Origin of the sequence: Bacillus sp. PAMC26543, from assembly GCF_014250375.1 — a bacterium.
Lineage (GTDB): Bacteria > Bacillota > Bacilli > Bacillales > Bacillaceae > Bacillus > Bacillus halotolerans.
On sequence record NZ_CP060193.1, the window covers coordinates 411,200 to 641,885 of the forward strand.

The following is a 230,686-nucleotide window of genomic DNA, read 5'->3' on the forward strand; positions in this document are numbered from 1 at the left end:
CGAATGCTTCAGGCTGATATCGGGCTGATTGAAGGACATACGGACGAGAATGAACTGGACATTGAACCGTTTATGGAGGATGAAATGTGCATCGCAGCGCCAAACCAGCATCCGCTTGCCGGAAAAAGAGACATTTCAATCAGCGATTTGCAAAATGAAGCGTGGGTGACAAGGGAAAAAGGCTCCGGCACAAGGGAATATCTCGATCATGTGCTCAGCACGAACGGACTGCGGCCGAAGTCGATGTTCACCATCAGCAGCAATCAAGGTGTAAAAGAAGCGGTGATCAGCGGCATGGGTTTATCGGTCTTATCAAGAAGCGTGCTGCATAAGGATTTGATCCACCGTGACATTTCAATTCTCCACATTAAAGATTTCTCATTAAAACGCAAGCTGTCTTACATTCATTCTCCTCTCATGGAGAATACAAAAAATAAAGAAATTTTCATTACGATGCTGAAAAGCAATTTTCAATCATCACGGGTGAAATGATATAATAGGTTTCGTTCATAAGCCTAACATGAAAGGGTTTTACATAGATGGCAAACCAACCGATTGATTTACTGATGCAGCCGACATGGAGAGTCATTGACCAATCCAGTCTCGGCCCTTTATTTGACGCGAAGCAATCCTTCGCTATGGACGATACGCTGTGCGCCTCTGTAGGAAAAGGCGTGTCGCCGGCGACAGCACGCTCTTGGGTTCACCACGACACGATTGTCCTCGGTATTCAGGATACGCGGCTCCCGTTTTTGCAGGACGGCATTGCCCTGCTGGAAAATGAGGGATACCGCGTCATCGTCCGCAATTCCGGCGGTCTTGCTGTTGTTTTGGATGAAGGCGTTTTAAATATTTCTCTCATATTCGAGGACCAAAAGAAGGGCATCGATATAGACAGAGGATACGAAGCAATGGTGGAACTGATGAAACGGATGCTTAAGCCGTACGGGGCAAAGATTGAAGCCTATGAAATTGAGGGCTCCTATTGTCCAGGCAGCTATGATCTCAGCATTGACGGCAAAAAGTTCGCCGGCATTTCTCAAAGACGTCTTCGCGGCGGTGCAGCCGTTCAAATTTATCTCTGTGCAGATAAAAGCGGCAGCGAGAGGGCAGATCTGATCAGACGATTCTATCAAGCCGCCCTGAAGGATAAACAGAACGACAAAAAAGGCGTCTACCCGGATATACGTCCGGAAACCATGGCATCGTTAAGTGAGCTTCTGCATACCGATATCTCCGTACAGGATTTAATGCTTGCTTTGCTTACGGAATTAAAAGCGTTAAGCACCCACCTCTACTCAGCCGGACTGTCCATTGACGAGGAATTGGAATTTGAGAAAAATCTTGTCCGGATGGCAGAACGGAATGAAAAGGTGTTTGGATGAACGCCATTTGCATGTCAGCCGATACGGCTGGCATGCTTTTTTTTCGCCTATCATCTTGTTTTCAGATAAATCTTTCTTATAAACAAAAAACAATTACAGCAAAAAAAGCGATAAAATAACAGCAGCATCTACATACAAAGGGGAGAGGCAAATGAAAGGGAATGTTTACAGCCTGTTTGTGCTGATCGCGGCTTTTTTCTGGGGAACAACCGGCACTGTTCAGGCGCTGGCTCCAGAAAGCGCCACTCCGCTGGCATTCGGAGCGGTCAGATTATTGGTAGGCGGCAGCGCCATGCTTCTTGTGGTCTGGATCAGCCGAGAGCTTCACGTGAAAAATTGGTCTTGGCCGCCCGTGTTTTTAGCAGCGATTTGTATGGCCTGTTATCAGCCGCTTTTTTTCACCGCCGTAAAAGAAACAGGGATTGCGGTTGGGACAGTGATTGCCATCGGCAGTGCGCCTATTATTGCCGGGAGCTTAGAGTGGGCCGTTTTGAAAAAACGTCCGCGAAATTCCTGGTGGATTGCAACTGTATTGGCTTTGGCGGGATGCTGGCTCCTGTTTTCAGACGGCTCCAATGTTCGGATTGATGTGTCAGGGGTTCTCATGGCGATTGGAGCAGGTGCATCTTTTGCGGGTTATACCTTGATCAGTAAATCAATGATGAAAACACAGCCGCCGAGAGCTACCTCAGCTGTTGTCTTTATGCTCAGCGCCATATTGCTGATGCCGCTATTGTGGCAGTCGGATCTCTCTTGGATGCTGACCCCAAAAGGATGGGGAACGAGCCTTTATATCGGGGTAATTGCGACATGCGCGGCCTACTTTTTGTTTGCAAAAGGGCTCACCGGCGTTCCGGCTTCGGCAGCGGTTACACTGTCTCTGGCTGAGCCGCTGACCGCCTCATTGCTGGGTGTGTTTTTCATAGGTGAAATGCTTTCTCTTTCCTCATGGCTCGGCATCGTGCTGATGATGTTAGGGCTTCTGGTCATTTCAGGGGCGCCTCGCAAGCAAAAGCCAGCTGAAGCGGCTCATGTGTCTTAATAGATTAGCATAAGCTTGGGCTCATTTTACAAGAATAACGGAGCCGCCGCAAAAACAGAAAATCCTCTTTTCTAAAAGAAAAAGGGGATTTTTTAATGGCAAAACCCCAAAACAGGACATCGTTTTGGGGTTTTTAAAAGCTATTCCGCCATTTTTTCTAAATTTCCGTTCCGGTCCATTTTGAAGGACGGAGAGGCATGTTCATCATCTTCAAATAAAACTAGTTTTCTGGCTCTATTCATGATTTTTACCAAGGTTTCATAATCTTCCTGGATCGTTTTTTGATCTTTTTCAAGTTTTTGAACTTCTGCTTCCAGCTGTTCTGTTTTGCTTTGTAATTCTTGATTTTCTTTCTTTAAACGCTCATTTTCCATTTTTAAAGCTGAGGATTGCTCATGATTGCTTTCGTAATTCTGCAGGAATCTGATGACATCATTCATCGTCATCTCAGGCGCAGACGTTTGAGGAGACAATAAGTGTGATAGACTAGCTAACTCTTCCTTGAAGCTGTCATCCACAAAAGGCATGTGCTCGCCTGACATCAAAGCCTGCTTCTCATTTTCGGCAGTCGGGGTTTCAGGTTTCACCTGCTCCTCCTGCACTGCAGTTTCTTGAATTGTTTCGGGATCAACCGCAGGAGGCTGATATAGCAGTCTTTTCTTCGCTGGCTGCCCGTTTCCGAGGGCTCTCATGCGCTGTTTTCGCTGTTTTTTTGCAAGCTGAAGCGCTTTTTCATATTGATGGCGCACCACCGCGTTCCATCTGAATCCGCAGGCTGCGGACGTCCGATTTAATTTATCGCCGACCTCTTCAAAGGCATTCAGCTGAGTGCTGCCTTCTCTTACATGCCGAAGCACGGTTTCGGCTAAAAGCAAATCATTTTCTTCTGACCAAGCGTCCTGGCGCTGTTTTGTCATTTATCTCAACTCCCATTTTTCTTTTCATGATATTAGAATGTCCAGATTGGAAAATATTTATACAAATTGGCTGGAAGAATAGGAGATACGGAGGCTGAAGCGGCTTGCAGGAACAGTCAAATCCTTGTACAATGAGGAGTGATGTGATTTTTTCGACAAAGCGATTTTAGGTTTAAAACATAGATGAACATAGAAATGAAGGGAAGCGTACGTCATGGCTAATGAATTTCGAGTGTGTGATGATTGCCAAGCCACTAATATCAAAACATTGCTGCCGCGTTTAAAAGAAGTAGACCCGGACGCAAAGGTTGAGGTAGGGTGCCAATCTTATTGCGGGCCCGGACGGAAAAAATCGTTTGCTTTTGTAAACAATCGCCCGCTGTCAGCTCCGACAGAGGATGAGCTGATTGACAAAGTGAAAAAGAAATTAAAAAAGTAAAAACATATTTTTTCATAGCCTCGGCCCTCTGGTCAGGCTTTTTTGCTTCACATCATGTGATTTTCGGAAAGATGGAACAAATCGCCGGACAAATTCAAGGATGTTTTCAAAGAATAGAGTCGATATAATAGAAACACGGCTAAAAAAAAGAGGGAATGACGATGGCGTATCCAAATGGAAAATTATCAGAAGAAAAAGTGTTTAAAGATCCGGTGCACCGCTATGTTCATGTACGGGACAAGCTGATATGGGATCTGATCGGAACCCGCGAATTTCAGCGTCTCCGCAGAATCAAGCAGCTCGGCACGACGTATTTGACGTTCCATGGCGCTGAGCACAGCCGGTTCAACCATTCTCTCGGTGTCTACGAAATTGTCAGGAGAATGGTTGATGATGTCTTTAAAGGCCGTCCTGAATGGGATGACAGTGAGCGCGAACTCTGCTTGTCCGCGGCGCTGCTTCATGATCTCGGGCACGGGCCGTTCTCGCATTCATTTGAAAAAGTCTTTCATCTTGACCACGAAGATTTTACAAGAGATATCATTTTGGGAGACACAGAGGTTAATCAGGTGCTCAGAAAGGTGAGCCCGCGTTTCCCGCAGGATGTTGCTGAAGTCATTGCCAAAACATATAAAAACAAACAAGTGGTCAGCCTGATTTCGAGTCAGATTGACGCGGACCGCATGGATTATCTGCAGCGCGACGCTTACTATACGGGCGTCAGCTACGGCCATTTTGACATGGAGCGGATTCTCCGGGTGATGCGCCCGCGTGAGGATCAAATCGTCATTAAACAAAGCGGAATGCACGCTGTAGAAGACTATATTATGAGCCGCTACCAAATGTACTGGCAGGTCTATTTCCACCCTGTGACGAGAAGTGCGGAGGTTATTTTAACGAAGATTCTCCACAGAGCGAAGCAGCTCCATGATGAAGGTTATGTGTTCACTCATGCTCCGGTTCATTTCTATTCTATTTTTGAAGGGAAACTGACGCTGGAGGATTATTTGAGGCTGGATGAATCTATTATTTTGTATTATTTCCAGGCATGGGAGGATGAAGAAGACCCGATTTTATCCGATTTGTGCCGCAGATTCATTAACCGCCAGCTGTTCCAATACGTTGAATTTAATCCGAATGAAGAGATGTCGGCATATTTTGAGCTGACCTCATTATTCAAAGAGGCTGGAATCGATCCGAGCTATTATTTGGTCGTGGATTCTTCTTCAGATCTGCCATACGATTTTTACCGTCCAGGAGAGGAAGAGGAGCGTTTGCCGATCCATCTCTTGACGCAAAACGGTCAAATCAAAGAGCTGTCCAGACAGTCGGCCATTGTGGAATCCATCTCCGGTAAGCGGCGGACGGACCACAAGCTGTACTATCCGAAGGACCTGATTTATGACGGCTCTGAACACCCGGAAGCGAAAATGAAAATCCGGCAGCTGCTGGGACTGACATAGAAATTGGTAAAGAAGGAAAAAGGAGATGTCGGGAATTTGTTGAAAGAACATGCAAAACTGATGAAGGTGTTCTCGGATTCTGGAGAAATCATCGGGCGAAAGAAGCTGCAAAAAATGATTTATATTGCGAAGAAAATGCAGTTTCCTTTCTATGAGAAATATGATTTTCACTTTTACGGGCCGTATTCGGAGGAACTGACGCTCCAAATTGAAGAGCTGTGCAACCTTGGATTCCTGCATGAGGTAAAGGAAAAAAAGGGCGGCTACTTTCAATACCGTTATTCGCTGACAGAGACGGGCTCCGCGTTTTTAGACCACGCCGATCTTGATATGCCTGATATCAAGCACTATATTGACAGTGTAAACAACCGTTCATCACGGTTTTTAGAGCTGGTCTCCACGATTCTTTACTTTGACGGGCTTGAGGCTGAGGAAAAGAAAGAGAAGGTATTTACAATCAAAAGCAAGCAAAAGTATACCAATGAAGAATATGACGAAGCGCTTCAATACATAGAAGAGCTGAAGCAGATTTGTTAACCATATCAAGCAAAAGAAATGAATCGTTTCTTTTGCTTTTTTTATTGACAAAACCTGCTAATGGATCTATTGTGGATAATAGTTATCCATAATGAACCGGGAGGGAACATAATGAAAATGAAATCGGGAATGGAGCAGGGAGTTTCTGTGCTTTTGTTACTGTCACGGCTGCCCGTGCAGGCTTCTTTAACATCAGAGGCGATCAGCCAGCGCTTGCACATGTCTCCGTCATATCTGAAAAAGCTGATGAGAACTTTGGTGCAGGCTGGTTTGGCTGAGTCTATACCAGGTACGAAGGGAGGCTTTACGATTACGAAGCCAATGACGGATATTACCCTCTATGATGTCTATCAAGCTGTTGAAGGAAGAGGTTCCATGTATCAAGGAAAAGGCCTTTTGCCATCTGTATTTGAGAGCGGAGATCACTGTGTGCTGGAGACGGTAATGGGGGATATTGAGGATAAATGGTCTTCGCTCATGAAGGAAGAAACCTTGCAGGGTGTCATGAACAGAATCGGTAAACTTTATGACCTCGAAAAAATCGATGATTGGATACATCATCAGCTGAAAGGGCAATGGCAATGAAAAACAGCGGGCCTTTACATCAATCAGGATCAACAGGCATCTCAGTGTTAATCGTGCTCGCTCTCGGTTTTCTGATGGCTACGCTTGATGTGACCGTGGTGAATGTTGCAATTGCTGATATGAAAAACGTTCTTTCCCTTTCAATTTCAGGTGTGACGTGGGTTGTAGACGGGTACATGCTTACATTTGCTTCGCTTCTGCTGGCCGGCGGTGCGCTGGCTGACCGTTACGGCTCAAAGACCATTTATATGCTGGGTTTGGGCGTTTTTGTTCTTGCCTCATGTCTATGCGCTGTAGCAGCAAATGGCCAAATGCTGATCGCAGGTCGGCTGTTGCAGGGACTTGGCGCGGCTTTGTTTATGCCGAGTTCACTCAGCCTTTTGGCTGCCTCTTACCCCGATGAACGGGTGCGGGCCAAAATGTTTGGCTTGTGGGCCGCTCTCGTCTCCGCCGCCTCCGGACTGGGGCCTTTTATCGGCGGTGTTCTGGTGAATGCCGCAGGGTGGCAGAGTATTTTTCTGATCAATGTGCCATTAGGGGTTGCGGCGCTTATTTGCGCCTATCGAACGCTCAGCAGTTTCCCGGGAAAAGGCAGCCGGGTGAATATCACAGGGCATCTGCTTGGAATGGCGGCTCTCGGATTTCTTTCATTTGCGCTGATACAGGGCGCTTCAATAGGCTGGAGTTCGCTCACCATTCTCGGTGCTTTCGCGGCGGCGGTTTTGGCGTTTGTGCTTTTTCTTCTGAGAGAAATTTTTTCGGCAACATCTATTCTTCCTGCGTCATTATATAAGAATGGACGTTTCTCGGCAGCGCAGTTCGTTGGGTTTTTGCTGAATTTTGCTCTTTTCGGCGGTATGTTTATGCTAAGTCTATTTTTGCAGGAAGCAAGAGGCGCAAGTTCCTTTTTAGCGGGAGTCGAACTATTGCCGATGATGGCTGTCTTTGTGGTCGGAAATCTGCTGTTTGCCCGGCTGGCGAACCGTTTTGAAGCGGGGCTTCTTATGTTTGTTTCAATGGCTGTCAGCTGCATCATGGCATTGCTGTTATTTGTCATGGTTTCTCCGGATTTGCCTTACTGGCAGCTTGCGGTTCTGACATCTGCCATGAATCTTGGTGTTGGCATTACGGTTCCTGCCATGACGGCTGTGATTATGAAGACAGCGGGACAGGAGCATGCCAATATCGCAGGAGCAGCTTTAAATGCCAACCGGCAAATCGGGGCATTGGTTGGCGTAGCGGTTTCCGGAGTGGTCATTCATCTGTCCGCCACTTGGTACACCGGAGCTGGGTTTACGTTTTTGATGATGGGCGCGGCATACAGTCTGGCCGCATTCCTTGTGTGGCGGTTTCTGACTTTTCATAAAGAAACGTCCGCTTCCGCATCATCTTAAAATCGTCCATTGTCTTTTCAAGGAATATATAGTAAGATATATGAAATTATTCAAACAGGCACTGATAAGGACACGAGATGCTTTTTACGGTTTCCAGAGAGGGAAGGACCAGCTGAAACCTTCCTAACGCAGAGAAAGCAGCTTACCGCCTTTGAGCCGTATCGGGGAAATTAAGTATCTGATACCGTCATGCTGCGTTACAGCACCGAGCCGATGAACATGTATGTTTGTTGGGAATTTGGGTGGAACCACGAATTTTAACACATTCGTCCCTTGCGAGGGATGGATGTGTTTTTTTATATGAGTCAATAAATGCGATGAAAAGGACATGAATGATGTTTACGGTTTTCAGAGAGGGAAGAAAAGGTGCGAGCTTCCCAGCTTAGGAATATCATTTACCGCCTTGGAGCAGCGTTGGGGAACAGTCAGTATCCAATGCCGTTTATGCTGCGTTACAGCACCGAGCCGATGAACATGAAAGTTCGTTGGGAACTTGGGTGGAACCACGGGTTAATCACACACACTCGTCCCTTATAAGAGGGACGGGTGTGTTTTTTTATATACATATAGAAATGCGATGAAAAGGACATGAATGATATTTACGGTTTTCAGAGAGGGAAGGAAAGGTGCGAGCTTCCCAGCTTAGGAATATCATTTACCGCCTTGGAGCAGCGTTGGGGAACAGTCAGTATCCAATGCCGTTTATGCTGCGTTACAGCACCGAGCCGATGAACATGAAAGTTCGTTGGGAACTTGGGTGGAACCACGGGTTAATCACACACTCGTCCCTTACAGAGGGACGGGTGTGTTTTTTTATATACAACAATTAATAAGGAGTGTTTGAAATGAGTAAACATGTTAGTATTCAGCTTCCGGACGGACAGGTAAAGGAATATCCGAAAGGCACTACAGTCAAAGAGGCGGCTGCGTCCATCAGCTCCAGTTTGGAAAAGAAAGCAGCAGCGGGGCAGGTTAATGGCCGGCTCGTTGATGTCAGTTTCAAGCTGGAGGAAGATGCTGAGCTTTCAATTATCACACTGGATTCTCCAGAAGGCTTGCAGGTGCTTCGCCATACATCAGCGCATGTGCTGGCTCAGGCAGTGAAACGGCTGTACGGCGAAGCGTCCTTGGGAATAGGGCCTGTCATTGAAGACGGATTTTATTATGATATGAAGCTTGATCGGAGTCTGACTTCCGGAGATTTAGAGGCCATCGAAAAAGAGATGAAGCATATTATAAACGAAAATATGGATATCAAGCGAATAGAGGTTTCTTACGAGGAGGCTGAAGCGCTTTTTGCAGAGAAAGGCGAGCCGTTTAAGCTGGAAATTTTGAAAGACATTCCGCGCGGGGAGAAAATGACGCTGTATCAGCAGGGAGAATTTGTTGACCTGTGCCGCGGGCCGCATCTTCCTTCAACAGGAATGATCAAGGCGTTCAAATTAACACGGGTGTCGGGTGCTTATTGGCGAGGAGACAGCCAAAATGAAGTCCTTCAGCGGGTGTACGGTGTTGCGTTTCAAAAGAAAAAAGATCTCGAGGCGCATCTGCATATGCTGGAAGAAGCAGCGAAACGGGATCACCGCAAGCTGGGAAAACAATTAGAGCTGTTTATGTTCTCGGAAGAAGCCCCGGGGATGCCTTTTTATTTGCCAAAAGGGCAGATTGTCCGCAATGAGCTGGAACGCTTTTCGCGTGAACTGCAAACAAATGCCGGCTACGCCGAGGTGCGTACACCGTTTATGATGAATCAGCGGTTATGGGAGCAGTCAGGGCACTGGGACCATTATCGCGACAATATGTATTTTTCGGAAGTAGATCATACTGCATTTGCAATGAAGCCGATGAACTGCCCCGGCCATATGCTCATCTTTAAAAACAGCCTGTACTCCTATCGGGATCTGCCGATACGTATGGCGGAGTTCGGCCAGGTGCACCGCCATGAATACAGCGGTGCTCTAAACGGAATGCTCCGCGTCCGGACGTTCTGCCAGGATGACGCGCATATCTTTGTTCGGGAGGATCAAATCGAGAGTGAAATTAAAGAAGCCATTCGACTGATTGACGAGGTATACCGCACATTCGGTTTCGAGTATACGGTTGAGCTTTCCACTCGCCCGGAGGATTCATCAGGTGAAGACAGCGTGTGGGAAATGTCTGAAAACGCCTTGAAACACGTCCTTGAGGATCTGGGTCTTCCTTATGAAGTAAACGCAGGGGATGGAGCGTTTTACGGAGCGAAAATCGATTTTCATATTAAAGACGCTCTGAAGCGGAGCCACCAATGCGCCACAATCCAGCTTGATTTTCAAATGCCGGAAAAATTTGATTTAACATATATTAATGAGCACAATGAAAAGGTTCGTCCCGTCGTCATTCACAGAGCGGTATTCGGCTCAATTGACCGTTTCTTCGGCATTCTGATCGAGCATTTTGGCGGAGCTTTTCCAGTCTGGCTTGCGCCGGTGCAGGTCCAAATTATACCGGTTTCTCACGTTCATATGGACTACTGCGAAAAGGTGCAGTCTGAGCTAAAGCGGCTCGGGATAAGAGTCAATATCGATGAACGCAATGAAAAGCTTGGCTACAAAATCAGAGAATCACAGATGCAGAAAATCCCGTACATGCTGGTGCTTGGGGATCAGGAAGTGAGTGAAAAGGCGGTAAACGTCCGTCAATTCGGACATCAGAAGAGTGAACAAGTTCCTTTTCAGGTATTTAAAGAGAATATTGTCGAACAGGTGAAAAATCGAAGCATGTAGGAGAAAAGTTGCGAATTCGCTGTTTGCTTTTTTGACTTTCCCTATCTGGTATCAGTAAAATAATAAGTAATCATATCGTTCGTATGTTATGAATGCATCTCGAAATGGGGAAATCTACATGGATCATGACAAACTGGAAGCAAATTTGCTGGATCACGCACTAACAAAATATTTGAAAAGCACGAAACTATTAGATGAAGCCACCGTTCCGAAACATGTGAATAATGTAAGAGGATTTATTCTGCGGATTATATATCGACACGGGAGCTGCACCATAAAGGACATTCTAAAAGAGGTCACGCTGTCTCCGTCTGCCACCACAACCGCTCTGAATCACTTAGAGCAGGAAGGGTTTATTAAGAGATCCAGAAATAACAATGACCGCCGGACCGTTTGGATTACGCTTTCTGAATCGGGGCAGGCAGCGGCTCTTCAGATGATTCAAAATCGCCAGCAGCTGATTGACGGCATGTTTGAACGTTTGACTGCCGAAGAGAAGGCAGCGTTTTTAGCTATTATTGAAAAAATGACGAAATAGAGATGAAAAAGCCGGCTTGCGAAGCGCCGGCTTTATATCAGATTATTCCATATCGCTGAGGCGTTTGCCTGCGACCGCGTAATGGTCTTTTCTCATTTCTTCTATAAAGACAACAATTTTTTCTTCAGAGGCACCGGTCGTTTCTTTCACGGCCTCTGTTACTTTCTCAACTAGATTGCGTTTTTGTTCGTCTGTACGGCCTTCAAGCATTTTGACGGTTACGTATGGCATAGGTGTGAATCCTCCTTTATATCGTTTCCTCTCTTTAGGAAAAGAGGCTTCTTATAGTATACTGAATAAAGTAAATTCTTGCATTTTTAGAAAGAGGGATCATCTCACTTGGACCGTTTTTTATATTACCCGTTGTCTCTAATGCCATATCTGGTCATTACCTTAATTGTTTCGTTTACAATGCATGAACTCGCTCACGCCTATGTCGCATATAAATTTGGTGACAATACGGCGAAAAAAGAAGGAAGACTGACGCTGAATCCTATCAAACACCTTGATCCGTTCGGAACCATTTTGATCCTGGTGGCCGGCTTTGGATGGGCTCGCCCTGTTCCCGTCAATCGCCGTTTCTTTAAGAAACCTCGTCTGGCCGGCGTACTCGTATCCATTGCCGGGCCGATCAGTAACCTGATTCTTGCGTTTATCGGTTTCTCTTTGTTAGTGTTGATGCATGCTTACGGAATGGAACTGCTTGCGGCATTCAGTACAGGACTGGACCAGTTCTTTTCAATCTGGATACAGCTGAACCTCGTTCTGTTTTTATTTAATCTGCTGCCGCTGCCGCCGCTCGACGGCTATCGTATTATTGAAGATCTCGTCCCGCCGGGGGCGCGTGCCAAGATGACGCAAGCGGAAAGCTACGGCTTTATCGTCTTTTTGGTACTGTTTGTGACACCGCTCGGATCCTACGTGCTTTGGCCAATGCTCAATGCCGGAAGAGATTCGATTTTACATTTGTTTTCAGCGATATTTCAACCGCTTTTGTAGGAGGTAGAACTCATGGAAGAAAAAAAGAAAAAATCAATCGGGTTTAATATTATCAAAAGTGATCCGACAGACGGACACGGAGGCTTCGGCGTAGGGGCACTCAGCCTGGATAATATTTCACCTGTATTCGTTGATGTAGAGGAAAAAGAAGCGTTCGTTGATATCGGCGCGATGCATGCCCGCAGCGTCGTTGAAAAAGGCATTAAATTTCTGCCTAATAAAGAAGAAGTTCCAAACGGCAAACCATACTGGCTTGTGTGGGTGACGATTGACAGAAGAGAAGAGGGCCCTTATTACGCAGGGGTAACAGCCTGTGAACTGACGGTCGACAGAAGCATCAGAAGAGGCTACAAATCGCTCCCGGAGCATGTGAATCTGATGGATAAATCGATGAAACGGAACATTATCATTGATCAAATGGATGACAGCTCGAAGCGAGTGCTTGGCGAATTTCTGAAAAACCATGACCAAGGCCTGTGGGAACGCTCTTCTGACGAATTGAAAAAAGGACTGCTTCCAGAAGAAAATTAATTTGTGAACTTTCTGTGAACTTTTAGAAAATTTGAATTATTTTCTGTGAACATTGAGTAAACTGGTGATACAGAAATAGGACATGGAAAATCCCGAGCCGAACCAAGACTCGGGGTTTTTCATTTTTTTGACAGCAGATAGGGGAGATATCGTGTTTCAAACAGAGGATTGGTGATTGGGTCATTGAAGCGGACGTGGAGGAAACGAGAAGGCAGTATGCGAAAGATATTGAAGATATGTGCGGGTGTCTTCTCTGTGAAAATGACCGGGAAGTAATGAAAACACTGCCGCGTGAGAAGGCGCAAATGTTTGAGGATTTTGGTCTTCAGCCGTCTCTTTGTACGGAAATTAATGAATTTGGGCCGGAGGGTGAGCGTCATCTTTATGTGGCCAGCTATTTTATGGTCGGACGTATTCTAGAAGGGAAATAAGAATGGGTTCCGGACCGTAACTGGTATATATCATTTGAAGTGCCGAGAGATGACCGCTTTATCCCCGAAGGATTCCCGAAACCCGTTCTCCAGCTTGACTGCGTGACGCTGCTCCCATGGATAATGGAAGAACCATATTAAATAACCCGGCATTCAAGCAGCCGGGTTATTTTTTAATGATTCCGTCCCAGCCATTTGTCCCACCACTTTTTCGGGGAAGCGGGCTTTTCCTTGACTGGATGCTGGTCTTTTGTTTGTTTGACAGGCTCTGAGCCGTAGCACACATTCGCTGGCTCTGTGCCTTTCACAAAATACGTGTAATGCTTGGCTGCGCAGCCGGGGCCGGAGGAGTAGCCTGTTGCCGGATCGATGTAGACGCCGGTCACGCCTTTTGGCGGTTTAAAGGCTGTTTCTGGTTCTCCTTTGAGCGCATCCTCCATAAACTCCGCCCAAATGGTTTTGGCGTAGTTTTTTTCTGCGACTGAGTCAATGGTGCTGTTTTTGTCATAGCCCGTCCATACACCCGCAGCCAGCTTCGGGTTGAAGCCGATCATCCAGCTGTCTGCGCTTGTTGTGCCTGATTTTCCCGCATAGGTTCTAGTCAGGCGATCCGCGATTGTCCGTCCTGTCACGGATGTATAGCCGTTTAAATCTGTATCAAACATGCCTGTCATCATATTAGCGGTTACAAAGGCAGCTTTTTCATCCAGCACTTGTTTATGCTGATTCGGGCTTTCGTACAGTACATGTCCGGCCGCATCAGTCACCCTTGTGATAAAGGTCGGTTCGATTTTCTTTCCGCCATTTGCCAGCATGGCATAGGCGTTGACCATCTCAATCGGGCGCACCGGTTCCGTGCCGAGGGCCAAGGATGGCAGCGCTTGGAGCTGCGCGGTGATGCCAAATTCCTTTGCCGCCTGAACGAGCTTGTTCATTCCGAGAAAGAGATGGGTTTTCACGGCATAAATGTTGTCAGACAGCGCCAGCGCCTGAAGAAGCGTAATCGGTTTGTTTGCGTAGTAACCGTTATAGTTGCTTGGAGAATAGGTTTCTCCCTTTGCATCGATTTGAAACTCGGTTTCTTCGCTTTTCATCAGTGTCACTGGCGTAAACCCGCTCTGAATCGCTTTATAATAAAGTAACGGTTTGATTGTCGAAGCGGGCTGACGTTTCGCCTGTGTCGTCCGGTCAAACGGGCTTTTTTGATAATCTCTGCCGCCGACAAGAGCGAGAACGTTTCCTGTGCGTGGATCAATGGCTGAAAATCCGACTTGAATGTCAGAACCGGCGTTAACCGTTTCGGTAATGGTTTCCTCGGCAATGCGCTGAAGCCGTTTATTCACGGTTGTATACACATTTAACCCGCTCGTTTCAATTTGCTCCCGTGTCATGCCGAGTTTTTTTTCCAGGTCTCTCATCGCATTATCATAGAAATAAGGCGCTTTTCTGCTGATGGCGTGTTTATTCAACGGCTGATAGGAAAGAGGCTCCTTGATCAGCTCGTCCGCTTTTTTGCGGCTGATCATCTGCTGCTTTTCCATCATCCGCACAATTGTTTTTTGGCGTTCCTTGGCCTTTGTTTCATTGACATAAGGCGAATAGCCGGAAGGGCCTTTCGGAATACCGGCCAAAAGCGCCGCCTCCGCATCTGTCAGGTTTTTGGCATGCTTGCCGAAATAGAGGCGGGACGCGGCTTCGATGCCATAGGCGCCGTGGCCGTAGTATATCGTATTTAAATAGCCTTCTAATATCTCGTCCTTAGAATAGTTTTGTTCCAGACGAATGGTATAGAATGCCTCATTCCATTTGCGTTTCCACGTTTTGTCGTGTTCAAGATACAGGTTTCTCGCATATTGCTGGGTAATGGTGCTTGCGCCCTGCACCTTGGCCAGCGCTTTTAAGTCGGCCAGCGCCGCACCGGCCATGCGTTTATAATCAAAGCCATGGTGATCATAGAAGTTCTGGTCTTCAATCGCCACCGTCGCTTTTACAATCGTCGGATTCATGTCTTTTAAGGGGACCCAATAGCGTTTTTCGCCATAGTTCGTCTCCCCGAGTTTAGAGCCGTCGCTCGCAAACAAAATCGTGGATTGCGGCACTTGAACCGAGGGAGCGCCCTGGTATTTGGCTATCAAAATGACAGTCATAAACACAGCAGCTGCCGCTAAGCACGCGAAAGCCCCAAGAAAGATAAAGGCGCGAACGGTTTTGAGCGTCAGTCTCAGCCGTTTATTTGTCATTGCATCCACAATGGTTCCCCCTTTTTTTATGTTTCTACTATTATGAGAAAAAAAGATTGTTTTTAAACATCGCGTGACAGGACGCATCTTTACTTTTTCTCCGCCATCCTCTATACTTTTTCCTTAGGTGAAAATGCGATTTCAACCGGGAATAAAAGCTGAAAAGACGCTTACAATAAATGAATACAGCCTTGAAAGGGAGATGACAATTGAGCGAACTTTGGTACACAGAGAAGCAGACGAAAAACTTTGGCATTACATTGAAGGTTAATAAAACATTACATACAGAACAAACTGAGTTTCAGCATTTAGAAATGGTGGAAACAGAAGAGTTCGGCAACATGCTGTTTTTGGACGGCATGGTGATGACGTCTGAAAAAGATGAATTCGTTTATCACGAAATGGTGGCGCATGTGCCATTGTTTACGCACCCAAATCCGGAGCATGTGCTTGTAGTGGGCGGCGGTGACGGCGGCGTCATCAGAGAAATTCTGAAGCATCCGAGTGTGAAAAAAGCGACACTTGTTGATATTGACGGCAAGGTTATCGAATACTCTAAAAAGTTTCTTCCTTCTATTGCGGGAAAACTTGACGATCCTCGTGTTGACGTGCAGGTGGATGACGGATTTATGCACATTGCGAAATCTGAAAATCAATACGACGTCATTATGGTAGATTCAACTGAACCAGTCGGGCCTGCGGTAAACCTGTTTACAAAAGGGTTCTATGCCGGAATCGCGAAGGCGCTGAAAGAAGACGGCATTTTTGTCGCTCAGACGGACAACCCATGGTTCACACCGGAATTGATCACAAATGTACAGCGTGACGTGAAGGAAATCTTCCCGATTACGAAGCTGTATACGGCGAACATTCCGACATACCCAAGCGGTTTGTGGACATTTACAATCGGTTCGAAAAAATATGATCCGCTTGCAGTGGAAGACAGCCGTTTCTTTGATATTGACACGAAATATTACACAAAAGATATTCATAAAGCGGCGTTTGTTCTGCCGAAATTTGTGAGTGACCTGATTAAATAAAGAATGTATGGCGCAGGAGCGAATCTTGCGCTTTTTTAAAGGAAAGCGAGGGTTTTATAGATGAGATTTGATGAAGCTTATTCAGGAAAAGTATTTATCGCGAGCCGTCCAGAGTGGGAAGAGGCGGACGCCATCCTTTACGGCATGCCGATGGACTGGACGGTGAGCTATCGGCCGGGATCACGCTTCGGCCCGGGAAGAATCCGCGAGGTGTCAATCGGCCTTGAAGAATACAGCCCGTATCTGGACCGTGATCTGGCGGACCTGAACTTCTTTGACGCCGGCGACATTCCGCTGCCATTCGGAAACCCGCAAAAAAGTCTTGATATGATTGAAGAATATGTGGACAGCATTTTAGAAAAAGGAAAATTCCCGATGGGTATGGGCGGGGAGCATCTCGTGTCATGGCCTGTCATGAAAGCAATGTATAAGAAATTTCCTGACCTGGCGATTATTCATTTTGATGCACATACGGATCTTCGCGTCGACTATGAGGGAGAACCGCTTTCTCACTCAACGCCGATCCGCAAAGCTGCAGAATTGATCGGACCGGAAAATGTGTATTCATTCGGAATTCGTTCCGGCATGAAAGAAGAGTTCGAATGGGCAAAGGAAAACGGCATGCACATCTCTAAGTTTGAAGTGCTTGAGCCGCTGAAAAAGGTTCTTCCGAAGCTGGCAGGCCGTCCGGTATATGTCACAATCGACATTGACGTATTAGACCCTGCTCACGCACCGGGAACAGGAACGGTTGACGCAGGCGGCATCACGTCTAAAGAACTGCTTGCATCCGTCCATGAAATCGCACGCTCAGAAGTAAACGTGAAGGGCGCTGATTTAGTAGAAGTAGCTCCGATTTACGACCACTCAGAGCAAACGGCAAACACAGCCAGCAAAATCATTCGTGAAATGCTGCTTGGGTTTGTGAAATAAGAGAAACATCCAGACTCTTGGGACTGACCCCATAAGATGAGACAAATAAAAAACACCTTCAAGTTTGAAAACGGATAGTTGTTATCCGAAATAAGACTTGGAGGTGTTTTTTGTATGGGAACAAGAATGAGTTATCTGATTGAAGTCAAACAGAAGGCTGTAGAAATGAGATTGGCAGGCGTGCCTATGAAAGCGATCATGCAGGAATTGAATATCAAGAATAAGACGCAGGTTCAGACATGGGTTAGATGGCATAAAGCTGGGGATACACATCGATTTGAACAGCCTGTTGGTAAGCAATACACTTACGGAAAAGGTCCGGAGTATTCTTCCGAATTAGAGAAACTGCAGGCAGAGAACCGTTATCTGAGACAACAAAATGAAGTTTTAAAAAAGTACAACGAATTGGAAAGGAAGTTGATAGCCAAACGTCAGTCGAACTTGTAGAAGTATTGCACGGCACAATGACCGTACAGAATATCTGTGTTCATTTAGGTATCTCACGAGCGTCTTATTATCGTTGGAAGAAGAACCTGATGAAAGATCATCCCAAGCGCCATTTGGAAAAACAAATCGGCACGTTGTGCCGAGAGCACAAGTATCGATATGGATATCGAAAAATTACAGCTATATTAAAAAAGGAAATGCGTATTAACCATAAAACGGTTCAGCGTATCATGCAGAAAAATCAGTGGCAGTGCCGGGTTAAGGTGAAAAAGCGCAAGAAGAATGGGCAGCCATATGCCGTGGTTGATAATATATTAGATCGGAACTTTCAGTCCGATCATCCTCTTGAAAAACTAGTAACGGATATCACGTATTTGCCTTATGGACAGAAACAATTGTATCTTTCCAGTATATTGGATGTATACAATGGAGAAGTAATTGCTTTCACGATTGGAGATAAGCAGGACACAGACTTTGTCTTAAACACACTTGATCAGCTGCCAACACTGCCTCAGAACTGCGTGTTACATAGTGACCAAGGATCTGTGTATACATCTTATGAGTATCAGAAAGCTGTTAAAACAAAAGGCATTACCATGAGCATGTCCCGCAAAGGGACGCCCGCTGATAATGCCTCCATCGAATCGTTTCATTCCTCACTAAAGTCTGAAACGTTCTATCTTAGCAGCATTGATCGAACCACGACCGCCATCGTAGAACGCACTGTCAAAGAATACATTTATTATTATAACAAAATTCGTATTCAAACGAAACTAAACAGCCAATCACCGATAAGCTATCGGCAATTGGCTGTATAAAAGGTGTTTTGATCCCTGTCTCAAACACGGGGGTCAGTCCCTCTTGTCTGGATGTTTTTTGTTCCCATGCTTTGCAAACATCTTCTTCAAGGTGGAAAGAGGGAACGAAAAAAACCGCCGATAAAGGCGGTTTATCTTAAATCATTCCTCGCTGTGCAACTTCCATTTGGTGTGTAGGTGCATTTGCAATATTCGTTGCGACAAACAATGTACTTAGGGCCAGGCAAGAGAGTAATAGCTTAGACTTCAATTTCATACAATCTCACTCCTCCTTGAATAAGTTGCCTTACTTGTTCCACCTTCAGAAAATACGCGGAAGCTTTTTGGAAATTTTCACGTCCATGATAATATTTTGCCACATCAAGCGCAAAATCTTCAAGATCAGCATACATCATTTTACTTTCGAGAAAATCGAAGAATTTCTGAATTGCCTCTTCATCCGGGCCTGATAAGTATAAAGATTTCAAAAATTCAAACTCCGATAAGTAAATGATATCTTCAGCCTCTTTAGAATAAGCAATTCCTTTACTATGATATTCATGAGCTTTATCCATTTTTCCTAATTTATAATGAATTTGTGTAATCAAAAAATAAGCTTGAGGCAGAGAAGGAAGAATGTTAGCTTCTTCAAAAACAGATATGGCTCTTTTGAAATATGTGATTGCTGACTCATACTGTTCTTGGCTGTTTTTGCAAAGTCCGATGTTATACAGTGTTCTTCCCATTAATTGGGGCTGTTTTTCGGATTCAGCCATTGTATAAGCTTTTTTGAAATGTGATATGGCGTCCTCATATTGCTTGAGATCTAAGAAATTGGTAGCAAACAAAGAATGACATTGAAGCAATCTAATATTATATGCCGTGTGCTCTTTATATATTTCATATGCCTGCCGTGCATAGTCCATGGAAAAATACGTTTGTTTCATATAGTAATAAGATTCAGACATTTTAAAGAAAAACTCAGCTTTTTCTATTCGATCCTTTACAAAAATCAGCTTGCTTTCGGCTTTTTTGAAAAATTTAATAGCAGACAAGTACTCCCGCTGGTCCAGTTCGTACATGCCCCTGAAAAAATTAAAGTAATAATCAAGGACTCCGGTTAAACGAGCCTGTTTTTTATCGATTTCAAGCAGCAAATCGGACAGTCGCGGCTGTTCCTCTATCCGCATGTTTTCTAACGGTTCAAGATACTCAAGCATCAGATTGTGCCGGAATTCCATCAGTGAATAATACAAATGAAGATCCTGGTCTTCTTCCATTTGATCCAGCTCTTGTTTGATTTCTCTTCGTAAATATTCCGCATCCGGTATGCTGAATCGGCGTATGTACATATACCATTCATTAATCTTTTCTCCAACGGAAGAAGAAGATATGACACTTGTCACGTTTGAAAATCCCTCCCTTCATTATTCTATATATGTCATATTTTATCATCATCATTCTTGTGAGAAGCGCAAAAAAACCGCAATCTTTTCTTTCGTTACACCGCATGGTGGCCGGAATTTCTTCAAAAACAGCTTTTACCCTCGGCTGTTTGTACAAGCAAACACATTCACCTTCCATATTCTGTTGTATCTGCGTGAGCAGTGTATGTCTGAAAAGGAAGTGATGAAATGAGGAAAAACAAGCTTTCCTTTAAAGAAAAAGCAGAAGCTGCACAAGATTGTTTATGTTTTTGTGAGGAAGAAACCAGCCGTGAAGCTATGTTTCAAGCGCCGATTGAATTGCCTGAGGGGTTTGTCGTTGATCCGGCTGAAGCTGTTGCAAACGTCACGTGGAATGCAGACAGCCTTTCTTGTGTCAGTGAACGTTGCTTAATTGAGACGGGGCCTGAGCCTGATGAAATCGGTGTTCAATTTGCAGTCCGCCTGCAGGGAACCGTTACGCTTCTTGTCAGTGTCTCACCTGTGCGAAACCAATATGGACAAGGGGAGGGGGCTATTTCTGTCATTCACAATGTAGAGATCGATCAAGTTGTCTATTATTCTGATGAACCGGATGATTGTCCGGATGTCAGTGACATTACGATCGAGAACCTTGTTGTCGTCCCGCCATTTTACGGCAGTCCTTTATCGGTGACGGGAACGATTGTGCTCTCCCCGGAGCCGGAGCCTGTTTATGCGTTTACAGCGAATCCAGATGATCAGTCGGTTTCTGTGATTGATACAAACACTCATACTGTTGTGACGACGATTTCTCTTCCATACCAACCTACAAGGGTAGAAAAGACGCCAGATAACACCTCTGTGTTTGTTTTGCATTACTATGATCGTGTCATTACTGTCATCAATCAAGACACATTGAGTGTCACAGCTTCTATTTTGCTGGATCAGCCGCCGGAATCCATATCTTTTATACCTGGACACGAATTTTTTTATGTTGTCGCCGGTGGTGCCATATACGTGATAGGAATTGAAACCTTAACTGTTGAAAGGTCTATTCCTTTTGAAGGTTTTGATGTTGCAATTGATCCAAATGGATTGTTCGCGTATCTGCTTGGTTTCGGTTCAGTGCAAAGATTGGACTTAAACACAGGTGAAGTGACAGGAACTATTGAACGGGACCTTATCGTAAATGCCTTAGAAACGGGTTGGCCGGAACGTTACCTTTATGTATTAGAACAAGAATTCTTTTTCAATTATTTGACGGTGATTGATTTAAATACATTTACGATCAGTAGCACCCAAGAGCTGGAGTATGAGGGTGAATATCGAATGTTTAAGAGCGGATCAGGGGTGTATTTGTTTGATGGTTTCACTCACAATCTATATTCCGTCAGCCCAAGTGGTGCAGGCGTAATAGGAAATCTTCCGCAATCGGCAAGAGACTTTGCGTTTACCCCGAATGGCGAATTTCTGTATGCAACAAATTTTATAGAGCAAAGCATCACTGTTTACAACACGGATGATTATTCTGTGGAAACTGTCATATCGCTTGGCGTTTCACCGAGTGACATTGCGATTTAATCAACTATGCATTTCTAAAAGGGATGTGAAATCATGAAAAAGAATGATTTTTCTGTTTTACAGGAAAATTGTTTCTGTTTTTGTGATGAAGATGCCAGTCGTGAAGTGCCATTTCAAGTGCCGATTGAAGTTCCGGAGGGGTTTGTCGTTGATCCTGCGGAAGCAGTCACTGCGGTTACATGGAGTACAGACGTGATGAATGGTGAACTGTGCCGAAGGGTGTAACAGATATCAGTTTGTCACCCTTGAGCAGGGGAGGTGACTTTGACCGTCTATTTGAAACTTTGAGGACAATTGTATTTTCTCTGGATAGTACTAGGGCTTATTTTCTAGAGCCTTATAGTAAACCGTTTCTCATTAACAATGTATATGTCGTTAATACTGCTGCACAAAGGATCATCGCAAACGTGTCTCTTCCTAATGTCTATGACCTTACAGTAACGCCCGACAATCAATACATTTACGCGGCACAGCCCGGCGACAATGCAGTGACCGTGTACCGCACGAGTGATGATTCAGCCGTAACGGTCATTCCGGTTGGCGCCGGTCCGTCCGCGATTGCGATGTAGATGTTTTTATAGATCGAGAGAAGCAGGGCTGCGGTAAGAGATTCGTTTATAAACAAAAGATCCGATCTGCTGGATGGCAGCTAAGATGATCAGAAACAGCAGTTCACTTATAGTAAAACTGAGCATCCACCAAATCCCGGCTCCTGTCAGCACTCCCACCAGCACTTTTCTGAACAGGTTTCCGTGCTGAAAAAGCTGCAGCAAGTACGTTCGCATATAAAACAATAAATACAAAATCAGTAACACCGCAAGCCCCATTGTAACGGCAGGGGGCGTATGAAAGCTGAAGGGAACGGCCTTGACGATTTCAAACATGCAGCCGAAAACGATGACCTGATACAATACAGCAGCCATCACATATGATTGTCGGATGCCCCTATAGCTGTCGCGCAGCAATTTTACATCGTCGGCATAACGGCTGCACAGCTTGCGATGCTGGAAGTCACAGCAGCTTTGATGAGACTGTGTGAGTTTCTGAAAAGCTGCTGTCATGTTTTTGACAGATTGCGTCACGTAGTGAAGATAGAGAAAGGCGGGCAGCATCAGTACGGAAGCGGCACAAGCCAACAGCCCAAGGCGGGCAGCGTCATTTTTAATCAGCTGTACATATCGGCCTGCGGCTTCAGCACCTGAGTGAAACCAGCCGAAGGAATAAGCCGCCATGGCCGCAAGCAGCAATAATAAAGTAAAGACAGTGCTTTTTTTCATTGTCTCATCACTTCTTTCTGGGGTACATGAATGACTGCTTTGTTAGAAGAAACCATTGCTTCAATGAGAGCCAAGAAATCATGAAAATTCATCTGCTGAATGGTGCGGTAAAGGCCGAGAAACGAGCAATCGTACTGTTCACACTCCGCCGCCCATTCAAAGCATTTACGCGCGTAATCACTGTCATAGATGATCGCGTTGACTAAAGAATCCTTGCCGTACTCAAGCCAGGCTTCGGTACGGTTTTTCTGCTGCGTGATATAGTAGGATGCCACATCGATGTATGCGGAAGAATGCGCCCCTTTACTGTGAAGGATCAAAAAGCCGCCATCCTCTGATAAGTGAACATCCGCTGATAGGCTTTGGATATTCAAGCGGTACGTTTGCCGGATCTCTTGAAAAAACGGCGAATCCATGTGAAACAGGATGCGAGAGGCAATGTCCCAGTACAGCTTCAAAGTCAAAAGTCCGTTTTCTCCTGGGAGCGCCCCGACTTGTATTCCGGTCCAAGTGTCTTCCGGCCGCTCCAGATCACCCTTTACCTCTTTTGGTGAGAGGGGAGGGCACGCAGGGACGATCTTTCTGTCAGAGCGGCTGCCAGAGCGCTTTTCCAGCCTGAGCTGAGAAGGCAAAAGAGTTTCCGCATCTTCTGGGCCGCCAATCAGAAACAGCGTCATCCGATGGGGCTGGTAGGCGGCAGCATAGGCTTCCTGCAGATCACAGATCGTCAGAGCCTCAATGTCTTTTTTTCTGCCTGCGGGGAAGACTGCGGCTGGTGAGGCAGGAGACAGCATCTGGATCAGCTGATAATGGTAATGAAGCTGGTGGTTGAGAAGCGCCGTTTCTATTTCACTTGTAATCACGGCTTTTTCCTGAGCAATGATCTGCTCGTCAAACGAGTGGTTCCATAAAGCGTCAAGCAGGATTGGAATGGTTTGTCTGAGCCGATCCGGCAATGAGGTAAACATGAAATTTGTATCAGTGTAAGTGGTGAACGCATTCAACAGAGCGCCGTGTTCAAAAAAATCACTATACAGGTTCCGGCCGTTATGCCAGAAGAGGAGATGTTCTAAAAAGTGCGCTGTGCCATATGGCAGCATCCGGCCGCCGGTTTCTGACTGTAAGCGGATATCCCGGCTTCCAAAGCCGGTTTTGACATTGCACAATCTTAAATGGGCGCGGGGAAATTGTAACCTGAATATTTTCATTCCCTTGTCTGTGTATCTGATATCGGTTCGTTCATCCAGCTGTTGAAAAAAGGCTTCCTTTTCCATCTCTCTCATCCCCTTACTACATGAGCTCCAATATATGTAAGATTTTTGATGAATTGCAGCAAATCGCGGCACGTGACCGCTGAGATGCTGTCCAGCAGGTCTTCTTTTTTGCAAGAGAAACGGCGCAGGATTCCCATATAGGCTAAGAGTCCTTCAGGAGAATCAAATTGCAGCAGGATTTCATTGATTAAAAATTGTTGTGCCTTTTTTAATTCCGGTTCATCCGCGTGGAAACGCGATACAGCTTCCAAAACTCTTGGAGAAATCTCGTTTTCATGAAGCTGGTCGGTGCATACGGAAACAAGCAGCATATTGCTCATGATGTCATAGCGGGTCATCACATGATAAACGGCCAGATCTTTTTCGCGAAAATGCCGAAATAAAGCGGAATGGCCGTACTTGCCGAGCAATCCGTCTATCAGCTGGATGGCTAAATAATCGCGGACATCTTTCATGTCTCCGCAGTCAAAGCCAAGTGTCATAACGGACGGACCTGCTGTGCTGCGTGTCTCTGTTTCGAAAATATCCTGATTCACGGGTTTTCTTACAGCAGACATGGCGGACGCCTGTGGGGCATGTCCCTGAACATCACAGGACTGTATGTTTCCTAATATGTTCAGCTGTTTCTGCTGAGAAAATAAATCAGCGATAAATTCCGACGCATCAAGAAAACGTTTAGGATGCACAGCCATAAGCTTGTCTTTCCGGCCAAACATGGCAGTGCCGTACATCGGGTTTCCAAAGGCTTCCTCCGCCAGACGGGCTGCTGAATAGGAGAACGGGTCAGCGAATGTCTTTTCCATTTTCAGCAGCAGTTCAGCTTTTGCCTTTTCCGCTGCGCTGGCAGAAAGAGAAGCCGGAAAGGAGGACATGTCAACAAAGGTGTTCAGGACAGCATCTGTATGAAATCCCTCAGCATATAACGGATGAATCATGCGGGTCCCGTACGTTTTCAGCTGCCGGTCAAAAAAGAGATTTGCTGAATACATGAAGCGGCGGCCGGCGGCATAGCCGAAAGTGTCGATGATGTTTTGCTTCTGGTGTGCAGCCGCGCCATAAAAATAGATCGTTTCTTCTTCAGGTTCCGCCGCGCTTTCGATTGGCTTCAGAAAGCTCGCGGCGATCGAGATGGTTGAAAATTGATCAGTCGTCAGCAGGTTAACTTCCAAGCCGTTCTCTTTTTCCGCTTGTATCAAAGAAACCACCATCCTGTTTTTGCAGTAAATAGACAATGATCAGCCCGGCAATCGGAATGACTGCCAAGGAAATAACAGTGCCTGTTAAAGTAGCTAAAAAAAGAGGGATACAAAATACATAGGAACGGTATTTAGAGAAACCGCTCCAGAGCTGCTGCTCCGTCTGCCAGCTGAAGGACGGCTTTTTTTCATCTGAAATTAACCGAATATAAGCCCCTGCCAGCAGCAATTCCATACACTGCAAAAAAGTCAAAAGTGAAATCGGCCGGCCGCTGATCAAGCCCATAATCATGGCAATCAAAATAAACCCGCCGGCCAATAAACCGGAATAAAAGCGATATTTCGCCCAAAGCATCGTTCTGCGTTTAATCGGAAGCGTGATCAGCAGCATCCGGTCATTTTTTTCAAGAGAATACAATAAAGCAATCGGTGAGCAGATCAGCAGGAGAGCGCTAATTACGATATAGACGACATGCTGATCGGCAATGCCGGTGTTCATCATCTGAAACGAAAAGAAGCCGCTGAATGCCCCCATCACGATATAATTTAACAGCATCGCTTTGGAGGAAATAAACCGGTTCCATTCTCTTTTATAAAACGAAAATTCTGATGTCCGCATAAAAGAATGCATTTTGCTCTGCTGCTGAGGCGCCTGCAAAAATGAAGGGAAGTCAATCACAATAGCCCAGAGCATATGAATCGCACATAGCGGGATCGTCACGGCAGGCATCAAAGCCGCACTGAAGCACACGCAGGTGAATGCCGCCGCATGCAGCAGGAGTGCCGTTCTGCTTTTTTTGACGAAAAGATTGCTTAACAAAACGCCGAAAATAATCGAATAGACAGTAAAAAACGAAAATCTGCCGAGCCAATACAGGGTTTGTGCTCCTGACAGCGTTCCGTTTCCGAATAAGAACAGCGGTAATATGAAAAAAAACAGCGTCCTTCTCAAGCAAGTATCAACAAACAAAACCACACTCTGAGCGAGCCAGAAGCTCCGGGAAGAGATCGGCAATAGACAGCTCAGCTTCATGTAAGATTCCTTCCATTGGGATGTAACAGAGAGAAACACCATGTACGCATTCATAAACAGAAGCGCGAGTGTGATGTATGTTTTTCCTAAGGTTGATTCATCAATGCCTGCCTGGCGGATCAGCCCGATTTCAAACAAGGCCAGAACGGCAAGCCCTGCGGTGATGCGAATGGCGTCTTTTTTTCCTTGGCGGCCGTAAAGCTGTTTGAACAGCAATGACAGAATCGGAAACAGGTTATTCATGGCCGATCACCTCAAAAAATTCACGCCGAAGATCAGTCTCCTCTCCAATCGGAATGACCTTCCGGATCTGTTTGTGATGAAGGATGGCCGCATAATCACAAAATCTCTGCACCACGTCGAGCAAATGGGAAGAAAACAAAATCGTTCCGCCTGCCTTGCAATACTCCTGCATTTTCTGATAAAAGACTTCTATTGACTCCACATCTAAGCCGACAAGCGGCTCATCCAAAATAAACAGGGGAGCCCCGAGCAATAGCCCGGTCATCAACACAACTTTTTGCCTGTTGCCGAGGGACAGCTCGGAAATTCTCCGGTTTGTGTATTGGGAAAAGTGAAATTCCTCTGCCAAACTGTTAAATTGCTGCTCTGAGAAATCTTTCTGATACAAAGAATGAACGAAAGAAACATAGTCCTTCGCCGTAATTTCTGTAAATAGAAGCGGATAATCGGCAGCAAAGTAGCGGCGGATCTTCAGCTCATCTGATGTTTTCTGCGGCATGCCGGCGTCCGCTTCAATGTCGCACAGCGTAAAGTGTCCGCTGAAATTGCGGTTTACCCCTGTCAGCGTATTGATCAGCGTTGTTTTTCCGGCGCCGTTTACCCCAAGCAGTCCGTAAACGGCGCCTTTTTCTAAATGTAAATCTACGTTTTCTAAGATGACGTTGTCTTGCTCGTACCACACGGATACATCGTGTATATCCAAAATGCTCATCGCGAGTCAGCCTTCCGCGCGCGCATACCGAAAATAATGGCGATGGCGATGGAAATCAGCGTAAACAAATAATCGCTTTTTACGAAGTAGACGACCGCGCCGATGACAAAAATAAATGAAAGGATATACAGTAACATTTTTCTTTGTGCTGGTGACAAATTGTTTCCCTCCTAAATAAGCTGGACCACATCTTCTAATTGTTCATTTTTCGCCCAGGAGCAGATGTTTTTTCTGTGGTATTTGTTGGAGTTCAGCCCTTTTAAGTAACAGCCTCCGCAATAGCCGCTGAACGGGCATTTGTCTTTCATGCAATGCTCGCTGAACCGCGGCGCCTGCGCTTTCCACAATTTATGGACAAGAGGGGAGTCAAAGATGCTTTCATATGAATCATGAAATATATTTCCCAATGAAAATTCCTTCGGGAAGAGTGCGCACGGGCGTACTTCTCCGAACGGGCTGATCACAATAGATTTCCAGCCGGCGCCGCAGTTCGCCGCACGTTTTCTTTCATACGGAATGATCGGGATCAAATCTTTAAATTCATCAATGACATTTTGCTCGTACTCCATAAATTTGCGGTGCTGTTCGGCATCTTTCGTCGGATGGACAATATCTCTGCCTCTTCCGAAATCATCAACCCAATTGTAAGAGAACGCTTTCGCCCCGAGATCGCGCACCTTTTGGGCCATGTCGTGGATTTCCCACATGTTTTTTTCGAAAACCGACATGGCGACTCTGACAAAAATACCATGATCACTCAACAATTTTATCGTTTTACAGGTTTGGGCAAAAGAGCCTTTTCTCCCTCTAAATGAATCATGCACTTCGGACTGTACGCTATCCAGTGATATGCCGACGATGATTTTTTGCTTATAGGCTTTTAACATCTCCAGGCTTTCTTTTCGCATCAGCGTTCCGTTGGTTAAGACGGCGACTTTTTTGAATTTCTTTAACACATATTCAAGAATCTCATTGGCGTTTGGATGGACGAAAATTTCGCCGCCTGTGATTTCACACGTTAAAACACCGTTATCATACAGCATATCAGCCGTTTTCTTAAATTGATCAATGGATACAGTGCCAAGCGCTTCCGGCGAGCTTTCTAAATAGCAGTGGGCGCACTTTAAATTGCAGCGGTGCGTCAGCTCAAAGGTGGCATGCAGCGGCATCGGAAATTCATTGCTTCCGCTGGTGGCGATTTTGTGAAAGCGGGCCCGGTTTTCAAGCTGAATGACCTGCTTGTTCAAAAGCATGCTGAGCATGTCATAGTACCAGTCCTTATGGTCTTCCGGCGACTCATCATACTTTGCGCATTGCTCTTCTAAAATTTGTTCAGCCGTTCTTTGACCGTCCATCAGCATACAAAGCTCGTAAGCCGTTTTGTTGAGATCTAAGTATTCAAAGTCAGAGATCGAGACGTTATCACGCAAGTAGTCAATTTCCAGCACACCTCCCTCAGGCAACTGGTGGACTCTTACACTTTCATTAATAAATGGAAACATCTGCTCTATAAACAAAATACCATCCCCTATACATATGATTCAAATATAAAAATCACTGTGTATGTATAACCAAGAAGTAGGTTTTAGTTAAAATTTGTATTTTAGTTAAAAAGGGCATAGTAATTTACTATGCCCTTTTCCGGAGAACCTTATCCCCAGAGACCGAATAGACCTGTTGCACCGGCAATTTCAAAATCAGGGATAGGTCCGTCCACTAAACAAGCGGCTCCGATTGAGCATGTTGCGCAACCTTTGTTTTCTACAATGACAGCTTTTTTCATAATTGAATCCTCCCTTTTTTTGTTTTTCTAGCAGATCTTTGATGTACTTTTATATTAAAACTATCAAATTACCATTTCAATACATATATTTTGAAGAAAATGTGAATTGCAAACGGTAGAATTCGGAAAAATGTAATATTTCCTAAAGGTAATCAGTGGTATGATTTTCTCTTCTATAAAGGAATTGCTTTTTCTGAGGTTTATCTTCAAATCTGATGAGCAATGATGGTAAGATAGAAGCAGTTGAAGTTTACAAACCGAATGATTATACTATTCAAGTCAAAGTGGAAAGATGAAAAGGACGTGTCAGAATGAAGCAAGAGACACCGATAACAATCCATGTGAAATCTGTGATCGAGGATGACGGAAACGAAGAAGTGATCGAATTCCGCACTACCGGATTTTACTATGTGAAACAGAATAAAGTGTATCTATCTTATTATGAAGAACACGACTTAGGCAAAGTGAAAACGATTGTAAAAGTAAGCGAAGGCGAAGTGCTTGTCATGAGATCAGGCGCTGTCAAAATGAACCAGCGTTTCGTAACTGGAGCTTCCACAATCGCCAAATATAAAATGTCATTTGGTGAGCTTGAGCTGAAAACGAGCACAAAATCGATTCAATCTGATCTCGGCGAAGAACAAGGCCGTATCAGTATCGCATATGATATGCATGTCGGAGACGAGCAGCAGCATTTACATAATATGACGATCACGTATGAGGGAGGAACTCACGCATGAACATTGCGGAACAAATGAAGGACGTGCTGAAAGAAGAAATCAGAGCAGCCGTTCTGAAAGCGGGACTGGCTGAAGAAAGCCAGATTCCAAATGTCATTTTAGAAACACCGAAGGATAAAACACACGGCGATTATTCAACAAATATGGCGATGCAGCTCGCGAGAATCGCGAAAAAAGCGCCGCGCCAAATCGCTGAGGAAATTGTCGCTTCTTTTGATAAAGGAAAGGCTTCTATTGAAAAGCTTGATATCGCCGGTCCTGGTTTTATCAATTTCTATATGAACAATCAATATTTAACGAAGCTGATCCCGTCTGTATTGGAAGCGGGAGACGCGTATGGAGAAACAAACATCGGAAACGGCGAACGCGTTCAAGTGGAATTCGTATCTGCAAATCCGACGGGGGACCTTCACTTAGGCCACGCGCGCGGTGCGGCTGTCGGCGATTCCTTGTGCAATGTGCTTGCAAAAGCGGGTTACGATGTGAGCCGCGAATACTACATTAACGATGCCGGAAACCAGATTAACAACCTGGCGCTTTCTGTAGAAGTCCGTTACTTTGAAGCGCTTGGACTGGAAAAACCGATGCCGGAGGACGGCTACCGCGGTGAGGATATCATTTCAATCGGAAAGCGTCTCGCTGAGGAATACGGCGACCGTTTCGTCAACGAAGAAGAAAGCGAACGCCTCGCATTTTTCCGTGAGTACGGTTTGAAATACGAGCTGGAGAAGCTTCGCGTAGACTTGGAAAACTTCCGCGTGCCGTTTGACGTGTGGTATTCTGAAACATCACTGTACCAAAACGGAAAAATCGATAAGGCGCTGGACGCGCTGCGTGAGAAAGGCCATGTCTATGAGGAAGACGGTGCGACTTGGTTCCGTTCCACAACGTTCGGTGATGACAAAGACCGCGTACTGATCAAAAAGGACGGCACATACACATACCTGCTTCCTGATATCGCCTACCATAAGGACAAGCTTGACCGCGGCTTTGATAAGCTGGTCAACGTATGGGGCGCCGACCACCACGGCTACATCCCGCGTATGAAAGCGGCAATCGAAGCGCTTGGCTATGAAAAAGGAACGTTGGAAGTAGAAATCATTCAGCTCGTGCACCTTTACAAAAACGGCGAGAAAATGAAAATGAGCAAACGGACGGGGAAAGCGGTAACGATGCGCGACCTGATTGACGAAGTCGGCCTTGATGCCGTGCGTTATTTCTTCGCGATGCGCAGCGCTGATACGCATATGGATTTTGACTTGGATCTTGCTGTATCAACATCTAACGAAAACCCTGTGTATTATGCGCAATACGCACATGCGCGCATTTGCAGCATGCTTCGCCAAGGGGAAGAGCAAGGACTTAAGCCGGCGGCAGACCTTGATTTCAGCCCTATTCAATCAGAAAAAGAATATGATCTGCTGAAAACAATCGGCGGTTTCCCAGAGGCAGTGGCGGAAGCGGCGGAAAAAACGAATTCCGCACCGTGTGACGAATTATATTTATGACTTGGCTTCAGCTCTGCACAGCTTCTACAATGCGGAGAAAGTCATCGACCCTGAAAACGAAGAGAAAAGCCGTGCGCGCTTAGCTTTAATGAAAGCAACGCAAATCACGCTGAACAACGCGCTTCAATTGATCGGCGTATCGGCTCCTGAAAAAATGTAATCAAGCTGAAAGGACAAAGCCAGAGGGCTTTGTCCTTTTTTTGTTAAAAAATCGTGTGATATAGTTCACAATCTTCCTCGCCGAGTTTTTGTATGATAAGGCTGATTATTGAATCAGTGAAAGGGGCAAGCCGAATGATTAACCGTCAACACTTTCAATTATCGCTGCAGTCATTAAGCTTGGTGGCAGGGTTTATGGTTTGGGTGCTGATTTCGTCACTTATTTCCCAAATCACATTAGATATTCATTTGAGCAAAGGCGAAATTTCCTTGGTAACGGCCATACCCGTTATATTAGGATCGCTTCTCCGCGTTCCATTGGGATATTTGACCAACAGGTTTGGCGCGCGGATCATTTTTATGATTAGCTTTATATTGCTTTTATTCCCTGTATTTTGGATCAGTATTGCAGATTCCCTGTTTGATTTAATCGCGGGCGGTTTTTTCTTAGGGATTGGGGGAGCCGTTTTTTCCATTGGGGTTACATCTCTTCCGAAGTACTATCCTAAAGAAAAACATGGCGTTGTAAACGGTATTTACGGTGCCGGGAATATCGGAACCGCGATCACTACATTTGCAGCTCCTGTGATTGCTCAAGCGGCGGGGTGGAAAAGTACGGTGCAAATGTATATGGTTCTGCTGGCTTTATTTGCTTTGCTGCACTTTTTCTTCGGTGACCGGCATGAGAAGAAAGTGAAGGTGTCCGTAAAGACTCAAATCAAAGCCGTTTACCGAAATCATGTGCTGTGGTTTCTGAGTCTCTTTTATTTTATTACGTTTGGCGCCTTTGTCGCTTTTACAATCTATTTGCCAAACTTTCTTGTTGAGCAGTTTGATCTGAGTCCTGCGGATGCCGGGCTGCGGACGGCAGGTTTTATTGCTGTATCCACGCTGCTCAGGCCGGCGGGCGGGTGGCTGGCTGATAAAGTGAGTCCGCTCCGCATCCTGATGTTTGTCTTTGCCGGCCTGACATTATCGGGCGTCATCCTGTCGTTTTCGCCGACGATCGGCATTTATGCCTTTGGGGCGTTAACGGTTGCGGTGTGCTCCGGGATTGGAAACGGGACGGTTTTTAAACTGGTTCCTTTCTATTTTTCTAAGCAGGCGGGAATCGCCAACGGAGTTGTGTCTGCCATGGGCGGATTAGGCGGCTTTTTCCCTCCGCTGATTCTGGCGAGTGTATTTCAGGCGACGGGACAATACGCCATCGGATTTATGGCGCTTTCGGAAGTCGCGTTAGCAAGCTTTGTCATTGTCATATGGATGTATTGGCAGGAAAGAATGAAAACACACACAGAGAGAAGCGGGCACAGCGTAAACTGACGGGCCGCCGGCGATTGGGGAATTCACGAGATTGTAAGTTTTTTCTGAAAAGCGCAAATGATTTCACGTTACAATAGATACACAACGTGACTTTTCTTCGAGGTGAGCTCATGAACTTTCTCTCTGTTCGAACATCTGATAAGGATCTTATTTCCAGTGATCTTCATCAATTGCTGGAATCCATCAGCACAAAAAGAAAAATCGAAAAACAAACATACCTGTTTCGAGAAGGAATGGATGCAGAAGAGCTTTATCTGATTCAGTCAGGACTCATTGAAATCGGGAAGCTGACGGCTGACGGCAAAGACCTGACGCTTAGAATCTGTCAAAAAAATGATATTGTCGGTGAATTAACACTTTTCACAGAAGAACCGAGATATATGCTCAGTGCAAAAGTGCTGGAGGATGGCGAAGTGCTCGTCATCAATAAAAGCAGACTTGAAAAGGAACTTATCCACAACGGTGCTTTGACATTTGAATTTATGAAATGGATGAGCACCCATTTGCGCAAAATTCAATCCAAAATCAGAGACCTTCTTCTTCATGGTAAAAAAGGGGCGCTCTACTCCACCCTCATCCGCTTGTCAAACAGCTATGGAGTGAACCGGAGTGATGGCATTCTCATTAACATTGCCCTGACAAACCAGGATTTGGCGAAATTTTGCGCGGCTGCAAGAGAGAGCGTCAACCGCATGCTGGGGGATCTCCGCAAACAAGGGGTTATTTCAATAGAGGATTCCGGAAAGATTGTACTGCATCAGCGGGACTATTTACGGTGTGAGATTGAGTGCGAAAATTGCCCGTTAGAGATTTGTAATATTGATTAAGAGGAAACAAGGACAGCAATATGTCCTTGTTTTTATCTTGTTAGCCAAATATAAATGATGGCGAAAAAGAAGCACGCATTGACGATTTCAAGAATGCCGATCGTTTGAACAGGCCACTTCTTTCCATGAAAAAACCATGCACGCAAACTGCTGGGGATAAAGGCGAGAACGGCCCATCCACCTCCGAGAGCTGCGGAAAGTAAGGGGAGGATCAGGTGATAGCCCCACGACCAGTAAGCAAATACTCTATTATTCTTCTCCCGGATCACCGACTTCACATAAAATGAACTTCCGATAAAAAACAAAGCAGATTGTGCGAAAATAAACCATGCCCAGCCGTCAAGAGTCTCCGTCCCCAGCCAGCAGCTGGCGAGTCCGCCTGTACAAAAGAATAAGACGCCCGCAAAATCATTCAGCAGCGCTCGTTCATTTTTTTGCCGGGCATAATACACATGAATGAGAAACAGCGGCAGCAAAGAAAAGGCAAGCCAGATAAAAGACGGCTTATGGATGACGGCGGCAAGCAAAAAGCTGCAGGATGGAAAACTGTAAGAAATTATCCACTTTTGATAGGGTTTGATTTGTTTCTTTTTTAATGCCAGCGTAACAGGATAAACAGCCAAATAAAGAAAAAGCCAGCCCAAAAATAGGGGGATATGCCAAAGAACCGCTCCTCCCTTCACCATACCGAGGCAAAACGGAATCAGCAGCATGGCCCAAGCGCCGTGCTGCTTCGGAATAAGCGCCTTCATCGAAACACTCCTTTCTTGTTTCATTATAAAAGCAAAAATACCGCCAATAAGTGACATTCATCATATCACTGTGAAATACATCACTGCTGTCATGGATCGGCCGGGCTACACTAAAGGTATCCTTAGCACAGGAGGCTTCCCTATGAATCAGTGTGACTATTTATTTTTTTTGAAACAACTTCCTATGTTTAATGAAGTGCCTCTATCCATTGTCGAAACATTGCTGAATAACGGGACGTTTATCCGCGGTTCATGTGATCAGGATCCATCTTTTCTCCATTCTCAATCCATTTATATTGTATTAAAAGGCAGTATTCGTTTTATTGACAGCAGGCTGCCTGAAGGGTCGCAAACCGTGGCGCTGTGGGAAAAAGGCGATGTGTTTCCCATTGATCAAAAAGGCGGGATGTTCTTATCTCCATTCATTTCAGTCCGAACATCCGAAGACATTCTTATGCTCAATATCCCTTTTTACATATTAAAGAAAATCATGTCCTATTATCCGCAGCTGCAGATGAATTTTCTGGTGATGCTCCAGCAAAATGTCTTTTTCTCTTATGAGCTGTTTTTGCGATACATGCATAGATCTCAGGATGAAAACGCTGAGCCCGATTCCTAAAAGGAACCGGGTTTTTTGTTCGGTATTTCCATTCCTTCTTCCTCATGTGAACTTTCTGTGAAAAAAGGGGAGTGTGTGACATAGTTCACAAGGAAACATCATGCCTCTGTATATAGTGAACTTAGAATACCTGACTCGGAAGGAGTGAAATATTCATGAAAAAAAAGAAAATGAGTCCGTTGTTTAGGAGATTAAATTATTTCTCTCCTATTGAGCATCAATCAAATAAACATAGCCAAACAACCTATGAAGATCGTGATTGGGAGAATGTATACAGAAACAGATGGCAGTACGATAAGGTCGTCCGCTCCACCCACGGTGTCAACTGCACAGGGTCCTGCAGCTGGAATATATACGTGAAAAACGGCATCGTCACGTGGGAAGGGCAAAATTTGAATTATCCTTCAACAGGCCCGGATATGCCTGATTTCGAACCGAGAGGCTGTCCGCGGGGGGCCAGTTTTTCATGGTATATTTACAGCCCGCTCCGTGTGAAATATCCGTACGTGCGCAGTGTGCTGATCAATTTGTGGCGGGAAGCATTGCAGGCTCATCAAAACCCTTTGGAAGCATGGAAATCGATCGTTGAAAATCCGGATAAAGCGAAGTCCTATAAACAGGCGCGGGGAAAGGGCGGCTTTGTGCGCGCTGAATGGCCGGAGGTGCTGAAGCTGATTTCTGCTTCTTTGCTGTATACGGTTATAACATACGGCCCTGACCGGAATATCGGGTTTTCTCCGATTCCGGCTATGTCTATGATCAGCCATGCGTCAGGCTCGCGGTTTATGTCTTTGATTGGCGGCCCTATGCTCAGTTTCTATGATTGGTATGCGGATCTTCCCCCGGCATCCCCGCAAATCTGGGGCGACCAGACAGACGTCCCGGAAAGCAGTGATTGGTACAACTCAGGCTATATCATCACATGGGGCTCCAATGTGCCGTTAACGAGGACGCCGGATGCGCATTTTTTGGCAGAAGCCCGCTATAAAGGCGCTAAGGTCATCTCAATTAGCCCGGATTTCGCGGAATCCTCTAAATTTGCAGATGACTGGCTGAGCATCCGCCAAGGAACAGACGGCGCGCTTGCGATGGCGATGGGTCATGTGATCCTGCAGGAGTTTTACGTTAATCAGAAGACAGAGCGTTTCATAGAGTATGCAAAGCAATATACGGATTTCCCGTTCTTTGTCACTCTAACTAAAGAGGATGGCGTGTATACGGCCGGGCGTTTTCTTCATGCAAAGGACATCGGGCGGCAGACGGAGCATGATCAGTGGAAGCCTGCGGTGTGGAATGAACGTACAAGCGCATTCGCGATCCCGCAAGGAACAATGGGCTCCCGCTGGGACGGCCAAAAGAAATGGAACCTGCACATGATAGATGAAGAAACAGGCGAATCGATTGAACCCCGGCTTTCGGTGCTCGGCATAGAGGACGAAATCGGCACGGTTCGAATCCCTTATTTCTCAAATGAGGGGAACAGAGTGCTTGAGCGAGATCTGCCTATAAAAAAACTGGCGCTGGACAATGAGGATGTGTATGTCACAACCGTATTTGACTTGATTTTGGCTAACTACGGCGTGAATCGGGGGATCGGGGCAAAATCAGCCTGCTCGTATGACGATCCTGAGCCGTTTACGCCAGCCTGGCAGGAGCAGGTGACAGGGATCAAAAAAGAGATGGTCATTAACATTGCCAGGGAATTTGCTCAAAATGCGATCGATACAGAGGGCCGGTCCATGATTATCGTAGGAGCGGGGATCAACCACTGGTTCAACTCAGACACGATCTACCGGGCGGTGTTAAATCTTGTTTTACTGGTAGGCGCCCAAGGCGTAAACGGCGGAGGCTGGGCTCATTATGTGGGACAGGAAAAACTCCGTCCTGCTGAAGGCTGGCAGACGATCGCCAACGCTAAGGATTGGGAGGGGGCGCCAAAGCTGCAAAACGGCACTTCCTTTTTCTATTTTGCGACTGACCAGTGGCGCTACGAGGATCAGCCGGTCAGTGACTTAGCATCTCCGATCGCGGCATCCTCCCGCTACAAGCATCACGCCGACTACAATGTGCTGGCGGCAAGACTCGGGTGGCTTCCGTCTTATCCGACATTTGATAAAAACGGAATTGACCTGTACAAAGAAGCTGAAAAAGCGGGAGCGAAGACAACAAAAGACGTTGCTGACTATGTGGCCCGCCAGCTTCAAGAGAAAAAACTGAAATTTGCCATTGAAGATCCTGACAATGAAGCGAATTTTCCGAGAAACCTGTTCGTGTGGAGGGCGAATCTGATCTCCAGTTCGGGAAAAGGGCATGAATATTTTCTCAAGCATCTCTTGGGAACGACGAACGGCTTGATGAATGACGACAGCGACAGTATCCGTCCTGAAGAAATCAAGTGGCGCGAGCAGGCACCGGAAGGAAAGCTCGATTTGTTAATCAATCTCGATTTCCGAATGGCCGGTACCGCCTTGTATTCCGATATCGTGCTTCCGGCGGCGACATGGTATGAAAAACACGATCTCAGCAGCACTGATATGCATCCGTTTATCCACCCCTTTGCCCCGGCTATTTCGGCTCCTTGGGAATCGAAGTCGGACTGGGATATTTTCAAGGCTTTATCAAAAGCCGTCTCCAATCTCGCGGAAGAAGTTGATATGAAGCCGGTAAAAGAAGCTGTCGCCGCACCGCTCCTCCATGACACGATGCAGGAAATGGCGCAGCCTCTCGGAAAAATCAAGGACTGGAGCAAAGGCGAATGCGAAGCCGTCCCGGGGAAAACAATGCCGAACATTCAAGTCGTTGAAAGGGACTACAAACAAATCTTTCATAAAATGACCGCGCTCGGCCCAAACGCCGCCTTAAAACCAAGCGGAACAAAAGGCATGAGCTGGTCGATTGCCGATGAATACGAATCACTCAAAAAAAGGCTGGGAGAAGTCACCACAGACAGTGTCGCAAAGGGATGTCCGAATATAAGCGAGGCCAAGCAGGCGGCAGAAGCCGTTTTAACTCTTTCGTCCACGTCGAATGGAAAAGTTGCCGTAAAAGCATGGGAATCGCTTGAAGACATCACGAATCTGAAGCTGAAAGATCTGGCTGAAGAGCGGGAGGAAGAATGCTTTACGTTCGAACAAATCACGGCTCAGCCCAAAACGGTGATCACATCTCCGGCATTTACAGGCTCGGAAAAAGGCGGGCGCAGGTATTCGCCGTTTACGACAAATGTGGAAAAATTAATCCCTTGGCGTACGCTGACAGGCAGACAATCCTATTATGTCGATCATGAGCTGATGATGGAGTTCGGGGAAACGATGGCGACCTTTAAACCGATCCTCCAGCATCGCCCTTTCTTAAGCAAACGGCCAGATCAAGAGGGCAAAGAAATCGTTCTCAATTATTTAACGCCGCATAATAAATGGTCCGTGCACAGCATGTATTTTGATTCCCTGCCGATGCTTACGCTATTTCGCGGCGGGCCGACAGTATGGATGAATAAAGATGATGCGGCAGATGCGGATATCAAAGACAACGATTGGATTGAATGCTTTAACCGAAATGGTGTTGTCGTAGCCAGAGCGGTTCTGTCTCACCGGATACCAAAAGGAATGGCGTTTATGCACCATGCCCAAGACCGCCACATCAACGTGCCCGGCACAAAACTGACCAATAACCGCGGAGGCACCCATAACAGTCCGACAAGGATTCACGTTAAGCCGACACAGATGATTGGCGGCTATGCCCAGCTCAGCTACGGCTTTAACTACTATGGCCCTACGGGGAATCAGCGCGATCTGAATGTGGTCATCCGCAAGCTGAAGGAGGTCGATTGGCTTGAAGATTAAAGCGCAAATCGGAATGGTCATGAACTTAGATAAATGCATCGGCTGCCACACGTGCAGCGTGACCTGCAAAAACACATGGACAAACCGTTCCGGTGCCGAATATATGTATTTCAATAATGTAGAAACAAAGCCAGGTATCGGCTATCCGAAGCAATGGGAGGATCAGGACAAATATAAAGGCGGCTGGACCTTAAAAAAAGGAAAGCTCGAGCTGAAATCAGGCCCGAAAACCAACCGTCTTGCAAACCTTTTCTATAATCCGAATCAGCCAACCATTGATGATTACTACGAGCCTTGGAACTATGATTATGAAACGCTGACTAACAGTCCGCAGAAAAAACATCAGCCCGTAGCGCGGCCAAAATCGTCGCTGACAGGAGATTTCATGAATATTGAATGGGGGCCGAACTGGGAGGACGATCTGGCGGGCGGCCACATTACGGGGCTTGAAGATCCAAACGTGCAAAAGATGGAGGAATCGATCAAGACAGAATTCGATGAGGTTTTTATGATGTATCTGCCGCGCATTTGTGAGCACTGCATCAACCCGGCGTGCGTTTCCTCTTGTCCGTCCGGCGCCATGTATAAACGCGAGGAAGACGGCATTGTGCTCGTGGATCAAAATGCCTGCCGTTCATGGAGATACTGTGTTTCATCCTGTCCTTATAAAAAAGTCTATTTTAACTGGCAAACGAACAAAGCGGAAAAATGCACACTCTGCTTTCCGCGTTTGGAGGCGGGACTGCCGACCATCTGTTCAGAGACATGTGTGGGGAGAATCCGTTATTTGGGCGTCATGCTGTATGACGCGGATAAGGTGGAGGAAGCGGCATCTGCAGAAAATGAAAAGGATCTCTATCATTCTCAATTGGAAGTGTTTCTTGATCCGAATGATCCCGAGGTTGCTAAACAAGCAAAAGAACAGGGCATCCCGACAGAATGGATAGAGGCTGCACAGCAATCGCCCATTTATAAGATGATCATCGACTGGAAAATCGCCCTGCCGCTTCATCCGGAGTATCGGACATTGCCGATGGTTTGGTACATTCCTCCTTTGAGTCCGATCATGAATCTCTTTGAAGGAGAGGGAAGCCGGCAAACAGCGGAAGACATTTTTCCGGCTATCGACCAAATGAGGATTCCGATTGACTATTTGGCGCAGCTATTAACGGCCGGTGATACAAATCATATTCGGTCCACATTAAAGAAAATGTCTGTCATGCGCCAGTATATGAGAGCGGTCCAGACGAATAAATCCATCGACCCGGCACTGATCTCCAGTGTCGGCTTAACAGAACAGCAAATTGAAGACATGTATCGGCTGCTTGCGATCGCCAAATACGATGACCGATTTGTGATTCCGAGCAGCCACCGTGAAGACATTTCTGATTTATACGCTGAACAAGGGAGCTGCGGCTTATCATTTTCAGGCGGCCCCGGCTCTTGTATATAACCAAAGAAAAATGAGGTGTAACACGATGAACACCACAGACCGGCAAATCACATTCTCGGCTCTTTCCTATCTTCTTTCGTATCCGGATGAAGAGTGGAGAGCGGAACATCCCGAATGGGAAGACCTGATCAATGAAATCGAAAATCAGCATATCCGGGAGAAACTGCTTCACTTTGTAAAGTCATCAGCATGTTTTTCCCGGCAGGCCCTGATTGAACACTATGTATACACGTTTGACTTCGGGAAAAAAACGAATATGTATGTCACCTACTTTAACTCAGGCGAGCAAAGGGAACGCGGCATTGAATTGCTGCAGTTAAAGAACACTTATGAGCAATCCGGCTTCCTCCCGACAGACAAAGAGCTTCCTGATTACCTGCCGCTTATGCTGGAATTCGCCGCCATTGCGGAGATGAAGGAAACAAAGAGCATATTTGAGAAGTATCTGTCTAATTTGCGGGAGCTGACATCCCGTTTAGATCAAAACCAAAGTTTATATGCCGTACTGCTGGATGCACTGCTTACCGCGCTTGAGGAAATCGGCTTGTGTGAAAGCAGCGAAGGAGCTGTTCGGACATGAGCGGGCAGATCCTGTGGGTCATCATGCCGTATATGGTATTGACGATATTTATCGGCGGGCATATTTACCGCTATCAGCACGACCAGTTTGGCTGGACCGCCAAATCAAGCGAACTGTTAGAAAAGAAAAAGCTTGCGGCGGGAAGCATGCTCTTTCATTGGGGGATGCTGTTTGTTATCGGCGGACACGTTATGGGCATTCTCATCCCCGAAGGTGTATATCGTGCAATCGGCATCACAGAACACGTGTATCACAAAATGGCGATTGGCGTCGGCTTGCCGGCGGGAATTGCTGCAGTAATTGGACTTTTCATCCTGACATACAGAAGGCTGTTTGACAAAAGGATCCGCAAAACCAGCTCGCCCTCCGATTTTCTCACGCTGTTTTTGCTGCTGTTTGTGATGGTCTCGGGCGTTGCAGCCACATTTCTCAACGTTGATTCGAAAGGATTCGATTACCGGACAACAGTCGGGCCGTGGTTCAGGCAGATCTTTTTGTTGAGGCCGGACGCTTCTTTAATGGAGAGTGTTCCGCTATGGTTTAAGCTTCATATTCTCATGGGATACGTCATTTTTATCATGTGGCCATTTACGAGATTGGTTCACGTGTTCAGCCTGCCGCTCAAATACCTGACCCGCAGCTATGTCGTATATCGCAAGCGTTCGAAACGACACATACAGCATCCGTAAAAACATCCCCCTTTGCCAAAAAGGGGGATTTCTCATCTTCTCTTTACATTATAGGAAAAAATAAAAACCTAAGATATTTTCTTACAAGACAATTGCTTGGCGGCAAGGAATACTGATATTTTTGTATTTGGAAATAACAATATGTTCGAAAAAGGAGAGTGAAGAATGAAACGGATGTTCCTCATTTTAACCGCCTGCCTCATCACTAGCGCCGGGGTCCTGACTCTCAGACATTCTCATGTATTAACCGGCGGCACAGCCGGCCTTTCTCTAAGCCTGACGTACGTGTTTCATTCCTCGTTTGCTATTATCTTCTTTCTGATTAATATCCCGTTTTATGTCTTTTCTTTTATCAGAATGGGTGCCAGCTTCACTTTATCCACCATATTTGCAGTAACAGCACTGACTTTTTTTACAAGCGTCGATCACTGGCTTCCGCCCGTCTCTTTTTCCCCGTTTGCCGGCGCGATTTGCGGCGGAGCATTGATCGGGTTCGGCCTGTCGCTCATGTTTTATCATCAGGCATCCCTTGGCGGCGCCAATATTCTCGCTTTATTTATGCAAAAGCGATACGGGTGGAATCCGGGGAAGGTTAATTTCGCCTTCGATTTCGCCGTTGTGCTGGCCGGCATTTTTTCCGTCGGTTTGCAAAAAGGCCTCTGCTCCATCCTGTCCATTGCCATCACGGGATTGGCTGTCGGCTTCTTTAAACATAAAATCAAAAGCAGCTACTCACTGAAGCCAGATTTGCTCAAGAACTTTACTTCCGGCCAATCACAGGAAGCCTCCTCGTAAGCCTTTCCGCCCCGTGCGCGGAGAGGCTTTGTTCATAGAAAGGTTTAAAGGTTAGAAATAAGAGGAAATACGAAGGTAATCGGATCGGATTGGAGAGGGGACAAATGCTGAAAAGGAGACTGGAGTTTTTCTTTTTATATATCATGCTCATCGGGGCATACGTCATATGGGTTTTTCCGGTTTCCAGGCTTGAGTTTTACGGAGGATTGCTTTGCTATGCGGGCATTATTTTGTTCAGCATTTATTCGTTAATCCTTGAAAATCGAACGTCACAGCACACGCTGTTATGGATACATATTCTAGTCTTTTTTCCGATCGCGGGCTACATGTTTTATCTGTTTTCCGGACAGCTGTATGTAAAAGGAAAGCTGTTTAAAACAAAACGAATGTACAACAGGGAGAAGCTTCGAAAGCAGTTTGACATGGAGGAAACGCCTGAAGTGACCGGATTGAAGGACAATCAAGAAAGATTTTTTACCTATTCCATCAGGGCTTCACATATGAATATCAACACGAAAAGCAGGGTGAAGGTTTTGAAAAACGGGGAAGAAACCTTTCCTGATATTTTCAAAGCAATGCGGAAAGCGGAATCTTATCTGCATATCGAATACTACATGTTCAAATCGGACATGCTTGGGCGCGGCATGATGGAGATTATGATGGAAAAGGCGCGTCAGGGTGTCGAGGTGCGGTTTTTATATGACGCTGCGGGCAGCATCAAATTGGCAGGAAGAGATATTATGAAAATGAAAAAAGCGGGCGTGGACATCGTTCCTTTTTCTCCGCTGAAATACGGGTTCTTCAATCAGAAATTGAATTTTCGAAATCACCGTAAAATCGTGATCATAGACGGGAAAGTCGGCTTTGTCGGCGGATTGAATGTCGGGAAGGAATATATCAGCCGAGACCCGATTATCGGTTTTTGGAGAGACACTCATCTGCGGCTGGAAGGAGAAATTGTGCAAACGCTTCACGCCATCTTTATGCTGGATTGGGAATATGTCTCTAATGAAGTGTTAATTGATCAAAAAGAATACAATACGCCAGTCCCCGTGGAGGGAGGAGGCATTTATCAAATTGTCGCGACAGGGCCTGACATGAAGGAAAGCATGAGTGACCTCTACTATGAAATGATTTCTACAGCGCAGAAATCTGTGTGGATCGCCACGCCTTATTTTGTCCCGAATGAATCCATCCGCACGGCTTTGAAAGCCGCGGCGACAAAAGGGGTTCAGGTGCGGATTATGGTGCCGGAGACGAATGACAGCTTTTTAACGCAATACGCGTCGAGATCGTATTTCCCTGAGCTGCTTCTAGAAGGGATTGAGGTGTATTCCTATCAAAAAGGCTTCATGCATCAAAAAGTGATAATCATTGACGGCGATCTCGCCTCAGTCGGAACCGCAAACATGGATATGCGCAGCTTTCAGCTCAATTTTGAAGTGAACGTTTTTTTCACGGATGCCGAAGCGATCCTCACCTTGGAAGACCATTTCGAAGAGGATATGCTGGAAAGTGAGAAGCTTAGCCCTGTCGGCTTTTATAAAAGAGGAATGGCCGACCGGACAAAGGAATCAGTTGCCCGTCTCTTTTCAAGTGTTCTGTAAGAAAAAAGAAATACTGTCTTTCAAAACAGCCAGTGTATAGTATAATTGAGAAATCTTATCAGTTATTAATGCATTGGGGGAAGATAGGGTGCTGCGGCAATTTTTTGCGTATTATAAACCATATAAAACATTGTTCTTTCTCGACTTTTTCTCGGCGATCGCAGGAGGCTTAATGGAGCTGAGTTTTCCTTTAATCGTCAATTATTTTATTGATACCTTGCTTCCGGGGAGAGACTGGGGCCTGATCATCGCGACCTCAATCGGATTGTTCGCAGTTTACGCGCTCAGCTCGGCTCTTCAATATGTCGTCACGTATTGGGGGCATATGCTCGGAATCAATATCGAAACCGATATGAGAAAGTCGCTATTTGACCATCTGCAAAAGCTGTCCTTCAAATTTTACGACAACAACAAGACGGGAACGTTAATGTCGAAGCTGACGAACGACTTAATGTACATCGGCGAAGTCGCCCATCACGGTCCAGAAGATTTGTTCATCGCCATTATGACGATTCTCGGGGCGTTCGGGGTTATGCTGTTTATCAACTGGCAGCTGGCATTGCTGACGTTTATTATCATGCCGATTGTCATTTGGCTTGCGCTTTACTTCAATAAAAAAATGACCAAAGCGTTTACGACGCTGAACAAGGATATCGGAGACTTCAGTGCGCGGGTAGAAAATAATATCGGCGGCATCCGGCTCGTTCAGGCGTTCGGCAATGAATCGTTTGAAAAAGAGCGCTTTGCTGTCAACAATCAGCGATTCCGCATCACTAAGCTGTCATCATATAAAATCATGGCGAAAAACGGCTCCATCACGGTTTGTTACGCTGTTTGTCCTCTTGTGCGGTACGTGGTTTGTCATCCGAGGCTCCTTGTCATACGGAGAATTTGTGGCGTTTGTGCTATTAACGAATGTCCTGTTTCGGCCGATTGACAAAATTAACGCCATTATTGAAATGTATCCGCGGGGAATTGCCGGCTTTAAAAGCTACATGGAACTGATGGAGACGGAGCCGGATATTCAGGATTCTCCTGAGGCGAGAGACGTTTCCGGACTGAAAGGTGATATCCGCTATCAGCATGTTTCGTTTGGCTATGATGAGAATCAACATGTCCTTCATGACATTAACCTGACCATTCGGGCGGGGGAAACGGTAGCGTTTGTCGGTCCGTCCGGAGCGGGGAAATCAACACTTTGCAGTCTGCTTCCGCGCTTTTATGAAGCGTCAGAAGGCGACATTACCATTGACGGCATCAGCACTAAAGACATGACGCTGTCTTCCTTGCGCGGGCAGATTGGCGTTGTGCAGCAGGATGTTTTCTTATTCTCGGGCACACTGAGAGAGAATATTGCATATGGCCGTTTGGATGCATCGGAAGAGGAAATCTGGCAGGCTGTGAAGCAGGCTCACTTGGAAGAACTCGTCAATAACATGCCGGATGGATTGGACACTGTCATCGGAGAACGCGGCGTAAAACTTTCCGGCGGGCAAAAGCAGCGCCTTTCAATTGCGAGGATGTTCTTGAAAAATCCATCTATCCTGATTCTGGACGAGGCAACTTCCGCCCTTGATACGGAAACAGAAGCGGCGATCCAAAAGGCGCTTCAAGAATTGTCGGAGGGGCGCACGACGCTGGTGATCGCCCACAGACTGGCGACGATCAAACATGCGGACAAAATTGTCGTCGTGACAAAAAACGGTATCGAGGAACAAGGGCGGCATCAGGAACTGATCGAAGCCGGCGGTATTTACAGCAGACTGCATCATGCACAGTTCGGAGAGATGGTGCAGCAATAGGAGGAGAGTATGGATAGAAAAAATGTGCTGTACATAGCTGTTTCGTTAGACGGGATGATCGCGAGAGAGGATGGGAGCGTCGACTGGCTGGATGAATTTGAAGGCGAGGGTGATAACGGGTACAGTGAATTTTATCAGACTGTTGATACCGTCATATTAGGGCGGAGCACATACGAACACATCAAAATTCTCACACCCGTTTTTCCGTATCAGGATAAAACATGCTACGTGTTTACAGAAACGCCCGACAGCTATCATGATAAACACGTGATGTTTATCGATGAAGACATCAAAGCGTTCACCGGCCGCTTAAAACAGCAAAAAGGCGTAAACATCTGGATTGCGGGCAGGGCAGAGCTGGTGAATACCTTTATGAGAGAGGACGCCATCGACGAATACATCATCACTGTCATCCCGGTTGTATTGGGGAGCGGCATTCCGCTGTTTCATGAACAAAATACCGAAACAAAGCTGCGTTTAACCGATATGAAACGATTCGGACAGGCGGCGCAGCTGCATTATAAACGAGCATAAGAAAAAGGATAGACATCACTGTCTATCCTTTTTTATGTAAGTTAGAGCGCTTCTCTCTCAGCGGGCTCAATCATATTCTGAAACTTTTCAACCAGCTGAGACGCTTTTGTTCCTTCAACCACAATCAGATATTCTTTTTCATTATGAGCCATACGGAACGTTTCCAGCTCGATTAAGCTTTTGATTTTGCACATCGTTTTCTTTGAGTAAATATAAACCTCGTGGCTTCCGGAATGGCACATTTTATATAGGTGAATCAAATTTCTTAAAGTAAATGCCTGTGCGGCTACTTTTAGAGACTTGATGTTTTTCATGTTCTTTCTCCTCCATTGATTCTTGTCTTATATAGCGTATGTTCCCAATGTGTACAAACTGTAAACCTGTTTTTGCACACTTATGATTTCCATTGCAGAGTGCCGCCGCCAATCCGTTTCACGCCGCGGATTGAGCTCAATTCATCCATCAGCCGGAGAAGCGCCTTGTCCTTCTGTTTCGCCTCGATCATAAAATCAATATTGGTTCCCCATTGCCTGAAGCGCTCCAAAAGCGGCAGCAAGAAGTTGGCGTCTACATATTCCGCATGGCTGCGCACCGCTTGCTCCGATTTTGGAGAGGAAAGATGGACCTTCGGCTGCAATCCGATCCGCTGCCATGTGTTGATCATCCGGGGCAGTGCTTCATTCAGGTCTGCATGATCATCCGAGTTTGCGTAAAAATGATGAAAATCAAAGACAAACGGAACATTCTCTTGTTCACAGACCTGAAGCGTCTCTTCCGTGGTGTACGTTTTATCGTCATTTTCCAGCGTCATCCGCTGTTTGATCTCTTTCGGAAGCATTTTCATGTTTTGATGAAATTGTTTCAGAGCGTTTTCTTTGTTTCCGTAAGCGCCGCCGATATGGATGTTGATAACTGAGCGGTCTGCAATCCCCATCGCTTCAAGCATGCGGTAGTGATAAGCCATATCGGTTACTGCATTTGCTGTAATGGATTCTTTAGGGCTCGTAAACAGGGTAAACTGGTTAGGATGAAAGCTTGTGCGCAGATTGTATTTTTTCACGAGCTCTCCAATCTCACGGAACTCCTTGCGAAACGGCGTCACAAAGTCCCACATCACGTCAGGATGAGTGGCCAGCGGCACAATTGAGCTGGAAAAACGGTACAATGGAATATCGTGGCCGATGATATAGTGAAGGGTTCTCATGGTATTGCGCAAGTTGGCTTTCGTCACAGCCAAAAGGGCTCCTTTTCTCTCATCCTCGGGCAGCTTTGAATAACGGGCGAATGTCAGTGTTTTGGCGGGAGACGCATCCCAAAGGCTCATCGCATTTGAGACGAACCCGAATCTGAAAATCATAGGAACTCTCCTTTATAAAAAATAAGATAATGCTTTACCGAGCCATTCCGCCGGTCGCTGCCTGAACGTGCGCTTTTTGAAATTTTCTTTTGTCAGCAGCTCCGACTTTTTAATATCCTCTTCAATCGTGGCATAGACTTCTTTTGTAAATGCAACATCATCAATTTCAACGTTTACCTCTTCATTTAAAAACAGGCTGCGCTGATCAAAATTGGCTGTGCCGATGATGCTGAAGTGATCGTCAATGATCAAGGCTTTCACATGATAAAACCCTTGGTAAAAACGGTAGATGAGACAGCCGGCATCCAGCAGGTCCGAATAATATGTAAAAGCAGCTTCTCTGACCAGCGGGTGATCTGATTTCATCGGCACAATCAATGTAACGTCTACACCGTTTTTTCTTGCTTTGACCAAAGCCTGCTGAAGCGGTTTAGACGGAATATAATATGGCGTGCAAATCGTAATGCGCTCTTTCGCCTGTGAGATATTTGCCAAATACGTTTTTTCAAGAGAATAGCCGTCAGTCGCATAAATCTTATGAGGGATATTCCCTTGGGGAAGCTCAGGCCAAACATCCGGACCCAGTTCGGCTGATCCGGTATTTCGTTTCAGGTCGGCTGTAAAAAGTGTTTGAAGATCTTGGACACCTTCTCCCGTCATACGCAGATGATAATCCTCCCAATTGCCGAACTTCGCCTTCTTCCCAAGGTATTCCTCACCAATGTTAAACCCGCCGACATAGCCGACTTTTCCATCCATCACAGCAATTTTCCGGTGATTTCGTTTTTGTATATGAAAAAAGAAATAAGGGAAACGGGGCCGGTTCAGAAAATGAACGTGAACGCCGGCGTTTTTCATTGTCTCCAGCGCCGGTTTCTTAATTTTTTGGCTGCCCGACCAATCCAGAAGCAAATAAACCGATACGCCGGCCTGGGCTTTTGTTTTCAGCAGTGTGAACATATTGTGGCTGACCTCATCGTTTTTCATAATGAAAAACATCACGTGAACGGAAGAGACGGCATCGCGTATATCCTCCATCATCCGTTCAACAAGATCAGCGCCGCAGTGAATCAATTCGATATCACTTTTCTTTTTTGAAAAAACAGGCTCGTACGCTTTCTTTCTGTATGCGGCGCGGCCCATAAAGATATCCAGCAGGATTAAAGCCAAGAGTATGATGACAACGATGAGAATCAAGAAAAATACCTTCATCCCGGCACTCCTTTCCGTAGTTGTAGGTAGTGTGCCCGAACAGCAGGAATTTAATTATTGACTGAACACTCATTCATTATTTATCATAAAGATAATCTTATACAGATTTTGGGGCAGGGGATCACGGTCTTCATCAGTAAAAAGGGGGAATTGGAATGAGCGGCTTTCTCATTGTCAATGCATTATTGTTTCTGACTGTAACCGCTTACGCTGTTTATTTGTTTGTCTATTTGGTCAAAACAAGGCTTGCTTACATCAGGCTCGGCCAAAAGGAACAGTTCGATAAACGGATCAAGGAACGGCTTCAGGCCATATGGGTAAATGTATTCGGACAGAAAAAACTGCTCAAGGATAAGAAAAGCGGCATCATTCACGTCATGTTTTTCTACGGATTTATATTGGTTCAGTTCGGAGCGATTGACTTTATCATCAAAGGGCTGGTCCCGGATCGAAATCTGCCGCTTGGCCCGATCTATCCCGCCTTCACTTTTTTTCAGGAAATCGTTACGTTTCTGATCTTAATTGCGGTTGGCTGGGCATTTTACAGACGCTATATCGAAAAGCTCGTCAGGCTGAAACGAGGCTTTAAATCTGGACTTGTTCTCATTTTTATCGGCGGTTTAATGCTGACGGTTTTACTGGGGAACGCAATGAATCTGATCTGGCATGATCACGGGCTTTCTTGGAGCGAGCCGATCGCTTCAGGCATCGCGTTTTTGCTTGGGGGCGTCGGGGAGACGGGCGCCGCGGTGATTTTCTATATCGCATGGTGGGTGCATCTGCTGTTTTTACTGAGCTTTTTAGTGTATGTGCCGCAGTCAAAGCACGCTCATTTAATTGCCGGTCCTGCCAACGTCTTTTTCAACAGGCTTGAAGCACCCGGAAAGCTCGAAAAAATTGATTTCACAGACGAAACGAAAGAAAGCTACGGAGCGGGAAAAATTGAGGATTTCAGGCAGTCCCAGTTGATTGATCTGTATGCGTGTGTCGAGTGCGGCCGCTGCACCAATATGTGCCCTGCGACAGGCACCGGAAAAATGCTGTCGCCGATGGATTTAATTTTACGCCTCAGGGACCACCTCACAGAAAAAGGCGCTGCTGTCACTTCGCGCTCGCCATGGGTGCCGGCTGCAGCATTCCGGCATACGAAAGGGAACCAGCTGGCTGCGGCAGCCTCAGGGAGCGGATCACAGGAAGCCGCCGCCGCGCTAGATTACAGTCCGAGCTTAATCGGCGATGTCATTACCGAAGAAGAAATTTGGGCCTGCACCACTTGCCGGAACTGTGAAGATCAGTGCCCCGTCATGAACGAGCATGTTGATAAAATCATTGACCTTCGCCGCTATCTCGTGCTGACTGAAGGGAAAATGGACAGTGACGCACAGCGGGCGATGACGAGTATTGAGCGGCAGGGAAATCCGTGGGGCCTCAACCGCAAGGAACGTGAAAATTGGCGCGACGCAGCCCCAGATGCCGATATTCCGACAGTAAAAGAATTAAAAAAAGAGGAAAAAGAATTCGAATATCTTTTTTGGGTCGGTTCCATGGGTTCATACGACAACAGAAGCCAAAAGATCGCCATCTCCTTTGCAAGACTGCTGAACCAAGCAGGTGTGACCTTTGCGATCCTCGGCAACAAAGAAAAAAATTCAGGGGATACCCCGCGCCGCCTCGGAAATGAATTTTTATTTCAAGAACTGGCCGAAAAGAATATCTCGGAATTTGAAAAAAATAATGTGGAAAAAATCGTTACGATTGATCCGCACGCATACAATTTATTTAAAAACGAATATCCTGATTTCGGCTTTGAAGGCGAAGTGTATCATCATACGGAAGTGCTGGCCGATCTGGTGAAGAGCGGGAAACTAAAACCGCAGCACCCAGTTCATGAAACGATCACCTTCCACGACTCGTGTTACTTGGGACGGTACAACGAAGTCTATGATCCGCCGAGAGAGATTTTAAAAGCCATTCCGGGTGTGCGGCTTATTGAAATGGAGAGAAACCGGGAAACCGGCATGTGCTGCGGAGCTGGCGGAGGCTTGATGTGGATGGAGGAAGAGTCAGGCAACAGGATTAATGTCGCCAGAACAGAGCAAGCGCTGGCAGTCAATCCGTCGGTAATCAGCTCCGGCTGTCCGTACTGCCTCACGATGCTTGGGGACGGCACAAAGGCAAAAGAAGCGGAAGATCGTGTCAAAACGTATGACGTCGCGGAGCTTCTGGCTCAATCTGTCTTGGGCGCTGATATGACAATGGGGGAAAAGCGATGAATTTTTCATTAACAGAAGAACACGAAATGATTCGGAAATTGGTTCGTGATTTTGCAAAGCATGAGGTTGCACCGACAGCGGCAGAACGTGACGAACAAGAACGCTTCGATCGTGACCTGTTTCGGGAAATGGCGGATTTAGGATTAACAGGGATTCCGTGGCCTGAAGCTTACGGCGGAATCGGAAGTGACTACCTGGCTTATGTCATAGCGGTGGAGGAACTGTCAAAAGTCTGCGCCTCCACCGGCGTGACGCTTTCAGCCCATATCTCGCTTTGCGGCTGGCCGCTGTTTGCATTTGGCACAGAAGAACAAAAGGCAGCGTACTTAACACAGCTGGCCCTTGGGCAGAAAATCGGGGCTTTCGCTTTGACTGAAGCAGGCTCCGGTTCAGACGCCGGCGGGATGAAAACAACCGCTGAGCGAATCGGTGATGACTATGTATTAAACGGATCAAAAGTGTTTATCACAAACGGCGGCGCCGCTGATATTTATATTGTGTTTGCAGTCACTGACGCTGAGAAAAAGAAAAAAGGCATTTCCGCTTTTATTGTAGAAAAGGATTTTGAAGGATTTTTGACAGGCAAGAAAGAAAAGAAACTAGGCATCCGTTCTTCTCCGACAACAGAGATCATCTTCGAAGACTGTGTCGTTCCCGCAGAAAATCGTCTCGGTGAAGAAGGAGAAGGCTTCAAAATCGCGATGAAGACGCTTGACGGGGGAAGAAACGGCATTGCGGCGCAGGCTGTTGGCATCGCCCAGGGAGCGCTTGATGCGGCGCTTCAATACGCAAAAGAAAGAAAACAGTTCGGCAAATCGATTGCCGAGCAGCAGGGCATAGCTTTTAAACTTGCAGATATGGCGACAATGATAGAAGCTTCAAGGCTACTGACCTACCAGGCCGCATGGCTGGAGTCGTCAGGCCTTCCGTATGGAAAAGCCTCCGCTATGTCCAAACTGCTGGCGGGGGATACGGCGATGAAGGTGACGACCGAAGCTGTGCAGATTTTCGGCGGCTACGGCTATACGAAGGATTATCCGGTTGAACGCTATATGCGCGACGCGAAAATTACGCAAATCTACGAAGGCACCCAAGAAATTCAAAGGCTGGTTATCTCCAGAATGCTCGCAGAATAAGGCAAAACATCTATCAGTCGGATCACTCTTGTAAAATTATTTAAATTAACGCTGTTAAGGGTAGCATATTCTGTTTTATTTTGTTTATAATGAGAGGTATGGTTTGTATAAGAACGATACAATATCGCTTTCATTATTGATAAAACAGATACATATAAGTAATAGAAAGGGAGTGTCCGACCTTGGGTATCAAACAATATTCACAGGAACAGCTAAAGGAAATGGCTTTAGTTGAAATCGCTCACGAATTATTTGAAGATCATAAAAAACCAGTTCCTTTTCAGGAGCTTTTAAATGAAATTGCATCATTGCTCGGCGTAAAAAAAGAAGAGCTTGGAGACCGCGTCGCACAATTTTATACAGATTTAAACATTGACGGCCGCTTCTTGGCGCTCTCTGACCAGACTTGGGGCCTTCGCAGCTGGTATCCGTACGATCAGCTTGATGAAGAAACACAGCCGACAGTTAAGGCGAAAAAGAAAAAAGCGAAAAAAGCTGTTGAAGAAGATCTTGATCTTGATGAATTTGAAGAGGTTGACGAAGACGAGCTCGATTTGGCTGAGGTTGAGGAAGAGCTTGATCTCGATGCTGATGAGTTTGACGATATCGATGAAGATGACGACGAAGACGAGCTCGAAATTGATGATGATCTCATTGATGACGATGAAGAAGAAGATGAAGATGACTATGATGAAGGCGATGAGGATAAAAAATAGTAAAAGAATTTCATCCTCAAATCGATCTTGACTTTCATAGTCGAACTATGTAGTATGTATTTTGGGCTCTTCAAAAACGAAGAGAGAACATAGAACGTTATGCTCCCTTTCAAGAAATTGAAAGGGAGCTTTCTTATTTTCACCCCTCATTTTTCTTATAAATCATTTAAAAGGCTAAATGATTTCCTATAAAACGGTACATTTTAAGAAATGTAGCTTAGAGCGAAGAGAGGAGCAAACGAAATGACGAAATATATTTTTGTAACCGGGGGAGTCGTATCCTCACTTGGAAAGGGTATTGTAGCAGCTTCATTAGGGCGTTTGCTGAAAAACCGCGGACTGAACGTCACAATTCAAAAATTCGATCCATACATCAACGTCGATCCGGGAACAATGAGCCCTTACCAGCACGGTGAAGTATTCGTAACAGATGACGGCGCTGAAACAGACTTAGACCTGGGCCACTATGAGCGTTTTATCGACATCAACCTGAATAAATTCAGCAACGTAACAACAGGTAAAATCTATTCAACAGTTCTTAAAAAAGAACGACGCGGCGATTACCTCGGCGGAACAGTGCAGGTTATTCCGCACATCACAAATGAATTGAAAGACCGCGTATATCGCGCGGGTAAAGAAACAAACGCGGATGTCGTGATTACAGAAATCGGCGGTACTGTCGGAGACATCGAATCTCTGCCATTCCTTGAAGCGATCCGCCAAATGAAGAGTGACATCGGCCGTGAAAACGTGATGTACATCCACTGTACACTTGTGCCTTACATTAAAGCTGCCGGCGAACTGAAAACAAAACCGACACAGCACAGCGTAAAAGAATTAAGAAGCCTGGGCATTCAGCCAAACATTATCGTTGTTCGTACAGAAATGCCGATTTCTCAAGATATGAAGGACAAAATCGCATTATTCTGCGACATCGATACAAAAGCGGTTATTGAATGTGAAGATGCGGACAACCTCTATTCCATTCCGCTTGAGCTTCAAAAACAAGGACTTGATAAGCTTGTTTGCCAGCATATGCAGCTGGAATGCAAAGAAGCGGAAATGTCCGAGTGGAAAGAGCTTGTGAACAAGGTCAGCAACCTGTCTCAAACGACCACAATCGGACTTGTCGGAAAATATGTTGAGCTTCCTGACGCTTACATCTCTGTCGTTGAATCACTTCGCCACGCGGGCTACGCGTTTGACACTGATGTAAAAGTGAAATGGATTAACGCTGAGGAAGTAACAGAAAGCAACATCGGAGAGCTTACTAGCGGCACAGACGGTATTATCGTACCGGGCGGCTTCGGTGACCGCGGTGTTGAAGGTAAAATCATTGCGACAAAACATGCCCGCGAAAACAAGATTCCGTTCTTGGGCATTTGCTTAGGCATGCAGGTTGCATCTATTGAGTATGCCCGAAACGTATTAGGCTTAAAAGGCGCTCACTCTGCGGAAATTGATCCGTCAACTCAATACCCGATCATCGACCTTCTTCCTGAACAGAAGGATGTTGAAGATCTTGGAGGAACACTTCGTCTCGGCCTTTACCCTTGTAAGCTTGAAGAGGGCACGAAAGCATTTGAAGTGTATCAGGATGAAGTGGTATACGAGCGTCACCGCCACCGTTATGAATTCAACAACGAATTCAGACAGCAAATGGAAGACCAAGGCTTCGTATTCTCAGGCACCAGCCCGGACGGACGCCTTGTTGAAATTATTGAGCTGAAAGACCATCCTTGGTTCGTGGCTTCTCAGTTCCACCCAGAGTTCAAGTCAAGACCGACAAGACCTCAGCCATTATTCAAAGGCTTTATCGGAGCGTCTGTTGAAGCTGCAAATCAGAAATAATAAAAAAAGACTTGCCGTTTGTCAAAAGCGGACAAGTCTTTTTTATTTGTTTCCGGCAAGATACAGCATGTACAATAAGTGATTATGCATATTCTTGCAAAATTTCTTTTAATGTAAATGATAGAGCATGGTAGACATACAATGCTGTCATTAATGAAGGGAAGCCGTAGCGGGTGCCGTCTTCATCGGGAACAAGCGGCATTTTCAGCTTTGAATCAATATGCACATCGCAATATTGTTCGATTCCGGCGCTGTCTTTGGATGCCGGTGATACGCAGACGACCCCCGCGCCTTTTTCATAAAGCTCTTTCGCGAGCGCCTGTTCTTCATCTGTACCTGTCCCTGAGCAAAACATCAGCACCCTGTCGCTTTCTGTCACATCATCAGCGTTAGCGGGAAACGCTTTGACGGAAGGAAGCGGTTCTTTGCTTTCGGTTGCCTCATGTAAGATGCCCTGAAGCTCATTAGCCCCGTATATATAGATGGAATGTCCGCTGATCACCGCTTGAGCGAGCAATCGCGCCCCATCTTCAATCGCGTCAGATTCCTTATCCTGAATGCGGGAAAAAATACCTGTTAACTGTGTTGTAAATATTTTCAACATAAGTGAATCCTCCTTTATAACGTACAATAACAGTATACAACAAAAGAGAAAATGCTCAGAAAATGTCGTAAAGTAGACTATTATAATTAAAGGAAATAGGAAAATCAAACAGAATACATAAACTACTGCTTACTTTTGACGAAAATCATAATATTGGGGTGTAAAATGATGAATGAAAAAATTTTAATCGTTGATGATCAATACGGAATACGTATTTTGCTTAACGAAGTGTTCAATAAAGAGGGCTATCAGACATTTCAGGCTGCGAACGGCCTTCAAGCGCTTGATATTGTGACAAAAGAACGTCCGGACCTTGTCCTTCTGGATATGAAAATTCCCGGCATGGACGGAATCGAAATCTTAAAACGGATGAAAGTCATTGACGAAAACATCCGCGTGATCATCATGACGGCTTACGGAGAACTCGATATGATCCAGGAATCAAAGGAACTGGGCGCATTGACGCACTTTGCGAAGCCGTTTGACATCGACGAAATCAGAGACGCCGTCAAAAAATATCTGCCCCTGAAGTCTAACTGACAAAAAGAAGAAACAATTGAATGAGCTCATTGTGTTGCCGATTTGTCGAAAAGTTGGTATTCTAGTTATGGAGAAAAAGCGATCTGAGTATTTACATATGACAGCAAATTATGGGTCATGCTAGGGTGGAAAGCTTTTTTCGCTAGAAGACAATCAGGCTACATAAGGAGGACATTCGACATGCCTTTAGTTTCAATGACGGAAATGTTGAATACAGCTAAAGAAAAAGGTTATGCTGTAGGACAATTTAACTTAAACAACCTTGAGTTTACTCAAGCGATTTTACAAGCAGCTGAAGAAGAAAAATCTCCAGTGATCCTTGGTGTTTCCGAAGGTGCGGGACGCTACATGGGCGGCTTCAAAACAGTCGTAGCTATGGTAAAAGCACTAATGGAAGAGTACAAAGTGACAGTTCCTGTTGCGATCCACTTAGACCACGGTTCAAGCTTTGAATCTTGTGCGAAAGCGATTCATGCAGGTTTCACATCTGTAATGATCGACGCTTCTCACCATCCATTTGAAGAAAACGTAGCAACAACTTCTAAAGTTGTTGAGCTTGCTCATTTCCACGGTGTATCTGTAGAAGCTGAGCTAGGAACAGTCGGCGGACAAGAGGACGACGTTATCGCTGAAGGCGTAATCTACGCTGATCCTAAAGAGTGCCAAGAGCTTGTTGAGCGCACTGGCATCGACTGCCTTGCACCTGCATTAGGTTCTGTTCACGGCCCTTACAAAGGTGAGCCAAACCTTGGCTTCAAAGAAATGGAAGAGATCGGAAATTCAACTGGTCTTCCGCTCGTTCTTCACGGCGGTACTGGAATTCCGACTGCTGACATCAAAAAATCAATCTCACTTGGTACAGCTAAAATCAACGTAAATACTGAAAACCAAATCTCTTCTGCAAAAGCTGTTCGCGAAACGTTGGCAGCTAAGCCTGACGAGTACGATCCTCGTAAATACCTTGGACCTGCTCGCGAAGCGATTAAAGAAACTGTTATCGGTAAAATGCGTGAATTTGGTTCTTCAAACCAAGCTTAATTCAATTGGAACTTTTTATAGCCGCCTGACAGCTTGACAGGCGGTTTTCCGTCTATCTTTAGAAAGCGCAATCATATTCACAGTTCTGAAAATTCTTACTCAGGGAGGCTTTTGTAAATGTTATTTTTTATTGATACAGCCAATATCGATGAGATTAAAGAAGCGTATGAATTAGGAGTTCTAGCCGGTGTAACAACAAATCCTAGTTTAGTAGCAAAAGAAGCTAACGTATCATTCCATGACCGCCTTCGTGAAATCACAGAAGTCGTTCCGGGCTCTGTAAGCGCGGAGGTTATTTCTCTGAAAGCTGAGGAAATGATCGAGGAAGGAAAAGAACTGGCGAAAATCGCTCCGAACATCACGGTGAAAATCCCGATGACGGCTGACGGTTTAAAAGCCGTAAAAGCACTTACTGACTTAAACATCAAAACAAATGTCACATTGATCTTCAATGCAAACCAAGCGCTTCTTGCTGCAAGAGCGGGCGCTACATATGTATCTCCATTCTTAGGCCGCTTAGATGATATCGGCCATAACGGGCTTGACCTGATTTCAGAAGTCAAGCAGATTTTTGATATCCACGGGCTTGATACGCAAATCATTGCGGCGTCAATCCGCCATCCTCAGCATGTAACTGAAGCTGCATTAAGAGGGGCTCATATCGGTACAATGCCGCTTAAAGTCATTTATCAGCTGACAAAGCACCCGTTAACAGACAAAGGAATCGAACAATTCCTGGAAGACTGGAACAAGTAATTCAAGCGGCGGCAAACAGAGTGTAATGTCTGTTTGCCGCGGCCTTTGCTTTTCACCGTCCTGATCCAGCGGACCTTCAGATGCACGCCGCTTACAGAGAAGGAATCATTGGGCTGCAGAAGCTGATATCGGAATGAGGGTTGCGTGCTGCTTTTGCCGGATGACGAAGATGTCTCTTTAGCCGGCGGGTCTCTGTCGATTTTTTGAAACCTATGCCCCCGCAAAGCTTCGCTATTTTCTTCCTGATATTTTACAATGTGTTGTATTCTTTCTCTTCGAATTGGCTAGATTTTGGACATGAGCTTTATTTGCAGAGACAGAATAAAATGCCATTTTATTTAGCTCCGCAGCTATCTTCTTATGGAAGGAGACTATCATGGAAAAGTTGAATATTGCCGGCGGTGACTCGTTAAACGGTACAGTACACATCAGCGGCGCTAAAAACAGTGCTGTTGCATTAATACCAGCAACCATTTTGGCAAATTCCGAGGTGACAATAGAAGGGCTTCCTGAGATTTCAGATATTGAAACGCTGCGTGACCTGTTACAGGAAATCGGCGGTAATGTGCATTTTGAGAATGGGGATATGATTGTAGACCCCACATCAATGATCAGCATGCCGCTTCCTAACGGAAAAGTGAAAAAACTGCGCGCGTCGTATTATTTAATGGGGGCGATGCTCGGCCGCTTTAAACAGGCCGTCATCGGATTGCCTGGCGGCTGCCACTTGGGCCCCCGTCCGATTGACCAGCACATCAAGGGCTTCGAAGCGCTCGGAGCTGAAGTGACCAATGAACAGGGCGCGATTTATTTGCGCGCTGAAAGGCTGAGAGGCGCACGTATTTATTTAGATGTCGTAAGCGTCGGGGCAACGATTAACATTATGCTTGCGGCTGTTTTGGCAGAAGGGAAAACCATCATCGAAAACGCTGCGAAAGAGCCGGAGATTATTGATGTCGCGACACTGCTCACCAGCATGGGCGCAAAAATCAAAGGCGCTGGAACCAACGTAATCCGAATCGATGGCGTAAAGGAACTGCACGGCTGCAAACATACGATCATTCCGGACAGAATTGAGGCCGGAACATTTATGATTGCCGGTGCTGCGATGGGCAAAGAGGTCATCATCGATAATGTAATCCCGACACACCTTGAGTCCTTAACAGCAAAGCTGAGAGAAATGGGCTTTCACATTGAGACGAGCGACGACCAGCTGCTTATTGTCGGCGGGCAGAAAAACCTAAAGCCGGTTGATGTAAAAACCCTAGTATACCCGGGCTTTCCGACTGATTTGCAGCAGCCGATGACAGCGCTTTTGACGAGAGCAAAAGGGACAAGCGTCGTGACTGACACCATCTATTCGGCGAGATTCAAGCATATTGATGAGCTGAGACGAATGGGCGCTAATATGAAGGTAGAGGGCAGATCTGCAATCATAACGGGACCTGTCGACCTTCAAGGCGCTAAGGTCAAGGCGAGCGATCTGCGGGCCGGAGCCTGTTTAGTGGTTGCCGGGCTGATGGCCGACGGCGTCACGGAAATTACAGGTCTGGAGCATATTGATCGCGGATACAGCAGCCTTGAGAAAAAACTCGAGGGTCTGGGAGCCACAATCTGGCGCGAGAGAATGACTGATGAAGAGATAGAACAGCTGCAAAATTCTTAATTGGTTATTTGCGAGAGGAGATCGTGTTGAGATGGAAAGAAGTTTATCAATGGAATTGGTTCGTGTGACTGAAGCTGCGGCATTAGCATCTGCAAGATGGATGGGCCGGGGAAAAAAAGACGAGGCTGATGAAGCAGCAACAAGCGCAATGAGAGACGTTTTTGATACAGTTCCGATGAAAGGAACTGTTGTGATCGGAGAAGGGGAAATGGACGAAGCGCCGATGCTTTATATCGGGGAAAAACTCGGAAACGGGTACGGTCCGCGTGTCGATGTCGCCGTTGATCCTCTCGAAGGCACAAACATTTTGGCAAGCGGCGGCTGGAATGCGCTGACGGTTATTGCAGTTGCGGACCACGGCACGCTTTTAAACGCTCCAGATATGTATATGCAGAAAATCGCAGTCGGTCCGGAAGCGGTGGGCTGCATTGATATTGAAGCTCCAGTCATTGATAACCTTAAAGCGGTAGCAAAAGCGAAAAACAAAGACGTCGAGGACGTCGTTGCCACCATTTTAAACCGTGATAGACACGAAAAAATCATTTCCGAGCTTCGCGAGGCCGGCGCCAGAATCAAACTGATCAATGACGGGGATGTCGCAGGCGCCATCAACACGGCTTTCGACCACACAGGCGTAGACATCCTGTTCGGATCAGGCGGAGCTCCTGAAGGCGTCCTATCTGCTGTAGCGTTAAAAGCGCTGGGCGGAGAAATTATCGGTAAACTTCTTCCGCAAAGCGAGGAAGAAATCATACGCTGCAACAAAATGGGCCTTGACTTAAGCAAAGTGCTGCGTATGGAAGACCTTGTGAGAGGCGATGACGCGATTTTTGCGGCTACCGGCGTAACTGACGGCGAGCTGTTAAAAGGCGTTCAATTCAAAGGGTCTGTCGGCACGACTGAAAGCTTGGTCATCCGTGCGAAGTCAGGAACTGTCCGTTTCGTTGACGGCAGACACAGCCTGAAGAAAAAACCAAATCTCGTAATCCGTCCATAACAAAGAGAAAAAGCGGGTGTTGACCCGCTTTTCTTTTGCAAAAAAGAGACAACCCTATCAATTGCGTGTCAAAACCTTATTTCAGTTGAATAATTGTTTGAAATAAGGTAAAAATAAAGAGTGCTGCGATTTTTAACTGCGTAATTCCTTCTTTTAAGCACTAGGAAAGTTTCAATTTCTACCGCATACAGACGATATAAGTATTGATCTTCTCATGTTTTTGTCCTCGCTTCCTTCAAAACTCATTAAGACAATCCTTTTAACAAAAGCGCCGATCATGGGTGGAAGTGTTACCGATAGAAGTTCCTTTATGTTAAAAAAAGAATGTGCTTTGGCGGATGTTGTGCAAAAGCAGCAGATTACATGTGTAAAGTAAGATATTGACTATGAAAAGCGTGGTGTTTTTTATGAAAGACGTATCTATTTCCTCTTTGGAAAATATGAAATTGAAAGAGCTATATGAACTTGCAAGACATTATAAAATCTCCTACTACAGCAAACTGACAAAAAAAGAGCTGATTTTCGCCATTCTGAAAGCGAATGCAGAGCAGGAAGATCTTCTGTTTATGGAAGGTGTTCTTGAGATCATCCAATCAGAGGGATTTGGCTTCCTGAGACCGATCAACTATTCTCCAAGCTCTGAAGACATTTACATCTCAGCTTCACAAATCCGCCGTTTCGATTTACGGAACGGAGACAAAGTATCAGGCAAGGTTCGCCCGCCAAAAGAAAACGAGCGCTATTATGGACTTTTGCACGTTGAAGCGGTAAATGGAGATGATCCGGAATCGGCAAAAGAGCGTGTTCACTTCCCAGCCCTTACTCCGCTTTATCCAGACCGCCATATGGTGCTCGAGACAAAACCGAATTTCTTGTCTACAAGAATTATGGACATGATGGCGCCGGTAGGCTTTGGCCAGCGCGGTTTGATTGTTGCGCCGCCGAAAGCCGGGAAAACGATGCTGCTGAAGGAAATCGCCAACAGCATTACAGCGAACCAGCCTGAAGCAGAGCTGATTGTGCTATTGATCGACGAAAGACCGGAAGAGGTTACAGACATTGAGCGTTCTGTTGCTGGGGATGTTGTCAGCTCAACGTTTGATGAAGTGCCGGAAAACCATATCAAAGTCGCCGAACTTGTGCTTGAACGCGCTATGCGCCTCGTTGAACACAAGAAAGACGTCATTATCCTGATGGACAGTATCACACGTCTGGCCCGCGCCTACAACTTAGTGATTCCGCCGAGCGGAAGAACACTTTCCGGAGGGATTGACCCGGCAGCGTTCCACCGTCCGAAGCGTTTCTTCGGGGCGGCGAGAAATATCGAAGAGGGCGGAAGCTTAACGATCCTCGCCACTGCTCTTGTTGATACAGGATCCCGTATGGATGATGTAATCTATGAAGAATTCAAAGGAACGGGCAACATGGAGCTTCATCTTGACCGCTCTCTGGCAGAACGCCGCATCTTCCCTGCCATCGATATTCGCCGTTCTGGAACGCGTAAGGAAGAGCTGCTTGTGCCTAAAGAGCATCTTGACCGTTTATGGTCTATCCGCAAAACGATGTCAGATTCGCCTGATTTCGCGGAAAAATTCATGAGAAAAATGAAAAAGACTAAAACAAACCAGGAATTTTTCGATATTCTCAATCAAGAATGGAAACAGGCAAATCTATCATCAGCCAGACGATAAAATCTATTTGCAAAAGAAGTAAATCACTGATATAATTTTCTCATATGCGTTTCGGACAATGCTCCGAAATAATAACTCTGTTTCCACACGGGATTCAGGGCGGAAGGAGATGGATACAATGAAAGCAGGAATTCATCCTAATTTCAAAAAAGCAACAGTTAAATGCGCTTGCGGAAATGAATTTGAAACAGGCTCAGTAAAAGAAGAGGTACGCGTTGAGATTTGCTCTGAATGCCACCCATTCTACACTGGCCGTCAAAAATTCGCTTCTGCTGATGGTCGTGTTGATCGCTTTAATAAAAAATACGGTCTTAAGTAATAATAGATTTCTCAACAGGCAAGAAGCACTTCTTGCCTGTTTTTTATATTGTCAAAAACACAGCTGGCAGAGAGAGGAGCAGAGCCAATGTACATAATGAAGCAAAGCGGGTGGCTGGAGCTGATTTGCGGCAGCATGTTCTCGGGAAAATCTGAAGAGCTGATCAGAAGAGTGAAGAGAGCAACTTATGCCAAGCAGGAGGTCAGGGTCTTTAAACCTGTGATTGACAATCGATACAGCGAGGATGCTGTTGTTTCCCACAATGGAACATCTATGACGAGCTATGCCATTTCTTCGGCTGAGGACATTTGGAATCATATCAGTGAGAGCACGGATGTGATTGCAGTGGACGAGGTTCAATTCTTCGATCGGTCAATCATTGGTGTTTTATCGTCTCTTGCCGATAAAGGCTACCGTGTGATCGCAGCGGGCCTTGATATGGATTTCAGAGGAGAGCCGTTCGGCGTTGTGCCGGATATTATGGCCATCGCTGAAAGTGTGACGAAGCTGCAGGCCGTCTGTTCCGTCTGCGGATCACCGGCAAGCAGAACACAGCGGCTCATTGACGGAAAGCCGGCTTCTTATGATGATCCGGTCATTCTGGTGGGTGCGTCCGAATCCTATGAAGCAAGATGCAGACATCATCACGAAGTCCCGGGAAAATCTAAAAACTAATACAAAACATGGGTAAAAAGATAGAAAGCACCGGCCGAAAAGCTGGTGTTTTTTTATATATTCTGATAACAATCAATTAAAAAATTTAATTAAGTGTATTAAAAAATTAAGTAATTTTCTTCCCTTGAATTTTGATTTTGACAGGCATAAAATAACTAACGTAATGTAAATAGTTTTGAGACATTGTTCGAATAATTGTCACAAAGTCGCATAAAGATCATGATCGGTTATTTTTAGATGAGTTATTACTTAACTTGGTTAACTATTTCAAGAAAGAAGGAGATTTGCTTGAATAACATTAAAAAAACTAAGGAAGGCCATTTAGAAACAACATTAAGAGGAAAAGAAGTTTTATCTATTCCTACTTTAAATAAAGGTGTTGCTTTTACATTAGAAGAAAGACAAGAACTTGGCTTAGAAGGACTTCTTCCGCCAACTGTACTTTCTCTTGATCAACAAGCAAAACGCGCATACGAGCAATTTAAAGCTCAGCCAGACCGCCTTCGTCAAAATGTTTACTTAAATGATCTTGCTAACCGCAATGAAGTTCTTTTCTATAAATTGCTGCAAAATCACCTTCGTGAAATGCTCCCTGTTGTGTACACACCAACAGTTGGTGAAGCAATTCAAGAATACAGCCATGAATACAGAAGACCTCAAGGTATCTACTTGTCAATCGACAACATTGACGGTATTGAAAAGGCTTTTGAAAACCTTCATGCGACAGCAGGCGATATTGATCTTATCGTTGCAACTGACTCTGAAAGTATCCTTGGTATCGGTGATTGGGGAGTAGGCGGTATTAACATCGCTATCGGTAAATTGGCTGTTTACACTGCTGCAGCTGGTATTGACCCTAGCCGTGTTATTCCTGTAGTGCTTGATGTCGGTACAAACAACGAAAAACTTTTAAATGATCCTTTATACATTGGTAACCACCATGAACGTATCTCTGATGAACGTTACGAAGAATTCGTTGATGCGTATGTAAAAGCTGCGCTTAAATTCTTCCCTAAAGCGCTTCTTCACTGGGAAGACTTTGGCAACAAAAACGCGCGCAATATCATGAAAAAATACAACAACGAAATCCTGACATTCAACGATGATATTCAAGGTACAGGCGCAATTACACTTGCTGGTGTGCTTGCTGCTATGAAGAAAACAGGCGCATCTATTAAAGATCAGCGTGTAGTTGTCTTCGGTGCAGGTTCAGCTGGTATCGGTATTGCTGACCAAATCCGTGACACAATGGTGCTTGCTGGATTATCTGAAGAAGAAGCAAACAAAGCGTTCTTCACACTTGATTACAGAGGCCTGTTAACAGACGATATGGAAGGCATCCTTGATTTCCAAAAACCTTACCTTCGCAGTGCAGCAGAAGTGAAAGACTGGAAACGTGATGAAAAAGGCCAAATTTCATTCGATGAAGTGGTTCGCCAAGCAAAACCAACGATCTTAATCGGTACTTCAGGGGTTTCAGGAGCGTTCACAGAGGAAATTGTGAAAGAGATGGCATCTCACGTAGACCGTCCGGTGATCATGCCGATGTCTAACCCGACTCACCTTGCAGAAGCTGTTCCTGAAGATCTGTTCAAATGGACTGACGGAAAAGTGCTTGTAGCAACAGGAAGCCCATTTGACAATGTCGAGTACAATGGCGTTTCTTATGAAATCGGACAATCTAACAACGCATTCGCATTCCCTGGTCTTGGCCTTGGTTCAATCGTAGCTGAAGCGCGTGTTATTACGCCTGCTATGTTTGCTGCAACAGCTGATGCGATTGCTGAAATGGTTGATTTTGAAACACCTGGAGCTGGATTGCTTCCAAGCATCGACAAGCTTCAAGAAGTATCTATTCAAGTTGCCATTGCTGTAGCTGAAGCAGCGATCAAAGACGGCGTAGCAAATCGTCAGCCTGAAGATGTAAAACAAGCTGTTCTTGATGCAATGTGGACACCTGAATACAAAAAAGTCATCGCAAAATAATTGAGCGTGTAATTTTTCTGTCCGAGGGAAAGCTTTGAATAAAGCTAAAGTATACGGACATAGGATTTGGAGGAGAATATTTTGAGCATCTTAGATATCTTAATCCTCCTGGCACCGATCTTCTTTGTTATCGTGCTGGGTTGGTTTGCAGGACATTTCGGAAGTTATGATGCCAAGTCAGCAAAAGGGGTAAGTACGTTAGTAACGAAATACGCACTTCCAGCTCACTTTATCGCTGGTATTTTGACAACTTCCAGAAGTGAATTTTTATCACAAGTTCCATTAATGGTTTCTTTACTTATCGGGATTGTTGGTTTCTATATCATCATTCTATTGGTTTGCAGATTTGTCTTTAAGTATGATTTAACGAACTCATCCGTATTTTCTTTGAACTCTGCACAGCCGACATTCGCATTTATGGGTATTCCTGTATTGGGAAGCTTGTTCGGTGCGCAAGAGGTTGCGATTCCGATCGCTGTAACAGGTATCGTTGTTAACGCGATTCTTGATCCGCTTGCGATCATTGTTGCTACAGTGGGTGAGTCTTCTAAGAAAAACGAAGAGAGCGGCGACAGTTTCTGGAAGATGACAGGGAAATCAATCCTGCATGGTCTTTGTGAGCCGCTTGCGGCTGCTCCGTTAATCAGTATGATCTTAGTGCTGGTTTTCAATTTCACTCTTCCTGAGCTGGGTGTTAAAATGCTTGATCAGCTTGGAAGCACAACATCGGGTGTTGCTCTCTTTGCTGTCGGTGTTACCGTTGGTATTCGTAAAATTAAACTCAGTCTGCCGGCTATCGGTATTGCGTTACTAAAAGTTGCAGTTCAGCCTGCGTTAATGTTCCTGATTGCTCTTGCAGTCGGACTTCCAGCTGATCAAACAACAAAAGCGATCCTTCTTGTTGCATTCCCTGGTTCTGCCGTTGCAGCCATGATTGCGACTCGTTTCGAGAAACAAGAGGAAGAAACTGCGACTGCGTTTGTGATCAGTGCGATTCTGTCATTGATTTCACTTCCAATTATTATTGCGCTTACTGCGTAATCAAAAAAGCTCCCTTTAAGGGGAGCTTTTTTACTTTACGTTTGAAATTTAAACAGTGACAGCAGCGGTTTTTTTCTTGTTTTTATTTTTTCGGAAGAAGCAGCAGTCTCAGGGGTCGGCTGAGCGGTGAATTCTTTCATTTGTGAGGTCAGTGATTGCAGATCAGCAAGAATGTCATCAATTTCTCTTCTGTGCTGCAGAAGCTGATAGGATACGCCTTCATCGGCTTTTTGTTTAAGCTGGCGTTCCAGTTCCTCAATTCTTGCAAGCAGCCCGTTTTCGTCCTGTTTTTGCTGTAATAAGGTGTCAAGTTTTTGTTCGAGCTGTTCGATTCTTTTCTCTGTGTCACTGTTTGTTTTTTGGACAAGGAAGCCTGTGCGCTTCTTATTGCTTTGCGGCACATTGATATCCTGAAGCGCCGTGCCTTCAGAAATTTGTTTTTGAACAGATTTCAGGACTTGCACATCTTCAGCCGTAAACGAATAGTGTCCGAGCTCGTTCCGTTCAGCCGGAAGGTTCAGCTGCTTCACCCACCGCTGCACTGTTTTTGCGGAGACGCCGAGTTCACTTGCTACCATATTTGTATTCATGATCCCATACCTCCTTTTTAGCTAGGTATTCGACCATGGGGAGCGGTTCCCTTCCTATTAGACAAAACAAGAAAAGATTCGGCAAAGAAAGTGGGCATCTCCCTTTTTTCTTCAAAAACCGTTATTGCTCATACAGCTCTAACGGAAGCTGATCGGGATCAAAAAAGAAGGTGAACCGCTTGCCTGTCAGCGGATCTGTCCTGATCGGCTCTGTCTCGATTCCTTTTTCGTGAAGCTCCTGAACAGCCTGTTCTAAGCTGCTGACCGTAAAGGCAAGATGACGGAGACCTGCACCTTCAGGACGGGTTTGACGTGCGGGCGGATCAGGGAACGAAAACAGCTCAATGACGTACGAGCCGTTAAGCGACAAATCAAGCTTGTAGGAGTCGCGCTCTTCTCGGTATGTTTCTTGTATCACCTGAAAACCGAGCTTATGTACGTAGAAAGCTTTCGACTTTTCATAATCTGAGCATATGATTGCAATATGATGTATGGATGTAAGCAATACGATCCCTCCTCTTTTTCAGTATAGCAGAGGAGGCTTTTTTAACTGGGATTGAAATGCTTTTGACTGGCGATAGTCCCTATACTATAATGAGAATGTTACGCACAGGAAAACAGAGGTGAAGACCGTGTTAGACCGTTTAAAGTCAATCGAAGAACGATATGAAAAATTAAATGAGCTTTTAAGCGATCCAGAAGTTGTCAACGATCCGAAAAAGCTTAGAGAATATTCGAAAGAGCAATCTGATATACAAGAAACAGTTGACGTATATAGACAATACAGAGATGCGTCAGAACAGCTGGCTGATGCAAAAGCGATGCTTGAGGATAAGCTTGATGCTGAGATGCGCGACATGGTGAAGGAAGAGATTTCTGAACTCCAGAAGGAAACGGAAACACTGTCAGAACGTCTGAAGGTGCTCCTGATCCCGAAAGATCCTAATGATGATAAAAACGTTATCATGGAGATCCGCGGAGCTGCAGGCGGAGAGGAAGCCGCTTTATTTGCAGGCAACCTCTACAGAATGTATTCCCGCTATGCCGAGCTTCAAGGCTGGAAAACCGAGGTCATGGAAGCAAGTGTAACCGGAACGGGCGGCTACAAAGAGATCATCTTTATGATTACGGGCAGCGGCGCATATTCTAAACTCAAATATGAAAACGGCGCTCACCGTGTTCAGCGTGTTCCGGAAACAGAATCAGGCGGCCGTATCCATACTTCTACTGCAACAGTAGCATGTCTTCCTGAGGCCGAAGAGGTAGAGGTTGACATTCATGAGAAGGATATCCGTGTTGATACGTTTGCTTCAAGCGGACCGGGCGGACAAAGCGTGAACACGACAATGTCTGCCGTTCGTCTGACGCATTTGCCGACAGGCGTTGTCGTATCATGTCAGGATGAAAAATCTCAAATCAAAAACAAAGAAAAAGCAATGAAGGTTCTCCGTGCCAGAATCTACGATAAATTTCAGCAGGAAGCACAGGCTGAATATGATCAAACACGGAAATCGGCTGTCGGATCAGGTGACCGCTCTGAGCGTATCCGCACATACAACTTCCCGCAAAACCGTGTGACGGATCACAGAATCGGCCTGACCATTCAAAAGCTTGATCAGATTCTTGAAGGAAAACTTGACGAAGTGGTTGAAACACTGATTGTAGAAGATCAGGCAAGCAAGCTTCAGCAGGCGGATAGTTAAGATGAAGACGATATTTGAAGCCCTGAAATGGGCTTCTTCTTATTTAACGGAAGCGGGAAGAGAAGAAAATGCGGCTGAGCTGCTTTTGCTTTATGATACCGGAATGGATAGAAGCAAGCTGCTCGCCAGCCTGCAGGAACCGATCGGTGAAGATGAGCTGTATCGCTTTAAACGCCACGTCGATATGCACAAAGAAGGCGTACCGGTTCAGTACATTATCGGAATAGAGTTTTTTTACGGACGGGAATTTATGGTGAATGATGATGTGTTGATCCCGCGTCCGGAAACGGAAGAGGTTGTCTGCCATCTTCTTGAGAAATATAGAAGTGTCTTTTCTGAAGGAGAACAGCTCGAAGTGGTAGATGTCGGCACCGGCAGCGGCGCAATAGCCGTCACGCTTGCACTGGAAAACAAAAACTTTTCTGTTTCAGCGATTGATATCTCCAAAGAGGCGCTGGACGTTGCTTCAGCCAACGCGGAAAAGCTCGGAGCGGAGGTGCATTTTCTTCAAGGCGACCTGCTTGAGCCCTTTATTAAGGCAGGAAAAAAAGCGGATATTATCGTCTCAAACCCTCCTTATATTTCTGAAGAAGAAATGGCCGATTTATCTGAGATTGTCCGTTTCCATGAACCTTTGCATGCCCTCACTGACGGCGGAGACGGGCTGAAATTTTATAAGCGGTTTATGGAAGCCATTCCGCTGGTCATGAAGAATACCGCGCTTGTCGTCTTTGAAATCGGGTGGAAGCAGGGCGCAGCTGTAAAAGAGCTGATTCTGCATGCGTTTAAGGATGCGGAAGTTGAAGTCCTGAAGGATATTAACGGAAAAGACAGAACCATATGCGCGGTAATTCATAAGAATAAATAAGCAGCTTGCTGGTGAGTTGAGATAAGAACGGGACCGGCAAGCTGTTTTAACACCAGCAAAGGGGATGTAAAAGATGAAAAAGGCCCTGACAGCAGGAATTTTACTTATTGCCATTGAAAGTATGGTGGGTTCTATTTTTGCGCAAGCCATTTCTTATGAATTCATTTTTGGCATTGCGTCTCTTGTTTTGATCGGGCTTGCCATTGTGACATCGGGTTTAGCTGTAAGCGGAAGCGACCAGCGGGCAAATTATCATTCAGAAACCAAAGAAGGCCGGACAGCCCGTTTGAAAATATCAGCTGCTTTCTTTGTTGCTGCCATACCTTCTATTCTATGTTATCTATTGACCGTTTTGATCTAATGAAAAAGGAAGCCCTTAGGAGGCTTCCTTTTTTTGCAGCAAAACAGAATCCCATATCCAGTAGACAACAGCTGTTAATACAGCGAAGATGTAAAAGGCTGTATTTTGAAGCAGGGATTGTCCGGAAGGCTGCAGCACGCCAAAGATGATCGCGTTGGCGATAAACGCCGCGGCAAGATAATACAGCAAGTACAAAGGGCTGAACCGTTTCGGCTTTTTATTCATCATGATCTGAAGCGGCAGCGCGAATAGTAAATAAGGAAATAAGAAATAAAAGGCCATCGTTACGAGAGCAGCTATAATAAAGGAATGAATGTAAATAATCGAATAAAGAACTGACATCGTGAACGCTGACAGCAGCACTGTGTAATTATATTTCATTTTAAACCTCCTAAAACACTATCGTACCATAAATTAGATTAAAAGCTTGCTAGATTTTTTTGCCGCTGCAGGTTTACTCCATACGTTCCTTGTCCATAATAGGGCTAGATACAAAGCACGGAGAGGAACGGTGGGGACCGATGAAAAAAACAGTTATCATTTGTATATATATGTTTCTTTTATTATCTGGGGCACTTGTAGGATTGGCGAAAGAAGAGACGGCACAGCAATCTGAAAATGAGCCGGTTGTCATTCCGGACGAGGCGATTCGCCTGAGAATATTGGCAAACAGCGATCGTGACGAGGACCAAGAATTAAAGCGTCATATCAGAGACGCTGTCAATAAAGAAATCACAACATGGGTCAAGGATATTACTTCTATTGAAGAAGCGCGGCGTTTGATCCGCTCAAAGCTGCCTGAGATCAAGGAAATTGCAAAAGAAACCATGGAAAAAGAAGGCGCCAGTCAATCAATATCTGTTGATTTTGACAAAATCTCATTTCCGACAAAACTTTATGGCAGCATGGTATATCCTGCTGGAGAATACGAAGCCATTCTGATTACGCTTGGAAACGGTGAAGGCGCCAATTGGTGGTGCGTGTTATTCCCGCCGCTCTGCTTTCTTGATTTTTCGAATGGGGAAGCGGTAAAAGAACAAGAAGATCAAGAAGCCTCAAAAAAACAAACGGAAAAAGCGCTTGAGGACTTAACAGCCAAAGCGGAGAAAGCTGAAAAAGAAGATGAGAAAGAGAAAGAAGACAATACAGAAGTAAAATTCTTCGTCGTAGAATGGTTTTCCGATCTTTTTTCTTAATCACCAGGTCTAAAAATAGATTTGCCTCATAGATTGGAAGAAAGAACGCTGAAAACGGGGTGAACGAATGTTTTATCAACTGCGGGTGGCGAGGGAAAAGGACGGAGACATACTTGAGGAATTTTTAAAACAGGCCAAAACGAATCATGAGGGCGTAAAGGAAGGGTTCACCCAGTTTCTGATGCTGGAGGACAGCGAGAAAAACATAGCCGGCTGTCTGGGGATCGAAAAAATCAGCTGCGATCAAGCCCTGCTTCGCTCACTTGTGATATCGGACAAGCTTCACCAAGGTCATATTGTATCGCTCTTTCAAAGTATGGAGGTGCTTTGTGAAAAGCATGAGATTAAAACGGTATACTTGGTAGCCAATCAGCATTCTTCGGCTGATTTCCTGGGGGCCATGGGCTTTGAACGGGCAGAGAGTGTGCCGGAAGAGCTGTTTGCCTCGGATCACTTCTGTGAATCAAGGCAAGCGGAAGGGGCCGTCTTAATGAAAAAAGCATCCGGATAAGTGAGATTTATACACAAACTTATCCACTTCTTTATATGCGTTGTCCACAATTTGTGGATAACGCTTGTTTTATTACAGGACATCTTTTATACTTTCAAAAGGATTACACGCGTAAAACGATCGTTTTATTGTTGTGAATAAGGAGTTTGGTCAGAAATGAAAACGAAAAGATGGTTTGTGGATGTAATGGACGAGTTATCCACAAATGATCCACAAATTGCACAAGCAGCCGCTTTGCTCCGGGAAAATGAGGTTGTCGCGTTTCCGACAGAAACGGTATATGGTCTCGGAGCAAATGCGAAAAGCACAGATGCTGTCAAAAAAATATATGAGGCGAAAGGGCGGCCGAGTGATAATCCACTGATTGTCCACATTGCGGATATCAGCCAGCTTGACGGTTTAACAGGCCCGGCGCCAGACAAGGCGAAAATATTAATGAAGCGCTTTTGGCCAGGGGCGCTTACACTGATTTTACCTTGTAAACCTGGTGCGCTGTCACCCCGTGTAACGGCAGGGCTGGATACAGTGGCCGTCAGAATGCCTGATCATCCGCTGGCTCTGGCACTCATCCGTGCCGCGGGTCTCCCGATTGCAGCGCCGAGTGCTAATTTATCGGGCAAACCAAGCCCGACAAAGGCTGAACACGTGGCTCACGACTTGGATGGCCGCATAGCTGGAATGATGGATGGAGGATCTACGGGAATCGGTGTCGAATCAACCGTACTTTCATGTGCAGGAGAAACCCCTGTGCTCCTTCGTCCGGGCGGCATTACAAAAGAACAAATAGAAGCTGAAATCGGACCGATTCTTGTGGATAAAGGGATTGCTGATCAAAATGAGCAGCCGATTTCTCCGGGAATGAAATATACACATTACGCGCCGTCAGCGCCGCTTGTTATTTCTGAAGGAAGCCCTGAGCGCATTCAAACGCTTATTCAAGAATATCAGCAGGCCGGAAAACGGGTCGGCGTCCTGACGACAGAAGAAAATGCGGATTTTTATTCGGCTGACTATGTGAAGAGCTGCGGCAGAAGAGATCAGCTTGAAACAGTAGCGGCAGCCCTTTATGATGCATTGCGCAGTTTTGATGAAGAAAAGGTTGATTTTATTATTGCAGAATCGTTTCCTGACACAGGCGTCGGACTTGCTATTATGAACAGGCTGATGAAAGCAGCCGGAGGAAGAGTGATTCGCTGACACAGTCAGAAGTTCTAACCCCTTTTGGACACGCATAGGCTAAAAAAAGCGGGCGTGTCCAAGGGGGTTATGCATGTGATGTCGGATATGTTTATAGGCGAACTGATTACCTTAAGCATCATGGCGTTTGCTTTAGGTATGGATGCTTTTTCTGTCGGCCTCGGAATGGGCATGGTCAAACTCAGAAAAAAGCAGATAATCTATATTGGATTCATTATCGGTCTCTTTCACGTCATCATGCCTCTCGGAGGGATGGCGGCGGGAAATATGCTGTCAGGGCTCCTCGGTATGGTAGCCGTATATATCGGGGGTTCGCTGCTGTTTGTTCTCGGTGTTCAAATGGTGATCGCATCTTTTAAACAGTCAGAAGAACGTTTGATGTCACCGGCTGGGCCTGGCTTATTGTTATTTGCAGTCGGCGTCAGCCTCGATAGTTTCTCCGTCGGTCTGAGCCTTGGAATATACGGCTCGCATCCGCTTCTCACCATTACCCTGTTTGGGCTTTTCAGCATGATTTTGACTTGGCTGGGCCTGATAATCGGAAAGCAAGTGCAGTCCTGGCTCGGCTCATACAGTGAAGCGCTCGGTGGGACCATATTAATCGTATTTGGCCTTAAGCTGCTTTTGCCAATTTAATATACCAATAAAAGAAACGATGTCGCCGTTTCTTTTTTCTTCATATATAATAGAAAAAATAAGGGGTGACTGACATGAACATCATTTTTGTCTGTACTGGAAATACGTGCCGCAGTCCAATGGCTGAGGCGCTTTTTAAATCAATTGCAGAAGCGGAAGGGCTGGATGTCAGCGTCCGCTCGGCAGGCGTATTTGCCTCACCTAACGGGAAAGCGTCGCCTCACGCGGTCGAAGCGCTTTTTGAAAAGCGCATTGCCCTTAATCATGTTTCTTCGCCATTAACTGAAGCACATATGGAATCGGCAGATTTGGTTCTGGCAATGACCCACCAGCACAAACAGGTTATCATCAGCCAATTCGAACGTTATCGTGATAAAGTGTTTACGCTAAAAGAATATGTGACAGGCAGCCGGGGCGATATTATAGACCCGTTTGGCGGCTCTATTGAGATCTACAAAAAAAACGAGAGATGAGCTTGAAGAGCTTCTTCAGCAGCTGGCAGAACGATTGAAAAATGACGGCAAATAACTTGTCAGAGAATCTGCAGACAGGTCATTTGCAAATCCTGCGTGAAGGAGTAGAATATAGTGAAAAGCACATCGATATGGTGTGAATCAATGAGCGGACAGGCTGCGCGGTCAACAAAGCGGGCGGGCCGCATCACACACGCTGGGAGGATAAGCTGATGAAAGTAGCCATAGCATCGGATCATGGCGGCGTTCACATTCGAAACGAAATCAAAGATCTAATGGACGAATTGCAAATTGAATATGTTGATATGGGCTGTGACTGCGGCAGCGGATCTGTCGATTATCCGGACTATGCTTTTCCGGTGGCCGAGAAAGTAGTAAACGGTGAAGTGGACAGAGGCATTTTAATTTGCGGGACAGGCATTGGCATGAGCATTTCCGCCAATAAAGTCAAAGGCATCCGCTGTGCGCTGGCACATGATACATTTAGTGCAAAGGCGACGAGAGAACATAACGATACTAATATCCTCGCGATGGGCGAGCGGGTGATTGGACCCGGTTTGGCACGTGAAATTGCGAAAATCTGGCTGACCACTGAATTTACTGGCGGAAGACATCAAACCCGCATCGGAAAAATCTCGGACTATGAAGAGAAAAACCTGTAGGGGTGCTGCTCAATGAGTGAAATCACACAAACGTGGAAGACGATGCTGTCAGAGTTTCAGGACAAAGCGGGATTGAAAGAAAATCAGCTCTTTGTCCTTGGTTGCAGCACAAGCGAAGTGGCTGGCAGCCATATCGGCACATCGGGCAGTACAGACATCGCGGAAAGCATCTACAGCGGACTTGCAGAGCTGAAGGAAAAAACGGGAATCCATCTCGCGTTTCAATGCTGCGAGCATCTAAACAGAGCGCTTGTAGTGGAGGAAGAAACGGCTGAGCTGTTCAGGCTTCCGGCCGTTTCCGCTGTACCTGTTCCAAAAGCGGGCGGGGCGATGTCTTCTTATGCGTTTAAGCAAATGAAGTCTCCTGTTCTGGTAGAAACCATTCAGGCAGATGCCGGAATAGATATAGGCGACACGTTTATCGGCATGCACTTAAAGCCGGTTGCTGTTCCTGTACGCATTTCTCAGAACAGTCTCGGTGCTGCCCATGTGACATTGGCGCGCACACGGCCAAAGCTGATCGGCGGAATGCGGGCAGTTTATGAGTGTGAATGAGAAAGGACTGCATGGGCCAGTCTTTTCTTTAATTTTCGCTGCTGAAATAAATTCCGAACTTTAAATTAAATTTAAGTTATAAATATTCGTTTTTGCCAATAAAATTTTCGTTTTTTTGAAAATAATCTTTTACATCGGCCTAAAAAACCATGTACAATAGTGGTGGTAAAAACAAAGAACAGGATACGGATAGGAGAGGATCTCGCTGATGAAACATTTACCTGCGCAAGACGAACAGGTGTTTAACGCCATTAAAAATGAGCGTGAACGCCAACAGACTAAGATCGAATTGATTGCTTCTGAAAACTTTGTAAGTGAAGCGGTTATGGAAGCACAAGGTTCTGTTTTAACAAACAAATACGCTGAAGGATATCCTGGCAAACGCTATTATGGCGGATGTGAGCACGTCGATGTCGTTGAAGATATCGCTCGTGACCGCGCGAAGGAAATCTTTGGAGCGGAGCATGTAAACGTTCAGCCTCATTCAGGCGCACAAGCAAACATGGCTGTCTATTTCACGATTTTGGAACAAGGCGATACTGTACTTGGGATGAACCTCTCCCACGGCGGTCATTTAACACACGGAAGTCCAGTTAACTTCAGCGGTGTTCAATATAACTTTGTTGAGTACGGCGTAGATAAAGAAACTCAACATATTGATTACGATGACGTGCGTGAAAAAGCCCTCGCTCACAAGCCTAAGCTAATCGTGGCAGGAGCAAGTGCGTATCCTCGTACAATCGACTTTAAGAAATTCCGTGAAATTGCTGATGAAGTCGGCGCTTACTTTATGGTGGATATGGCGCATATCGCAGGACTTGTTGCGGCAGGCCTTCATCCAAACCCGGTTCCTTACGCTGATTTCGTTACAACAACGACACATAAAACACTTCGCGGACCTCGCGGCGGTATGATCCTTTGCCGTGAAGAGTTCGGCAAGAAAATTGATAAGTCCATCTTCCCTGGCATTCAAGGCGGACCGCTGATGCACGTAATTGCCGCAAAAGCTGTTTCATTCGGCGAAGTATTGCGCGATGATTTCAAAACATACGCACAAAACGTGATTTCAAACGCGAAGCGTCTTGCAGAATCATTAACAAAAGAGGGCATTCAGCTCGTTTCCGGCGGAACTGACAACCACCTCATCCTGGTTGATCTTCGTTCTCTCGGACTGACAGGTAAGGTTGCAGAGCATGTGCTTGATGAAATCGGGATTACATCAAACAAAAACGCGATTCCATACGATCCTGAAAAACCGTTCGTAACAAGCGGTATCCGTCTCGGAACAGCTGCTGTGACAAGCCGCGGTTTTGACGGAGAGGCATTGGATGAAGTCGGTGCCATCATTGCGCTTGCATTGAAAAACCACGAAGATGAAGGAAAACTTGAAGAAGCAAGACAGCGTGTAGCTGCTCTGACTGGCAAGTTCCCTCTATATAAAGAATTAGATTACTAAGATTGAAAAACCCGCTCGGGCTTATGCCTGGCGGGTTTTTTGACGATGTCCTTGAAACTCAATGTCTTTTTTTGTAGAATCAATAGAAGTGTGAAATTGTCGATGGGACAATAAAAAAGGAGCTGAAACACAGTATGGGAAAGGTTTATGTATTTGATCATCCTTTAATTCAGCACAAGCTGACATATATTCGGAATGTAGAGACAGGCACGAAGGATTTTAGAGAGCTTGTAGACGAAGTAGCCACGCTTATGGCGTTTGAAATTACCCGTGATCTCCCTCTAGAGGAAGTGGATATCAACACACCGGTTCAGACTGCGAAATCGAAAGTCATCTCAGGGAAAAAACTCGGGGTTGTTCCTATTCTCAGAGCAGGTTTAGGAATGGTTGAAGGCATCTTGAAACTGATCCCTGCGGCAAAAGTGGGACATGTCGGTCTGTACCGTGATCCTGAAACCTTAAAACCCGTGGAATACTATGTGAAGCTTCCTTCTGATGTGGAAGAGCGTGAATTCATCGTGGTTGACCCGATGCTGGCCACAGGCGGTTCCGCGGTTGAAGCGATTAACAGCCTGAAAAAACGCGGTGCGAAAAACATCCGTTTCATGTGTCTTGTAGCTGCGCCTGAAGGTGTGGAAGAATTGCAGAAGCATCATTCTGACGTGGATATTTACATAGCGGCGCTTGATGAAAAATTAAATGAAAAAGGTTATATCGTTCCGGGTCTTGGAGACGCAGGAGACCGGATGTTCGGAACAAAATAAAAAAGAAAACCCGCCAACGGGTTTTCTTTTTTATTATCCATTTATTTGCTATTCGGTGAATCTCTATACAATTATAGGTGAAAATGTGAACATTCTGTGGAGGCTTACAGTATAAAAAGTTTTTTAACTTTAAACAGATTGACACATGTTAGGGGCTATTGTATGCTAAACGAGGGTATTATGAGAAGGTTTTCATAGCTTTCATTATAGTCCTCATCCCCAATGTAAATCCTCCCAGAAAACCCGTTTTATGAGGATTTATTCAAGCGAATGAAACAGCATCCCTGCAAGGCTTGCGGATGAATGATTTTTTCGAACAGGCCCGTTTTGCCGGACAAAAAAGGTCTTCTACTAGGGTTAACCGCTGATTTTGCCGTATCCAAGAAATACATTATTTTTTCATCAGGAGACAGATAGTTGATGGACGATCCCAAGCTACAATTTAGCAGACAACGAAAATATCTATTGTTCATTTTGGCAGCGTATGTACTGGGTTATGGTTTAACAGCGTATAAAACCGTTTTTTTAGGCCTTATTCTGGGAACTGTTTTCAGTTTGTTTAATTTTTTACTGCTCGTCAGAAGAATGAATGCTTTTGACAGGGCCGTTGCGAAAGGCAAGTCCATACGATCCCTTGGGAGCGCAGCGCGGTGGTGCAATGCGATTCTTGCTGCGGCTGTCGCCTATAAATATCCCGAGCATTTTCATATGGCAAGTACAGTTATTGGATTAATGACAATTTATCCTGTCATTATGATAGATTCCTTTATCCAGCTTAAACGTTCATCAATGGAAGAGAGGTGAAAACCCTTTGAATCATGAATACAGAACTATTGAATTTCTAGGACTTACTTTTAATCTGACAAACATTCTGATGATTACTGTGGCGAGTGTGATCGTGTTATTGATTGCCATCCTTACCACAAGAACGCTTTCGATCCGTCCCGGAAAAGCCCAGAACTTTATGGAATGGATTGTTGATTTTGTCCGCAATATTATCGGCAGTACAATGGATTTGAAAACAGGGGCTAACTTCTTGGCACTTGGTGTCACATTGCTGATGTACATATTTGTGTCGAATATGCTGGGGCTGCCGTTCTCTGTCACAATCGGACATGAGCTCTGGTGGAAATCTCCGACAGCCGATCCTGCCATTACATTAACGCTTGCCGTAATGGTCGTCGCTTTAACCCATTATTATGGTGTAAAGATGAAAGGGCTCAAGGAATATTCCAAGGAGTATTTAAGACCTGTTCCGTTCATGCTCCCGATGAAAATCATAGAAGAGTTTGCGAATACGCTGACTCTCGGTTTGCGGCTTTATGGTAACATCTTCGCCGGTGAGATTCTTCTCGGCCTGCTTGCGGGATTAGCGACAAGCTTCTATTCGCAAAGCGTGGTTCTCGGACTTGTCGGTACAATCGGTGCCATTCTGCCGATGCTGGCATGGCAGGCATTCAGTTTATTTATAGGTGCCATCCAGGCGTTTATCTTTACGATGCTGACGATGGTGTACATGTCTCATAAAATCAGTAATGATCATTAAAACATTATATCCAAACGGATAACATTTTAAAGGAGGAACTTTTTCATGAATTTAATAGCAGCTGCGATTGCAATTGGTTTAGGCGCACTTGGTGCAGGTATTGGTAACGGTTTGATTGTTTCACGTACGGTAGAGGGGATTGCCCGTCAGCCGGAGGCAGGTAAAGAACTTAGAACTCTTATGTTCATGGGTATCGCATTAGTTGAGGCCCTTCCTATTATCGCTGTCGTTATCGCATTCTTAGCGTTCTTTGGCTAAGCATAAAAGCCTTATATGAACTAAAAATGGCGAAGATCATTCCAAGAGAACCTTCGCCATTGCTTTATGTCTGATAAGCATCCCGCCTTGCCGGCTGAAAAGAGACAAGTGCGGCTGCTGGATCAGCAAAGAAAAACCTGCAGAAGGGAGTTGCCGTAGTAGATGTCTCAATTACCACTTGAACTAGGACTGTCGTTTAACGGCGGAGATATCCTGTTCCAACTGTTAGCTATGTTAATTTTATTAGCGCTTCTGAAGAAATACGCTTTAGGGCCGCTATTAAACATAATGAAACAGCGAGAAGATCATATCGCTGGAGAAATTACGTCTGCTGAAGAAAAAAATAAAGAAGCGCAGCAGCTTATTGATGAGCAGCGCGCTATGTTAAAAGAAGCAAGACAGGAATCCCAAACGCTTATCGAAAACGCGAAGAAACTGGGAGAGAACCAAAAAGAAGAGATTATTCAGGCTGCGCGTGCAGAATCTGAACGTCTGAAAGAAGCAGCCAGAACTGAAATCGTGAAGGAAAAAGAACAGGCGGTTTCTGCTCTCCGTGAGCAAGTAGCGTCTCTTTCTGTCATGATTGCGTCGAAAGTGATCGAAAAAGAACTGGATGAACAGGCTCAAGAGAAATTGATCCAGGACTATCTTAAAGAGGTAGGAGAAAGCCGATGAGTGGATCAGCTGTCTCTAAACGATATGCATCAGCTCTTTTCGATATTGCCAATGAGTCCTCTCAGCTCAATCAGGTAGAAGAAGAGCTAAAAGTTGTAAAAGAAGTATTTCAAAATGAAAAAGCGCTAAATGATGTGTTAAACCATCCGAAGGTGCCGGGCACTAAGAAAAAAGAACTCATCCAAAACGCTTTTGGATCTTTATCACAGTCCGTGCTCCATACGATTTTTCTTTTGATTGACCGTCATCGGGCATCAATTGTGCCTGATCTCACAGATGAGTTTGTGAAACTCGCAAACGAGGCCCGTCAAACAGAAGACGCGATTGTATATTCAGTTAAACCGCTGACGGATGCGGAAATTTCATCATTATCACAAGTGTTTGCAAAAAAAGCCGGAGTCGCTTCACTGAGAATCAGAAATGAAGTGCAGACGGATTTAATAGGCGGCATTAAAGTCCGCATTGGAAACCGGATTTTTGACGGCAGCGTAAGCGGAAAGCTTCAGCGCATTGAACGTCAACTTGCCGGGGAAAATCGATAGAAGGGGTGAAACCTAAGTGAGCATCAAAGCTGAAGAGATTAGCACGCTGATAAAACAGCAAATACAAAATTATCAATCTGAAATTGAAGTTCATGACGTAGGTACAGTCATCCAAGTCGGTGACGGTATCGCTCGTGTACACGGTCTTGACAATTGTATGGCCGGTGAACTTGTTGAATTTTCAAACGGCGTTTTGGGTATGGCTCAAAACCTTGAAGAATCAAACGTAGGTATCGTTATCTTAGGACCTTACACAGAGATCCGTGAAGGGGACGAAGTAAAAAGAACAGGCCGCATCATGGAGGTTCCTGTCGGTGAAGAATTAATCGGCCGTATTGTGAACCCGTTAGGTCAGCCGGTAGACGGACTTGGCCCGATCCTCACAAGCAAAACACGTCCGATCGAAAGCCAGGCACCTGGTGTTATGGACCGTAAATCCGTTCATGAACCGCTTCAAACTGGTATTAAAGCAATTGATGCACTGATTCCGATCGGACGCGGCCAGCGTGAGCTGATCATCGGTGACCGTCAAACAGGTAAAACATCTGTTGCGATCGATTCGATCTTAAACCAAAAAGACCAAGACATGATCTGCGTATATGTAGCGATCGGTCAAAAAGAATCTACAGTCCGCGGCGTAGTAGAAACATTGCGTAAGCACGGCGCGCTTGATTATACAATTGTTGTAACGGCGTCTGCGTCACAGCCGGCACCGCTTCTGTACCTTGCTCCGTATGCAGGGGTTACAATGGCAGAAGAATTTATGTACAATGGCAAGCACGTTCTTGTTGTATACGATGATCTTTCTAAACAAGCGGCTGCTTACCGTGAGCTGTCCTTGCTTCTTCGCCGTCCGCCAGGCCGTGAAGCGTTCCCGGGGGATGTATTCTATCTTCATTCCCGTCTGCTTGAGCGTGCAGCAAAGCTTAGCGACGCGAAAGGCGCAGGATCAATTACAGCTCTGCCGTTCGTAGAAACTCAAGCCGGAGATATCTCAGCGTATATCCCGACAAACGTTATTTCCATCACCGACGGACAGATCTTCCTGCAATCTGATTTGTTCTTCTCAGGCGTACGCCCAGCGATCAACGCCGGATTGTCTGTATCACGTGTCGGCGGTTCCGCGCAAATCAAAGCGATGAAAAAAGTATCAGGAACATTGCGTCTTGATCTTGCATCATACCGTGAGCTGGAAGCATTCGCTCAATTCGGATCTGACCTCGACCAAGCGACTCAGGCGAAACTGAACCGCGGTGCGCGTACAGTTGAAGTGCTGAAGCAGGATCTGAACAAGCCGCTTCCGGTTGAAAAACAGGTAGCCATTCTTTATGCGCTGACAAAAGGATATCTTGATGATATTCCTGTAGCGGACATCAGACGTTTTGAAGAAGAGTACTACATGTACCTTGACCAAAACCATAAAGAGCTGCTTGACGGAATTGCGAAAACAGGGAACCTTCCTGCTGATGAAGACTTCGCAGCTGCAATCGAAGGCTTCAAACGCACATTTGCACCAAGCAACTAACTCGAATGCTGATGAGAGAAAAAGGTTCTCTTTTTCTCTCTTTTTACGCAAATGAAGAGAAAAGGTGGTGAAATCTTTGGCCTCATTACGCGATATTAAGTCAAGGATCACGTCAACGAAAAAAACGAGCCAGATTACAAAAGCCATGCAGATGGTATCTGCAGCTAAGCTGAATCGTGCTGAAAACAATGCAAAATCATTTGTGCCATATATGGATAAGATCCAAGAGGTTGTATCAAATGTCGGAAAAGTATCCGGCAGCGCGAAACATCCGATGCTTCTCAGCAGAGAAGTGAAAAAGACGGCATACCTCGTCATTACATCTGACCGCGGTCTTGCTGGCGCTTTTAACAGTTCGGTTTTACGAAGTGCTTATCAGGCCATTCAAGAACGTCATCAGTCTAAGGATGAGTATGCAGTGATCGTTATCGGACGAGTGGGCCGTGATTTCTTTAAAAAGCGCGACATTCCGATCATTTCTGAGTTAACAGGACTTGGAGACGAAGTGTCGTTTTCAGAAATTAAGGACCTTGCCCGTCAAACGATTCAAATGTTTATAGACGGTGCATTTGATGAATTGCACCTTGTATATAACCATTATGTCAGCGCCATTTCTCAAGAAGTGACGGAGAAAAAACTTCTGCCGCTATCTGATTTGGGCGGCGGCGGAAAAAGAACGGCGTCTTATGAATTTGAACCGTCTGAAGAGGAGGTTCTGGAGGTTTTGCTTCCTCAATACGCAGAAAGCTTAATCTTCGGAGCGCTTCTTGACAGTAAAGCAAGTGAACATGCTGCAAGAATGACGGCGATGAAAAACGCGACAGACAATGCGAAGGATCTTATCGATTCACTTTCGCTTTCTTACAACCGCGCTCGCCAAGCAGCGATCACACAAGAAATTACGGAAATTGTCGGCGGAGCAGCCGCTTTAGAATAGAAAGATTTTGTCAGGAGGGATAGCGATGAAGAAAGGACGCGTTAGCCAGGTATTAGGACCAGTTGTCGACGTACGTTTTGAAGACGGTCACTTACCTGAAATATATAATGCGATTAAAATTTCACAGCCGGCTGGAAGTGAAAACGAAGTAGGTATTGATTTGACGCTTGAGGTCGCTCTTCATTTAGGCGATGACACAGTCCGTACAATCGCAATGGCATCTACGGATGGTGTTCAGCGCGGAATGGAAGCTGTCGATATGGGAGCGCCGATTTCAGTTCCGGTTGGTAATGTGACACTCGGCCGTGTATTTAACGTACTCGGAGAAAATATTGATTTAAATGAGCCGGTTCCTGCGGATGCGAAGAAAGACCCGATTCACAGACAGGCTCCTTCATTTGATCAGCTTTCAACAGAAGTTGAAATCCTTGAAACAGGAATTAAAGTTGTTGACTTGCTTGCTCCATACATCAAGGGCGGTAAGATCGGATTGTTCGGCGGTGCCGGTGTAGGTAAAACCGTATTAATCCAGGAATTGATCAACAACATCGCGCAAGAGCACGGCGGTATCTCTGTATTCGCCGGCGTAGGAGAGCGTACTCGTGAAGGGAACGACCTTTTCTACGAGATGAGCGACTCTGGCGTAATCAACAAAACAGCCATGGTATTCGGACAAATGAACGAGCCGCCGGGCGCACGTATGCGTGTTGCACTGACAGGTCTTACAATGGCTGAGCATTTCCGTGATGAGCAAGGACAGGACGTACTGTTCTTCATCGATAACATCTTCCGTTTCACACAAGCGGGTTCAGAGGTTTCTGCCCTTCTCGGCCGTATGCCTTCTGCGGTTGGTTATCAGCCGACGCTTGCAACTGAAATGGGTCAGCTTCAAGAGCGTATCACGTCTACAAACGTTGGATCCGTTACATCTATCCAGGCGATCTACGTGCCTGCCGATGACTACACTGACCCGGCGCCGGCAACGACGTTCGCTCACTTGGATGCGACAACAAACCTTGAGCGTAAGTTAACTGAGATGGGTATCTACCCTGCGGTTGATCCGTTGGCTTCTACATCACGCGCCCTTGCTCCAGAAATCGTTGGAGAAGAGCATTATGCGGTAGCCCGTGAAGTTCAATCAACGCTTCAGCGATACAAAGAGCTTCAGGATATCATTGCGATTCTCGGTATGGATGAATTGAGTGACGAAGATAAACTTGTCGTTCAACGCGCACGCCGCATTCAGTTCTTCCTTTCTCAAAACTTCCACGTGGCTGAACAGTTCACTGGACAAAAAGGTTCTTACGTGCCTGTAAAAGAAACGGTTCAAGGTTTCAAAGAAATCTTAGCCGGCAAATACGACCATCTTCCTGAAGATGCGTTCCGTCTTGTAGGCCGTATCGAAGAAGTTATTGAGAAAGCAAAAGAAATGGGTGTAGAAGTTTAAACTGGTCCTAGGAGGGTAAAAGCATGAAGACCGTTCAAGTCAATATCGTTACTCCCGACGGCCCAGTATACGATGCGAATATCGAAATGGTGAGTGTGAGAGCCGAAAGCGGCGATCTCGGTATTTTGCCAGGTCATATTCCAACCGTGGCTCCTCTTAAAATCGGCGCTGTTCGTCTGAAAAAAGACGGACAGACTGAATTGGTTGCCGTCAGCGGCGGATTTATAGAAGTTCGTCCTGATCAGGTGACCATCCTTGCCCAAACTGCTGAGACAGCGGAAGGCATCGATAAAGAGCGCGCAGAAGCTGCACGTCAGCGGGCGCAGGAGCGTTTGAATTCTCAATCAGATGATACTGACATTCGTCGGGCTGAGCTTGCATTACAGCGGGCTTTGAACAGATTGGATGTAGCAGGGAAATAATAAAAAAATCCTTCTCTTCATGAGAAGGATTTTTTTATGACTGCACAAGAGAATCAAACAGTGACAGCAGCGGCTGACTCTCTTTTTGACGCAAGTATAAACGGTCACAGCAATTCACGGTATGCCATGATTTACGGTGTCTTCTAAAGCCCATTGTATAAGCCCCGTCTGTATACGAATAAGGCTTTACGATCCATTCGGCATCTTCGTGATGGGCAATCACACAATCTATAAGATAAACACTGATCATCTTCTCGAATTCTTCAATAGGAAGATTCCAATCAGCAAGCAAAAGCTCTTGTATGCTTTGAAAATAAAGATGTTCAAGTTCTTCGAGGCTTTCTCTCGTTTGGGTGAGAGAAATGTTATAAAACTGACACAATTCATTCAGTTCTTCAATCTGTGACTGTCTATAATCATAATAGAATGCAATTGCTTCCCATTCCTGCTCAAATACAGGCAAGTCCTCACCATATTGCTTTTCAGGCTGAAAAAATGAATGATTCATAATTGCCAGCTCCTTTCCAAAAAAAGTATACCATGCAAAAGAGCCGCTGTTTAAGCGGGGATTAGCCCTAGTTTTGGATGAATATTCCGTTCTGTATAAAATGTATCATCTTTATCTCTTCTTCTTATATAATAAGAAAGGGTATAAAGCGGAGAATGGATGAAAGGAGTGCGTATAGATGAGCGTATTGGGACAGCAGGCTGCAATTGGCATTATCGTTCACTTGATTTTTATCGCGGTCACTTGGTGGGCGCTTCAAGCCGTCAATATTGATCCGTTAATCAGAAAAGGCAAAGTCGTGCAGGCAAGACTTCTAATGATTTTGCTGACCATTGCAATCGGAACGACTGTCGGAAACTTCTTTTTGGATTACCTTAATTATTCACAGCAGCTTCCCTATTTATTTTGATAGGTTTTGATTGCCGAAAACATGGGAATGGCTGGGGAAGCGGGTTAAATCGCTTCCTGTAATCACGCGAGTTTTGACGAAGAATTCCACGTATGGCACCCCTTGCCTCCGGTAAAACTGGAGATTAGGGGGAGAGATCATAATGAAGAAAAAACAAGTAAGCTATGCTATTATTGTATCTGTTGTATTAAGTTTCGTCATTGCTGTTTTCCATACGATTCATGCGAGTGAGTTAACGCCATTAGCACAAATTGCAGAGGGAATGGAACGCCAGAATGTGTCAATTGATAAGTGGACTTTGCATGCAAAACAAAATATGTCTCTGACCGAAAAAGAATTTTATCAAAAAGTGCAACGTTTAAAATCAGAGTATCGTCAATATAATTGGGCACTTGCACAGGAAGACCAAATAGTAAAGGCCATTGGCACGTATACTGACAAAAAAAATCATACTTCTTTTAAACTGCAGCTTGTCACAACCCTCAAAAAACACAACCCAACTTCGTATTTATTATATGAGCAAATGAGTCTTGAGACACCGATTAGCTGGAATGATACATATGAACAGTTTGAACGGCAGGCACTCGGGATATTCCAAGAAAAAGTAGTTATTTTTACTTGTCTAAATGGTCATTTAGATGATAATATGGATATTGTTTTGCAAAAAAAAAGCAAATCAGTTATTAAATGAATTTCAAGCAAGATCTGTTGAACATGTAGTTGAGCCAAGTTTCGTTTCTATTTCTGCGTATACAGATGAGTGGAAAGAGTCTATCATGACCTCAGAACATAAAATGAATTTGCAAATTGCACTTAGAAGTGCAGGAATGGGCGGAAAACATATCGTTACGGTTGGCACACCAATCGTTACGACTGAATATTAATATAGAGAATTTAGGGACGCGGAGGGGAATACCTTGGAAAAAATCATCGTCCGCGGCGGTCAAAAGTTAAACGGCACAGTCAAAGTTGAAGGCGCTAAAAATGCCGTTTTACCAGTTATCGCTGCATCTTTATTAGCAAGTGAAGAAAAAAGCGTAATTTGTGATGTACCTACGCTCTCCGATGTATATACAATTAATGAAGTGTTGCGTCATTTAGGAGCAGATGTGCATTTTGAGAATAATGAAGTCACTGTAAATGCTTCATACGCTTTGCAAACTGAAGCACCTTTTGAATATGTGCGTAAAATGCGTGCGTCTGTGCTTGTCATGGGGCCGCTTCTTGCGCGTACAGGTCATGCAAGAGTAGCGCTTCCGGGCGGATGCGCAATTGGATCTAGACCAATAGACCAGCATTTAAAAGGTTTTGAAGCAATGGGCGCAGAAATTAAAGTCGGTAATGGCTTCATTGAAGCTGAAGTAAAAGGCCGTCTGCAAGGCGCGAAAATCTATCTGGATTTCCCAAGTGTGGGAGCAACAGAAAACCTGATTATGGCAGCTGCTTTAGCTGAAGGAACAACAACGCTTGAGAACGTGGCGAAAGAGCCTGAAATCGTTGATTTAGCAAACTATATCAACGGCATGGGCGGAAAAATCCGCGGAGCGGGCACCGGCACCATTAAAATTGAAGGAGTCGACAAGCTTCACGGCGTAAGACACCATATTATACCTGACCGTATTGAAGCGGGCACATTCATGGTTGCCGCTGCAATCACTGAAGGAAATGTTTTAGTTAAAGGAGCGGTTCCTGAACACCTCACTTCTTTAATCGCAAAAATGGAAGAGATGGGTGTTACGATTAAGGATGAAGGAGAAGGCCTTCGTGTGATCGGTCCGAAAGAACTGAAACCGATCGACATTAAAACAATGCCTCACCCTGGATTCCCGACTGATATGCAGTCACAAATGATGGCGCTTCTGCTTCGTGCAAGCGGCACAAGCATGATTACGGAAACTGTTTTTGAAAACCGTTTTATGCATGCGGAAGAATTCCGCCGTATGAATGGTGATATCAAGATTGAAGGTCGTTCTGTGATTATTAACGGCCCTGTACAGCTTCAAGGAGCTGAAGTTGCAGCTACTGACTTGCGTGCAGGCGCAGCGTTGATTCTTGCGGGGTTAGTGGCTGAAGGTCATACACGTGTTACTGAACTGAAACACTTAGACCGCGGTTATGTTGATTTCCATCAGAAGCTTGCCGGTCTTGGCGCAGACATCGAACGTGTAAACGATGAGTCTGCTTCTGAGCAAGAAAGCAAAGAAGTTGTCTCAGACTTAAACGCATAAAGGATTGAAAATCAGTATGTCATTCTGGCATACTGGTTTTTTATTTTTAGTGTATTATCATCATTATGCGCAAAATAGCAAAAAAGAATACGTAAATGACAAATAAAGTTTCTGTCCAAAAGGAGAGTCATATTAGCTTGTCCCTGCCCATAGACTAGACTAGAGTCGAATCCCGAGCAGGAGGCAGCTGAATATGAAACAATTCGCAATCACACTATCCGTACTATGTGCATTGATTCTCTTGGTCCCCACACTCTTAGTGATCCCGTTTCAGCATAATAAAGAAGCCGGGGCCAGAGGAGAATCAGGAAAGACAGCAGTCAACACGATACAAGAATCAAAAGGAGCGGAAACATTGAAAGCATCGCCTGTTTCTATTCCAGTCTATCGAACCGCCAATCAATCCGTAGAAGATATTCCGCTTGAAGAGTATGTCATCGGAGTCGTCGCCTCCGAAATGCCGGCTACCTTTGAACCTGAAGCGCTGAAGGCACAGGCTCTCGCCGCAAGAACGTTTATTGTCAGACTGATGGTTTCAAATTCTGCAGTAGAGGCCCCTAAAGGCTCGCTGGTGGATGATACTCAGATGTTCCAGGTGTACAAAAGCAAAGCGGAGCTGAAGAATCAGTGGGGCGCAGATTATGAAGCAAAGCTGAAAAAAATCACAGATGCGGTTGCCAGTACGCAAGGCAAAATCTTAACGTACAACAACCAGCCGATTGAAGCCTCCTTTTTCTCCACAAGCAACGGTTATACAGAAAATGCGGAAGCATATTGGACAAGTGCCATTCCTTATTTAAAAAGCGTCAAAAGCTCTTGGGATAAAAAGTCTCCGAAGTATAAGGCCACCAAAACCTTTACAGTGGCGCAATTTGAACAAAAGCTTGGCGTCCAGCTGAATGGGTCAAATACAGTCGGAAAAATTACCGGAGAGACACCGGGCCATCAGGTGGCAACAGCCGTCATTAACGGCAAGACGCTGAAAGGAAGGGACATACGCGAAAAGCTAGGCCTCAATTCAGCTGATTTTGAATGGAAACGAAACGGAGACACCATTACCATTACCACAAAAGGCTTTGGACACGGTGTGGGAATGAGCCAGTATGGAGCCAATTTTATGGCGAAAGAGGGCAAAACAGTTGATGAGATTGTGAAGTACTATTATCAAGGAACACAGGTTTCAACCGCCGATTCGTTTTTAAATAAATATATGGCGAAGAAATAAAAAGACGCTTCATAAAGCGTCTTTTTTGCCGTTTTTAAGCGTATATTCTGTTCCTAAGTCTATTTTTATGTAAGAGCGGTTAAAGACCTTCTAAAGGCCTCCTGCGTATTTTATAGCCTATATGATGATGAGGGAATCAGTTCCTTTTTCATATTTGCTGACACTGAGATTGTGGTAAAGTAATCCACATTGATCGACAGACTTCGACAGACTCATATAACGAAAGGCGAAAGGCTGACAATCATGATTTTTCATTTTGCTGTTAGGCGGAAATCACTAATAAAAACAAAGGTTTCTATGCAAAAGTAAACAGCGGCAATGGGGAAGCCCGCCCTATTTATTTCTCTGTTTTTGTCGATTACGATTAGTTATGTTCAGCGTTGAACATCTGCACGCAGAAACAAACTTGAAAAGGGGCACGAACATGAAGAAAAGATTTTCACTGATCATGATGACAGGATTGCTATTTGGACTGACGTCACCTGCTTTTGCTGCTGAAAAAACAGAACCGAAGGCTGAAGCTCCGGCAAACGTGGCGGTTTTGCTTGATGCCAGCGGAAGCATGGCGAAAAGAATAGACGGTGTATCTAAATTTAATTCAGCCAAAAAAGAAGTTTCAAAGTTTGCAAGCTCACTGCCTGCGGACACTCAAGTGAAAATGAGTGTGTTTGGTTCAGAAGGAAACAATAAGAATTCCGGAAAAGTTCAATCATGCGAAGCCATTCGCAACGTATACGGCTTCCAAAGCTTTAACGAACAGAGCTTCCTCAATTCTCTTAACACAATCGGGCCGACTGGCTGGACACCGATCGCAAAAGCGCTGAACGAGGCAAAATCTTCTTTCGATCAGCTTGATGCAAAAGGAGAAAAAGTCGTTTACCTGCTAACAGACGGTGAGGAAACATGCGGCGGCAATCCGATCAAAACAGCAAAAGAACTTCATAAAGACAACATCACAGTAAATGTCATTGGATTTGACTATAAAGAAGGGTATAAAGGCCAGCTGAACGCAATTGCTAAAGTCGGCGGCGGAGAATATTTCCCTGCTTATACGCAAAAAGATGTTGAGAAAATTTTCACTCAGCAATCACTGATGTTATCTAAATAAGAAAAAAAGAGGCTGAAAGGTCAGCCTCTTTTTTGTTTTTAACAAAACGTTCAAAAGTAAGCAGCTGCCCGCCTGTAGCATAGTAGCAGATTTCAGCTTTTCTCTCCTGATCACGGAGAAGAAAGAATGAATGGTGTCACATTCTTTCTATATTTTTTGGGTGAAAATGGCTAAAAAATATTGAGGTTTCCGGTGATTTTGAATAGAAAGTGAAAGGGAGATAAAAGGCAGCTTGCCCTATATCATTTTGTGGTTTCATATTCTAGCATAAAGAAGAATCCAACAAATGGTTGGAAAATATGATAAAGAAAGGAAGTTAAACATGAAAAAATTACTGACTGCCGGTATTATTGGACTGTTGACTGTCTCCTTTGCGTCCCCGTCTTTTGCCGCTGAGAAAAAAGCCGACACGAATGTAGCTGTCCTGTTTGATGGAAGCGGAAGTATGGTTCAAAAAACAGGAGGAGAACGAAAAATAGACATTGCCAAAAAATCAGTAAAGTCTTTTGCCGAGCTGCTTCCTGAGGATACAAATCTGATGCTTCGCGTCTTTGGACATGCGGGAAACAATAAACTTTCCGGAAAGGCTCTTTCATGCAGCACAACAGAAACGATTTACGGCCTTCATCCATATGAAGGAACGCTCTTTGACCATTCATTAAGCGGCATCAAACCGACCGGCTGGACGCCAATTGCCAAAGCGCTTTCTGATACAAGAAAAGAATTTGAAGCGTTTGATGCAGACGGGAAAAACGTGGTGTATTTAATCACTGACGGTGAAGAAACATGCGGCGGAAATCCTGCTGATGAAATTGAAAAGCTTCGTGAAGCGAATGTAGATACGATTGTAAATATTATCGGCTTCAACTTTGATGTGAAAGGAAACGCAGAAATGAAACAGGCGGCTGTTGCTGGCGGCGGAGAATATATTTCAGCTGACAGCGCGGAAGAATTCGAGCAGGCCTGGGAAAAAGAAGCACAAAAATTTACTGAGTAACCGAATGAAAAGGCGCTCCCCCAGGCGCCTTTTTCTATTGGTTTAAAAACAGGGCCGGCGGGAATGATACCCGTAAAAGGGGTGGAAAACATGAGATTGTTAGGACTGATATTTCTTATAGCCGCCGTGGTTTTCATATTGCTCGGTGTTTTTCTGAAACTGGCAGCTTTCTTTTTTGTCAGCATGCTCACTTTGATCGCAGCTCTTGTGCTGTTTATGATCCTGAAAAAGAATCAGCATAACCAAACGTAGAGTCCTTTAGAATGGGCTCTTTTTTTTATAACAGGATTCGACAAAATCTGAGGAGTGTGAAAAAATATAAAGGCAGGAACATTGCGGAGGGGAAGAGACATTGAACGATAAAGTAACTGCGGTCAGGGAGATATGGCGTTATGAACAAGGGGAAATGAGCAGGCAAACCGACCGGATGGTGACAGAATATCCGTTGACGGTGATGGTGAACGGCAGTGAGTTTGTCACGCTCGTTTGCACGCCGGAGCATATCAAAGAGCTTGTCATCGGATTTCTCGCATCTGAGGGTGTTATTCGATTTCAAAAAGAGATTAAAAGGTTTACAATAGATGAAAGTCTCGGTTTTGTGTATGTCGATCTCATTCATCCTGAGACATTGAATCAACAGGAATATACGAAACGGGTGATCGGCTCGTGCTGCGGAAAGGGCCGCCATTTTTATTTTCAGCAGGATGTCAAAACCGCCAAGACGGCTGTCAGTCAAATGAAGATTTCGCCTGAAACTTGTTTGGCGCTTATGAAGGATATGCAAAAAGAAAGCGGGACGTTTCAGGAGACGGGAGGCGTACATAATGCGGCGCTTTGCGATACGGAGAAAGTGCTTTTGATGCGCACAGATATCGGCCGTCACAACGCGCTTGATAAATTATACGGACATTGTCTGCTGAATGGGATGTCTGTTCGCGATAAACTGATTGTCTTCAGCGGCAGAATCTCATCAGAAGTGCTGTTAAAAGCGGCAAAAATCGGCGTGTCGATTGTGATTTCAAAATCGGCCCCGACAGAGCTTGCGATTCAAATGGCAGAAGAATTAAATATTACAGCGATCGGTTTTGTGAGAAACGGATCTTTTAATGTATATACACATCCCGAGAGAATTGGGGGACAGGAGGGGCTGCAGCAATGAATACAGAATCTCGCCAGATGTTAGATAAAAGGAACAGACCGCTCAGAGACCTTCGCATTTCTGTTACAGACCGCTGCAACTTCCGATGCACGTACTGTATGCCAGCCGAATTATTCGGCCCGGATTATCCTTTTTTAAAGAAAGAGGAGCTGCTTTCATTTGAGGAATTGGAACGGCTTGCGGCGCTGTTTGTCACCAGGTTCGGAGTGGAGAAAATCCGCTTGACCGGCGGAGAGCCGCTCATGAGAAAGGACATGCCCGAATTAATTAAAAAACTGGCCCGTATTCCAGGTTTACGTGATATTGCGATGACGACAAACGGGTCGCTGCTGCCTGTTTATGCCGACAAGCTCAAAGAAGCCGGTTTAAAACGGGTGACCATCAGCCTTGATTCATTAGAAGACGAACGCTTTAAAATGATCAACGGGCGAGGGGTTTCTGTCAGCAAGGTGCTTGAAGGCATTGAAGCGGCGAAACAAGCAGGGCTCGGCGTTAAAATCAACATGGTCGTCCAAAGGGGCGTCAATGAAAAAGATATCCTGCCTATGGCGCGCTATTTTAAAGAAAAAGGGCATATCTTGAGATTCATCGAATTTATGGACGTCGGCAACACCAACCAATGGGAAAAGAAAGACGTCATGACAAAGGCGGAAATCATTGATGTAATCAATGAACACATGCCGGTTGAACCGATCGCGCCTAACTATAAAGGGGAAGTTGCTTCAAGGTTTCGCTACTTGGACGGATCTGGCGAAATCGGCGTGATTTCTTCTGTATCTGATGCGTTCTGCGGCTCGTGTAACAGGGCACGCCTGTCTGCGCGCGGTGAGTTGTTTACTTGCCTGTTCGCTTCAAGCGGATATGACCTCAGAGCGCCGGTTCGGCAGGGATTAAGTGATGGCGAGCTGACAGCGATGATCGGCACAGTGTGGAAGAATCGGATAGACCAATATTCAGTTGACCGGACTCTTTCAAAAACAGCGGGCAAAAAGAAAGTGGAAATGTCTTATATTGGCGGTTAATATGATAAAAGCTTATCGGCTAAGTCCGGTAAGCTTTTTTTGTGTCAAAAACTGTAATGCGCCAAAAAGTGCAAAAAATCCAATCAGAAACCGAAAAATATAAGGATAGGCAAAAAGAAGGAATCACTGGAAGAAATTTTAATTCTAAAGCCATACAATATGATAAAATATAACCACTAGTTCATAGAAAGGGTTGGAGAGGCATGGCCGCTTACGAGATCCCGTCATCTCAAGTAGGAGTGAAAATCAATCAGTGGTATAAGCACATTTTAGCATTTCAAGTGGCTGATGCCGTTCAGCTGAAGGAAGAGATTGATCATGATATAGAACATATGGAAGAGGATCAGCTGCTTCTGTTGTACTATCAGCTGATCAGCTACCGTCATCAAATTATGCTTGATTATGTAAAGCCCGACCTGCACGAGGAATCTCAGCTCCAATATCGTGAATTGATCGAGAGGCTGGAAAGCAGCAAGGACAGCATCTCGGGATTATCTGAGTATTATTTTCATTTGTTCAGAGGGATGTATGAATTTGAACAGAACAATTACATCTCAGCCATATCTTTCTATCGGAAAGCTGAGAAAATGCTTGCGTTTGTAGAGGATGATATTGAAAGAGCGGAATTTCATTTTAAAGTAGCGGAAGTATTTTATATTATGAAGCAGACCCACTTTTCCATGAATCATGCGATACAGGCGCTTGAGACCTACAAGGCTCATGATTTTTACAGGGTCAGAAGAATTCAATGCCATTTTGTCATATCAGGAAACTATATAGACTACAGAAATTATGAAAAAGCGCTCGAGCATCTCGATGACGCTTATCGTTTGGCTTTACTGGAAGGACAGCCCCGCTTGATCGGATCAGCCCTCTACAACATGGGGAACTGTTATGATGAAAAAGGAGAACTGGACCAGGCGGCTGCATACTTTGAAAAAGCGCTTCCTGTCTTTGAGGAACACCAGCTGGAGCAGCTCCCGAAAGCGCTGTTCAGCTTAACGCGTGTACTCTTCAAAAAACAGGCTGAACAGGCGGCTATGCATTATTATGAAAAAGGGATTGCCATCGCCCGAAAACGAAACGACAGCTTCAGTCTGGAAAAATATAAATTTCTGCAGGCTCTATATGTGGAATCCGTTAATATGGATATGATTCAAGAGGTATTTGATTATATGGAAGCCAAGTCCCTGTATGTGTATATTGAGGAATTTGCTCTGGATGCGGCTGCATATTCCAGCCTTCATGAAAACTATAAAGATGCGGTGTTTTTCTATGAAAAAGCGGTCAGCATGAGAGCGCTGATTCTGAAGGAAGACTGTTTATATCAAGTGTAAGACGAAACCATCTGATGCCGGATGGTTTTTTTTATACAAAAAAAGGGGAGCATCGGGACGTTTATTTCCGTGGAGAACAGGAAAAATCGCTACATACTGTTTTTGAACACAAACGAATGGAAGCCGCGATTTTGTGAAACAAGAAATGGCGGAGTGCATATGTGTTGTTGTTTATGACAAGCGTGAGGGGGAATTCAATGTTTGGATTTGATGATATGGTGAAGTTTCTATGGTCTTTCCTCATCGTTCTGCCGCTTGTATCTATTATACATGTTGCCGGGCACAGCTTTATGGCTTTTGTTTTTGGCGGGAAGGGTTCATTGGATATCGGGATGGGCAAAAAACTGTTCAAGATTGGGCCGATACAGGTCAGAACCATTTATTTTATGGATTCGTTTTGCCGGTACGGTGAGCTGAAGATCGACAACCGATTCTCACACGCACTTGTTTATGCCGGAGGCTGCCTGTTTAACTTAATAACCATTTTCGCAGTGAATTTGCTCATTATACACAGTGTATTGGAGCCAAATGTGTTTTTCTATCAGTTTGTCTACTTTTCTACGTATTATGTGTTTTTTGCCCTGCTGCCGGTCCGTTACTCAGAAAATAAATCATCTGACGGGCTGGCGCTCTACAAGGTGCTCCGTTACGGAGAGCGTTATGAAATCGATAAATAATATTCAAATGTTTACCGCTGCTCAGATCGGGAAGGTAACAAGTACACACTTTAAATGAAGGGAGAGAATGACACATGGGTAACGATAGTGTAAAAGATAAAATGAAAGGCGGCTTAAATAAAGCCAAGGGAGAAGTGAAGGATAAAGTCGGAGATATGACCGACAAAACGGACATGCAGGCTGAAGGCAAAAAAGATAAGGCAAAAGGCGAGGTCCAAAAGGGTATCGGTGAAGCGAAGGATAAATTCACAGATAAAGATTAATCAGATCGGCAAGGCAAGAAACATTGTTTCTTGCCTTTTTTTTATGTGAATAAAAATAACAAAAAAGACAATCGATTTGGTTAAAATATCTAAATTTTTTAAATATTCTTTAAAGTAATGCGCCTGTTCTATATAATAAATGACATAAGTTGTTAACTTTTATGACATCAGTTGACTCAATCAGACAAAGGAGGTTCTGGATGAAAAGCAAAGGGGTTAGAATACAGGGTGTCTTTCTGATGTTTCTTATCACGATTCTGATCACGGGATGTACGGCGCCGAAGAAAGTGTCGGAAGCCAGCGGAGATGCGAAAAAAACAGTTGAAATTGACACAAGCGGGGATTCAGTGAAGGTTGGGATTCTTCACTCATTAAGCGGGACAATGGCGATCAGCGAGGTATCCGTCCATGATGCAGAGCTGCTGGCTATTCATGAAATCAACCAAAAAGGCGGCGTTCTCGGCAAAAAGCTTGAACCCGTGGTGGAGGACGGGGCATCTGACTGGCCTACCTATGCCGAAAAAATGAGAAAGCTGCTTCAGCAGGACAAAGCGGCGGCTGTATTCGGAGGATGGACATCAGCGAGCCGCAAGGCGATGCTCCCGGTTGTGGAGCAAAATAACGGGCTGCTGTTCTATCCGGTGCAATACGAAGGCATGGAGTCATCGCCTCATATTTTTTATACCGGAGCAACGACAAATCAGCAAATCGTGCCGGCTGTCGATTGGCTGCTGAAGAATAAAGGCAAGACATTCTTTCTGATCGGCTCGGATTATGTGTTCCCGAGAACAGCCAATAAAATCATTAGAGCGCAAGTAAAAGCTGCTGGGGGAGAAGTTGCCGGTGAAGAGTATACGCCGCTCGGCCACACGAATTACAGTACGCTGGTCAGCAAAATCAAAGAAAAGCAGCCGGATGTGATTTTTAACACATTAAACGGCGACAGCAACGTGGCATTTTTCAAACAGCTGAAAGATGCGGGTGTGACAGCTGATGATATTCCTGTCATGTCGGCGAGTGTCGCAGAGGAAGAAATTCGGGGGATCGGGACAGATGTGCTAAAAGGGCATTATGCGGTGTGGAATTACTTCCAAACAACAAATACAGCAGAAAATCAGACATTCGTGAAGAATTATAAAAAGCAGAACGGAGATAACAGGGTGACCAGTGATCCGATTGAAGCCGGGTATAATGCGGTGTATCTCTGGGCGGCAGCCGTTGAAAAAGCCAAGTCCTTTGAGATCGATAAAGTGAAGAAGGCGGCTGACGGGATTGCATTCAAGGCCCCGGGCGGCACAGTGAAAATCGATGGGGATACACAGCATCTTTACAAAACAGTTAGGATCGGGCAAATCACGGGGGATGGACAATTTAAAGAAGTATGGAACTCAGGTGATCCGGTAAAACCTGATCCGTTTTTAAAAACGTACGACTGGGCAAAGGGGTTATCTAAATAAATGAAAGCCGTTTGCGGGAGAGGAGGCGGAACATGTCTGTTGTTGTGACTCAATTATTTAACGGGATCAGTCTCGGTTCTATTTTGATTCTCATTGCGATTGGATTGGCCGTTACATTCGGTTTGATGAACATTATGAATATGGCGCACGGTGAGCTGATGATGGCGGGAGCCTACACGACATATGTCATTCAGCAGCTGTTTTTAAGCTATTTGCCGGCTTCTCTCTTTTCTTATTACTTTTTTATTGCGGTCATCTTGTCGTTTACAGTTGCGGCACTGCTTGGCATTGTCATTGAAAAAGTGATTGTCAGGCGATTATATGACCGTCCGCTCGACAGCCTTTTGGCAACATGGGGGGTAAGCTTGATCCTTCAGCAGACGGCCAGGTCCATTTTTGGCGCGCCGAATGTCGCTGTTCAGTCTCCTGAGTGGCTGTCGGGAGGAGTGACACTGTTTTCGGTCACCTTTCCATATAAAAGGCTGTTTATTTTGGCGCTTGTTCTTTTTACGCTTGCGCTGCTGGGCTTCTATTTGTTTAAAACTCCGGCGGGGCGGAGGATGCAGGCGGTTACGCTGAACCGGAGTATGGCATCCTGTCTTGGTGTATCTGTGAGAAAAACAGATACATTGGCTTTTGCGCTTGGAAGCGGGCTGGCCGGTATTGCGGGGAGCTCACTCACATTGCTCGGGTCAATCGGGCCTACTCTCGGTTCCTCTTATCTGGTCGATGCTTTTATGATCGTCATTTTAGGCGGGATCGGAAAATTAAAAGGAACAATTATCGGGGCTGTGATGGTGGGATTACTCAGTACATTTGTAGAGTATTCGACAAGCGCCACCATAGCCAAGGTTGTGGTGTTTGCGTTTATTATTCTCTTTCTGCAATGGCGGCCTTCGGGTCTTGCAAGCGTCAGAACGAGATTACTTGATTAGGGGGGTGCCGGATGAAGCAGTTTTCGCAATTCAGTCCGTATTTTGTGATGTTTGCCCTTTTTATCGCAGCTCCGTTCTTTCTTCAGGAGTTTCGATTGGGGCTGTTGGCGAAGTTTTTATGCTTTGCGATTGTGGCGGTCGGCATTTGCCTGATTTGGGGATATACAGGCATTTTGAGCTTGGGGCACGGCGTCTTTTTCGGATTGGGCGCCTACTGTATGGCGATGTATTTAAAAATAGAAGCCTCACCGTCCGGCATTCCTGATTTTATGGAGTGGGCGGGTGTCAGCGAACTGCCGTGGATCTGGGCTTTGTTCAGGCACCCTTTCGCTGCAATTGCGGCGGCTGTCGCTGTGCCTGTGCTACTGGCGTTTCTGCTCGGTTATTTTACGTTCCGCAACAATATAAAGGGAGTTTATTTCTCTTTGATATCACAGGCTGTCGTCGTTGTGGTGGTCACACTGTTTATCGGCAGCCAGGAAATCACCGGCGGCACCAATGGACTTACCAGCTTCTATACGATTTTTCAATATTCTCTGGCTGATCCTGCCTTGAAGCAGATCCTGTATTTTGCCACAGTCTTTTTTCTCGGCCTTACTGTTGTGTTCGCTTTGTTTCTTACGAGAAGCCGCTTTGGCCGGCTTTTGCAGGCGGTTCGCGACGGAGAGAACAGGGTGCGTTTTTTCGGTTATCATTCCACCGTTTTTAAAGTGTTTATTTACTGTGTGTCCGCTGCGATGGCGGGAATTGCCGGGATGCTGTTTGTGCTTCAGGACGGGATGATCTCGCCGGAAATGATGGGCATCATCCCTTCAGTGGAAATGGTGCTGTGGGTGGCGATCGGCGGCAGGCACTCCATTTTCGGAGCTGTGCTGGGCGCGCTGTTAACGAACGGCATGAAAAGCTATTTAAGCGAATATTATCCCGACATTTGGCTGTATTTCCTCGGTGCGCTGTTTATGATCGTCGTGCTTTACTTGCCAAGAGGGATTGTCGGACTGTTTGAAAAGCTTGGAACCCAGCTTTCCTTCTCTAAAAAGAAAGGAGCGGCTGCATATGAAACCGATACTTATCTGCCGTGACGTGAAGGTTCAGTTTGACGGGTTTTGGGCGCTGCAGGGGGCAGATATCAGTGTACAGGAACATGATATTCACTTTTTGATTGGGCCGAATGGCGCCGGGAAAACAACCATGCTGGATATCATTTGCGGGAAAACAAAGCCGCATTCGGGCGAGATTGTGTTTCAGGAAACGGCTGAACTGACAAAGGTTCCGGAATATCAGATCGCGAAAATGGGCGTCGCCAGAAAGTTTCAGGCTCCGAGTGTCTTTACGCAGCTGACGGTGTTTGAAAACCTCGAGCTTGCCATGAAACAGAAAAAAACGATCCTTTCACTGCTGACAGCGCGCATGACAAAACAGCAAAGTGACAGGATCATAGACATTCTGCAGCTGATTGGGTTAGATGATAAACGGGATCTAACAGCCGGCAGCCTGTCACACGGGCAGAAACAATGGCTCGAAATTGGCATGCAGCTCGCCATGGAGCCGAAGCTTTTGCTGCTGGATGAACCGATCGCCGGTATGACGGGAAAAGAGCGTGATAAAACCGGGACTCTCCTTGAGGAGATTGCCAAAACGTGTTCCGTTTTAATTGTGGAGCACGATATGGAGTTTGTCCGCTCGTTTTCCAGAAAAGTCACGGTGATGCATGAAGGGAGAGTGCTTTGTGAAGGATCGATGGATGAGATTACAAGCAATGAAGAGGTGGCAGCGGTGTATTTAGGAAGGAGCGGAGCGTCATGATAGCAGTCAGTAATGTGACATCCGGTTATGATCAATCCATGGTTTTGCATAACCTCAGCATGGAGGTCCGCCCCGGGCAGATCGTCGCTGTATTAGGCCGAAACGGAGTCGGCAAATCCACTTTGCTGAAAACGATCATCGGCCTGATCCCGGCCAAACAGGGACAGATCCGTTTTCATCAAACGTTTGTTCAAAACGAAAAGACGGAAAAACGGGCAAGAGCTGGAATTGCGTACGTGCCCCAAGGGAGAGACATCTTCCCCGCTTTAACCGTTCGCGACAATCTTTTGCTCGGAGAAGAACCGCTTCCTAAGAAGGAGCGGAGAGGGCGGATCAAGGAAGAGATTTTTCAGTGGTTTCCTGTTTTGAAGGACATGCTCGACCGGAAAGGCGGCGATTTAAGCGGAGGACAGCAGCAGCAGCTTGCGATTGCCAGAGCGCTGATGGGAAATCCAAAAATTATTTTACTTGATGAACCAATGGAAGGAATTCAGCCCTCAATCGTGGAATTGATTCAAAAAGTCATCTTAGAAATTTCCAGAAAAGAAGAGACTGCAATTGTTTTGGTGGAACACAGCTTAGAGAACGCCTTAACGTGCGCTGATTATCTTTACGTCATGGACAGGGGAACGGTCGTCGCTCACGGAAAGGCTGACGCAGAAACGGCTCGCCGTTTTGAAAGGCATCTCACCGTATGATCAGCATCCTGAGAAAGGGAGGTGATGGCCCGCCTGCATCGTTCCGGAGATTCATGTAACGCAATCCGCTTTATGAATGACGATAATAAGGAGGACCTAAGATGAAACTGACACCGGTTGAACAAGAGAAATTGCTCATTTTTGCAGCGGGAGAATTAGCCAAGCAGCGAAAGGCGCGCGGCGTTCTGCTGAACTATCCCGAGGCTGCCGCTTATCTCACCTGTTTTATCATGGAAGGCGCGCGTGACGGAAAGGGAGTGGCGGAGCTGATGGAAGCCGGCCGCCATGTATTGACTGAAAAAGATGTCATGGAGGGCGTGCCTGAGATGCTGGACAGCATTCAGGTGGAAGCTACATTCCCTGACGGAGTGAAGCTTGTCACAGTACACCAGCCGATTTCTGCGGAGGTGAAGTCATGAAGCCGGGAGCATTTCAGATTGCTGAAGGGACCATTACGATTAACGAAGGCCGCCAGACACGGGAGATAGCGGTGAAAAACACCGGATCACGTTCCATTCAGGTCGGTTCACATTTTCATTTTGCGGAAGCCAATGGTGCGCTATCGTTTGACCGCGAACAAGCCATCGGCATGCGTATCGACATTCCGTCAGGCACATCGGTCCGTTTTGAGCCAGGTGAGGAGAAAACGGTCACGCTTGTTGAATTCAGCGGACGAAAAACAGTAAGAGGACTGAACGGAATGGCCGATACGTATATCGATGAACGCGGGAAAGAAAAAACGTTAGCCAACTTAAAGAAAGCCGGCTGGATGGAGGGTGTGATTCGATGAAAATGTCACGGGAGCAATACGCGGAGCTGTTTGGTCCGACAACGGGCGATAAAATCAGATTGGGCGATACGGACTTATGGATCGAAGTCGAAAAGGACTTCACTGTTTATGGTGAAGAAATGATCTTTGGAGGCGGAAAAACGATCCGTGACGGCATGGGCCAAAACGGCAGCATCACAGGAAAAGACGGCGCTTTGGATTTGGTGATCACCAACGTCGTGTTATTGGATTACACAGGCATTGTCAAAGCAGATGTCGGTGTAAAGGACGGCCGGATCGTGGGTGTCGGAAAAAGCGGCAACCCCGATATCATGGACGGGGTCGATCCGCATATGGTCATTGGTGCGGGTACAGAGGTGATCTCCGGTGAAGGCAAAATTTTAACGGCTGGAGGAGTGGATACGCACATTCACTTTATTTGTCCTCAGCAGATGGAAGTTGCGCTTTCTTCAGGAGTCACGACTCTTCTTGGAGGCGGAACGGGACCTGCTACAGGAAGCAAAGCGACAACATGTACGTCAGGTGCATGGTATATGGCAAGGATGCTTGAAGCGGCCGAGGAATTCCCGATCAATGTCGGCTTCTTAGGAAAAGGGAATGCATCCGATAAAGCGCCGCTGATCGAACAGGTGGAAGCCGGCGCCATCGGCCTGAAGCTTCATGAAGACTGGGGCACGACGCCAAGCGCTATCAAAACGTGTATGGAAGTTGTGGATGAAGCCGATATTCAAGTCGCAATCCATACGGATACGATCAATGAAGCGGGCTTCCTGGAAAACACGCTTGACGCAATCGGAGACCGGGTGATTCATACATATCACATTGAAGGAGCAGGCGGGGGCCACGCTCCGGATATTATGAAGCTCGCCTCTTACGCGAACATTCTGCCGTCATCCACAACGCCGACAATCCCTTACACCGTCAATACGATGGATGAGCACCTTGACATGATGATGGTCTGTCACCATTTAGATGCGAAGGTGCCCGAGGACGTGGCGTTCAGCCATTCCAGAATCAGGGCTGCGACGATTGCGGCAGAGGACATTCTCCATGATATCGGCGCGATCAGCATGACATCATCGGATTCCCAAGCGATGGGGCGGGTTGGCGAAGTCATTATCCGCACTTGGCAGGTGGCTGACAAAATGAAAAAACAGCGCGGCGCTCTCATTGGAGAAAACGGAAACGATAACGTACGTGCGAAACGCTACATTGCCAAATATACGATTAATCCGGCAATTACTCACGGCCTCAGCCATGAAGTCGGTTCTGTAGAAAAAGGAAAGCTCGCTGACCTTGTCCTGTGGGATCCTGTATTTTTCGGCGTGAAACCGGAATTGGTCTTAAAGGGCGGCATGATAGCACGCGCGCAAATGGGGGATCCAAACGCGTCTATCCCGACTCCGGAGCCTGTGTTCATGCGCCAAATGTATGCTTCCTATGGTAAAGCCAACCGCTCAACTTCCGTCACGTTTATGTCCCAGGCGGGCATTGAAAGGGGTGTGGCGGAAAGGTTAGGGCTGGAAAAAAGAATTTCTCCTGTGAAAAACATCCGCAAGCTGAGCAAGCTGGATATGAAATTAAATGCTGCTTTGCCGAAGATTGAAGTCGATCCGAAAACGTATCAGGTCTTTGCTGACGGAGAAGAATTGTCCTGCCAGCCTGTCGATTATGTTCCGCTGGGACAGCGATATTTCTTATTCTGACAAGACACGGCCGGAGTGCATCCGGCCGTTTTATTGACTAAACGGATGCGCAAGAAGCGCAAATTTAGTGTATATTATATGTTGACAAATGAATTAAATGTAACTATTATAGTTACAACGGTGGTGAAAAAACATGATTAACAGCCGTCTTGCTGTCGCCATTCATATTTTATCGCTCATTTCGATGGATGAAAAAGCGTCTTCGGAAATCATCGCTGACAGTGTCAACACCAACCCGGTTGTTGTAAGAAGGATGATCAGCCTGCTGAAAAAGGGCGATATTCTGACATCACGCGCCGGGGTGCCGGGTGCGAGCCTCAAAAAAGATCCGGCTGATATTTCTCTTTTAGAAGTATATCGAGCTGTTCAAAACCAAGAGGAACTATTTGCGGTTCATGAAAACCCGAACCCGAAGTGTCCGGTAGGCAAAAAAATTCAGTGCGCGCTGGATGAGACATTTGATAGTGTGCAAAAAGCGATGGAAAATGAGCTGGCAAGCAAGTCATTAAAAGATGTAATGAATCATCTCTTTTGATCAAAAGGGATGACTTCTCACCACTAACATGTAACTAAAATTGTTACAAATAAGGAGGAAATCAAAAATGAAAATAGGAATTATCGGTGCAAGCGGAAAAGCGGGAAGTCTGATTTTGAAAGAAGCGAAGGAAAGAGGTCACGAGGTAACTGCCATTGTCCGAAATGCATCTAAAGTGCAGGATCAGAATACAGCGATTTTGGAGAAAGATGTTTTTGAACTGACGGCAGAAGATCTCAAGCCTTTCGATGCACTCGTTAACGCTTTTGGAGCTGCGCCTGGCCAGGAACATCTTCATGTTGAAGCAGGCAGAACATTAATCAGCCTGCTAAAGGATGCAAAACATACAAGATTGTTTGTCGTCGGCGGAGCGGGAAGCCTGTTTGTTGATGAAGCCAAAACAACACGTTTAATGGATACACCGGAATTCCCGAAAGAATATCTTCCGACTGCATCAAATCAAGGAGAGAACCTGAAAGACCTGCAAAAGGCAGACTCTATTTCCTGGACGTTCCTCAGCCCGGCGGCGTTTTTTGATCCGGCAGGAAAGCGGACGGGATCTTACCAAAAAGGAAAAGACAATGTGATCGTAAACGCAAAAGGCGACAGTTATATCAGCTATGCCGATTATGCGATTGCTGTTTTGGATGAGCTTGAACATCCGTCACACAAAAATGAACGCTTCACAGTAGTAAGCGAAGCGGAATAACAAGAAAAAACCCGGAGGATGCTCCGGGTTTTTCTAATTAATAGGTGCTGTACGTATTATAATCGCTGAATATGCCGTCGGCAATTCCAAGCATTAGAAAGATGAAGAATGCGATGATCGCCAGAATCGATACAGCGATGCTCACGATTAAATAAATCCCTTGCATCTTTACAAATTTCGCATAGTTCTCCAGCATTAAATCCTCAGATTGCCCGCTATGCTTTTTAGCCATTAAGCCTGCTTCTTTTGCTGACCGCATCAAAAAGATGCCTGAAATGATTTGCAGTACGCCCGGCACTGCGCCGATAAGAAAAAAGAACGCGCCTGAAAGCGCAGTAAAAGCGCCCATAATAATAAATAAAATGCCTGTTGCTTTTCCCCATTTTGAAATACTGATGAGGGTTTTGTTGACCGTTTCCGGATTCATTGACACGGGTCCCCTTTACAAAAAAATACTCACTTTTCTTTTATACACTATTTGTGAGAAGTTTTGTATAAAGAAATAGAAATAATGAATTGATTTTGCCGCGGTGTGAATGGGGTTTGGCCTGACGATCCGGAGGTGCAAGCCGCTGTTGATAAATTCCGTGATCATATTAGTGATTTTTTATTACGGTTGCACGCTATATGAGAAAGGTCACGCGCGTTTTTACGGGGTGCGTGATGATAGATTATGACCATGCTGAAAAGCCCCGGCCATAAAGGCCGGGGGGATTGGCACATCTTATAAAATCGGCGACAATAGCCGTGACACGGATTCCTTGATGCGGATCCATAATGACCGCTGCTGATATTCCTCGTAGGTGTATTTTCTGGATACGAGCAAATCTTCTTTAAATGTAGAAACCAGTTTTTTGGCAATGTTGATATCATAAATAAATGCATTAACCTCAAAATTCAGCCTGAAGCTTCGGACGTCGATATTCGCTGTCCCGACTGATGCAATTTCGTCATCCACAACGATTGTTTTCGCATGGATAAAGCCATTATCGTAAATATAGACGGTGGCTCCGGCTTTTAAAAGATCCCCGATATACGAAAGCGTGGCCCAGTATACAAAAGCATGATCAGGCTTGTTCGGTATCATAATGTTGACATCAATGCCTGACAGGCACGCGATCCTCAATGCATCCAGCAGGCTTGCGTCCGGAATAAAATAAGGTGTTTGTATCAAAATGTTCCGCTTGGCGTTTGAAATCATTTTGATGTAGCCATTTTTAATTTGTTCCCATTCGGAATCGGGCCCGCTCGTAACAATCTGCATCCCGACGTTTCCCTTTGGGCTGCAATCGGGAAAGTGGTTCGGGATATAGGTGAGCGTATGATGATGTGAAGCTTGGTTCCAGTCAAGGATGAATCGTGTCTGAATGGCGTGAACGGCCGTTCCCTGCAATCGAATATGGGTATCGCGCCAATAGCCGAACTTCGGATTGAGCCCGAGATATTCATCCCCGACATTAAACCCTCCGACATAACCGGTTATGCCGTCTATGATAACAAGCTTTCGGTGGTTGCGGTAATTCAGCCGAAGGTTAATCGGCCTGAGCTTTGAAGGGAAAAAGACCTCCACATGCCCGCCGGCCTCACGCAGTTCTTTAAAAAACTTTTTGCGCAGCGTTCTGGACCCGAGCTCATCATACAAAACCCTGACCTGAACACCTTCTTTCGCTTTTTGAATGAGGGCGTCCCGCAATTTTTTTCCTAATTCATCACCTTTGTAAATATAATATTGTAGATGGATATGATCCTTTGCCTTTGATATGTCATGTAAAAGCCGCTGAAACTTATCACGTCCGTCTGTTATGACATCAACTGAATTATCCTCTGTAAAGACAGCGTGATTATTCATGATGAGCATATATATTAAATCCTTATTATCAAAGGTTGCCCGGTTGTTGAACTGAAATTGCCTGTTTTCTAATTCTTCAAGCTGATGCTGCAGCAGCTTTTCGATTCCGATTTTCTTTCGATCCTCCCATTGAAACAAATGCTTGCGTCTGAGATTATGACCGAATAATAGGTATAAAATAAAGCCTAAAACGGGAATAAAGAAAAGAACAAGCAGCCAAGCCCATGATGCACTGGCATCGCGCCGTTCTTTGAATATGACAATGATGGCCAAAAGAATATTCAAAATGAAAAAAAGTGACAAAAGGATGGAAGAAATACTCACTTTGTAACCCCGCTAATTCATATTTATCAAGAAGATTGCCATTAGTATTCCATGAATAACAGCAATCTGATTCCCATTACAAATTATAACACTGACTTTTTAAAAGAATAAAGTGTGTTGATCCAGATTCTTCGCGAAAAACACGGGCAGATTTCTTTAAAACCAGCTTGCACCTGCGTTAAAATAAACTCATATGATAACGTTCGTGAAGCCTTGCAAAATCAAATAAAGGGGGAGAATTACATGAACTTTTACAGAATTGAACAAATGCCGGGGTTCATTAAAACAGAAATGCAAAAAATTCAAAAGGCTGTACAGCCTTTAATGAAGAAAACTGTCATCTACCGTTTTCTTGCTGTTCCGCTTGCTGCATTCTCTCTCTTTAATTTGGCTGCTTTCCTTTTTCATGCTTCAGCAGACAGAGAGTCTCTGATCAGCGCCGGACTTTTTGCGCTTCTTGCTGCACTTGGATTAGCATTTTTTAAAGAAGCGGGCTATCAGCATAAACAAATTCAAAAGACCGTTCATATTTATATGCTGAACAGAATCAAAAAGAGCGAAATTCTTTCAGAAGAGCGCAAAAACACGTATACGCGCCAGATCAAGGAAGAACCGTTTGCGATGCGGAGCTTTGTTGAGTTTTTGACTGAAGAAGACAGACGCAAGAAAATGCTGTATTAAAAAAGAGCTGACATGGGTCAGCTCTTTTTATTCAAATACGGGCTCATCTTCATAATAATAGGAATCCGGGTCTTCATACGTATCCATATCCTCAAAAGCGGCGATGCCGACAAATACGAGGAAGAAAATAAGCAGTATGATTCCGATAAGGCCTGCGGCGATACTTGATGCAGCGTAGAATAATTGCATTTTAATAAATTTTCCGTAGTTCTCCAGCATGCTTTCACCCGCACTGCCGGTCAGATTTCCGCTCGCCTCTTTGGCTGATTTTGCCGACCGCATCAGAAATACGCCTGAAATAATGAGCAGAACGCCTGGAATAGCGCCTATGACTGTCATTAAAGCCGACAGGGCAGCCAGCGCGCCCATGACAATCAAAAGAATTCCTGTTATTTTGCCCCACTTTGCAATGTCTGAAAGCGATTTGACGGCAGCAGCGCTCAGTTCTCGTTTTTCGCCCTCTGTGCTGTTGTTCTCCTGCTCGGTCACGCTGTTTTCTTCGTGATGATTTTCAATATGGTTTTCATCTTTATCAAGACTAATCATGATAGCTCTCTCCCTAATATTTTTAAGTCATATCGCTTGCCGTCCATTTCGGCAATACCGGGGAATAACCCCCATTCCTTGAAACCGTGCTTTTCAAACAGCTTTAGGCTAGGCTTGTTATGTCCGAAAATGAAGGCCATAAGCGAGCGGATGCCAAGCTCCGGCGCGATGCGGAGCGCTTCCTGAAGCAAATGCGTTCCGGCGCCTTTGCCGCGGCATGATTCATGAATGTATATGCTGATCTCGGCTGTTTTATTATAAGCAGGCCTGCCGTAAAATCTTTCGAAGCTGATCCAGGCAGCCACGTCCCCGTTTTCATCCTCAGCAACATACAGCGGCCGTTCGTCTGTATGTCCCAAAAACCATGCCATCCGGTCTTCCGGAGTTACCGGTTCAGTATCGGCTGTTACCATTCGCGAGGCAATCGTAGAGTTATAAATCGCTACAACCGCTTCTATATCCTTTTTTTCAGCAAGACGTAATGTTAAGTTCATACGTATCTTGTTCTCCTCTCAAAAAAATTACATATTTTCTTATCAGCCTGCACAAACTATATCTAAAAAAGTTTTTTGTATCGATGTATATATTTTCAGAAAAGTGTTCAGAATGTTGCTGAGGTGATGAAACAATGAGAGAGGAAGAAAAGAAAACTTCTCAAGTCAAAAAACTTCAGCAGTTTTTTCGTAAACGCTGGGTGTTCCCTGCAATTTACTTAGTCAGTGCGGCCGTCATTTTAACAGCTGTCCTTTGGTATCAATCTGTATCAAATGATGAGGTAAAGGATCAGTTAGCTGATAACGGCGGAAGCTCCGCGTATGACAACAACGACGATGCAGTTGAAGTAGGAAAGTCTATGGAAAATGTCGCAATGCCGGTTGTTGATTCTGAAAACGTTTCTGTTGTGAAAAAGTTCTATGAAACTGATGCCGCAAAAGAAGAAAAAGAAGCAGCACTCGTTACCTATAATAACACGTACAGCCTAAGCAAAGGAATTGACTTAGCTGAGAAAGACGGAAAAGATTTCGATGTTTCTGCTTCTCTAAGCGGTACGGTTGTGAAAGCTGAAAAAGATCCAGTGCTGGGATATGTTGTGGAAATCGAACATGCTGATGGGTTATCTACTGTGTATCAATCACTTTCTGAAGTAGGTGTTGAGCAAGGCGACAAGGTGAAGCAAAACCAGGTCATCGGAAAGTCTGGCAAGAACCTTTACAGCGAAGAAAGCGGCAACCACGTACACTTTGAAATCCGTAAAGACGGAGTTGCTATGAACCCGCTGAACTTTATGGACAAGCCGGTTTCTTCTATTGAAAAAGCGGCAGCTGCAGAAGAAAAAGCTGCAACTGAGGAAACAGAAGAATCCATTCAGCAATCATCAGAAAAAAAGGATGGTTCGACTGAAAAAGGAACTGACGAAAAATCCGAGGACAAAACGGATGATTCAACTGACAAATCAGGTTCCAAAGAAAGCAGCACAACAGAAGGCACTGAACAGTCCTAATGAAGAAAACGTCTATCGGTGTGATAGGCGTTTTTTTGTTACTTTTTGTTTCACTGTGCCGTCTATGTATTTACATGCACAAGATGCCGCTGGAAAGGAGGCTGTTTTTATGCATCGTCTATTACTCGCAGGCTGGATCTTCTTCATTTTACTCTCTGTCTGTACAGAAAGCTTCAGTGATATGGTGATGTCGCAGACAGTGGCATTTCACTTTCATCCGCATCCTGATCTATACCAATTTTTAGACATGGATTTTACTCAGCTGACCACGCCTGAAGCTGTAATTCAAAAAATCGGGCACGCGTTTTCTTTCTTCGTGCTGATATATTTGTTCTGGAAGCAATGGAGCTGTATAAAATGGGCCTCGGCCGGAGCATTCGTGTTTGCCGTTTTTACGGAAATCATTCAGCTTTTCTTCAGCAGAAACGGCTGTATCCGGGATGTGCTCATTGACAGTGTTGGGATTGCCCTGTTTCTTAGATTATTTGTTATCGCAAAGCGGAATAAACATGAGGTGTATGAAAAATATTAAAGCCGGCGCTCTGCATTCAGAGGCCGGCTTTTTTGCTTAGAAATTTTGATCGGTTGGTTTTTTCGTAATCTTGTTGATAATCGCTTCATAGATTCGAACGATGAAATCAACGAACGGGCGAAGAAGATCTGAAAATCTAAAGAACAGGAACCCGATAATGATCGCGACAACAAGGCTGCCCAACACATCTACCGGATAGTGATGTCCCACCCAAATTCGTGAAAAACCGGTCAAAAGCCCGAAGATGACGAGCGGCCAGCCGATTTTACGGTTTCTGAAAAGCATTGCAATCGAAATAGCCAGCGCTCCCGTTGTGTGGTCACTCGGAAAAGAAGCATCTGCATCGTGCGGAATCAGCGTATGCACTGTGTGAGCGACGAAAGGGCGTGGTTCAACATAAACTTGTGTAATCAAGAAATTAATCACAAGACCCGCAATTCCTGTAATTCCTGCGTAAAGCACGTTCTTTCTGCTTTGTGTGTTCCCGAACAGCCACATCACCAATAAGATAAGCGCATAGGCAACGATCGCGTATTCCGTTATGAAAACCATAATGGAATCGAGAACAGAATTGTGATGAGATAATCCATGGATAGCTTTAAATATTTCGTAATTCAAATAATCACCTTTTACATTTTTATATTAAGTAGACTCATCTTACTCAGAAAAAGTTTCAAATAAAAATAGAGATTGTCTGAAATCATGGTGCTTGAAGAGGATTCGAATGGGTACCACGGTTTCTGGGGGTTTTTTCTGTTCGCAAAAAAAGAGATCCGGAGTGTCCGAATCTCTTAACGATATTACAGCGCTTCAGGTCCTTCTTCGCCGGTGCGGATATTAATCGTATTGCCGATTTCATAGACAAAGATTTTACCGTCACCCGGTGATCCCGTTTTCAGAACCCGCTTAGCGGTCTCAGTTACTTGATCAACAGGAACCTTGCTGACCACGATTTCGATTTTTAACCGTTCATATACATTGCTTTCTATTTTTACCCCTCGATAAAGCTCCGTATGTGCTTTTTGAAGCCCGCAGCCGTGAACATTGGAGAAGGTCAGAGAGGTGACTCCGATTTTTCCGAGTTCCTGCTTCAGCTTTTCAAAATTTGCCGGACGCGTTACAATTTCTACCTTGAACATTTGACCGCTCATAGCGTCACTCCTCACATAGAATCTTGATATGCTTTTTCCCCGTGCATTGTTAAATCAAGCCCGAGTGATTCTTCTTCTTCGGTTGCGCGTAGGGGAAGGAAGAGGCCTACAATTTTAATAATAACGAATGTGACAATAAATACAAAAACATAAGTTGCGGCGATCGCTACAATTTGTTTCCAGATTAAACTTGCATCCCCGTAGAATAAACCATCTGCACCAGCGGAGTTGACTGAAGTTGTTGCGAACAATCCTGTCGCGATGCCGCCCCATGTGCCGCCGATGCCGTGCAGGCCAAAGGCGTCAAGTGCGTCATCATATCCGAATTTCTGTTTCAGCGAGAAGACACCCCAGAAACAAACCGCTCCGCCAATGATGCCAATGATAATGGAAGAAAACGGTGTGACAAACCCGGCCGCCGGCGTAATGGCCACAAGTCCTGCGATCGCTCCTGATACCGCGCCGAGCATCGTCGGTTTTTTGTTGATGATCCATTCAACCAATATCCAGCCGGCAATCCCCGCTGCAGCTGCCGTGTTTGTATTAATAAAGGCGTACATGGCCACATCGTTTAATGTCAGGGCGCTGCCGACGTTAAAACCGAACCAGCCGAACCAAATCAGGGCGCCTCCCAAGAAGGTGTAAATGAGGTTATGCGGAGAAGACGCTGTGCCGTCTTTCCGTTTGCCGAGCACGATAGCCAGAACAAGGCCGGCCACCCCGGAAGAAATATGAACAACGTTTCCGCCCGCGAAATCAAGTGCGCCAAGCTGGCCGATCCAGCCTCCGCCCCATACCCAGTGAGCAACCGGCGTGTAAACCAATGAAACCCATAAAACCGAGAATAAAAGAAAAGCGCCGAATCGCATCCGCTCTGCGAAAGCCCCGGAAATGATAGCAGTTGTCAGAACCGCGAACGTCATTTGGAACATCATAAATAATGAATGGGGAATCGTGTCGCTGTAATCACCCGGATCAAATCCGACCCCCTTCAGACCTGCCCACTCCAGTCCGCCAATGATTGAATTGCCTGGTGCGAAGGCAAGTGTATATCCGAACAGCACCCAAACGATGGAAACGATGGCGATGGAAGAGAAACTGTGCATTGCTGTACTCAGCACATTTTTGCTTTTTACCATTCCTCCATAAAATAACGCTAACCCCGGGGTCATCAGCCACACGAGTAAAGCGCAAAAGAACATAAATACTGTATCGCCCATTTGCATGTCTCATTCCTCCGTATCTTTCAGAATAAAAGCAATTATTATATTTCTTCATTATAGAGAAAAAAGAATGATAAAACATTTTCATGTGAGATTTCCTAACATGTTTTTTAGTGTGTGTTATCGATGCGGGCGAAGAAAGAAAAAACGCTATTTGCCATACAAGACTTTATGTCTATAAAATAATTCTGTTTTTATGAGAAAAAAGGGAATTGACAATAAATAGAATTATATATAGTGTATTAAGTGTACTAGTTGATATAATACATTAAGGGGGGATGCGATATGAATAAAGGCAGCAGGCTGCTGAGAGCGTTAAGAAAGTCCATTCCGGCGACATTCCGGTTGTTTTTGGCCTTTAATTTTGTTGTGTACGGCCTGGCGAAAGTGGTCATGGGGCAGTTTGGGGGAGCAACACCTGAAATTGCAGCTGCGGTGGGAAAGGGAAAGGGATTTACAATTGCGTGGACATTTTTTGGTTATTCTCATGTCTATGAAGTATTTATAGGCTTTGGAGAAATCATTGCTGCAGTTTTGCTGTTGATTCCAAGAACATCTGCGTTAGGTGCCGTTGTATTTATGCCGATTATTGTGAACATCGTCATGATTAACTATTGTTTTGATATTGGCGTGCAGGATCTCAGTACGATATTAATGATCATGTGTTTGATTCTGCTTTGGATTGACCGCCGCAAATTTATGGGCATGTTTAATCAGCAGCCGATTAACGGCAGGCAGGTGATGAAGCTATGACACCTTTTATGATCGCAGTGCTTGCCGGTATGTTTGTATGCACCACCTTTTATTTTTATATAAAAGAAAAATCGTGAGATAAGCGCTTCTCCTGAGAACTTCACAAGCGTCATGCAAGAATTCATGTGAAGTGAGAGTAAAATATGGGATGTGAGAAACACTAACCAGCATCAGGAGGAAACGCAAAATGAACACACTTACCATTGTTTTTCAAAACACAGCATTGGTTATCATTGATCTGCAAAAAGGAATTGTGCCAATAGACAAAAGCGGACAGGTTGTTCCGAATGCGAAAAAACTTGTTGACGAATTCCGAAAGCATAACGGCTTTATCAGCTTTGTGAATGTAGCCTTCCATGACGGAGTAGATGCGCTAAAGCCGGAAACGGATGAACAGGCGCAGGAAGGTTCAGGTGAAATGCCGGCGGATTGGGCGGAATTTGTTCCGGAAATCGGTGTGCAGGACGGAGATTACATAGTGACCAAACGCCAGTGGGGCGCATTTTTCGGCACGGACTTAGATTTGCAGCTGAGACGCCGCGGCATTGATACGATTGTACTGTGCGGCATTGCCACAAATATCGGAGTGGAAAGTACGGCTCGCGAGGCCTTTCAGCTTGGCTATCAGCAGATTTTTATTACCGACGCGATGTCCACGTTCAGTGAGGATGAGCATGAAGCCACACTGCGCTTTATTTTTCCGAGAATCGGTAAATCGCGGACAACAGAAGAATTTTTATCTCAAGTGAAATGAAAATATCAAAAAAGAGCCGTGCTGTCTTTTTAACGGCGGTAGCTTCAGGAACGATGCTGAATCCGCTGAACTCGTCTATGATTTCTCTGGCGCTCCACAGCATCCAGCATGAGTTTCGCCTGTCGTTTACGACGGTTTCCTGGCTGATCTCCTCTTTCTATTTGGCGAGTGCTGTGGCCCAGCCTGTGACGGGAAAGCTTGGCGATTTGATTGGGCGGAAAAGGTTGTTTTTATATGGGCTTATTCTTGTGGCGGTTTCCGCCATCGGGGCGCCGCTTGCGCCAACCTTTATGACATTACTGGTCATGCGGCTGTTTCAATCGGTGGGGAGCAGTGCGATTTATCCGTCGGGAGTCGGGCTGATACGAAATCACATACATGAGCGCCAGGCTTCAGCCATGGCGGTGCTGTCCATATTTGCATCTGCAATGACGGCGCTGGGGCCGACAGTCGGCGGCTTTTTGATTGTCTGGGGCGGCTGGCCGGCGATTTTTATCGTCAATCTGCCGTTTATTATCCTCAGCTTCCTATTCGGGATGTATATGTTCCCGAAGGATCAGAAAAAAGGGGTGGGGATCAGAGCGGTTATCCGGCAGCTAGATGTTCCGGGAATCCTTTTGTTTGCCGGCGGGATCATTTTGCTCCTGTCCTTTTTGCTTTCATTCAGCACATCCCCGCATGCGTCAGAAGGTGTGATTGGTGTCATTCTGCTTGTCGCATTTATCTGGCGTGAGCTGAAAACGGAGAAGCCGTTTATTGATGTCCGTTTGTTTAAAACGCAGCGAAGCCTGTCAGCGGTATACGTTCAGTTTATTTTACTCAATGTATTCTTCTACTGTTTATTTTTCGGCCTGCCGAGTTATTTTCAGGATGAAATGCATCTTTCTGTCCAAACGAGCGGTCTGTTTATGCTGTTCATGTCAGGAATGAGCATCGCTGTATCGCCCATTACAGGCAAGTGGATTGACCGATCGGGAGTCATCAAGCCGATTTTGGCGGGGGCGCTTCTGATGACGGCTGGCGCTGTACTCTTAACGGTCTTTTTTATCAGCGTTCCGGTCATCGGGAAAGGCTTGATCCTGTCGCTTCTCGGCATCGGTTACGGACTTGGAAACGTGGCGCTTCAGGCGGCGATGCTGAAAACGAGCCCTTCAGACATGGTGGGAACCACCTCGGGCCTGTTCCAAACCTGCCGTTACCTCGGCTCAATTTTATCCTCCGTGATTCTGGGCCTTCTGTTCGGTAAAGAGATTACAGCGGCTCATTTTGATATCATGGGAATGATCCTTATTGCTGTAGGCGCATTGAGTCTCTTTATGGCTTTGAGATTCACCGCCTTAATGAAAACAAGAACATGAGAAAAGAGACAGATATGCGAGTCTGTCTCTTTTTCTTGTTTAGGATGCTCAAAAATGAATAAAAGGATTGTGTATCATAGCCAATGTATTTATCTGACTTTTCAGTTATATTACGTAACATATCATGTTAGAAAACAATACATATAACGGAAGATAGACAATGCTGAAAGGGGAGCCGGCTATGGAGTTAAAAGAGAGTCAGCAGCAATCAAACAGGCTGAGCAATGAGGATCTGCTGCCTTTAGGGCAGGAAAAACGCACTTGGAAAGCAATAAACTTTGCCTCGATTTGGATGGGGTGCATACATAATATACCGACCTACGCGACAGTGGGCGGATTAATTGCAATCGGGCTTTCACCGTGGCAGGTGATGGCGATCATTATTACGGCCTCGCTTATTTTGTTTGGCGCACTCGCCTTAAACGGGCATGCAGGGACAAAATACGGGCTGCCGTTTCCTGTGATTATCCGGGCTTCATATGGAATTTACGGCGCAAACATTCCGGCGCTTCTGAGGGCTTTTACAGCCATTATGTGGCTTGGCATTCAAACCTTTGCCGGAAGCACGGCGCTGAATATTTTGCTGTTAAATATGTGGCCCGGCTGGGGAGAGATTGGCGGGGAGTGGAATATTCTGGGCATTCACTTGTCTGGTTTCCTCTCTTTCGTATTCTTTTGGGCTGTGCATTTACTCGTATTGCATCACGGCATGGAATCAATTAAGCGTTTCGAGGTATGGGCAGGTCCTTTAGTATATGTGGTGTTTGGCGGCATGGTATGGTGGGCGGTCGATATAGCCGGAGGACTCGGGCCCATCTATTCGCAGCCTGGAAAATTTCATACGTTTTCAGAAACATTTTGGCCGTTTGCTGCCGGAGTCACCGGCATTATCGGCATTTGGGCGACGTTAATTTTAAACATACCTGATTTTACACGGTTTGCTGAAACGCAAAAAGAGCAGATTAAAGGCCAGTTTTACGGCTTGCCGGGAACCTTCGCATTATTTGCGTTTGCCAGTATTACGGTGACCTCCGGTTCGCAGGTTGCTTTCGGCGAACCGATTTGGGACGTGGTTGATATTTTAGCGAGGTTTGATAATCCTTATGTCATCGTATTATCTGTGATTACACTCTGTATTGCCACCATATCAGTTAATGTCGCAGCAAACATCGTCTCTCCGGCTTATGATATTGCGAATGCTTTGCCGAAATATATTAATTTTAAACGAGGCAGCTTTATTACAGCCCTGCTCGCTTTATTTACGGTTCCGTGGAAACTCATGGAGAGCGCAACCAGCGTTTATGCGTTTCTCGGTTTAATCGGCGGCATGCTCGGTCCGGTGGCGGGCGTCATGATGGCTGATTACTTTATCATTCGCAAGCGGGAGCTCTCAGTTGATGACCTTTATTCCGAAACCGGACGGTATGTGTATTTTAAAGGGTATAACTACCGGGCATTCGCAGCCACGCTTTTAGGCGCACTGATCTCATTAATCGGAATGTATGTCCCCGCATTAAAAGGCTTATATGACATCTCATGGTTTGTAGGTGTGCTGACATCATTTCTTGTCTATATTGCTCTGATGCGGATTCACCCGCCGATATCATCGGCTATTGGAAAGTATGATTCTGGGCAGGTGCGTCGAGCTGAATAAGAACTTATGCAGGTGAAATTTGAGATGGTTTTCCATAAATGGATAACTTATAATGATATAAGAAAATCCATTCTAAATAGAAATGAGAATCCAATATGAAAATATCATTTTTTATTTCTGCGGCAGCCGTTTTAACTGCTGTTATTATCGCTTTAACCTATGATAAGACGGCAGCAAATGAACAAGACTCAGTGAACTGCTTATATGTTTCTCCTGACGGCAATGATCAAAATGAAGGGACGAAAACAAAGCCATTTCGTACACTTGCGCATGCCGCTAAGGAAGCTGTTGCCGGAACAACCGTAATCATCCGGGAAGGCACGTATGATGAACCGCTTGATGTGAAGCATAGCGGCGCGGATGGAAAGCCTATCACGTTTCGAAGCTATCAGAACGAGAAAGCAATCATTACCGGGAAATCGATGACGAGCGCAGAATATGAAACGCCGTTAATCCGCATAGACAATAAACATTACATCACAATCAGCGGTTTAACGATTGAGAATCTCTCTGTTTCATCTGAAGAAGCAACCGCCATGGGAATTTATGTGACTGGATCCAGCAGCCATATCACGATTAAGGATAATCATGTTCGGAATATAAAAACAACGGCGGACGAGGGCAATGCCCACGGAATTGCGGTTTATGGGACGGGAAGCATGAAAGACATTAAGATTACGGATAATACCGTTGAAAAGCTGACACTCGGAGCGAGTGAAGCGGTTGTGCTGAACGGAAACATTGACGGCTTTACGGTTGCAGGCAATCTGGTCCGTGATAATAACAATATTGGCATCGATCTTATCGGATATGAAGGAACGGCAGATCAAAACGATTATGTTCGAAACGGCGTCGTAGAAAACAATACTGTCTATCATCATTCAACTTTCGGAAATCCTGCTTATGGAGATGAGTACTCAGCGGGCGGAATATATGTCGACGGAGGACGCAATATTGACATAAGGAAAAACATGGTTTACAGAAATGATATCGGTATTGAAGCAACCTCTGAGCACAAAGGAAAATATGCTGAGGATATAAACATTACCGACAACAAAGTGTACCAGAATGCGTACACGGGTATTTCAATCGGCGGATATGACAAAGAGCGTGGCGGCACCACCGGTTCTGTGATTGCTCACAACATTATTTTCCGCAACGATACAAAAGAGCTGTATGGCGGACAGCTATTGCTGCAGCACGATACAAAAAACAACGTAATAGAAAAGAACATCATGACAGCAAGTGATTCAAGGCTGTTTATTGCCAACGAATTTAAAACCAATGAAGGAAATACAGTCAATCATAACGTTTACCATAAGGAAGCAGGTAAGGACGGCTTATGGATGTGGAAAAAGACTGAATACGACTCGTTTTCATCTTATCAAAAAGCAACGAAAAATGATGTCGGTTCTATTTATGCAGATCCGATGTATCGTGACGAAGAGTCTTTTGATTTTACATTAGATCCGGATTCACCTGCGCGTCCGATTATTGAATCATGAAAGAAGCGGCATTCTATTCCGTTCAACGGAGCAGAATGCCGTTTTTTTATGCAAAAAAAGACTGCCGGCAAACTCCGGCAGTCTGACAAGCTATTCTGCAATCGACACTTTTCCTTCAGGTTCGGCGACAGCCGTTTTTTTCTGGCTCCATGCATAGAGGAGAAGAGAAATCAGAACAAATAGACCCGCTGTTAAGTAAATAGATGAGAAGCCAGCGGAAGCAACGAATAATCCGAACACATACGATCCAGCGGCAATTCCGCTGTCAAAGAACGTAAAGAACGTCGCTGTCGCAAATCCTGAACGGTGTGCCGGTGAATTTTGTATCGCCAGCGTTTGCATGCACGGCACGATTGAGCCGTATCCGAGCCCGATCACCGCTCCGGATAATAGCAGCATCCAGCTGCTGTGCGTAAAGGCAAGCATGCAAAGTCCGACAGAGAAAATCAGGATTGAAGGGTAAATCACAATCCCCGGTCCGACTTTGTCGAACAGTTTGCCTGTAAACGGACGCGCGACCATCATCGTAACGGCAAAGCATACAAAGAAGTAGCCGCTGACATTTAATAGATCAATAGACTTAGCAAAAACGGACAAAAATGCCGTAACTGTTGAATAACAGAATGATATAAACAACCCTACAATCGCAATCTTAAGCGCGCCTTTTTCAAACATATCCGACAGAGAGAAGCGGAATACAGTCGTTCCGCTGCTGATGCTGTTTGGCACTTTAATGAGTAATGTAACAAACAGCCCGACAATCATAAACACTGCAAAAATTGTAAAGAAGACAGAGAAAGGCACAATTTTCACCAGGCTCAATCCGAGAAACGGACCGATAGCCATTGCGAGGTTCATAGACATGGCAAAGTATCCAAGCCCTTCGCCGCGGCGTTTAACTGGAATGATATCCGCTGCGATCGCGCCGGTTACAGTGGTTAAAATACTGAACCAGATTCCTTGGAAGAACCGCAATCCAAGCAGCAGATAGAAGTTATGGATTGGCAGGTAAAGAAAAGACGAAAGGGCAAAAATCGCCATCGATACAATCGCCATTCTCTTTTTCCCAAACCGTTCTATAATAGCTCCTGAAAAAGGACGTGTGAAAATGGCGGATAACAAGAACAGACTGATCAACAGCCCTCCCTGAGATTCAGTACCTCCCAGCTCCTGCATCATATAGATAGGCAGAACAGTTAAAAATGTATAAAAGAACACAAAAACAAACAAGTTCACGAGAACGACCATAATAAAATCTTTGGTCCAAATCGGTTCAGACTTTTTCAAATGTATGTCACTTCCTTAATTCATTGTTGTAAAAACAAACGAAATAAATGAGAAAACGCTTCTTTATCTTCATCACGGAAATCTGCAAGCAGTTCTTCCTCAAATTTAAGCATTTTCAGATTGATTTCTTCGTATTTTTTCTCTGCTTCTTTTGTGAGGACAACGAGTTTTTCCCGTTTGTCTTCACCTTGCCGTCTCTGTACCCATCCGTTTTCTTCAAGGCGTTTGATCGTCCGGGTCACGGTTGGCGCTTCCACATTTAAATAGGACCAAATCTCCTTTTGAGTCATTGGTCCGATCGTACGCAAACAATATAAAATTGACCATTGAGATGAGTAAAGGCCGAATGGCTCCAGCTGTTCATTGGCTTTTTTGGCAATCAGGCGGGCGCTTTGGTTGATTTGATGAATGAGGTGTCTGTTGACGTAGGTCATTTCGGTCTCCTTCTAAAAAAACTTACCTAAGTAACTAATTGCTTTTTTCATTTTACAGGAGCGATGAAAGGATGTAAAGATATAAATTTAGTGACGCGAAATAATTAGCGGAAGTTGAAAAGTTCGTTTCACCCCTTGTCCTTATTGAGTTTTTAGCATATTCCCACAAGAATGCTAATACACTGTTACAAACCTAACAAAGAGAGTGTTTGAGGTGAGGGATCGTGGGCATATTTCACAAACTTACTTTTAAAACCATACAACAAAGAAGCTGCATAATGAATGACTCTTTACAGAATACGGATCTCATTTCACACTTCTCACATCCATTTTAGGGAGGTCGAGTGGTGTGCACGATTACATCAAAGAGCGAACAATCAAGATAGGAAAGTACATCGTGGAGACAAAGAAAACCGTTCGTGTCATTGCGAAGGAATTTGGTGTTTCCAAAAGTACAGTACACAAGGATTTAACAGAGCGTCTGCCTGAAATCAATCCTGACTTGGCAAACGAAGTGAAAGAAATACTCGATTATCATAAATCCATCAGGCATTTAAGAGGAGGAGAAGCAACAAAACTCAAGTATAAAAAGGATGAAATTCTTGAAGGAGAGCCCGTTCGCCAGCCATAATCACTTAGGACAAATCAACTGCATTGTCTTCCGGAAATCGTTTGTAGATCATCCGCAAAAATTTGTAAAGAACTTAATGTGCTTCCAACTTTTTTTCTATATTTTATGATAATATATATAATTAGGGCACAATGTGGATATTTACTGTGAAACAGATTTTCAAGGAGGATATAAATAGATGTTTGCAAGGGATATTGGTATTGACCTCGGTACTGCAAATGTACTGATCCATGTTAAAGGTAAAGGAATTGTTCTGAATGAACCTTCCGTAGTTGCACTTGATAAAAACAGCGGCAAAGTGCTGGCGGTTGGCGAAGAGGCAAGACGAATGGTTGGACGTACACCTGGGAATATTGTTGCGATTCGCCCGCTGAAAGACGGAGTTATTGCTGACTTTGAAGTAACAGAAGCAATGCTGAAACATTTTATTAACAAGCTGAACGTAAAAGGCCTGTTCTCAAAACCGCGCATGCTTATTTGCTGCCCGACGAATATCACATCAGTTGAGCAAAAAGCAATCAAAGAAGCTGCTGAAAAAAGCGGCGGTAAACATGTGTACCTTGAAGAAGAACCGAAAGTTGCCGCTATTGGCGCGGGTATGGAAATATTCCAGCCGAGCGGTAACATGGTTGTAGACATCGGAGGCGGGACGACGGATATCGCAGTCATCTCAATGGGCGATATTGTCACCTCCTCTTCTATTAAAATGGCTGGGGACAAGTTTGACATGGAAATCTTAAATTACATCAAACGCGAGTACAAGCTGCTGATCGGCGAACGTACTGCGGAAGATATTAAGATTAAAGTCGCAACAGTTTTCCCAGACGCACGTCACGAAGAAATTTCCATTCGCGGACGGGACATGGTTTCCGGTCTTCCAAGAACAATTACAGTAAACAGCAAAGAAGTAGAAGAAGCCCTTCGTGAATCTGTAGCTGTTATTGTGCAGGCAGCGAAACAAGTGCTTGAAAGAACACCGCCTGAACTGTCCGCTGATATCATTGACCGCGGCGTTATCATTACCGGCGGGGGCGCGCTCTTAAACGGCCTCGACCAGCTGCTCGCTGAAGAGCTGAAGGTTCCGGTGCTTGTCGCTGAAAATCCAATGGATTGTGTGGCGGTCGGCACAGGTGTTATGCTTGATAATATGGACAAGCTTCCTAAACGCAAACTAAGCTGATCAATCAAACCTCATTCTGAAAAAGAATGGGGTTTTTTTATGAAAACTCTTCACGAATTGATGAGAAATGCCGATAATAGGATAAAATACTTATTTGAATTATAGAACGAATGTTCCTGCATGACAACTGGAAAAAATGCCATTTTAGAGGTGGAAAACTTGTTAAAAGGATTATATACCGCAACATCCGCAATGATTGCCCAGCAGCGCAGAACGGAAATGCTTTCAAATAATATTGCAAACGCAAATACATCCGGATATAAAGCAGAACAAGGCTCGATGCGTGCGTTCCCTGAGATGCTTCTCAGCAGAATTGAAGCAAAATCTCCGGCCGGCACATCGAAAACAGAAATCGGTTCCGTTAACACCGGTGTGTATATGCAGGAGCTTAAGCCTCTTTTCACACAGGGAAGCCTTAAGTCGACGGATCAGCCTACAGACATCACATTGATTGAAAATCAAGTTCCGGTAAATGCAGAAACAAATGAAAATGCGGCCCTTTTTTATCCGGTTCAAACGGCGAATGGTATCCGTTATTCCAAAAGCAGCACGTTTTCTTTAAATGAAAACAATCAGCTGACAATCAACGGAAATACCATTTTATCCACGACAGGACAGCCGATTACGGTCGATAATGAAAATTTCACTGTGTCTGAAAACGGTACTGTTACTGCGAACGGACGAACAGCCGGACAGATTGATGTCAGAATGGCAGAGGACGTCAGAAATCTAAAAAAAGATGGCAATGATTTGTACAGCACGGCTGACGGAAATGACCTGCCGAGTGCGGCTGGCAATAACCAAGTATCCTATTCATTAAAACAAGGCGTTTCCGAGCTTTCGAATGTTGATGTGACGAGCGCCTATACAGAAATGACTGAAGCGTACAGATCGTTTGAAGCAAACCAGAAGGTCATTCAGGCGTACGACAAAAGTATGGACAAAGCAGCCAATGAAATCGGAAAAATATAAGATAACGGAAGAAAAAACGGGGGACATCAACTATGCTCAGGTCAATGCTAACGGCATCAACAACCTTAAACCAGCTGCAGCAGCAGATTGATACAATCAGCAGCAACCTTTCCAACAGCAACACAACCGGCTATAAGGCTAAGGATACGAATTTCTCTGAGCTCGTCAGACAGCAATTCGATCAGGTTGATGAAAAAAATGAAGAAGTGGCACAATCCCGAAAAACGCCGCCCGGCTTGCGCCTTGGCGTCGGAGCGATGATGAATTCACGGCTCGTATCCGATCAAGGAAGCATTAAGAAGACGGAGCGCGATCTGGATATCGCTTTTACGTCTCCTTACCAATACCTCCAGGTTAACGTGAATGGCAATCGCCAATATACGAGGGACGGAGCGCTTTATTTATCGCCTTCCGCTGATAATGCCAACCAGCTTCAGCTCGTGACAGGCAACGGTCATCCCGTGCTTGATGAAAACGGCAATGCAGTAAACATAGACAGCTCAATGAAAAAAATCACGATCAATGAAAACGGGACCTTAACCGCATCTAACGGGAATACGGTGCAGCGGTTTAATCTCGGTGTTGTCCAAGTGAACAATCCTCAAGAGCTGAAATCCGAAGGAAATAATCTTTTCTCCATTGATAATGCGGCAGCCTTTGAAGAGCTGAATGGCGCAAACAGACAAAACATCGGCATGCAGCAGGGTGCACTTGAGATGTCAAATGTGGATATTTCTAAGCAAATGACAGATTTGATTGCGTCTCAGCGTTCTTATCAGCTGAACAGCAGAACGATCACAATGGGTGATCAGATGCTCGGTTTGATTAATTCTGTCAGATAATCGAAAGATGGGCGTTTTCAATCAGCCGCGCATAATAAAAAAGGCGGCTTTTTCGAAATCGTCCTTTTTTTTGTAGTATTCCGTGATGTCCTCCAAAAGCACCTCTAAATCCACCCAAGCTTCGATTTTTTCTAATTCAAGCACATATTCAAGCAAGGTATCATAAGGATCTTCAGCAGACGTATAGAGCGCTTCAAGTGTTTTTAGTTTCAATTGAATTGTTTGAATGTTTACCTTTTCAGATAATTCTTTCCCTTTTTGCAAAACCGCTTTTCCTTCTGAGATCTTTTCTGTTTTAAAAAGAGCTCTGACGGATTCATACACACAGTGCAGATAGGATACTGGAGAATTGGTTTCAAATTCATGATTCTTCAATACCTTTTTAAAGTAGAGAAGCGCTTCATGGTCCTTCTTTTCGGTTGCTTTTAAAAAGCCCAAATTATAATAAGCGTGACACAGCAGATTATCATCATTTACCTGCTGGGTTTTCCTGATGATTTCTTTGAAAAGCTGTTCAGCCTCATCATAGCGCTCTTGATCAATATAGTTTACAGCGAGGAGCAGTTTGCAGCTGATCACCTTTTTGACATAGCCGAATTGATGCAAGTAGATATTTAATGCTTTTTCAACATATTGGATGGAAAGCGGCGGTGATTTCATCAAGTAATAGGCGCCGGCGGTTTGATAATAAAAGTCAGCGGCTTCAAATGCGTTTTGAATCGCGTGCAGGTACTGCTCAGCTTTTTTAAAACCATTCACCGCATGCTTCGGAGCGGTTTTGACCATTTCATATAATCCTGAGAAAAAATGCAGATAATATTTCAATTCATCATCCATTTTGTCTTCCTGTTCATATAACTCATGGAATAATGAATCCATCCCGTCCTGGTTTTCAAAAAGGAGCTGGTGGCGTGCGAAGAACAATTGATAACGCATCCAAAGTTTTGTGTTCTTTTTAAGTTTCGGAAGGTGCTGGTCGATTTTCTCTTTAAGTGCTGCTGCGTCATCCATTTTACGTTTGCCAATAGCGGTATACCACTCGTCTAACATTTTTTGAATTCTTTTTTCAATCAACTTCGAAATCATTTTCCTACCTCTTTGCTAATGGTAAAATCTATAATTATCATATCACAACTTTTGACGGCTCTCATTGACAGTTGGTTACACTTTGGGCGCCGGTTGAAAAAGAGGTTAATTCATAATATACTTTTCAAATGTACAGATTAGATCATAAATGATTGCTATACATACTAACGCAGATGAAGGAGATGTCAAGAGAATGCTTGATACTCAGCAAATTAAAGAAATTATTCCTCACCGCTATCCGTTTTTGCTCGTAGACCGGATTACGGAAGTTGAAGAAGGCAAACGGGCAAAAGGCTATAAAAATGTAACTGCTAATGAAGAGTTCTTTAACGGACATTTTCCACAGTATCCGGTAATGCCCGGCGTATTAATTGTAGAAGCGCTTGCTCAAGTCGGGGCTGTTGCGATGCTGATTAAAGAAGAAAACCGCGGCAGATTGGCGTTTTTTGCAGGCATTGACAATTGCCGGTTTAAAAAACAAGTGAAACCTGGTGACCAGCTTCACCTTGAGGTGGAAATCACTCGTGCGAGAGGCACAATCGGGCGCGGAAAAGGCGTTGCCAAAGTTGACGGCGAAGTGGTTTGCGAAGTTGAACTGACTTTTGCCCTCGGCGAGTAAGTGAAAAGAGACAGATGGGCAGCGGCACATTTGTCTTTTTTTCTTTCAAAACAAAAAAAGCAGGTGATTGTATGTGGAAAGAGTTTAAGACCTTTGCCATGCGCGGGAACATTGTTGACCTTGCGATTGGTGTTGTAATAGGGGGCGCGTTCGGTAAGATCGTCACATCGCTCGTTAATGATATCATTATGCCTATAGTTGGCTTGCTTCTGGGAGGGCTTGATTTTTCGGGGCTGTCCTTTACATTCGGTGATGCGGTCGTCAAATACGGCAGCTTCATTCAAACCATTGTAAATTTCTTAATCATATCGTTCTCTATTTTTATTGTGATTCGGACTTTGAATCAATTGAAGCGTAAGAAAGAAGCGGAAGAAGAGGCTGAGGCGGAAGCGGCGGATGCGCAAGAAGAGCTGCTGAAAGAAATCAGAGATCTGCTGAAGCAGCAAACAAGGTCACCGGAATAAAAAAGACTGCCGTTTAAAACGGCGGTCTTTTTGTTTGGAAAGGGAGAGTTCTCTTTCAGGTCAGTTCTGGGCCCTTCACTTCGTTTAATGTTTCGGGGCTTTCTATTGTTTCAGCAAGATGAATAAGCATCGAAACAGAGGTGCCGACATCCGGGGTGCTTTTGATCTTCAATTCACTTCCGCAAAAATGTTTCAGCCGCTGGTTGATATTTTTTAATCCGACGCTGCGATCGAAATCGGAGGATAGGAGATCTTCTCGTTGTTCCGGAGGCATACCGACGCCGTTGTCCTCTACTCTAATGTAATACTCATTCCCGCTTTGTTTTTTAACTGTCAGCTTGACCCATCCACCGCCTCTTTTCTTGCTGACGCCATGATGAACTGCATTCTCCACCAATGGCTGAATCATTAAAGGCGGAAGGATGAAGTCAATGTCTTTGTCTATATCGAAAAGAATGTCCAGCCGATCGCCGAAGCGCGTCTTTTCTATGGAGAGATAGGAATTGATAATAGAAAGCTCGTTTCTGAATGAACTGATGGCTGATGTATTTTGGAAATCAAAACTCATTCTTAAATAGTTAGTAAATTCAGCTGTTATCTCTCGCGCTTTTTCAATATCCAAATGACTGAGTGAAATAATTGTGTTTAATACATTGTAAAGAAAATGAGGCTTAATTTGCGACTGGAGAAAAGCCATCTCCATTCTTGTGGCTTGATTTGCTGTATGCTTCATCATAATCAGGTTTTTGATACGCGCCATAAATTCAGAGTAATGATAAGGTTTTTGCAAAATGTCATTCGCTCCGGAATGAAAAGCCTTGTATTTGTCATGGCCGATAATGGCTGCTGTAATGATGAGAACCGGAAGATCGACCATACTGAATCGTTCACGAATTCTCGTACAGACTTCGAAACCAGTCATATCCGGCATCATTAAGTCCAGAATCACCAAATCAAGCTTCGTGCAAGAAACCACTTCTAATGCTTCCGTTCCGTTTTTTGCAGCAATTACATTGTAGGGGACACCTTCAAGCATATCGCTTAAAATTTTCAAGCTGTCAATGTTATCATCCACAATCAGAATGGTTGGAGCGTCAATTTTCTCAGAGTAATAGGGCGTGCTTAAAGAGATACCTGACTTCTCTAGCCCGGACTGTAATTCTGGAAGACTTGTTTTGGTTTCGGGCACAGATTCATGATGGACAATGGGCAATGTGAAATGGAACGCCGAACCTTTTCCCTCTTCTGATTCAACCCAAATGTCTCCGTTTTGGAGCTGGACCAGCTGTTTGACAATACTAAGGCCAAGACCGGCTCCGTCGTCTTTATTCGTTTCTGCTTGCTGAAAAGACTCAAAAATGGTTTGGCGATCGGCTTTGGAAATGCCGCTTCCGGTATCGGTAACTGTCACCTTGATCATGTTATCGTTCAGCTTTGAAGCAGAAAGTGTAATTTGACCCTCCGCTGTATACTTGATTGCATTGTCTACTAAATTGGTCAATATTTGACGAAAACGGTTTTCATCTGTGAGCACTAAAGGAAGATCATCTGGAATAACATTCTTAATATTTAAGTTTTTATGTCTTGATAAGAGATTGTAGAAATTCATTTCGGAACAAACTAAAGTATAAATATCAACAGGAACCGGGTGAATCTGAAGCATGCCTTGCTTTATTTTTTCTAAATCCAGGATGTCATTTACCAGATTGGACAGCCTATAACCCATGCGGATAACAAGCTGCATGTTTTCTTTCTCTTCTTCTATCGTTCTTTTCCCTTTGCCGGCCAGCAACGTTTGGCATATATTAATAATGCTGTTCAGCGGTGTTTTAAATTCATGCGATGTCTTCGCTATAAACTCATCCTTCAGCCGGTCAACCCTCAGTAATTTCCACGACAGCACTTCATTTTCGCGGAATGCACCGGCAAACTGCTGTGCCATGAGAAGAACAATCGCCAGCAACGCAATGACTGTCGGCAATGAGTAGATCGAATTAAAAGAAAAAGCCGTTTTTCCTGTGTAAGCGGAGATGGTCGTTAAAATGACAAAAGCACTCATTGATATAGAAGCGATTGTCAGATACAGGCTTCCTTCCATTTTGCGGATCGCTGCGATCGTAAAAATATATGTGATATAAACCAGGGTCGAAACGGCTAGCACGGAATGTAATATGTATGAGGAGTGGCCAATAAACCCAACGGTTAAAAAATCTATGATCAAGACCAGCCCGCAAGAAACAGTGGCTATGAGAATAAAACGTTTTGACACAATCTCTCTGTAAGCGAAATAGAGATAGAGAAAAACCGCTATACTGACAAACACAGTTGAGATTGCCCTCATTGAATTTAACAATGAAAATGAAATGGACGGAAAGAGGAGGAATATAATCCGCTCTTTTCCGATCATCAGAATAATGAATGAAAACAGGAGGCACATAACAGAAAAAAACAGCAAATGTTTATCCTTTTTTCTTTGCAGGTAAAAGCCCAGAAAATATAATCCGGTAATGAAAAATGCCGTCATCATGACCGTATCATTAAGAAAGGAAATTTTGTTTTCACGCACTATTTGGTCCTGGGTTCCAAAGGTAATCGGCTTTGCGATTCCCCACCCCGGTGTTTTTCCGAAGTTCGAAAACTGTACGACAAGTTCATTATCACCCTTGTGAAGCGAAAAAAAGCTCGTATACGGTCTGTTTTGTGCTGTAAAATCAGGCTTATTTGAGGGGCTGCCGCTTTGCCCTATGGTTTGTCCATTAAAATAAATGCGATTTGCACTGTAAATAAACGACGTGCTGATCCCGAAAACCTGATTGTCTAGCTTTGATCTGATCGTCAGCTTGTACGTTCCGTAATCCACGTTGATACCTTGCTTGGCCAGCTTCACATTACTGGGAACATCAACGAAGAGGGGATCTTTTCCTTTTGCTGAAGCAATCTCATTTGGCGATAAAATCTGATTTGGATATAATGTCCACTTTCCGTTCAGCTGTACATTCCCATCCTTCTGAAAATCCCAGTTCTCCAAGTTCATGACCCCATGCTTTGCTTCAGGAAGTGTTGATCCAGAAAAATGATCAATCGCTATAAAAGCCATAAAAAAAGCGGCATAACCGAAAATAATTGAAATGAAAATGAATTTTTCTTTCATATCAATGCTCCTTTATAATAGGATCATTCTACATTCCTATTTTTTATAAATATTGTAAATGCAAACTTTCAAAAGCTACAATAGAAAGAAAAAGAATCCAATTAAAGGGGCTATTTGGCATGATATAATAGAAGATATTTACTAATATCTCGATTTTACATATAGGGTGGGATGTGTTTTTGAACGCGTTAATTGTTGATGATGAGCATCTGGCATTGCTTCATTTTAAGAATATGCTTGAACGGACAAACGCCTTTCAATCTATTACGGCATTTCAAGATCCGATTGAAGCTCTGGAGCATGCGGCGATTCCTGCTATAGATGCGGTGTTTCTTGATATTGAAATGCCCGGAATAAATGGCATTGAGCTTGCTGAAGCGATTCAAGCGCAGAATGAAAACGTCCAAGTCGTTTTTATCACGGCTTATAATGAGTTTGCTATCAAAGCGTTTGAGCTGAATGCCATTGATTATTTGCTGAAGCCTGTCATTTACAAGCGGCTTGAGACAACAGTTGAACGTATCAGAACGAATAACAAGCTCAGGGCACCTGCAGAAAATACCGAGGCGCATTATTTCATTCAATGTTTTGGAAGCCTGCAGTTTTATCAAACCTTAAATAGCGTCAAGACAAACATACCGGTCAAATGGAGAACGTCCAAGGCGCGTGAAATCTATGCTTTTTTACTTCAAAATCAAGGACGTGTCGTCAGTAAAGACCTGTTAATCGACCTTTTTTGGCCCAACTATGATGTTTCAAAAGCAAGCACCCAGCTTTACTCAACCATTTACCAAATACGGAAATTAATCGGACAGGTTCCTTTCGGCCAATCAATCGAGAAAACCGAAACAGGGTATATTCTTCGTTTTTCAGGAGTAAAAATTGATGTTGTTGAATGGGAAAGGTCACTAAAAGAGGCTCCGCCGCTTAATACATCTACCTTACACCAGCACATGGATATGTTAATGTCATACGAAAACCATTACTTTATGGAGTACGGCTACTTGTGGGCAGAACCGGAAAAAACGCGTCTTGCCCAACTGTGGATCGGCAAGGCATATGAATTGATTGATTTTTTCATGCATGAAATGAACTACAGTCAAGCGATGGACATTTGTCTGCAGGTTGAGAAAATTGAACCTTTCGATCATAAAATTATGCAATGCAAAATGCAGATATTTAACAAAAACGGGAAGGTAGAAGAGGCGATAAAGGAATATCAGCGCTACAAACAAATGAAAGATCAGATTAATTAAAGAAGCAGAAAACTTATCCAAACCAGTGAGTGTCGATTGCCTTTCGATGCACACTGGTTTTTTTTGTACATGACACCTAAAGGGAAGGCCCTCGTCATATGTCTGAAACTTCTAATCTCTAATTATATCCATTTCACTTGAATCATACATGAATTTTTGTTGTACAGAAATTGTATAGTTCCATTTCATACAATGTAGTTTGGTTCGGATGGCAAATCTTAGTTTTAAAACTCATTCGGCATTAGTAGTTTAATTGTGGGGGATGGAACATGGTTTTATGGTCTCATGTATCAATCGGCAAGTGAAAAATAGATATGAAAGGGAGGAATGAAAAGTTGAGAACGAGGAGTTTTCCCTTAGGGCTGAAAAAAAGCGGGCGGATCGTTATGATCATAAGCCTTGCCATCTTTTTCTTCTTCAGTCAGATCGCCAGCTATACTCTTAACGCACAGGCTATGGATGTAACGTCAAGTGACAGCCAATTCTTCGATTCGGTGACTGTCAAGGACGGCAAGAACCAGATTGTAGACGGATCAAAAGGAAATGACCCGGCATTAACGCCGGGGGATGAAGTGACACTGATATATGAATGGTCATTGAAAAAAGATAAAGAAGCTGATAGCGAACAGCATATTAATGTGGAGATACCTAAAAGCTTTACATTTGATAAAGGTGCAGAAGGTGAAATCAAATCTGCTGATCAGGTCATCGGCAGCTATCAAGTGCCGGCGGGCAGCAGCACCATGACGGTAAAATTAACAACTGGATTCGCGGATTCTCCGAATGCCAAGGGGACCATTACACTGCCAGCCGCGTTTACGGCAGATGCAAAAGACGATGAACATACAGCAGCAGCCCTTTTTCATCTAGGGGGAGGCAAAACCCAGCAGGTGATCATTCCTGTTAAGAAAGATGAATCACCAGATGCCGAGGAGGAAGAGCCAAAAAATGACCCTTCTGATACTGATGGTGATCAGAAAGAGACAGATGACAAATCTGCACCTTCAGTCAGCAAGGATCAAAAAGAGGAAGAACAGCAACCGTCAGCCGACTCTAAGAGCGGTGATTCCTCAAAGGATAAAGATTCAAATAAAGTGTCATCCTCAAGTCAATCAGCTTTCAGAAGTTTGCAAACTGAAGAAAAACAAATCACGCAAAATCTTTTAACCGGCGTGACATTGACGGACGAAAACGGAAAGCCATATGACAAGGGCAATCGTGCCGATACGAATTCTCCAGTGAAAATTTCAATTGATTGGGCCATTCCTGACGATTTGGGAAAAACAATCAATGCCGGCGATAAATATGAATTTGATTTGCCTAAAGAATTTATTATGCATAATGACATTGTGAACCTGCCGTTAAGCGCCGGAGACACCACATACGGGACATTTTCTATTGATACGAACGGACATGTGGTGATGACATTTAACGGCGAGGTAAAAGAAAGTTCTAATGTCAAAGGCACATTGGTTATCAATACGCAGTTTAATGAGAAAAAAATAACGGGTTCGACAACACAGAAGATTCCATTCCCTGTGAATTCTGATACTCCTGAAACAACAGTTTATTTTAAACCAAATGTGAGTAAAACCATTGATAAATCAGGTGCACTGGATAAAGGCATCAACCCCGGTAAAGTAACATGGACGGTCGATGTCAATAAAAAGTTGGATCAAGTCAAGAATGCCAAACTCACGGAAAGCCTTCCAGAGGGTTTAACCTACCGTTCAGTTAAAGTGTATGAACTCAATGTGAACATTGATGGTTCTGTCAGCAAAGGAAATGAAGTTTCTTCCGGCTACAGCGTTGATTCAAAAGGAAATGTCACATTTGATGGGACAATTGATTCAGCCTACCGCCTTGTATATGAAACTGACATTGATAATAGTGCGAAGCCGAGTGAAGGTGGAAATATAACGCTGACGAACAAGGCAGCATTCAGCGGAGATAACCTGGAACCCATCTCTGCCGAAGCCACTGTTGCAGCCAAATATGGAAAAATGATCGCGAAATCATCAACAGGCTATGATGGAGAATCTCAAACATTCAGCTGGGCTCTTTCATACAACTACGGTGAGAAACAGATCGATCAATCCAAGGCCAGCATTAAGGATTCTTTTGGAACTGGCGATTTGCACCTCGTAAAAGATTCTTTGAAGGTTATTCCTATTACCTTTGGACAGAACGGGAGCGAGCAAGCGGGAACGCCTTTAAAGGAAGGCGAGGACTACACGCTGACCGATAATGGAAGCGGATTTGAAATCAAATTTAATAAAACCGTTACCAGCGCTTACAAAATCACATATCAAACAAAGGTCAACAGCGGAGTCATCATTGATAAATCGACAACGTACACCAATAGCGTGGTGACCGGAACAGGGGATTCAAAAGAAGCTTCTGGCATAGCCATTCAGCAGAATCTCATCAAAGGATATTCAAACGTTGATTATGAGAAGAAGACGGTTGATTGGACGATTACAGTTAATAAAAACAAATATGAGATGAACAATTGGACGTTGGATGACCAATTCGAAAGCGGCGGATTGGTTCTGATTGATGAATCGTTCAAGATTCAAGACACAACGAACAACAAAACGTTGCAGAAAGACAAAGACTACACATTGACAAAAAAACCCGACAATAAAGGCTTTACTTTGGCATTGATCGGGGATTACAAAAAAACAGACAGTCAGTTTAAGATCACTTACACAACAACATTCAATGCTGATTATTCTAACGAAAGCGTCAAGAATACAGCACATTCAACATGGACTGATCAATACGGCAATGACCGCACAAATAAGGTATCAAGCGGTTTTACACCGAATCATCAGACTTCAAATAATGGTTTCAAAAACGGTTCATATAACGCAGTTTCAAAGGAAATCACGTGGAAAGTCGGCATCAATTATAATGGCGAACCGACAAAAAATTCTTATATAAAAGATGCCATAATAGATCCTCAGCAATTTGTGCCGGGTTCCGTTGTGGTAAAGAGCTATACGATTAATAAAAACGGCTCCATCACAGAAGGAGACGTCCTTGATCCTTCCAAGTATGAGGTCGAAGAGCCTTCAGAAAAAAATGAACGCACTCTGACAGTACACCTTAAAACGAGCGATTCTGTGCCATACCTGATTGAGTTTAAGACATCGCTCAAAGGAAAGGTCATTGACCAGAATCAGTACACAAACAAGGCAACATACCATAATGACGGGTATGCAGACCGCACGTTGACGGGTTCTGTTTCGGTTGTGAACGGAGGAAACCTGGTTTTCAAAGGCGGCAAACAAAATGGAAACTACATCGATTGGAATATCAACGTCAACTCTAGCCAATCAACGCTGGATGACGTGAAAGTTACTGACACGCCAGATGATAATCAAATACTAGATGCAGCGTCTTTTAAAGTATATCAAGCAAAATATGATGAAAACGGAGTGGTCAAAGACAGCAGCGGAAATCTGACCGCGGGCGATGTCGAGCTCCAAAAAGACAAAGACTACACGGTAGACATCAAAACCGACAATACAACAGGTGAACAATCGTTTGTCCTGCAATTCATAGGCAGCTATAAGCAAATTGACCGTGCCTATGTGATCAAATACCGGTCTCTGATTAACATAGCCGGCACGAACGGGCACGTTAAAAATAAGGTGTCCATTTCTGGAACAAATGTGAAAGAGCAGACTCAAGAAACCAGCAGCTCGATCTTTGTTGCCATTTCAAGCGGCGACGGTTCCGGATCTGGAGAAAAAGGAAGCCTGACAATTTTAAAGACAGGAGAGAACGATAAAGCTCTTGGAGGAGCAGAGTTTCAGTTATGGTCTGAAGACGCCAAGCAGCTCCTGCGCACCGGCACAACAGATGCCGATGGTAAGCTTACATTCGGAAATATTCGCTACGGCTCTTACGTATTAAAAGAAGTAAAAGCGCCTGACGGATATACCATCAGCGATGCTTATGCAAAAGGAGTCTCTGTTAAGATAGACAGCAACTCATCCAAGACAGGAGCGCTGTACAAAGTCGTAAATCAACAGAACAAGGTGACGCTTATCAAAAAAGACGAACAAAAAAATCCTTTAGCTGGTGCTGTTTTCAAGCTGGAGAAAAAAGCGGGCAACGGCACCTATACTTTGATAGAAACGGATATCAAAAGCGACAAAAACGGAAAAATCGAAATGAATGGTTTGCCGGCGGGCTATTACCGCCTCACAGAAACGAAAGCCCCTGCTGGGTTTATCGTGAATACGAAGGCGATTCATTTCTCAATCGCAAAGAATGATAAGAATCAGGTGTCTGACGTAGAATTAGGAGAAATGGTCAATTATCAAGGAAGGGCCTATTTAACGAAGGAAGATGCCGCAGGCCAGAAACTCGAAGGAGCGGTCTTCAAGGTTATCGATGACGAAGGAAATACGGTTCAAGAAGAGCTGACGTCGGATAAAGACGGAAAAGTAGAGGCTTCAGGCCTTGCGCCAGGACGCTACGCCTTTGTCGAAACAAAAGCCCCGAACGGATATGTATTAAACACCGAGAAACGAGAATTTATCATCTCTGAATCAGCAGTAGGAAAGCCGGAATCAACTGATGCCGGGATAGCCGTTAACTATAAAGGCTCCGCTCAGCTGGTGAAGGAGAATGCCGAAGGGCAGAAACTTGAAGGAGCCGTTTTCAAGCTTGTCGATGACGAGGGCCATACGGTTCAAGAAGAGCTGACCTCGGATAAAGACGGAAAGATCATAGCTTCAGGCCTCGCACCGGGACGTTACGCTTTTGTTGAAACGAAAGCGCCTGAGGGTTATGTACTGAACACGGAGAGAAAAGAGTTCACCATCTCTGAATCAACAGAAGGAAAGCCGGAATCAGCAGATGCGGGGATAGCCGTTAACGATAAAGGCTCCGTTCAGCTGGTGAAGGAAGATGCCAAAGGGCAGAAACTTGAAGGGGCCGTCTTCAAGATTGTTGATCATGAAGGCCATACGGTTCAAGAAGAGCTGACCTCGGATAAAGACGGAAAAGTCACAGCTTCAGGCCTCGTACCTGGGCGCTACGCCTTTGTCGAAACGAAAGCGCCTGAGGGATATGTGCTGAATACAGAGAGGAAAGAGTTCACCATCTCCGAATCAGCAGAAGGAAAGCCAAAGTCAGCTGATGCCGGGATAGCCATTAACTATAAAGGCTCCGTTCAGTTAACGAAAGTAGACCAAGATGAAAAAGGAGTAGCCGGTGCCATTTTCAAAATCGTTGACAAGAATGGAAACACAGTAAGAGATGACCTTGTCTCAAAAGAAGGCGGCAACATTGAGGTTGACGGTTTGGCTCCGGGAAGCTATCAATTTGTTGAAAAACAGGCGCCAGACGGATATCTCCTATCTGAAAGCCAGGTGCCGTTCACCATTAAGGCTGAACATGACGGCCAACCAGAACCAGTTGAAGTAACAGCTGTCAACATCGAGAACCGTGTCGTTCTTACAAAAGTAGATCAACATGATAAAGAGAAAGTTCTTCAAGGAGCAGAGTTCAATCTGACTGATGCCAACGGAAAAGTTTTGAAATCCGGTCTCATCACGGATGACAAAGGACAGATTACCGTACACGGTCTCAAAGCAGGAGAATATCAGTTTATCGAAACAAAAGCACCTGCGAATTACAGTTTGAATAAAACGCCAATATCGTTCAAGATCACCAATACTGAAACAAAGCCAGTCGAAATCACCGCAGAGAACATACTGACACCAGGTGACGTGAAACTGACAAAAGTGGATCAAGACGATAAAAAAGCCGTTTTGGAGGGTGCTGAATTCAAGTTATTGGACGCGAGCGGCAAGCCTGTAAAAACTGACGGCTACGGCAAAGATCTACCTAAATTGTGGAAAACAAATCAAAATGGACATTTCACTATCAAAGACCTTGCGCCGGGACGCTACCAGCTTATCGAAACAAAGGCGCCCGATGGCTATAAACTGGATGACACACCAATTGTATTCACCATTGAAAAAGGACAGTCAAAACCTGTTGAGGTTATCGCTTCTAATCAAAAATTAAAAACGCCAACGCCGAGCAATGATACACCGGATAAAAATGTGAAGGGAGATGGACAGCATCCAAAAAACGATGGTACAGATGGTCATGTGAAAACAGACAATTCACATCCAAAAGCCGATGATACAGCTGGCCACACAAAAACAGACAATTCTCTTCCAAAAACCGGTGATACAGACAGTACGGTGCCGGTTATGATCGGCATTCTTCTGCTCTTAGCAGGCGGAACTTTGGCACATGTCTCAAGAAAGAAACAAAGAAAGGCATAAATGTGATGGCACCTGATCATTGAAGATTCGATCAGGTGCTTTTTAAAACAGATCATCCCTCATAGCATGACGCATAAGAAAGGAATGTACTGCATGTATAAAAAGATAATCATAGCGGTGTTTATTCTTTCCGGCCTGCTGCTTATCTTTTCTCCTTTCATAAAAGGAAGTCTCATCGCCTACCTTAGCAAAAACCAGTATGAGTCGGAATTGACTGTGAAGCAGCTGCAAGAAAATAATGAAAAAGAAGCAGAATTTGATTTCAATTCCATTCAGCCGCCCATGCTAAAGGAAGCTATAAATGCGGGCTTCGATCGGGATCCGAAGGCCATAATCGGCCGGATCACCATAGAAAGTGTGGATCTGGAGCTCCCCATATTAAAAGGCACCACCAATGAAAACCTGCTGATCGGAGCGGCAACAATGCGTCCGGATCAGAAAATGGGCGAGGGAAACTATCCATTGGCAGGCCATCACCTGAAGCAGAAGAGCCTTTTATTCGGACCTCTGGCCAACATAAAAAAAGGTGCCAAAATTGTGATCACAGATTTCAAAAACGATTATATGTACTCTGTGACATCAATAAAAATGATTTCTGAAATAGATGCAGATGTGATTCAGGATACAAAAGAAAAGGAAATTACATTAATCACATGCGACAAAGCTGTGGAAACCGAAGGGCGTCTCGCAGTGAAAGGAAATTTGATTGAGACTGTCGGTCATACAAATGACAAATCGATTAGCGGAATGTGATGATGTGTGTGTATGAGCAATTTTCCAAAACCGCTTCAAATCATTCTTTTGATTACAGGAGAATAAAAAAAGACTGCCTTATGAAAAGGCAGTCTTTTTTCTAATGCAGAACATATTTCTTCAAAATGTCCATTGTCATGCTTTTCGCTTCTGTGCCGGTACCGTCAATGTTCGTCACGAAACTGTACACTCCGTTTTCGGTTTTGACAAAGCCTGCATACCAGCCGATGCCTGAGCCTGAACCGGTTTTTCCATAAAGCGTATAATGATCCTCATCTTCCTGAATCATCATCCGCTTCACTGTCTTCATTACGCTTTTATCAAATGGCAGTTTTTCTTTGTATAAGGCTTCCATAAAGTCCGTTTGTTCCAGAGGAGAAATCTTAAGCGTGCTGCTCAGCCAAAATTGGTCAATGCCGCCGCTGATATCTTGATTGCCGTACGCTATTTTATCAATCCATTCTTTCATTCGCTCTTCTCCGATGTCTCGGGCCATCGCTTGATAATACCAAACAACGGAGTATCTCATGGCAGATCCTAGCGTGTGATCCTGATTCCATACATCGAGCTCACGTTTTACACCGTCCCAGTATTTGATGTCATATTCATCTTTAACGGCGCCTGTTTGTAATCCAATGAGCGCGTTTGGAACTTTAAAAGTCGATTGCGGCGCAAATCTTTGTGTCGCGCGTTGATCGCCGTAGACGAATGTTTTTTCATTTTTCAGATCACGTAAGATAAAAGTTCCGTCGTGATCAGTGAAAAACTCATTGACATTCATTTTCTTTAGATTGGGACTCTTCCCGGCAGCAACAGCTTCTCTAGGTGTTTGCAAACTTGATGTCAAAAGGACAGCTGCGCCGATAAGTGATAAAACAACCGCTTGAATTTTTCGCTTATTCATACGTGTCACCTCAGCAAATGTAAAATAAGAGAGGGGGATTTCCACTCTCTTTTATATCTTCTGCTTAAACGCCTCGATCAGCTTCGCTCCTGTATAGCCCTCTTTTACAAGAGATTCCAGAATGGTTTCAGTGCCTTGCTGTTTTCTTGTCACCATTTGTCCGTAAATTAAAACCGAGATGCTTTCTTCCAGTTCAGCAATATTCTTCACAGCTGCAGTCAGCTGGGCGGGGCGGTTGCTTTTTTTCGTAATCGTCACAAACACTTTGACTTCAGCTTGTTTTTTTTGAAGCTGGTCAAAAAAAGACAAGTGCTCCTTCGGAACAAGCGCTTCAATCAGCCAGTGATTTTCGCCGTCTTCTTTATTGATAATCAGTCCGTCAATAAGGGGAAACTGTTCAATTGACTTTTCTCCCTTGTCCACTCGTTCCACGTTCAGATCAACCAGTTTAAAGGTTTTCATTTTTATCTCACCCCATTTACTTACAAAGAATTCTTAAAATGAATTATAACACATATTCATTTTTCCGTGAAAACGCTGTAATGCCGGGAACAATATATTTTGTCCTGGCACAACATTTAATAATTTCTATTTTTTCATTATACTGTAACTGACTATGGATTACGGAGAGGTGTGTATGAATCGATTTCATTTAAAGGAAATTTATATTGACGGCACTCCGGCGGATCAGCGTTTGATTCAAACGAACGAAGCTTATATGTTAAGCCGTAAAGATATTTTTGAGGTTCATCTATATAGGAAAGAGAGGATGATTTTTTTATACGAAACTTATGATGGGATGGAACAGTACAAAATCCAGCTGTCGCTCCCGGAAAAGAAGCTCAGCTTTCAGTGGTTTGCATGGGACGGCTCTTCTTATGTCTGTATGAATACGCAGCATTGGCTGACATCTAAATTGTTTTTCCGGTTTTTAAAAAATACATATTTCTTTAGAGGGAAAAAACAAAAGCTGTTTTTAGCTGAGGGAAAAATGAAAACGAAAGATAAAAACAGAGGCTGAAATGCGGTTTTGAGCGTTTTTCTTTTCTCGTTGCATCGTCTACAATACGTGTAACCGCAAGGAGAGGAGGAATCGCAATGTTCAATCAGGTCATGCTTGTCGGACGTTTAACAAAAGACCCTGAGCTTCGGTACACTTCTGCAGGCGCGGCAGTCACACACATTACGATTGCAGTTAACCGCAGCTTCAAAAATGCTTCAGGAGAAATTGAAGCGGATTACGTCAATTGCACGCTTTGGAGAAAAACGGCCGAAAACACGGCGTTATATTGCCAAAAAGGCTCTCTCGTCGGCCTAAGCGGACGGATTCAGACAAGGAGCTATGAAAATGCGGAAGGTGTCAAAGTGTACGTAACTGAAGTGATGGCTGATACTGTTCGTTTTATGGACCCTAAACCTCGGGAAAAAGCTGCCGATTGACATCCCCCTGCTCCTCCCGCTTTAAATCCCATTCACGATTACTTTTCTTCGCATCACCCCCTCTGTATTGACCAGTCGACCAGACTGGTTTTTTCTTCCTGTTTCATATAGGAAAAATTGGTTCTTATGATGCATTTTTACTTAATTTCACTTAATAATATTGATTGTTAATATATAAAAACTTATAATTGCTTAAAGATAACGTCATATGAAAAGGAATGAGGGCGTGTACCAAGAAGAAAGATTAGTAGCAATTGTGGATTATCTAAAGGAGCATAACCGCATTACAACCGAGCAGATCTGTACGCTCCTTCAGGTGTCCAGAGATACAGCACGGCGGGATCTTGTGAAGCTGGAGGAACAGAATGCCATTATTCGCACAAGAGGCGGCGCCATTCTGCCGTCTGTGCACCAGAAAATCCAAGGGTATTCCGGCCGGCTGAAAACAGTGTCCGAGGAAAAAAACAAGATTGGCAAACTCGCCGCATCACTGATCCAAAATGGCGACCGGGTTATTTTAGATGCGTCTACAACCGTTCAGGCGTGCGCTAAACACTTAAATGCAGACGACTGTACGGTTATCACCAACTCCATTAATCTCGCGGAAGTGCTCTCAGACAAAGATGGTATTGAGATCTATCTTCTCGGAGGCAAGCTTGAAAAGGAGCATCGTTTCTTGTACGGCGCCTCTGTGATTGAAAAGCTTTCAAGCTATCACGTCGATAAAGCGCTGATCGGTGTTGTCGGCATTTCTGAACACGGCATTACGATCGCGCATGAAGAAGATGGGCTGGTGAAGCGAAAAATGATTCAGCAGGCGAAGCAGGTGATCGCCCTTGCGGATTATTCGAAGCTGGGAAGCACCGGTTTTTATCAGTACGCTGATCTGAGTGAAATTGATCTCTTGATCACAGACCGGCTGCCGGATCAGGCGTTTTGCGACTTGCTTGACCTTAATGGCGTCGAACTTCTCGTGACAGAGCAGGATGAAAGAAAGGGCTGATAAACGTGAAATTGATTGCGACCGACTTAGACGGAACCTTGCTGAACAGCAAGCATCAAGTAAGCTCAGAAAATGAAAATGCTCTGCGGCAGGCGCAGCGGGACGGGATTGAGGTTGTTGTATCAACGGGACGCGCTTATTTTGATGTCGTGTCCATTTTTGAACCGCTCGGGATCAAAACGTGGGTCATCAGTGCGAACGGCGCTGTCATTCACGACCCTGACGGCAGGCTTTATCATTCGGAAACAATCGATAAAAAACGGGCGTATGACATCCTCTCGTGGCTTCAGTCAGAAAACTATTATTATGAGGTTTTTACAGACTCAGCTATTTATACGCCGCAAAACGGCAGGCAGCTCCTTGATGTTGAGCTTGACCGGGTCAAAAGTGCGAATCCAGAGGCTGACCTTTCTGTTCTGATGCAGGCAGCCGAGGTGCAATACAGTCAATCGGGCTTCGCTTATATCGACACGTTTCTAGAGCTTTTTGAGGAGGATAAGCAGATTGATTTTTACAACATTCTTGGCTTTTCTTTCTTCAAAGAAAAGCTGGAGGCCGGCTGGCAGAGATACCAGGAGGATAAAGATCTGACACTTGTCAGCTCTGCTGATCATAACTTTGAGCTTTCCTCCAAAAAGGCATCCAAGGGGCAGGCGCTGGAAAGGCTGGCAAAGCGGCTTAACATCCCAATGAAGGAAACAGCAGCCGTGGGCGACAGCTTAAATGACAGGTCTATGCTGGAGGCTGCCGGAAAAGGCGTAGCGATGGGCAATGCGCGGGAGGACATCAAAGCGATAGCCGACGCTGTAACCCTGACCAATGATGAACATGGCGTTGCCCATATGATTCGGCATTTGCTGTAAGGTTTATCTTTTGAAAAAAAGTGCATCCTGTACATAACCGGCGTAACGGATTCTGTGAAATTCGGCGTGACGGCGATGAACGGAAAAAAGCTGGCTCTTTTAAAGAGCCAGCTTTTTTGTGGTTATTGTGCCTGCGCTGAGGCGCTTAATGTAAATAATTCTTCGAGCTCATCTGTGGACAGCTCGGTAATCCAGTTTTCGCTTTGGATAATTTGGTCATTCAGTGTTTGCTTTGTTTCAAGCATCATATCAATTTTTTCTTCAATTGTTCCTGTTGTAATCATTTTATGAACGTGGACAAACCGCTCCTGCCCGATGCGGTATGCCCGGTCAGTGGCTTGGTTTTCAACAGCCGGATTCCACCATCTGTCATAATGAATGACGTGATTGGCGGCTGTCAGATTGAGTCCGGTTCCGCCCGCTTTCAGCGATAGAATCAATGTCGGGTATTCTTTCTTTTGAAATTTCTCAACGAGTGTATCGCGCTCTTGCTTAGAAAGACTCCCGTTCAAAAACTGTACAGGTTCGCCGAAGGTTTTTTCAAGCAATCGCTTCATCATGTTCCCCATTTGAATATATTGCGTAAAAATGAGACAGCTTTCGTTTTGGGCGCGGATCGCTGTCATCAGCTCAAGCAATTTTTCAAGCTTGACCGAACGTCCGGCCAGCAGCTCGGTTTGGTCTTCCTTCAAATAAAGCGCGGGATGATCGCATATTTGTTTAAGCCGTCCGAGCATGCTGAGGATCAGTGCTTTTCGCTGCATGCCTGTCAGTGACGTCATATGTTCAAAAGTGTCTTTCACCAGCTGCTCATAGAGAGACGCCTGTTCGGCTGACAGCGGAATAAACTCTTTTTGCTCCAGCTTGTCGGGAAGGTTTAATGCGACGTCCTCATCCCGTTTTGTCCGCCGCAGCAAAAACGGCCGGATTAATTGCTGAAGCTGTCCGATTCTTTTTTCGTCCCGATCCTTTTCGATCGGCAATACATAGCGTTTATGGAAACCAGTCAGACTGCCGAGATAGCCTTTATTCATGAAGTCGAAAATCGACCATAGCTCAGTCAAGCGGTTTTCCATCGGAGTTCCGCTCAGCGCGATATGGTGAATGCCCTTCAGCTTTCTGATTGCACGTGATTGCTTCGTGTGCGCGTTTTTAATATTTTGTGCTTCGTCAAGACAAATTGTGTTCCATGTCACCGAAGAAAGCTCTTCAGAATCGGCATGCGACAGCCCGTAGGAGGTTAAGACAACATCCGCGTTTTCATAATAGCCGGTGAAGTCTTCACCCTTCGGACGGCGCGGGCCGTAATGGAGAGCGACCGACAGATTGGGCGCGAAGGTTTGAAGCTCCCTCTGCCAGTTGCCGAGTACGGATGTCGGCGCGATGATCAGATTCGGCGTGTTTTGCCGTCCGCTTTCCTTCACATGAAGAAAATATGCGATCATCTGAATAGTTTTCCCAAGCCCCATATCATCGGCCAGGCAGGCGCCAAAACCGCTTTGCCGCAGAAATAGCAGCCAGTTCATGCCGTATTTCTGATACGGGCGGAGCGTGCCTTGAAAGGAGGGGCTGACCTCATGCTCCGGCAGATTTTCCGCTGTTGTCAGCTTTCGAATCAGTGATCTGAGCTGTTTTGACAAGTCGAATTGAATACCGGCAAAAGCGGATGTATCCATGATGTCTGAGTCCTCAAGCCCGCCTTCCTGCTGATCCATCAGCTCACGTGCCAGAATATCAGACATATGGAGCCCTTCTGATTCCGCTTTCTCCATCAGCCGTTTCATCTGTTTGATAAACTGCGGATCTATTTTCACCCATTGCCCGCGAATATTGACGAGGCGCCTGTTGCTCGCGACAAGCTCGTTAAATTCATCCTCTGTCAGCTCAATGCCGTTTGTCGCAAACCGCCAGTTAAAATCAAGCAGCGCATTCATGCCGACAAATGACTCGCCGCGCGGGGCGGAAGACACCTTTGCTTTAAGCATCATGCTGCTGTCTCTGACAATCTGCCACCAGGATGGCAGGAGGATTTCAACGCCCATATCGACAAGCGTCTCACTTGCCTCCGACAGGAAAATCCAGGCTTCTTCCTCTGAAATCAGCGTGGTGCCGGAATCAAATGACAGCCACGGAACCGTTCGATGAAAGCGGTCCTGCTCGCGTGCGATTTTATCGCTGTAGGCCTGCCACGATTTTTTGAGGCTCTTCAGCCCGTCAAAAAATACAACCGCACCGCTCTTTTTATCGCGTAAAAACATTTCGATTTTCCAGTCATCGCCGTCAAAGTCGGGTTCGTTCAAGCGGAGGCCGACCGTAAACGGGGTTTGATCGTCAACCCAGCCGATGCCTTCGAGAAAATCCTCTTCATCCAGAAAATGTCCGCGAAATGTTGTGACCGCAGGTGATTTTTCTTTGATATTTTCCCATTTTTCACGCAGTTCGTCGTCATATTGAATATAATCCTGCACCGCGGCTGAAAACCATTCCGCAGTAAAGCCATCCAGTATGCTGTCCTGATCCTTCCAGCGGAAAACACCGTTTGTCCATGCTTCGTAGTCAGGCAGGAAATCGCCGTCCGCGATAAATTCGTAAATGGTGGACGCTGCCTCAATCAGCGGTTCCGTTTCTTCTGTGAGCTGCACGGAGCTGAATGAGTTGAACGAGTTCTTGCCGAGAAGCTCTACAGTCATCCATGGAGAAAGCAAAACCGCGGTTGTCCCGATGAAGCTGACATCCTCAAGGAAGGTTCCGTAAAATGAGGATTCGTGCCATTGAAACAAATGCTTTTTCATGTGGCTGTAGGGAAGGGGCTGCTCATTCTCATCAAAGGCTGAGAGCGTGAATGACCCGTCTTCCATTTGTTCGACGTGAATAAGTATTTCTTTAAGACTCGCCATCAATCAACTTTCCTTTCTGCAGTTCTTCTTGAAGGGCGCGCAGGCGCTTGTAATGTGAGCTCAGCTGCTGAATATAGCGTTCCCATACCTTCAGTTTTTTCGCTTTTTTGTAGAGCGTCCGCAGTTTTTTCAAATACCGGGCCGCTTCCTTGTAAGAGCTGCGGTTTTTCTGGTCGATAAAAAAGGCCACTTCTCTGTGGTATGCGGGTATAAGGGCTTCGGGATCGCTCGCCGCGATTTCTTTGAGCATCGTTTTATCCATCTCATAAATTGAAAAGCCAACAAGGCTGTGGATTTCGATCCACTCGGCGTAACGCTTTTTCTCATACAAATGATGGCTGTATTCTGTGAAAGTATACGGCAGACAGCCTGCTGCATAGCGTTCAAACAGCGCCTGGTCATTGGTTTGCTTCACATACGCGTTCAGCAGAAGAAACAGCTCGCCAATTACGTCGCGAATTTCTTTAAACGGTTTATCCAGCTTTGTATAACCAATCGCAATCGATTCAATCCGGAGGTACCATGCTTTGAGCCGTTTCCAATCCTTTTTCGCGGTGATTTCACTCAGCCATTGGAACGTATACGGCAGCGCTTCCGGCGGAAATTGGTCGGTTTCCGCAAAAATCGCGTCATCATGTTTCTGCAAAAATTCTAAATGCAGACGCCCGAATTGCAATTCAGGAGAAAATCGCCGCCCGGCTTCTTTTTGCAGGATCTCTTGCTCACGCGCCACCCATTTCGGCCGCGGCAGCAGCGCACTCCAAATTTCACCGAAAATGCGGATGCGTTCATATTGAAAAATATCTTCCTTCAATAAGAGATCCCGAATGACATCCGGCGTTTTCTCCAGAAAAGGATCGAGTGCAAACGACAGCGCGTACGTTTTTAATTTATCAATTGAGCTGTAGATCGTGTCCATCAGCTGTTCGACATAAGGATTGAGGGAATAAAAATCATGCTCGGGGTCCAGTTTTCCTTCTTCAATCAATGTAAACATGCGAAGCCACACCGCGATCGCTGAATGAATCTGATACAGGCTTTTCAGCTCCGGTTTGTTCGGGGCATGCTTTTTCAAAGCGGACAGATAGCCGTAATAGAGGCCCTGCATGTTTTGGCTGCCTTCAGCCGTGCGTACCTGCCAAAGAGAAAACTCTGAATCGAAAAAAGATAGCCAGCTTGAAAGCGACTCTTCATTAGGCAGCACCTTCTCCTGAAATTGACGCCGGACGAGCTCTTTGCTTTCTTCAAGCTTTTCCCTCTCCAGCCAGTGCTCTGTAAAAGTTCCCACTCGTTCAAACATTGCATATACATATAAAAAAACAGCCAGCTTATGGCGGCAGATTCTCCCAGACGGACATGAACAGCCGCTTTTGGCTATGACAAATAAGTTCAATGTGACCCGCACAGGCACAACATCCTGCACGTAAGCCGTAACTTCCGTCGGACTCACTGCTTGTAAACGATAGACTGAATCCTGCCGATATAAAATAAGGGCTTTTTTGATCAGCTGAACATTTTCCTCGCTGTAAGGAAGAAGCTCTTTTAATTGTTCAGCCGATGCCAGCACATCGTCTTTAGAAATCATATTCTGAAGCATGATTATCGCTCCTAACCGAGTCACGTAATAAAAAGATCCAATTTCTCTATTATATCGCAACACAGCGGCATGAAAAAGTTTTTCCTAAAATAGGACATAAAAAATGGGATGTGTCGAATGATGTATTAGAGATTGCAAAACGAGAGCCGGCATCATATAATAATCGTGTTTTCAACTTAATGGAAGCTGAAAGGAATAAAATGATGAGTGAAAAGAAATTGAATCAAGAAGAATTTCTGAAAATTTTGATGCATGCACATGATATTGGTGAGCAGTCATCTGAGATGACCACAAAGGAAATGCTTGAAAATTTGATTTCTCATATTAAAAATGGATACGCAACATAAAAATCCCGCAGGTTTTTAGCGGGATTTTTTTCTGAATAATGACCGGAAGGAGAAAAAGATTCAGCTCTGGCAAGACAATAAATAGAGCGCTTACAAGATGGAAGGTGAAAAACTGTTATTGTAAATTTTTGTCGAATATTGTCATGTGAAAAGATGGAGAAATGCTGTTTTAACGTTGTATAATCGTATGGAAAAGGATGTTATAAGCTGATTTGGAGGTATCATGGGAGAATCTACTAGTTTAAAAGACATACTATCAACGTTAAGAAAACGCATACTTTTGATTATGATTGTAACCGCAGCTGCGACTGCTGCCGGCGGATTCATCAGTTTCTTCGCACTTACACCCATCTATGAAAATTCAACTCAGATCTTGGTCAATCAATCGAAAAACGACCAAAAAGAAGTCCAATTTAACGATGTCCAAACCAATCTTCAATTAATCAATACGTACAATGTCATCATTAAGAGCCCTGCTATCTTAGACGAAGTGATTAAAGAGATGGGCTTGTCGATGACATCCCAAGAGCTGAATGAAAAAATTACTGTTTCCAGCGAGCAGGATTCCCAAGTGGTCAATATTTCTGTCAGAGACGGGAGCGCGGAAACAGCGGCTCACATTGCCAACACTGTTGCATCTGTCTTTAAAGACAAAATCACTTCGATTATGAATGTTGATAACGTAAGCATTCTGTCAAAAGCTGAGGTTTCTGGACATCCGTCGCCTGTATCGCCAAAACCGCTGCTGAACATCGCCATCGCGTTTGCGGCAGGATTGGCAGGAAGCATCGGACTGGCCTTCCTGCTTGAGCATTTGGATAATACGATCAAATCGGAAGAGCAGCTCGAAACGCTGCTGGACATACCGGTATTAGGGACGGTTTCCACCATTGCGAATGAACAGAAAACAGCGAAGAGCTTAAAAGGCATTCAATCTGATAAAGCGGGGAGTGGACATTTTGGCGCTTAGAAAAAGCAAGGGCTCATGGAGTCGCAAAAATGTCATTGCGCTGACAGAGCCGAAATCCTTGAATTCAGAACAATATCGAACGATTCGAACAAATATAGAATTTTCTTCAGTGGACCGCCAAATGAAATCTGTGATGATTACTTCTGCGTGCCCTGGAGAAGGGAAGTCTACCACAGCTGCTAACCTTGCTGTCGTATTTGCACAGCAGGGAAAAAAGGTTTTGCTCATCGATGCAGATTTGCGAAAACCTACAGTACATACCACTTTTCAACTAGAAAATATGACAGGCTTAACATCCGTTTTACTGAAAAAATCCTCACTGAAACAGGCCGTGCAAATGTCTCAGGAACAAAACCTTGATGTGCTGACGAGCGGCCCGATCCCGCCGAATCCGGCCGAGCTGCTTTCCTCCAAGTGGATGGAGGAGCTTGCGGATGAAGCGTGTGCGGCCTATGACATGGTGATTTTCGATACGCCGCCTATTCTCCCTGTAGCAGACGCGCAAATTTTAGGGAACGTCGCAGACGGTTCCGTTTTGGTTATTTCAAGCGGAAAGACGGAAAAAGAAAAAGCCGCAAAAGCAAAAGAGGCGCTCGATTCGTGCAACAGCAAGCTCCTCGGAGCCATTATGAACGGCAAGAAACGCTCGAAGCACTCTGACTACGGATACTACGGACATGAAGACAATTTCATACAAAAATAAATAACGTGCATACTGCCCGTTATTTATTTTTGCGAAAAAAGGAGGCTTAGAAATGATTGATATTCACTGCCACATCCTCCCGTCAATGGATGATGGGGCAAGTAACCTGGACGACAGCATCGAAATGGCCAGGGCGGCTGTTCGTGAAGGAATCAGAACCATCATTGCAACCCCGCATCATAAGAATGGCTCATATGAAAACGAGCAAACCGCTGTCAGAGAAGCGGCAGACCTGTTAAACAAACGTTTAATGAAAGAGGAGATCCCGCTCACCGTACTGCCGGGACAGGAAATCAGAATTTACGGGGACTTGAAACGGGAATTGGCTGAGGGCCGGCTGCTGTCACTGAATGACACGAAATATATCTTGATTGAGTTTCCGTTTGATCATGTACCGCGATATGCCGAGCAGCTTTTTTATGACTTGCAGCTGAAAGGATACATTCCGGTTATCGCGCATCCCGAACGCAATAGCGAAATCCGCGAAAATCCGTCCTTGCTGTATCATCTTATAGAAAAAGGAGCGGCATCTCAGTTGACAACCGGAAGCCTCGCAGGAGTTTTCGGGAAACAGATGAAAGCATTTTCGCTGCGGCTGGCTGAAGCCAATCTGATACATTTCTTAGCTTCAGATGCACATAATCTGAAAACAAGAGATTTTCGCTATCAGGAGGCACTCCGTGTTCTTGAGAAAGAATTCGGTACGGAATATTCTTATATGCTCACAGAAAATGCTGAGCTTCTACTGCAAAATCAAGCCATTTACAGGCAGGCACCGAAGCCGGTCAAAAGAAGAAAACGATTCGGGCTCTTTTGATCTGCAATTCTCATTTCCCCACTTTCTTTGTGAGAACGATATAATAGTATATTGTATGATTGAATCATATTTCAGAAATCTGTACAGGTTGTTTCCGGGAGATCATCCGCATTCATGTCAGGATGTTCTCATACGATAATACGGAAGCTGTAAAGCAGCAATTTAACTGTTGGAGGGAAACAATGAATATAACAGTCATCGGAACAGGCTATGTCGGTCTTGTGACAGGTGTTTCTCTTTCTGAGATTGGCCATCATGTAACTTGCATTGATATTAACGCTCACAAGATTGAAGAAATGAGAAAAGGGATTTCCCCTATATTTGAACCGGGTCTTGAAGAGCTGATGAGAAAAAATATAGCTGATGGGCGGCTGAGCTTTGAAACGAGCTACGAGAAAGGCTTAGACCAGGCAGAGATTATTTTTATAGCGGTCGGCACACCGCAAAAAAACGACGGACATGCGAATCTGGAGCATATTACTGATGTGGCCAAGCGTATTGCCCGGCACGTGACGCGAGATGCGATCGTCGTAACGAAAAGCACAGTGCCTGTCGGAACAAATGATTGGATTTACGAGCTGATTACCAAACATCTTGCGGAGCCTGTCAGTATATCGATCGCATCCAACCCAGAATTTTTACGTGAAGGGTCAGCCATCCATGACACGTTTCATGGAGACAGGATTGTGATCGGAACAGCCGATCAGGACACCGCCAGAAAACTGGAAGAGCTCTTTCTTCCGCTCGATATCCCGGTTTACCAAACGGATATCAGAAGCGCCGAGATGATCAAATATGCTTCAAATGCCTTTCTGGCCACTAAGATCAGTTTTATAAATGAGATTTCGAATATATGTGAAAAGGTCGGCGCTGATATTGAATCTGTCGCATACGGCATGGGACAGGATAAGCGGATCGGGAGCCAGTTTTTAAAAGCGGGCATTGGCTACGGCGGTTCTTGTTTCCCGAAGGATACGAACGCCCTTGTGCAAATTGCGGGCAATGTCGAGCATGATTTTGAGCTGCTGAAATCGGTCATCAGGGTCAACAACAATCAGCAGGCGATGCTGGTTGATAAAGCGCTGAACAGGCTTGGCGGAGTGACGGGAAAAACGATCACCCTTTTGGGGCTGTCATTTAAACCGAACACGGACGATATGAGAGACGCGCCGTCGATTGTCATTGCTAACCGCCTCGCCGCACTAGACGCCCATATCAAAGCCTTCGATCCCATTGCCGTCAGCCATGCGAAGCATATTTTGCCGCAGGCTGTTGAATACAAAAAAACGATTGCGGAAGCTGTTAAGGGGGCAGACGCCGTCATGATTTTAACGGACTGGGATGAGATTAAACAATTTTCATTAGCAGATTATCAAGATTTGATGGAGCAGCCGCTGATTTTTGACGGCCGAAATTGCTATTCATTAGAAGAGGCTGCCGCCGCCGGAGTGGAATACTACTCTGTAGGCCGGAAAGCGGTTGTTCCGGCAGGTGCAATGTCATAGATGTAAAGGAAGGACTGGCGGGATGCCGGTCTTTTTTTTGTATACGATGGATATATTCGCTAAGGTTTACCTATTGTGAAACTAGAGGGTGCCGCCTACAGATTTTCAGTTTGAGCAATACGCGAGCATAGGGACAGATGAATTCTTTGATTCATTCGGTTGGAATACGCGTATAAAGAACATCCCATCATGCTTTTACAAATTGATTCAGACGATGATATTGATTTGTTGTAGGGAGACGGCAGCATCGCAAATTTTTTCATCACACCTGATGATTTAAGGGGAAAAGACTTTTCAAACGTTCTGTACAATTGGGACTGCAGCTAATACAAGCTTTTGATCCAAAGGGTCACTCCTGATGCCAATAGGGTCAAAAGCGGAAATGAAATAAGCCACACAACAAAATCAGGCGTTGCCGAGTCAATGCTGAACATAAATATGACCAATAAGCAGAGCACTGTAAGAGGCATTGACCAAAGGCCGTGTTTTCTAAACAATAAAGTGCCTGCCATTCCAAATACAAAGAAGGACAGAAAAGGAAAAATCACGAAAAATAACATCATCGGACTGAAAAAACTCATTGTCATCCCTCCGTTTCACCTCTTAATCTTTACAAGATTTTACCACATAAGAAAATGAGCAGATCATCAAATCTGCCTCTTTCAAGTGTCTTTTTGACTAAGACTTTAGAATTTCTAACCATATAAAACGCTCGCATTGACCTTATAACGAACAAAAAAGAGACTTTAGACCTCCTTATCCAGAGCATTATAAGCCTAAATTAAGCCGTTTACCCTATTTAAGCCGCCTTCCGGCTATTTTAAAATATAATATATGGAAATAAAGTATGGAAAAGTCTATCTTCATCAGCCCCTCCATACGACTTTTTGAGTATTAAGAGGTGATACAGATGGGTTATGAAAGTATGCTAGCGGATATCAAAAGTTCGCTCAACGGAAAAATTTCCGACGTGGAAGACAAGATCGAAAAGCTGAAAAAAGCAAAAAAGGACATAGACACACTGCAAGAAGAGGCAATCACTGAAATCAAAGAAATTGTGAAACCGGAATTAGGCAAGCATTGGACGGGAACAAAAGCTGATGATTTCGACAAGGGAAGAGAAGAGGCGAAATCGGAAGCATCTAAGATTGTGAATGATAAATATAACGAGTATATGGCTTCGATTAACGGTAAAATTTTTGATCTTGAATGGGATAAAGCTCAATATGCATCGGAATTGTTTGTAGCAAATGGTGCAGCAGATCTTCTTAAAAAGGGAGAAGAGTTCGCGGAAGAAGTCGGAAATACAATTAGTAAACTAAAATGGTGGTGATCTTTTTTTATGTCAGAAATTAAGCTGAAGTACGACACAGTCATCAAAACATTAGAGTCTGTCAAAGATGCGCTGGCTGACGTATCAATCGGCGCCGCGGGGTCCAATGGAAAAAACAAACTCGATTATACGAAAAAATATCATGAGCGTGAGGAGAACATCAAAACCATGCTCGGAGATTACAAAAAAGCGGTACAGAAAAATATCGAGGATACAAAGGATAACGTAGATTCACTGAAAGAGCAGGATGAGGCGATCGCAGTAAAATAGAAGAGAAAGGGCAGTGCGATGAGTAAAGTATTTGAATCACAATCTTTAATCGATGAAGCGAAAAATAGAAAAAAGCAATATGAGACGCTGGAAGAGCAGCTGAACACGCTAAAAAAGGCGTTTCAGGAAGTTGCTGATTTAGGTGACGATTTTAAAGGAAAAGGCGCGGACAATATTAAGGACTTCTTTCAGGGACAGGCGGAAATCGCCGACAGCTGGCTGACGCTTGTTTCTGCTCAAATTGCGTTTTTAAACGGCATTTCCGGTGATATTAAAGATCAAGAACTCAGTGATTCATATGTGGAGACGTCATTTTTGGATCATGAGCTCCCCAATGGAGACTTAAAAGCCTCAGAAATTGTCTCCGCTCATAAAGCAGAAATCGATTCTATTTTGTCAGGCATCAGCGATATTATTGATCTCGACATGTACACGCTTGACAACTATGCAGATAAGATGGGAGATGCCCAAAAAATCAGGCGTGACACGATTACGGCAGTCGATAAGCTTGATGAATCCCTGACCACTGAATATCAAAATTTGGAGTCTCTGGACAACGCAGTGCTCAGCAAATATTCTGTTCTCATGCAGGCCACCAGCAACGGGAAAAGCGCATCCCCTATGTACTATGACAAAAAAGCCTTCCACAGCAATGAAGTCTACAAAAGCGCCATTGAAGTGGAAAAACAGGGAACAACATATATCGATGCAAAAACCGAACAAGCAGAAGCAAGGCGTCTCCAGGAAAAAGCCGAGGAAGAAGCAAACAAACCATGGTACGAAAAAACATGGGATGGAGTTTGCACCTTTACTGGAGAAGTCACTGGCTATTATGATTATAAAAGAGCAACTGAAGGCGTTGACCCGGTTACCGGAGAAAAACTCTCCGCCGCAGAGCGTGTGACAGCAGGAGCGATGGCCGCTGCCGGATTCATACCAGTCGTCGGCTGGGCTGGCCGCGCCTTCAAAGGCGGAAAAGCCATCTACAAAACCGGAAAAGCAGCTATCGCGGCGGAACACGCTTTAGATGCCTACAAAACAGGCAAGTCTTTAGACATTCTAAAAATGTCAGAAATGGGCGCATACGGCCTTGTTGCGTCAAACGGATTCTCTGAAGCTGTCACAGGAAGAGATATGTTTGGTAACAAAGTGTCTGAGGAGAAGCGGAAGCAAGGGGCGCTGGAAGCGGCATTAAGCCTCGTTGGAGCCGGTGCATTGGCGAAACATATAGACAAAGGCATACCGCTTGCAACCCATTCAAAAGTCCAAAAGGCAAACAAAACACTAGAAAAAGTAAAACAATTCAAAGTTCCGACAAACGTCCGCGTGTTTGCAGAACGCCCAGTAACTCCTGACGGCCTCATGTTCGGATTCCCGACAGTCCGTATCGATGTGGAAAAGACAGCTGTGAAAGATTTTGGAATTATGAAGATGGCTAGTAGTGGTAGCGGGAATAGTAAGAAACTTTTCGGTCAAAATGGAACTCAAATTGCAAGTAAGACAACATGGCAAAATGGGAAGACAGAAAGAATAGACATTGAAAACCCAAATCCAGGGCAAAGAGAAGGTCAAATTCATTATCATGAGCCAAATAATAAAAAATGGTACTTTGATGTTGAAACAAAAAAGTTTTATGACCAAAAAACAGGTGAAGATGCACCTAGCAAAATTCAAAAAGTACTTAAAGACAAAAGTGTTCAGAAAGCTATAAATAAGGGATTGAAATTTTTAGGTGAGGATCCTGTATTTTAGTATAGGAGTGTAGATTATATATGGAATATACAAATAAAAATATGAAAAGACTAAAAGAACGACTTGAAGATCTGAGCAATACAAATAAAGTTGACCTATCTAATTTAAAGGATATTATTTCACCTAATATAGTTAAAGTAGACGATTGCTTTATTCTAGATCTAGAGTATGAGTTACCTGATAATCCAACTATAAATTGGAGTAGAATTTTAAAAATGTATGGGGATAAAACGGGGTATGAAGCATCGTGTAATGAACTTCGCATAAACGATTATTTAGACTACAGTGATTTGTCCGGTGAAGAGATTTTATTTTATGCGCTTCAGGTAGTGGATGGTTGGGAACATCATTTAAAAGAAAAATTTCCTGAACATAAATTTGTTGTGATTATAAGTATTGATGAAGGTTTTGCGACAATTAGATTTTATAAATATAGAGAAAAGGAAAGCAGTTGGCTAAAGGCCGATATTGAAGAGTACGGAAACGAAGCTATTCTTTTAAAAGAAATTAACTTTGGTAATTAAATTTAACTAAAAAGCAGGTAGTTATACTGTACCTGCTTTTTTAGTTTTTACGTTGAGAGCAAGAAACATTACAAATGATCAAGCCTTTACAGAATTAATAGTAAAACTAATTCAAAACTGTTGATTTATGAAAAAAATAAAGTTTAAGTTTTGTAAAAGGTAAAATTAAATGATTCAAAAATATAAAGGATAGAATGACTGAAAACGAAACTAAAGAGGTTTTGTTAATGAGAAAACATGTTAAATTAGATGTTCCAAAAGCAAATTTACATCCCCTAAGAATAACACAAGGTTGGAAAGTGAATTATAATCATTTTGTTGAAATAGATCCAATAACTTTAGAACCGAATGATGATTCCTGGTTTTTGTTCACAGACAGTTTGTTGCAGCTTTATCATGAACAATCCTCAATAACGCTTGATTTAGGCTGGGTTCCTGACATTTCTGCTGAAGGTAATTATCTGGTTTCAATAGTTAAAAATAATGATTGGGAAAACCCTATTAAAGAATTTTCATCAGACGACTATAAAAAAGTGATTGCACATATTCAATATCATTTAAAAGAAGTAACAAGGTCTTGGTGGAAATAGTTAAATAATTAATGGATTAATGAATGGAATGATTATTATTTATGGAAGATGGAATCAGATTTATTAGTGAATACCCAGAATTCAGTGAATTGCTTCAGCGTCTATTTGTGAAAAGGGAATTAGACGAATGGTACAAGAACAAATGTGCAGAGAAAATAAAAGTACCTGATGAATTTAATCAAATAAAAGGTTTGAAAAAAATTGAAGTTAGAGATTTAAACAATCCTTCAGGAGAAATCAATATCCACTTGCAAGATCTTTTTGGAGAAAATGGATTTCATTTAGAACAGCAAATCAATATGAAAGTATCTAAATTGGTTCCTGTTTATGTACTAGATTATAGTTATTCCCTAAGACACGATTTAATTGATGGCGCTTATGATATTGTAGGGACCGCTGAATCTTTAGAATTCATTCAGGGAACGAACTATATCAATAAAATAATGCAAGAGAAAGGGTTTATTGAACTCAGTTATTTGTATGATTACTACGATACTGTGTATGAGTGGAGTGAATTGCCACATATACAGCCTTTCAACAGAAGATTAACATTAGGAGATGCCTTGTTTACTGATGTATTAGAATTGCTATAGTTAGAAACTTGCCGTGTTGTCATCGGCAAGTTTTTTTATAGATAGGATAACAATGTGGAGTACAAGGAGAAGCGAGATGAGCAGAGATCATATTTCTCAATTGCAGCCATTAAAAATCTGTGATGGCTGGTATGTAGTACTGAACAATTTAAACTCAGAAAAAAGAACGGTAGAAGAATATGAACTACTAATACTGCAAAATGAAAAACGTAATGCCATTATTAAGGTAATATATCAAGATGATCAATACCATATCAAAGTGGTTGGCTTAAAAATAGATAAGATTTATGACGTAGAATCTTTTGATAAAATAGAACATGTATTAGAAGAGTTAGAATATCAAATCTGGAGTGTGGGAAGCGGGGTTTTAGAAGATTTGCAGCCGCTAACCCAACAGGTTCCCGATTTCTTAAGGCTAAAGATACCGGCTGGTTGGACTGTCGATTATATTACATTAAAAGATACTGACCCTAAAACATTAGAGGCAAGTGATGATGCTTGGTTATTTGACTTTAATCAGGATCTCCTGCAAATTTCTCATAAGACTAAAAACTTGTTGCTTGATGTAGGGTGGTACCCAGAAGGGGATCCAACCGGTAATTATGGCATTGAACTTATAAAAAACGAAGATTGGGAAAATCCATTAGAAGATATTATGTGTACGGAGCTTAAAGAATTAATTGCACAATTGGATCATATTTTTATGAGAGAAATGAAAAATGAATACCAATCTGCAGGTAGTAATACTTGCCTTTCAACAGAAGATAACATGAGGAGATGCCTTGTTTACTGAAGTATTAGAATTGCTATAGTTTAACCTTACCTTGTTGTCATAGATAGGTTTTTTAGAATGATGAAAGCACATTTAACAAGTGAAGTACAGTAGAAATAGCAAGTATGAGTTACAGTTAATCTTTCATGGAAGGTCGTATAATAAGTAATGAAACTTCGGAATTATCATTTAGTAGAAGAAGTTATTGATTTTTCAAAAATGTTTAAACCTAAAACATCAAATGATATCTGTGATTTCACTAAAATAATTAATGATAAAGAAAAAGCTAAATACCATGCATATGAAGAAGTATTTGGTGAAGATGAATATACGTGGAAAGATATAAAAGAAAATGAAATGAGTGAAGTATGGGGCGAAATTTACGAATTAAACGATGATCAAAAACCACAAGACTTAGACGTATTACTAGAAGTTTTTTCTGTAAATGTCAGAAGGGTTTCGGCTGAATTTAATATTTTTTTTGAAGATGTTGTAGCAGACCTGAATAATTGTGCAATCAATAGAGCGGTAAATGGGAACACACACAATTTTTTTGAAAAGCTTTTTGAAATTTATAAAGCGGGCTATTTTCCATGTGGATGGTATGGAGATATTATCCTAATGGAAGTTATATCGCCTTGAAAATAGATTCAAAGTCATAAGAAACATTTTAGAAAGTAAAGAGAGGAAAGCTAGTGAAATGAAAGTACATCAAATTCACGATTTTCATCTAAAAGATGAATCGGATTTTGTTCAAACACAACAATCCCTTAAACATAAAATCAACTTATCACCCTCCATCACCCCAGACTCCATCAAAACCTGCGCAGGCGTCGACCTCGCTTATTGGGAGCAGGACGGCGAGCCGTATGGGGTGTGCAGCATTATCGTGATTGACGCCGATACGAAAGAAGTCATAGAAAAAGTGCACAGCATGGGGAAAATCAGCGTGCCGTATGTGTCTGGTTTCCTTGCGTTTCGCGAGCTGCCGCTGATCATCGAGGCGGCCAAAAAGCTGGAGACGGAGCCGGATGTATTTTTGTTTGATGGCAACGGGTATCTGCATTACAACCATATGGGCGTTGCCACCCATGCGGCTTTTTTTCTCAATAAACCGACAATTGGGATTGCGAAAACCTATCTCAAAATCAAAAGCTGTGATTTCGTAATGCCTGAAAATGAAGTCGGTTCATACACAGATATTATCATTGACGGCGAGGTATATGGCCGGGCGCTGCGGACGCGGCGGGACGTGAAGCCTATTTTCTTGTCTTGCGGACATAACATTGATTTAGAAAGCAGCTATCAAATCACGATGAGCCTGCTTAATAAAGAAAGCAGGCTGCCGATTCCTGTCCGCCTGGCTGACCTTGAAACACATGTCTTACGAACGTTTTATCAGAAAAATCACGGGTAACACTTGGGGCTCTAAGCCATCAAGTGTTTTTTTGTATGCTGTGTGCTTTCCTGCTTTAATCAAAAACCTTGTCGTCCTTGCAGAGAGGTTTTAATTGAATGTTTTCCGCGTCAAATCGATAAAAGCCTTTAATGGTGCAGACATCCACTTGTCCTTATGCCATGCTAGTTGAGTAAAAACGGGGCAGTCGTTTTGCCAGTTGAGTTCTTTCATTCGACCTTCGGCAATATCGTCTTTTACTGTCATTTCAGGCAATAGTCCAATTCCAAGTCCGGCCATCACGCATTGTTTGATGGCTTCTATGCTGACAAATTCTAATTTGTTAGGGTAGACACCGGCGTCGTGTAAGGCGTCCTCAAAGAGCGTGCGGTATGAGCAGCCGTCCTCTGTCAGGAGAAGGGTTTCGTTTTGAAGATTCTTCAATGTTACTGGTGAGTCTGCTGGAAAAGGATGGTCATTGGCGGCTACCATTTTGATCTCATCCTGAATCAGAGATTCAACGTGCAGTGCGTCTTCCATCCGGTTCACATCCAAAATGAAGGTAATATCAAGCTGGCCCTGTAAGAGCTGTTCTTTCGCTTGTTCGTTGGAAATATACGGTTTGAATATGAGCTTTACTTGAGGAAAAGTCTGTTTAAATTCTTTTATGATAGGGGGAAGGCGATATGTGCACTGGCTTTCCGTCGCCCCGATTTTCAAGGTTCCGGTTGTTTCTCTTACTTGATTTGCGGCCATTTTTGCTTCTTCTGTTAACGCAATAATCTTCTCCGCATAGGATTTGAATGTTTTGCCGGCTTCTGTCAAGATGAGCCGCTTGCCGAGCCGTTCAAATAAAGGAGTCCCTATTTCTTCTTCAAGTGATTTGATCTGAGAGGTAACGCTTGATTGTGCATAGTTAAGCATCTTGGCGGTAAGGGTGAAGTTTACATGTTCTGCTGCCGTAATAAAGGTGATCAGCTGCTTCAATTCCATTTGTTCTCGTCCTTTCTAAATCGGTTTTATCGATTGATACAATCGGAATAATCATCTGTATTGATTAATGAATCCATTATATGATGGAGAAAATCATTCGTAAACAAAGGAGCAGATGCATCATGAAAATTGCGGTCATTAATGGCGGAACGAGGCTTGGCGGAAATACGGATATTCTTGCGGAGAAGGCTGTTCAAGGATTCGGTACGGAGCACATTCATTTGCGGAAATATCAGATCCAGCCGATTGAGGATCTGCGTCACGCTCAAGGCGGCTTTCGTCCTGTTCAAGATGACTACGATTCTATTATTGAGCGGGTATTGGTGTGCGAAATTCTTGTATTCGCCACCCCAATTTATTGGTTCGGCATGTCAGGAACGTTAAAGCTGTTCATTGATCGCTGGTCACAGACGATGAGAGATCCGCGATTTCCTGATTTTAAAGAGCAAATGTCGGCAAAACAGGCATATGTGATAGCAGCCGGAGGAGATAATCCTAAGATAAAGGGGCTGCCGCTGATAGAACAGTTTGGTCACATTTTTGATTTTATGGGAATGTCATTTGAAGGCTATGTGCTGGGAGAAGGCAATCGTCCCGGCGATATTATATTTGATCAGCAGGCAATAGAAGCTGCGGGCAGGCTATTGAAAAGAAGTGATGCCGTGTGAAGCTGCTGTTCTCCGTCATTGTTGGAATGCTTATTCTAGGATTTTTTTTATCTTGGAAAATGCCGCGGTCTGAGAAATGGATACACGTCAAAATAAACTCGTCTCAAGAAAAGCAATTTGCCAGGATGTCAGGAAACACGCTACATATCAAAAACGTGATCAAAAATGATGCAGGCAAAGAAACAATTTATATGACAAATGGCATTTCTGGCCCAAAATAAAAAGCACCCTTTGAGGGTGCTTTTTTCTATAAATGAGGAACTACAAGCCCCCCATATAAAAATGCCGCGATAATCAGGAAAGCCGGATGCAGTTTGAATTTTGTCATGCAAAGGAGGGAAATGCCCGCAATCACTAAGGATTGAATCCAGCCGATGGCTTTGATGCCGTCTGCGCCGATTTGCCAAGTGAGAATAAGCATCATGACAGCGATAACAGGCTGAACAGACAGCGTCATGCCTTTGATCACAGGTGATTGGCGAAAGCGCTGAATGATGCGCAGCAGGACGATCAGCGCGAACGCGGATGGTACAACAGTTGCGATCAGGGCAATCAGAAAGCCGGGCCAGCCGCCTGCGCTGTAGCCGACATAAGCGGCGATTTTGGTTGCGATCGGGCCCGGCAATGCATTCGCAAGTGCGAGCATGTTAGAGAATTGGTCGTTTGACAGCCAGCCGTATCTGTTTACGACTTCTTCAAACATCAGCGGGATAGAGGCTGGGCCGCCGCCATATCCCAGAACGTTTGCGATAAAAAATGCTGTAAATAAAAACATAATGATCATGAGGCGGACATTCCTTTATCTTTTGAATGTTTATTTGTGATTTTGTCTTTCAGTTTAAAATGAAATGCTCCGTATGCTAAGAATATGATAATGACAATGCCGGGGTTGATCTGTAACAATTGCAGTCCGATAAAAGCGATGATAAAAAACAGGATTCCGGTGACCCAGCCAAATCCTTTGAGCGCTTTTTGTCCAAACTCATATGCCATAATACCGAGCATAACGGCGATAACCGGCGTCACGGCGCCAATCATGCCGGCGACGACCGCCGAGTGGCTTAAGACGTTTACAGCCGCAAATAAGGCAACCATCGCAAGGCATGTAGGCAAAATGTGGGCAAGAGTAGCGACAATTGCGCCTAGCGTGCCTTTTAGTTTGAATCCCAGGTATGCCGCCATCTTGGTGGCGATCGGTCCGGGGAGTGCATTGGCGATGGCTAATATTTCTCCAAATTCATCATCATCTATCCATTTATATTTATTCACCGCTTCATGGCGGATCAGCGGAATCACCGATGGCCCGCCCCCGAAACCTAAGATTCCGGTGCGCACCATTGCGGCCGTCATATCCCGATAAGGATGGTTTTTCATTAGTTTCTCTCCTTTACAGCTTCATTCCCATACGGCTTTTGTACCGTTTGATCAGCATTTGGCAATCAACGCTGACGACACCCTGAAGCGGATACAGCCGTTTCGTTAAAAATTCTTCCATTTCCTGATCATTCGCGAAGATTCCGTGCATGTGCAGCTTGCTCGGGCCAGTCATGTGATAAAGGCTGGTGACTGCGGGTTCTTCTTCAAGCTTTAGAGCGACTTCTTCCAGGAATTGCGGCTCTACCTCGACATTAAAAAACACGGATACATGAATGCCGATTTTAGCTGGATTGATCACCGCTGTGAATTTTTCAATAACGCCTGCTTCAATCAGCTGATTAATACGTGATTGAACTGCAACACGTGATAAATCGACTCTTTTGCCAAGATCCGTATAAGAAATCCTTCCTTCCTCATGCAAAATGGTAAGGATCTGTTTGTCTATCTCATCAAGAACAAGGTTGGGGATTTGATATTCATTGCCCATTTGTTCCACCTGCTTTCGTTTGACTTTTAGTCAATATTTTATCATATAAGTTTCATTTCGTAAGAGATAATTTAAATTTATTTTCATAATGAACAATAAAATATTTTTGTGTTTACGAAAAGGAGAAAGTTCGTCAGCTTTTCTTCCGGGTCAGTAGATGCGAAAACTCAGGCTCTCTATACTGAAGAAAATCTCTTGCAAAGGAGACTTGTGATGAACAGATCTATTATCGGCACTAAGCAAATGGTCGTCAGTCCGCATTACCTCGCATCACAAGCGGGAAACCGCATTCTGGAGAAGGGAGGAAACGCATTTGACGCCGCTGTCGCCGTGAGCGCTTGTCTGGCGGTTGTCTATCCGCATATGACGGGGCTTGGAGGAGATTCCTTTTGGCTGACCTTTCATCAAAAAACAAAGGCGGTAAGAGTGTACAATGGCAGCGGCCGTTCAGGAAAAAATGTGACGAGAGACGTGTATAAGGAGAAAAATGAGATCCCGCTGCGGGGGATCGACAGCGCAATTACCGTGCCGGGAATGGTCGATAGCTGGGATGCCGTGCTGAAGACATACGGACGGATGTCGCTTTCTGACGTATTGGAGCCTGCGCTCAATTATGCTGAAAATGGTTTTCCTGTATCTGCAGATCAGTGCCGGCATACAGCGGCGAATCTTGAACTGCTGGCGTCAACACCTTACACTGCTGATATCTTCATGAAAAACGGCAAAGCACCGGTCCCCGGTGAACGGTTTGTGCAAAAAGAGCTTGCGAACAGCCTGAAAATGATTGCTGAAAGAGGAAGAAGCGCATTTTATGAAGGTGATATCGCTCAGCGGATTGTCTCGTATTTACAGCATAATGGAAGCTATATGACGCTTGATGACTTTACAGCACACAGAGGTGAGTGGATAAAGCCTATATCCTGTGATTACCGGGGGTGCACCGTCTATCAGGCGCCCCCAAATTCTCAAGGTTTTACGGGTTTACTGACGCTGAATATTCTGGAAAACTATGATTTCAGCCAAATTGAACATGGTTCATTTACCTATTATCATGTGCTCGTGGAGGCACTGAAAAAGAGTTTTCTGGATCGGAATGCCGTTCTGACTGATCCGGCGTTTGCTGATATTCCGCTGGAAAGGCTTTTGGACAAAAGCTACGCCAAGCAGCTGGCGGAAGAAATCGGTTATATAGCTGAACCGGCGGAAAGCAGACCAATAGGCAGTGATACCGCCTATGCGGCGGTGATGGATTCGGATGGCAACGCGGTGTCGTTCATTCAAAGCCTTTACTTTGAATTTGGCTCGGCTGTTACTGCCGGAGATACAGGCATTCTCATGCAAAATCGCGGCTCATTTTTCTCATTGGATGAAAATCATGTCAACACACTTGAGCCGAGAAAGCGCAGCTTCCATACGCTGATGCCGGCTATGGTCTGTAAGAACGGGAAACCGAAGATTTTGTACGGTACGCAAGGGGGCGAAGGCCAGCCGCAGACTCAGACCGCGATTATCACCAGAATGCTGGACTATGGAATGCATCCTCAGCAGGCAATCAGCGAACCGCGCTGGGTATGGGGCAGAACGTGGGGCGAGGATTATGAAGGTCTCAGAGTTGAGAACAGAATCGCAGAGGAGACGGTCGACATGCTAAAAGAAAGCGGCCATCTCGTGGAGACAGTCAGTGATTATGACCCGCTGATGGGTCACGCCGCAGCAATCGCAGTGGATGAGGAGGGCTTTCTCCAGGGAGGAGCCGATCCAAGGGGGGATGGGGCGGCTGTTGGGATTTGACAAGCTAGAAAAATATACATATGTATATTAAGAGAGCAAGAAACAGGCCAGCATCAATCAGGTGGTACATATACTGTTTATCTTCAGGTCTATACCTCCATTCTATAAGAAAGCGTAGAGAATCAATCGAAATAAAAAATAAAAGAAGCATATATCCCACAGGGAAAAAGATCATAGAAAAAACAAACAAAATAAGTAAAAAGATTTCTATTAATCTCTGTGTGCTGTTGACTGGCTTGTACAGCCAGCCGGATTTATGGATACCGAACTTTTTCTTGATAAGAAATTGCAGTGCTGTGCTGAACGATACTATGACCAGAAATAACAGCCAAAAATGAGTACTCATACGAATCCCTCCTAAACTCATCTCTTTATACGTTCGTGGGAGAGAAAATGTTTCATAGAAAAACACCCGGGGATTACTCCGGGTGTTTCATTTTTACAGGATGTATCTGCTGCTGAAAAATGGTTTTCATTTTATCCCATGCGATTTCTGTGTTTTCATCGAGATCAAAGAGGCCTGAATTGCCGATGATAAAAATGTCATTCCCAGCTTCCGCGAGCATGCGGAAGGTTTTTTTATTACAGGAGCCGTCAACTTCAATGGCATACGTATAATGATTTGTTTCTCTCCACTCTTTAGCCGCACGGATTTTTCCAGTCATTTCTGCGATAAACGGCTGCCCGGCAAAACCCGGATCAACGGTCATAATCGTCAGTTTATCAATCAAATGCACATAAGGGCTGATCCACTCTAGCGGAGTGGCCGGGTTCAATACAATCCCGACCTTTGCGCCATGATCTTTGATGTTGTGTATCAGCCGAAACGCCGAACGGTTAATGGTTTCGGCATGAACGCTAATGTAATCAGCACCAGCCTCTGCTGTCATATCGATAAAATCCTCTGGCCTCTCAACCATCAGGTGGGCATCAATCGGGAGAGCTGTCATCGTTCTGAGCTGGCTGATGAAAAATGGAGACAGCGTAATGTTTTTGACAAAATGGCCGTCCATGATGTCAACATGATACATATCGGCACGGCTGTTTAGAATGGTGATCTGCTCGTTGAATTTTGTTAAATCCATACACATCAGAGAAGGTGAAAATAAATGTTTCATGACGCATCCCTCACTTTAATTGAAGAATTGTATGATCCAGCCTAGAAGAATCCCGATAATGCCAAAGTCTGAATCGCCGTAAGTCGTGCCTTCAAATCCGAGCGAGCCAAGAACCGGCAGAAGAAGCGCAGGCAGAAAAGAAATGAGAATGCCATTGGCAAACGCACCGAGTACAGCCCCCCGCACTCCGCCGGTTGCATTTCCGTAAACTCCCGCCGCCGCTCCTGTAAAGAAATGCGGTACAAGTCCCGGGACAATAACACTGAGACCGATGACTGGAAGAAGAAAAATGGACACAACACCCGCCAGGAAGCTGGATAAAAATCCGATAATCACCGCGTTTGGCGCAAAAGGAAAAACCGTCGGACAGTCAAGAGCGGGTTTAGCGCCTTTCACTAGCTTCTCAGCGATGCCTTTAAAAGCAGGGACAATTTCAGCGATTACCATCCGAACCCCCGCCAAGATGACATATACCCCAGCAGCGAACGTAATGGCCTGCATAAAGGAATAAACGAGAAAATGGCTTCCGCCGCTCAACGATGATTCAATATAATCCTTTCCGGCGAAAGGAGCGACAATAAAGAAAAGGAGTGCCATCGTTAAAGAAATGGAGACTGACGTATCCCGCAGAAATCCTAATGATTTCGGAACTTTGATATCCTCAGTCGAATGAGATGGATTGCCCGCATGTTTGCCGATGAATCCAGCAATAAAATAGCCGGCAGAACCGAAATGACCGAGTGCGAGATCATCGCTTCCTGTAATTTTTTTTGTATACGGCTGAAGGATGGCGGGTGACAGCACCATTAGCCCCCCAAGAATAATGGCGCCAGCAGCAATGAGAGGAACACCGCTGATGCCGCCGGTAATCAGCACGGCGGAGATCAATGAAGCCATGTAGAGAATATGATGGCCGGTTAAGAAAATATATTTAAATGGCGTGAGACGCGCCAGCAATATGTTAACAATCATTCCGAAAATCATAATGAGTGCTGTTTCCGTACCAAACGTTTTTTGAGCAATGGCTGATATTGCATCTGTATTTGGTACGACGCCTTTAATGTGGAATGCTTTTTCGAACATGCTGCCGAACACGGCTAGTGAATCTGAGACAATCGTCGCCCCAGCGCTGAGAATGACGAATCCCATTGCCGTTTTCAGTGTGCCCGATACGGTATCCGCAGCGTTTTTCTTTTGCAGAAGCAGACCGGCTAAGGCAAAAAGTCCAATTAAAATAGCAGGAGTTCCCAGGAAATCGTTAATCAAAAAATCAAGCATCAGATGCACCCCCGTCGTCTATGTTTTTGTGTGTTACAAGTTGGTAAGGATGGCTTCTTTGATTTCTTTCTGGTCCAGCAGGTTTTTGAGTCCGACAACGTTACGAGTTCCATCGTCAAGACCTGACACAATATCGGCAGATCCTAGATACAGATCCGCTTGCTCCGTTTTGCTTGAAGTGAGGTCTGTATGTGTAACATCAGCGCTGATGTTCAGTTCATCAATGATTTTTTTCACATTCATTTCAACAATAAAGCTTGATCCGAGTCCGTTTCCGCAAACAATTAAGATTTTTTTCATTTGAATCACTCCTAGTTTGAGTATTTTTGAATCATTGGCAGCACATCTTCTGCCGATTGAGCGTTAATCAGCAATTGAATGTTTTCCGGATCACCCAGCATATTCGTGAGCTGGGAGAGGGCTTTCAAATGGGTGTCATTGTCGATTGCCGCGAGCACGATAATCAGCTGGACTGAATGCTCGGGCCGGTCTGAAAAGGAAACGGCTTGTTTCAGTCTCAGAAAGCTCATGCCGATTTGATTCACACCGTCTTCAGGCCTCGCGTGCGGGATGGCTACATTCGGCGTAATAACGATATATGGGCCCAGTGTCTGAATCGTGGCAATCATGGCATCGACGTATTGCGGGGTAACAGACCCGTCATCCACAAGCGGCTTTGCCGCAATGCGGACGGAATCCTCCCAACAGGGGGCAGAGTCGGCCATCGTTATATGGTTAGGTGTCATTAATTCAGCAAGCATTGGTTTGCGGTTCGCCTCCTTTTCATGTTTGTGCGGCTGTCCTAAATACTCGGTCAGTTCTTGCATCAGCTCTGTTTTATGAATGCCTTCTGCATGTTTTTCGATGATGCTCATGATGTCATGAACACTTGGGTGGAAATGGGCAGCGCTGTTTGAGAGCGCATCTACTTTTTTCAGCAGGCTGATCTTTTCCTTGCTGTTCAGTATGGGATTAACGATGAGCACAGGCACCCCTCTGTCTGGGAGCGGAACAGTTGAGATCAGGACATCAGTTTCAAGCGTCATTGTTTCATAGACACGGCTTGATACGGTTTTCAGAATATCGACATTCGGCAGAAGATCTTCAATTTGGCTCTGCAAAATTTTTGAAGTGCCGATGCCGCCCGGACAGACAATAACCGCTGTTTTTCTAAGTGAGGGCGCGACCCCTTCACGTTTCATCCAGCCTCCGAAATGCATGGCGATAAAAGCTGTTTCTTCACTGCTGACAGGTTTTCTTAATTCTTTTTGAAGGTGATGAACGACTTTTTTTGTTAAGCAGAAAATATCACTGTATTTCGTTTTGATGGAGGCAGCTACATCACTCTCATGAGGGGTGATATCATATTTAATCCTGTAATAAGCTGATTTCAAATGAAGCACCAGATGTTTTTTTAGATTTTCCGGGTCCTGAAAAAGCACGCAGGCGTAACGCTGGAAATCGACAATCATTTTGTCCGCGATATCATGTATCACATCCAGCTCACCTGCAATGAGACTTGAAGCGGGGAACTGACTGATTTTAGCCCCTAACAGATGGATCGTGAAGTAGCACATCTCTTGATCAGAAATAAAGGCTTTTTCCGGCAGTTCCGCCGCCGCCCGAACGGCCGCTTCATATTCCTTCGTTTGCCTGATGGCGTATTGCTCTTCTTGTTCTAGAGTGATTTCTTTTCCCGCCTTTAATCTGATCAGAAATAACGTAAAGTGCACACTTAAGCTCGCGAGAACATGATCAGCAAATTTCATGTGAAGAAGCTTTTCGAAAGTCAGCAGCATAGATCGCATAGTTTGAATCTGCTGTTCACAAGCAGCCGGATCGGGACATAGATCGGTAACGGCCGCAGTGCTGCTGCTTTTTTGCATGAGCTGATTTGCGTATTCTGCCAGCAGTTTTCGCTTTTGCAGTTCTAATCCTGAGAAGAAATACCCTTTTTCTTTGGTAAAGGAAAGAACGATGCCGAATGTCTTCAGCTTTTCGCGAATATGCTTCATATCCTGAATGGCGGTGTTGCGGCTGACATGATTTTCGTCAATGAAGTTCTGCAAAAGTAACCGTCTGTTTCTCGTTAAAATGCGCAGGATCACTCTTGCCTGCCTTTCTGAGGGAGAATATTCATAACTTGAACTTGTCAGCGTTTTCATTTCTGATGTCAGCATTTTTTTCGTTTGGTCTTCTAAATAAAATCCTGCTGAACGCCTTCTTTTGATCGGTGTCAGTCCGGTCTCTTTCAGCCAGCCGTTAATTTTTTCAATGTCATAATACAGTGTTCTCCTTGAAATTTTTAATTGCTCCGTTAATTCGCCGCAAGTAACATAGCTGGTTGTGTTGAGAACCTGATGAAGAATGGCTGATCTTCTTTGGTCTAAAGGCATGCCCATCAGCTCCTTATGTGCAGGTGATATCAGTCTGCCGTCCTTCTCTTCGTGCGGGCTTATTTCAATTGTAATGGGGGGCATCTGAATTTATAAGACCAAATCAGTGCAAACGGTTTGTGCAAATATGATTCCTGCAAACAAAAAAAGCCAGGCACATGCTGTGCCGGCTTTTAAAAAAACAGTGTCTTTTTGACTAGTTTCTTCTATATAAATAGTCCTTTTATGAACTCGGACGAATCAATGTAAATTCTTCACCGAGCTTTGCATAATGGTTTCCGGCTAATCTGGAAGCCGGCTTTAATTCGTCCGTCAAAATATACCCTTTTTCTGCGTCATACACCTTCTCATCGAGGTGAAAACAGACAACTCTGCCAATAAGCAGATCAGCCGTGGTCACACCATGATCATTGTCGAAGGTGATATGCCGTTCGAGCTTGCATTCAAAACGAATGCGGGCTTCTTGAATGCCGGGCACCGAAACAGCCGTGCTCTCTACACAATGGAGAGAGGTGCGTGTCATTTCACTTTCGTCCGGCCCTAAACTTGCCGCCGTTTCATTGATGTCTTCAATGATGGCTTCATCACTGACATGGACGACAAATTCACCGTTTTTTATCGCGTTTCTGGCTGTGTCTTTTTGCCGGCCTTCTGATCGGTTGACAGAAATACTGAGTAGCGGAGGATCTGAGCTGACCACGTTATAGAAACTGAAAGGTGCCGCATTGATTGCCCCGCCTGAAGAAAGTGTTGTAACAAATGCGATCGGGCGCGGAATAACGGCTCCTGACAGCAGCTTATACGTCTCTTTGGCACTAAGCTCTTCAGCTTGAAATATGTACACAACAACACCGCCTTTATTGTAAGAGTACCATGATTATAACGAAATCCATTCAAGGAAACCAAATGATGCGGGTTGCATATGCTATGTCATGACATATAACTGATATAGGGGAATTAGAAAATAGGCTACCGTACGTATGCCGGAGCCTATGATGACAGTTTCATTATTTATATTTCTTTTTGACTACCCAGCAATTGCCGTCTTTCCAGAACTCTTTTTTGCTGTCGTAATCATCTTTTTTGCGATGATGATCATTTTTCCAGTGTTTTTTGCGAGAGCGGTACGACTTTTTGTAGCTGCGAGATTTTCTGTGTGAACAGAATGATTTTTTGTAGCTGCGAGATTTTCTGTGCGAACAGAATGATTTTTTGTAGCTGCGAGATTTTCTGTGCGAACAGAATGATTTTTTGTAGCTGCGAGATTTCTTGTGTGAGCAGTAGGATTTTTTGTAGCTGCGAGATTTCTTGTGTGAGCAGTAAGATTTTTTATGGCTGCGAGATTTCTTGTGTGAGCAGTAAGATTTTTTATGGCTGCGAGATTTCTTGTGTGAACAGTAAGATTTTTTATGGCTGCGAGATTTTTTGTGTGAGCAGTAAGATTTTTTATGGCTGCGAGATTTCTTGTGTGAGCGGTGCGACTTTTTATGACTGCGTTTTTTTCCACGAGGCTCTTGGTATAAATAAGTTTTTAAACCTTCTTTTTTTGCGGATTTCACCGCTTCTTTGATATCAGAATGGGAATAGTGGCCCAATTGAAATCCTCCTTTTTTTAATTTGTTTAAGGATGAAGATCCTTACTACACACATAGTACGCACGATTGTAAAAAGTGTATAAGTGTTCCGCTGAGATCTCACAAAAATAAAAGCCTAATTTTGAAGGGGGACTACGGATGAAGAATCAATCAAATTTGCCTCTTTATCAGCTGTTTATTCATCCAAAAGACTTACGGGAATTAAAAAAGGATATATGGGACGATGAACCGGTTCCGGCTGTGTTGAAAGTGAATCAGAAAAGATTTGATATCGACATCGCTTATCGCGGATCTCATATTAGAGATTTCAAAAAGAAGTCGTACCATATTTCCTATTATCAGCCGAAAACATTTCGCGGCGCCCGCGAGGTTCACTTGAATGCGGAATATAAAGATCCTTCCATGATAAGAAACAAATTGTCTCTCGATTTTTTCGCAGAGCTGGGGACGCTGTCTCCAAGGGCAGAATTTGTGTTTTTAAAGGTAAATGGGAAGAATGAAGGAGTGTATCTTGAGCTTGAATCCGTGGATGAATATTATTTAAGGAAAAGGAAGCTGGCGGACGGAGCGATTTTTTACGCGGTTGATGATGATGCTAATTTTTCTCTCGTGAGTGATTTGGAGAGGGAAACGAAGAAGTCGCTTGAGCATGGGTATGAAAAGAAGACAGGGACCGAGGAAGACGATTTTTATTTACAGGATATGATTTTTAAAATTAATACTGTCCCTAAAGCCCAATTTAAAACAGAAGTGACAAAACACGTGAATATCGATAAGTATTTGCGCTGGCTGGCCGGCATTGTGTTCACCTCAAACTATGACGGGTTTGTCCATAATTACGCTTTGTACAGAAGCGGGGAAACCGGATTATTTGAAGTGATTCCTTGGGACTATGATGCCACCTGGGGCAGGGATATCCATGGAGAGCGGATGGCTGCAGATTACGTAAGAATTCAAGGATTTAATACATTGACCGCCCGCATTTTGGATGAAACCGAATTTCGCAAATCCTATAAGCATCTCCTAGAAAAAACACTCCAATCTCTCTTTACAATTGAATATATGAAACCAAAAATATTGGCGCTTTATGATCAAATCAGGCCGTTTGTCCTGATGGACCCATATAAAAAGAGTGATATTGAACGTTTTGACCGTGAGCCGGAAGTGATTTTTGAGTATATTAAAAATCGTTCACAATACATCAAAAGCAATTTAAGTATTTTGTGAATCCATGATTATAGGTATTCGCTGAAAATCAGACAATTAGGCTATTGAATTAGTTCAAGAAATAACTGTGACACGTATAAATGCAATATATTTATCATCTATGTATAAATGACTAGGAGGGTAATGAATGAGCAAGAGGAGAACTAAAAATTATTCAAATCATGATATATCTTACTATCATTTTTTGCATTCAATGCAAGATAAAATTGTCACTGTATATCGAGGAGGTCCCGAATCTAAAAAAGGAAAATTGGTAGCTGTAAAATCAGATTATATCGCTTTACAAACTGAAAAAAAAACCATTTATTATCAATTGGATCATGTAAAAAGTATTACAGAGGATACCAATAATAGCACAACAACAATTGAGACGGCAGAAATGGCTGATGCTGATGATTTTCACAGCTTAATCGGACAATTAATGAACCAATCCGTTCAATTAAATCAAGGAGGTCCGGAATCTAAAAAAGGAAGTTTGGTGTGGCTAGGAGATGATTACGCTGCGTTAAACACAAGTGAGGATGGAGTAGTTTATTTTAATATTCATCACATCAAAAGCATAAGTAAACATGAGTCCGCTTTAAATAAAGAAGGACATACGCCAAGTGTCTTGGAAGCTGATAACCTAAACGAAGTTTTTAAGAGTTTAACTCATAAATGGGTTTCGATTAATCGAGGAGGACCAGAAGCAATTGAAGGTATCCTCGTAGATAATGCGGATGGTCATTATACTTTAGTGAAAAATCAAGAAGTGCTTCGCATATATCCTTTTCATATCAAGAGCATCAGCTTAGGCCCAAAAGGCTCTTACAAAAAAGGTGATCAAAAGAAAGAACATGATGATAAAGAAGAAAGCAAAAATGATATAGACCAAAAACAAGAAAAAGAGGGGGACAGTAGCTCGTTAACATCTTCAAAATCACATAGCTCATCAAGTTCGTCCAAATCAAATAAACGGTCACCGAAATCTTCAGATTATCAATCGTCAAAATATGATCGTTCGTCAGATACCAGCAGTTCGTCCAAATCATATCGGTCACCAAGATCTTCAGATTATCAATCGTCAAAATATGATCGTTCATCAGACACCAAAAGTTCGTCCAAATCATATCGGTCACCAAGATCTTCAGATTATCAATCGTCAAAATATGATCATTCATCAGACACCAAAAGTTCGTCCAAATCATATCGGTCATCAAGATCTTCAGATTATCAATCGTCAAAATATGATCGTTCATCAGACACCAAAAGTTCGTCCAAATCATATCGGTCATCAAGATCTTCAGATTATCAATCGTCAAAATATGATCGTTCATCAGACACCAAAAGTTCGTCCAAATCATATCGGTCACCAAGATCTTCAGATTATTATAGCACCGGAAGCCAAAAGGAAGATTATAGCTATGAAACGATTGTCAAAACGATAGACTATCATTGGAAGCGCAAATTTTAATAGATAATGAAGGTGCATCAATAAAGTGATGCCCTTTTTCATTCAATTAAAGGGGGAGAATGGTGAAAGGTTTGAATCAATTTCTTGACACAGATGTTGATGTTGTCATTTCAGGAGATACAAGATTTGTTGGCACACTTATAGATATTGGACAGGATATTTTTGTTATATTTAATGGCTGCAATTATCTTTATATTCCCTTGCTGCATCTACATCAAATGAACAAAGCAATAATAAATACGAATACTGGGAAACCAATTTTAAGAGATCCGGAAGATACAATAATGCAGGCGGAAAATAATAGTTTTTCTTACAGAAACACATTAAACAATGTGAAAGGCAAATTTATTGAAGTTTATGTAACTGGGGATCGGTCGATACATGGATATGTTACCAGTGTTTTAAATGATTATATTGTATTTTTTTCACCTGTATTTAAAACACTTTTCATATCTATGCATCACTTAAAATGGTTTACCCCTTATTCAACAGAGCAAACGCCGTACACGCTTGACAACTCTCAATTGCCTGTCGTACCTTCCAGTGTTTCACTTGTACGTAATTTTGAGGAGCAGATCAAAAAATATGTTGGCCAATTGGTTATATTTGATATGGGGGAAGTGCCAGAAAAAGTCGGCCTATTAAAAGATGTATCTAATAATATCATTGAGCTTATTAACGCAAGTGGAAAGTCAATCATTTGGAAGTTAAATCATCTAAAGACAATGCATCTCCCCTAGCGTAGCCTCTACTGAAAATAAACTGCCCTCGAATAGCAGAAGGCAGTTTTTTATTTCATATACTGCTAAAGAAATAACCAACTGATCCAAAAATATAAACATGTTAACGTAAAAAGAACAGTCAGCGGAATGATTAAAATGGTTGTTTTTAAATATTCACCCCAAGAAATACTTTCATCATGCTGTTTTAATATATGCATCCAAATAAGTGTTGCTAATGTTCCTATAGGTAATAATAAGGAACCAATATCACTGCCAATAATATTTGCCAAGTAGATGATTTTTGCTGTAGAAGGATTCAGGCTCATTTCTGTTAAAGTAAAAGTACTGATCATTAAAGCCGGATGATTGTTGAATAGATTCGAAAAAACAGAGGTAGAGATACCCGATACAAAAGTAGCATAGGAGAGGCTTCCAGAAACCATTGGTTTGAAATGATTTACAATTAATTCAGTGAATCCTATATTGTGCAGCCCATAAATGAGGACATACATAGTAAAAGCAAAAATAAAAATGTGCCAAGGTGCCTTGAAGAACAAGTCTCTGGGAGAGGTTTTGAAATAAACCCATCTCCAGGCCAAAAGGATAATTGATCCGATGACAGCGACAAGAGGAACGGAGATACCGGTATATGACGCGGCAAATAAGCTGATTCTGACGAGAAAAACAAATGCGAGTACAAATAACATTATTTTTGTTTGATTTCGTTCTGGTAATGGAGCTGATGGCGAATGAAGGGGATGGTACCTTCTGTGTCGCAGAGACTGAAAATGGTTCGGTATATCCGGCAGGCTTTTAGGAAGACGTTTATAAAAGAAAATAAACAGTAGACAAGCCATAAAAATGAGTCCCATCATACTAGGGACAAACATCATGGCAGTGTGCAGGTATAGATCCATTCCAATCATTTTGAGAGAAATTAAATTTACTATATTACTTACGCCGATCGGTGCGCTGGAGGCTGTAGCTATTAAAACGCCGCTTATTAGATAAGGGGTTTTTTGATGTTTTTTCAAACCTAAATATTTTAAAACCAGCAAAAGGATGGGGGTTGTGATCAAAACGCTCCCATCATTATTTAGGAAAATGGTCATTAAAAAGCAAAGTGAATTGGTTAACCAAAAAAGCTTGATGCCTGATCCCCTGGATTGTTGGAGCAGCTTTGCAGCCACCCAATAAAAGAACCCAAAACTTTCTAATGCAATGGCCATGATCATAGTGGCAAGAATTGTGACCGATGCACCCGTGACTTTTGATCCTATTTCTCCTAAGTCGGTCAATGACACACTTCCGCATAATAACACCATTAAAGCGCCTATTGTTGCGGGGATAGCTTCATTTAATCCTTTCGGCCTCCAGAAAATAAAAATCATTGTTATGAAAAAAGCGAGCAATGTTAATATACTCGTGAACTGTGTAATATATTTCACCTCTCTATCTATCATTCTAAAATCAAACGATTGTCATACGCTTACTAGTATCCTTGCCAACTATTTGTACTGTATGTATACGTATACTGATATGAAGTTGTACTAAGCGATTATATTATATTAATTAAAATTCCATGAGAATCCCAAAAGAAAAAAGAGTTTGCAAGTATCATTTCAGGTACTTGCATCACTCTCTTTAGTTCTTAACTGCTGACAATTTGAAATATTAATAAATTGCTTCAAAAGCGGATTTTGATTGTCTTTGCGATAGGCGATAACCCATTCGGCATTCAGCTGTATTTTATCTATTGTTCGATAAGTCACATCCAAGTTAAATAATTTTTTAGCTGAGGAAGGTACAAATGTAATCCCGATGCCGGCGCTGACTAATCCAATGACCATTTGATATTCAGTCGCTTCTTGTACAATGTTTGGCTTAAAGCCAGCCTGCTCACAAAATTGGATGAAATCAATGTATAAAGTAGGCCATGCTTCCTTGGCTACAGTAATAATCGGTTCATCTCTCAAATCTTCAATTGTAATGGCTTCCTTAGATGTTAACGGGTGTTGTTTAGGCAGTGCTAAAACACAAGGGCTGCTTTGGGCGATTTCAGTATGCAATGCTGTGTGCTGTAAAGGAGGATGAAGTATACCAATATCAATGTTGCCCTTTAGCAGCTCCTCTTGCTGCCTAAACGAGGATATTTCACGTAATTCTATTTTTACTGATGGGAATTTTTTACGATATTCCCGGACAATCGGCGGCAGAAATTCATATGTAGCTGATCCGACAAAACCGATAACGAGATGGCCGTGCTCGCCGCGAGCCGTCCGCTGTGCCAATTCAATCGCTTGATCAATTTGCATCAAAGCCGTGCGGCAGTGATTTAAAAATATTTCTCCGGCTGCGGTTAGTTCCACAAATCGTTTTGTCCTCTTCAGAAGCGTCACCCCGACTTCTTTTTCCAGCTGTTTGATCTGCTGGCTGAGAGGAGGCTGTGTCATGTTCAGCCGAAGCGCAGCTTTCCCGAAATGAAGCTCTTCGGCAACTGCGATAAAGTATTGAAGGTGGCGAAGCTCCATCAATCATGCATTCCTTTCTTAGGTTAATAATTCGTAATACATATTAATCATAAGTCGAATTGATATTGGAGGTCAATTTCCAAAGAGTGTATAGTGAAACGTATCACAAGATTTATTTAAATTTTTATGTTTAAAATGCATAATAAGGAGTGAGGGTGTTGACAAAAGCAACAAAAGAACAAAAATCCCTTGTGAAAAACAGAGGGGCGGAGCTTGTTGTTGATTGCTTAGTGGAGCAAGGTGTCACACATGTATTTGGCATTCCAGGTGCAAAAATTGATGCGGTATTTGACGCTTTACAAGATAAAGGGCCTGAGATCATTGTTGCACGGCATGAACAAAATGCGGCATTTATGGCGCAGGCTGTAGGCCGTTTAACTGGAAAACCGGGAGTCGTTTTAGTCACATCAGGACCGGGTGCTTCTAACCTGGCAACGGGACTGCTGACTGCAAACACTGAAGGTGACCCTGTCGTTGCGCTTGCTGGGAACGTTATCCGTGCCGATCGTTTAAAACGGACTCATCAATCATTGGATAATGCGGCGTTATTTCAGTCGATTACAAAATACAGTGTAGAGGTTCAAGACGTAAAAAACATACCGGAAGCTGTTACAAATGCATTTAGAGCAGCGTCAGCAGGTCAGGCTGGGGCCGCTTTTGTGAGCTTTCCGCAAGATGTTGTGAATGAAGTCACAAATACCAAAAACGTGCGTGCAGTGGCAGCGCCAAAACTTGGCCCTGCACCAGATGATGCAATCAGTGCGGCTATCGCAAAAATCCAAACAGCAAAACTTCCTGTTGTTTTAGTCGGAATGAAAGGCGGAAGACCTGAAGCGATTAAAGCGGTTCGCAAGCTTTTGAAAAAGGTTCAGCTTCCATTCGTAGAAACATATCAGGCTGCCGGGACTCTTACAAGAGAGTTAGAGGATCAATATTTCGGCCGTATCGGTTTATTCCGCAACCAGCCGGGCGATCTGCTGCTTGAGCAGGCTGATGTTGTTCTGACAATCGGCTATGACCCAATTGAATACGATCCGAAATTCTGGAATGTCAATGGAGACCGGACGATTATCCATCTGGATGAGATTCTGGCTGACATTGATCATGCTTACCAGCCTGAGCTTGAATTGATCGGGGATATCCCATCTACTTTGGATCATATCGAACATGATGCTGTAAAAGTGGATTTTGCGGAACGTGAGCAAAAAATCCTTTCTGATCTAAAAGAATATATGCATGAGGGAGAGCAGGTGCCTGCAGATTGGAAATCAGACAGACTGCATCCTCTTGAAATCGTTAAAGCATTACGAAATGCAGTCGATGATAACGTCACAGTGACATGCGATATCGGTTCACACGCGATTTGGATGTCCCGTTATTTCCGCAGCTATGAGCCGTTAACATTAATGATCAGTAACGGTATGCAAACACTTGGTGTTGCGCTTCCGTGGGCAATCGGTGCTTCATTGGTGAAACCGGGAGAAAAAGTCGTTTCTGTCTCTGGTGACGGCGGTTTCTTATTCTCGGCAATGGAGTTAGAGACAGCGGTGCGCTTAAAAGCTCCAATTGTACACCTTGTATGGAACGACAGCACATATGACATGGTTGCATTCCAGCAATTGAAAAAATACAATCGTACATCTGCAGTCGAGTTCGGAAACATCGATATCGTGAAATATGCGGAAAGCTTCGGGGCAACCGGTTTACGTGTCGAATCACCAGACCAGCTGGAAGATGTTCTGCGTCAAGCCATGAATGCTGAAGGCCCTGTTATCATTGATGTCCCAGTTGACTACAGTGATAACGTTAATTTAGCGAGTGACAAGCTCCCAAAAGAATTTGGAGAACTGATGAAAACAAAAGCTCTCTAGCACTCTGCGCACCAAGACACTGTTTTCGAAGAACAGCACATTACTAAAGGAGTGAAGGGAATATGAAACAAGAAAGCAACATTCAAATGCTGAGCCGCGGCAAAAAAGAACAGCCCGTTAGCCAAATTTATCAAGTATCAACAATGACTTCTCTTTTAGACGGAGTATATGACGGCGATTTTGAACTGTCAGATATTCCGAAATACGGAGACTTCGGTATCGGGACTTTTAACAAGCTTGATGGAGAGCTGATTGGATTTGACGGCGAATTTTACCGTCTTCGTTCCGACGGCACTGCGACACCTGTGCAAAGCGGAGACCGCTCTCCGTTTTGCTCATTTACGTTCTTTACACCGGATATGACGCACAAAATTGATGCGAAAATGACACGTGAAGAATTTGAAAAAGAAATCAACAGCATTCTGCCAAGTAAAAACCTATTTTATGCCATCCGTATTGACGGATTGTTTAAAAAAGTGCAGACAAGAACGGTAGAACTGCAAGAAAAACCATATGTGCCAATGATTGAAGCGGTTAAAACACAGCCGATTTTCAACTTCGACAACATCAGAGGCACAATCGTTGGTTTCTTGACTCCTGCTTATGCGAACGGAATCGCCGTTTCTGGCTATCACCTGCACTTCATTGACGAAGGACGAAATTCAGGCGGACACGTCTTTGATTATGTGCTTGAGGATTGCACGGTTACGATTTCTCAAAAAATGAACATGAATCTCAGACTTCCAAATACACCAGATTTCTTTAATGCCAATCTGGATAACCCGGATTTCGCCAAAGATATCGAAACGACTGAAGGAAGCCCAGAATAAAAAAAGCAAGCCCGCACATGTGCAGGGCTTGCTTTTTATTTGGCACTTTACCTGATTTTAGTTAAAATAACATTAAAATGATAAAGGTGTGGGTCTCATTGAAAATACTGGTTTTGGCTGTTCATCCTCAAATGGAAACCTCAGTCGTCAATAAGGCGTGGGCAGAGGAATTAAGTAAACATGACAATATCACTGTACGGGAGCTTTATAAGGAATATCCGGATGAAGCCATTGATGTTGCCAAAGAGCAGCAGCTGTGCGAGCAATACGATCGGATTGTGTTCCAATTCCCGCTTTATTGGTACAGCTCTCCGCCGCTTCTTAAAAAATGGCAGGATCTTGTGCTGACATACGGCTGGGCCTTCGGGTCAGAAGGGAAAGCTCTGCATGGCAAAGAGCTGATGCTGGCTGTTTCCACAGGAAGCGAAGCGGAAAAGTATCAGGCGGGCGGAGGGAATCATTATTCAATCAGTGAGCTCCTGAAGCCGTTTCAGGCGACAAGCAATCTGATTGGCATGACATATCTCCCGCCATATGTGTTTTATGGCGTGAAATACGCAAATGCTGAGGATATTGCGATCAGTGCAAAACGGTTAGCTGATTATATCCAGCAGCCTTTTTCTTAAAAAAGAAACGCCCTGTCCGGAATGGGACAGGGCTTTCTCTATTAAAAATCGGGTAATTCAGATAGGTTATTATCCTTTATGCCGTCTGGTTCACTTCTTAAAATGTCACGTCCGTATTTATGAAATACATCAACGTGAGCGATCTTTCCCGCTTTTGCTTCTGATAGCGCAGTGGGATAGTCCAGTTCTCTTCCTGTGTTCGTTTTCACCGCAATAATATTGTCTTCCTCATTTCTTCTGACCGCGATAATTTCTTCTTTTCCGGACGTATCAACTGGCTGATCGATATTTGTTTGCTTGGATTTATACGATTCATAAGCAGCTTCAAATTGATCCATTTTTCCACCTCCATCCTTTAACGTAAACAAAAATGCTGTTGATCATGTATAGGTTTCGACACGGCATACGACAATATTTCCTGAGAAATATTTTGAATGCGACAATTCAATCCATAATTAGCGAAGAAAAAAGGGATTCCGTTCTGTAAACGGAATCCCTTTCGGTTATTTTGTCATCTGCAGGTCCTTTGTTTTGATATAACCTGTCTTACCGCCGTAATCTGCATAGACCCAATCAAAGTCAAAGCCGCCTTTTTTTGTTTTACTCCAGCCTAAAAAAGATACGCTTGTGTTAGCCGGGAGTGTCTTGATGCTTTTTCCTTCAGCGGATGTATATGCTTTCGTCTTTGTTTTGGTTTTTACTGTTGTTGCTGCCTTTACAATGTAATGAGTGGAGACAAAGCCTGTCTTTCCGTTTTTGTAATGAACCTTTGCCCAATCAGCGTTTGAAAACGAAATGAGCTTTAAGCTGTCGCCCAGATGAAGTGTGTCGGCTTTAGCGCTTGAAGCGGAGGCCTTTGTTCTGACATTCAGAGCCTCTGCTGAAACCAAGTAGGAATCAATCGGATAGCTGTATAAATCATCAATGCTTACGTTTGTTTCTGGCTGTTGTGCATGAATTGTGTTTGCGCCGCCGGCAGAAGCCGCAGTTATTCCGGCTGCAAGTGCAAGTGTAGACAGTATTTTCGTGGGTTTGTTCATTGCGTTCCTCTCCTCACATAAGAGAAATAATCATTTCTATTATTCCTTTCACGTTTTGGCCGGTTGCTAAACATAAAAAAGGATCAGATAAAGATCTGATCCTTGGCATTATTTTTTCGTTTCCAGTTTCAGAGGAGCTGATATTGTTTTCTTTACTTTCTTTCCATGTAAAATCTGATCCGCTGCTTCCGTTGCCAGTTTACCGATCAATTCAGGCTGCTGAGCGACAGTGGCTGAGAGCTTACCGTCTTTAATCGAAGAAATGGCATCCTTATTTCCGTCAAAACCGACGACTAAAATATCTTTGCCGGAGCTGTTAATCGCTTCGAGAGCTCCAAGCGCCATTTCATCATTATGAGCGAAAACCGCTTGGATATCCGGGTGTCCTTGGAGCAGGTTTTCCATGACAGTCAGGCCTTTAGTGCGGTCAAAGTCAGCTGATTGTTTTGTGACAACGTCCAGCTTTTGATCTGCGATTTTGTGAAAGCCTGAACCGCGTTCCCGTGTAGCGGAGGCACCCGGAACACCTTCAAGCTCCGCCACCTTAGCACCTTTTCCAAGCTTGTCTGCGATGAACTCTGCGGCCATTTCTCCGCCTTTTACATTGTCTGAAGCCACGAGGGTTTCTATTTTGCCTTGTTCAGCGGACCGGTCGATGGAGACGACAGGCACACCGATCGAATTTGCAGACTCTACTGCCGTTGAAATAGCCGAAGAATCAGTTGGATTAATTAACAGGGCATCAACGCCTTGCTGAATTAAGTCCTCCACATCACTTGTCTGCTTGGAGGAATCATTTTGTGCATCGACGATGATGACCTTCATTCCGCGCTTTTCCGCTTCTTTTTCAATTCCCTTTTTTAAAGAAACAAAAAAGGGATTGTTAAGCGTTGAGATCGACAAGCCGATGGTAAATTCCTTTTTCTTATCTGAGTTTGATGGCTTCGCCCATTGGGGAGGCTGGAGCGAACAGGCGCTCAATACAAACAGTGACAGCGCCAAAATGACGGATACAGCCTTTTTCATGTAAAACCCTCCTATGCTGACTTTTTGCGGTCTAATAATACCGCGATTAAAATGACAATCCCTTTAACAACCAGCTGATAAAATGATGAGACGCCAAGCAGGTTGAGTCCGTTATTGAGTGTGCCGATAATCAGCACACCAATTAACGTTCCGACAATGCGCCCGCGGCCCCCGGAAAGACTCGTTCCGCCTAAGACAACCGCCGCGATGGCATCCAGTTCATATGATTCTCCAGCTGTTGGCTGTGCCGAGTGGAGACGGGAAGTCAAAATCGCGCCGGCAAGGGCGGATAACAGACCGGCTAAAGCATAAATCATGACTTTTACACGTGTGACTTTTATGCCTGAGATGAGTGCCGCTTTTTCATTGCCGCCAATTGCGTATGTCCGGCGCCCGAACGGCGTTTTGTGAAGCAGCACCCAAAGGATAACAAAGGCGAGAACCATTGTAATTGCAGGTACTGGAATTCCTAAGAAATAACCGCGGCCGAACAGCTGAAAGGCATAGTTAGTGCCAAGCCCTGTGATCGGGTTTCCGTCTGTATACACAAGGGTAAGTCCGCGGAAGACAGTCATGGTCGCAAGCGTCGCGATAAAAGGGGCCATTTTCCCTTTTGTGATTAACAGTCCGTTGATCATCCCGAGAAGAGCGCCAATCAGACAGCCTATGATGACGGCGAGAATCGGGTCGACACCAGATACAATCATACCCGCGACTAAGGCGCTGGACAGGGCGAGAATAGCCCCGACAGAAAGATCAATGCCGCCAGTTAAAATAACGAAGGTCATGCCGAATGCGATCAATCCGTTAATCGCTACCTGCCGAAGCAGGTTTAAAATATTCAGAGGCTCCAGGAAGCTCGGGTTTAAAATCGATACGATCATAACGAGAATAAATAAACCGAGAAACGGGCCGAGCTTCTGCATGACGCCATCGAAGTGAATCTGTTTTTGTTTTGTTTGCTTCAGTTGTTCCGTTTTCATGTTACCGCCCTCCCGTGGCAAGTGTCATAATTCGTTCTTGCGTCGCTTCACGCGCTTCGATGTCTCCGCTGATTCTGCCTTCATGGACGACGATGATTCTGTCACTCATCCCGAGTATTTCCGGCAGCTCTGATGACACCATAATGATGCCGACACCGCGTTCAGTGAGCTCGTTCATCAGCGTATAGATTTCCCGTTTCGCACCCACATCCACGCCTCTTGTCGGCTCATCCAATATGAGCACTTTTGGGCCGATACCGATCCATTTGGCAATCACGACCTTTTGCTGGTTGCCGCCGGACAAATGGCGCGCGTGCGTTTCTGATGAAGCCGTTTTGATGGTCAGGCGTTTTATGAGAAGGTCTACAAACTCTGCTTCCCGCTTGTGATCAATGATGCCCTTTGGAGAAAAACTGGCCAAATTGGGCAGCGCAATATTTTCCCGAATCGATGTGTCGAGCAGCAGTCCTTCATCTTTGCGGTTTTCCGTAATAAAACCGAGCCCTTTTTTCACAGCATCATACGGATTTTTAATAGCAGTCTTTTTTCCTGCAATCCAAATCTCACCCGAATCGAGCCGGTCAATGCCAAACAGTCCTCTCATTATTTCTGTTCGTCCGGCTCCCATTAAACCGGAAATGCCGACAATTTCACCGGAACGGACATAAAAGCTGATATCTTCAAAGCTTCCTTTTGAGGAGGCGTTTTTCACCTCAAATATTTTGTCTCCGAGTGAAGGGACGCGTTTAGGATACCGTTCCGTCAGCTCACGTCCGACCATTTTTTTCACGACCTCGTCAAAATTGGTTTCTGAAATGTTTGTTGTATCAACGGTTTTTCCGTCACGCATAATGGTGATTCTGTCGCAAATCGTAAAAATTTCTTCCATTCGATGTGAGATGTATACAATGGAAACACCGTTCTTTTTTAAAGCCGTAATGACGTCAAACAGCTTGCTGATTTCCCGTTCAGTCAAAGCCGCGGTAGGTTCATCCATAATGATCACCTTGGCATTTGTCATGAGCGCTTTTGCGATTTCAATCATCTGCTGCTGTCCGACGGAGCATTCACCCGCTTCTTGATCAAGTGAAAGAGAGACGGATAGTTTATCAAATTGTTCTTTTGCTAGCGCTTTCATTTTTCCGGTTTGTAAAATACCAAATTTCGTTGACATTTCTTTTCCGATAAATAGATTCTCAAGTACGGACATGTCCGGCCAGATGTTCAGTTCCTGATGGATGAAGGCGATTCCGTGCTGCTCGGCTTCCTTTGGGTTGGAGAAATACGTCTCGTTACCATTTATGGTGATCCGTCCTTTGTCCAGTTTGTGCAGACCAGTCAGGATGTTCATCAGGGTGGACTTGCCGGCGCCGTTTTCTCCCATCAGTGCGTGAACTTCGCCAGGCTTGAGCTGAAAAGACACACCTGAAAGCACCTGGTTTTTTCCGAATGCTTTATGAATGTCATTTATTTCGATTTGCATATCGGTCCTCCTTTCTAGAAAAGCACACCCGCCTGCAGGATGCAGTTGGCGTATGGTGTGAATTCTCCTGTTCGTATGACAGCTTTAGCTTCTTTAGTCAGCTCCTTAAATTCCTCGTGGGGAAGGCAGTCAACTGCCTCTTCAGAAAAAAGGATTTCTATAAAACTCGCATTCTCTGGATTGGATACCTTTATTTCGGATGCGACAATTACTTTTTCAACAGCCATTTCATCTGCCAGCACTGCGGCTACATCCTGGAAAGCCGGGAAACCCGGCTTCAGTGAGAGATCAATTTTCAGGACGCCGTCAGGAACGGGCAGCCCTGCATCAGCGATGACAATTTTGTCAGTATGGCCAAGGTCAGCCAATAGCTTGGCAAGATGACTGTTCAGTATACCGTGTCTTTTCATGACAGCAGCTCCTCTACTTCTTTTCTGGACGGCATTCCGCCTTGAGCGCCGAAAGAACATACAGATAGGGAGGCGGCGCGGTTTGCGAACCGTAATGCAGCTTCAATATCTTTTCCCTCCGCCAGGGCCACTGCAAGAGCCGCGTTAAACGTATCACCCGCCCCGGTTGTATCGACAGGCTCAACAGGGAAGGAAGGGATGATCCGCTCTTTGCTGCCGGATGAATAGCGCACGCCTTGTTTGCCTTCAGTGATAAAGAGCTTCGCCGGATAAAGCGCCAATGCTGCAGAAACCGTCAGCTCCGGAAATAAGATCGCCGCCTCATGTTCATTCGGCGTAAGATAGGCGGCATGGTCAATGGTTTCCTGCTTCAGCGGGCGGGCCGGTGCCGGGTTAAGCATGATCGGGATGTCGTGAGAATGGCAGTATCTGCACACTTCATCAATCGTTTCTTCGGGGATTTCCTGCTGAATCAGAACCATATCGATATTTTCAAGTTTTTCAAGAGCGTCTATCGCATAAGATGGGGTGATCTCATCATTTGCGCCTTTAACGACGACAATACTGTTATCACCTTCGGCAAGCACGATGTGGGCGGTGCCGCTTTCTTTATGTGTAACCGGTTCCATATAGTCGGTGCGAACACCGTTTGCTTTTAAATTATTCATGATGGCTGTTCCATAATGATCGTTACCAACCTTGCCAATCATAAAAACATTGGCGCCGAGTCTGGCGGCGGCAACAGCCTGATTCGCGCCTTTACCGCCCGGCACAGTTTGAAATGAAGTACCCAGTACGGTTTCGCCCGCGTTTGGGCGTTTGTCTGAGGTGACCACCAAATCCATAGAACAGCTTCCAATCACACAAATATTACGCATCGTTTTCTTCCTTTCTTGTCGTGTTTCTTCTTATATACATGACGGGCATTTGAATCGCCGTTTCTGCGAGAGGCTGTTTTTTTATGATGCTCAAAAGAAGTTTAGCCGCTTCTTTACCCATGTCATATGCCGGCTGTTTAATCGTTGACAGCGGCGGAAACAGCAGCTCGCTTTGGGGAATATCATCGTAGCCGATAATTTGAATATCCTCGGGCACTTTTTTCCCGCGCCGCAAAGCTTCATGCAAAACAGCCGCTGCTTGAATGTCATTACTGGCAATTACCCCGTCTGTCTCAGGATATAAGACAAACAGCTCCTTTGCCAGTGCCTGTGCATCCTTAAAAGAAAAGGACGCCGTCTCGATGATATGAAAATCAACACCCGCCTGCTGTAATACCTCTAGAGCGCCGTGAAAGCGGTCTTGGGCAGTCGGCAGGTGAGCAGGACCCTTCAGGAGCGTAATGTGTTTGCTTTTTCCATGAACAATTGCTTCCGCTGCTAATTTTCCTCCGGTATGTCCGTCACTGGATACAGAAGGAGCGCCTTCAGGTGTTCTGTCCAGGAAAACGACTGGCTGATCAATGCCGCTGTATTCCTCAAGATGCGGATAATTTGTTGCAGCAATAATACCTGCGACATGATTTTGTTTAAAGGTTTGAAGGTATTCAAGTTCTTTATTTAATTCCTCGTCACTGTTGCCGAAAATAAGCCGATAGCCTTCCCGGTTCAATTCATCCTCCGCGCCGCGGGCAAGCTGGGGGAAGAAAGGGTTTGTAATGTCCGGAAGCAAAAGCCCGATCAGCCTGGATTCTCTTTTATAAAGAGACCTGGCGACTTCGTTCGGATAATAGTTCAGCTTCTCCATGGCGGCCATCACACGTGTTCTCGTTTCTTCATGTACATAGCCGTTGTCATTCAGGACGCGGGAGACCGTTGCAACTGAGACGCCCGCGGCTCCCGCGACATCTTTAATTGTAGCCAACACAGCTCCTCCTCATTTGTGTAACCGTTTACACAGATAGATTATCATGAACATTCCGTTATTGGCAATAAGAAAAAAATAAAACATGGCGATATAGCAAACCGAACTGTAAATGGTGTATAAATATGAGAATTTAAAGATATTCACGCTTTTTTTGACAAAGTCTTCACAAATCTGGATGAACATTTCATGAACGAATATTAAGTTTTATTAAAATTGTTTCAAAGTCATGCGTTTAGACCTGTAAATAGGATGAAACAGATTAGACTATCCGCCCAGAAAATGTTTAATTATGTTAGAGAACCTGGACCTGTTTGTTTGCCGTTTTTATTGCAGGGGCCATTAGTCAATTTGGAATGGGCCTAATATTGTCTATTCCGTGCAGAAAGGATGACATTATGACCTTATCCTTAAGAAACAGGCAGAAATAATTTTATGTTCATAAGAACCGGAAACACGCATTGTATCAGCAAAAGCCTGATATACCGGGCTTGAAAAAAGATTGATTTGAAATGCATATTAAACTGAACATTCAAGGTATGACTAAACGTCCAGAAGGAAATCATTTGGTGGATGAAAGCGCATTCGTTTTTAGTATTGAAAAAATCGATAAGATGTAAGTCCTGTCGATTTCCAAAAATAGAAAACACTTTGTAGGTACAAAATCTCTTTCAAAAGAGAAGTTTGGCTCAGTAGATTAGGGGAGATTATGTTACATAATGCCGATTGAGAATTCATAGTGATTCTATATACTGATGAATGAATTTACAACAATATAGAAGGAGATGTCGATAAGCAATGTGGTTACTCATTATAGCCTGTGCTGTCATACTGGTCATCGGAATATTAGAAAAACGGCGACATCAGAAAAACATTGATGCCCTCCCTGTTCGAGTGAATATTAACGGCATCCGAGGAAAGTCCACTGTGACAAGGCTGACAACCGGAATATTAATAGAAGCCGGTTACAAAACTGTCGGAAAAACGACAGGAACGGACGCAAGAATGATCTATTGGGATACACCGGAGGAAAAGCCGATTAAACGGAAACCTCAGGGACCGAATATCGGCGAACAAAAAGAAGTCATGAGAGAAACGGTAGAAAGAGGAGCCAACGCCCTCGTCAGTGAATGTATGGCCGTTAATCCGGACTATCAAATTATCTTTCAGGAAGAACTTCTTCAAGCTAATATCGGTGTCATCGTAAACGTGCTGGAAGATCATATGGATGTCATGGGGCCGACGCTTGATGAAATTGCAGAAGCGTTTACCGCTACTATTCCTTATAATGGCCATCTTGTCATTACAGATAGTGAATATACCGAGTTCTTTAAACAAAAAGCCAAAGAGCGAAACACAAAAGTCATCATTGCTGATAACTCGAAAATTACTGATGAATATCTTCGTAAATTTGAATATATGGTATTCCCTGATAACGCTTCTCTCGCATTGGGTGTGGCTCAAGCACTCGGCATTGATGAAGAAACAGCGTTTAAAGGAATGCTGAATGCGCCGCCAGATCCGGGAGCAATGAGAATTCTTCCGCTGATCAGTCCGAGCGAGCCTGGGCACTTTGTTAATGGGTTTGCCGCAAACGACGCTTCTTCTACTTTGAATATATGGAAACGTGTAAAAGAAATCGGTTATCCGACCGATGATCCGATCATCATTATGAACTGCCGCGCAGACCGTGTGGATCGGACACAGCAATTCGCAAATGACGTATTGCCTTATATTGAAGCAAGTGAACTGATCTTAATCGGTGAAACAACAGAACCAATCGTAAAAGCTTATGAAGAAGGTAAAATTCCTGCAGACAAACTGCATGATCTAGAGTACAAATCAACGGAAGAAATTATGGAATTGTTAAAGAAAAGAATGCACAACCGTGTCATATATGGCGTCGGCAACATTCATGGTGCCGCAGAGCCGTTAATTGAAAAAATCCACGAATATAAGGTTAAGCAGCTCGTAAGCTAGGAGGAAATGCAGACATGTTCGGATCAGATTTATACATTGCACTAATTTTAGGTGTACTACTCAGTTTAATTTTTGCGGAAAAAACAGGGATTGTGCCGGCAGGGCTTGTTGTACCGGGGTATTTAGGACTTGTGTTTAATCAGCCGGTCTTTATTTTACTCGTATTATTAGTCAGTTTGCTCACCTATGTCATTGTGAAATTCGGTTTATCCAAGTTTATGATTTTGTATGGACGCAGAAAATTCGCTGCCATGCTGATCACAGGGATCGTCCTGAAAATTGCCTTTGATTTTCTATACCCGATTGTACCATTTGAAATCGCAGAATTTCGAGGAATCGGCATTATCGTGCCAGGTTTAATTGCCAATACCATTCAGAAACAAGGATTAACAATTACGTTCGGAAGCACGCTGCTATTAAGCGGAGCGACCTTTGCTATCATGTTTGTTTACTACTTAATTTAATGTAAGGTGTGTCAAACGATGAAAAAAGAACTGAGCTTTCACGAAAAGCTGCTGAAGCTGACAAAACAGCAAAAAAAGAAAACCAATAAGCACGTATTTATCGCGATTCCGATCGTTTTTGTCCTCATGTTTGCTTTTATGTGGGCAGGCAAAGCAGAGACGCCAAAGGTTAAAACCTATTCAGATGACGTTCTTTCAGCCTCATTTGTAGGCGATATTATGATGGGGCGCTATGTTGAGAGAGTAACGGAACAAAAAGGGGTAAGCAGTATTTTTCAATACGTTGAGCCTATCTTTAAAGCATCAGACTACGTAGCCGGAAACTTTGAAAACCCGGTAACTTATAAAAAGAACTATAAGGAAGCAGAAAAAGAAATTCATCTGCAGACAAACAAGGAATCCGTAAAAGTCCTGAAGGATATGAATTTCACGGTCCTTAACGGCGCGAATAACCATGCCATGGATTACGGCGCACAGGGCATGAAAGATACACTTGAAGAATTTTCGAACCATAACCTCGATATCGTTGGGGCTGGATACAGCTTGAGCGATGCGAAAAAGAATATCTCATATCAGGAAGTAAATGGGGTAACAATCGCAACCCTTGGATTCACGGATGTATCCGGCAAAGGTTTCGCGGCTAAAAAGAATACACCGGGCGTGCTTCCCGCAGATCCGGAAGTCTTTATCCCTATGATTTCAGAAGCGAAAAAACATGCTGATGTCGTAGTTGTACAGTCACACTGGGGACAAGAGTATGATAATGATCCGAATGACCGTCAGCGCCAATTGGCAAGAGCTATGTCTGATGCAGGTGCCGATATCATCGTCGGCCATCACCCGCACGTCCTTGAACCGATCGAAGTCTATAACGGGACCGTCATCTTCTACAGTTTGGGGAACTTTGTGTTTGACCAAGGCTGGACAAGAACCAGAGACAGTGCGCTGGTGCAGTATCATTTGAAGAAAAACGGAACGGGACACTTTGAGGTAACGCCGATTGATATCCATGAAGCGACACCTGCCCCGGTTAAAAAAGGCAGTCTGAAACAGAAAACAATTATTCGCGAACTGACGAAAGACTCTAATTTCGCATGGGAAGTAGAAGACGGAAAACTGACTTTTGATGTCGATCACAGTGACAAACTAAAATCTAAATAATGGAGTGATATAAGATGAAATTTGTCAAAGCCATCTGGCCGTTTGTTGCCGTTGCAGTCGTGTTTATGTTTATGTCAGCTTTCAAATTCAACGATCAGCTGACTGATCAGGAAAAGCAAAAAATCGATACAGAAATTCATAAAATTCAACAGCAGGAAGAAACGGCAAACGCCGCTAAATAACACAATAAAAAAAGTGAATGTCTTACGAGACATTCTCAGCTTGTAGAGAAAACGATGTTTTTTCTACAAGCTTTTTTGTTTCTTTAGATGCTTATTGTATTTTAGATACAGAAAAAGGCTCCCACATATCTATCCCTGCTTGGATAGGTATGTGGCAATCTTCTTCATGTTCTGGCATGCGGCTGTGAGGAGAACTTGTTCGCTCACATTTCGTTGTCCCCTCAACCTGCAATAGCGAAGCCCATGCAGCTGTTTTGAATCTGCAAAGCTTCGCTCTATTTTTTCTTTTCTTTTTTTGTAGAGGTTTTTTCCTGAAACAGACAAGCGATTTTGTCTGACCTTTTCTTTATGGTCTTCCCATACATGCCGAGTAATCACTTTCTGCCGATTCTTTGATTTTGTACAGTTTTCAAGCAGCGGGCATGAGGAACATATTTCAGGATTTGATTTATATGTCCGGTAGCCTTTTCGGTCAGTTGTTGAGTACGTAAGGGTTTGCTGGTTCGGGCAAATATATCTGTCTTGTTCACTGTCGTAATGAAATTTCCATTTTGGAAACAAGCCTCGGATAGGGTGATAAAGTCTATGTGCGATGACACCAAAGATTTGTCGGTCAGATAATCCTTTACAGATCGGAGTCGTTAAATATCCGGAATCAAGGGCGACGGCTTCTACTTGAAACCCAAATCGTGCGATTTGGTGATCCAATCGGTCAAGATAGGGCACAGAATCATGGACATTTCCAGGTGTGACATAGGTATCTGTGATAATGTTGTATTTCATATCTGTTGTGCGGTGATCTAAATAGAAAAAACCTTCTGGTTTGTTTTCACGATACAGATATCCACTTTCCGGATCTGTTGTACTATGGCGGATCTCTTTTTCAGCTTTCACCTCCTCTTTGATTGTTAATGGCTTTTTTCCGTGTTCCTCCCGATCCTCTTGAATGGCTTCATTTAAATCTTTGATATAGTTTTGGGTATCCTGCGCAATTGTTTTTCTTGTGTATTTATGCTTGTTGGCATTGGCTTTCAGATGAGTTGAATCGGTGAATAGGACACGTCCGCCCACCATGTCATGATTGATGGCCTGAAGAACGATCTCATCAAAAATGTCTTGGAAGATGGTTGTATCTTTAAAGCGTGTGCGTCTGTTCCAGCTGATGGTGGAGTGGTGCGGAACCGGGTCATTGATATTCAGTCCCAAAAACCATCTGTACGCCATATTGTAGTAAATTTCTTTTTCGAGCTGTCTTTCTGAACGGATACCGTAGAGGTAGCCGATAAACATCATTTTGAATAAAATTAGCGGATCAAGTGAGGGGCGGCCTTTGTTTTCGCTGTAGTAGGGTTTCACCTTTTCAATGATGAAAGAGAAGTCTATGTGTTTATCAATTTTACGAAGCAGATGATCCTCTTCGACGAGTTGGTCAAGCAGAACAAATTCGGCTGCATTTTGAGAAGAATTTCTTGTGTGCAACATGAGAAAGACACCGTCCTTGTAAGTCTTTCTTTTATTTTATTACATGAGAATGGATATTTTAAGAAAAAATAAAGGCTGTCGAGATTTTCTCGACAGCCTGTGAATGTCTTACGAGACATTCTCTTTTTTTTATTTGCCATTTCGAAAGCCAGCATATTCATTCTGTAAAAATATCAAAAAGTCTCTTAACATATCTAGAAAAATACCGATGTTAAAACTGCAAATAGAGGAGGAGATAATAAAAGTGAACACACTGGCAAACTGGAAGAAGTTTTTGCTTGTGGCCGTTATGATTTGTTTTTTGGTTCCTATTATGACAAAAGCGGATATTGCGGAGGCTGATGCAAAATCTGACCTGATCATCAGTGAAGCAAAGAAACTGCTTGGGTATAAGTATAGATACGGCGGTGAAACTCCGAAAGAAGGCTTCGATTCATCTGGATTGATTCAATATGTTTTCGGTCAGGCTGATATTCATCTGCCGAGATCTGTGAACGACCAGTCAAAAGTCGGAACGGCAGTAAAGCCGGCAGATCTAAAACCAGGTGATATTTTATTTTTCAAAAAAGAGGGAAGCAGCGGGACTGCACCGACACACGCCGCTCTTTACATTGGAGACGGGCAAATGATTCACAGCACCCTATCAAAAGGGGTTATCGTCACAAACTACAAAAAAAGCAGCTATTGGAGCGGCTCTTACATTGGAGCGAAACGAGTCGCTGCCGATCCGGAGACTGCTGATGTGGCTGTTGTGCAGGAGGCCGAAAAATACCTCGGCATTCCGTACGTTTTTGGCGGAAGCACACCGTCAGAGGGCTTCGATTGCTCAGGGCTTGTGCAATATGTCTTTAAACAGGCGCTTGACATCTATCTGCCGAGATCAGCAGAGCAGCAGTGGGCAGTAGGCGAGAAGGTGGCGCTTCAGAACATTAAACCCGGTGATGTCATCTATTTCAGCAATACGTATAAAACAGGAATTTCGCATGCCGGCATTTATGCAGGAGGCGGAAGGTTCATTCAGGCGAGCCGGTCTGAAAAAGTAACCATTTCCTACTTATCAGAGGATTATTGGAAATCTAAGATGACAGGCATCCGCCGGTTTAACAACCTGACGATTCCGAAAGAAAATCCGATTGTGTCGGAGGCGACGCTCTATATCGGGGAAGTTCCTTACAAAAAGGGCGGGATTTCTCCAGAAACAGGATTTGATACTTCTGGCTTTATCCAATATGTTTACCAGAAAGCGGCAGGCATTTCACTGCCCCGATACGCGACGAGCCAGTATAAAGCGGGAACAAAGGTTGATAAGGCTGACCTGAAACCGGGAGACATTGTCTTTTTCCAATCAACAAGCTTAAACCCGGCCATCTATATCGGAAATGGCCAAGTCGTTCATGTCACATTAACAAATGGTGTAACCATTACCAATATGAATACGAGCACGTATTGGAAAGATAAATACGCGGGAAGTATTCGGGTGCAATAATAAAAAACAAAGACTCCAGGATCTCTGGAGTCTTTTCTTTATGCATATTGGCCGGATAGAAGCTGATCTATAAAGTAGGCCACACCATTTTCATCATTGCTTTTCGTCACGTAAGTGCTTTTTTCTTTCAGTTCATCAATCGCATTTTCCATGGCGATTCGGTGTCCTGCCACTTCGAACATGGATAAATCATTCGGACTGTCACCAATCGCATAGATATCTTGCGTCTCAATTCCGTATTTGCCGGCAAGCTCAGTCAGCGCGCGCCCTTTGCCGGAAGAGGCCGGGAGAATTTCGATAATGTGCTTTCCGGAAGAGGTTTGCGCCAGTTTTTTATGATGCTTCAGTTCTTCCTTCGCATGTCTCAGTTTTTCCATATCAAAGGAGAAGCAAAGGAGCTTGTAAATGTTTTCGCTGCCGTCGAAAATCGATTCGATATGCGGGATCGGTTTGATGCCGAACTGCTTGAACTGGGTCATGGCCCCTTTCCACAATTCATCCATGTTTTCATCTGGATTGGCGCTCCTTAAAATGTCAAGCTCTGCTTGAAGCTTAGATTCGCCGTCAAAAGGAGAAAGCAGATGGTCATCTGTATAGACCTCGAAGTAAATATTTTTTGAGAGCAGGTAATCAGCGATCGCTTTGCCGGCCTCTTGATCCATTAATGTCCGGCTGATCAGGCGGTAGCCTTTGTCATGAACCGTTCCGCCATTTGCCGCGATGATAGGGATATCCAAGCCTTCCAGCAGCGCTTTAACATCAAACGTTGCTCTTCCTGTGCAAATGGTAACGAGGATACCCGCATCAAGCGCCCGCTTGATAGCCGCTCTGTTTTCATTAGAAATGATGCTTTCCTTATTCAGCAATGTACCGTCTAAATCAATCGCTATTAATTTCATATGTAGGGGAAACCTCCTTAATAATGAAGCTGCTTCGTGTAGTATGTTCAGCTTTCATACGAAACATAAACCATATAGGACAAGGCTAAACCTTACGATCCTATTTTTCAACAATGAAATATGTAAAACGGGATGGCTGCACGCCATCCCGTTCATTATACACCTAAATCGTTTTGCAGCTCTTCTTTCACTTCCTGCAGTTTTTCCTGATTCAATCTGAAATAGTAGACGCCGCCAGGCTCATAGTCATAGCCTGTCAGCTGGATGGATTCAACCGACTTCAGTGAAGTGATAAACGGGAACAAGCCAATGGCATCTTTAAGAGATAGGTTCATTTTTAAGTTTTCTCCCATTGTATCCACAATATCATCATAAGCCGGAATGGAGCTAAGTGATTTTGATTTATCGATAATGGCTTTCAGCACTTCCATTTGTCTCTGTCCGCGTAAAAGATCACTGTCAGCTTTACGTGTTCTTACGTAAGCCAGCGCTTCCTCTCCATCAAGCGTGTGTGTGCCTTGTTGAAGGACAACTTTTCCTTTTGTATCCTTTTTGATTTGCTGGATGACTTTATCGCTTTTTACGTTGACTGTGACGCCATTCAGCTCATTTACCACGTCTTCAAACGCAGTGAAGTTGCTTTCGACTACATAATCAACGGGAATATCAAGCATTTCTTCAACTGTTTTCACACTTAGATCTACGCCGCCATAGGCGTGGGCATGCGTAAACTTATCATAGCCATGGCCTGGAATATTCACATAGGCGTCGCGCGGAATGCTCAGCATTTTGGCTGTTTTTTCTTTGCGGTTAAAGGTAATCAGTACATTCGCATCACTTCTGGCCTGGTCTACCGTCTCACCGTTTTTCTCCCTGGCATCAATCCCTAAGAGCAATACAGAGAAAGAATCCTTTCCAGGATCAAACTCTTTAATCCGTTTTACAGATTGTTCTCCGCGGGCAAGACTGACGTGAGCTTCTTTAGAAGCGTTGTTCAGTTTGACATAAGCGTATGTGCCGACAGAACCTGCGGCAATGATGAGAAAAGCCATTACACCGGCTAATAATTTCACCCATTTTCGTAGGCGTCTCTTTTTCTTCTTACGTTGTGATCGTTCTTCCATATCAATACCTCACGTTTCATTAATATTTGAAGCGTACCATTCATTTTGCCGTAGGGCAACTGCTGATAAGACAATATTCGATAAAAATTCCTATATTTATATGTTTTTGTTTTTAGAGATTTATGATGATGTGCTGAATCACCTTCTATTGGACGCCACTGGGGAAAAAAATGTTTCGGTGCAGTTGAAAAAAACGCCAGTAAATTAATGGATATTAGATGTCTGTACGTCTGCATAGGTTTACTTGCCGGAAAAATAGGCTAAAAGATTTCTAAAAAACTCCGTGGACAGTACCATTGGATCACTGATTGGAGAAAGGGAGTCATTTCTATGAAGAAGCAGTCAAATATATGGCTTTATTTTTTCGGCGCTCTTGGTGGCGCTTTATACGGCTATGATACCGGCGTCATTTCGGGAGCCATTTTATTTATGAAAAAGGATTTAGGCCTCAACGCCTTTACAGAGGGACTTGTTGTCAGCTCTTTATTAATCGGAGCGATACTCGGTTCCGGAGCGGCTGGCAAGCTGACGGACCGTTTTGGCAGGAGAAAAGCGATTATGGCTGCCGCGCTGCTGTTTTGTATAGGAGGATTGGGAGTTGCGCTTGCGCCAAATACAGGAGTGATGGTGCTCTTTAGAATCATTCTGGGACTGGCAGTCGGAACATCGACAACGATCGTGCCGCTGTATTTGTCTGAGCTGGCGCCAAAAGAGAAACGGGGTGCGCTTTCGTCCCTCAACCAGCTGATGATTACGGTCGGTATCCTGCTTTCCTATATCGTCAATTACATATTTGCCGATGCGGAAGCGTGGCGCTGGATGCTTGGATTGGCTGCCGTACCATCATTGCTCCTGCTCATTGGTATTTTGTTTATGCCTGAGAGCCCGCGCTGGCTGTTTACAAATGGTGAAGAGGGCAAAGCGAAGAAAGTTCTTCAAAGATTGCGGGGAACAAAGGATATTGATCAGGAAATCCATGATATTAAAGAAGCGGAAAAAGAGGACGAAGGCGGTCTGAAGGAGCTGTTCGATCCGTGGGTGCGCCCGGCGCTGATTGCCGGATTGGGACTGGCGTTTCTGCAGCAATTTATCGGTACGAACACAATCATTTATTATGCGCCGAAGACCTTTACAAACGTCGGGTTCGGAAACTCCGCCTCTATTTTAGGAACGGTCGGAATCGGAACAGTGAATGTTCTTATGACTCTTCTCGCCATTAAAATCATTGATAAAGTTGGAAGAAAGCCGCTGCTATTATTCGGGAATGCCGGCATGGTGATCAGCTTGACTGTCCTGGCTATGGTGAATCTCTTTTTCGATAACACCCCGGCCGCATCATGGACGACAGTCATTTGCTTAGGCGTGTTTATCGTTGTGTTTGCCGTCAGCTGGGGCCCGGTTGTCTGGGTGATGCTTCCTGAACTATTTCCGCTTCATGTGAGAGGCATCGGTACTGGAGTCTCTACCTTGATGCTGCACGCTGGAACTTTGATTGTTTCTCTAACCTATCCAATTTTAATGGAAGCGATCGGCATCAGCTATTTATTCCTGATTTATGCTGCGATCGGCATTATGGCGTTTCTATTTGTCCGGTTTAAAGTAACAGAGACGAAAGGAAAAAGCCTTGAAGAAATTGAGCAGGATTTGCGCGATAAAAACGGCCAGAGTGGATCGGCAGGTAAACAGCAGACAGCGGGAACGTAAATCATATTCAAAAGGGTGCTGCCAACAGGCGCACCCTTTTTGCTGCTTACCTTCCAACTGTTCCAAAATTAATGATTTTGAACGAAATATCGTATGTGAACTCTGCCTCAGTGAACGTTTCATCCCAATGCCCTTTTACTTTATCCCAGTAATCCGGGTATTGAATCCGAACGTAGTCAGATAAAAAGATAGGGTCTGCTTTATACGTATGCTGCAGCTGATCCATAATCTGCTTGATATCGTGTTTCAGCTTTTTCTCAAAAATGTTTTCCAGCTTACGCAAATAGCTCTCGCTAAAAGAATTTTCTCTTGGACTTTGATCTTCTGTCAGAATGCCTGTTGTTTTGACAGAAATATGAAAGACAGGCTTTCCATTCTGAATGGCAGGTTTGATTTTTGATTTGGACTTCTTAATCTCAAATGTAATCGGAGATCCTTTTTCTTCCGCCGGCATGACGCCGCCTTGGATCGTCCCCATTACCCATGTCAGCGCTTGTGTTTCATCCGCTGAAAGAAATCCGACGAGTTTATTGCTGCCGCTTTTAATAATGCCAGCCCCGTCATACTTTGCTTTTCCCTTTTGGTTTTTCACGGCTTGAATGAGAAAACTGTAGCCGTTTTGGCAATAGATAGAAGCTCTTCCGATCCGAAGCGGCATCATAATTTTCCCGTTATATCCGCTGTTATTTGTCAGATCAATGAGTTTTTCGGAAGGCATCGGCAGCTGCTGCTTTGGACTTCCTTCCGTAAAAATGTCTCCAGCTTCCCCTCTGGCTGCCATCAAATAGCTGCTTCTCCTCAGCTCATCATCCCGGATAAAATGGTTGAACAATTGATCCATATTTTGGTTTTTCATTAGCTTTTCTCCCAAAAGAATCACTTTTAAATGGTCGCTATAGATAGGAGGGTCCTTGATGGATACATCACTGACCGCTTCGAGAATGGTTTTCCCGCGGGAGGTCACATTGACAAATTCCGGTTTTCCTGATGCTTGGCTGTCTTCACTTTGAGGAAGAAGGTTTTGATAGGTTAATTTATACTGATGGTCATCAGTTTCATCGATTGCAAGTCCCCTGGCGAAAGACAGTTTTTCAATATTTTTGACATCCCAGCATCCGCAAAGCAGCTGCAGCATCAGAACCATTGCTGCGAGCTTTATTATTGTCTTCATTGCAGCTGACCCCTCCCCAGCTTCTTCTGTACCCAGCTCAAAAACCAGATGAGAAATGGTATGATAATGACACCTAAAAATGCATATCCGAGAAGTGAACCGTAATAAAACACGGCATTAAGATCGTCAGGAAGCATTGTGAAGAAAAATGTAACAGCCAGCAGTGCAGCAAGCAGCCACGGATTGTTTTTATTTTTTAGGTGAAAGACATCTGTTAATCCGATATGCGCGCCTTTAAAAGAGCCGAGCATACATGCAAATTGCTGAGCTGTCCAAGTCAACTGTAAAAACAGGTCAAATCGTTCAATAAAAATCCCTGGGATTTCTAATGCGTGGATGAGTGAAATGGTCGGCCACGTCACTGTTTTAGCTTCAGCCACACTCATACAGCCAATGACAATAAACAAAGTAATGCTGTAGAAAACAGTTGAGGTTGCAATGCCCAAAGCGACAGCTTTTTTAACCTTCTTCGGATCTTTCATAAAGGGAATGAGATAAAAAATGACTTCAAATCCTGAAAAATACAAAAGGGTTTTAGGAAATAAAGAGAAAAAACTTTGATAGCCGCCTTCAAATACGGGTCGGATAAAATCTAACTGAAACAAACGAAAGCTAAACATCAGAAGCATCAGAAAAATAATAATAGTAACAGGAAAGATATACGCATATACCTTCGCAATGGGGTAAACGCCTCCGGCCACATGATAGATGGCAACCGCCAGAAAAATAATGACGACAACCGCCATCGGCGTGTTTTTTAATAGAAAGAATGCGACAACCTCTCCCAAGACCCGGGCTTGAAAGCATACGATACCGATAAAATAAAGGGTAATAAATAAATTCAAAAAGAAACCGATAAATTTTCCGGCTGCAATGCTGTTGAGCTCAAAAATCGTTTTCCCGCTGTTTCGTTGAAGAAAAGGCAAAAAAAGCAGAGCATAAATAATAAAAATAACGCCCTGAAGCAGGATCATAATCCATCCGCTCGGACTTTCGGTTTCAGCGGCTGAGCGGGGTAGGGTTAAGACACCGGCACCGATCATTGTACTGCTTACCATAATAAGCGTCTGCATAAATGTAAGCTTGTCCTCTGATTGCATCATAGCCATCACCTTTGTCTGATTTTATCTTTTGTGTCTTTACGGGTAGGTCTCCTTTTTAAAAATAGGGTAGGGATGCGAATCACAGTGTCCTTTAAATCTTGTCCGGGCTGTGCCATTATGGGAATAATGTAATCTTGGCCAAAGCTTTTCAGTCGCATCAAGTGGCCGATCACAAACAGAAAGACCATGATGACGCCATACATGCCAAGTATCGCGGCACTTATCATACCCGCAATGCGAATAATCCGCAGCGGAAAGTTAAAGGCGTATGAAGGAACGGTGAATGATGCCAATGCGGTAATTGATACAACTATGACCATCAATGCGCTGACGATTTGCGCCTGTACGGCTGCCTGTCCAATGACAACACCTCCAATAAGCCCAATCGTCTGCCCGATCGGTTTTGGCAATCTTAAACCGGCTTCCCTGATCAGTTCTATCGTAAATATCATAATAAAAGCTTCGACAAAAGGCGGAAAGGGAACATTCAGCCTGCTGCCCGCAATCGAAATGGCCATTCTCGTCGGCAAAAGACCGGTGTGAAAGGAAACAAGAGAAATATATAAGCCGGGCAAATAAATGGTAATCAGGATGCTTGAATATCGAAGCAAACGAATAAGAGACATTGTAATCCAGCGCTGGCTGTAATCATCCGGTGAATGAATAAATTCATCCACCGTTGCCGGTACAATCAATGCAAATGGTGTACCATCTACTAATATGGAGACCCGTCCTTCTAACAATGAGCTTTCTACACGATCAGGACGTTCCGTGCTTAAGATCGTGGGAAAGATTGAAAAGGGTTCATCTTCAATGAGCTGTTCAAGTGTGCCTGATTCCGGCAAATCATCTGTCGTGATGGATTTCAGCCGTTTAAACACTTCTTTTATGACATAATCAGGTGCAATATCCTGAATATAAGCGACAGCTATCTTTTTTTTCGTCCTTTTGCCTATTGTCATTTCTTTTATGACGAGATTAGGGTCACTCGTCCGCTCTCGCAAAAGCGCCGTGTTTGTCCGCAGTTTTTCAATAAAACCAATCTTCGGCCCGCGTTCCACGATTTCTGAGGAAGGCTCTTCAAGGTTGCGCGTCATTAACGTTTTCGTATCAAATGCCAGCCCCGCGCTGTAACCATCGGCCAGCAAAATGGTATGTCCGGTAAAAATGAGCTGCTGTATTTCTTTTATTGTAGAAACAACGCTGTGATGATAGCCGAAAAAGAAAGCGGATAAATCTTCAATCAAGCCTTCTTTTTGAGCTAACGATTCTTTTTGTAAAGGAGAAATGACGTATTGTGCCAGAAGCTTATTTTCTGTCAAACCGTCAATATACAGCAGGCAAGCCTTCTGTCTGCTGTCTCCGAAAGAAAACGTATAAAACATGATATCGTCGTTTTGCCCCAATTTTTTTTTCAATGTTTCTACATTGCGCTGGAGATCAGAGTCGATTTGCATAGTTTCTCTCCTTTATAAAAACATATTGACGGTTTTTCTTAATTTGTATCAAAAAAGGAGAATTATTCTTCATAAGGAAAAGGCTGAAACAAACCTTCTTTTGAAAGTGATATAATAAAAAGGAAGCGTTTTCTCAAAAAGGGGTCATTGATACATAATGCTTTGTACATATGTTGTCATTGAAAAGCAGACAGACATAGGGGCGTTTGTAAGGGGCACGCATCGGGAAAATAATGATCAGTCATTTAAAGGGGAGGGGTACGGATCATGACGCAATCACCGATTTTTTTCAAGCCAGTGTTTAAAGAAAGAATCTGGGGCGGCACCGCTTTACGCGATGTCTTCGGGTATGACATTCCATCAGAAACAACAGGGGAGTGCTGGGCCATTTCCGCTCATCCAAAAGGACCGAGCACTGTTGCGAATGGCCCGTATAAAGGAAAGACATTGACCGAGCTTTGGGATGAGCACCGGGAATTGTTCGGAGGCGTGGAGGGAGACCGGTTCCCGTTACTGACGAAGCTGCTGGACGTAAAAGAAGATATGTCGATTAAAGTCCATCCCGATGATTATTACGCTGGAGAGAACGAACAGGGAGAACTCGGCAAGACGGAGTGCTGGTATATTATTGACTGCAAAGAAAATGCAGAAATCATTTACGGACATACGGCGCGTTCAAAAACTGAGCTTGTCACAATGATTAACAGCGGTGACTGGGAAGGCCTGCTGCGAAGAATCAAGATTAAGCCGGGTGATTTCTATTATGTGCCGAGCGGTACGATACATGCTTTATGCAAAGGGACGCTTGTGTTAGAGACCCAGCAAAATTCAGATGCCACATATCGGGTCTACGACTATGACCGTCTCGAAACAAGCGGCAAGCCAAGAGAGCTTCATTTTGCAAAAGCCATTAACGCGGCGACCGTTCCCCATGTGGACGGATATATAGACGAATCAACCGAATCACGAAAAGGAATAACAATTAAAACGTTTGTCCAAGGGGAATACTTTTCCGTCTATAAATGGGACATTAATGGAGAGGCTGAGCTTTCGCAGGATGAGAGCTTCTTGATATGCAGTGTAATAGAAGGAAGCGGTTCGCTTACGTATGGAAAAGAAACATGCCCGCTTAAAAAGGGCGATCACTTTATTTTGCCTTACAATATGTCCGACTTCACAATTAAAGGCACATGCACATTGATTGTGTCACACATGTAAACTTAATCTCACTTAGAGATTAAGTTTTTTATTTTTCAAAAATGGAATGGATTGACCTATAAATAGAGCATACGCGTGCCGATAAATAAACTAGTTTTATATACTCATTGAATAAGAAAGAGGAGAAGGAATGAAAAAGAGATTAATCGCACCGATGCTTCTGTCCGCCGCGTCCCTTGCCTTTTTTACCATAACCGGCTCTGCACAGGCTGCAGCGTATACGGACTACTCGATTTATAAGGTGGAGCCGGCAAAAACATTCAGTACAGAAAGCCAAGCCTCTCAGGCCGCCGCCAAATTGGAAAAAGACACAGGCTGGGATGCCTCCTATCAGGCTTCAGGAACAACAGCAACCTACCAAATTACCGCTACAGGCATACATAGCGAAGCACAAGCTAAAACCGTGCTGAGCGGACTGACAAAACAGACAGCCATTACAGGCACATCCAGTCCAGTCGGCAGCAAACAGCCGTATATGACCATCACGTCCGGCGCAATACCAAGTGAAAAACAGGCCAACACCCTGCTGGCCAAGCTTAAGCAGGAAACAGGGGTATCCGGCGCTGTGAAGATGTCCGGCACAGCCCAGTTTTACATGAACGTGGTTACCTCGGAAATAGCAGATGAGATGAAGGTAAAGGAGCTTATCCAAGGCCTGACAAAGAAAACGGGGATAAAAAGCACGTACCAGCCCGTTACTCATGAAGTGTCTGTAACAAGCATTCAATCAGGTGCTATTATCGGAGACAGCAAGGCTGCCCAAGTCAAAAACGCATTCCAAAAAGAATCAGGACTGAAGGCATCATTAAAAGAAACAGCGAAAGGCCAAGCCTATTACACGTTTACAACAGCCTCTATATCAGGTGAAGCAAACGCCAAGACTTTGTTACAGCAGCTGAAACAAAGCACCGGAATTACGGGAAGCTACAAGTCAATCAATCAAAAAACTACAGCAGACGTATACAATGTCCAATCGGCTTATTTCAAAGGGCTGAATACAGTGAAGGATGCCATCAGCCAAATCAAGAAAAACACTGCGGTGTCCGGATATTATCAAAAGGTCGGCAAAAGCACATCATATACGGTAAACATGAAGAATTTGACAAAACAGCAGCTTCAAAAGGTCGACGCATTTTTCAAAAAGAAAAAATGGCATTACACGTCATCTGCCGTGAAAAAAACGGCAACATCATCTGCCTATCAAATTACGACTGCACAGGTTTTAGGTGAGCAGCAGGCCAACAAAGCTGCGGCCTTCTTCACACAGAAAAAAGTAAAGGCAACGAAAAAAGCGACTGGAAAAAAAGCCGAAAACCAATATCAGCTCATTTCTGAAGAAACAACAGACCAAGCAAAAGTTACAAAAGGTTTGAACGTTTTAAAGAAGTATAAGCTAAGTGCTGCAGCAAAAACAGTAAAAAAACAAACTGCCAACACGTTTAAAATTACAACTGAATCTCTGCTGGATGCGGCAAAAGTCAATGAAGCCATCACGTTCTTTAAATCAAATCAGATTTCAGCCGCAAGCAAAAAAACGGGTCAGACAGCAGGAAGTAAATATCAAATCATCACTGAGGCGATCATCAGCCAAGAGGACATCGATCGTGTACTTGCTTTCTTCAAAAAAAATAACGCCTCTGGCACAGCCGCGAAAACAGGCGCGACAGCATATACACAATACAAAATCCTGACATCTCAGCTCAGCAGCAAAACAGCATTGAACAATGGACTGAACTATTTTAAAGCTCAGCAGTTAAGCGCGAACTACACGACCAAAAGCAACACGCTTTATAAAATTAGCCTTAACGAGCAATTCACAGGCAATAGCGCAGCTTCAGCGGCATCAGCGAAGCTGAAACAATTATATGGATGGACATCATCCATTGTAAAAATAAAAAACGGTCCGCAAATCATGAAAACGAATTATAATCTCTCGCTTCGTGATATGGTTCAAAAACAAATGAAAGTCAGCCCGCAAACCGACGGTGCAGCTTACGTATCCCTCGCGTATATCAATACAGCAACCTCTACGGTTACAGCTGATGTACTCAACATCCGGTCAACGCCGGCAGTCAGTCCGACGAACGTCATCGGCCAATTAAAAAAAGGCGATAAAGTGAAAATCATCGGCCAGACAAACGGCTGGGCCAAAATCAATATGGGGTGGAGAAACGCCAGCAGTGATGAAGTAGGACAATACGTTGACCCAAACAACTTTTCCATGGACAGCAAATACTACTTCCAATTTCTTAAGCTGTCACAGACAGCCGGCCTCAGCGTTGCCGAGGTCAATCAGAAAGTGCTTACGGGCAAAGGCATTCTGACAGGAAAAGCAAAGGCATTTATCGATGCTGCAACTAAGTACAGCATCAACGAGCTATATTTAATCTCACACGCTCTCCTTGAAACAGGAAACGGAACATCCGATTTGGCCAATGGTTTAACCTATAACGGAAGAACCGTTTATAACATGTACGGAATCGGCGCATACGATAGCAACCCGAACTACTACGGCGCCAAATACGCATACGAGCAAGGCTGGTTCACACCAGAAGCCGCCATTATCGGCGGCGCCAAGTTCATAGGCTCATCCTACATTCATAACACAGCCTACAATCAAGACACGCTATACAAGATGAGATGGTCAGCCACAGCTGCACACCAATACGCAACAGATATCGGCTGGGCGTACAAACAAGTAAACCGCATGTACAGCCTGTATTCATTACTGGATGGATACACACTGTATTATGATGTTCCGGAGTATCAATAATAGCAACTGAAAAACTTATGATTCGTTATGCAATCTCTCTTTGTTATTTTTTTTACTTTTTAAAAAATAGGCTGAAGCTCTGTTTGCTCCAGCCTATTTTTAATTTCATACTTCAATCTTGTCAGCAACAAACATAAATACGCTCATTCTTGAACCATTTGGAATGGCAGCATCATCAGGTCTGATTTTTGTGTTTCCTTTGATAAAACCTATCTCAAGAACATTTGATTTTTCACCGCCGGCAAAATACCAAGACCCCATGCGGATATCCTTCTGTTTTAAACGAAAATCTCCCTCTATTGCTTGATGAAGTAAACTGATATAGCGTTCATTTAAATTAACTTGGAGGTTTCCCCCTGTATTGATAGTAATATTTTGGACTAAATTTGATGTGTATGATGGTAAATAACCTGAAGCTGGAACCACCCATTTTTTATTTTGGGCATTATATTCTAATATGAATGTTTGAATAAAAGGTTGGAATCTCTCTGGTGATTTCTCTTGATGACCGACCGTTTTTAATAAAGGAGTCCGAATGATAGGTACGTGATTCATAAAATTTTCATAAGAGTGGTAGGCATAAATTCTGCTTATTCTACTGCCTTCTTTACCGCTGGTGATTCCTACCATCAGAGATTTTGCTCCAGTTTCGGGATTAGTGTACATGCAAATCCCTTCAGGTTCACGGAAATTATTTTCATATCGATAAGAAAGGTCACTGCCAACAGTAATTTCTTTCTGTAACAAAATCTTACCGGAAGTATCGAACACAGTAATGAGGTTGGGATACGTTTTGCTGTTAGTATCTCCTGTATACCAATATAAATAGCCGTCATCTAAAAAGAACCCTTGTAAGTAATGAAGTTCTTCAGGAATGTTTATCGTATATAGAGGGTTATTTTTATTTGCAATTGCATCATCCAGGTTAAAGACTGTAACCCATTGTTTATTTTTCACTGTATCATATTGTCTGAGTGCCAGCTGTCTATTCTTCATATCAAGTGAAGGTGTAACCCTATGATTTAAAGGGAGATTAGAGAAGCGCTGAAGTTCCTTGGAATTTTCGTCTAAAGTAGCACCAGCTTTATATGGAAAACAAACTAAATCACTTTTATCTGTTTCATTCGGTCTATCGTATAGTGACCAGATATAAATGGTGCCGTTGCGGTTTTCAATCCCGATATTTGTGCCGTGTCCTCCATGTTTCAATAGCATGCTGTCTAATTGCAATCCCTCAAAAGAAAGACGGGTTATCCGAAAGCTTTGAGGGCTACCGCCTCCCATCCCGGTTGCCACTTGTGTCGTATAAATTTGATGATTTTTTTCGTCGAAATTAAATGATTGAAGGACCGTTTTGTCAGCAACACGAAGTTCAGTAAATAATTTTGGAGTTATTTTTGTGAAATTAAACAGTTCTTTTTGGGCCATATGTTCATCACCTCTATCAATTTTTGCTGCCACCAGAAGCAACTATTTATATTAAAGCAAACACACGTTCGGTAGTCAAGAGAAAAAAAGAACACTTGTTCTATTTTTGAACAAGTGTTAAACAAATGTATTATATTTGATCTTTTATAAATTGTAATAGGTTCTTACTGGAGTTTCCTCTAGAATACAAATTCCACTTTGCTGAAAAATCTTTAATTGCGGGAATATTAAAGGAAGCTCTGAGGATTTCATTCAGCAATGACTGACTGTCATAACAGGCTCTTCCCGGTATGACTGAAAGATAATTATCAATCAACCCACGTTCTTCATTATATTTCTTAAAATCATATGTGTAGAAAAGAATCGGTTTATTTAGAATAGAATATTCAAATGGAACGGAAGAATAGTCAGTGATTAATATGTCTGCCGTTATAAGCAAATCATACAAAGAGTAATCTGAAACATTTTTAATATAATGACTAGAAGAGGTAAAGGCTATATTGTTTTGAACTGCGGGATGCAGTTTAACGTATAAAACATATTCTCCGTTTAACTGATGAATGAGTTGCTCTTCGGTTAAAGGCAATTGTATTGTGTTCATATCATAATCTCTAAAAGTCGGTGCGTAGAGAATGATTTTCTTTTTGTTTTTTTGAAAATCAGCATTCTTCTTTTTGCTATGAGTGTAATATGGATCAGTTAAAGGCACACCTGTTCTTAATAATTGATGATCCTTTACCCCAAAAGACTTCTTAAAGATATCTGCCATTTCTTCAGAGCCAACGGTTATATAATCAAAAGACCTGTATACCTTTTTGAACCTTTTCAAATCAGTTTGTGTTCGTTGCAGGTTTGTTATATCCTCTAAACCAAATTTTTTTAAAGAGCCGTTTGCGTGCCAGACTTGGATACACTTGGTTTGAGGCCGTTTATTTAGCACGTTTGTTAACAAGAAGTAATTATCTGTAAGAACGACTTTACTGCTAAACATAAGATAAACGGCTCTAAAAAGATGAATAGGACTTTTTTCTTTTAAAGAATATGCTTGGATCTGAGAAAATCGCTCAGCTATAGAGGATGCCTGCTGTGTATATAAAATGTTTAAAGTGAATGGGTACTGTTTTCGTTCATATTCCTCCAAGATCGCTTTTGCGTTTGCTTCAAACGAGATAAGAAGTGTTACATTATTCCTTGGTTTAACCCATTGCAGAAAAAAGGCGATTGCTGATAACAAATACAGATAGCAATTCGCCAATAATGCTCTTATTTTCATTTTTATCAATCCACTTGTTTATATATTTTCGTTTATAACTGTTTTGTATGATCTTTTTCAGGTTTCGGATAAAAAGTCTTTCCGGTTTTTTCTTCCTTTAAAACAGCTAAAGCGTATTTTGGAATGCTGAGCATTCTTTTCCAGCGCCATGGATTTGTCACTAAACGATAAAGCCATTCCAAATTCAAACGAATCATCCAGGAAGGAGCCCGTTTGACATTGCCGCTAAACACATCAAAGCTTCCGCCGAGTCCTATTGAAACAGCCTGAGGGAATAAATGTCTGTAGTTATGAATGAACTTTTCCTGATGAGGGTATCCTAATGCTACGAATACCATATCTGGCTTTGCATTTGCAATGTGTTTTGCTACTTTGGCTCTGTCTTGGACATATCCATCTGAATAGCCCGTGATTTGTATATTTGGATATTCAGAAGAAATTTTGGATACGACATTCTCTATAACATTTTTCTTCGCACCGTATAGAAATATACGTTTTTTCTTTTTGTTAGCAATGCCGAGCAACTCTTTAAACACGTCGAATCCTGCGATTCGGGATTGAAGTCTGCTGTTAGTCAATCGGGACATCATGACTACTCCAATGCCATCAGGCAAAATAAAGTTTGAAGAGGACAATACATTAAAGTAATCTCTATCTTTAATAGCCGCATATCCTATTTCGGGATTTACCGTAGAAATAAATGCCCCGATTTCCTGATCAATATAATGTTGTTCAAGGTGATTCATGAAGGATGTGAGGTCGCTGTTTACATAAGAAATATGATGAATAGTTTCAGTTTGCATGTCCGGATCCTCCTTCCCTTAATAAAATCTACTTATATAGTTAAATCCCAAGAGATAAAAAAACAAAATAACCTACCGTATATTTTAACATAAAACCCGAACAATGGCTTAACATTATCTTTACATTAAATTTAAATATGTTTCCATTTTTACAATTGGATGAACGGATGAACGATAATCCTTGCTACCAAAGGAGTTTTAGTTTGTTTACATATTTTGGATTGTTTTTCTCTGCATGAGCACTTAACCTTTTGTGGGCTGTATGCTATAATTAGTGATCAGTGAAGACATACGAGAAATATGTCGATATAAGGAATGTAAACAAAATAGTTGCCCAGGGTATTTAGAATTCAATCGCTAACGACGGTAGTGTTTTTAATATTGTTTTTTTAACATTAGGAAGGAGAGTTTCTCTAAATGAAGAAAGTCATCACTTACGGAACTTTTGATTTATTGCATTGGGGTCATATTAAATTGCTTGAACGTGCAAAGCAACTTGGTGATTATTTAGTTGTTGCTATTTCAACGGATGAATTTAACTTACAAAAGCAAAAAAAGGCTTATCATAGCTACGAGCACCGTAAATTAATTTTAGAAACTATTCGGTATGTTGATGAAGTGATTCCTGAAAAAAACTGGGAACAAAAAAAGCAGGATATTATTGATCATAATATAGATGTTTTTGTTATGGGAGATGACTGGGAAGGTAAATTCGACTTCCTTAAAGATCAGTGTGAGGTTATCTACCTTCCTCGAACTGAAGGCATCTCTACAACAAAGATTAAAGAGGAAATTGCTGGTATATAATTTGAGGTCCTGATATCATTGGCTTAATATCTAAAAAAGTACTTCTTATTGAAATAAGAAGTACTTTTTGATGCTTACATTGATTTTTATACAAATGTATCCGGGAAAGATATCAATTTCAATGAGCATACATTCTAGGAGCCGAAGGGAGTAAGAAATGTCTTTACATGCGGTGAGTGAATTTAATATAAAACAAAAAATACCTGACATGAATTATTATTTTATTTCTGGTGGCCTGCCGAGTAATTACGGAGGTCTGACAAAGTCACTGTTATTGCGCTCAAAATTATTTGGAGAAGAATGTAACAGAAAAACATTTTTTTTAACGTTTCGCTTTGATCTTGAATTGGCTTCTAAAAAGCAGGATTTGTATAAAAACGGTAAGATCGATGAAAAATATACTAGCGTTATAAATCTATATGATGATTTCTTAAGTGTGAAAACAAATGGGAAAAGATCATATGAGGAAAAATTAGGGCTTGAACAGATAAAAAAGCAAGCTGGTATGGGGAAATTCGCCAAAACTGTATCGAGGCTATTTGGCAAAAGAAACAGTGAAATTTCCGTAACTTATTATGCTGACGGAAAGACAATCCGTTATGTTGATTATTGGAATGACAAAAGTCAGCTTATAAAGCGAGAAGAATATACAAAAAACGGCGGTCTAGCACTTGTTACTCATTATGATGAGCAATTAAATAAGATGTTTTTGCAGGAATATGTCAATAATAAAAATCAAGTTTATTTAGACAAGCACTATGTATGGAACAGTGAAGAGAAGGATATTCAATTCTCACATTTCACTTGGTATTCTTTAGAGGGCGAAAAAAAAGTTAAAGACGAATCGGAACTGCGTCAATTTTGGATAGATTATTTACAAAATGAAAACGATGTACCGAAGCTATTCCTAGTTGATAGCCGGCCTCAGGATAAGCATGTTTTCAAAGTGAAGAAATCATCTTCTACCTATTATGGAGCTATTATTCATAATAAACATTATGGCAATAATAAATACCAAATCAAAGGCCGTTACAAAGAAGTATTCAGTCAAATGTATAATCTGGATGCTATCTTTTTTATAACGGAAGAACAAATAGACGATTTCAGATTAATCTCAGGAGATCAAGAGACGTTTTTCTTTACTCCGCATACAATCGATAAGCCGCTTAATCCTAATGTATTGAATGTGCCGAGTGAAAAATACAAAGCTGTCATTATTTCAAGACTCGCATCAATGAAGAATCTAACACATGCAGTAAAAGCTTTTAGCTTAGTAGTGAAAGAAATTCCCGAAGCTAAACTAGATATATTCGGATCTGGTGAAGATTTTGAAAAAATAAAAAAAGAGATTGAAGAGCATAAACTTCAGAATAACGTCTTTTTGAAAGGTTATACAAATAATCCGGACTTGGAGTTTCAGAAAGCGTGGCTTACGATATCAACCTCCCACTTTGAAGGATTCGGTCTCTCAAATATGGAGGCGCTAAGCAATGGGTGTCCTGTTGTAACGTATGATTATGATTATGGAGCAAGGAGTCTTGTAACTGACGGAGTCAATGGATATGTCATTGAGCAGTATAATATAGAAAAACTGGCTAAGGGCATCATCACTTTAATGAGAGATGAAAAAACTCATCAGGAATTCTCAGAACAAGCTTTTAAAATGGCTGAGAAATATTCAAGATCCAACTATATTGGAAATTGGGGTTATGCATTGAACCGAATGATTGAGGTTCGTGAAGAAAAAGCAATGCTCTCTAAAAAGATAGGGAAAAAAGAGCTGCCAATCAGTTCATATACTAAGGATCAGGATGAGGTTGAACTTAAACTTGACCCTTACGCTCAGGAAGACTTAGTTAAACAAATAAGCTTAGTGGGCTTGGACAGAAAGAATAAGGCTGAGATGATTAATATTCCCTTACTAAATGACAGTCATTTTAGAATTGACCTGAAAAAAGATATTAATATTGAAAAAATAGCAGCTAACAAAACTCAGGTCATTGATTTTTATATTCGTTTTATTGGAACTAATCATATAAAAATCATGCGCAGGGTTTCGAGTGAAGAAATAAAGTTTGACAGGAATCATGTGATGACGGATCTTGGTTATTGCATAGAACCCTATACAACAGTAAAAGGTAATTTCTCCTGGAAATTAACGGAGCTGAAAGAAGGTTAATACCTTAAAGGATGCAGTGCTGTTATTGTGAACCTTATATAAGGAAGCAGTAAGGTAAGAGCTTTTATACAGAGGAGCAGACAATAGTAATGAGTGAAAATACTGTGATTAAATGTATTTTGAAAAGCTTGAAAAACAGATTAGGTAAACTGGAATTGTCGATTGTTATTGATACTGAACAACAACTTTTAGAGAATCAAGAATTATTTTTAAAGTTAAAAGAGAGACGTTCAGGTACAGAAGCTGAATTTATGCTTCAAAATACTGATTTATTGGAGTACAAAGCAGATATTGATGTTCATCTTTTGCCTATGCCGCTTGAAATGGGCCAAACGTATGACTTTTATGTAGTATTTGGCGAAAAAAACGAAGATACAGAACCGCAACAGCCGCAAGAAAAGCGTCTTTCTGCTGAAGTAGATACGGTTGAGCTTGCATTTCATATTGATCAAACAACCGGACTTTTGGTTTTACCATATAAAACTGATAAAGGCAATTTTTCAGTAAAGGTAAAAAGGGAAGCCAAAATTGTAAGGTTTGACGACATAGGTATTAATTCTGAAGAAATTACCCTAAAGGGTTATGCGGGTTATCTGAGTTCTGAAAATCAATATCAAATAAAAGACATGAATCTTATCATGAAAAAGGGCGGAGAAACGCCGGTTGAGGAAAAGTTTCCATTGCAGCTTGAAAGAAAAATGCAAGGGATTGACCAAATCAGAGAAGACGGTTTTATGCCGCAATTATATCATTTTGAAGTGAAAATTCCTTTAAAAGAAATTCCTTTCTCCATCGAAAAACGTTTTGTTTACCGTTTATTTATAGAGTATGTATGTACTGATGAAGAAAAAACGGAAATTGTGTTTAACAGCACTGCTTTGGTTTTAGGGGACCGAAAAAATAAACTAAAAGGTTTAGTGAGCGTTGTGAAATCGGAAAACGGGCCGATTCGTTATGAGATTTTCAAGAAGAAAAAGAAACAAACTGTATGCATCAGAGTCAACGACTATAGCATGAACACAAGGATTAAGTACTTTGTTAAAGGCAAAAAGAAACGGTTTGTATCAAAAATCAAAAAACTAACAAAGTTGAGAAACAGGTTCATCACTAAAACTTACAAATCACTATTTATGATGGCCAGCAAGATGCCCGTTAAACGAAAAACAATTATTTTTGAAAGTTTTAACGGAAAACAATACAGTTGTAATCCGAGAGCAATTTATGAATACATGCGGGAAAACCATCCTGAGTACAAAATGTACTGGAGTGTAAACAAACAATATTCAGCTCCATTTGATGAAAAGAAAATTCCTTATATCAACCGACTTTCTATAAAATGGCTTTTTGCTATGGCGAGGGCGGAGTACTGGATTGTTAACAGCAGGCTTCCATTATGGATTCCAAAACCTGAACACACAACATATGTACAAACATGGCATGGAACGCCGTTGAAAAGACTGGCAATGGATATGGAAGAAGTGCATATGCCTGGAACAAATACAAAGAAATATAAGAGGAATTTTATAAGGGAAGCTTCTAATTGGGACTATTTAGTTTCCCCTAATGCATATTCATCTGAAATTTTTGCCCGGGCGTTTCAGTTTAACAAAACGATGATTGAGTCTGGTTATCCAAGAAATGATTTTCTTCATAATGATAATAATGAAGAAACAATATCAGCGATTAAAAGCAGATTGGACATTCCAAGTGATAAAAAAGTAATTTTATATGCCCCTACATGGAGAGATGATCAATTCTATGCAAAAGGACGCTATAAATTTGACCTTGATTTAGATTTGCATCAGCTTAGACAAGAACTTGGAAATGAATATATCGTTATTTTAAGAATGCATTATCTTGTAGCTGAGAATTTTGATTTGGGGCCTTATGAAGGTTTTGCGTTTGATTTTTCTGCTTATGAGGATATTCGTGAATTGTATATGATTTCTGATTTGCTGATTACTGATTATTCTTCTGTATTCTTTGATTATGCAAATTTAAAACGGCCAATGCTTTTCTTTGTACCTGATATTGAAACTTATCGTGATAAGCTGAGAGGTTTCTACTTTGATTTTGAAAAGGATGCACCGGGTCCATTAGTGAAAACAACTGAAGAAACCATTGAGGCTATTAAGGCAATTGCATCACCTGATTACGAATTACCAATTTCATTCGGACCTTTCTACGATAAGTTCTGTTACTTAGAATCAGGACGTTCATCTGAAAAAGTAGTAAATACTGTATTTAGAGCAGAATAAATTCTGGCATTTTTTAAGATCTGAAAGCTGTCGAAGTCTCGGCAGCTTTTTGACACTTATTGAGAAGTGAAAAAAAATGCAGGATCTGTTACAATTATCAGCGGTGCTTTCAATTTCTTAAACAGAAAGATTTCCAAAAATCAACTAAGTCTAAGGAAGATAAAAAATGAATGATTTATTGCGAATACTGAGAGAGCAAATAACGTCATTTCCTTTAATTTTAAGATTGGCGGCTTATGAAACGAAATCTAAATATCAAATGAATTACTTGGGTGTTCTTTGGCAGTTTTTAAACCCGCTTATCCAAATGCTTGCCTACTGGTTTGTATTTGGCATGGGAATTAGAAAAGGTGGGCCTGTCGCGACCGGAGCCGGTGAAGTGCCTTTTATTGTTTGGATGCTGGCAGGGTTAATTCCCTGGTTTTTTATCAGTCCAACTATACTTGATGGTTCAAACAGTGTATTTAAGCGGATTAAGATGGTAGCTAAAATGAATTTTCCGATTAGTTCTCTGCCTTCAGTGGCCATTGCTTCTAACTTATTTAGCTATTTTATTATGATGGTGATTTATATCATTGTACTGTTAGTTAACGGAATATATCCAAGTTTGCATTGGTTACAATATATTTACTACTTTATTTGCTTGATTGCCTTTATGTTTTCTTTTAGTTTGTTTAATTCAACAATCAGCGTGCTGGTAAGGGATTATCAGTTTTTACTTCAAGCTGTAACAAGGCTTTTGTTTTTCTTGTTACCAATTTTTTGGGATATCAATTCAAAACTCGGTCAGAATCATCCAGAATTATTACCTGTTTTGAAGCTGAATCCACTATTCTACATTATTGATGGGTTCCGCAACAGCTTCTTAGACGGCCAATGGTTTTTCCAAGATATGAAGTACACGCTGTATTTCTGGCTGATGACGTTCCTTTTATTGTTAGTAGGTTCTATCCTGCATATGAAATTCAGAGACAAGTTTGTTGACTTTCTTTAATACGTAAGGAGATTGTACGATGAAACTAAAAGTTTCGTTTCGAAATGTTTCAAAGCAGTATCATTTGTATAAAAAACAATCGGACAAGATTAAAGGATTGTTTTTTCCGGCTAAGGATAATGGTTTTTTTGCTGTGCGGAATGTCTCCTTTGACGTGTATGAGGGAGAAACAATCGGCTTTGTAGGAATAAACGGGTCGGGGAAATCGACTATGTCTAACCTGCTGGCTAAAATTATTCCGCCGACCAGCGGTGAAATTGAAATGAACGGCCAGCCGTCGCTGATTGCGATCGCGGCCGGTTTAAATAATCAATTAACGGGCCGGGACAACGTCCGGCTCAAGTGTTTGATGATGGGTCTAACAAATAAAGAAATTGATGACATGTATGAGAGTATCGTTGAATTTGCAGAGATTGGCGATTTTATTAATCAGCCGGTTAAAAACTATTCCAGCGGTATGAAATCTCGTCTCGGTTTCGCGATTTCCGTTCATATTGACCCTGACATTTTAATTATTGACGAAGCGCTCTCCGTAGGGGACCAAACATTTTATCAGAAGTGTGTAGACAGAATAAATGAGTTTAAAAAGCAAGGAAAAACCATTTTCTTTGTCAGCCACTCCATCGGCCAGATTGAAAAGATGTGTGACCGCGTCGCTTGGATGCACTACGGCGAGCTTCGTATGTTTGATGAGACAAAAACTGTTGTCAAAGAGTACAAAGCGTTTATTGACTGGTTTAATAAGCTGTCGAAAAAAGAAAAAGAAACATATAAAAAAGAGCAAACGGAAGAGCGCAAGAAAGAAGATCCTGAAGCTTTTGCCCGTTTCCGCAAAAAGAAGAAAAAGCCAAAATCACTGGCCAATGCAGTACAAATTGCGATTTTGTCTTTCTTGACAGTTTTTATTGCGGCCACGATGTTCTTTGATGCCCCGCTTCGAACAATTGCTTCGTTTGGCGCAATTCCGCAGAATGAAGTGAAGAAGCATCATGGCGATGCAAAGGGCAAGACAGAGGAACAATTAACCGCAGTCAATAAGCAAGGCTTTATAGCAGATGAAAAAGTGACTGTTTATAAGGACCACCAGGATTTGAAACAGAAAGCTGACGTTACACTGCCATTCGGTACCGAGGTGACGGTAGCTGCAAAAGGCAAAAAAGCAGCGAAGATAAAGTTCGATGGGAAGTCTTATTTTGTGAAACAGAGCGCTGTTGCAACAAACGTGAAACATGCTGAATTGCAGGCTGCGACCTTTACGCCTTATGTTCCGCAAACAGCAGCGGCTTCCTATGAATACTTCCTGAAATTCCTGGGAGACAGCAGCGGCAGCATTCAATCGAAATTGAATGGATATACTGAAGGAGATACAGCTGACGGCAGAAAAACGGTGAATTTTGATTATGAAAAAATCAGCTATGTGCTGGAGAATGATAAAGCATCAGAGCTTATCTTTCACAACATTTCTCCCATTACTCCGGCGTCACTATCTTTAAGTGACAGCGATGTATTGTATGACAGCAGCAAGAATCGTTTTCTTGTAAATACAGCTAATCTGGTTTTTGCAGTTGATAATGAAGAGCATACACTGACCTTGATGTCGAAATAAAAAAAGGCTATTGGATAAATGTCCAATAGCCTTTTTGTTTACCATAAATGGAACGAGCTGCTAGCGAAGCTCTTTATCCTGCATCACAAACTCAAGAGTTGTTGTGATAAAGCAGAGCTTTTCCCAACATCATAACGCTTGCCTTCAAATCGATTTCATTCAGATTTTGTATGGCGTCTGACAGCTGAATTTCACCGCCGGCGCCAACCTACTGCTCCTCTAAGCTCATGAAGATCTCAGGTGTATACGTAACGGCCTAAGATGGCAAGGTTAGAAGGTGCTGTGCCTTTTGGCGGTTTCTCAACGAAGTTTTTCACCTGGTAACGGGCGCCCGTCACTTGTCAGCGAGTCGATAATACCGTAGCAGTGTGTTTCTTCCTCAGGCACTTGCTGAACAACGATAATAGAAGAAAGTGTTTTTTCATATTCATCCATTAATTGCGCAACCCTGGTGTTTCAGCCTCAACAATATCGTCTCCAAGCAAGGACTGCGAACGGCTCATTGCCGATAAAGTTGCGCCTGCACCAGACAGCGTGTCCGAGTCCTGTAGGCTCTTTTATGAAGTGAAAAAGCTTCTAATCTAGCAGACATTCACTTTTTCCTTTATCTAATTGATTAATGGGTTTCGTTTGCATCGTATCAACCCTTCTTTTCATCTATATGCCTATAAAAAACATGTCTCATTTGTATAAATTGATTAAAGCCTCTTAGCCTGAAAACATTTTACTCTATCGTACCGCAAAAATCTTTAGGGATTTTTAACTTTCACATTACAATCCCTACACGTTTTGACGATGAATATATGAGGAGGGCGTACAAAATAAAGTAAGCTGTAAGAAAGAAAATCGTTTCACTTAAAAACGCGACAAAAGAATCGATTCTTCTGAAATAGAAAACTTGTTATAATGAATATAGATAAGACCTCAGAACTGCAAAAAATATACATCAATAGAACAATGATACCAAAAAATGCTGTTGATTAACATTTTTAAAGAGCCTTAACTTTTATAGGAACTTATGCTATTATTGTTCATTATTAATGATAGAAATGATAAACAATCTGTTAAGGTTTTTGTTTTTTTCGGGTACTCTCAGTTGAAACGGTTGGAAGATGATGTTATCTAATGAAGAAAGTGATAACGTACGAAACTGCTGGAAAGTTTACCTTCCAAGAACACAAGGCATTTCAACTACCCAAAACAAAAAAGACATGGCTAGTTTATAGAAGCACTAACTAAAAGAGGCTTGAATTATTCAGTTGCTTCTTTTTTTCTTGTTTGCTGAGGTAAGTATTTAATTGTTTGATATATAAGGAGTCTAAAATGAAATCAAAGATTTTAATGAAATATAGAAGTCTGTTGGTTAGAGTATACTCAATTATTTTTAGAATAATTGGGCTTTTTCCCAGAAACGAAAAATTACTCATCTTCGAATACTATTCAGGCAAACAATTCAGCTGTAATCCTAGAGCAATTTTCGAGTATCTTAAGGAAAATAAGAATAAGTATGAATATCGATTAATCTGGAGTATAGATAAAAGAAACAAAGGTTTATTTGATGATATACAGGAGAAAGATTTTAAAAAATTCTCTCTCAAATGGCTGTTGTATTTGGATACAGCGAAATATTGGATAACAAACATAACAAACAGCTGCTTGCCACAGTGGGTCCCAAAACTGAGAAACACTACATATGTGCAGACTTGGCACGGAACTCCCCTAAAAAAATTTGCAAATGACATGGACGAAGTACAAATGCCCGGCACGACTGAGCAATATAAAAGAAACTTCCTTATAAAAGCTAGTAAATGGGATTATCTCATTTCCCCTAATGCTTACTCTACGGAAATTTTTAGAAATGCGTTTCAGCTTAAAAAGATTTTTATTGAATCGGGCTATCCGAGAGACGATTTTTTATATAAAGAAAATAGAAATGAAGAAATGCTGAAAATAAAAGAAAGATTAGGTATAAATAAAGAAAAGAAAATTTTCTTATATGCACCTACTTGGAGAGATAACTCATTTTATGCTAAAGGTAAATATAAATTTAATATGTTTTTGGATTTAGAAAGTCTTAAAAACCAATTAAGTAATGAATATATTGCTATTTTAAGGATGCACTATCTTGTACCTAAAAACATTAACTTAACTGTATACAAGGGTTTTGCCCATGATTTTTCTGATCATAATGATATTAGAGAATTATACTTAATATTAATAACAGACTATTCTTCAGTGTTTTTTTATTATGCCGGTTTAAAAAGGCATTTTGTTCCCGATATTAAATTTTATAGAAATAAACTAAGAGATTTTATGATGATTTTGAAAAGTGTGCTCCCGGGACTTCTTTATAAAACAACAGAAAAAGTAATTGAACCCATACACAAAACAAAAGACTTAAACAGGATGAAAACATTACTTTATTTTACGATCAATTTTGTTCTTTGGAAAAAGGTGATTGATCTAAAACAGTTGTGGAAGAACTACTCGGATAAAAAACTTATTATTTTAAAGGAGCACTTGAGATGTTGTTTTCAATTGTAATGCCTGTTTATAATTCGGGATTATATATAAGAGAGGCTCTTGACAGTATTATTGATCAGACAATTAATTTTGAAAAAAACATAGAAATAATATTGGTTGAAAATAATAGCATTGATAATTCAAAAAACATATGTGAAGAATACGCAACTGCCTATCCGAATAATATTAAAATTATTTATCAAGATGAACCGAATGTCAGTATGGCAAGAAATAATGGATTAAAAGCTTGTGGAAATAGTGAATATATAGGCTTCTTAGATTCTGACGACAAATTCTCACTAAATGCTATTGCTGAGGTATTAAAGTTCTTTGAAAAGCATACCGATATTAATTTAGCAGTGCTACCCCTATTTTTCTTCGATAATAAAAATGGAGAACACTCACTTAATTATAGATTTAAAAGTGGTAAAAGCATTGTAAACATAACTGATAACTACACCGCTATTCATTATCATATAGGTGGAACATTTTTTCGAAAAAAAGCAATAGAACGTCTTGGTCTTGCTTTTAATGAAAAAATGGATTTTTGGGAAGATGTTTTATTTATTAATACGTTTTTAATTAAAGAACAAAAATATGGCCTTATCCCTGCCGCAAAATATTTCTATAGAAAAAGAAAAAATGAGGATTCTCTAGTAGACACTTCGTGGTCTAAAAAAAACAGGTATACTTTTTTACTTACAAATGGATATGGTGAGATGGTTAAAAGATCATTAGAAGAGTACAACGAAGTTATACCTTATGTTCAATGTTTAATTCTTAATCATTTAAAATTATTTATTTTTCAAAAAAACAATAATCTAGTTTATAAAATGTTAAATGATATAGAACAGAGTGAATTTTTTGAGGAATTATACCACATTTTGAAATATATAGATGAAAAGTTAATTGTAAAACAAAACATGAAAACATATTTAAAAGAGTATCTCATTTCATTTAAACGATGGGGTTATCCTGTCAATAGACTTATTCGATTAGGGAAACTTGAAAACGAAAAAATCGTTATTACTTCCTGGAAAGTCAGCAAATTTTCAATTGAGCTAATTGTAAGTTTGAGTAATGAAGAGTCTGTGATTAACGATAAAAATAATGTTTATGTTTCTTATGGAAGAAAATTGAGAAAAGCAAAATTAATACATCAGCAAGAACAAAAAAACATTGTTATTTGGGGAACTACCGTTAGGGATAGAAAATATTCTTCATATCAATTAAAACTTCCGATAGGAGTTACTTTTTTTAGGTTTATTGTTGAAAAAGACAACAATTTAATTGATCTTCAAAAAGTTAATGTTTTAACTAGAATATTTCAGAAGTTGATTAGAATCTAATACTCTTGGGTAAAAAGAAATAATTTAAAGGAGATTGAAAAAACTTGGAACAAAAGAACTTTTTCTTTTCTATTATAATGGCAATTTACAACGTTGAAGAATTTTTAGATGAAGCAATAACAAGCATAATTGATCAGGCGCTTGATTTTGAGCATCATATACAGTTGATTTTAGTGAATGATGGAAGTGTTGATGCGTCAGGTGAGATTTGCTTAAAGTATAAAGACAAGTATCCAGAAAATATAGTTTTTATCGATAAGGAGAATGGCGGAGCGAGTAGTGCGCGTAATGAAGGTTTAAGACGTGCCAAAGGGAAGTATATTAATTTTCTAGACCCGGATGATACATTATCTCCTTCAACTCTTTTGAAAGTATATGATTTTTTCGAAAAGAACTATTCTAAAGTTGATGTAGTCTCCATTCCAATGATGATGTTCGGAAAAACAAGTGGACCACATCTATTAAATTATAAATTTGATAGAACTAGACTTGTTCATACCATGAAAGAACATACGGGAATACAATTATCGGCCCCTAGTTCATTTGTAAAAAAAGAAGTAGTGAAAAATCATTTTTTTAATGAAGATATGTACTATGCTGAAGATAGTGAATGGCTGACTAAAATTATTATGAAACGTCAGGTTTATGGGATTGTAAAAGAAGGACAATATAATTATCGACGAAGAGAAGATGCTTCCTCTGCAACTCAAACAGGGAAAAATGATAAAAAATGGTACACTGATTATTTGAAGAATTTCTCTCGAGAATTAATTAATCATAGTATTACAACATTAGGTTATGTTCCAAGATATATTCAGTATATGATTGCCTATGATTTACAGTGGAGAATAAACATAGAAGACAGAACTGGTGTCTTAACTGATAAGGAAGTTGAAGAGTTTTTTGACTTGTTAGAAAGGTTACTCGCATTTATAGATGACGATATAATCTTTGAACAAAAATCTCTTAACTTGCATAGAAAGTACTTTTTAATGAAATTGAAATATCGAAATCAAAAAAATGTATTCCAAAAAATCTTTTTGAATCGTAATGTAAATTTATATTTTAAAGAAAAATTAATTAATTCTATGAGATATGAAGCTTTAACATTGGAGCTATTAACCATTGAAAAGGGAATCTTAACCCTTGAAGGTAATTTCGGTTCATTATTTGACGCTTCCGAATTAGAAGTAAAAGCATGTGTCAATGAAAAAATGTATCATGCTGAAAAAATTGATAGAAAAGTACACAATTTATATTGCTTAAATAAGCCAGTTAAAGAGTATTTAGGCTTTAAAGTTGATATCCCTATTGATGATCTTGAAAACAACTCTAATATTGAAATGATGATTTCATCAAATGAAAAACTAATAAAAGTGAAAATCAACTTTGGACGGCTATTCCCGCTCGATAGACATATAGTCGATTTCTATAAGAAAAATGATATAGGGATTTATTTCGATCATAAACTTAATAATTTAGTAGTTTTGAAAGATAAAAATCATATTATTAGAGCGAAAGAAAAGCGGGCACAAAGACGTTTTAAGACTTTTAATAAAGTAGGTGCTGAGAAGGCTTCAAATGTAAGAAAGATTATGGAACACCTTTATAAAATAAAGAAAAATAAAAGAGTATGGCTTTTTATGGATAGGATCAACAAAGCAGATGATAATGCTGAAGCATTGTTTGAATATGCAATGCAGCAGAAAGATGGTATCAAAAAATATTTTATTATCAGTAAAGATAGTCCAGATTATAACAGACTGAAAAAAATAGGACCAGTTGTTGCATATGGGTCACCTAAGCATAAGTTTTTACATTTACTTGCCGATGAAATTATCTCTTCACATGCAGATGATTATGTAGTAAACCCGTTTGTGAATATGAGGAAATATTATAAGGACTTATTTAAATTTAACTTTGTTTTTCTTCAACATGGAATTACGAAAGATGATATTTCGGGATGGCTTAATAAGTATAAGAAAAATATTAGACTATTTATAACAGCCGCTCAACCTGAGTATGAGTCTATAATTAATGGTCATTATAATTATTCAAAGAGAGAAGTAATTCTAACTGGATTTCCTAGATTTGATAAGCTTGTTAATCATAATCATAAAAAGATATTGATTATGCCAACATGGAGAAACCATTTAGTAGGAAAAATAAATCCGCAAACAGGGAAAAGAGAATATTCACCACTCTTTAAAAACTCAGTTTATTTTAATGAACTTAATAATCTATTAAATGATGCTAAACTTATTAATGAAGCTAATGAAAAAGGATACGAGCTCGTATTCTTCCCGCATCCAAATATTGTTCAGCAGTTGAAGGATTTCAACAAAAATAGTTCAGTGCGGATTGCGGATATTAATGAAAGTTATCGAGATCATTTCAATAATAGTGCAATTTTAGTTACAGATTATTCATCTGTTGCATTTGACTTTGCTTATCTTAAAAAACCTGTTTTTTACTTCCAATACGAAAAAAATCACTTGGAAGAGGGGTATTTTGATTACAATTTAATGGGGTTTGGAGATGTAGTTGCTGATAGAGATGCTTTAGTTGATAAGCTAATAAATTGTATGGAGAACGATTGTATAATGGATGCCAAATATATTGATAGAGTAAATCAATTTTATAAATATACGGATAAAGAAAACTGTAAACGTGTTTATCAACAAATTGTTAGTCTGGGAACAAATATTAAAGAGGGAATAAAGAAATGAAAAAAGTAGCTGTTTATGGTAGTTGTGTTACACGCGATAACTTTAACTCTCAATTTAATACTGATTACAAACATTATTTCGATTGTGTATTAACACAAAACCAAACGTCCATTATTTCAACAATGAGTAAACCTAACTACATCGTACTTGAAAACGAGAACATGTCAAATCATGAAATAAACACCTTGAAGACTGATTTTGAGAATAGCTTTTTAAATGAAATTAAATCTGTTCAGCCAGACATATTGATTTTGGACTTTTTCGCAGATGTGCATTTTGGCTACGTAGAAATTTCAGATAACCAGTTTGTTACAAATAACAGATGGACTCTCCCTAAAACGAATTATTATAAACTTACAATTCAAAATAAAAAACAAAGTTTTAATATAGAAGATCATTTTGAAAATTATTTTGCACTATGGAAACAGAAATTTAATCTTTTCTATAACTACGTTAGATTAAATTGCCCTAAAACCAAAATTATCTTAAATAGTGCAAGAAACGTTCATCACTTTTTTGATAAAGAAGATCAGAAAAAATTGCTTATTAATGGAGGAAACATCAAGGTAATTGATGTTGATTATTATAATAAGATTTGGAATAAATTTGATGCATATGTATTAGATAGCTTCAATGATATCGAGGTGATAGATTTATTTAAAAATAAAAGCTATAATTCCTTTGAAAACCATCCATGGGGTAAATTTTATGTGCATTATACAATGGATTATTACACTGATTTTTTGGACCAGTTTAAAAAAATAAGTCTATAGAGTTAACTCGTCGACGGGGGATTTAATGTGAAAATTGAGATAATGAACATTTCTGCAAATCATAAAAATGATGGATGGATGATATTTGGGCATGCCGACCGAATAGAGGAATTTGAGGGCCTGGCTCTTAAATTAAAGACTAATAATATAGCTTTTGAACAACCTATTCAGTTAAAGCTGCCTTATTCTTATATGCATGAGGAAGGTTATTTCTTATGTGAAGTGAAATTTGCTCAAATAATAAAATCGAAAAAACTCTCCTTCTCTAATGATTGGGAATTGAAAGTATTGAATGAGAATGCTCAATTACTAATTAGCTGTTCCGATAGTCAATACAAACTAAGAATAAAGCGCCCAGATTCTTTGTATTATGGGGCCTTGTCTTTTGTAAATAATAAGTTGGTTATTACAGTACAGCCTGACGATATAAAACTTAGTATATACAGTATTGAAAAGAGAAATTCACCTGAGAAGTTCATATTAAAATTTGGAATAAAGGGAGAGAAGCATAAATTATTTGAAACTAAGGATTTATTATTTGTTCTTTCACGTAGACCTCATGGAACCCTTTATCAGTTTCATGAAGAACAAATAGAACTTGGAAAGCTTTCTCAAGTTGATGACCACTTAGAGGTTGACCTTGATTTATATAATCTTCCGGCTAATATCATTGTTGACGATTCGAACATTTGGGATTTCTATATCAAATTAGACAATAATTCTGAATCTATTTTAATTTCTTGTTTAGTTGATAAAGAACTGCCGAGTTCTCTTGATAAATTAAGTGCATTAAGAAATCATCCATTTCACTATGTCAAATTAAATAAAACAGGAAGCAACACTTTATCTCTTCACACATATCGAAAAGATACGAATATTGCCCAACTAACCTCATTTGAAGAAAATGATAATCTTGTGAAACTTTATATTAAGATAAATACTCATATAAATTCACAATGTAAAGTAGTCTTTAGAAAAAGAGAGAAAAAAGGAAATGGTTTTGAATATTATTTTTCTCAAGAATACAGTCTTATAAATAACGGCGATCATTTCATTTGTGAAATAAACAAAAGAAATTTGTTAAACTTGCTAAGAAAAGATCATGCGAGTGTATGGGACGTGTTTATTTTAATTGATAGTAGTGACTATGTTTATATTAGCTGCAATGAAAATATTGAGACTGATTATTTTAATATAGCTGATGGATATAAAGTGAAGTTTTTCAAAAATGGTGGAAATAGATTATCTGTGTATATGCTCTTTGATTCAAACAAAGATGCAGATACGCTTAATATAGCTGTTTTAGGTACTTGTTTCAGCAGAAATGCATTCAATTCGTCAGCATTTTTTAACCCTGATTACAAAAAGTTTTATAAGTGTTGTTATACTCAATTCCATTCATCAGTCATTAGTTTGATGTCTGATCCTGTTGATGTAAATTTTAATCAGTTTAATGATGTTAAAGAAAGTGATCGGTCATGGGTGGAAACAGATTTTAAAAAGGACTTTTTTATAAAGTTGAAAGAAGCAAAACCTGATTACATTATTATTGACCTTTATTGCGATGCGAGTAAGCCGGTCATTAGGACTCAAGAAAATAATTATGTGACTTGCAACTATTTTATAGAAGCTAGTAAGTTTTTATCAAATTGGAGTAACACACATATTGTAAATCATCATGAAAACCATAAGTATTTTGAGCTTTGGAAAGCGAATGTTGGTAAATTTCTCGATAAATTGAAAACCATTATTCCTGAAGATAAGATTATATTAAATAAGGGAAGGTTTACAGAAACATACTATGGGTTGGATGGTAACATAAAAACATTCGATGATATTCCGATGATCAGAAGAAATAATTATTTTTGGGATAAATTAGATAACTATTTCCTATCTATTGCCCCTTCAGCAAAAGTAATAGATTTGACTGATACAAAGTTTATAGGAGATGAAAGATACCCTTATGGTTTATCTTATTCTCATTATGAGTCAGATTACTACAAAGAATTTTTAAACAGGTTATTAAAAATTACATCAGAAGATCGAATAAAAAATTAATTACAAGAATAGTTCTAAAATAAGGTTGTTATTGTTTTATCTTTTTTAGAACTATTCTTTTTATATTGACTGAATCTTGGGTTTTTCTAAGTTGACTAGTGGCTATGCCAACTATTATATGAAAAAGGATTGAATATATGTTACAATATTCACCGGTGCTTTCAAATTTCTTTAACCCAAAGATAAGTTATCATGGTGTATTGTGGCAGTTTTTAAATCCTCTTATTCTAACTGGCATACTGGTTTGTATTTGAATACGCAACAGCAAGCCGGTCATAACAGGTATCGGAGAAGTGCCTTTTATCGTTTGGATGCTGGCTGGTTTGATGCCGTTTTTTTATTATCCCGACGATTCTTGATGGATCAAACAGTGTGTTTGAGCGCATCAATATGGTTGTGAAAATTAATTTTTCCGATCCGTTTATTGCAAATTTATTTAGTTATTTTGTAATGATGGGTGTTTATGTCATTGTCCTTTTAGCAAGCGGTATTACCCTAGCTTGCATTGGATACAATATATTTACTATTTGAGTCTGCATGATTGTATTTATGTTTTCTTCTAGTTTGTTTAACTCTACAATCAGTGTGCTAGTCAGAGATTATCAATTTCTGCTGCAGGCCGTAACCAGATTATTTTACATCTATTTCTGATTTTTGGAATATTGCTGATCAGGTTTTTGCGGTTGATAATGAAGAGCATACACTGACCTTGATGTTGAAATAAAAAAAGGCTATTGGATGAATGTCCAATAGCCTTTTTGTTTAGATTTCTTCTTTGTTTAATAAGTTTTCCATGAATGGAATGAGCTGTCCGCGGAGTTCTTTATCCTGCATCGCAAACTCAAGAGTGGTTGTAATAAAGCCGAGCTTTTCGCCGACATCATAGCGCTTGCCTTCAAAATCGTAAGCAAACACTCTTTGAATTTCATTCAGCTTTTGAATGGCGTCTGTTAGCTGAATTTCTCCGCCTGCGCCAACCTGCTGCTCCTCTAAGTACATAAAGATCTCAGGTGTAAATACGTAACGGCCTAAGATAGCAAGGTTAGAAGGTGCTGTGCCTTTAGACGGCTTCTCAACAAAGTTTTTCACCTGATAACGGCGGCCTTCACTTGTCAGCGGATCGATAATACCGTAGCGGTGAGTTTCTTCTTCAGGCACTTGCTGAACACCTATAATAGAAGAAAGTGTTCTTTCATATTCATCCATTAACTGGCGCAATCCTGGTTTTTCCGCCTGAACGATATCGTCTCCAAGCAGAACCGCAAAAGGTTCATCGCCGATAAAGTTACGAGCGCACCATACAGCATGTCCAAGTCCTTTAGGCTCTTTTTGGCGGATGTAGTGGATGTCAGCCAGATTAGAAGATTTTTTCACTTTTTCGAGGAGTTCAATCTTTCCTTTTTCTTCAAGGTTTCTTTCAAGCTCAGGAGAGTAATCAAAATGATCCTCAATCGCACGCTTGCTTTTGCCTGTTACAATAATAATGTCCTCAATACCGGACTCAACAGCTTCTTCAATTATGTATTGAATGGTTGGCTTATCTACGATAGGAAGCATTTCTTTCGGCATTGCTTTCGTAGCCGGGAGAAAACGCGTTCCTAGTCCTGCTGCTGGAATTATCGCTTTACGTACTTTTTTCATTTAAAGGCACCTTCCTTATTAACGAAAATATTTATGGCTAAAACTATTTTCTATTTACCCTGTTCATTGTGTTTTGACACATTTTTTATGATATAGGATAAACCATTTTTAAACAAGTTTTATCCTTAAGTTTCTAAAGCGATAAAGATCACTTAACCAATAGGAAATGATTTAAAATGACACAAATTCATGTAGAATAAGGATATGATTTTATTTTTGCAGAAACCAGGTGACAATTATGAAAAAACTAAAAGTCATGACCGTCTTCGGAACCAGGCCGGAAGCGATAAAGATGGCGCCGCTCGTGCTTGAATTAAAAAAATACCCTGAAATAGAGTCCTATGTAACGGTGACTGCCCAGCACAGACAAATGCTGGATCAGGTGCTTGAAGCGTTTCGGATTAAGCCTGATTTTGATTTGAACATTATGAAGGAGCGGCAGACGCTGGCAGAAATTACGTCAAATGCACTTGTGAAATTGGACGAGCTGTTTAAAGACATCAAGCCTGATATTGTGCTTGTCCACGGTGATACGACGACGACATTTGCCGGAAGCCTTGCCGCGTTTTATCATCAAATTGCTGTCGGGCATGTGGAGGCCGGTCTTCGCACAGGCAATAAATATTCTCCGTTTCCGGAAGAGCTCAACCGACAAATGACCGGTGCTATTGCTGATTTGCATTTTGCACCGACAGGACAGGCAAGAGACAACCTGTTAAAAGAAAACAAAAAGGCCGATTCTATTTTTGTAACGGGCAATACAGCGATTGACGCGCTTCGCACAACAGTTAGGGAAGGTTATTCACACCCTGTCCTTGACCAGGTTGGTGAGGATAAGATGATTTTGCTGACCGCTCATCGCCGTGAAAACTTAGGTGAGCCGATGGAAAACATGTTTAAGGCCATCCGCAGAATTGTAGAGGAATATAATGATGTACAGGTTGTTTACCCTGTGCACCTTAACCCTGTTGTCCGGGAAGCGGCTCAAAAGCATTTTGGCGACTCTGACAGAGTGCATCTGATTGAGCCTTTAGAAGTGATTGACTTCCATAACTTTGCGGCAAAATCCCATTTCATTTTGACTGATTCCGGCGGAGTGCAGGAAGAAGCGCCATCGCTCGGGAAACCGGTTCTTGTGCTTCGTGATACGACGGAGCGCCCTGAAGGAGTGGAAGCAGGGACGCTTAAACTTGCAGGGACAAATGAGGAGAACATTTATCAGCTTGCAAAAGGGCTCTTAACTGACGCTGATGAGTATCAGAAAATGTCCTATGCTTCAAATCCGTATGGTGATGGACAGGCCTCCCGCCGGATTGTAGAGGAATTGCTGTTTCACTACGGATATCGGAAGGAACATCCGGACTCTTTTACGGGTAAATAAAAAAGAAGCTTTGCACATAGGTGCGAAGCTTCTTTTTGTTTTAGCTTTTTAAGCTTTCTTTCAGTTCATTTGTGATGTCAGCTAGCTCGCTCTCATCTGCTTTATAGTAATAGACGTCATTGATTCTTGTGCCTTCGCCTTTCAGTTCGTGCTGCTTGATATGTTTTCGGGCGCCTTTGTAATCGGACTGGATATCCCACATATTATCAAACGTCAAATTGGTTTTCACATTATCTTCAACGACTTTAAACATATCTCCAAACTTTGTAACGGAAGAAATATTTGCCCCTTTGTTAATGATTCCTTCGATCACTTGGCGCTGACGGTCCTGACGTCCGAAATCTCCTCTTGGATCTTCTTTTCTCATTCGTGTATACGCTAATGCTTCTTTTCCGTTCAGTGTGATTTCTCCTTTGCCGAATGAATAACCGTCATAGCTGAACGCAAATGTGCTGTTAACTGTGATGCCGCCGAGTGTATCAACCACGTCTCTAAAGCTTTCCATATTGACTTTTACAAAATAATCGACCGGAACATCGAGGAAATTTTCAACCGTGTCAACTGTCATTTGTGTACCGCCATATGCGTACGAATGGTTGATTTTATCCATCGTGCCTTTTCCGATAATTTTTGTATAGGTATCACGGGGAATACTGACCATATCTGTGGTGTTCGTTTTTGGGTTAACGGTCATATAAATGAGCGTATCGGCGCGTCCTTTATCGCCGGAACGTTCATCCACCCCCATAATTAAAACAGAAAACGGGTCTTTTTTATTGATATTAACTTCTGTATCCCTCTTTTTGGATTTATCAATACTTTCATGAATACTTGCCACAGTTGAAGCGGCTTTATGCCATAAGTAGTATGCATAACCGCCTGTCCCTAACACAAGGATTCCAATAATGGTTAATATCGTCAGTAATAAGGTTTTTTTCTTTTTTCTGCGTTTACTTCTCATTCTTTGCACCCCATCTGTTCAGTTAATTTGATTATGATTGAAATTTCCAGTAAATACAACTCTTTTTAATAGAAGAAACAAAATCCTATAATAGTCGATTTTTATAAAAAAAAGTTTCACTGTTTCTTAATTTTTCTTTAAAATATTAAATGACTGACGATAAAACATAATGAGGTGAGAAAAATGAAAAAATTGATTGGTTTAATGTTCTTTATACTGCTCCTTGCAGGTTGCGGGGCTGATAATCAAAAGAGCCAAGGTGAAGATGTGTCAACAGACAGTAATATCGAAATGAAAGAAGGCGTTTATGTAGGCTTAGCAGATACCCACACAATTGAAGTAACTGTTGATAACGAGCCAGTTGTTCTTGATATTACTGAAGAATCAACAAGTGAGCTTGAAAAATTCAATAATGGCGATAAAGTTACGGTGAAATATGAAGAAAATGGCGAGGGTCAACTTCTGTTAAAAGATATTGAACGTACCAACTAAGATATGAGGAGGAAACTGAAATCTTGAATTCTTGCAAACGCTTGATCGTATGTTCACTTGCTGCAATCTTACTATTTATTCCAACAGTAACTTTTGCAGCAGACTCAAACATTTCAGTCAAATTGTCAAACTATATCGGTAATAAATCAAGTATCAGTCTATCCCCAACAGGATTTTATAAAGTAACTGGAGATAATGTTGCTGTAACAGATCGTTTTGCAGGGGCTTCACGATACGAAACCGCGACTCTTGCATCCGGCAGTCAGTGGAAAAATCCTAATACAGTTATTTTGGTAAATCGGGATATATTTATTGATGCATTGCCTGTTATCCCATTAGCAAAAAAACTAGATGCACCAATCTTATTTACTCAGCCTGATACGTTAACGAAAACTACTGAAAAACAAATCGCTAAATTTAACCCGGACAATATTTTAGTCATTGGGGGAGCACGCAGCATTTCAAAAGATGTAGAAAGCAAGCTGAAATCGTATGGCTCAGTTAAAAGGATAAGCGGAAAAAATAGATATGTATTATCTGAGAATATCGCTAAACAGATGGGCAGCTATGATAAAGCTATCGTTGTAACCGGAAAGGTATTTCAAGATGCGTTAGCCATAGCTCCTTATGCTGCGGCACAGGGATATCCTATTTTGCTTACTGAGAAGGATAAACTTCCGGATTATGATTTGCCAAAACAAGTGATTATAATCGGCAGTTCATTTAGTGTCAGTGACAGTGTAGAAAATGAAATAAAAAAAACTTCAACTGTACAGAGGATACCTGGATCAACCAGATATGAACTCACAGCAAATATTATTAAACAATTAAAGTTGAAGGCTGATAAAGTCGTAATGACGAACGGAACAAAGTACGCAGACGTATTAGTAGGTGCTTCGCTTGCTGCGAAGAAAAACAGCCAAATTTTATTTATTAAACAAGATAGTGTTCCTGCGGCAGCTAAAAGCATAACAAAAGAAAAAGCCACATATGCATACGACTTTATTGGAAGCACCAGTTCAATTTCTGCAGAAGTCGAGAATTCACTTGCCGATGAATTTTATTTAGCCGGCGGAAGCAACTATACTCTGAAAATCAACAATGGGAAATTAAATCTCGAAAATATAAAAACATATAGTAACTCTCTGAGGATTAAACCTGAAAAGTACTCGACTTCTAACAGAATAAGTCTTAACGGAAATCAGTATCTTGGAACGGTTAATTTCTCTATTGAATCTACTAAATATATCAGACCGGTTAACGAAAATATTCCATTTGAGGATTATTTAAAAGGGGTTATTCCAAATGAAATGCCTGCCAGCTGGTCACTTGAAGCCCTAAAAGCACAGACTGTGGCTGCGAGAACCTACTCCATAACAAAAACGGGAACTACTGTACCTGATACAACAGCTTTTCAAGTTTATGGAGGATATAGTTGGAATTCAAACACCAATAAAGCGGTTGAGCAGACAAAAGGAAAAGTTCTGAAATATAACGGATCTCTTATAACAGCAACTTATTCTTCAAGCAATGGGGGTTATACAGAAGCGAGCAACGAAGTCTGGTCATCAAGTGTACCTTACTTAATTGCGAAGAAAGATTCTAAGGATCCTCAAATAGGCTGGACGCTTACTCTCTCAAAACAACAGCTTGACACGAATTCGCTTGACTTAAATAAGCCGTCTTCTTGGTGGTCTTCAGCAACTGAAACTGATGCTGCAAGGTTATCCGGGGTTAAAAATTGGATCTTGAAAAATAAAGAAACAGGAGCAGCTTCTGTAAAAATTGCGAGTATAGAAGATTTGAGCTTTAGCGGTACAACACAGGGACAACGTGCAAAAACAGCATCTATGAAAGTTAAGTATTTTGTTAAAAGCAATACTGGCTCCTACAACTTAAGTAAAATTACAACCATTACTGTTCCGACAACTCAGCTAAGAACGATGATTGGTGCAACTGTTTTTAAAAGTACTTATGTGACTGTAAAAAAAGACACTTCAAAGTACACAATCAGCGGCAAAGGTTACGGGCACGGCATCGGAATGAGTCAATATGGAGCTAAGGCAAGAGCAGAAGCAGGAGATTCATATAGTTCAATTTTGAAATTTTACTATCCTGGGACAACTCTGACAAGTTATTAATTATTTTAAGGTGCTAAAGGCCATTTAAGGAGGAAAAGTAATTGCGTTCTTATATAAAGGTCCTAACAATGTGTTTTCTGGGACTCATTCTTTTTGTACCAACAGCATTGGCCGATAATTCGGTTAAAAGAGTGGGAGGAAGTAATAGGTACGGGACTGCAGTTCAAATATCAAAGCAGATGTACTCAACAGCGAGTACAGCGGTTATTGTTGGAGGAAGTTCATACGCAGATGCCATTTCAGCGGCACCTCTTGC

The 230,686-nt window shown here is 43.2% G+C and carries 219 protein-coding genes, 11 pseudogenes and 2 other annotated features (2 of these 232 cut by a window edge); of the genes and pseudogenes, 157 read left to right on the top strand and 73 right to left on the bottom strand.

What is annotated here, in order from left to right:
* From cysL to H7F27_RS02040, 3 genes are all read left to right on the top strand, one after another.
* Positions 1-492, top strand: partial view of a cysJI operon transcriptional regulator CysL gene (cysL, locus tag H7F27_RS02030; protein ID WP_024123240.1) — the 3' portion only. The gene continues 408 nt to the left of window position 1, outside the view; only the last 492 of its 900 coding nucleotides appear in the window; its start codon lies beyond the left edge, outside the window; the stop codon is at positions 490-492.
* A gap of 47 nt (positions 493-539) precedes the next feature.
* Positions 540-1,385: an octanoyl-[GcvH]:protein N-octanoyltransferase gene (locus H7F27_RS02035; protein ID WP_024123239.1), complete on the top strand. Its 846-nt coding sequence runs from the start codon at positions 540-542 to the stop codon at positions 1,383-1,385.
* 151 nt (positions 1,386-1,536) lie between these two features.
* The gene (locus H7F27_RS02040; protein ID WP_095712780.1) at positions 1,537-2,427 is read left to right on the top strand and encodes a carboxylate/amino acid/amine transporter; all 891 of its coding nucleotides are present in this window, start codon (positions 1,537-1,539) and stop codon (positions 2,425-2,427) included.
* 140 nt (positions 2,428-2,567) lie between these two features.
* On the opposite strand, the gene H7F27_RS02045 is transcribed toward H7F27_RS02040, so the two are convergent.
* Complete coding sequence (locus H7F27_RS02045; protein WP_185848493.1) at positions 2,568-3,344, bottom strand: RsfA family transcriptional regulator; 777 nt, start codon at positions 3,342-3,344, stop codon at positions 2,568-2,570.
* Between the two features lie 214 nt (positions 3,345-3,558).
* On the opposite strand from H7F27_RS02045, the gene H7F27_RS02050 reads away from it, so the two are divergent.
* From H7F27_RS02050 to H7F27_RS02080, 8 genes and pseudogenes are all read left to right on the top strand, one after another.
* Positions 3,559-3,783 carry a YuzB family protein gene (locus H7F27_RS02050; protein ID WP_024123235.1) on the top strand — a complete coding sequence of 75 codons (225 nt, stop codon included), beginning with the start codon at positions 3,559-3,561 and terminating at the stop codon, positions 3,781-3,783.
* Between the two features lie 161 nt (positions 3,784-3,944).
* Positions 3,945-5,246: an HD domain-containing protein gene (locus tag H7F27_RS02055; protein WP_024123234.1), complete on the top strand. Its 1,302-nt coding sequence runs from the start codon at positions 3,945-3,947 to the stop codon at positions 5,244-5,246.
* Between the two features lie 36 nt (positions 5,247-5,282).
* Positions 5,283-5,783, top strand: a complete 501-nt coding sequence (locus H7F27_RS02060; protein ID WP_024123233.1) for a YwgA family protein — start codon at positions 5,283-5,285, stop codon at positions 5,781-5,783.
* A 111-nt stretch (positions 5,784-5,894) separates the two neighbouring features.
* On the top strand, positions 5,895-6,368 hold the full coding sequence (locus tag H7F27_RS02065; RefSeq protein ID WP_185848494.1) for an Rrf2 family transcriptional regulator: 474 nt from the start codon (positions 5,895-5,897) through the stop codon (positions 6,366-6,368).
* A complete protein-coding gene (locus H7F27_RS02070) occupies positions 6,365-7,762 on the top strand; it encodes an MFS transporter (protein ID WP_103671856.1) in 1,398 nt (465 codons plus the stop codon). The genes H7F27_RS02065 and H7F27_RS02070 overlap by 4 nt, the downstream gene beginning before the upstream one ends.
* 77 nt (positions 7,763-7,839) lie before the next feature.
* Positions 7,840-7,933, top strand: a pseudogene (locus H7F27_RS20765) (hypothetical protein); the annotation flags it as partial.
* Between the two features lie 137 nt (positions 7,934-8,070).
* Positions 8,071-8,297: a binding site (T-box leader), on the top strand.
* A 33-nt stretch (positions 8,298-8,330) separates the two neighbouring features.
* Positions 8,331-8,555, top strand: a binding site (T-box leader).
* 52 nt (positions 8,556-8,607) lie between these two features.
* Positions 8,608-10,524 carry a threonine--tRNA ligase gene (gene thrS, locus H7F27_RS02075; protein WP_185848495.1) on the top strand — a complete coding sequence of 639 codons (1,917 nt, stop codon included), beginning with the start codon at positions 8,608-8,610 and terminating at the stop codon, positions 10,522-10,524.
* A gap of 118 nt (positions 10,525-10,642) precedes the next feature.
* Complete coding sequence (locus H7F27_RS02080) at positions 10,643-11,062, top strand: MarR family transcriptional regulator (RefSeq protein ID WP_024123229.1); 420 nt, start codon at positions 10,643-10,645, stop codon at positions 11,060-11,062.
* Positions 11,063-11,104: 42 nt separating this feature from the next.
* On the opposite strand, the gene H7F27_RS02085 is transcribed toward H7F27_RS02080, so the two are convergent.
* Entirely contained in the window at positions 11,105-11,293 is a 189-nt protein-coding gene (locus tag H7F27_RS02085) for a 2-hydroxymuconate tautomerase (protein ID WP_003222038.1), read from the bottom strand.
* 108 nt (positions 11,294-11,401) lie between these two features.
* On the opposite strand from H7F27_RS02085, the gene H7F27_RS02090 reads away from it, so the two are divergent.
* The 3 genes from H7F27_RS02090 to H7F27_RS20770 all read left to right on the top strand — a co-directional run bounded on the left by H7F27_RS02090 (position 11,402) and on the right by H7F27_RS20770 (position 13,023).
* Positions 11,402-12,061, top strand: a complete 660-nt coding sequence (locus H7F27_RS02090) for a site-2 protease family protein (protein ID WP_101864913.1) — start codon at positions 11,402-11,404, stop codon at positions 12,059-12,061.
* Positions 12,062-12,073: 12 nt separating this feature from the next.
* Positions 12,074-12,592, top strand: coding sequence for a YwhD family protein (locus H7F27_RS02095; protein WP_103671858.1), 519 nt, complete (start codon positions 12,074-12,076; stop codon positions 12,590-12,592).
* A 194-nt stretch (positions 12,593-12,786) separates the two neighbouring features.
* Complete coding sequence (locus tag H7F27_RS20770) at positions 12,787-13,023, top strand: hypothetical protein (protein ID WP_258038880.1); 237 nt, start codon at positions 12,787-12,789, stop codon at positions 13,021-13,023.
* Positions 13,024-13,196: 173 nt separating this feature from the next.
* Here H7F27_RS20770 and H7F27_RS02105 read toward each other — a convergent pair whose 3' ends face one another.
* Positions 13,197-15,272, bottom strand: a complete 2,076-nt coding sequence (locus H7F27_RS02105) for a transglycosylase domain-containing protein (RefSeq protein WP_103671859.1) — start codon at positions 15,270-15,272, stop codon at positions 13,197-13,199.
* Positions 15,273-15,472: 200 nt separating this feature from the next.
* Here H7F27_RS02105 and speE point away from each other — a divergent pair, with 200 nt between their 5' ends.
* The 3 genes from speE (at position 15,473) to H7F27_RS02120 (ending at position 18,501) form a co-directional block, all read left to right on the top strand.
* Positions 15,473-16,303, top strand: a complete 831-nt coding sequence (gene speE / locus H7F27_RS02110; RefSeq protein ID WP_064815948.1) for a spermidine synthase — start codon at positions 15,473-15,475, stop codon at positions 16,301-16,303.
* 60 nt (positions 16,304-16,363) lie between these two features.
* A complete protein-coding gene (speB, locus tag H7F27_RS02115; RefSeq protein WP_101864909.1) occupies positions 16,364-17,236 on the top strand; it encodes an agmatinase in 873 nt (290 codons plus the stop codon).
* 114 nt (positions 17,237-17,350) lie between these two features.
* Positions 17,351-18,501, top strand: a protein-coding gene (locus H7F27_RS02120) for an IS3 family transposase (protein ID WP_185848496.1) whose coding sequence is annotated in 2 segments (ribosomal slippage) — positions 17,351-17,624 and positions 17,624-18,501 — 1,152 coding nt in all. Because the reading frame shifts where the segments join, the coding sequence is not laid out codon by codon here.
* Positions 18,502-18,637: 136 nt separating this feature from the next.
* Here the strand turns inward: H7F27_RS02120 and H7F27_RS02125 are convergent.
* The gene (locus tag H7F27_RS02125; RefSeq protein ID WP_185848497.1) at positions 18,638-18,757 is read right to left on the bottom strand and encodes a PhrC/PhrF family phosphatase-inhibitory pheromone; all 120 of its coding nucleotides are present in this window, start codon (positions 18,755-18,757) and stop codon (positions 18,638-18,640) included.
* Positions 18,741-19,886, bottom strand: coding sequence for a response regulator aspartate phosphatase (locus H7F27_RS02130; RefSeq protein WP_185848498.1), 1,146 nt, complete (start codon positions 19,884-19,886; stop codon positions 18,741-18,743). Before H7F27_RS02130 ends, H7F27_RS02125 begins: the two co-directional genes overlap by 17 nt.
* Positions 19,887-20,114: 228 nt before the next feature.
* Between H7F27_RS02130 and H7F27_RS02135 the strand changes: the two genes are divergently transcribed.
* Both H7F27_RS02135 and H7F27_RS02140 read left to right on the top strand, forming a co-directional pair.
* Positions 20,115-21,467, top strand: coding sequence for a YncE family protein (locus tag H7F27_RS02135; RefSeq protein ID WP_185848499.1), 1,353 nt, complete (start codon positions 20,115-20,117; stop codon positions 21,465-21,467).
* Between the two features lie 192 nt (positions 21,468-21,659).
* Positions 21,660-22,036: pseudogene (locus tag H7F27_RS02140) on the top strand (YncE family protein); the annotation flags it as partial.
* Positions 22,037-22,042: 6 nt separating this feature from the next.
* On the opposite strand, the gene H7F27_RS02145 reads toward H7F27_RS02140, so the two are convergent.
* The 8 genes from H7F27_RS02145 to sboA all read right to left on the bottom strand — a co-directional run bounded on the left by H7F27_RS02145 (position 22,043) and on the right by sboA (position 28,985).
* Positions 22,043-22,744 (bottom strand): bacteriocin biosynthesis protein AlbG, encoded by a 702-nt coding sequence (locus H7F27_RS02145; protein ID WP_185848500.1) that lies wholly within the window; start codon positions 22,742-22,744, stop codon positions 22,043-22,045.
* Positions 22,741-24,018 (bottom strand): M16 family metallopeptidase, encoded by a 1,278-nt coding sequence (locus H7F27_RS02150; RefSeq protein WP_095712792.1) that lies wholly within the window; start codon positions 24,016-24,018, stop codon positions 22,741-22,743. The genes H7F27_RS02145 and H7F27_RS02150 overlap by 4 nt, the downstream gene beginning before the upstream one ends.
* 5 nt (positions 24,019-24,023) lie before the next feature.
* Entirely contained in the window at positions 24,024-25,187 is a 1,164-nt protein-coding gene (locus H7F27_RS02155) for an insulinase family protein (protein WP_185848921.1), read from the bottom strand.
* Entirely contained in the window at positions 25,177-26,490 is a 1,314-nt protein-coding gene (locus H7F27_RS02160; protein WP_024123215.1) for a hypothetical protein, read from the bottom strand. The genes H7F27_RS02155 and H7F27_RS02160 overlap by 11 nt, the downstream gene beginning before the upstream one ends.
* Complete coding sequence (locus H7F27_RS02165; protein ID WP_185848501.1) at positions 26,483-27,202, bottom strand: ATP-binding cassette domain-containing protein; 720 nt, start codon at positions 27,200-27,202, stop codon at positions 26,483-26,485. Before H7F27_RS02165 ends, H7F27_RS02160 begins: the two co-directional genes overlap by 8 nt.
* Positions 27,199-27,360, bottom strand: coding sequence for an antilisterial bacteriocin subtilosin biosynthesis protein AlbB (gene albB / locus H7F27_RS02170; RefSeq protein ID WP_024123213.1), 162 nt, complete (start codon positions 27,358-27,360; stop codon positions 27,199-27,201). Before albB ends, H7F27_RS02165 begins: the two co-directional genes overlap by 4 nt.
* A gap of 12 nt (positions 27,361-27,372) precedes the next feature.
* Positions 27,373-28,719 (bottom strand): subtilosin maturase AlbA, encoded by a 1,347-nt coding sequence (gene albA, locus H7F27_RS02175; protein ID WP_024123212.1) that lies wholly within the window; start codon positions 28,717-28,719, stop codon positions 27,373-27,375.
* A 134-nt stretch (positions 28,720-28,853) separates the two neighbouring features.
* Entirely contained in the window at positions 28,854-28,985 is a 132-nt protein-coding gene (gene sboA / locus H7F27_RS02180) for a subtilosin A (RefSeq protein ID WP_003222002.1), read from the bottom strand.
* A 311-nt stretch (positions 28,986-29,296) separates the two neighbouring features.
* Here sboA and H7F27_RS02185 point away from each other — a divergent pair, with 311 nt between their 5' ends.
* From H7F27_RS02185 to H7F27_RS02200, 4 genes and pseudogenes are all read left to right on the top strand, one after another.
* A complete protein-coding gene (locus H7F27_RS02185; RefSeq protein WP_024123211.1) occupies positions 29,297-29,725 on the top strand; it encodes a YwiB family protein in 429 nt (142 codons plus the stop codon).
* Positions 29,722-31,393: pseudogene (gene argS / locus H7F27_RS02190) on the top strand (arginine--tRNA ligase). Before H7F27_RS02185 ends, argS begins: the two are co-directional and overlap by 4 nt.
* A gap of 134 nt (positions 31,394-31,527) precedes the next feature.
* Positions 31,528-32,715 carry a nitrate/nitrite transporter gene (locus H7F27_RS02195; RefSeq protein WP_101859804.1) on the top strand — a complete coding sequence of 396 codons (1,188 nt, stop codon included), beginning with the start codon at positions 31,528-31,530 and terminating at the stop codon, positions 32,713-32,715.
* A gap of 110 nt (positions 32,716-32,825) precedes the next feature.
* Entirely contained in the window at positions 32,826-33,542 is a 717-nt protein-coding gene (locus tag H7F27_RS02200) for a fumarate/nitrate reduction transcriptional regulator Fnr (RefSeq protein WP_024123208.1), read from the top strand.
* Between the two features lie 32 nt (positions 33,543-33,574).
* On the opposite strand, the gene H7F27_RS02205 is transcribed toward H7F27_RS02200, so the two are convergent.
* On the bottom strand, positions 33,575-34,294 hold the full coding sequence (locus tag H7F27_RS02205) for a YwiC-like family protein (protein ID WP_185848502.1): 720 nt from the start codon (positions 34,292-34,294) through the stop codon (positions 33,575-33,577).
* Between the two features lie 142 nt (positions 34,295-34,436).
* On the opposite strand from H7F27_RS02205, the gene H7F27_RS02210 reads away from it, so the two are divergent.
* From H7F27_RS02210 to H7F27_RS02250, 9 genes and pseudogenes are all read left to right on the top strand, one after another.
* On the top strand, positions 34,437-34,913 hold the full coding sequence (locus tag H7F27_RS02210) for a cyclic nucleotide-binding domain-containing protein (protein ID WP_024123206.1): 477 nt from the start codon (positions 34,437-34,439) through the stop codon (positions 34,911-34,913).
* A gap of 155 nt (positions 34,914-35,068) precedes the next feature.
* Positions 35,069-38,755: a nitrate reductase subunit alpha gene (locus tag H7F27_RS02215; RefSeq protein ID WP_185848503.1), complete on the top strand. Its 3,687-nt coding sequence runs from the start codon at positions 35,069-35,071 to the stop codon at positions 38,753-38,755.
* A complete protein-coding gene (gene narH, locus H7F27_RS02220) occupies positions 38,745-40,208 on the top strand; it encodes a nitrate reductase subunit beta (protein WP_024123204.1) in 1,464 nt (487 codons plus the stop codon). Before H7F27_RS02215 ends, narH begins: the two co-directional genes overlap by 11 nt.
* 25 nt (positions 40,209-40,233) lie before the next feature.
* Positions 40,234-40,788: a nitrate reductase molybdenum cofactor assembly chaperone gene (narJ, locus tag H7F27_RS02225; protein WP_024123203.1), complete on the top strand. Its 555-nt coding sequence runs from the start codon at positions 40,234-40,236 to the stop codon at positions 40,786-40,788.
* A complete protein-coding gene (gene narI / locus H7F27_RS02230; protein WP_185848504.1) occupies positions 40,785-41,477 on the top strand; it encodes a respiratory nitrate reductase subunit gamma in 693 nt (230 codons plus the stop codon). The genes narJ and narI overlap by 4 nt, the downstream gene beginning before the upstream one ends.
* Positions 41,478-41,642: 165 nt before the next feature.
* Positions 41,643-42,272, top strand: a complete 630-nt coding sequence (locus H7F27_RS02235) for a YitT family protein (RefSeq protein ID WP_185848505.1) — start codon at positions 41,643-41,645, stop codon at positions 42,270-42,272.
* 104 nt (positions 42,273-42,376) lie between these two features.
* The gene (cls, locus tag H7F27_RS02240) at positions 42,377-43,879 is read left to right on the top strand and encodes a cardiolipin synthase (protein WP_185848506.1); all 1,503 of its coding nucleotides are present in this window, start codon (positions 42,377-42,379) and stop codon (positions 43,877-43,879) included.
* A gap of 88 nt (positions 43,880-43,967) precedes the next feature.
* Positions 43,968-45,681, top strand: a pseudogene (locus tag H7F27_RS02245) (ABC transporter ATP-binding protein).
* Positions 45,682-45,690: 9 nt separating this feature from the next.
* Complete coding sequence (locus H7F27_RS02250; RefSeq protein ID WP_185848507.1) at positions 45,691-46,215, top strand: dihydrofolate reductase family protein; 525 nt, start codon at positions 45,691-45,693, stop codon at positions 46,213-46,215.
* Between the two features lie 41 nt (positions 46,216-46,256).
* Here the strand turns inward: H7F27_RS02250 and H7F27_RS02255 are convergent, their stop codons facing one another.
* The 3 genes from H7F27_RS02255 to cls (H7F27_RS02265) form a co-directional block, all read right to left on the bottom strand.
* The gene (locus H7F27_RS02255; protein WP_010332264.1) at positions 46,257-46,529 is read right to left on the bottom strand and encodes a hypothetical protein; all 273 of its coding nucleotides are present in this window, start codon (positions 46,527-46,529) and stop codon (positions 46,257-46,259) included.
* Between the two features lie 80 nt (positions 46,530-46,609).
* A complete protein-coding gene (gene uvsE / locus H7F27_RS02260) occupies positions 46,610-47,572 on the bottom strand; it encodes a UV DNA damage repair endonuclease UvsE (protein ID WP_101864893.1) in 963 nt (320 codons plus the stop codon).
* A 12-nt stretch (positions 47,573-47,584) separates the two neighbouring features.
* On the bottom strand, positions 47,585-48,784 hold the full coding sequence (gene cls / locus H7F27_RS02265) for a cardiolipin synthase (RefSeq protein ID WP_185848508.1): 1,200 nt from the start codon (positions 48,782-48,784) through the stop codon (positions 47,585-47,587).
* A 155-nt stretch (positions 48,785-48,939) separates the two neighbouring features.
* Between cls (H7F27_RS02265) and H7F27_RS02270 the strand changes: the two genes are divergently transcribed.
* From H7F27_RS02270 to pyrG, 4 genes are all read left to right on the top strand, one after another.
* The gene (locus H7F27_RS02270; protein WP_185848509.1) at positions 48,940-51,057 is read left to right on the top strand and encodes a heterodisulfide reductase-related iron-sulfur binding cluster; all 2,118 of its coding nucleotides are present in this window, start codon (positions 48,940-48,942) and stop codon (positions 51,055-51,057) included.
* Entirely contained in the window at positions 51,054-52,193 is a 1,140-nt protein-coding gene (gene acdA, locus H7F27_RS02275; RefSeq protein WP_059292344.1) for an acyl-CoA dehydrogenase AcdA, read from the top strand. Before H7F27_RS02270 ends, acdA begins: the two co-directional genes overlap by 4 nt.
* A 182-nt stretch (positions 52,194-52,375) precedes the next feature.
* Entirely contained in the window at positions 52,376-52,909 is a 534-nt protein-coding gene (gene rpoE, locus H7F27_RS02280; protein WP_024123192.1) for a DNA-directed RNA polymerase subunit delta, read from the top strand.
* Between the two features lie 243 nt (positions 52,910-53,152).
* Positions 53,153-54,760 (top strand): glutamine hydrolyzing CTP synthase, encoded by a 1,608-nt coding sequence (gene pyrG / locus H7F27_RS02285; protein WP_095712807.1) that lies wholly within the window; start codon positions 53,153-53,155, stop codon positions 54,758-54,760.
* Between the two features lie 82 nt (positions 54,761-54,842).
* Here the strand turns inward: pyrG and H7F27_RS02290 are convergent, their stop codons facing one another.
* Positions 54,843-55,364 carry a DUF2529 domain-containing protein gene (locus H7F27_RS02290; protein ID WP_185848510.1) on the bottom strand — a complete coding sequence of 174 codons (522 nt, stop codon included), beginning with the start codon at positions 55,362-55,364 and terminating at the stop codon, positions 54,843-54,845.
* A gap of 165 nt (positions 55,365-55,529) precedes the next feature.
* On the opposite strand from H7F27_RS02290, the gene spo0F reads away from it, so the two are divergent.
* The 11 genes from spo0F (at position 55,530) to H7F27_RS02345 (ending at position 66,073) form a co-directional block, all read left to right on the top strand.
* Positions 55,530-55,904 carry a sporulation initiation phosphotransferase Spo0F gene (gene spo0F / locus H7F27_RS02295; protein WP_003227621.1) on the top strand — a complete coding sequence of 125 codons (375 nt, stop codon included), beginning with the start codon at positions 55,530-55,532 and terminating at the stop codon, positions 55,902-55,904.
* A 180-nt stretch (positions 55,905-56,084) separates the two neighbouring features.
* On the top strand, positions 56,085-56,942 hold the full coding sequence (locus H7F27_RS02300) for a class II fructose-bisphosphate aldolase (RefSeq protein WP_024123189.1): 858 nt from the start codon (positions 56,085-56,087) through the stop codon (positions 56,940-56,942).
* A 117-nt stretch (positions 56,943-57,059) separates the two neighbouring features.
* Positions 57,060-57,698 carry a fructose-6-phosphate aldolase gene (gene fsa, locus H7F27_RS02305; protein ID WP_185848511.1) on the top strand — a complete coding sequence of 213 codons (639 nt, stop codon included), beginning with the start codon at positions 57,060-57,062 and terminating at the stop codon, positions 57,696-57,698.
* 376 nt (positions 57,699-58,074) lie between these two features.
* Positions 58,075-59,364, top strand: a complete 1,290-nt coding sequence (locus tag H7F27_RS02310; RefSeq protein ID WP_024123187.1) for a UDP-N-acetylglucosamine 1-carboxyvinyltransferase — start codon at positions 58,075-58,077, stop codon at positions 59,362-59,364.
* A gap of 31 nt (positions 59,365-59,395) precedes the next feature.
* On the top strand, positions 59,396-60,361 hold the full coding sequence (gene glpX / locus H7F27_RS02315; RefSeq protein ID WP_044159762.1) for a class II fructose-bisphosphatase: 966 nt from the start codon (positions 59,396-59,398) through the stop codon (positions 60,359-60,361).
* A gap of 214 nt (positions 60,362-60,575) precedes the next feature.
* A complete protein-coding gene (locus H7F27_RS02320) occupies positions 60,576-60,737 on the top strand; it encodes a hypothetical protein (RefSeq protein WP_032731180.1) in 162 nt (53 codons plus the stop codon).
* Positions 60,738-60,768: 31 nt separating this feature from the next.
* Entirely contained in the window at positions 60,769-62,052 is a 1,284-nt protein-coding gene (gene rho, locus H7F27_RS02325; protein WP_010332253.1) for a transcription termination factor Rho, read from the top strand.
* 118 nt (positions 62,053-62,170) lie between these two features.
* Entirely contained in the window at positions 62,171-62,371 is a 201-nt protein-coding gene (gene rpmE, locus H7F27_RS02330) for a 50S ribosomal protein L31 (protein ID WP_003151132.1), read from the top strand.
* Between the two features lie 87 nt (positions 62,372-62,458).
* Positions 62,459-63,046, top strand: coding sequence for a thymidine kinase (locus tag H7F27_RS02335; RefSeq protein ID WP_024123184.1), 588 nt, complete (start codon positions 62,459-62,461; stop codon positions 63,044-63,046).
* A 288-nt stretch (positions 63,047-63,334) separates the two neighbouring features.
* Entirely contained in the window at positions 63,335-65,032 is a 1,698-nt protein-coding gene (gene malS / locus H7F27_RS02340) for an oxaloacetate-decarboxylating malate dehydrogenase (protein WP_024123183.1), read from the top strand.
* Between the two features lie 81 nt (positions 65,033-65,113).
* Positions 65,114-66,073, top strand: a complete 960-nt coding sequence (locus H7F27_RS02345; RefSeq protein ID WP_024123182.1) for an AEC family transporter — start codon at positions 65,114-65,116, stop codon at positions 66,071-66,073.
* A gap of 35 nt (positions 66,074-66,108) precedes the next feature.
* Here H7F27_RS02345 and racA read toward each other — a convergent pair whose 3' ends face one another.
* The gene (gene racA / locus H7F27_RS02350; RefSeq protein ID WP_024123181.1) at positions 66,109-66,663 is read right to left on the bottom strand and encodes a chromosome-anchoring protein RacA; all 555 of its coding nucleotides are present in this window, start codon (positions 66,661-66,663) and stop codon (positions 66,109-66,111) included.
* 121 nt (positions 66,664-66,784) lie between these two features.
* Positions 66,785-67,174: an SMU1112c/YaeR family gloxylase I-like metalloprotein gene (locus H7F27_RS02355; protein ID WP_176471064.1), complete on the bottom strand. Its 390-nt coding sequence runs from the start codon at positions 67,172-67,174 to the stop codon at positions 66,785-66,787.
* 121 nt (positions 67,175-67,295) lie between these two features.
* Between H7F27_RS02355 and prfA the strand changes: the two genes are divergently transcribed.
* The 3 genes from prfA (at position 67,296) to H7F27_RS02370 (ending at position 69,595) form a co-directional block, all read left to right on the top strand.
* Positions 67,296-68,366: a peptide chain release factor 1 gene (gene prfA, locus H7F27_RS02360; protein WP_024123179.1), complete on the top strand. Its 1,071-nt coding sequence runs from the start codon at positions 67,296-67,298 to the stop codon at positions 68,364-68,366.
* A 1-nt stretch (position 68,367) separates the two neighbouring features.
* Complete coding sequence (gene prmC / locus H7F27_RS02365) at positions 68,368-69,234, top strand: peptide chain release factor N(5)-glutamine methyltransferase (protein WP_095712810.1); 867 nt, start codon at positions 68,368-68,370, stop codon at positions 69,232-69,234.
* 73 nt (positions 69,235-69,307) lie between these two features.
* On the top strand, positions 69,308-69,595 hold the full coding sequence (locus H7F27_RS02370) for a DUF5316 family protein (RefSeq protein ID WP_024123177.1): 288 nt from the start codon (positions 69,308-69,310) through the stop codon (positions 69,593-69,595).
* A gap of 15 nt (positions 69,596-69,610) precedes the next feature.
* Here the strand turns inward: H7F27_RS02370 and H7F27_RS02375 are convergent, their stop codons facing one another.
* Entirely contained in the window at positions 69,611-69,976 is a 366-nt protein-coding gene (locus H7F27_RS02375; RefSeq protein ID WP_044159746.1) for a UPF0715 family protein, read from the bottom strand.
* A 140-nt stretch (positions 69,977-70,116) separates the two neighbouring features.
* Here H7F27_RS02375 and spoIIR point away from each other — a divergent pair, with 140 nt between their 5' ends.
* From spoIIR to H7F27_RS02465, 18 genes and pseudogenes are all read left to right on the top strand, one after another.
* Positions 70,117-70,791, top strand: a complete 675-nt coding sequence (gene spoIIR, locus H7F27_RS02380) for a stage II sporulation protein R (protein WP_059292349.1) — start codon at positions 70,117-70,119, stop codon at positions 70,789-70,791.
* 67 nt (positions 70,792-70,858) lie between these two features.
* On the top strand, positions 70,859-71,302 hold the full coding sequence (locus tag H7F27_RS02385; RefSeq protein WP_024123174.1) for a GNAT family N-acetyltransferase: 444 nt from the start codon (positions 70,859-70,861) through the stop codon (positions 71,300-71,302).
* Between the two features lie 156 nt (positions 71,303-71,458).
* Positions 71,459-72,499, top strand: a complete 1,041-nt coding sequence (locus H7F27_RS02390; RefSeq protein ID WP_185848512.1) for an L-threonylcarbamoyladenylate synthase — start codon at positions 71,459-71,461, stop codon at positions 72,497-72,499.
* Positions 72,500-72,577: 78 nt separating this feature from the next.
* Entirely contained in the window at positions 72,578-73,135 is a 558-nt protein-coding gene (locus tag H7F27_RS02395; protein WP_024123171.1) for a manganese efflux pump MntP, read from the top strand.
* A 74-nt stretch (positions 73,136-73,209) separates the two neighbouring features.
* Positions 73,210-73,663, top strand: a pseudogene (locus tag H7F27_RS02400) (low molecular weight protein arginine phosphatase).
* A gap of 157 nt (positions 73,664-73,820) precedes the next feature.
* Positions 73,821-74,270 carry a ribose 5-phosphate isomerase B gene (gene rpiB, locus H7F27_RS02405; protein ID WP_024123169.1) on the top strand — a complete coding sequence of 150 codons (450 nt, stop codon included), beginning with the start codon at positions 73,821-73,823 and terminating at the stop codon, positions 74,268-74,270.
* A 12-nt stretch (positions 74,271-74,282) separates the two neighbouring features.
* A complete protein-coding gene (locus H7F27_RS02410) occupies positions 74,283-74,825 on the top strand; it encodes a TIGR01440 family protein (RefSeq protein ID WP_185848513.1) in 543 nt (180 codons plus the stop codon).
* A 208-nt stretch (positions 74,826-75,033) separates the two neighbouring features.
* A complete protein-coding gene (glyA, locus tag H7F27_RS02415) occupies positions 75,034-76,281 on the top strand; it encodes a serine hydroxymethyltransferase (protein WP_044159736.1) in 1,248 nt (415 codons plus the stop codon).
* A gap of 134 nt (positions 76,282-76,415) precedes the next feature.
* The gene (upp, locus tag H7F27_RS02420; protein ID WP_003235778.1) at positions 76,416-77,045 is read left to right on the top strand and encodes a uracil phosphoribosyltransferase; all 630 of its coding nucleotides are present in this window, start codon (positions 76,416-76,418) and stop codon (positions 77,043-77,045) included.
* A gap of 420 nt (positions 77,046-77,465) precedes the next feature.
* Positions 77,466-77,849, top strand: a complete 384-nt coding sequence (gene atpI, locus H7F27_RS02425) for an ATP synthase subunit I (protein ID WP_010332235.1) — start codon at positions 77,466-77,468, stop codon at positions 77,847-77,849.
* Positions 77,850-77,856: 7 nt separating this feature from the next.
* A complete protein-coding gene (gene atpB, locus H7F27_RS02430; RefSeq protein ID WP_024123167.1) occupies positions 77,857-78,591 on the top strand; it encodes a F0F1 ATP synthase subunit A in 735 nt (244 codons plus the stop codon).
* A 45-nt stretch (positions 78,592-78,636) separates the two neighbouring features.
* A complete protein-coding gene (gene atpE, locus H7F27_RS02435) occupies positions 78,637-78,849 on the top strand; it encodes a F0F1 ATP synthase subunit C (RefSeq protein WP_003151167.1) in 213 nt (70 codons plus the stop codon).
* A gap of 162 nt (positions 78,850-79,011) precedes the next feature.
* Complete coding sequence (gene atpF, locus H7F27_RS02440; RefSeq protein WP_024123166.1) at positions 79,012-79,524, top strand: F0F1 ATP synthase subunit B; 513 nt, start codon at positions 79,012-79,014, stop codon at positions 79,522-79,524.
* A complete protein-coding gene (locus H7F27_RS02445) occupies positions 79,521-80,066 on the top strand; it encodes a F0F1 ATP synthase subunit delta (protein WP_101859817.1) in 546 nt (181 codons plus the stop codon). Before atpF ends, H7F27_RS02445 begins: the two co-directional genes overlap by 4 nt.
* A gap of 16 nt (positions 80,067-80,082) precedes the next feature.
* Positions 80,083-81,591 carry a F0F1 ATP synthase subunit alpha gene (atpA, locus tag H7F27_RS02450; RefSeq protein ID WP_044159727.1) on the top strand — a complete coding sequence of 503 codons (1,509 nt, stop codon included), beginning with the start codon at positions 80,083-80,085 and terminating at the stop codon, positions 81,589-81,591.
* Between the two features lie 76 nt (positions 81,592-81,667).
* Positions 81,668-82,528, top strand: a complete 861-nt coding sequence (gene atpG, locus H7F27_RS02455; RefSeq protein WP_010332230.1) for an ATP synthase F1 subunit gamma — start codon at positions 81,668-81,670, stop codon at positions 82,526-82,528.
* Positions 82,529-82,553: 25 nt separating this feature from the next.
* Positions 82,554-83,975 (top strand): F0F1 ATP synthase subunit beta, encoded by a 1,422-nt coding sequence (atpD, locus tag H7F27_RS02460; protein ID WP_024123162.1) that lies wholly within the window; start codon positions 82,554-82,556, stop codon positions 83,973-83,975.
* A gap of 23 nt (positions 83,976-83,998) precedes the next feature.
* Positions 83,999-84,397: a F0F1 ATP synthase subunit epsilon gene (locus H7F27_RS02465; protein ID WP_010332228.1), complete on the top strand. Its 399-nt coding sequence runs from the start codon at positions 83,999-84,001 to the stop codon at positions 84,395-84,397.
* Positions 84,398-84,431: 34 nt separating this feature from the next.
* Here H7F27_RS02465 and H7F27_RS02470 read toward each other — a convergent pair whose 3' ends face one another.
* The gene (locus H7F27_RS02470) at positions 84,432-84,905 is read right to left on the bottom strand and encodes a hypothetical protein (RefSeq protein ID WP_024123160.1); all 474 of its coding nucleotides are present in this window, start codon (positions 84,903-84,905) and stop codon (positions 84,432-84,434) included.
* A 178-nt stretch (positions 84,906-85,083) separates the two neighbouring features.
* Between H7F27_RS02470 and H7F27_RS02475 the strand changes: the two genes are divergently transcribed.
* The 22 genes and pseudogenes from H7F27_RS02475 to H7F27_RS02580 all read left to right on the top strand — a co-directional run bounded on the left by H7F27_RS02475 (position 85,084) and on the right by H7F27_RS02580 (position 103,966).
* The gene (locus H7F27_RS02475; RefSeq protein WP_010332226.1) at positions 85,084-85,314 is read left to right on the top strand and encodes a DUF1146 family protein; all 231 of its coding nucleotides are present in this window, start codon (positions 85,084-85,086) and stop codon (positions 85,312-85,314) included.
* 142 nt (positions 85,315-85,456) lie between these two features.
* A pseudogene (locus tag H7F27_RS02480) lies at positions 85,457-86,198 on the top strand (YwmB family TATA-box binding protein).
* Between the two features lie 33 nt (positions 86,199-86,231).
* Complete coding sequence (gene murA / locus H7F27_RS02485; protein WP_024123156.1) at positions 86,232-87,542, top strand: UDP-N-acetylglucosamine 1-carboxyvinyltransferase; 1,311 nt, start codon at positions 86,232-86,234, stop codon at positions 87,540-87,542.
* A gap of 193 nt (positions 87,543-87,735) precedes the next feature.
* The gene (spoIID, locus tag H7F27_RS02490; protein WP_024123155.1) at positions 87,736-88,767 is read left to right on the top strand and encodes a stage II sporulation protein D; all 1,032 of its coding nucleotides are present in this window, start codon (positions 87,736-87,738) and stop codon (positions 88,765-88,767) included.
* A 424-nt stretch (positions 88,768-89,191) separates the two neighbouring features.
* The gene (locus H7F27_RS02495) at positions 89,192-89,875 is read left to right on the top strand and encodes a vWA domain-containing protein (protein ID WP_101859818.1); all 684 of its coding nucleotides are present in this window, start codon (positions 89,192-89,194) and stop codon (positions 89,873-89,875) included.
* Positions 89,876-90,197: 322 nt separating this feature from the next.
* The gene (locus H7F27_RS02500) at positions 90,198-90,872 is read left to right on the top strand and encodes a vWA domain-containing protein (protein ID WP_101859853.1); all 675 of its coding nucleotides are present in this window, start codon (positions 90,198-90,200) and stop codon (positions 90,870-90,872) included.
* Between the two features lie 90 nt (positions 90,873-90,962).
* The gene (locus tag H7F27_RS02505; protein WP_010332220.1) at positions 90,963-91,124 is read left to right on the top strand and encodes a hypothetical protein; all 162 of its coding nucleotides are present in this window, start codon (positions 90,963-90,965) and stop codon (positions 91,122-91,124) included.
* 100 nt (positions 91,125-91,224) lie between these two features.
* Complete coding sequence (gene fdhD / locus H7F27_RS02510) at positions 91,225-92,031, top strand: formate dehydrogenase accessory sulfurtransferase FdhD (protein WP_024123152.1); 807 nt, start codon at positions 91,225-91,227, stop codon at positions 92,029-92,031.
* The gene (moaA, locus tag H7F27_RS02515) at positions 92,028-93,053 is read left to right on the top strand and encodes a GTP 3',8-cyclase MoaA (RefSeq protein ID WP_095712818.1); all 1,026 of its coding nucleotides are present in this window, start codon (positions 92,028-92,030) and stop codon (positions 93,051-93,053) included. The genes fdhD and moaA overlap by 4 nt, the downstream gene beginning before the upstream one ends.
* 203 nt (positions 93,054-93,256) lie before the next feature.
* The gene (locus tag H7F27_RS02520; protein ID WP_059353697.1) at positions 93,257-94,390 is read left to right on the top strand and encodes a response regulator aspartate phosphatase; all 1,134 of its coding nucleotides are present in this window, start codon (positions 93,257-93,259) and stop codon (positions 94,388-94,390) included.
* A 197-nt stretch (positions 94,391-94,587) separates the two neighbouring features.
* Positions 94,588-95,067 (top strand): hypothetical protein, encoded by a 480-nt coding sequence (locus H7F27_RS02525; RefSeq protein ID WP_024123147.1) that lies wholly within the window; start codon positions 94,588-94,590, stop codon positions 95,065-95,067.
* A 74-nt stretch (positions 95,068-95,141) separates the two neighbouring features.
* Positions 95,142-95,330 carry a stress response protein CsbD gene (locus tag H7F27_RS02530; RefSeq protein WP_024123146.1) on the top strand — a complete coding sequence of 63 codons (189 nt, stop codon included), beginning with the start codon at positions 95,142-95,144 and terminating at the stop codon, positions 95,328-95,330.
* Between the two features lie 200 nt (positions 95,331-95,530).
* The gene (urtA, locus tag H7F27_RS02535; protein ID WP_101859819.1) at positions 95,531-96,787 is read left to right on the top strand and encodes an urea ABC transporter substrate-binding protein; all 1,257 of its coding nucleotides are present in this window, start codon (positions 95,531-95,533) and stop codon (positions 96,785-96,787) included.
* 32 nt (positions 96,788-96,819) lie between these two features.
* Positions 96,820-97,722 (top strand): urea ABC transporter permease subunit UrtB, encoded by a 903-nt coding sequence (gene urtB / locus H7F27_RS02540; RefSeq protein WP_101859820.1) that lies wholly within the window; start codon positions 96,820-96,822, stop codon positions 97,720-97,722.
* An 11-nt stretch (positions 97,723-97,733) separates the two neighbouring features.
* Positions 97,734-98,804 (top strand): urea ABC transporter permease subunit UrtC, encoded by a 1,071-nt coding sequence (urtC, locus tag H7F27_RS02545; protein ID WP_101859821.1) that lies wholly within the window; start codon positions 97,734-97,736, stop codon positions 98,802-98,804.
* Complete coding sequence (gene urtD, locus H7F27_RS02550; RefSeq protein WP_101859822.1) at positions 98,779-99,528, top strand: urea ABC transporter ATP-binding protein UrtD; 750 nt, start codon at positions 98,779-98,781, stop codon at positions 99,526-99,528. The genes urtC and urtD overlap by 26 nt, the downstream gene beginning before the upstream one ends.
* Positions 99,525-100,226 (top strand): urea ABC transporter ATP-binding subunit UrtE, encoded by a 702-nt coding sequence (gene urtE / locus H7F27_RS02555; protein WP_185848514.1) that lies wholly within the window; start codon positions 99,525-99,527, stop codon positions 100,224-100,226. Before urtD ends, urtE begins: the two co-directional genes overlap by 4 nt.
* Positions 100,227-100,327: 101 nt before the next feature.
* Positions 100,328-100,645: an urease subunit gamma gene (ureA, locus tag H7F27_RS02560; RefSeq protein WP_024123140.1), complete on the top strand. Its 318-nt coding sequence runs from the start codon at positions 100,328-100,330 to the stop codon at positions 100,643-100,645.
* Positions 100,642-101,016 carry an urease subunit beta gene (ureB, locus tag H7F27_RS02565; protein ID WP_024123139.1) on the top strand — a complete coding sequence of 125 codons (375 nt, stop codon included), beginning with the start codon at positions 100,642-100,644 and terminating at the stop codon, positions 101,014-101,016. Before ureA ends, ureB begins: the two co-directional genes overlap by 4 nt.
* On the top strand, positions 101,013-102,722 hold the full coding sequence (gene ureC, locus H7F27_RS02570) for an urease subunit alpha (RefSeq protein WP_024123138.1): 1,710 nt from the start codon (positions 101,013-101,015) through the stop codon (positions 102,720-102,722). The genes ureB and ureC overlap by 4 nt, the downstream gene beginning before the upstream one ends.
* 133 nt (positions 102,723-102,855) lie before the next feature.
* Positions 102,856-103,257, top strand: a complete 402-nt coding sequence (locus H7F27_RS02575) for an Rrf2 family transcriptional regulator (RefSeq protein ID WP_095712824.1) — start codon at positions 102,856-102,858, stop codon at positions 103,255-103,257.
* A gap of 67 nt (positions 103,258-103,324) precedes the next feature.
* Positions 103,325-103,966: an NAD(P)-dependent oxidoreductase gene (locus H7F27_RS02580; protein ID WP_095712825.1), complete on the top strand. Its 642-nt coding sequence runs from the start codon at positions 103,325-103,327 to the stop codon at positions 103,964-103,966.
* A 37-nt stretch (positions 103,967-104,003) separates the two neighbouring features.
* On the opposite strand, the gene H7F27_RS02585 is transcribed toward H7F27_RS02580, so the two are convergent.
* Together H7F27_RS02585 and cls (H7F27_RS02590) are read right to left on the bottom strand one after the other, a co-directional pair.
* Positions 104,004-104,393 (bottom strand): DUF5362 family protein, encoded by a 390-nt coding sequence (locus tag H7F27_RS02585; RefSeq protein ID WP_185848515.1) that lies wholly within the window; start codon positions 104,391-104,393, stop codon positions 104,004-104,006.
* A gap of 297 nt (positions 104,394-104,690) precedes the next feature.
* The gene (gene cls, locus H7F27_RS02590; RefSeq protein ID WP_024123134.1) at positions 104,691-106,139 is read right to left on the bottom strand and encodes a cardiolipin synthase; all 1,449 of its coding nucleotides are present in this window, start codon (positions 106,137-106,139) and stop codon (positions 104,691-104,693) included.
* Between the two features lie 243 nt (positions 106,140-106,382).
* Here cls (H7F27_RS02590) and H7F27_RS02595 point away from each other — a divergent pair, with 243 nt between their 5' ends.
* Positions 106,383-106,820 carry a DUF5392 family protein gene (locus H7F27_RS02595; protein ID WP_024123133.1) on the top strand — a complete coding sequence of 146 codons (438 nt, stop codon included), beginning with the start codon at positions 106,383-106,385 and terminating at the stop codon, positions 106,818-106,820.
* 27 nt (positions 106,821-106,847) lie between these two features.
* Here the strand turns inward: H7F27_RS02595 and H7F27_RS02600 are convergent, their stop codons facing one another.
* Positions 106,848-107,366 (bottom strand): DUF5362 family protein, encoded by a 519-nt coding sequence (locus H7F27_RS02600; protein WP_024123132.1) that lies wholly within the window; start codon positions 107,364-107,366, stop codon positions 106,848-106,850.
* On the bottom strand, positions 107,363-107,860 hold the full coding sequence (locus H7F27_RS02605; RefSeq protein WP_024123131.1) for a GNAT family N-acetyltransferase: 498 nt from the start codon (positions 107,858-107,860) through the stop codon (positions 107,363-107,365). The genes H7F27_RS02600 and H7F27_RS02605 overlap by 4 nt, the downstream gene beginning before the upstream one ends.
* A gap of 134 nt (positions 107,861-107,994) precedes the next feature.
* Here H7F27_RS02605 and spoIIQ point away from each other — a divergent pair, with 134 nt between their 5' ends.
* Together spoIIQ and H7F27_RS02615 are read left to right on the top strand one after the other, a co-directional pair.
* Positions 107,995-108,867, top strand: coding sequence for a stage II sporulation protein SpoIIQ (spoIIQ, locus tag H7F27_RS02610; protein WP_024123130.1), 873 nt, complete (start codon positions 107,995-107,997; stop codon positions 108,865-108,867).
* 109 nt (positions 108,868-108,976) lie between these two features.
* Entirely contained in the window at positions 108,977-109,399 is a 423-nt protein-coding gene (locus H7F27_RS02615; protein ID WP_185848516.1) for a VanZ family protein, read from the top strand.
* A 36-nt stretch (positions 109,400-109,435) separates the two neighbouring features.
* Here H7F27_RS02615 and bcrC read toward each other — a convergent pair whose 3' ends face one another.
* From bcrC to amtB, 3 genes are all read right to left on the bottom strand, one after another.
* Positions 109,436-110,017 (bottom strand): undecaprenyl-diphosphate phosphatase BcrC, encoded by a 582-nt coding sequence (bcrC, locus tag H7F27_RS02620; protein WP_024123128.1) that lies wholly within the window; start codon positions 110,015-110,017, stop codon positions 109,436-109,438.
* 182 nt (positions 110,018-110,199) lie between these two features.
* A complete protein-coding gene (locus H7F27_RS02625; RefSeq protein ID WP_010332189.1) occupies positions 110,200-110,550 on the bottom strand; it encodes a P-II family nitrogen regulator in 351 nt (116 codons plus the stop codon).
* A gap of 11 nt (positions 110,551-110,561) precedes the next feature.
* Entirely contained in the window at positions 110,562-111,776 is a 1,215-nt protein-coding gene (gene amtB / locus H7F27_RS02630; protein ID WP_024123127.1) for an ammonium transporter AmtB, read from the bottom strand.
* Between the two features lie 282 nt (positions 111,777-112,058).
* Here amtB and H7F27_RS02635 point away from each other — a divergent pair, with 282 nt between their 5' ends.
* The 5 genes from H7F27_RS02635 (at position 112,059) to H7F27_RS02655 (ending at position 117,797) form a co-directional block, all read left to right on the top strand.
* A complete protein-coding gene (locus H7F27_RS02635) occupies positions 112,059-112,526 on the top strand; it encodes a hypothetical protein (protein WP_101859824.1) in 468 nt (155 codons plus the stop codon).
* Positions 112,527-112,713: 187 nt separating this feature from the next.
* Entirely contained in the window at positions 112,714-113,280 is a 567-nt protein-coding gene (locus tag H7F27_RS02640; RefSeq protein WP_101859825.1) for an isochorismatase family protein, read from the top strand.
* Positions 113,277-114,638, top strand: coding sequence for an MFS transporter (locus H7F27_RS02645; protein ID WP_101859826.1), 1,362 nt, complete (start codon positions 113,277-113,279; stop codon positions 114,636-114,638). Before H7F27_RS02640 ends, H7F27_RS02645 begins: the two co-directional genes overlap by 4 nt.
* Before the next feature lie 181 nt (positions 114,639-114,819).
* On the top strand, positions 114,820-116,292 hold the full coding sequence (gene pucI / locus H7F27_RS02650; RefSeq protein WP_024123123.1) for an allantoin permease: 1,473 nt from the start codon (positions 114,820-114,822) through the stop codon (positions 116,290-116,292).
* 95 nt (positions 116,293-116,387) lie between these two features.
* Positions 116,388-117,797, top strand: a complete 1,410-nt coding sequence (locus H7F27_RS02655; RefSeq protein ID WP_185848517.1) for a right-handed parallel beta-helix repeat-containing protein — start codon at positions 116,388-116,390, stop codon at positions 117,795-117,797.
* Between the two features lie 90 nt (positions 117,798-117,887).
* Here the strand turns inward: H7F27_RS02655 and H7F27_RS02660 are convergent, their stop codons facing one another.
* The gene (locus H7F27_RS02660; protein WP_044159669.1) at positions 117,888-119,084 is read right to left on the bottom strand and encodes an MFS transporter; all 1,197 of its coding nucleotides are present in this window, start codon (positions 119,082-119,084) and stop codon (positions 117,888-117,890) included.
* 20 nt (positions 119,085-119,104) lie between these two features.
* On the bottom strand, positions 119,105-119,518 hold the full coding sequence (locus tag H7F27_RS02665; RefSeq protein WP_185848518.1) for a MarR family winged helix-turn-helix transcriptional regulator: 414 nt from the start codon (positions 119,516-119,518) through the stop codon (positions 119,105-119,107).
* 224 nt (positions 119,519-119,742) lie between these two features.
* On the opposite strand from H7F27_RS02665, the gene H7F27_RS02670 reads away from it, so the two are divergent.
* The 5 genes from H7F27_RS02670 (at position 119,743) to H7F27_RS02690 (ending at position 123,143) form a co-directional block, all read left to right on the top strand.
* The gene (locus H7F27_RS02670) at positions 119,743-119,853 is read left to right on the top strand and encodes a protein usd (protein ID WP_082687840.1); all 111 of its coding nucleotides are present in this window, start codon (positions 119,743-119,745) and stop codon (positions 119,851-119,853) included.
* A 14-nt stretch (positions 119,854-119,867) separates the two neighbouring features.
* Positions 119,868-120,149: a sporulation transcriptional regulator SpoIIID gene (gene spoIIID, locus H7F27_RS02675; protein WP_010332180.1), complete on the top strand. Its 282-nt coding sequence runs from the start codon at positions 119,868-119,870 to the stop codon at positions 120,147-120,149.
* 178 nt (positions 120,150-120,327) lie between these two features.
* A complete protein-coding gene (mbl, locus tag H7F27_RS02680) occupies positions 120,328-121,329 on the top strand; it encodes a cell shape-determining protein Mbl (RefSeq protein WP_010332179.1) in 1,002 nt (333 codons plus the stop codon).
* A gap of 159 nt (positions 121,330-121,488) precedes the next feature.
* On the top strand, positions 121,489-122,301 hold the full coding sequence (gene flhO / locus H7F27_RS02685; protein ID WP_185848519.1) for a flagellar hook-basal body complex protein FlhO: 813 nt from the start codon (positions 121,489-121,491) through the stop codon (positions 122,299-122,301).
* 32 nt (positions 122,302-122,333) lie between these two features.
* Positions 122,334-123,143, top strand: coding sequence for a flagellar hook-basal body complex protein FlhP (locus H7F27_RS02690; protein WP_024123118.1), 810 nt, complete (start codon positions 122,334-122,336; stop codon positions 123,141-123,143).
* A gap of 21 nt (positions 123,144-123,164) precedes the next feature.
* Here H7F27_RS02690 and H7F27_RS02695 read toward each other — a convergent pair whose 3' ends face one another.
* On the bottom strand, positions 123,165-124,229 hold the full coding sequence (locus tag H7F27_RS02695) for an aspartate phosphatase RapD (protein ID WP_024123117.1): 1,065 nt from the start codon (positions 124,227-124,229) through the stop codon (positions 123,165-123,167).
* A gap of 193 nt (positions 124,230-124,422) precedes the next feature.
* Between H7F27_RS02695 and fabZ the strand changes: the two genes are divergently transcribed.
* Together fabZ and mscL are read left to right on the top strand one after the other, a co-directional pair.
* A complete protein-coding gene (gene fabZ / locus H7F27_RS02700) occupies positions 124,423-124,848 on the top strand; it encodes a 3-hydroxyacyl-ACP dehydratase FabZ (RefSeq protein WP_024123116.1) in 426 nt (141 codons plus the stop codon).
* A gap of 71 nt (positions 124,849-124,919) precedes the next feature.
* Complete coding sequence (gene mscL / locus H7F27_RS02705; RefSeq protein WP_185848520.1) at positions 124,920-125,312, top strand: large conductance mechanosensitive channel protein MscL; 393 nt, start codon at positions 124,920-124,922, stop codon at positions 125,310-125,312.
* A gap of 55 nt (positions 125,313-125,367) precedes the next feature.
* On the opposite strand, the gene H7F27_RS20775 is transcribed toward mscL, so the two are convergent.
* Both H7F27_RS20775 and H7F27_RS20780 read right to left on the bottom strand, forming a co-directional pair.
* The gene (locus tag H7F27_RS20775; RefSeq protein ID WP_260627362.1) at positions 125,368-126,348 is read right to left on the bottom strand and encodes a histidine kinase; all 981 of its coding nucleotides are present in this window, start codon (positions 126,346-126,348) and stop codon (positions 125,368-125,370) included.
* Positions 126,349-126,576: 228 nt separating this feature from the next.
* Positions 126,577-128,463, bottom strand: a pseudogene (locus tag H7F27_RS20780) (ATP-binding protein); the annotation flags it as partial.
* A gap of 179 nt (positions 128,464-128,642) precedes the next feature.
* On the opposite strand from H7F27_RS20780, the gene H7F27_RS02715 reads away from it, so the two are divergent.
* From H7F27_RS02715 to H7F27_RS02725, 3 genes are all read left to right on the top strand, one after another.
* Positions 128,643-129,719, top strand: a complete 1,077-nt coding sequence (locus H7F27_RS02715; RefSeq protein WP_185848522.1) for a response regulator — start codon at positions 128,643-128,645, stop codon at positions 129,717-129,719.
* Between the two features lie 335 nt (positions 129,720-130,054).
* The gene (locus H7F27_RS02720) at positions 130,055-136,036 is read left to right on the top strand and encodes a SpaA isopeptide-forming pilin-related protein (protein WP_185848523.1); all 5,982 of its coding nucleotides are present in this window, start codon (positions 130,055-130,057) and stop codon (positions 136,034-136,036) included.
* Between the two features lie 93 nt (positions 136,037-136,129).
* Positions 136,130-136,789, top strand: a complete 660-nt coding sequence (locus H7F27_RS02725; protein WP_185848524.1) for a class A sortase — start codon at positions 136,130-136,132, stop codon at positions 136,787-136,789.
* A gap of 100 nt (positions 136,790-136,889) precedes the next feature.
* Here the strand turns inward: H7F27_RS02725 and blaOXA are convergent, their stop codons facing one another.
* The gene (blaOXA, locus tag H7F27_RS02730) at positions 136,890-137,693 is read right to left on the bottom strand and encodes a class D beta-lactamase (protein WP_185848525.1); all 804 of its coding nucleotides are present in this window, start codon (positions 137,691-137,693) and stop codon (positions 136,890-136,892) included.
* Between the two features lie 51 nt (positions 137,694-137,744).
* A complete protein-coding gene (locus H7F27_RS02735; RefSeq protein WP_024123113.1) occupies positions 137,745-138,155 on the bottom strand; it encodes a YwpF-like family protein in 411 nt (136 codons plus the stop codon).
* Positions 138,156-138,330: 175 nt separating this feature from the next.
* Here H7F27_RS02735 and H7F27_RS02740 point away from each other — a divergent pair, with 175 nt between their 5' ends.
* From H7F27_RS02740 to H7F27_RS02755, 4 genes are all read left to right on the top strand, one after another.
* Positions 138,331-138,714, top strand: a complete 384-nt coding sequence (locus tag H7F27_RS02740; RefSeq protein WP_024123112.1) for a hypothetical protein — start codon at positions 138,331-138,333, stop codon at positions 138,712-138,714.
* A 77-nt stretch (positions 138,715-138,791) separates the two neighbouring features.
* Positions 138,792-139,133, top strand: a complete 342-nt coding sequence (gene ssbB, locus H7F27_RS02745) for a single-stranded DNA-binding protein SsbB (protein WP_024123111.1) — start codon at positions 138,792-138,794, stop codon at positions 139,131-139,133.
* A 226-nt stretch (positions 139,134-139,359) separates the two neighbouring features.
* Positions 139,360-140,136, top strand: a complete 777-nt coding sequence (locus H7F27_RS02750; protein ID WP_103671910.1) for a transcriptional regulator GlcR — start codon at positions 139,360-139,362, stop codon at positions 140,134-140,136.
* A 5-nt stretch (positions 140,137-140,141) separates the two neighbouring features.
* Positions 140,142-140,999 carry a Cof-type HAD-IIB family hydrolase gene (locus H7F27_RS02755; RefSeq protein ID WP_185848526.1) on the top strand — a complete coding sequence of 286 codons (858 nt, stop codon included), beginning with the start codon at positions 140,142-140,144 and terminating at the stop codon, positions 140,997-140,999.
* A 122-nt stretch (positions 141,000-141,121) separates the two neighbouring features.
* Here the strand turns inward: H7F27_RS02755 and H7F27_RS02760 are convergent, their stop codons facing one another.
* Positions 141,122-143,896 carry a DEAD/DEAH box helicase gene (locus tag H7F27_RS02760; RefSeq protein ID WP_185848527.1) on the bottom strand — a complete coding sequence of 925 codons (2,775 nt, stop codon included), beginning with the start codon at positions 143,894-143,896 and terminating at the stop codon, positions 141,122-141,124.
* Complete coding sequence (locus H7F27_RS02765; RefSeq protein WP_185848528.1) at positions 143,883-145,493, bottom strand: SWIM zinc finger family protein; 1,611 nt, start codon at positions 145,491-145,493, stop codon at positions 143,883-143,885. The genes H7F27_RS02760 and H7F27_RS02765 overlap by 14 nt, the downstream gene beginning before the upstream one ends.
* A 203-nt stretch (positions 145,494-145,696) precedes the next feature.
* Here H7F27_RS02765 and H7F27_RS02770 point away from each other — a divergent pair, with 203 nt between their 5' ends.
* The 6 genes and pseudogenes from H7F27_RS02770 to H7F27_RS02795 form a co-directional block, all read left to right on the top strand.
* Complete coding sequence (locus tag H7F27_RS02770; protein ID WP_010332161.1) at positions 145,697-145,840, top strand: YwzD family small protein; 144 nt, start codon at positions 145,697-145,699, stop codon at positions 145,838-145,840.
* 223 nt (positions 145,841-146,063) lie between these two features.
* Positions 146,064-146,810 (top strand): protein-tyrosine kinase activator TkmA, encoded by a 747-nt coding sequence (locus H7F27_RS02775; protein ID WP_024123106.1) that lies wholly within the window; start codon positions 146,064-146,066, stop codon positions 146,808-146,810.
* Positions 146,800-147,513 carry a CpsD/CapB family tyrosine-protein kinase gene (locus H7F27_RS02780; protein WP_103671894.1) on the top strand — a complete coding sequence of 238 codons (714 nt, stop codon included), beginning with the start codon at positions 146,800-146,802 and terminating at the stop codon, positions 147,511-147,513. Before H7F27_RS02775 ends, H7F27_RS02780 begins: the two co-directional genes overlap by 11 nt.
* Before the next feature lie 52 nt (positions 147,514-147,565).
* On the top strand, positions 147,566-148,330 hold the full coding sequence (locus H7F27_RS02785) for a tyrosine-protein phosphatase (RefSeq protein ID WP_095712842.1): 765 nt from the start codon (positions 147,566-147,568) through the stop codon (positions 148,328-148,330).
* A 182-nt stretch (positions 148,331-148,512) separates the two neighbouring features.
* Positions 148,513-149,835: a UDP-glucose dehydrogenase family protein gene (locus tag H7F27_RS02790; RefSeq protein WP_059353680.1), complete on the top strand. Its 1,323-nt coding sequence runs from the start codon at positions 148,513-148,515 to the stop codon at positions 149,833-149,835.
* Positions 149,836-149,923: 88 nt separating this feature from the next.
* Positions 149,924-150,162, top strand: a pseudogene (locus H7F27_RS02795) (DUF1963 domain-containing protein); the annotation flags it as partial.
* On the opposite strand, the gene H7F27_RS02800 reads toward H7F27_RS02795, so the two are convergent.
* The gene (locus H7F27_RS02800) at positions 150,159-150,416 is read right to left on the bottom strand and encodes a hypothetical protein (protein ID WP_095712844.1); all 258 of its coding nucleotides are present in this window, start codon (positions 150,414-150,416) and stop codon (positions 150,159-150,161) included. The pseudogene H7F27_RS02795 and the gene H7F27_RS02800 overlap by 4 nt on opposite strands.
* Before the next feature lie 329 nt (positions 150,417-150,745).
* On the opposite strand from H7F27_RS02800, the gene H7F27_RS02805 reads away from it, so the two are divergent.
* From H7F27_RS02805 to H7F27_RS02845, 9 genes and pseudogenes are all read left to right on the top strand, one after another.
* Entirely contained in the window at positions 150,746-151,168 is a 423-nt protein-coding gene (locus tag H7F27_RS02805; RefSeq protein ID WP_185848529.1) for a YwqH-like family protein, read from the top strand.
* Between the two features lie 9 nt (positions 151,169-151,177).
* The gene (locus tag H7F27_RS02810; RefSeq protein ID WP_044159631.1) at positions 151,178-151,438 is read left to right on the top strand and encodes a YwqI/YxiC family protein; all 261 of its coding nucleotides are present in this window, start codon (positions 151,178-151,180) and stop codon (positions 151,436-151,438) included.
* Between the two features lie 18 nt (positions 151,439-151,456).
* Positions 151,457-153,190, top strand: a complete 1,734-nt coding sequence (locus H7F27_RS02815) for a ribonuclease YeeF family protein (RefSeq protein ID WP_185848530.1) — start codon at positions 151,457-151,459, stop codon at positions 153,188-153,190.
* Positions 153,191-153,210: 20 nt separating this feature from the next.
* Positions 153,211-153,714 carry a hypothetical protein gene (locus tag H7F27_RS02820; RefSeq protein ID WP_185848531.1) on the top strand — a complete coding sequence of 168 codons (504 nt, stop codon included), beginning with the start codon at positions 153,211-153,213 and terminating at the stop codon, positions 153,712-153,714.
* A 227-nt stretch (positions 153,715-153,941) separates the two neighbouring features.
* The gene (locus H7F27_RS02825) at positions 153,942-154,304 is read left to right on the top strand and encodes a hypothetical protein (protein ID WP_185848532.1); all 363 of its coding nucleotides are present in this window, start codon (positions 153,942-153,944) and stop codon (positions 154,302-154,304) included.
* 41 nt (positions 154,305-154,345) lie between these two features.
* A complete protein-coding gene (locus tag H7F27_RS02830; protein ID WP_185848533.1) occupies positions 154,346-154,897 on the top strand; it encodes a hypothetical protein in 552 nt (183 codons plus the stop codon).
* A gap of 76 nt (positions 154,898-154,973) precedes the next feature.
* A complete protein-coding gene (locus H7F27_RS02835) occupies positions 154,974-155,690 on the top strand; it encodes a hypothetical protein (RefSeq protein ID WP_260627325.1) in 717 nt (238 codons plus the stop codon).
* Between the two features lie 147 nt (positions 155,691-155,837).
* Positions 155,838-156,331: pseudogene (locus H7F27_RS02840) on the top strand (hypothetical protein).
* Positions 156,332-156,369: 38 nt separating this feature from the next.
* Positions 156,370-157,086 (top strand): endonuclease V, encoded by a 717-nt coding sequence (locus tag H7F27_RS02845; protein ID WP_185848534.1) that lies wholly within the window; start codon positions 156,370-156,372, stop codon positions 157,084-157,086.
* A 90-nt stretch (positions 157,087-157,176) separates the two neighbouring features.
* On the opposite strand, the gene H7F27_RS02850 is transcribed toward H7F27_RS02845, so the two are convergent.
* Entirely contained in the window at positions 157,177-158,058 is an 882-nt protein-coding gene (locus H7F27_RS02850) for a LysR family transcriptional regulator (protein WP_185848535.1), read from the bottom strand.
* A gap of 122 nt (positions 158,059-158,180) precedes the next feature.
* Between H7F27_RS02850 and H7F27_RS02855 the strand changes: the two genes are divergently transcribed.
* Entirely contained in the window at positions 158,181-158,726 is a 546-nt protein-coding gene (locus H7F27_RS02855; protein ID WP_185848536.1) for a flavodoxin family protein, read from the top strand.
* A gap of 247 nt (positions 158,727-158,973) precedes the next feature.
* Here the strand turns inward: H7F27_RS02855 and H7F27_RS02860 are convergent, their stop codons facing one another.
* Genes H7F27_RS02860 through chrS form a run of 3 tightly spaced genes read right to left on the bottom strand, consistent with a single transcriptional unit; the run spans position 158,974 to position 160,590 of the window.
* The gene (locus H7F27_RS02860) at positions 158,974-159,510 is read right to left on the bottom strand and encodes a chromate efflux transporter ChrA (RefSeq protein WP_069486818.1); all 537 of its coding nucleotides are present in this window, start codon (positions 159,508-159,510) and stop codon (positions 158,974-158,976) included.
* A complete protein-coding gene (gene chrB / locus H7F27_RS02865; protein WP_024123093.1) occupies positions 159,507-160,100 on the bottom strand; it encodes a chromate efflux transporter subunit ChrB in 594 nt (197 codons plus the stop codon). Before chrB ends, H7F27_RS02860 begins: the two co-directional genes overlap by 4 nt.
* A gap of 13 nt (positions 160,101-160,113) precedes the next feature.
* Complete coding sequence (chrS, locus tag H7F27_RS02870) at positions 160,114-160,590, bottom strand: chromate efflux transcriptional regulator ChrS (protein ID WP_024123092.1); 477 nt, start codon at positions 160,588-160,590, stop codon at positions 160,114-160,116.
* Positions 160,591-160,803: 213 nt separating this feature from the next.
* On the opposite strand from chrS, the gene ggt reads away from it, so the two are divergent.
* The gene (ggt, locus tag H7F27_RS02875; protein ID WP_185848537.1) at positions 160,804-162,381 is read left to right on the top strand and encodes a gamma-glutamyltransferase; all 1,578 of its coding nucleotides are present in this window, start codon (positions 160,804-160,806) and stop codon (positions 162,379-162,381) included.
* 4 nt (positions 162,382-162,385) lie between these two features.
* On the opposite strand, the gene H7F27_RS02880 is transcribed toward ggt, so the two are convergent.
* The 7 genes from H7F27_RS02880 to cotG all read right to left on the bottom strand — a co-directional run bounded on the left by H7F27_RS02880 (position 162,386) and on the right by cotG (position 168,768).
* Positions 162,386-162,727, bottom strand: a complete 342-nt coding sequence (locus tag H7F27_RS02880; protein ID WP_105954061.1) for a DUF4181 domain-containing protein — start codon at positions 162,725-162,727, stop codon at positions 162,386-162,388.
* 73 nt (positions 162,728-162,800) lie between these two features.
* Positions 162,801-163,499, bottom strand: coding sequence for a D-allulose 6-phosphate 3-epimerase (alsE, locus tag H7F27_RS02885; protein WP_185848538.1), 699 nt, complete (start codon positions 163,497-163,499; stop codon positions 162,801-162,803).
* 15 nt (positions 163,500-163,514) lie between these two features.
* Entirely contained in the window at positions 163,515-164,777 is a 1,263-nt protein-coding gene (locus tag H7F27_RS02890; RefSeq protein WP_185848539.1) for a PTS ascorbate transporter subunit IIC, read from the bottom strand.
* A 33-nt stretch (positions 164,778-164,810) separates the two neighbouring features.
* Positions 164,811-165,077: a PTS sugar transporter subunit IIB gene (locus H7F27_RS02895; RefSeq protein WP_024123087.1), complete on the bottom strand. Its 267-nt coding sequence runs from the start codon at positions 165,075-165,077 to the stop codon at positions 164,811-164,813.
* A gap of 11 nt (positions 165,078-165,088) precedes the next feature.
* Positions 165,089-167,173, bottom strand: a complete 2,085-nt coding sequence (locus H7F27_RS02900) for a BglG family transcription antiterminator (protein WP_185848540.1) — start codon at positions 167,171-167,173, stop codon at positions 165,089-165,091.
* Between the two features lie 223 nt (positions 167,174-167,396).
* Positions 167,397-168,017, bottom strand: a complete 621-nt coding sequence (locus tag H7F27_RS02905; protein WP_101859844.1) for a flavin reductase family protein — start codon at positions 168,015-168,017, stop codon at positions 167,397-167,399.
* 163 nt (positions 168,018-168,180) lie between these two features.
* Positions 168,181-168,768, bottom strand: a complete 588-nt coding sequence (cotG, locus tag H7F27_RS02910; protein ID WP_105954058.1) for a CotG/ExsB N-terminal domain-containing protein — start codon at positions 168,766-168,768, stop codon at positions 168,181-168,183.
* Positions 168,769-168,906: 138 nt separating this feature from the next.
* Between cotG and cotH the strand changes: the two genes are divergently transcribed.
* The 3 genes from cotH to H7F27_RS02925 all read left to right on the top strand — a co-directional run bounded on the left by cotH (position 168,907) and on the right by H7F27_RS02925 (position 172,188).
* Positions 168,907-169,995 (top strand): spore coat protein CotH, encoded by a 1,089-nt coding sequence (gene cotH / locus H7F27_RS02915; RefSeq protein ID WP_185848541.1) that lies wholly within the window; start codon positions 168,907-168,909, stop codon positions 169,993-169,995.
* Positions 169,996-170,122: 127 nt separating this feature from the next.
* Complete coding sequence (locus H7F27_RS02920; protein ID WP_185848542.1) at positions 170,123-171,448, top strand: spore coat protein CotH; 1,326 nt, start codon at positions 170,123-170,125, stop codon at positions 171,446-171,448.
* Positions 171,449-171,510: 62 nt separating this feature from the next.
* Positions 171,511-172,188 carry a hypothetical protein gene (locus tag H7F27_RS02925; RefSeq protein WP_024123082.1) on the top strand — a complete coding sequence of 226 codons (678 nt, stop codon included), beginning with the start codon at positions 171,511-171,513 and terminating at the stop codon, positions 172,186-172,188.
* A gap of 65 nt (positions 172,189-172,253) precedes the next feature.
* Here the strand turns inward: H7F27_RS02925 and H7F27_RS02930 are convergent, their stop codons facing one another.
* Together H7F27_RS02930 and alsR are read right to left on the bottom strand one after the other, a co-directional pair.
* Positions 172,254-173,582, bottom strand: a complete 1,329-nt coding sequence (locus H7F27_RS02930) for an arsenic transporter (protein WP_083504435.1) — start codon at positions 173,580-173,582, stop codon at positions 172,254-172,256.
* A gap of 210 nt (positions 173,583-173,792) precedes the next feature.
* Positions 173,793-174,701 carry an acetoin biosynthesis transcriptional regulator AlsR gene (alsR, locus tag H7F27_RS02935; protein ID WP_024123080.1) on the bottom strand — a complete coding sequence of 303 codons (909 nt, stop codon included), beginning with the start codon at positions 174,699-174,701 and terminating at the stop codon, positions 173,793-173,795.
* Positions 174,702-174,859: 158 nt separating this feature from the next.
* Here alsR and alsS point away from each other — a divergent pair, with 158 nt between their 5' ends.
* The 3 genes from alsS (at position 174,860) to H7F27_RS02950 (ending at position 178,028) form a co-directional block, all read left to right on the top strand.
* Positions 174,860-176,572, top strand: a complete 1,713-nt coding sequence (gene alsS / locus H7F27_RS02940) for an acetolactate synthase AlsS (RefSeq protein ID WP_024123079.1) — start codon at positions 174,860-174,862, stop codon at positions 176,570-176,572.
* A 62-nt stretch (positions 176,573-176,634) separates the two neighbouring features.
* Positions 176,635-177,402 carry an acetolactate decarboxylase gene (gene budA / locus H7F27_RS02945; protein ID WP_024123078.1) on the top strand — a complete coding sequence of 256 codons (768 nt, stop codon included), beginning with the start codon at positions 176,635-176,637 and terminating at the stop codon, positions 177,400-177,402.
* Between the two features lie 98 nt (positions 177,403-177,500).
* Complete coding sequence (locus H7F27_RS02950; RefSeq protein ID WP_044159591.1) at positions 177,501-178,028, top strand: NAD(P)H-dependent oxidoreductase; 528 nt, start codon at positions 177,501-177,503, stop codon at positions 178,026-178,028.
* A gap of 41 nt (positions 178,029-178,069) precedes the next feature.
* Here H7F27_RS02950 and H7F27_RS02955 read toward each other — a convergent pair whose 3' ends face one another.
* The 8 genes from H7F27_RS02955 to H7F27_RS02990 form a co-directional block, all read right to left on the bottom strand.
* Positions 178,070-178,366 (bottom strand): DUF3892 domain-containing protein, encoded by a 297-nt coding sequence (locus tag H7F27_RS02955; RefSeq protein ID WP_024123076.1) that lies wholly within the window; start codon positions 178,364-178,366, stop codon positions 178,070-178,072.
* 165 nt (positions 178,367-178,531) lie between these two features.
* The gene (locus tag H7F27_RS02960; RefSeq protein WP_024123075.1) at positions 178,532-179,068 is read right to left on the bottom strand and encodes an SH3 domain-containing protein; all 537 of its coding nucleotides are present in this window, start codon (positions 179,066-179,068) and stop codon (positions 178,532-178,534) included.
* A 108-nt stretch (positions 179,069-179,176) separates the two neighbouring features.
* Positions 179,177-180,094 (bottom strand): ribose ABC transporter substrate-binding protein RbsB, encoded by a 918-nt coding sequence (gene rbsB, locus H7F27_RS02965; protein ID WP_105990855.1) that lies wholly within the window; start codon positions 180,092-180,094, stop codon positions 179,177-179,179.
* 11 nt (positions 180,095-180,105) lie between these two features.
* Entirely contained in the window at positions 180,106-181,077 is a 972-nt protein-coding gene (gene rbsC / locus H7F27_RS02970) for a ribose ABC transporter permease RbsC (RefSeq protein ID WP_024123073.1), read from the bottom strand.
* A 1-nt stretch (position 181,078) separates the two neighbouring features.
* Positions 181,079-182,560 (bottom strand): sugar ABC transporter ATP-binding protein, encoded by a 1,482-nt coding sequence (locus tag H7F27_RS02975; RefSeq protein WP_185848543.1) that lies wholly within the window; start codon positions 182,558-182,560, stop codon positions 181,079-181,081.
* A gap of 14 nt (positions 182,561-182,574) precedes the next feature.
* Positions 182,575-182,970, bottom strand: a complete 396-nt coding sequence (gene rbsD, locus H7F27_RS02980; RefSeq protein WP_185848544.1) for a D-ribose pyranase — start codon at positions 182,968-182,970, stop codon at positions 182,575-182,577.
* The gene (gene rbsK, locus H7F27_RS02985; protein ID WP_185848545.1) at positions 182,967-183,848 is read right to left on the bottom strand and encodes a ribokinase; all 882 of its coding nucleotides are present in this window, start codon (positions 183,846-183,848) and stop codon (positions 182,967-182,969) included. Before rbsK ends, rbsD begins: the two co-directional genes overlap by 4 nt.
* Positions 183,841-184,830, bottom strand: a complete 990-nt coding sequence (locus tag H7F27_RS02990; protein ID WP_185848546.1) for a LacI family DNA-binding transcriptional regulator — start codon at positions 184,828-184,830, stop codon at positions 183,841-183,843. Before H7F27_RS02990 ends, rbsK begins: the two co-directional genes overlap by 8 nt.
* A gap of 798 nt (positions 184,831-185,628) precedes the next feature.
* Here H7F27_RS02990 and pgsB point away from each other — a divergent pair.
* Genes pgsB through edmS form a run of 4 tightly spaced genes read left to right on the top strand, consistent with a single transcriptional unit; the run spans position 185,629 to position 188,617 of the window.
* Complete coding sequence (gene pgsB / locus H7F27_RS02995; protein ID WP_019715925.1) at positions 185,629-186,810, top strand: poly-gamma-glutamate synthase PgsB; 1,182 nt, start codon at positions 185,629-185,631, stop codon at positions 186,808-186,810.
* Between the two features lie 14 nt (positions 186,811-186,824).
* Positions 186,825-187,274, top strand: coding sequence for a poly-gamma-glutamate biosynthesis protein PgsC (gene pgsC, locus H7F27_RS03000; protein ID WP_010332116.1), 450 nt, complete (start codon positions 186,825-186,827; stop codon positions 187,272-187,274).
* Positions 187,275-187,292: 18 nt separating this feature from the next.
* Positions 187,293-188,435 carry a capsular polyglutamate synthetase PgsA gene (gene pgsA / locus H7F27_RS03005; RefSeq protein ID WP_101865001.1) on the top strand — a complete coding sequence of 381 codons (1,143 nt, stop codon included), beginning with the start codon at positions 187,293-187,295 and terminating at the stop codon, positions 188,433-188,435.
* Between the two features lie 14 nt (positions 188,436-188,449).
* Positions 188,450-188,617, top strand: coding sequence for an extrachromosomal elements maintenance protein EdmS (gene edmS, locus H7F27_RS03010; RefSeq protein WP_010332114.1), 168 nt, complete (start codon positions 188,450-188,452; stop codon positions 188,615-188,617).
* Between the two features lie 129 nt (positions 188,618-188,746).
* On the opposite strand, the gene H7F27_RS03015 is transcribed toward edmS, so the two are convergent.
* Positions 188,747-190,099 (bottom strand): IS1182 family transposase, encoded by a 1,353-nt coding sequence (locus H7F27_RS03015; protein WP_185847898.1) that lies wholly within the window; start codon positions 190,097-190,099, stop codon positions 188,747-188,749.
* A 244-nt stretch (positions 190,100-190,343) separates the two neighbouring features.
* Between H7F27_RS03015 and H7F27_RS03020 the strand changes: the two genes are divergently transcribed.
* A complete protein-coding gene (locus H7F27_RS03020; RefSeq protein WP_185848547.1) occupies positions 190,344-191,585 on the top strand; it encodes a C40 family peptidase in 1,242 nt (413 codons plus the stop codon).
* Between the two features lie 38 nt (positions 191,586-191,623).
* Here H7F27_RS03020 and H7F27_RS03025 read toward each other — a convergent pair whose 3' ends face one another.
* Both H7F27_RS03025 and H7F27_RS03030 read right to left on the bottom strand, forming a co-directional pair.
* Entirely contained in the window at positions 191,624-192,484 is an 861-nt protein-coding gene (locus H7F27_RS03025) for a Cof-type HAD-IIB family hydrolase (RefSeq protein WP_024123066.1), read from the bottom strand.
* A 155-nt stretch (positions 192,485-192,639) separates the two neighbouring features.
* A complete protein-coding gene (locus H7F27_RS03030) occupies positions 192,640-193,608 on the bottom strand; it encodes an LCP family protein (protein ID WP_069486829.1) in 969 nt (322 codons plus the stop codon).
* Between the two features lie 330 nt (positions 193,609-193,938).
* On the opposite strand from H7F27_RS03030, the gene H7F27_RS03035 reads away from it, so the two are divergent.
* The gene (locus tag H7F27_RS03035) at positions 193,939-195,312 is read left to right on the top strand and encodes a sugar porter family MFS transporter (protein ID WP_103671241.1); all 1,374 of its coding nucleotides are present in this window, start codon (positions 193,939-193,941) and stop codon (positions 195,310-195,312) included.
* Positions 195,313-195,358: 46 nt separating this feature from the next.
* Here H7F27_RS03035 and H7F27_RS03040 read toward each other — a convergent pair whose 3' ends face one another.
* Genes H7F27_RS03040 through H7F27_RS03050 form a run of 3 tightly spaced genes read right to left on the bottom strand, consistent with a single transcriptional unit; the run spans position 195,359 to position 199,043 of the window.
* A complete protein-coding gene (locus tag H7F27_RS03040) occupies positions 195,359-196,483 on the bottom strand; it encodes a spore germination protein GerBC (protein WP_103671242.1) in 1,125 nt (374 codons plus the stop codon).
* Entirely contained in the window at positions 196,480-197,586 is a 1,107-nt protein-coding gene (locus H7F27_RS03045; protein ID WP_185848548.1) for a spore germination protein GerBB, read from the bottom strand. The genes H7F27_RS03040 and H7F27_RS03045 overlap by 4 nt, the downstream gene beginning before the upstream one ends.
* 5 nt (positions 197,587-197,591) lie before the next feature.
* Positions 197,592-199,043: a spore germination protein GerBA gene (locus tag H7F27_RS03050; protein ID WP_101861400.1), complete on the bottom strand. Its 1,452-nt coding sequence runs from the start codon at positions 199,041-199,043 to the stop codon at positions 197,592-197,594.
* Positions 199,044-199,310: 267 nt separating this feature from the next.
* On the opposite strand from H7F27_RS03050, the gene manA reads away from it, so the two are divergent.
* Positions 199,311-200,261 carry a mannose-6-phosphate isomerase, class I gene (gene manA, locus H7F27_RS03055; protein ID WP_024123059.1) on the top strand — a complete coding sequence of 317 codons (951 nt, stop codon included), beginning with the start codon at positions 199,311-199,313 and terminating at the stop codon, positions 200,259-200,261.
* Between the two features lie 130 nt (positions 200,262-200,391).
* Complete coding sequence (locus H7F27_RS03060; RefSeq protein WP_185848549.1) at positions 200,392-203,034, top strand: glucosaminidase domain-containing protein; 2,643 nt, start codon at positions 200,392-200,394, stop codon at positions 203,032-203,034.
* 105 nt (positions 203,035-203,139) lie between these two features.
* On the opposite strand, the gene H7F27_RS03065 is transcribed toward H7F27_RS03060, so the two are convergent.
* The 3 genes from H7F27_RS03065 to H7F27_RS03075 form a co-directional block, all read right to left on the bottom strand.
* Positions 203,140-204,462 carry a phage baseplate protein gene (locus tag H7F27_RS03065; protein ID WP_101861403.1) on the bottom strand — a complete coding sequence of 441 codons (1,323 nt, stop codon included), beginning with the start codon at positions 204,460-204,462 and terminating at the stop codon, positions 203,140-203,142.
* Between the two features lie 130 nt (positions 204,463-204,592).
* Positions 204,593-205,735: a CDP-glycerol glycerophosphotransferase family protein gene (locus H7F27_RS03070; protein ID WP_101861404.1), complete on the bottom strand. Its 1,143-nt coding sequence runs from the start codon at positions 205,733-205,735 to the stop codon at positions 204,593-204,595.
* A 32-nt stretch (positions 205,736-205,767) separates the two neighbouring features.
* The gene (locus H7F27_RS03075; RefSeq protein WP_024123055.1) at positions 205,768-206,538 is read right to left on the bottom strand and encodes a WecB/TagA/CpsF family glycosyltransferase; all 771 of its coding nucleotides are present in this window, start codon (positions 206,536-206,538) and stop codon (positions 205,768-205,770) included.
* Between the two features lie 417 nt (positions 206,539-206,955).
* Here H7F27_RS03075 and tagD point away from each other — a divergent pair, with 417 nt between their 5' ends.
* From tagD to tagH, 5 genes are all read left to right on the top strand, one after another.
* A complete protein-coding gene (tagD, locus tag H7F27_RS03080) occupies positions 206,956-207,345 on the top strand; it encodes a glycerol-3-phosphate cytidylyltransferase (RefSeq protein WP_024123054.1) in 390 nt (129 codons plus the stop codon).
* 157 nt (positions 207,346-207,502) lie between these two features.
* Positions 207,503-209,524 carry an alpha-glucosyltransferase N-terminal domain-containing protein gene (locus H7F27_RS03085; protein ID WP_185848550.1) on the top strand — a complete coding sequence of 674 codons (2,022 nt, stop codon included), beginning with the start codon at positions 207,503-207,505 and terminating at the stop codon, positions 209,522-209,524.
* An 89-nt stretch (positions 209,525-209,613) separates the two neighbouring features.
* Positions 209,614-211,782, top strand: coding sequence for a teichoic acid poly(glycerol phosphate) polymerase (locus H7F27_RS03090; protein WP_024123052.1), 2,169 nt, complete (start codon positions 209,614-209,616; stop codon positions 211,780-211,782).
* Positions 211,783-211,948: 166 nt separating this feature from the next.
* A complete protein-coding gene (gene tagG, locus H7F27_RS03095) occupies positions 211,949-212,776 on the top strand; it encodes a teichoic acids export ABC transporter permease subunit TagG (RefSeq protein ID WP_024123051.1) in 828 nt (275 codons plus the stop codon).
* 19 nt (positions 212,777-212,795) lie between these two features.
* Positions 212,796-214,382 carry a teichoic acids export ABC transporter ATP-binding subunit TagH gene (gene tagH / locus H7F27_RS03100; RefSeq protein WP_024123050.1) on the top strand — a complete coding sequence of 529 codons (1,587 nt, stop codon included), beginning with the start codon at positions 212,796-212,798 and terminating at the stop codon, positions 214,380-214,382.
* 60 nt (positions 214,383-214,442) lie between these two features.
* On the opposite strand, the pseudogene H7F27_RS03105 reads toward tagH, so the two are convergent.
* Positions 214,443-214,949: pseudogene (locus H7F27_RS03105) on the bottom strand (UTP--glucose-1-phosphate uridylyltransferase); the annotation flags it as partial.
* A gap of 756 nt (positions 214,950-215,705) precedes the next feature.
* Here H7F27_RS03105 and H7F27_RS03110 point away from each other — a divergent pair.
* From H7F27_RS03110 to H7F27_RS03130, 5 genes are read left to right on the top strand one after another with little or no spacing between them, the layout of a single operon-like run.
* Positions 215,706-216,926, top strand: a complete 1,221-nt coding sequence (locus H7F27_RS03110; protein ID WP_260627328.1) for a CDP-glycerol glycerophosphotransferase family protein — start codon at positions 215,706-215,708, stop codon at positions 216,924-216,926.
* The gene (locus tag H7F27_RS03115; protein ID WP_024123049.1) at positions 216,908-218,254 is read left to right on the top strand and encodes a glycosyltransferase family 2 protein; all 1,347 of its coding nucleotides are present in this window, start codon (positions 216,908-216,910) and stop codon (positions 218,252-218,254) included. The genes H7F27_RS03110 and H7F27_RS03115 overlap by 19 nt, the downstream gene beginning before the upstream one ends.
* A gap of 44 nt (positions 218,255-218,298) precedes the next feature.
* Positions 218,299-220,983, top strand: a complete 2,685-nt coding sequence (locus H7F27_RS03120; protein WP_024123048.1) for a bifunctional glycosyltransferase/CDP-glycerol:glycerophosphate glycerophosphotransferase — start codon at positions 218,299-218,301, stop codon at positions 220,981-220,983.
* The gene (locus H7F27_RS03125; protein ID WP_024123047.1) at positions 220,980-221,756 is read left to right on the top strand and encodes a DUF6270 domain-containing protein; all 777 of its coding nucleotides are present in this window, start codon (positions 220,980-220,982) and stop codon (positions 221,754-221,756) included. Before H7F27_RS03120 ends, H7F27_RS03125 begins: the two co-directional genes overlap by 4 nt.
* 27 nt (positions 221,757-221,783) lie before the next feature.
* Complete coding sequence (locus tag H7F27_RS03130) at positions 221,784-223,814, top strand: DUF6270 domain-containing protein (protein ID WP_185848551.1); 2,031 nt, start codon at positions 221,784-221,786, stop codon at positions 223,812-223,814.
* A gap of 190 nt (positions 223,815-224,004) precedes the next feature.
* Here the strand turns inward: H7F27_RS03130 and H7F27_RS21115 are convergent.
* A pseudogene (locus tag H7F27_RS21115) lies at positions 224,005-224,200 on the bottom strand (hypothetical protein).
* A gap of 376 nt (positions 224,201-224,576) precedes the next feature.
* The gene (gene galU / locus H7F27_RS03140) at positions 224,577-225,455 is read right to left on the bottom strand and encodes a UTP--glucose-1-phosphate uridylyltransferase GalU (protein WP_010332089.1); all 879 of its coding nucleotides are present in this window, start codon (positions 225,453-225,455) and stop codon (positions 224,577-224,579) included.
* A 238-nt stretch (positions 225,456-225,693) separates the two neighbouring features.
* On the opposite strand from galU, the gene wecB reads away from it, so the two are divergent.
* Positions 225,694-226,836, top strand: coding sequence for a non-hydrolyzing UDP-N-acetylglucosamine 2-epimerase (wecB, locus tag H7F27_RS03145; protein WP_024123045.1), 1,143 nt, complete (start codon positions 225,694-225,696; stop codon positions 226,834-226,836).
* A 40-nt stretch (positions 226,837-226,876) separates the two neighbouring features.
* Here the strand turns inward: wecB and H7F27_RS03150 are convergent, their stop codons facing one another.
* A complete protein-coding gene (locus H7F27_RS03150) occupies positions 226,877-227,797 on the bottom strand; it encodes a polyisoprenyl-teichoic acid--peptidoglycan teichoic acid transferase TagU (protein WP_024123044.1) in 921 nt (306 codons plus the stop codon).
* A 183-nt stretch (positions 227,798-227,980) separates the two neighbouring features.
* Between H7F27_RS03150 and H7F27_RS03155 the strand changes: the two genes are divergently transcribed.
* The 3 genes in view from H7F27_RS03155 to lytC are tightly spaced (at most 41 nt apart) and all read left to right on the top strand, a layout consistent with a single transcriptional unit that may run on beyond the window.
* The gene (locus H7F27_RS03155; RefSeq protein WP_101859858.1) at positions 227,981-228,289 is read left to right on the top strand and encodes a putative periplasmic lipoprotein; all 309 of its coding nucleotides are present in this window, start codon (positions 227,981-227,983) and stop codon (positions 228,287-228,289) included.
* A gap of 23 nt (positions 228,290-228,312) precedes the next feature.
* Positions 228,313-230,430 carry a SpoIID/LytB domain-containing protein gene (locus H7F27_RS03160; protein ID WP_185848552.1) on the top strand — a complete coding sequence of 706 codons (2,118 nt, stop codon included), beginning with the start codon at positions 228,313-228,315 and terminating at the stop codon, positions 230,428-230,430.
* A gap of 41 nt (positions 230,431-230,471) precedes the next feature.
* Positions 230,472-230,686 carry the beginning of an N-acetylmuramoyl-L-alanine amidase LytC gene (gene lytC, locus H7F27_RS03165; RefSeq protein ID WP_185848553.1) on the top strand. It continues 1,276 nt past the right edge of the window, so the window shows 215 of its 1,491 coding nt (coding positions 1-215); it begins with the start codon at positions 230,472-230,474; the stop codon falls past the right edge of the window.

Bases quoted from the DNA above. Each gene is read 5' to 3' on its own strand.
- H7F27_RS02035 (WP_024123239.1), top strand. From the start codon at position 540: ATGGCAAACCAACCGATTGATTTACTGATGCAGCCGACATGGAGAGTC.
- H7F27_RS02040 (WP_095712780.1), top strand. From the start codon at position 1,537: ATGAAAGGGAATGTTTACAGCCTGTTTGTGCTGATCGCGGCTTTTTTC.
- H7F27_RS02045 (WP_185848493.1), bottom strand. From the start codon at position 3,344: ATGACAAAACAGCGCCAGGACGCTTGGTCAGAAGAAAATGATTTGCTT.
- H7F27_RS02050 (WP_024123235.1), top strand. From the start codon at position 3,559: ATGGCTAATGAATTTCGAGTGTGTGATGATTGCCAAGCCACTAATATC.
- H7F27_RS02055 (WP_024123234.1), top strand. From the start codon at position 3,945: ATGGCGTATCCAAATGGAAAATTATCAGAAGAAAAAGTGTTTAAAGAT.
- H7F27_RS02065 (WP_185848494.1), top strand. From the start codon at position 5,895: ATGAAAATGAAATCGGGAATGGAGCAGGGAGTTTCTGTGCTTTTGTTA.
- H7F27_RS02070 (WP_103671856.1), top strand. From the start codon at position 6,365: ATGAAAAACAGCGGGCCTTTACATCAATCAGGATCAACAGGCATCTCA.
- thrS (WP_185848495.1), top strand. From the start codon at position 8,608: ATGAGTAAACATGTTAGTATTCAGCTTCCGGACGGACAGGTAAAGGAA.
- H7F27_RS02080 (WP_024123229.1), top strand. From the start codon at position 10,643: ATGGATCATGACAAACTGGAAGCAAATTTGCTGGATCACGCACTAACA.
- H7F27_RS02085 (WP_003222038.1), bottom strand. From the start codon at position 11,293: ATGCCATACGTAACCGTCAAAATGCTTGAAGGCCGTACAGACGAACAA.
- H7F27_RS02095 (WP_103671858.1), top strand. From the start codon at position 12,074: ATGGAAGAAAAAAAGAAAAAATCAATCGGGTTTAATATTATCAAAAGT.
- speB (WP_101864909.1), top strand. From the start codon at position 16,364: ATGAGATTTGATGAAGCTTATTCAGGAAAAGTATTTATCGCGAGCCGT.
- H7F27_RS02125 (WP_185848497.1), bottom strand. From the start codon at position 18,757: ATGAAATTGAAGTCTAAGCTATTACTCTCTTGCCTGGCCCTAAGTACA.
- H7F27_RS02135 (WP_185848499.1), top strand. From the start codon at position 20,115: ATGAGGAAAAACAAGCTTTCCTTTAAAGAAAAAGCAGAAGCTGCACAA.
- H7F27_RS02145 (WP_185848500.1), bottom strand. From the start codon at position 22,744: ATGAAAAAAAGCACTGTCTTTACTTTATTATTGCTGCTTGCGGCCATG.
- H7F27_RS02150 (WP_095712792.1), bottom strand. From the start codon at position 24,018: ATGGAAAAGGAAGCCTTTTTTCAACAGCTGGATGAACGAACCGATATC.
- H7F27_RS02160 (WP_024123215.1), bottom strand. From the start codon at position 26,490: ATGAATAACCTGTTTCCGATTCTGTCATTGCTGTTCAAACAGCTTTAC.
- H7F27_RS02165 (WP_185848501.1), bottom strand. From the start codon at position 27,202: ATGAGCATTTTGGATATACACGATGTATCCGTGTGGTACGAGCAAGAC.
- sboA (WP_003222002.1), bottom strand. From the start codon at position 28,985: ATGAAAAAAGCTGTCATTGTAGAAAACAAAGGTTGCGCAACATGCTCA.
- H7F27_RS02185 (WP_024123211.1), top strand. From the start codon at position 29,297: ATGAAGCAAGAGACACCGATAACAATCCATGTGAAATCTGTGATCGAG.
- H7F27_RS02195 (WP_101859804.1), top strand. From the start codon at position 31,528: ATGATTAACCGTCAACACTTTCAATTATCGCTGCAGTCATTAAGCTTG.
- H7F27_RS02200 (WP_024123208.1), top strand. From the start codon at position 32,826: ATGAACTTTCTCTCTGTTCGAACATCTGATAAGGATCTTATTTCCAGT.
- H7F27_RS02205 (WP_185848502.1), bottom strand. From the start codon at position 34,294: ATGAAGGCGCTTATTCCGAAGCAGCACGGCGCTTGGGCCATGCTGCTG.
- H7F27_RS02210 (WP_024123206.1), top strand. From the start codon at position 34,437: ATGAATCAGTGTGACTATTTATTTTTTTTGAAACAACTTCCTATGTTT.
- H7F27_RS02215 (WP_185848503.1), top strand. From the start codon at position 35,069: ATGAAAAAAAAGAAAATGAGTCCGTTGTTTAGGAGATTAAATTATTTC.
- narJ (WP_024123203.1), top strand. From the start codon at position 40,234: ATGAACACCACAGACCGGCAAATCACATTCTCGGCTCTTTCCTATCTT.
- narI (WP_185848504.1), top strand. From the start codon at position 40,785: ATGAGCGGGCAGATCCTGTGGGTCATCATGCCGTATATGGTATTGACG.
- H7F27_RS02235 (WP_185848505.1), top strand. From the start codon at position 41,643: ATGAAACGGATGTTCCTCATTTTAACCGCCTGCCTCATCACTAGCGCC.
- cls (WP_185848506.1), top strand. From the start codon at position 42,377: ATGCTGAAAAGGAGACTGGAGTTTTTCTTTTTATATATCATGCTCATC.
- H7F27_RS02250 (WP_185848507.1), top strand. From the start codon at position 45,691: ATGGATAGAAAAAATGTGCTGTACATAGCTGTTTCGTTAGACGGGATG.
- H7F27_RS02255 (WP_010332264.1), bottom strand. From the start codon at position 46,529: ATGAAAAACATCAAGTCTCTAAAAGTAGCCGCACAGGCATTTACTTTA.
- uvsE (WP_101864893.1), bottom strand. From the start codon at position 47,572: ATGATTTTCAGATTCGGGTTCGTCTCAAATGCGATGAGCCTTTGGGAT.
- cls (WP_185848508.1), bottom strand. From the start codon at position 48,784: ATGAAGGTATTTTTCTTGATTCTCATCGTTGTCATCATACTCTTGGCT.
- H7F27_RS02270 (WP_185848509.1), top strand. From the start codon at position 48,940: ATGAGCGGCTTTCTCATTGTCAATGCATTATTGTTTCTGACTGTAACC.
- acdA (WP_059292344.1), top strand. From the start codon at position 51,054: ATGAATTTTTCATTAACAGAAGAACACGAAATGATTCGGAAATTGGTT.
- pyrG (WP_095712807.1), top strand. From the start codon at position 53,153: ATGACGAAATATATTTTTGTAACCGGGGGAGTCGTATCCTCACTTGGA.
- H7F27_RS02290 (WP_185848510.1), bottom strand. From the start codon at position 55,364: ATGTTGAAAATATTTACAACACAGTTAACAGGTATTTTTTCCCGCATT.
- spo0F (WP_003227621.1), top strand. From the start codon at position 55,530: ATGATGAATGAAAAAATTTTAATCGTTGATGATCAATACGGAATACGT.
- H7F27_RS02300 (WP_024123189.1), top strand. From the start codon at position 56,085: ATGCCTTTAGTTTCAATGACGGAAATGTTGAATACAGCTAAAGAAAAA.
- fsa (WP_185848511.1), top strand. From the start codon at position 57,060: ATGTTATTTTTTATTGATACAGCCAATATCGATGAGATTAAAGAAGCG.
- H7F27_RS02310 (WP_024123187.1), top strand. From the start codon at position 58,075: ATGGAAAAGTTGAATATTGCCGGCGGTGACTCGTTAAACGGTACAGTA.
- glpX (WP_044159762.1), top strand. From the start codon at position 59,396: ATGGAAAGAAGTTTATCAATGGAATTGGTTCGTGTGACTGAAGCTGCG.
- H7F27_RS02320 (WP_032731180.1), top strand. From the start codon at position 60,576: ATGTTTTTGTCCTCGCTTCCTTCAAAACTCATTAAGACAATCCTTTTA.
- rho (WP_010332253.1), top strand. From the start codon at position 60,769: ATGAAAGACGTATCTATTTCCTCTTTGGAAAATATGAAATTGAAAGAG.
- rpmE (WP_003151132.1), top strand. From the start codon at position 62,171: ATGAAAGCAGGAATTCATCCTAATTTCAAAAAAGCAACAGTTAAATGC.
- H7F27_RS02335 (WP_024123184.1), top strand. From the start codon at position 62,459: ATGTACATAATGAAGCAAAGCGGGTGGCTGGAGCTGATTTGCGGCAGC.
- racA (WP_024123181.1), bottom strand. From the start codon at position 66,663: ATGAATACAAATATGGTAGCAAGTGAACTCGGCGTCTCCGCAAAAACA.
- prmC (WP_095712810.1), top strand. From the start codon at position 68,368: ATGAAGACGATATTTGAAGCCCTGAAATGGGCTTCTTCTTATTTAACG.
- H7F27_RS02370 (WP_024123177.1), top strand. From the start codon at position 69,308: ATGAAAAAGGCCCTGACAGCAGGAATTTTACTTATTGCCATTGAAAGT.
- H7F27_RS02375 (WP_044159746.1), bottom strand. From the start codon at position 69,976: ATGAAATATAATTACACAGTGCTGCTGTCAGCGTTCACGATGTCAGTT.
- spoIIR (WP_059292349.1), top strand. From the start codon at position 70,117: ATGAAAAAAACAGTTATCATTTGTATATATATGTTTCTTTTATTATCT.
- H7F27_RS02385 (WP_024123174.1), top strand. From the start codon at position 70,859: ATGTTTTATCAACTGCGGGTGGCGAGGGAAAAGGACGGAGACATACTT.
- H7F27_RS02390 (WP_185848512.1), top strand. From the start codon at position 71,459: ATGAAAACGAAAAGATGGTTTGTGGATGTAATGGACGAGTTATCCACA.
- H7F27_RS02395 (WP_024123171.1), top strand. From the start codon at position 72,578: ATGTCGGATATGTTTATAGGCGAACTGATTACCTTAAGCATCATGGCG.
- rpiB (WP_024123169.1), top strand. From the start codon at position 73,821: ATGAAAGTAGCCATAGCATCGGATCATGGCGGCGTTCACATTCGAAAC.
- H7F27_RS02410 (WP_185848513.1), top strand. From the start codon at position 74,283: ATGAGTGAAATCACACAAACGTGGAAGACGATGCTGTCAGAGTTTCAG.
- glyA (WP_044159736.1), top strand. From the start codon at position 75,034: ATGAAACATTTACCTGCGCAAGACGAACAGGTGTTTAACGCCATTAAA.
- upp (WP_003235778.1), top strand. From the start codon at position 76,416: ATGGGAAAGGTTTATGTATTTGATCATCCTTTAATTCAGCACAAGCTG.
- atpI (WP_010332235.1), top strand. From the start codon at position 77,466: ATGGACGATCCCAAGCTACAATTTAGCAGACAACGAAAATATCTATTG.
- atpE (WP_003151167.1), top strand. From the start codon at position 78,637: ATGAATTTAATAGCAGCTGCGATTGCAATTGGTTTAGGCGCACTTGGT.
- atpF (WP_024123166.1), top strand. From the start codon at position 79,012: ATGTCTCAATTACCACTTGAACTAGGACTGTCGTTTAACGGCGGAGAT.
- H7F27_RS02445 (WP_101859817.1), top strand. From the start codon at position 79,521: ATGAGTGGATCAGCTGTCTCTAAACGATATGCATCAGCTCTTTTCGAT.
- atpD (WP_024123162.1), top strand. From the start codon at position 82,554: ATGAAGAAAGGACGCGTTAGCCAGGTATTAGGACCAGTTGTCGACGTA.
- H7F27_RS02465 (WP_010332228.1), top strand. From the start codon at position 83,999: ATGAAGACCGTTCAAGTCAATATCGTTACTCCCGACGGCCCAGTATAC.
- H7F27_RS02470 (WP_024123160.1), bottom strand. From the start codon at position 84,905: ATGAATCATTCATTTTTTCAGCCTGAAAAGCAATATGGTGAGGACTTG.
- H7F27_RS02475 (WP_010332226.1), top strand. From the start codon at position 85,084: ATGAGCGTATTGGGACAGCAGGCTGCAATTGGCATTATCGTTCACTTG.
- spoIID (WP_024123155.1), top strand. From the start codon at position 87,736: ATGAAACAATTCGCAATCACACTATCCGTACTATGTGCATTGATTCTC.
- H7F27_RS02495 (WP_101859818.1), top strand. From the start codon at position 89,192: ATGAAGAAAAGATTTTCACTGATCATGATGACAGGATTGCTATTTGGA.
- H7F27_RS02500 (WP_101859853.1), top strand. From the start codon at position 90,198: ATGAAAAAATTACTGACTGCCGGTATTATTGGACTGTTGACTGTCTCC.
- H7F27_RS02505 (WP_010332220.1), top strand. From the start codon at position 90,963: ATGAGATTGTTAGGACTGATATTTCTTATAGCCGCCGTGGTTTTCATA.
- moaA (WP_095712818.1), top strand. From the start codon at position 92,028: ATGAATACAGAATCTCGCCAGATGTTAGATAAAAGGAACAGACCGCTC.
- H7F27_RS02520 (WP_059353697.1), top strand. From the start codon at position 93,257: ATGGCCGCTTACGAGATCCCGTCATCTCAAGTAGGAGTGAAAATCAAT.
- H7F27_RS02525 (WP_024123147.1), top strand. From the start codon at position 94,588: ATGTTTGGATTTGATGATATGGTGAAGTTTCTATGGTCTTTCCTCATC.
- H7F27_RS02530 (WP_024123146.1), top strand. From the start codon at position 95,142: ATGGGTAACGATAGTGTAAAAGATAAAATGAAAGGCGGCTTAAATAAA.
- urtA (WP_101859819.1), top strand. From the start codon at position 95,531: ATGAAAAGCAAAGGGGTTAGAATACAGGGTGTCTTTCTGATGTTTCTT.
- urtB (WP_101859820.1), top strand. From the start codon at position 96,820: ATGTCTGTTGTTGTGACTCAATTATTTAACGGGATCAGTCTCGGTTCT.
- urtC (WP_101859821.1), top strand. From the start codon at position 97,734: ATGAAGCAGTTTTCGCAATTCAGTCCGTATTTTGTGATGTTTGCCCTT.
- urtD (WP_101859822.1), top strand. From the start codon at position 98,779: ATGAAACCGATACTTATCTGCCGTGACGTGAAGGTTCAGTTTGACGGG.
- urtE (WP_185848514.1), top strand. From the start codon at position 99,525: ATGATAGCAGTCAGTAATGTGACATCCGGTTATGATCAATCCATGGTT.
- ureA (WP_024123140.1), top strand. From the start codon at position 100,328: ATGAAACTGACACCGGTTGAACAAGAGAAATTGCTCATTTTTGCAGCG.
- ureB (WP_024123139.1), top strand. From the start codon at position 100,642: ATGAAGCCGGGAGCATTTCAGATTGCTGAAGGGACCATTACGATTAAC.
- ureC (WP_024123138.1), top strand. From the start codon at position 101,013: ATGAAAATGTCACGGGAGCAATACGCGGAGCTGTTTGGTCCGACAACG.
- H7F27_RS02575 (WP_095712824.1), top strand. From the start codon at position 102,856: ATGATTAACAGCCGTCTTGCTGTCGCCATTCATATTTTATCGCTCATT.
- H7F27_RS02580 (WP_095712825.1), top strand. From the start codon at position 103,325: ATGAAAATAGGAATTATCGGTGCAAGCGGAAAAGCGGGAAGTCTGATT.
- H7F27_RS02585 (WP_185848515.1), bottom strand. From the start codon at position 104,393: ATGAATCCGGAAACGGTCAACAAAACCCTCATCAGTATTTCAAAATGG.
- H7F27_RS02595 (WP_024123133.1), top strand. From the start codon at position 106,383: ATGAACTTTTACAGAATTGAACAAATGCCGGGGTTCATTAAAACAGAA.
- H7F27_RS02600 (WP_024123132.1), bottom strand. From the start codon at position 107,366: ATGATTAGTCTTGATAAAGATGAAAACCATATTGAAAATCATCACGAA.
- H7F27_RS02605 (WP_024123131.1), bottom strand. From the start codon at position 107,860: ATGAACTTAACATTACGTCTTGCTGAAAAAAAGGATATAGAAGCGGTT.
- spoIIQ (WP_024123130.1), top strand. From the start codon at position 107,995: ATGAGAGAGGAAGAAAAGAAAACTTCTCAAGTCAAAAAACTTCAGCAG.
- H7F27_RS02615 (WP_185848516.1), top strand. From the start codon at position 108,977: ATGCATCGTCTATTACTCGCAGGCTGGATCTTCTTCATTTTACTCTCT.
- H7F27_RS02625 (WP_010332189.1), bottom strand. From the start codon at position 110,550: ATGAGCGGTCAAATGTTCAAGGTAGAAATTGTAACGCGTCCGGCAAAT.
- amtB (WP_024123127.1), bottom strand. From the start codon at position 111,776: ATGCAAATGGGCGATACAGTATTTATGTTCTTTTGCGCTTTACTCGTG.
- H7F27_RS02635 (WP_101859824.1), top strand. From the start codon at position 112,059: ATGAATAAAGGCAGCAGGCTGCTGAGAGCGTTAAGAAAGTCCATTCCG.
- H7F27_RS02640 (WP_101859825.1), top strand. From the start codon at position 112,714: ATGAACACACTTACCATTGTTTTTCAAAACACAGCATTGGTTATCATT.
- H7F27_RS02645 (WP_101859826.1), top strand. From the start codon at position 113,277: ATGAAAATATCAAAAAAGAGCCGTGCTGTCTTTTTAACGGCGGTAGCT.
- pucI (WP_024123123.1), top strand. From the start codon at position 114,820: ATGGAGTTAAAAGAGAGTCAGCAGCAATCAAACAGGCTGAGCAATGAG.
- H7F27_RS02655 (WP_185848517.1), top strand. From the start codon at position 116,388: ATGAAAATATCATTTTTTATTTCTGCGGCAGCCGTTTTAACTGCTGTT.
- H7F27_RS02665 (WP_185848518.1), bottom strand. From the start codon at position 119,518: ATGACCTACGTCAACAGACACCTCATTCATCAAATCAACCAAAGCGCC.
- mbl (WP_010332179.1), top strand. From the start codon at position 120,328: ATGTTTGCAAGGGATATTGGTATTGACCTCGGTACTGCAAATGTACTG.
- H7F27_RS02690 (WP_024123118.1), top strand. From the start codon at position 122,334: ATGCTCAGGTCAATGCTAACGGCATCAACAACCTTAAACCAGCTGCAG.
- H7F27_RS02695 (WP_024123117.1), bottom strand. From the start codon at position 124,229: ATGATTTCGAAGTTGATTGAAAAAAGAATTCAAAAAATGTTAGACGAG.
- fabZ (WP_024123116.1), top strand. From the start codon at position 124,423: ATGCTTGATACTCAGCAAATTAAAGAAATTATTCCTCACCGCTATCCG.
- mscL (WP_185848520.1), top strand. From the start codon at position 124,920: ATGTGGAAAGAGTTTAAGACCTTTGCCATGCGCGGGAACATTGTTGAC.
- H7F27_RS20775 (WP_260627362.1), bottom strand. From the start codon at position 126,348: ATGCTTGAAGGTGTCCCCTACAATGTAATTGCTGCAAAAAACGGAACG.
- H7F27_RS02725 (WP_185848524.1), top strand. From the start codon at position 136,130: ATGTATAAAAAGATAATCATAGCGGTGTTTATTCTTTCCGGCCTGCTG.
- blaOXA (WP_185848525.1), bottom strand. From the start codon at position 137,693: ATGAATAAGCGAAAAATTCAAGCGGTTGTTTTATCACTTATCGGCGCA.
- H7F27_RS02735 (WP_024123113.1), bottom strand. From the start codon at position 138,155: ATGAAAACCTTTAAACTGGTTGATCTGAACGTGGAACGAGTGGACAAG.
- H7F27_RS02740 (WP_024123112.1), top strand. From the start codon at position 138,331: ATGAATCGATTTCATTTAAAGGAAATTTATATTGACGGCACTCCGGCG.
- ssbB (WP_024123111.1), top strand. From the start codon at position 138,792: ATGTTCAATCAGGTCATGCTTGTCGGACGTTTAACAAAAGACCCTGAG.
- H7F27_RS02760 (WP_185848527.1), bottom strand. From the start codon at position 143,896: ATGGCGAGTCTTAAAGAAATACTTATTCACGTCGAACAAATGGAAGAC.
- H7F27_RS02765 (WP_185848528.1), bottom strand. From the start codon at position 145,493: ATGCTTCAGAATATGATTTCTAAAGACGATGTGCTGGCATCGGCTGAA.
- H7F27_RS02770 (WP_010332161.1), top strand. From the start codon at position 145,697: ATGAGTGAAAAGAAATTGAATCAAGAAGAATTTCTGAAAATTTTGATG.
- H7F27_RS02775 (WP_024123106.1), top strand. From the start codon at position 146,064: ATGGGAGAATCTACTAGTTTAAAAGACATACTATCAACGTTAAGAAAA.
- H7F27_RS02785 (WP_095712842.1), top strand. From the start codon at position 147,566: ATGATTGATATTCACTGCCACATCCTCCCGTCAATGGATGATGGGGCA.
- H7F27_RS02790 (WP_059353680.1), top strand. From the start codon at position 148,513: ATGAATATAACAGTCATCGGAACAGGCTATGTCGGTCTTGTGACAGGT.
- H7F27_RS02800 (WP_095712844.1), bottom strand. From the start codon at position 150,416: ATGAGTTTTTTCAGTCCGATGATGTTATTTTTCGTGATTTTTCCTTTT.
- H7F27_RS02805 (WP_185848529.1), top strand. From the start codon at position 150,746: ATGGGTTATGAAAGTATGCTAGCGGATATCAAAAGTTCGCTCAACGGA.
- H7F27_RS02810 (WP_044159631.1), top strand. From the start codon at position 151,178: ATGTCAGAAATTAAGCTGAAGTACGACACAGTCATCAAAACATTAGAG.
- H7F27_RS02815 (WP_185848530.1), top strand. From the start codon at position 151,457: ATGAGTAAAGTATTTGAATCACAATCTTTAATCGATGAAGCGAAAAAT.
- H7F27_RS02820 (WP_185848531.1), top strand. From the start codon at position 153,211: ATGGAATATACAAATAAAAATATGAAAAGACTAAAAGAACGACTTGAA.
- H7F27_RS02825 (WP_185848532.1), top strand. From the start codon at position 153,942: ATGAGAAAACATGTTAAATTAGATGTTCCAAAAGCAAATTTACATCCC.
- H7F27_RS02830 (WP_185848533.1), top strand. From the start codon at position 154,346: ATGGAAGATGGAATCAGATTTATTAGTGAATACCCAGAATTCAGTGAA.
- H7F27_RS02835 (WP_260627325.1), top strand. From the start codon at position 154,974: ATGAGCAGAGATCATATTTCTCAATTGCAGCCATTAAAAATCTGTGAT.
- H7F27_RS02845 (WP_185848534.1), top strand. From the start codon at position 156,370: ATGAAAGTACATCAAATTCACGATTTTCATCTAAAAGATGAATCGGAT.
- H7F27_RS02850 (WP_185848535.1), bottom strand. From the start codon at position 158,058: ATGGAATTGAAGCAGCTGATCACCTTTATTACGGCAGCAGAACATGTA.
- H7F27_RS02855 (WP_185848536.1), top strand. From the start codon at position 158,181: ATGAAAATTGCGGTCATTAATGGCGGAACGAGGCTTGGCGGAAATACG.
- H7F27_RS02860 (WP_069486818.1), bottom strand. From the start codon at position 159,510: ATGATCATTATGTTTTTATTTACAGCATTTTTTATCGCAAACGTTCTG.
- chrB (WP_024123093.1), bottom strand. From the start codon at position 160,100: ATGAAAAACCATCCTTATCGGGATATGACGGCCGCAATGGTGCGCACC.
- chrS (WP_024123092.1), bottom strand. From the start codon at position 160,590: ATGGGCAATGAATATCAAATCCCCAACCTTGTTCTTGATGAGATAGAC.
- ggt (WP_185848537.1), top strand. From the start codon at position 160,804: ATGAACAGATCTATTATCGGCACTAAGCAAATGGTCGTCAGTCCGCAT.
- H7F27_RS02880 (WP_105954061.1), bottom strand. From the start codon at position 162,727: ATGAGTACTCATTTTTGGCTGTTATTTCTGGTCATAGTATCGTTCAGC.
- alsE (WP_185848538.1), bottom strand. From the start codon at position 163,499: ATGAAACATTTATTTTCACCTTCTCTGATGTGTATGGATTTAACAAAA.
- H7F27_RS02890 (WP_185848539.1), bottom strand. From the start codon at position 164,777: ATGCTTGATTTTTTGATTAACGATTTCCTGGGAACTCCTGCTATTTTA.
- H7F27_RS02895 (WP_024123087.1), bottom strand. From the start codon at position 165,077: ATGAAAAAAATCTTAATTGTTTGCGGAAACGGACTCGGATCAAGCTTT.
- H7F27_RS02900 (WP_185848540.1), bottom strand. From the start codon at position 167,173: ATGCCTTTAGACCAAAGAAGATCAGCCATTCTTCATCAGGTTCTCAAC.
- cotH (WP_185848541.1), top strand. From the start codon at position 168,907: ATGAAGAATCAATCAAATTTGCCTCTTTATCAGCTGTTTATTCATCCA.
- H7F27_RS02920 (WP_185848542.1), top strand. From the start codon at position 170,123: ATGAGCAAGAGGAGAACTAAAAATTATTCAAATCATGATATATCTTAC.
- alsR (WP_024123080.1), bottom strand. From the start codon at position 174,701: ATGGAGCTTCGCCACCTTCAATACTTTATCGCAGTTGCCGAAGAGCTT.
- budA (WP_024123078.1), top strand. From the start codon at position 176,635: ATGAAACAAGAAAGCAACATTCAAATGCTGAGCCGCGGCAAAAAAGAA.
- H7F27_RS02955 (WP_024123076.1), bottom strand. From the start codon at position 178,366: ATGGATCAATTTGAAGCTGCTTATGAATCGTATAAATCCAAGCAAACA.
- H7F27_RS02960 (WP_024123075.1), bottom strand. From the start codon at position 179,068: ATGAACAAACCCACGAAAATACTGTCTACACTTGCACTTGCAGCCGGA.
- rbsB (WP_105990855.1), bottom strand. From the start codon at position 180,094: ATGAAAAAGGCTGTATCCGTCATTTTGGCGCTGTCACTGTTTGTATTG.
- rbsC (WP_024123073.1), bottom strand. From the start codon at position 181,077: ATGAAAACGGAACAACTGAAGCAAACAAAACAAAAACAGATTCACTTC.
- H7F27_RS02975 (WP_185848543.1), bottom strand. From the start codon at position 182,560: ATGCAAATCGAAATAAATGACATTCATAAAGCATTCGGAAAAAACCAG.
- rbsD (WP_185848544.1), bottom strand. From the start codon at position 182,970: ATGAAAAGACACGGTATACTGAACAGTCATCTTGCCAAGCTATTGGCT.
- rbsK (WP_185848545.1), bottom strand. From the start codon at position 183,848: ATGCGTAATATTTGTGTGATTGGAAGCTGTTCTATGGATTTGGTGGTC.
- pgsB (WP_019715925.1), top strand. From the start codon at position 185,629: ATGTGGTTACTCATTATAGCCTGTGCTGTCATACTGGTCATCGGAATA.
- pgsC (WP_010332116.1), top strand. From the start codon at position 186,825: ATGTTCGGATCAGATTTATACATTGCACTAATTTTAGGTGTACTACTC.
- pgsA (WP_101865001.1), top strand. From the start codon at position 187,293: ATGAAAAAAGAACTGAGCTTTCACGAAAAGCTGCTGAAGCTGACAAAA.
- edmS (WP_010332114.1), top strand. From the start codon at position 188,450: ATGAAATTTGTCAAAGCCATCTGGCCGTTTGTTGCCGTTGCAGTCGTG.
- H7F27_RS03015 (WP_185847898.1), bottom strand. From the start codon at position 190,099: ATGTTGCACACAAGAAATTCTTCTCAAAATGCAGCCGAATTTGTTCTG.
- H7F27_RS03025 (WP_024123066.1), bottom strand. From the start codon at position 192,484: ATGAAATTAATAGCGATTGATTTAGACGGTACATTGCTGAATAAGGAA.
- H7F27_RS03030 (WP_069486829.1), bottom strand. From the start codon at position 193,608: ATGGAAGAACGATCACAACGTAAGAAGAAAAAGAGACGCCTACGAAAA.
- H7F27_RS03035 (WP_103671241.1), top strand. From the start codon at position 193,939: ATGAAGAAGCAGTCAAATATATGGCTTTATTTTTTCGGCGCTCTTGGT.
- H7F27_RS03040 (WP_103671242.1), bottom strand. From the start codon at position 196,483: ATGAAGACAATAATAAAGCTCGCAGCAATGGTTCTGATGCTGCAGCTG.
- H7F27_RS03045 (WP_185848548.1), bottom strand. From the start codon at position 197,586: ATGATGCAATCAGAGGACAAGCTTACATTTATGCAGACGCTTATTATG.
- H7F27_RS03050 (WP_101861400.1), bottom strand. From the start codon at position 199,043: ATGCAAATCGACTCTGATCTCCAGCGCAATGTAGAAACATTGAAAAAA.
- manA (WP_024123059.1), top strand. From the start codon at position 199,311: ATGACGCAATCACCGATTTTTTTCAAGCCAGTGTTTAAAGAAAGAATC.
- H7F27_RS03060 (WP_185848549.1), top strand. From the start codon at position 200,392: ATGAAAAAGAGATTAATCGCACCGATGCTTCTGTCCGCCGCGTCCCTT.
- H7F27_RS03065 (WP_101861403.1), bottom strand. From the start codon at position 204,462: ATGGCCCAAAAAGAACTGTTTAATTTCACAAAAATAACTCCAAAATTA.
- H7F27_RS03070 (WP_101861404.1), bottom strand. From the start codon at position 205,735: ATGAAAATAAGAGCATTATTGGCGAATTGCTATCTGTATTTGTTATCA.
- H7F27_RS03075 (WP_024123055.1), bottom strand. From the start codon at position 206,538: ATGCAAACTGAAACTATTCATCATATTTCTTATGTAAACAGCGACCTC.
- tagD (WP_024123054.1), top strand. From the start codon at position 206,956: ATGAAGAAAGTCATCACTTACGGAACTTTTGATTTATTGCATTGGGGT.
- H7F27_RS03085 (WP_185848550.1), top strand. From the start codon at position 207,503: ATGTCTTTACATGCGGTGAGTGAATTTAATATAAAACAAAAAATACCT.
- H7F27_RS03090 (WP_024123052.1), top strand. From the start codon at position 209,614: ATGAGTGAAAATACTGTGATTAAATGTATTTTGAAAAGCTTGAAAAAC.
- tagG (WP_024123051.1), top strand. From the start codon at position 211,949: ATGAATGATTTATTGCGAATACTGAGAGAGCAAATAACGTCATTTCCT.
- tagH (WP_024123050.1), top strand. From the start codon at position 212,796: ATGAAACTAAAAGTTTCGTTTCGAAATGTTTCAAAGCAGTATCATTTG.
- H7F27_RS03110 (WP_260627328.1), top strand. From the start codon at position 215,706: ATGAAATCAAAGATTTTAATGAAATATAGAAGTCTGTTGGTTAGAGTA.
- H7F27_RS03115 (WP_024123049.1), top strand. From the start codon at position 216,908: ATGTTGTTTTCAATTGTAATGCCTGTTTATAATTCGGGATTATATATA.
- H7F27_RS03125 (WP_024123047.1), top strand. From the start codon at position 220,980: ATGAAAAAAGTAGCTGTTTATGGTAGTTGTGTTACACGCGATAACTTT.
- galU (WP_010332089.1), bottom strand. From the start codon at position 225,455: ATGAAAAAAGTACGTAAAGCGATAATTCCAGCAGCAGGACTAGGAACG.
- wecB (WP_024123045.1), top strand. From the start codon at position 225,694: ATGAAAAAACTAAAAGTCATGACCGTCTTCGGAACCAGGCCGGAAGCG.
- H7F27_RS03150 (WP_024123044.1), bottom strand. From the start codon at position 227,797: ATGAGAAGTAAACGCAGAAAAAAGAAAAAAACCTTATTACTGACGATA.
- H7F27_RS03155 (WP_101859858.1), top strand. From the start codon at position 227,981: ATGAAAAAATTGATTGGTTTAATGTTCTTTATACTGCTCCTTGCAGGT.